This window comes from Mycolicibacterium celeriflavum (assembly GCF_010731795.1).
GTDB lineage: Bacteria > Actinomycetota > Actinomycetes > Mycobacteriales > Mycobacteriaceae > Mycobacterium > Mycobacterium celeriflavum.
In genome coordinates, this window is record NZ_AP022591.1 from 2,329,598 (window position 1) to 2,559,370 (window position 229,773).

Below are 229,773 nucleotides of genomic sequence, written 5' to 3' on the forward strand. Positions count from 1 at the left end.
GCCTGAAGCTCACACCGTCCAGCGGCTTCTGCGCTACTCCCTTGACTGTCTCGGGCGGGGTGATACCGAGCAGTTCGTAGATCGTCGGCGTGACATCGCAGACGTTGATGTAGTCGTCGCGGACTTCACCATGTGCCGCAATGCCTTTGGGCCATGAGATGATCGCCGGGTCGGCGATCCCACCTTCGTGCGACGCGTAGCGCTTGAACAGTTTGTAGGGCGAGTTGAACGCCATCGCCCAGCCGGTCGGATAGTGGTTGTAAGTCTCGGGCCCGCCGAGTTTGTCGAGCAGTCGCAGGCTTTCCTCGACGGTGTCGATGTATCCATTGAAGAACTTGACCTCGTTGACCGAGCCGTTCGGGCCACCCTCTCCACTGGCGCCGTTGTCGGAGATGACGACGATGATCGTGTTGTCGAGCTGATCCGATTGCTCCAGATAGTCGAGAATGCGCCCGATCTGGGCGTCGGTGTAGGACAGGAAGCCGGCGAATACTTCGGCCATGCGGGCGAACACCCGCTTCTCGTCGGCGCCGAGCTCGTCCCAGGGCCGTACCGTGTCTTGAGTCGGCCATGGTTCGCCATTGGGTCCCTTGACATCTCGGTACGGGTTGATCGGCGAGAGTTCGGTGTCGGCAGGCACGATGCCGAGCGCCTTCTGCTTCTCGAGCACGATCTCGCGGTACCGTTCGTAGCCCATGTCGAACTTGCCGGCGTACCGGTCGGCCCACTCCTCGAAGACGTGGTGCGGCGCGTGCCCCGCTCCGGGGCAGACGTAGGAGAACCACGGCTTGTCGGGCGCGATGACCTTCGCGTCGCGGATGAACTCGATGGTTCTGTCCGCCAGGTCCTTTGACAGGTGGTAGCCGTCCTCCGGAGCCGCCGGCGGCGCCACGGGATGATTGTCGTAGACCAGCTCCGGATACCACTGGTCGGTCTCGCCGCCCATGAAGCCGTAGAACCGCTCGAAGCCGCGCGCCAGCGGCCAATGTCGTTTGGTCGACGCCAGATTCGACTCTTCAAGCGGCGTCAGGTGCCACTTTCCGACACAGTAGGTGTTGTATCCGTGCTCGGCGAGCACCTCCGACAGCAGCGCGGTGTCGAATGGGATGCGCCCGTTGCAACCGGGGAAGCCATCGGTGAACTCCTCGATGGTCGCCATGCCGACCGTCGTCGGGTTGCGACCGGTCAACAGGGACGCCCGGGTCGGCGAGCAGAGCGCGGTGGTGTGGAACTGCGACAGCCGCACTCCGCGTTCGGCGATGCGGCTCATCGTCGGCATCTCGACCAGACCGCCGAAGCAGTCCCAGGTGGCGATTCCGGTGTCGTCCCAGACGATGTAGAGCACGTTGGGTGCGCCTTGCGGGGCCGTCGGTGCGGCGTATGGGCCCCAGTCCGGTTCGGAGTCACGGATGTCGAGTTCGATCTTGCCGTTGAATTCCGTTGCCATTGCGCCTCGTCCCGGGTCGGCTCACAGTTTGGCCCGGAGATTACACCCGGGGCGTGTCGGCCAGCCGAGGAATTGACGACCCCGCCATTAACGGTCGGTGGCGCAGTCGCCATGCCACGATGCCGAGCGGCACCGTCCAGCCCAACCAGGCCCCCAGGCCGGCGGCGAACCACAGGAAGTGTTCGTCGTGGCCGCCAAAGACGCTGTCCCTCAAGGGCTGGAACGTGATGAAGATGATCGGTGTCCACACCCTGTTTGTGATGATCGACAGCGCGAGAGTCGCACTGAGCAGCATGTGACGCCGATGCTCGGCGAAGTGGCGCCGCCTGGCGGCGAGGTAGCCGTTCACCGTGAACCACAGCCACAGGGCCGCCAGCACCACATTGCTCACGGCAAGAAGCGGCCCGAAGGGTGTGAGCGCACCGATCACCATCGCGCTCACGGCCGCCGGCACCGCCGTGGCGACGTAGACGCGGCCGCTGCGACGGTGCAGTGCGCGATGCCGCGCCCGCAGTCCCGGCCAGATCTGCGCGACGGCGGCCACCATGGCCACGCTCGCGAAGATCACGTGCCCCACAAGCAGCGGATAATGCAGCGCGAACGTCGCCGGTACCCGGGTACCGCCGGTCAGGTACGGCGGCAGAGAGAAAACAAGGAACGCGGTGACGACGAGCGCGAGCGCGACGGCCGGCCATCGTCGGGTCATGCGTATTGCGTATGTCATACGCATCGAGCGTACGGCATACGCACGAGGTTTGTATTCGACTAGTCTGGCTTTCGATGACCGACCCACTGCCGCAAGCGCTGAAGACCCTGTGGCAGGAACCGAGCGCACCCACGCGATCGCGGGGACTGACCCGCGATCGCATCGTCAACGCCGCCATCGAACTCGCCGACGCCGATGGTCTCGGTGCGCTGTCGATGGCTCGACTTGCTGATCGCCTCGGCTGCGGCACGATGTCGCTGTACCGGCACGTGTCCAACAAAGACGAGTTGGTCATGTTCATGCTGTCTGCCGCACCGGGCACGGCGCCGTCGGTGGATTCGACGGATTGGACTGCGGCGCTGACGAATTGGGCAACTGGGCTCTGGGAGGTCTACCACCGCCATCCGTGGATCCTGCAGGCAGCGGCCGCGGGCCCACCTGTGGACCCCGGCCAGCTGGCATGGCTGGACGCCGGTCTTGCCGCGCTGAGCCGCACCGGTCTCGCCGAGCGCGACAAGCTCATCGCTGTGATGGCGGTGCTCCACTTCATCCGCGGTGCGGCCGCATTGGACATCGAGGCCGGCAGCGTGGACTGGTCCGACTACCCGGGCTTGCTGCGCAATCTGATCGCTCCGGAGCGGTTTCCCGCGCTGGCGGCGGCGTTGGACGACGGTGTGTTCGACCCAACGGACGACGATCCCGATGCCCGATTCCGTTCGGGTTTGGACCTGTTGGTCGACGGCATCGCCGCCCGGATCGGCTAGCGGAGCGATCGAGGGCAACTTGCTCGCTGTGGAGCCAGCCGCGCACAGGTCGAAGGCGCCCGTCAATATGTGAAGTCAGCAGCGCAGTTTCGGATACCGTTCCCTACGTGTCCAACTCGTTGCCGGGATTCGATGACTGGCTGAACCGCTCGCTCGAAGAATGCGCACGCAACGCAGGTGAGGACATCGATACGTATGTCGCTCGCGCCGTGGCCAGACAAATGATGGCCGACAAGGTGCGCACCGACAAGATATCGACCAGGGAGCTTCTCGACCACCTCTCCGAATGCGGGGTGCTCGAGACCGACTTGATGCCGGACGTATCGACTGTGATAGCCGACCCCGATCGGCTGCGCGCTGTTCGTGCGACGGGGCTGCTCGATACGCCGCCGGAAGAGGTCTACGACCGGATCACCCGCGCAGCCGCCGACGCGTTGGATGTCCCGTTCGCGTCATTGTCCTTGGTAGATGCCGACCGGCAATTCTTCAAGAGCACCGCGGGACTGGGCGATATGTCGGTCCAGGAAAGTCAGACGCCGCTCAACCAATCAATCTGTCAGTACACAGTCGCAGCCGGCACGCCGTTGGTTCTCGAAGACGCACGAAGCGACCCGGTATTCAGAAACCACCCGGTGGTGCGCAGCGGCGCAGTCATCGCCTATCTCGGCATACCTCTGACCGATCACAAGGGAAACGCCGTCGGCACGCTTTGCGTATTCGACAGCAAGCCGCGACTCTGGGGTACCGGTCACGTCCAGGTCCTGAGTGATCTGGCGCAACTCGCCGTCGAGCGAATGTTCGGTCCACTGCCTGCTTCGAGCGGGTAAGACGCCTTCGGTCTCCCGCGGATGGGGCAACCGTCCTAAAGACGGGCGCAGATGTGACCGGGCCGCTCATTTAGCTGTGTAGCTCGGCACGGCGCATCTAGGATCGGTTGCCACTGTTCCGTTCGGGGGATTGAAAATGCAGCTAGATGCGCGGGTAACGACGGACCCGTCAATTAGCCGACCGACCATCCCGCAACTGAAGGCCACGCCGCAACCGGTCCGAATCGGCGGCCCGACGCTGCCGCGCTGGCTCGAACGCATTCGCACCGACCCGGGGTACTCGGTGATCACCCTGGCGGTCGATGCCCTGTACGCCGCCCTCGCAGTACTGCTGACCCATTGGTCGATCCCGGGCGACCTGGAGCAAGAGCGCAACATCGCCCTGTATTCGTGGATCTTCGTGCCGGTAGTGGTCTTCGTATTGGCCACTCGGTCGCTGTACCGACAAAAACTCAACCACGGATTTCTCGACGACTTCGAACCGGTGGAAACGTCAATCGCGGTGGCTGCTCTGGCGACGTTGACGATCATGCTGCTGCTGGTGCCTCGCTTCGAGGCCGGTGACCTTGTCGTCCCGTACGTCCGCCCCAGCGAGGTTGTCTTGCGGATCTGGGTGTGCGCGGCCGTTCTCATCCCGGCGGTCCGCCTGCTCAGGTCGTTGATCAACCGCTGGCTACGACGCAAGTTCCATGTTGGAGTGCCTGCGCTCATCGTCGGCTCCGGCCCAATCGCCCATCAGCTCATCTCTCGAATGCGCCAGGTGCCGGACTACGGCCTGTGGCCCGCAGGCATGCTGGACGATATACGGCCAAGTGACGCAGAGGAATTCGTGGTGCCGTACCTGGGCACCACGGGAAATCTCGAAAGCGCCGCGCGCTACTGCCGCGCTGAAGAGCTCCTCATCGCGCCGTCGACGTTGTCTGACGAGCAGTTGGCACAGACCGCCCATCGGGGCCAGCAGCTCGGAATGCGGGTCCGTGTGGTACCCCGGTTGATGGACGCCGTAGGCAGCGGCACCAGGATCGAGCACCTGGGCGGTATACCTCTGATGGTGCTGGCCCGCGTCGATCCAAAAGGTTGGCAGTTCGCCGTCAAGCATGCCCTCGACCGGGCGGCTGCCCTGGTGGGCCTGGTGCTCGTCTCTCCTCTGTTGATCGTGCTGATTCTCGCGGTCAAGCTCAGTTCGCCGGGGCCGATCTTCTTTGGTCAGGAACGGATCGGGCGCGACGGAAAAGTCTTCCGCTGCCTGAAGTTTCGCACTATGCGCCTCCATGATCCGGCCGGGGCGGGCTTTGAATTGGAGGCGGGCGCGGCACCGGGCGGGGTGGAGGGCGATGATCGGCGCACTCGGATAGGCAAGATCATGCGCAAGGCGTCGCTGGATGAGCTGCCTCAACTGTTCAATGTGCTGCGCGGGGAGATGAGTCTGGTCGGCCCGCGTCCCGAACGCCCCGAGTTCGTCGAGTTGTTCGAGATGCATGTGCGGCGCTACGGCGAGCGGCACAGGGTGAAGGCAGGCGTCACGGGCTGGGCTCAAGTGCACGGGCTTCGGGGACAGACTTCAATCGCTGACCGGGCCGAATGGGACAACTATTACATCGACAACTGGTCGCTACAGCTGGACTTCAAGATCCTGGTACTGACGCTACTGGCGGTGCTGCGCCCCGTGGAAGATTGAAGTCGACTTCCTTGCGATCACCCGCATCTGGCCTACGGGACGCGAAAGCCCCCGCGCTGCGGGGGCTTTCGGCTGGATAGGGCTACTTGGCCTTTTCGAGGATCTCCACGAGCCGCCAGCGCTTGGTCGCCGACAACGGGCGGGTCTCCATCAGCGACACACGGTCGCCGATGCCCGCGACGTCGTTCTCGTCGTGCGCCTTGACCTTCTTGGTGGTGCGGATGATCTTGCCGTACAGCGGATGGCTCTTACGATCTTCCAACTCGACCACGATGGTCTTCTGCATCTTGTCCGACACCACATACCCGATGGCCGTCTTGCGGCGGCCGCGCTGCTCTTCCTTGCGCGGGGTGCGCCGCGGCCCAGCCTGAGTACCTTTGGTCTGTTCTGCTTTTTGCGCCATTACGAATCCTCACCAACGGGTCCGGAGGCCAGACCCAACTCACGTTCGCGCAGCACGGTGTACACGCGCGCAATCTCCTGTCGCACCGTGCGAAGCCGGCGGTTGTTGGACAACTGGCCGGTCGCCATCTGGAAGCGCAGGTTGAACAACTCTTCCTTGGACTCGCGCAGCCGATCCTTCAACTCGTCGTCGGTTAGCTCGCGCAGCTCGCCCGGCGTCACTCCCACTGCCATCAGAAGTGCTCCTCTCGGGTAACGATGCGTGCCTTGATCGGCAGCTTGTGGATCGCGCGGGTCAGCGCGGCCCGGGCAGTCGCCTCGTCGGGGTAGCTGAGCTCGAACAGCACGCGACCCGGCTTGACGTTGGCCACCCACCACTCCGGCGAACCCTTACCGGAACCCATGCGGGTTTCCGCCGGCTTCTTGGTCAGCGGGCGGTCCGGGAAGATGTTGATCCACACCTTGCCGCCACGCTTGATGTGCCGGTTGATCGCGATACGCGCGGATTCGATCTGCCGGTTGGTGATGTAGGCGTGCTCCAGTGCCTGGATGCCGTAGTCACCGAAGCTCACCGTGGTGCCACCGCTGGCGATGCCGCGCTGCCTCGGGTGATGTTGCTTGCGGTGCTTGACCTTGCGGGGAATCAACATGATTCAGCTCTCCCCAGAAGTAGAAGTTTCCGTGGGTTCAGAGGATGAAGCCTCTGCGGCGGCAGCCTCGGTTCCGCCCGTGGCCTCGGCCACCGCGGGCGCAGCTTCGGTGGCGGCGCGGCCGGCCTCCGTGCTCGTCGCGGTGGTGCCCGATGCGCCGCTACGGCGCGGCCGGGTACCCGAAGGACGTTCGCGGCGTGGACGATCCGAGCCCGCGGGCACCGCGGCGGCCAGCTCGCGCTTGCCACCGACGATGTCGCCCTTGAAAATCCACACCTTCACGCCGATGCGGCCGAAGGTCGTCTTCGCCTCGTACAGCCCGTAGTCGATGTCGGCACGCAACGTATGCAGCGGCACTCGACCTTCGCGGTAGAACTCCGAGCGGCTCATCTCGGCGCCGCCGAGCCGGCCCGAGCACTGCACCCGGATGCCCTTGACGTTGGGCTGGCGCATGGCCGACTGGATCGCCTTGCGCATGGCGCGGCGGAATGCCACGCGGTTGGACAGCTGCTCGGCAACGCCCTGAGCCACCAACTGCGCCTGCGACTCCGGGTTCTTCACCTCGAGGATGTTCAGCTGCACCTGCTTACCGGTCAGCTTCTCCAGGTCGGCGCGAATGCGGTCGGCTTCGGTGCCGCGGCGGCCGATCACGATGCCCGGGCGGGCGGTGTGAATGTCGACCCGGACTCTGTCGCGAGTCCGTTCGATCTCCACGTCCGCGATGCCTGCGCGCTCGAGACCGGTGGCCAGCAGCCGTCGGATCGCCACATCTTCCTTGACGTAGTCCTTGTACTGCTTGTCGGCGTACCACCGGGACTTCCAGTCGGTGGTGATACCGAGCCGGAAGCCGTGGGGGTTGATTTTCTGGCCCACTACTCCGAGCCCTCCTTCGCATCTGACGCTTCAGCAGTCTTCTTGGGGGCTGCTTTCTTCGCGGCTGCCTTCTTGGCCGGTGCCTTCTTGGCTGGCGCCTCGGTCTCGGCCTTGCTCGCCGGGGCCTTGCTCGCCGGCGCCTTCTTCGCCGCTGCTGCCTTGCTGCCCTGCGCGCGACGCGAACGCGCGCTGGCGGCCGAGGCCTGCCCGGCTCGCTGCTCACGGCTCGGACGGCTTTCCACGATCACGGTGATGTGGCTGGTGCGCTTGCGGATCCGGAACGCGCGGCCCTGGGCGCGCGGCCGGATGCGCTTGGCGGTCGGGCCCTCGTCGGCGTAGACGGTGGCGACCACGAGCGTGGACGGGTCCAGGCCCTCGTTGTTCTGCGCGTTGGCTGCCGCGCTCGCGATGACCTTGGCAACCGGCTCGCTGGCCGCCTGCGGTGCCCACCGCAGGATGTCCAGCGCATCGGACACCGATTTGCCACGCACCAGGTCGATGACCCGGCGCGCCTTCGTCGCCGACACGCGCACGAAGCGCGCCTTGGCGACGGCGGTCGGATATGTTTCAACGGAAGTCATTAGCTGTTCCCTCTGCTCTTCGCGCAAGCGCTCATCGCCGCTTAGCCTTCCGGTCGTCCTTGATGTGACCCTTGAACGTGCGGGTCGGCGCGAACTCGCCGAGCTTGTGCCCGACCATCGATTCGGTGACGAACACCGGGACGTGTTTGCGGCCGTCGTGCACCGCAAAGGTGTGCCCGATGAAGTCGGGGATGATGGTCGACCGACGTGACCAGGTCTTGATGACCTGCTTGGTGTTCTTCTCGTTCTGAACGTCGACCTTCTTGAGCAGATGGTCGTCGACGAACGGACCCTTCTTCAAACTACGAGGCATCGCTGCTACTCCTTCCGCGGCCTAGCGCTTCTTGCCGGTGCGCCGGCGTCGGACGATGAGCTTGTTGCTCGACTTGTTCGGTTTGCGGGTACGCCCCTCGGGCTTACCCCACGGGCTCACCGGGTGGCGACCGCCGGAGGTCTTACCCTCACCACCGCCGTGCGGGTGGTCCACCGGGTTCATCACGACACCGCGGACGGTGGGACGCTTACCCTTCCACCGCATGCGGCCGGCCTTACCCCAGTTGATGTTCGCTTGCTCGGCGTTGCCCACCTCGCCGACGGTCGCGCGGCAGCGCACGTCGACGCGGCGGATCTCACCGGACGGCATACGCAGCGAGGCGTAGGCGCCTTCCTTACCCAGCAACTGGATGCTGGAGCCGGCGGACCGGGCGAGCTTGGCGCCGCCACCGGGACGCAACTCCACCGCGTGCACCAGGGTGCCCGCCGGGATGTTGCGCAGCGGCAGGTTGTTGCCTGCCTTGATGTCGGCGTTGGGACCCGACTCCACGATCGCGCCCTGCCGGAGTCCCTCCGGCGCGATGATGTAGCGCTTCTCGCCGTCGAAGTAGTGCAGCAGCGCGATGTTCGCGGTGCGGTTCGGGTCGTACTCGATGTGCGCGACCTTGGCGTTGACGCCGTCTTTGTCGTTGCGCCGGAAGTCGATCACGCGGTAGGCGCGCTTGTGCCCGCCGCCCTTGTGCCGTGTCGTGATGCGGCCGTGCGCGTTTCGTCCGCCCTTGCCGTGCAGCGGCCGAACCAGCGACTTCTCCGGATGGTCGCGGGTGATCTCAGCGAAGTCGGAGACGCTGGCACCGCGGCGACCGGGGGTCGTCGGCTTGTACTTGCGAATTGCCATGAGTTTCTAGGTCTTCCTCCGTCGCCGGCCTGAAAAAATCAAGCCGGTGCTCCGAACAGGTCGATGGGCTTGCTGCCCGCGGCCAGCGTCACGATGGCGCGCTTGGTGTTCTTGCGCTTGCCGTAGCCGGTACGGGTGCGCTTGCGCTTGCCCTGCCGGTTCGCGGTGTTCACCGAATCGACCTTGACGCCGAAGATCTTCTCCACCGCGATCTTGATCTGCGTCTTGTTCGAGTCGGGGTGCACGATGAACGTGTACACGTTGTCTTCGATCAACCCGTAGGACTTCTCGGAGATGACCGGGGACAAGATGATGTCCCGGGGGTCAGTGACGGTCGCCATCAGGCCGACACCTCCTCTTTGTCCTTCTCGGTGTTCGCGCTGATGTAGCTGTTCAGCGCTTCCACGCTGAACACCACGTCATCGGCCTTCAGCACGTCGTGGGTGTTGAGCTGATCGGGTGCGATCACGTGCACGCCGGGAAGGTTGCGCACGCTCTTGGCGCCCGTCTCGTCGGTCCGGCCGATCACGACCAGTACCTGCTTGCGATCTGTGAGCGTGGCAAGGAACGCCTTGGCGCTCTTGGTCGACGGCGTCTGGCCCTCGATCAGCTCGGTGACCGCGTGGATGCGGCCGTTGCGCGCCCGGTCCGACAGTGCCCCGCGCAGTGCGGCGCGGATCATCTTCTTCGGGGTGCGCTCGCTGTAGTCACGCGGCTTGGGGCCGTGCACGATGCCGCCGCCGGTGAACTGCGGCGCCCGGGTCGAGCCCTGGCGGGCGCGGCCGGTGCCCTTCTGCCGGTACGGCTTCTTGCCGCCGCCGGAAACCTCAGCACGCGTCTTGGTCGAGTGCGTGCCCTGCCGCGCCGCGGCCAGCTGCGCCGTCACCACCTGGTGCATCAACGCGATGTTCGCCTCGACATCGAAGAGGGCAGCCGGTAGTTCTATCGAGCCGTCCTTCGTACCGCCCGGTGTATGAACATCAATCTTGATAGTCATTACTTCTCGCCTCGCTTGATTGCGCTGCGGACCATCACGAGCCCGCCGTTGCGGCCGGGGATGGCGCCCTTGATGAGCAGTACGCCGTTCTCGGCATCGACCTTGTGCACCAGCAGGTTCTGCGTCGTCACTCGATCGTTGCCCATCCGCCCGGACATCCGGGTGCCCTTGAACACCCGGCCGGGGGTGGCGCAACCGCCGATGGAGCCGGGGCGACGGTGCACCGCCTGGGCACCGTGGCTGGCGCCCTGACCACGGAAGCCGTGGCGCTTCATCGTGCCGGCGAAGCCCTTGCCCTTGCTGGTGCCGGTCACGTCGACGTAGGTGCCGTCGGCGAAGATCTCGGCGGTCAGCTGCTGGCCGACCTCGTATTCAGCCGCGGCAGTCTCGTCATCGAGCCTCAGCTCCGCCAGATGCCGGCGCGGGTTGACCCCAGCGGCCGAATACTGGCCTGTCACAGGCTTGTTCACCTTGCGCGGGCTGATCTCGCCGTAGGCCAGCTGCACCGCGCTGTAGCCGTCACGCTCCGTCGTGCGGATGCGCGTCACAACATTGGGCCCGGCCTTGACGACCGTCACCGGCACGACCCGGTTGTTCTCGTCGAACACCTGCGTCATGCCCAGCTTGGTGCCCAGAATTCCTTTTCTCGCCATGGTTTTCTGGAATCTCCTACTGAATGTTGACGTCGACGCTGGCCGGCAGATCGATGCGCATGAGCGCGTCGACGGTCTTCGGCGTTGGGTCGAGGATGTCGATCAGCCGCTTGTGGGTGCGCATCTCGAAGTGCTCCCGCGAGTCCTTGTACTTGTGCGGGGACCGGATGACGCAGTACACGTTCTTCTCGGTCGGCAGCGGCACCGGGCCGACCACGCTGGCGCCGGTTCTGGTGACCGTTTCCACGATCTTGCGCGCCGAGGCGTCAATGGCCTCGTGGTCGTAGGCCTTGAGCCTGATGCGGATCTTCTGTCCCGCCACGCTTCTCCTACCTCACTCATACAGGGCCCGAAATCGGGCCGCCGGCAATCGAGCCTCGCGCTGCTATGCCGCCGCTGTTCTTCTGTCTGTGGTCCACCGGTCCCCGCGGTCGGGTGTGTCGCCCGCACGCACACTCGTCCGCGGCGAAAATTCGTCACGATCGAGATTGGCACCGGATGCGCCCGGGTGGGCGCCGGTCGTATGCCCTGGCCACGCGGTCCGAACAGGCACCGTCTCAGCTCAAGGCAACCCGAACAGTATGCCTCAGAAAACGGCATGCTCCAAATCCCTGGCCACGGGAAACCCGGCGTTGCCGATGTCACCGTGCCGGCATCATCTTACCGATGAGTAAGGTACTGACACATGGCCGCCCCGACCTCGACATATCGCGCCTGGAAACGCCTGTCCGGAATGCCGGGCGGCAGCCGGGTGTTCTCGGCCGCGGTGATCGCGCGGGTGCCGTATTTCGCCTCCATCGTCCCGCACGTCGTACGGATGGAACCCGGCTACGCCGAGGTCACGGTGCCCAAGTGGTTCTTCGTTCACAACCACCTGCACACGGTGCATGCGATCGCGTCCTGCAACGCCGCCGAGATGGCGATGGGCATGTTGATGGAGGCGACCGTGCCGGCCAGCCACCGTTGGATCCCCAAGGCCATGCACGTCGAATATCTGGACAAGGCCACCACGTCGCTGCGCGCGCAGGCCCGCCTGGCACCGCCGGACTTCTCCTCCATCACCGACGGCACCGATGTGGTGGTGCCGGTGAGCGTGGTGGATCGGGCTGGCACCGAAGTCGTGCACGCGGACATCACGTGCTGGGTCACGCCCACCTGATCGAAGCGCTCAGGCCGGCAGGCTCGCCCAGAACGCGCACTGATGTCGCTGTTCGAAGTCGGTGACGACGTGGCTGGCGTTCGGCTCCAACAACATCCGCTCACCCGCCTGAGCTGTCGTGAGCTGCGGCCAATCCGGCCCGGGTGAACCGGTCGTCACGAACCGCGCCCAGTAGTCGATCATTTCGTCGGACAGCTGCTGTTGCGCGGGTTTCAGCGGTGGCGCGCCGCCGACGTCGAACAGGTACCGCAGCTCGAGCGAATGGGCGGCCCCGATGGGGAACGGCGCTGCACGCAACGGCTCGGGCGCCGGCGCGTCGTCGTCGCCGAACTCGTAGGCGTAGACGGGTTGGCCGGACAGTGCGTCGGCCATCCGGTCGGCGACGCAGGCGAACTCGGCCGCCGTCACGGCCGCCGAGTAGGCCAGTGCGACGTTGCCGCCGTACCGGTCGGGCGGGTAGCGCGCCGCAACGGCGGCCGCATGTGGCCCGAAGACCTCGGCGAGCAGTTCCGGATAGTGGGCGGCGTCGAACGGGCGGCCGCGCAGAAACTGCAACGCTGCGAACAAGGCGAACTCGTCTTCGTTGGTGCCGATCATCACCGGCACCCGAGTGGCCTTACCGCTGGTGATCGCGGTGAACGAATTCTCCGGCAGCGCAGGCGTTCCCGCCACCGGGCCGCTCACCCGTTCGGTCCCGAACCCGGCATACGTCAGCGGCGCCCGGAATCGGTCTGCGGGCAGCGAGCGAAGACACTGCGCGGCGACAAGCGGATCGGCGCATCCGATTCCGGCGGCGTAAGCGGCGCTGGCCTGCTGTGCGGCCGGCAGATCGTATTGCGCCTGACACGGCGCGCTCTGGATGATCGCCGCACTGAACAGACCCTCCGACCCCGGCGCGACGAGGTGGTCACACACCGCCATACCGCCCGCCGACTCCCCCGCGATCGTGACGTTGTCCGGATCGCCGCCGAATTCGGCGATGTTGTCGCGCACCCAGCGCAGCGCCGCCTGTTGGTCGGCCAACCCGTAGTTGCCGACGTCACCCTCGGAACCGAATGCGGGGTGGGCGAGGAAGCCGAGGGCGCCGAGGCGGTAGTTCATCGTGACGACGACGACACCGCGGCTTGCCAGCTCCCGCGCCCGGTAAATGTCGCCGCTGCCGTTCAGAAAGCTGCCGCCGTGGATCCACACCATCACCGGCTTCGCATCGCTCGCGGGTGGCGGCGTCCAGACGTTGAGGGTCAGACAGTCCTCACTGGGCGGACGATGATCGACGTCCGAACTCGTGTCCTGGATGCAGCGCGCACCGGGGCGGGTCGCGTCGCGGAATCCCGTCCAGGAGCCGACCGGTGCCGGTGGTCGCCACCGTAGCACGCCGACAGGCGCTGCGGCGTAAGGGATTCCGGCAAAGTACCGATGATCGGCGGCGACGGTTCCGCGGACCGCACCCGCAGCGGTCTGCACCACCCCGGGGTCGACGGGCACACCTTCGGCGGCCGTCTCCTTCCCGGCGCATCCCGCGAGCAGACCCGCGGCGGCGAGCAGCGCCGCGGTCGCCCGGATTCGACGGAGACATCGCGAGGGCACGAACGCCGAGCCTACTGAGCAACTTGGTCGCGGCCCTTTGCGACGTGGCGTCCGTCACATAGACTGTCGACTTGACACGCGTCAAGTTCGCCACCAGCCCCGGTAGTGAGGAGCCCCGATGAGCACCCCGACAATGGATGACGCCGCGAAGGTACTGGCCGACCCGAAGGGCTATGCCGACGACACGCGACTCCACGAGGCGCTGACCTACCTGCGGGCGAACAACCCGGTGGCGTGGGTCGACAACCCGCCATACCGGCCGTTCTGGGCGATCACCAAGCACGCCGACATCATGGCCATCGAGCGCGACAACAACCTCTGGCTGTCCGAGCCGCGCCCGTTGCTCGCGACGGCCGAGGCCGATGACGTCCTGAAGGCGCAATTGGAGGCCGGTATCGGGCTGCGGACGCTGATCCACATGGACGACCCGCACCACCGCAAAGTGCGTGCGATCGGCGCGGACTGGTTCCGCCCCAAGGCGATGCGTGCGCTGCAGGTCCGCGTCGACGAACTGGCCAAACGCTATGTCGACAGGATGCGCGAGATCGGTCCGGAGTGCGACTTCGTCACCGAGATCGCGGTGAATTTCCCGCTTTACGTGATCATGTCGCTACTCGGCCTGCCCGAGGAGGACTTCCCGCGCATGCACATGCTCACCCAGGAGATGTTCGGCGGCGACGACGAGGAATTCCAGCGCGGCCAGACACCCGAGGACATGCTCGCGGTGCTCGCAGACTTCTTCAACTACTTCGCCGAGCTCACCGCCTCGCGCCGGGCGAACCCGACCGAGGACCTCGCCTCGGCGATCGCCAACGGCCGCATCGACGGTGAACCGCTGTCGGACATGGACACCGCGTCCTACTACGTGATCGTCGCCAGCGCGGGGCACGACACCACCAAGGACGCGATCTCCGGCGGCCTGCACGCCCTGATCGAGAACCCCGGCGAACTGGACCGGCTGCGCCACGATCTGGACCTGATGCCGACGGCTGTGGAGGAGATGATCCGGTGGTCGACGCCGGTCAAGGAGTTCATGCGCACCGCGGCGGAAGACACCGAAGTCCGGGGCGTGAAGATCGCCAAGGGCGAATCCGCCTACCTCGCTTACGTTTCCGGCAACCGAGACGAAGAGGTGTTCGATGAGCCGTTCCGCTTCGACGTCGGCCGCGATCCGAACAAGCATGTCTCGTTCGGCTACGGCGTGCACTTCTGTCTCGGTGCCGCGCTGGCACGGATGGAGATGAACAGCCTCTTCACCGAACTCATCCCCCGCCTGGAGTCGATCGAGTTGGCCGGCGCCCCCGAACTGACCGCCACCACCTTCGTCGGCGGCCTCAAACACCTCCCGATTCGCTACTCGCTGAGGTGACACCTCCCGCCTTCTTGGCGTGGGTGGCCAAAAAGCCGTCGACGGCCGCCTCGGCGCACGCGCGGTAGTCGAAATCGGCCACGGTGGACAGCTTGCCGAGAATCAACGGGCCGATGAGCAACGCGATGGCCTGCATGCGATCGACCTCCTCGAGTTCCTCGGCCGCCTGCGCGCTGTCGAGGATCGCATCGAACGGCATCGAGTACAGCTGGATGATGCGCGTACGCAGAGTCCCGGCGGCGTCCGAACCCGGTTGCTGCGCTTGAGGATATGTGTCGACATCGGGTCCGGAGGCCATCCACGTCATGGCCGTGATCATCGCGGGCACTTCGGCGATCGACTCCGCCCAGCCCCACACCACCGCGATCAACCGATCCCGCAGACTGCCTTCGGCGGGTGGCATCGGCGCCGGGTTGAGCAGGCTCATGAACGCCGCGGCCATCAGGTCGTTGGCGCTGGTGAAGTGGCGATACAACGTGGCCCGTGCCACGTTGGCGGTCCGGGTCACCGCGTCGATCGTGACGGCGTTGGGTCCCCCGGACCGCAGCAACGTCGTCGCAGCGTCGAGCAGGCGGGCCCGCGAGCGGGCCGGCCGCGGATCAGTACTCCCGCCACTCATCGTTGGATTCCCCTCCACATCGGACCGTTGATCTCGACAGTTGTCCACCGAAGGACGGCAGTGCCCGATGGTCAGCGTCCTCGTCCGGCTCGTTCAGGATATCGACGCCTTGTGGTTGCGAGTGCTGTCCATCGTCCTGGCCTCCGTCGCGGGTTCGCCGCGTTGGCCTGGCGTCAGACGACGAATCCGGCCGCCCGGTGTCCCAGCATGACGATGGTCGCGTGCGGGCCGCGACTGGGGATCGCGGGTAACACGGACCCGTCGACCACCCACAACCGGTCGACGCCCCGCACGCCGCACCGCGAATCGACGACCGCCGCCTCGTCGCCGTCGGCGCCCATCGGGGCGGTACCCGAGAGGTGCTGCGACGTCGACCATGACACCGGGCCGAGTTCTGTTGTCGGGCTGATGAGCTCACGAGCCAGTTCGGTTCCAGATTGCAGCTTCGCGATGTCGTCGGGCTCGGTGTCGTAACGATGCTCGATGGCAGGAGGGATATCGGCGTCGGCGGTCACGATCCTCACCCGTCCCCGCGACTTCGGCCGCATCAACGTCACCCCGATGTGGGGATGGTCTCCGGGATCGTCCCGGCGGCCGCTGACCATCGCACCGAAACCCGCTGTGTATGGCCGGATCTCGAGAGAATCCTCGGTAGTCAGAACCGCCTCCAGCGGGGGCAGTCCGTGAGTCTCCGACCAACTCACCGGCAGCACCCATTCCGGGTGGTCCGACGTTTGTGTGCCGACCGGCAGATCGACGATCACCGGTATTCCCGCCGCTGCCAGAACGTCTTTCGGTCCGAGGCCAGACAGCATCAGAAGATGAGCCGAGCCGATTGCGCCTGCACACAAGACGATTCGGTCGGCGTCGAGGTCGACGGCGCCTTGCGGGCCCAAGCAACTCACGCCGACTGCGCGGCCTGCGACGATCCTGATTCGCAGGACGCGGGTATTGGCGAGCAGTGTGAGGTTTGCCCGGTCCATCGCGGGTTGCAGATGTGCATCGCCGGGACCGACGCGGGCGCCCTGGTGGATGTTCAGCGGCACCGCTCCCACTCCGGGGCGAAGCGGCGCCTCGGGCGTGGAACCGTTGAGGTCGTCGATCCACGGATGGCCCGCGTCGGTGGCCGCTTTGACGAAAGATGCTGTGCACCCATCGAATTCGGCCACCCGCCGAACCAGTATCGGACCTTCCGATCCATGTAACGCGTTGTCGAAGTCGAGATCGGTTTCGATGGCGCGGAAATGCGGCAGCACTTCAGGCCATGACCACTCCGGGAGTCCCCAGGCGTCGAAGTCCGACGGCAGTCCTCGGCAGAAGTAGCCGCCGTTGACCGCCCCGGATCCCCCCACCACGGCGCCGCGCATGATCTGCGCATGCCGTGGCGGGTCGACGGTCAGCGTGGTCGGAAACCGTCGCACCACCGAACTGGCGGCGCCGATCGGTAGCCGCAACCCGTCGCTGATCTGGGTCAGCACCCGAGGGTCCGACGGTCCGGGGCCGGTTTCGACGACGGTGACAACGCACGAGGGGTCGGCGGAGAGTCGCTCGGCCAGAACGGAACCGGCGCTGCCGGCACCGACGATCAGGACGTCACTGCGCACGCGAGGAGCAAAGGAAGCACTGCGTACGGGAGGAGCAAAAGATTCACTGCGCACCCGAAGAGCGTCGTTTCAGGTCCGGATCTGGGGTTTGAGCGCGCCGAGATCTCGCTCGCGGACCACACCGGCCCACAGCCCAGTGCCGTAGGCGATGTCATCGAGGCGTTTGAGCACGATGTAGGCGAGCAGTCCGACCCGCGGGGTGTCGTCCTCGGCGTTGCCGTTACGGGTCAACCAGTCGACGACGCCTTCGACGACCGCGGCCAATAGCACCACCTGCCGGCACCGCCTGGACAGCAGCGCGGCGATCAGCGCGAGGGGCCAGTAGTGCCGACAGATCGCCGAGGCGAGCTGCATGGCGGCGGACCACAGTCCGTGTGCCGTTACCACCGCGACGTCCCTGGGCTCGGTCGCGACGCTGGACAGCGACTTGGCGATGCGGCGGCCGGTGACGGTCGCGACGATGATCGAGGCCAGATATCCGATCGACGAACCCATCGCCATCAGCATCCACGCCAGCAGCGTCCAGCCCGAGATCACCAGCGGTGCGGTCTTGCCGGGATGCCGGACCGCCAGCGGCGCGGCGGCTTCGCCGTAGAAAGACCTGCGCGAGAACCACTCTCGCAGTTGCGTGCGATGGTCGTGCGCGACCAGCGCCACGGGTTCGTAGCGCAGACGCGCCCCCGACTCGATGAGGCGCCAGCACAGATCGACGTCTTCGCCCGACCTCAGCGACTCGTCGAAGCCGCCGACCTCGCTGAGCATGGATCGGCGGCAGATGATCGCGGCACTGGGGACGTAGGACACGGTGCCGTACGGCATCACCGGGGCCTCCCGCAGACCGAGGTCGAGCGACGACCGCACCGCCTCGTATCGGGCGACCAGGTTCTCGGGTTCGCGCAGGCCGACGATGCGGGGCGCCACCAGCCCCACGGCGGGATCGCAGAAGTGGCCGAGCAACGCCTCCAGCCATCCGCGCCGCGGCACGACATCGCTGTCCAGGAAGGCAACGAAGTTGGTGTTACACGCCGCCAGACCGGTGTTGCGGGCGGCCGCTGGTCCTCTGCTGCGGTCGTGGCGAAGCACCAGCACGTCGCCGTGCAGATCTGTGAAGTCGGACCGCTCGAGCGGGGTGGCCGAGCCGTCGTCGACGACGACGACCCGAAGGCGGCGCACTGCGGTAAGCAGCCGTCGCACACCAGAAGCATTGTCGCGCACCGGTATTACCACGGTGACGTCTCGGTGGGACGGGCCGCTGGCGGGCCGCGGATGTGCCACGGTGGCATCGAGCAGCGCGCGGGCCAACTGCGCGCTGACGGCGTCGTGCACTTCGAGCCGGCCGCCGGTCAGCATGGTCTGCGCGGCGGGCGCCAGGCGCAGGAGTCGGGTCGGGGAACCACCGAGCAGGGCGGACCCTTCACCGAGCACCTTCACCCGGCGATCGACCTGGACGGCGAAGCCGTCGGGTAGCCGCGGTCCCGTCATGTCAACATCCCGTCGCGGTCAGGTACCCAGCGCGTGATCCGCCGCAAGCATGCCTCGACCATATCGGGAAAGATCCGCGCGCCGTCTTCCTCCGTCGCGGTGGTGGGGTCGCCGAGCACGCCGACCTCGCTCACCGCGGCGACACCTGCCCGTCGCAGTTCGGGAATGAGTTCGCGAAGGGGGGAGACATTGCCGGGCACCGTTTCGTGGACCCGGACATCCTGCGGCGAAATATGTAGCAATACAGACGTTTCGGTGTGCCCGGCGTGCGCATCGGCGCCCGCCACGGTGCACGAGCACCACACTGCGTCCCGGCCCTCGTAGCGCAGCAAAGCCGTCGCGGCCGCCAGCGCCTCCACATTGCCGCCGTGACCGTTGACGAAGACCAGCCGCGACGCCCACCGTGAGGCGGACCGCCCGTACTCCACCAGCAACAGCCGCAACGCAGACGTCCCGATCGAGACGGTGCCGCTGAACTCCTCGTGCTCGCCGCTCGCGCCGTAGCCGATCGCAGGCGCGACCATCCAGTTCAATTCATCGCGGCCGACCAGTTGGTCAGCAACGGCTCGAGCGACGGCCGTCGCGATTCTGGTGTCGGTGTCCAGCGGTAGATGTGGACCGTGCTGCTCGGTGGAGCCGACTGGGACGAGCAGCGCTGACGGGGTGCTCTGCAGCTGCTTCGACGTCGCATTCGCGAGCTCGCTGACAGATGGCACCCGCCGATGGTAGGCCGAATTCACCTGTCGTGCGCCAATTGTTGGCGCATGCGCAGCAATTCATTCGGTGGAATTTTCAACACCGGCAGCGACACCGTCCCGCCAGCCCCGTGCGTCCCGCCTCTACCAGCAAGTTCCCTCGGACGCGCTCGGAGTCAGGCGGTCCGGTCGCCGGGCACGCCGAGTGCCCGGACGAAGTCGGGCGGAACCAGGATGTCCTCGGCTTCGAGATCATGCACCGACGCGCGACCCAGACCCATCAATGCAGAATCGATGCCGCCGCGCAGGACGTCGAGCACGTTCTCGACACCGGCCTGCCCGTTGGCCGCGAGGCCCCACAGGTACGCCCGGCCGATCATCACCGCACGAGCGCCGAGCGCGACGGCCTTCACCACGTCGCTACCCCGACGGATACCGCCGTCGAGCAGCACCTCGACGTCGTCTCCGACCGCCTCGGCGATCGCAGGCAGGGCCCGGATCGACGCCGGTGTCCCGTCCAGGTTGTTGCCACCGTGGTTGGACACGGAGATCGCCGAAACACCGGCATCCACAGCGCGTTTGGCGTCGTCAACCCGCATCACCCCCTTCAGCATGAAGGGACCGCCCCACAGCTCGCGAAGCCAGGCGATGTCCTCCCAGGTCGGCGGGGGCGTACCCATCCACTCGCCGTAGGCGGCGAAGAACGGCGGACCCGCCTCACCGCGGGCCGCCTGATTGGGCACCCGCAGGTTTGGCGGCCGCAGCGTCTTGCCCCATTGCCACATCCAGCTCGGCCGGGTCAGCCCCGTCGGGAGCATGCGCACGGTCGTGCGCAGGTCCATCTGCTCGGGGATCTTCGGGCTTCCCCAGTCGCGGCCGTGCGAGAAGCTCCAGTCGGTGGTCACGATCAAACCAACGGCGCCGGCCTGCCGGGCCCGCTCGACCCTGGCCGCGATCGCGTCCCGGCCACCGAGCCAGTAGACCTGGAAAAAGAGCTTCGGGTTGGCCGCGATCACCTCCTCGATCGGCTTGCTGGCGAAAGACGACAGGCCCATCGCGGTGCCGCGGGCGGCTGCCGCGCGTGCGACCGCGACCTCGCCTTCGGGGTGGACCGCCTGCACCCCCGTCGGCGAGATCAGCACCGGCAGCGAAATCTCTTGTCCCATCACGGTGGTGGCCAGATCACGCTTCTCGGTCGCCCCGATGACGTGCGGCGCGAAGCCCAACTCGGCGAAGGCGTCGACGTTGTCGGAGACCGTCACGCCCTTCTCGCTCGCGGCGACAAGCGCGGAGTACACCGGTTTGGGAAGTCGACGCTTGGCCCGCTCCTGAGCGGCGGCGACTGTTTCGAACCACGTGTCAGCCATGATCACACCGGACTTTCGTTGCAGAATCGGGCCGGGGGTTTGGTCAGCAGCTTCAGGGCTACCGGACCTTGTTTGGTTCCCCTGGAGTGGTCACCACTGGGCTTGGGTTTGACGCGCTCCTGTTCCAGGGCCGGGGCACCCCAGCCCTCCACGCATTCGGGGTCTGGGCCGTCCAGTGGCAAACCGGTGAAGAACTTGGCGGCCATGCAGCCGCCGCGGCAGCTGTCGTAATGGCCGCAGCTTCCGCAGGCACCTGCCGACTGCGGCTCGCGCAGCTCGCGGAACAGTGGTGCGTGCTGCCAGACGTTCTGAAAACCGCCGTCGGACAGGAGGTTTCCGGCCAGGAACTTATCGTGGATGGCGAACGGGCAGGCGTAGACGTCGCCGACGGGGTCGATGAGGCAGACCACCCGGCCGGCCCCGCACAGGTTCAACCCGGCCAGCGCGCCGGGCGCACCCAGTCCGGACAGGTGGAAGAACGAGTCGCCGGTGAGCACCCCGTCGCCCTTGGCCACGAGCCAGTTGTACAACTGACGCTGTTGGTCTGCGGTGGGGTGCAACTCGTCCCAGGTGTCGGCGCCGCGACCGGAGGGCCGCAGTCGGGTGATGCGCAGCGTGGCACCGTACTGTGCTGCGAGAGCGGCGAATTCGTCAAGCTGATCGACGTTGTGGCGGGTGACGACCACCGAGATCTTGGCGTCGGAGAAGCCGGCGTCGGCGAGGTTCTGCAGCGCTCCGGTGGCCATCGCGAACGAGCCGGCGCCCCGCACGGCGTCGTTGACTTCCGCGGTCGCGCCGTCCAGCGAGATCTGCACATCGACGTAGTCGCTGGCGGCCAGCCGGGTCGCGACCTCGGGCGTGATGCGCACGCCGTTGGTGGAGAACTTGACGCCGACGTGATGGGCGGTGGCGTAGTCGACGAGTTCCCAGAAGTCCGGACGCACGGTCGGCTCACCGCCGCCGATGTTGACGTAGAACACCTGCATGCGCTCGAGCTCGTCGATGATGTCCTTGCACTGCTGGGTGGTCAACTCACGCGGGTCGCGCTTGCCCGACGACGACAGGCAGTGCACACACGCCAGGTTGCACGCGTAGGTCAGCTCCCAGGTGAGGCAGATCGGGGCGTCGAGGCCGTGCTCGAACTGTTCGACGAGCCGCGGCACGGGCTGGGCGGCCGGCGCGGGCGCCGAATCTACAGAAGTCATTGCAACACCAGCATTTTCGATTGAGCAAGCACACCGAGTGCGTGCAGATACGGTGCCTGCTGCGCGTCGTCGATACCGGCGGCGCGGCAGGCGGATCGGGCGTCGGGATGGTCGGACAGCGCGTTGACGACGTCAACGATGGTCCGGTTCTTCAGGAAGGACAGCTTGCGCGTTCCGAAGTGGTAGAGCAGCGCCCCGAACGGCTCGGGCCGCACCGCCACCTGGTGGTGTAGCCGCCAGCCGAGTTCCGGGTCGAACACCGGGCCGGAGTCCAACTCCGGGCCGGGGCCCGAGTCGGACTCCGGCCGGGACGCCACTCTCGACGAAGTCACGGTCAGTAGACCCCGCACATCCCGTCGATCGACACCTCTTCGACCAGCGTCTCGGTGACGAGCTCGTCGGCCTGCACCTGCTCATTGGGTTCCATGGGCTTGCCTTTCTCGGGGCGCTTTCGCGGTTCTCGACAATTGTGATCGAGATCGCAATATTATGGCATCGGGTGCCAGAATGGAAGAGGGGCACCCGGAAAAGGAGCGCGCATGGGCTCGGGAGCCCCGCATCGGGTGGGCCGCAGGCGCGCGACGACGTGGGCGCACATCAGCAACGTGGCCATCGACATGTTCGCCGAGCACGGCTTCGACGAGGTCAGCGTCGACGATGTCGCCGAAGCCGCGGGCATCGCCCGGCGCACGCTGTTTCGCTACTACCCGTCCAAGAACGCGCTGCCATGGGGCGATTTCGACGCGCACCTCGAGCATCTGCGGGAGCTGCTCACCGACCTCGATCCGAGCGTGCCGATCCGCAATGCGTTGCGCACAGCACTGTTGGCGTTCAACACCTTTGACGAGGCCGAGACCGCGCGCCATCGACAGCGCATGCGGGTGATCCTCGAGACCGCGGCGCTGCAGGCCTACTCGATGACGATGTACGCAGGATGGCGCGCGGTCGTCGCGGCGTTCGTCGCCAACCGGCTCGGTACCAGGGCCGGCGACCTGGTGCCGCAGACCGTCGCGTGGACGATGCTCGGCGTGGCGCTGTCCGCCTACGAACACTGGCTGGCCGACGAGTCGGTGTCGCTGGCCGAGGCGCTGGGCGCGGCGTTCGACACGGTCGCCGATGGCCTCGATGCGCTCGGCTGAGCGGCGCGGCCGAATTTTTTCGATTGGGGCGTCGGAGTTCAGTCCCCGACGGCGACGATATGAGTGTGAGCGCCGAACCGGATGGCACCGACGCTCCACGGGCACTGCTGACGCTGTACGACGAAGCGCTGCCGGTCGTATACGGATACTTCGTCCGGCGCTGCGGTGACCGTGGAACCGCCGAGGACCTGACGTCGGAAACCTTTCTGGCGGCGATGGACGCCGCCCGCAAGGAGGCGCCGCCGCCGATGACCGTCCCGTGGCTGCTCGGGGTGGCGCGCCACAAGCTGGCCGACCACTACCGGCGCCGCCACGACCGGTTCAGCATCCCCGTCGCCGAACTGCCCGACCAGCCCGACACGTCCGACGACTGGGACGCCGAACTGGACCGGATCGTCGCCGAAAGCGTGTTGGCCAAGCTGCCCGAGCACCATCGCACCGTGTTGGCGTTGCGCTACATGGACGACTGCTCGGTGCCCGAATGCGCCGACCTGATCGGCCGCACCGTCCACGCCACCGAGGCGCTGCTGGTGCGGGCCCGCAGGGCGTTTCGGGCGCACTACCCGCAGCCGGAAGGGAGGCAGCCGTGAACAACAGCCACGACCCGCTGGCCGTGCTGCACGGCGACGAGCTGCCGGTCGCACCCGATCCGGCGTTCGCTGCCCAGCTGCGCGCTCGCCTGGAATCAGCACTGTCACTACCCAATCGGACACAAGGAGTTCAAATGAGTGGCACCGATACCGCGATCGCCGAACTCACCGAACCGTCGACCGTGACATCCGTCGTCCCCCGCAGCGCCGCACTGCCATACCTGACCGTCAGCCCGGCGCGCGACGCGATCGCCTGGTACGTCGATGCGTTCGGGGCGAGGGTGGTCGGTGATCCGATCGTGATGGACGACGGCCGCATCGGCCACGCCGAGCTGGCGATCTCGGGTGGCGTGTTGTACCTGGCCGACGAGTATCCCGAGCTCGGCCTCAAATCACCTGCCCCGCAGGCTGCTTCGGTGTCCCTGATGCTCGAGGTCTCCGATGCCGACCGTGCGCTGGCCCGGGCCAGGGAACGCGGCGCGACGGTGCAGCAGGAGGTCGGTGAGGCGCACGGTTCCCGCAGCGCGACCATCGTCGACCCGTTCGGCCACCGCTGGATGCTCAGCGGGCCGATGACCGGTTCGGCGGTCCCGATTCAGCACGGCGACGTCGGCTACGTCTCGGTGTGGGTGCCCGACGCCGACCGTGCCGCGGCGTTCTACGGCCACGTCCTCGGCTGGAGCTACGACCCGGCGACCCATCAGGTGACCAGCACCGACCAGCCGATCGGCATCTACAGCGTGGCAAGCGGCCAGGGCATGCTGTGCTGCTACGCGGTCACCGACCTCGACGGCGCACGGCGCTCCATCATCGACGGCGGCGGCGTGGTCGGCCAGCCCCAGGAGTTCGACTTCGGCACCGTGCTCGACGCCACCGACCCCGCCGGTACCGCGTTCGCGGTATTCCGGCCGACGCCCGGCACACCGCGGCCGGCGCTCAACGGTACTGGGCCAGGCGAACTTTCGTACATCACCTATCAGGTGCCGGATTCGGCCGCGTTCAAGGCGTTCTACGGCAGGTTCCTGTTCTGGACGTTCGAGCCGGGACACGTCGACGACGGCTGGGGTATCCGCGACACCCATCCGATGGCGGGGTGCGCCGGCGGCAACCGCGAGGCGGTGACCGTCCCGATGTGGACCGTCGCCGACATCGACGCCGCGGTGGCGCGGGTGCGTGACGCGGGGGGCGCCGTCATCGAGGAGCCGTCGCAGCAGCCGTACGGGCGCTCGGCGCTGTGCACCGACAACCAGGGCACCCGCTTCTACCTCGGCGAACTATAGGGATTTCGGTGTACTTCGTCGCGGTCAGCGCTACCAACTACACCGAAATCACTCAACCCAGGACGTCGGCGATGGGTGCGCCCGCCGCGATCTTGGCGCGCACCTTCATGACCTTGCCCGGCATGCCGCCGCCCACCACCCCGACGACCACGCCGTCGCGTTCGTAGAAGGCCAGGAACTTGCGGCCGTCGTCCTCGACGACGTGCACCGTGTCATCGGCCTGCGGTTCGCCGAGGCACTGGATCTTGACGTCGTACTGATCGCTCCAGAAGTACGGCACCGAGACCGCCGTCGGCGGCTCCTGCCCCAGCATCGTGGGCACCAGGACGCGGGCCTGGTCGGCGACGTTGCTCCAATGCTCCACGCGCACTTGATGTCCCGTGTCATGCCGCCAGGACGCGACGTCGCCGATCGCCCAGACGTGCGGTGCGCTCGCCCGGCCCCGGTTGTCGCAGACGACGCCGTTGTCGACCTCGATGCCGCTGCCCTCCAGCCAGCCGGTGGCCGGTCGCGACCCGATACCGACGACGACCAGGTCGGCCTCGAGAACCGTGTCGTCGCCGAGCACGACCGTCTCGACGCGACCGGCGCCGCGCACCTCCGCGACACCGACGCCGCAGCGCACATCCACGCCCTCGGCGCGGTGCACCCTCGCCACCAGCTCACCGATCTGCTCGCCGAGCACCGATGCCAGCGGCGCGGGCTGCGGCTCCACCAGCGTCACCTCGACGCCGAGCTTGCGCAGGCTCGCCGCAACCTCACAGCCGATGAACCCAGCACCGATGACGACGGCGCGCCGGGCTGAGCCGGCCTGCTTCCGCAGCGCCACGCTCTCGTCGTAGTTGCGCAGTACGTGGATGCCCTCGAGATCGGGAAACGACGGAATGCGCTTGGGCACCAGTCCGGTAGCGATGATCAGCTCGTCGTAGCCGACCTCGCTGCCGTCGGCGAGGGTCAGTGTCTGCGCAGCCGTGTCGACCGACCGTGCGCCGCTGCCCAGCCGTACGGTGATGTCGTTCTCCGCGTAGAACTCCGCGGGCTTGAGCGTGACGTCGTCGGTTTCGGAACGCAGCACTTCCTTCGACAGTGGCGGGCGGTCGTACGGCAGATGGTCCTCGTCGCTGACGATAGTGACCGGTCCGGTGTACTCGGACCGGCGCAACTGCTCGGCCGTGCGGGAGGCGGCCAGTCCGCCGCCGACGATGACAATGCCCCCTGATGTGGTCATGGGCAGTTTCTTACACGATGCCTGCGGCGATCTGTCTGCCACCCCGGCCAAATCGTGCCGGCCCGGCCATCAGCCCCGACCGCGGTCGATGATGTTTGTCAGCACGACGATGCTCTCGCTGCGTTCGACCTCGGCGGCCGAGCGGATACGCTCCAGCGCCTTCTCGAGGTGGCCCATGTCGCGCGCCACCACGTGCAGGATCGCGTCGGCCGTACCGGTGACGGTTGCCGCGCTGATCACCTCGGGAATGTCAATCCACGCCGCCCGCAACCGGTCTGGGGCGATGGTGCCGTGACGGAACACCTGGACGTACGCCTCGGTGGTCCAGCCCAGCGCGCTGCGGTCGACGACGGTGGTGAAGCCACGGATCACGCCGTTGTCGAGCATGCGGTCGACCCGCCTCTTCACCGCGGGCGCCGAGAGGTTGACCCGCTCTCCGATATCGGCGTAGGTGGCGCGCGCGTCGTGGGTCAGCGCGGCGAGGATCTGCTCGTCGGTATCGTCGAGACGATCCATGAACACCTCCGCACAATGAATCGCCGTATTGCGCGATTGTACACAACAGACAGCCGGTAGACGCGCAATGAGCGATGATTGATTGCGCAATCAGGCCGTTCTACCGTCTATTCATGACGCTCGACACCGCTACCGTCGTGTTCGAACCCCGCGGGACGACTGCCACCGAAGCGGCGATCACGATCGACGACCGCTATGTGGCACACAACTATTCGCCGTTGCCGGTCGTCGCCGCCAGCGCCGACGGTGCGTGGATCACCGACGTGGAGGGCCGCCGCTACCTGGACTGCCTGGCCGCGTATTCAGCGGTCAACTTCGGCCACCGAAACCCGGAGATCACCGAGGTCGCGCACGCCCAATTGGACACCGTGACGTTGGTCAGCCGCGCCTTTCACTCCGACCGGCTCGGCTCCTTGTGCTCGGCGTTGGCCGATCTCTGCGGCAAGGACATGGTGTTGCCGATGAACAGCGGCGCCGAGGCGGTGGAGAGTGGCCTGAAGGTCGCCCGCAAGTGGGGCACCGACGTCAAGGGCGTCGCAACCGACGCGGCCAATATCGTGGTGGCGCACAACAACTTCCACGGCCGCACCACGACGATCATCAGCTTCTCCGACGACGAGGCCGCCCGCCGGGGTTTCGGCCCCTACACACCGGGGTTCCGGGCCGCGCCATTCGGTGACGCCGACGCGTTCGCCGCCGCGATCGACGAGAACACCGTCGCGGTGCTGATCGAACCGATTCAGGGCGAGGCCGGAATCGTTGTTCCGCCCGACGACTTCCTGCCCCGGCTTCGGTCATTGTGCACGGAACGCAACGTGCTGTTGATCGCCGACGAGATTCAGTCCGGACTGGCCCGCACCGGCCGGACGTTCGCATGCGAGCACTGGGGAGTCGTGCCGGATGTCTATCTGCTCGGCAAGGCGCTCGGCGGTGGCGTGGTGCCGTTGTCGGCGGTGGTGGCCGACGCCGACGTCCTCGGCGTGCTGCATCCCGGTGAACACGGTTCGACGTTCGGGGGCAACCCGCTGGCCGCGGCGATCGGCTCGACCGTGGTGGCGATGTTGCGACGCGGCGAATTCCAGTGCCGCTCCGCTGAGCTCGGTGATCGCCTGCACCGGCGGCTGCGTGAGCTGATCGGCCGCGGTGTCGTCGCGGTCCGCGGCAAGGGGCTGTGGGCCGGCGTCGACATCGACCCCGCGTCAGGCACCGCGAAAAGCGTCAGCCTGCGCATGGCGCACCGCGGCGTCCTGGTCAAGGACACCCATGGCTCGACGCTGCGATTCGGTCCGCCTTTGGTGATCACCGCCGACGAGATCGACTGGGCTGTCGAACAGTTCGCCGCCGCGCTGGTCGAATGAGTTAAGGCTTCATGGCGCGAAAAGTCAGTGCTTCATGGCGCCGCGGTCCACGGCGATCTGGCTGCCCGACAGCGACTTGGAGCCGTCACCGGCCAGCCAGGCGACGACGTCGGCCACTTCCTCCGGCTCCATGAAGCCCTGCAGGCCTTTGCTCTCCTCGTCCAACGGCTGGTACGGCATCGGCGAGAAGCTGTGCAGGTAGCTGGGGTACTTGGCAAAGATCGCCATCATCGCGTCTTTCTCCACCATCGGCGTCTCGATCGAGTACGGATGGATCGAGTTCACCCGGATCCCGAATTCACCGGCCTCGATCGCAAGGGAGTTCGCCAGCGCCGTCAGCCCGTGTTTGGAGGCTGCGTAATGCGCGTTGCCGGGCGTGGCCTTCAGCCCGGCCGACGAGCTCACGATGATGATCGATCCGCCGTTGCCCGCAGCGATCATCGCGGGCACGGCCGCGCGGATGGTGCGCCACGTGCCGTTGAGGTTCACGTCGATGACGGTGTCCCACTGGTCTTCGGACATCTCCCAGATGCGGCCCCAGCTGAGCACACCGGCATTGGCGACCACGATGTCGAGCCTGCCGAACTGTTCGACGCCGTCGGCCACCACTTGCTGAAGTGCAGCCAGATCCCTGATGTCGACCTCGCGGGCGAGCACCTTGCGCCCCGTCGCCTCGACGGCCCGAACAGTTTCGGCCAGTTCTTCCGACGTCGCCATCGGATAGGTGATGGTTTCGGATATCGGCGCACAGACGTCGATCGCGATGATGTCGGCGCCCTCACTGGCCAGTCGGACCGCGTGTGCCCGGCCCTGCCCGCGCGCGGCTCCGGTGATGAATGCCACTCGGCCTTCCAGGGGTTGGTTCGTCGCCGTCACCGCTGCTCCTTTCGGGATGCTGCGGACAGGCTAACAGCCGAACTGAAACGTGTTCTAGTAGCCGTCCCGGGTGCTGGGACAGCTCAGAGATCGGCGATGATCTGCTGTCGCTTGGCGGTGTACTCGTCTTCGGAGATCGCGCCGGTGGCACGCAACGTTTCGACTTCCTGCAGGCGTTGGGCGGTCGACGGCTCCGGCGCCGCGATCGGCGAGGCGAGCGGTGCCGAGGGAGCCGGCGGGGCGGTCGCCCCCGGCGCCTGCTGGGCGGCGGCTCGACGCACCACCGCTTGAACCTGTTGCAGTGCAGCCGGATTCGATCTCAGGTCGATCATGTTGTTCAGGCCGATGTTATGCGCCTTGAGGATCTGCAAGATCTCCATCAGCGCGGTGGTCTGACCGGTCAGGTCGTAAGTCCTGTTGTCCTCGGCGATGGTGAAGTTGGCCGGCATCAGCCCGCTGACCAATCCGCTTCGTTCCCAGTCGATCTGATACTCATTGGTCATCGGATCCACCAATGCGACCAGTTTGCGGTTGGTGATCATCGGCAGCCTGGTGATCGAGGCGATCACCCGGTCCTGGCTGGCGAACGGCGCGATACCGGGCCCGGAGATCTGCAGGTCGAGTTTGACCAGCGGCTGTTCGTTGATCCGGGTGCCCGTTTCGTGAATGCCGGTGACTTGAGCCAGTGCCAGCACTCCGGTCTGCTCCAGAGCGGCGGTCTTGGCAGCCGACCGAGCGCCCGCGGCGGTGATCGCCAGTGCGATCAGCACGTCGAGGGCGGTGATCAGGAGGCCGGCCCAGAACATCCACTTCATCAACGGATCGCCGCCCGTCGCGAAGTAGATCACGAGGAAGATCGGTCCGACGATTCCGCACAGCAACACGAAGGCTTGGACCTTGATGTGACGCCACAACATTGCCTGCCACGCTCCCGTCGTCGGCGACCCGCGTGTCAGATTAACGCCAAACCGCCGTCGGTGAGGCTACGAAAGGCGTGCCTGGACCGGCCGGCGGTTACTCGGACGGGGTCGTTGCGTGCATTGGTGTCGTCGCACCCAGTGGGGTGATCGGAAGAGCCTCTGGTGCCTCGGTCGCAGCCGCGGGTCCGACGAGTTGATACAGCGGCTTCGTCCACCGGTAACCGCCGGCGGCGGTCGTGTAGCTGGTGTGGATGACGGTCGACACCTTCGACACTTCCTCGGCGTCCGGGTCGTAGTCGCAGACCGCGTCGCCGAGTTCGCAAACACTGATCGTGCGGGCGCCGATGGCCGGTGGCATCGGTTGCGGAGCGTGGGCCAGGATCGGCCAATCCTGCGCAACGCCCTTTCCGGCGCCCGGAACACTGGTGACTGAGCCGATGTTGATGGTCGGGTCGGCGGGCAGCCGGTCGCCGTCGGCGATCAGCAGTGCGGCAACCATGTTCGGGTTTGTACCCGCCGTGTGCAGGTTGCGGTGCACCACCATCGCGCCCTGCGAGTATCCGGCGAGCACCACCTTGGACTGCGGGCAGCGCTGTGTGAACGCGGTGTACTGCGAGCCGAGGGCTGCAGCGCCGGCGTCCACACTGCTCATGAAGCCCAGCCACTCCCCTACGCCGCCGTCGTCATCGGGCACTGCCACGGCGGGATACTCGACGGCCTCGGCGGTCATCGTGCGCCCGTCGCGCTGCACCAGCCGCTGCAGATCGAGGTAGGACTGATAGATGTCGTCGCCCATTCCGGCGTTCGCGGTCAGGTCGCCGTCACGCTGTCCCGAGCCCGCCGCGCCGAACCAGTGCACGTCGGGGCAACCCGGGGCGGCTTGCGCCAGGCCTGCGGAGAGGCCGACGAATGCGGCACCGGCAATCGCGGTCGCGCTGGCGAGCGTAGTGAGACGACGAAGCATGAACCCAACCCTTCTGCGCCCGACCAGGGCATACGCGATGTACATCGCCTCAAGAGTCACGGGCGTTACGGATCAGATCTCGCGAACACAACACGAAAGCGGCGCCCACCCGCAGGTGAGCGCCGCTATCGCGTACTGAGCTAGTAGATCACTTGATGATCTTGGTGACCCGGCCGGCGCCGACGGTACGGCCGCCCTCGCGGATCGCGAAGCGCAGACCCTCGTCCATGGCGACGGGCTGGATCAGCTTCACCGAGATGTCGGTGTTGTCACCGGGCATCACCATCTCGGTGCCCTCCGGCAACGTCACCACACCGGTCACGTCGGTGGTGCGGAAGTAGAACTGCGGACGGTAGTTGTTGAAGAACGGCGTGTGCCGGCCACCCTCGTCCTTGGACAGGATGTAGACCTGACCCTCGAAGTCGGTGTGCGGCGTGGTGGTGCCGGGCTTCACGACGACCTGACCGCGCTCGACGTCCTCACGCTTGATGCCGCGCAGCAGCAGACCGACGTTGTCACCGGCCTGACCCTGGTCGAGCAGCTTGCGGAACATCTCGACACCGGTGACCGTGGTCTTGGTGGTGTCCGGACGGATGCCGACGATCTCGACTTCCTCGTTCACGTTGACCACGCCGCGCTCGACGCGACCGGTGACCACGGTGCCGCGGCCGGTGATCGTGAAGACGTCCTCGACGGGCATCAGGAACGGCTTGTCGGTCTCACGGACGGGATCCGGAATCGACTCGTCGACCGCGTTCATCAGCTCGACGATCGAATCGACCCACTTCTCATCGCCCTCGAGCGCCTTGAGCGCAGACACCTTGATGACCGGTGCCTCCTCGTCGAACTCCTGGGCGGCGAGCAGCTCGCGCACCTCGAGCTCGACGAGCTCCAGCAGCTCCTCGTCGTCGACCGCGTCGGCCTTGTTCAGCGCGACGAGGATGTAGGGCACGCCGACCTGGCGGGCCAGCAGCACGTGCTCACGCGTCTGCGGCATCGGGCCGTCGGTCGCCGCCACCACCAGGATCGCGCCGTCCATCTGGGCGGCACCGGTGATCATGTTCTTGATGTAGTCGGCGTGACCGGGGGCGTCGACGTGCGCGTAGTGACGCTTCTCGGTCTGGTACTCCACATGGGAGATGTTGATCGTGATGCCGCGCTGACGCTCCTCAGGCGCATTGTCGATCTGGTCGAATGCGCGCGACTCGTTCAACTCGGGGTACTTGTCGTGCAGCACCTTGGTGATTGCTGCGGTCAGCGTCGTCTTGCCGTGGTCAACGTGACCGATGGTCCCGATGTTGACGTGCGGCTTCGTCCGCTCGAACTTCGCCTTCGCCACTGTGTGGTCCTCCTGGACTGTGTTAGTGCTTGTCTAAAGCAGTGTTGATCTTTGCAGTTGTTTCTCGCCGCAAAGCAACCGGGGCTATTGCCCGGTTGCCTTAGCGATGATCTCCTTCGACACGGCCGCCGGAACTTCTGCGTACGAGTCGAACACCATGGAGTAGTTCGCCCGGCCCTGGGTCTTCGACCGAAGGTCGCCGACGTAGCCGAACATCTCCGACAGCGGCACCTGCGCCTTGACGACGCGGGCACCGGATCGCTCCTCCATGGCCTGGATCTGACCACGGCGGGAGTTCAGGTCGCCGATCACGTCACCCATGTAGTCCTCGGGTGTGGTCACTTCGACCGCCATGATCGGCTCGAGGATCACCGGCTGCGCAGCCTGTGCCGCTTTCTTGAGCACCTGCGAACCTGCGACCTTGAAGGCCATTTCCGACGAGTCCACCTCGTGGTAGGCGCCGTCGAGCAGCGTCACCTTGAGGTTGACCAGCGGGTAGCCGGCCAGCACGCCGTACTGCATGGCGTCCTGAGCGCCGGCGTCCACCGACGGGATGTACTCGCGAGGGATACGGCCGCCGGTGACCTTGTTCTCGAACTCGTAGGTCGCCCCGTCCTCGCCGGTGAACGGCTCGAGGTCGATGAGCACCTTCGCGAACTGGCCCGAGCCACCCGTCTGCTTCTTGTGGGTGAACTCGACCTTCTCGACCTTGCGCTTGATCGTCTCGCGGTAGGCCACCTGCGGCTTGCCGACGTTGGCCTCGACCTTGAACTCGCGCTTCATCCGGTCCACGAGGATGTCGAGGTGAAGCTCGCCCATACCGCCGATGACGGTCTGGCCGGTCTCCTGATCCAGGTGGACCTTGAACGTCGGGTCCTCCTCGGCGAGCTTCTGGATCGCGGTGCCGAGCTTCTCCTGGTCGCTCTTGGTCTTGGGCTCGATGGCCACCTCGATCACCGGATCGGGGAAGGTCATCGACTCCAGCACGATCTGCTGGTTCGCGTCCGACAGCGTGTCACCGGTGGTGGTGTCCTTGAGCCCGATGACCGCGTAGATGTGGCCTGCCGAGGCACGCTCGACGGGGTTCTCCTTGTTGGCGTGCATCTGGAACAGCTTGCCCAGCCGCTCCTTCTTGCCCTTGGTGGAGTTGATGACCTGTGACCCGGACTCGACAGTGCCGGAGTACACGCGGACGTAGGTCAACTTGCCGAAAAACGGGTGCACCGCGATCTTGAACGCCAGGGCCGAGAACGGCTCGTCGACCGACGGCTTGCGGCTGATGACCTCGTCCTCTTTGCCGGGCACATGACCCTGCACGGACTCGACGTCCAGCGGCGACGGCAGGTAGTCGATGACCGCGTCCAGCATGGGCTGCACGCCCTTGTTCTTGAACGCGCTGCCGCACAGCACCGGGTACAGCTCGGAGTTGACGGTCAGCTTGCGGATCGCTGCCTTGATCTCGGCGACCGTGAGCTCTTCACCACCGACGTACTTCTCCAGCAGTTCTTCGTCGGTCTCGGCGACCGCCTCCAGCAGCTTGGTGCGGTACTCCTCGGCCTTCTCGGCGAGCTCGGCCGGGATGTCCTCGACCTCGTACTTCTCCCCGAGCGCGGTCTCGCCGCGCCATACCTTGGCCTTCATCTCGACCAGGTCGACAACGCCGATGAAGTCGTTTTCGGCGCCGATCGGCAGCTGGATGACCAGCGGCGTGGCACCGAGACGCTCCTGGATGGTGCGCACGGTGAAATAGAAGTCGGCCCCCAGCTTGTCCATCTTGTTGACGAAGCAGATGCGCGGAACGTCGTACTTGTCGGCCTGCCGCCAGACCTGCTCGGACTGCGGCTCCACGCCTTCCTTGCCGTCGAACACCGCGACGGCGCCGTCGAGCACGCGCAGGCTGCGCTCCACCTCGACGGTGAAGTCGACGTGGCCCGGGGTGTCGATGATGTTGATCTGGTTGTCGTTCCAGAAGCAGGTGACGGCCGCTGAGGTGATCGTGATACCCCGCTCCTGCTCCTGCTCCATCCAGTCGGTGGTCGAAGCGCCGTCGTGCGTCTCACCGATCTTGTAGTTGACGCCGGTGTAGTACAGGATGCGCTCGGTAGTCGTGGTCTTACCGGCATCGATGTGCGCCATGATGCCGATGTTGCGGACCTTGTTCAGGTCGGTAAGCACGTCCTTCTGTGCCACAGAAGTCTTCTCTTTCGCTTGGTAGTTGCTGTTGTATTGCGCCGGCGGGCAACACTGCTCGCGCCGGCGGCTGTCACCAGCGGTAGTGCGCGAACGCGCGGTTTGCCTCGGCCATCTTGTGGGTGTCCTCACGCCGCTTGACGGCGGCACCCAGGCCGTTGCTGGCGTCGAGGATCTCGTTCGCCAGGCGCTCGATCATGGTCTTCTCGCGGCGCTGCTTGGAGAAGCTCACCAGCCAGCGCAGCGCGAGCGTCACCGAACGGTCCGGCCGGACCTCGACCGGAACCTGGTAGGTGGCGCCGCCGACGCGGCGGCTGCGAACCTCGAGCGCCGGCTTGACGTTGTCCATGGCCCGCTTGAGGGTGACCACCGGATCGGTGCCGGTCTTGTCGCGGGCCTGTTCGAGCGCACCATAGACAATGCGCTCGGCCAGCGATTTCTTCCCGTCCAGGAGAACCTTGTTGACCAACTGGGTGACCAGCTGCGACCCGTACACCGGATCGTTGACCAACGGACGCTTGGGCGCGGGTCCCTTGCGCGGCATCAGCTCTTCTCCTTCTTCGCGCCGTAACGGCTACGAGCCTGCTTGCGGTTCTTCACGCCCTGGGTGTCCAGCGAGCCGCGGATGATCTTGTAGCGCACACCCGGCAGGTCCTTCACACGACCGCCGCGCACCAGCACCATCGAGTGCTCCTGCAGGTTGTGGCCCTCACCAGGGATGTAGGCGGTGACCTCGACCGCGCTGGTCAGCTTGACGCGCGCGACCTTGCGAAGTGCCGAGTTCGGCTTCTTCGGCGTGGTGGTGTACACGCGGGTGCACACTCCGCGACGCTGCGGGCTGCCCTTGAGGGCCGCGGTCTTCACCTTGGCGATCTTGTCGCGGCGACCCTTGCGGACCAGCTGCTGGATGGTTGGCATCTACCGGCTTTCTGTGTTGCTGCTCTGAAGTTCTGGTCAAGTCTCTGTACTGCACTTTTGTCCCGGTCACGCACCCCGCGATCGGGTGTGTCGCACGCGCCCGCCCGAGGCAATCGAAGGCATTGCCTCAATTCTCAGGGCATGGCGACATGCGAATTGGCCCGGCGTGCAGGCACGCTTGCGCTGCAAACGAGCCGCAAGCGCCTTATCTGCCAGGCACGATCGTCCACAATACCAGTACAGCGGCAGCGCTCCAAACCCGTTGGCCGCGCACTAACCGCAGGTCAGGTTACCTTCATGCCGACAGGTCACATGTGCCTCTACCGACGTTCCATGCCGGTGGCCAACCGCATCACCATGTCGCTGTACACCGCGTCGGTGTCGATGCCATCCATCGCTCCGGTCATCTCCAGCAGCACGAACCCGTGCATGGCGGACCAGAACTCCAGAGCCGCATAGAACGCGTTCTCACCTTCGAGCCCGTAGGAGGCCAGCACCGCGATGACGGGTGCGGCGGCCGCCCTGGTGGCCTCGGTGAATTCGGGGTCGTCGCCGCCCAACGGCATCCGGGTGAAGGCCGAATAGCGACCCGGGTGGTGATGGGCATAGCTGCGGTACGCACTGGCCATCGCCACCACCGCGTCGTCGCGGGTGCGGCCCTCGCCCACGTTGGTGAGCATGCCGATGATGTCGCCGACGACGCGCATTCGCACGGTTCTGCGCAGGTCTTCGAGGCTGTTGACGTGGTTGTACAGCGACGGGCCCTTGGTTCCGAGCTGGGTGGCGAGCGCATTGATGGTCAACGCGTCCCAGCCTTCGCGGTCCAGGAATGTGAGCGCGGCGTTGACGATCGAGTCGCGGCTGAGTCGGGGCGATCGCCGGGCCGCCGTACCCGCGGGCTGTGCCATGCGCGTCGCCCCCTGCCGTCTCGTCGGTTCCGAGTTGATTCCCCCGGAGAAAACTAACACCTCTAGTTTCCTCCAACTCAGTTGACGCGCTCCTGACTGAGCTCGGCGAGTTGCTCGGTGATCGAGCAGAGTTCGGGCAGCGTCGCCGGATTCATGGTCTGGATCGACCAGGTGATGACGTCGCCGCCCTTGGCCACATAGAAGCTGCAGGCGTTCCCGTCGAACGCCTTGAACCCCTTGTTGCCGTCGACCGACAGTTCGGTCAGCGTGCGGCCGGCGTGCTGTTCCAGCGACCGCTCGGTGTCCATGTCGCTGCCGCGGTACCACCAGGTCGAGATGCCCATGCCGGCGCCGACCGTGCCGAACACCGAGTTTTCCTGCCAGAAGCAGCCCGCGTCGCTGACGACGGTCCTGGTGAACTGCGCGGAGCCGGCGGCCGCGGCGACGTCGGCGTCGGTGATGCCGTTGCAGTCGACGCTGCGGAAACCGCTGTCGACGGCCGTCGGAGAAGGCGTCGCGGGCGTGTCGTCGGACGGCCCGCAGGCGGTGAGCAGCGCCGCCGAGGCGGCCAGCGCGGCAATTCTGCGGTGGACCGCCACGGTCACATCTCCGACTTCAGGGTGGCGGAGAGAAGTCTTTCCGCGTCTACGCACGGATCGCCCACGGACGGGTCGCGGCGCTGCACCCACCAACTCAACACCCCGCTGCCGGCCGCGGCGGTGGCCGAGCACGCGGCGCCGGTGATGTCGCGCCGCGCCACGAACGCCCGGTGACGTTCCACCACGGTTTCGGTGACTTTTGCGCCCCGCTCGGTGGCCAGCGCGCGTTCGCGGTCGAGGCTGCCGGTCTGGAACCAGGAGAACGTGGCGTCGATCGTCGCGTCGCCGCTGAACAACACGTACTGGCAGACCGCACCGCTGTAGGGCCGCATGGCGCGATCGGCGCCCAGGATGTCGCGGACGGTGTCATCGTCGAGCAGGGCGCAGCGGTCGTCGACGTAGCCGTAGTCTCGCTCGGGATCGGATCCGTCGGAATGAGCGCGCTGCGCGGTTCCGCTGACGGTCTCAGCACACCCTGCCACCGTCACCACCGCTACGATCGCCGCGACAGCAATCGAACCGACCCGCCCACGCATCGCAACTCACGCTACCCAGCGCAGACGTCAATGGCGACTCGGGTGAACCGCTGTGGATCTCGGGCGTCGCCACGTACGCTTCCCACATGATGTGGACTGTTGTAGCCCGGTCACTTACGGCATCCGCGATCGTGGTTCCGCTGATCGTCGCCGCTCCCGCCGCGTATGCGCAACCAGTGGTCTGCAACCCGTTGGCGCGTAACTGCGCTGACACCGGCGTCGTCGGGGCCCACCGTGGGACAGACACCCACATCACGGGTATCGGCATGGTCGAGACGATCGACTGCAACAACTCCACGCTGCTCGTCAACGGCGCCAACAACCGGATCAACGCGTTGGGAACGTGTTGGGGAGTGACCCTGCAGGGCAACGGCCATGTCGTCGTCGCGGACAACATCATCAACGACGTGACGGTCTACGGCTGGGATCAGACCGTGCTGTACAAGAACGGAGCGCCATTGGTGTGGGACCGCGGCCGCGAACTCGGCATGACCAACCGCATCAACCGGGTGCCCGCATGAGCACGCGCACTCGTTCCACAGTCGCAGCCGCTGCCGGGAGCGTCGCGGCGGTCGCACTGCTGCTCGCCGGCTGCGGATCCGAGAGCAGCGACACCAACAGGCCGACTGCGACGGCGGGGTCGTCGGGCGCCCAGGTCGAAATCGGCAACACCATCAATTACGGCTCCTTCGGCACCACCGCCGACATCGACTGCGCCGACGGCAAATCGCTCAACATCGGCGGGTCCAACAACACGCTGACGGTCAAGGGCACCTGTTCCAACGTGAACATCGGCGGTGCGGACAACAAAGTCAACTTCGAAAAGGTCGACAAGGAGATCAGCGTCGTCGGCCTGAACAACACCGTGACGTATCAGGACGGTGATCCGAAGATCAACGACACCGGCACCAACAACAAGATCACCAAGGCCTGACCCTTTCTTGGCGCGAACGTGCGTGTTTGCACACGACACGCCGCGCGAAATCAGCACTTTGCGCACGCTCGCACCGGCTCGACGGTGCGAGAAACGCGCTTAGGCGCTGGCGCCGTGGCGACCCGCACCGGCCGCGAAACGTGCGGCGCCGTCCAATGATTCGGCGGCCACGCGTGACATACTGCCGAACTCGAAATCCATCGCCTCGGCCTCCGAGCGTCCCCACTGGTTGAGCAGAGACATCCGATCGGCGCGCATGCACTGCTGCGGCAGCCTGGCGAGTTCGGCGGCGAGTTCTTCTGCCCGCTGCCGCGCTTCGCCTTTGGCCACCACCCGGTTGGCCAGACCCATCGACAGCGCTTCGGCCGCGTCGACGGCACGGCCGGTGAGGATCAGATCCATTGCGCGGCTGTGCCCGATCAGCCGCGGCAACCGCACGGTGCCGCCGTCGATCAGCGGTACTCCCCAGCGGCGGCAGAACACGCCCATGACCGCGTCATCCTCGACGACGCGCATGTCGCACCACAGCGCCAGTTCCAGACCGCCGGCAACCGCGTAACCACTCACCGCGGCGATCACCGGTTTGGACAACACCATTCGGCTCGGGCCCATCGGGCCGGGGCCGGTTCGATGCACGGGGTTGGCGTCGGGTGTACCGAACGCCTTGAGATCAGCTCCGGCGCAGAAGGTTCCGTTGTCCCCCCACAGCACCGCGACGGCCGCCGAGTCGTCCTTGTCGAACTCGTCGAAAGCCGCATACAGTCCCGCGGCAGCTGGACCGTTGACGGCGTTGCGCGCCTCGGGCCGGTTCATGATCACCGTGGTGACCGCACCGTTCTTCTCGACCCGCACGCCACCTGTCATGTCGCCTCCATCAGTCGGTCACCGTCGCGCCGCGCGGACAACTCCGCGGCGAAGTCGTTGTACGCCTGGCGCAGCGCAGCGCCGGGCCAGTCGTCGGGCAGCAGCTCTTGCGGCAGTACCGGATCGGTGAGCAGGTGGCGAACGATCGCGGCCGCGGCGACGAAGCGCCCGGGTACGTCGGCGGCCGAAGCCATTTCGTCGAGCAGCGCCCCGCCCGTCCTCGCCCAGCCCGGCAGGTCCCACAGCCGCGCCGCCAATTCCGCGGGCTCGGCGTCACGGGCATGAAGTACCCGTGCACGGCGCAGCACCTGCGTCGGCAACTCGCTGTCGAGGTTGTCCGGGCGCAGCCACACGCCTTCCCGCAACTCGGCGAACCGGCCGTCGTGCAAGGCGTTACGCAGTCCGGCGCGGGTGCGGGCGTCGGTGCCGACGCTGGTGATCACCACCGTCGTCCAGTCGCCGTCCCATTTGCGCAGCCGCGGATTGATCGCGTCGTCCTGGCGTCGTTGCCGCGCCAACAGGCGGTCCGACAATCGATAGCCGTCCGCTGAACGCACCAGGTCGCCGGCGCTGACCATTCGCGTCAGCGCGACTCGGACGGTGGGCTCGCGGATATCGAAATCTGCGGTGAGGCGGAGCAGTTCGCTCACCGTGGCCCATGCCGGATGCGCGCCGAGCAGCACGCTCAGCACGACCGAGCGAGCGGTCATCCGCGACAGCGACTTCGGCATCACACCCCAGATGCCTTGCGGCCGTGGTCGCCGAACGGTTCGTCACGCTGGCGTACCGCTTCGCGGAAGCCGTGTTCCCGTGACTGCGCGACGAACGCATGCCCCTCGGGTGTGTGTCGGGCGATACCGTCGAACACCGTCGAGATCATCGCGCTGTTCGCGGTGCCCTGGTTGTACAGCGCCGAGTTCATCGCCAGTTTGACCATGATCAGCTGGTTGATCGGCACGCGGGCGATCCGCTCGACCAGTCGCTCGGTGCGCTCGTCGAGGTCCTCCGGCGAGGGTGCCTCCACCGCCAGCCCCCACTCGGAGGCCTGCGCGCCGGTGATCGAATCACCGGTCAGCAGAAGCCGTTTGGCACGCTGATCGCCGAGCCGATGTGCCCACATCCCCGCCGCCGGCACACCCCACACGCGGGTGGGCGGATAGCCGATCTTGGCGTCGGCCGCCGCGATCACCTGGTCGGCATGCAGCGCGATGTCGGTACCGCCCGCGACACAATAGCCGTGGATCTTGACGACCGTCGGCTTGTCGCAGTGCATCAGGCTGGAGAAGCCGCGAACGAACCGGCTCATCATCTGATAATCGATCATTGGATCCCACGGCTGATCCGGAAGGTGGTTGACGGCCTGCGTCTTCCCCGACAGCACGGTGTCGCGGTACGGGTTGCCGCCACCGGCCGACGACGAGCCCTCGGCATAGGCCGACAGGTCGAAACCCGCGCAGAACCCCTCGCCGCGACCGGAAACCAGGATCACGTGCACGTTCGGGTCGAGGTCGGCCCGTTCGACAAGCGCCGACAGTTCCAGCGGCGTGTCCGCGACGATCGCGTTGCCCTTCTCCGGGCGGTTGAACGTGATGCGGGCAACCCGGTCGGTGACCTCGTAGGTCATCGTCTTGAGGTTGTCGAAGTCGACCGGCCTGATCGCGTGCGTCATCCCTTCACCAGGGCGCGTTCGATGATCGGCGCGAGATCCAGTCCGGTGGGCAGGGTTCCGAACGCACCGCCCCACGCGCCGCCCATCCGGGTGGCCAGGAACGCCTCGGCGACAGCGGGATGCCCATGGCGTACCAGCAACGACCCCTGCAGCGCGAGGCTGATGTCCTCGGCGACCTTGCGGCCGCGGTACTGGATGGTCTCGAGGTCGCCCAGCGCGGGCCGCAGCGCATCGACGTGGGCGTCCAGGCGGGGATCGGAGCCAGCGGTGACGGCGAGCTCGTCGAACAGCACGTCGATGCACTCCGGCCGAGTAGCCATGGCGCGCAACGTATCCAGCGCGCTGACGTTGCCCGAGCCCTCCCAGATGCCCATCAGCGGTGCCTCCCGGTAAAGCCGCGCCATACCGAAGTCCTCGACGTAGCCGTTGCCGCCCAGGCACTCCATCGCTTCGGCGGCGTGCGGGGTGGCGCGCTTGCACACCCAGTACTTGCTGGCCGCCAACCCGATTCGGCGCAGCAGCGTCTCGCGGGCATCGCCGCGCACCGCGGCATCGGTCGCGCCGGCCATGCGCATCGCGACGATCGTCGCCGCCTCGGCCTCGACGGCGAGGTCGGCGAGCACGTTGCGCATCAGCGGCTGGTCGATGAGGTACTCGCCGAACGCCTTTCGGTGCTGCGCGTGGTGGATCGCGCGAGCCAGGCCGCTACGCATGCTCGTTGCGCTGCCCAGCGTGCAATCCAGCCGGGTGAGGTTGACCATTTCGATGATGGTCGGCACGCCGCGGCCCTCTTCGCCGACGAGCCACGCTAGCGCGCCGTCGTACTCCACCTCAGACGATGCGTTGGCGTGGTTGCCGAGCTTGTCCTTCAGCCGCTGCAGGAGCATTCGGTTGCGGCTGCCGTCAGGCAGCACCCTCGGGAGCAGGAAGCACGACAGCCCGCCCGGCGCCTGCGCGAGCACGAGAAAGATGTCGGACATCGGCGCCGAGGTGAACCACTTGTGGCCCCGCAGCGAGTAGCTGCCGTCGCCGTTCGGCGTCGCCTCGGTCGTTCCCGCGCGCACATCGGAGCCGCCCTGTTTCTCGGTCATCGACATGCCCGCGGTGATTCCGGCCTTGGTGGAAGGCACCTTCAGCTCGGGGTCGTACTCGCGGCTGACCAGCAGCGGCTCGTACACAGAGGCCAACTCGGGGTTGTGACGCAGCGCGGGTACGACGGCGTAGGTCATCGAGATCGGGCACATGTGTCCGGGCTCGGGCGTCCACACCGACGTCTTGGCGGCGCGCACGACGTGGGCGCCGGGTCGGTCATCGGCCCACGGCGCGGCGTGCAGCCCATGCCCGACGGCGACGGTCATCAGCGAGTGGTAGGCGGGGTCGTACTCGACCTCGTCGACGCGGTGCCCGTAGCGGTCATGGGTGCGCAGGATCGGTTGGTTGCGGTCGGCCAACTCGCCCCAGCGCTGCGCCTGCCGCGAACCCGACAGCGCGCCCAACTCGGTGACCTCGTCGAGGCCCCATTCGCCGCCCTCGCGGATCAGCGCTTCGGTGAGCACCGGCGAGGTCGCCGGGTTGTAATCCTCCAGCGGGGAAACTTGGTTGGTGACGACATGCGTGTCTGGCATGACGCCGATATTACACTTTTTCTACAGTCGCACAACAACCCGTAATAGCCATGCGGGGTCAGTCACCGACGCGCAGGCTGGGGACGACGGTGTCTTCACGCGACTCGGTGTCTTCACGCGACTCGTCGAGTGATTCCGCACAACTGCGGTCGTCCGCAGTCTCCAGCTCGTGTGTAGGCGCATCGGCGCGGGCGTTGGCGCGTTTTCGCGCTCGCCACGCCTGATATCGGTTGAGCGCGACGATCATGGCCACGGCCAACGCCCAGCCCAGCAGGATGTCGATGACGTAGTGCTCGGCGGTATACACCAGCGTGAAAGCCATGACCAGCGGGTAGATCACCAGCAGCGGTCGCCAGCCCCGGTGCACCCGGCTCCACAGGAACATGGCGACGGCGGCGGTCATGGCGGCGTGTAGCGACGGAATGGCGGCGACGAGGTTGACGCTGGCCTGACCTTGGTCGAGCAGTGCTGTGGCGGAGTGGAGGTTCAGCTTGCCCCAACCCCGTCCGACGATTCGCTCGACCCAGTCGTGGGCCCCGTCCCGCGTGGCGTCCATGGCGCCGAGCAGACCCCCGTCGGGCACGCCGCGGGGCGACCGGAACATGCACCGCGGATTGGCAGGGCCGTCAGCGATGTCGGCCGGGGTACAGCGCGCGGCGGCCCATGGCGGTGCGGCCGGAAGCAGTGCGTAGATCGCCAATCCCGCGAACGACAGCCCGACGAACAACCGGACGAAGGCTTTCCATTCCTCGCGGTCGCGCAGCCACAGCACGCCGGCCACCGCGTAGGGCAGGATGAAGAACGACATGTAGACACAGCTGAGAACGACTTCCCACCAGGGCGGATGCGGAAGCTTCAGCTGCTCCTGTAGCCACACGGTCGGCACCGTCCCCAAGAACAGCCACCGGTCCACGTCAACGGGCCACTCCCACAGCGTTGGCCGGCCGATCATGTCCGCCGCGCCCCTGCTGAGGTCGTAGGCGATGAGCACCACCGCGAACGGCAGCCAGTCGCGAATGATGTACAGCATGCGGCGCCCCTGACCGATGCTCGCGGCCGCCAACCCCGTACAGACGTAGAGCAGCACCAACTCGCGGTTGAACGCGAAGCCATCGGTTGCCGTGCGATAGATGATGACCGCGGCCCAGACCCCGATCGCGATCCACCGCACGATCCGGAGCCACCGACTGCGCTTGGGAGCGGGAACAGCCGTTTGTGTCAGCACAAGTGACTGCTGGTCAATGGCGGACACAAGAGCCTCTCGATGCCGGTCGGCGATCAGTACCGCCTGTTCCCGCCGAAGATCCTAGTTAACCGCCACGGCACCGAAAATTTGAAGGCCGTATTTGTTACGGCACTGTGCTCAAGCGACCGATCAGCCAGCCTGGTCAGCCAGACCGGTCAGCCGCAGTGCTCGCGGAGGAATGCGATGTCGTCCTTGCGGCCCGCGTCGGAGGTCTCGCAGATCACCGGCGCGTCGGCCGCTTTCACCACCGCCACCAGTAGTTGCGGGTCGATCTGACCGGTACCGAAGTTGGCGTGCCGGTCGGCGCCTGAGCCGGCCGCGTCGCGCGAGTCGTTGCAATGCACCAGGTCGATGCGCCCGGTCAGCGCCTTGATGCGCTCGACGGCATCGATCAGCTGCTCGCCCGCGGCCCAGGCGTGGCAGGTGTCCAGACAGAACCCGATGCCCTTGTCGCCGATGTGGTCCCACAACCGGCCGATGACGTCGAAGTGTCGGGCCATCGCATGGTCGCCGCCCGCGGTGTTCTCCAGGTATACGGGCACGTCGGTCTCGAGGTAGTCGAGTGCTTTGACCCAGCGCTCGAAGCCGGCGTCGTAGTCCTTGTCGTCGGCATGGCCGCCGTGCACGATGACCGCCGTCGCGCCGACGTCGGCCGCCGCGTCGCAGGTGTCTTGCAGGATCTTGCGCGAAGGGATGCGCACCCGGTTGTTGGCCGACGCGACGTTGATCAGGTACGGCGCGTGCACGTAGAGCGGCATACTCGACGCCTTCAGCGCGTCGGCGTCCTCGCGGGGCTTGGGCTTCTTCCAGCTCTGCGGGTTGCCGAGGAAGAACTGCACCACGTCGGCGCCGTCGGCCGCGGCGTCGGCCAGGGGGTCGTCTCCGTGAACATGCGAACCGATAAGCACGGGTCCGAGTCTAGGCGTGGCCGACGACACCGATGAGTCTCGGCAGCGCGGCGGGTCTACCCGACATGCCCAACGATGTGTGGCCACTCGTGCATGCGGAGCGACGAGCGTTGATCGCCGACCTCGAAACCCTCGACGAAGCCCAGTGGGTGCAGCCGTCGCTGTGTGACGGGTGGAGTGTGCACGACGTGGCCGCGCACATGGTCGACGTGGCGACGACGACGCGGCTGGGCTTCGTCGCCGCGATGGCGAAGGCGCGCTTCGACTTCGACAGGCAGAACGCGCACGGTATCGAGCGGGCGCGCGGCGCCTCACCGCAGCAGACGTTGCAGCGGTTGCGGGAGGCGGCAGCGCGGACGTCGACCCCGCCCGCGCCGCTCGACACCCGCATCGTCGAGGAGGTTCTCCACGGTGAGGACATCCGTCGGCCGCTGGGGTTCACCCGCGAGTATCCGATGGAAGCGGTCGTCCGCGCGCTGCGTCACCAGGCCCGCATGTCGGCGTCGTTCGGCGGGGCCAAGGACCTCGTCAAGCGCATCCGCATCGTCGCGACCGACGCGGACGTCGCGCTCGGATCAGGTTCGCAGGTCCGTGGACCGGCACTCGCGCTGCTGCTTGCCATCTCGGGACGTCGCGTCGCGTTGGACGAACTCGACGGCCCCGGCGTCGCCGAGTGGTGGGTTGCGCCCCGCTGAACACCCTCAAAAAGGCGAGCGTCCCGTCACTGGACGGTCAATGTTCCCGCCATGTTGGCGTGGTATTTGCAGTGAAATGCGTAGGACCCGGGTTGGGCAGGAGCGAGCATCGTCGATGTGCCGCCGCCGCCGGAGACCCGAACGTCGAACAGATTGCCTTGGTCGGCCGTCACGGAGTGGGCCCCGTCGGCCTTGTTGACTATGGTGATCCGCTCGCCCGGCTTGACCGAGGGCGGCACCGCGAAGGTGTAGTCGGTGATCACTATCTCCGTACCCGCCGGCTTGGGGGTGGTCGGACTCGGTGTATACGGCGCCTCGGCTGCCGGCGACTGCCCACCCGTGTTCGTCGGCGCCGACGAGTCGTCGCCGCCGCATGCGATCAGCACGCTCCCGGTGAGCACGGCCGACAGAAGCAGCGTCGCCACATGTCGCGTCATGTTGCCCCCTGGTCACAATGGACGCCCAACACTGAGCATGGCATCGGTGGCGAACGTACGTCTACTGCGAAATTCAGCCGGCAGCCTTGCGGCCATTGGACAAGAGGCGCTGGTACGCCCACGACCGTCGAGCGTGGGCTTGCGCTATAGCCGCGAGCAGACGCAAATGTCCCACAAGACCCGGCATGTCGGGGACATTTGCGTCTGCTCGGCTGGCGTGTAGGCCCCCTCAGCCGGCGAGGCAAGCGCGCTCAAGGTGCCCAGCGATTCGTGCAACTAAATCCAAGGGGTAACGGCGTACGTCATCGACCACCAAAGGCACAGTGGTGTAGCCACATTCCTGCAGTCTGGCCGTCTTGGTCCGATCGTGCTTCAGTGCCTCTCGGGTGGCGTGCCATTCCATGCTCTCGTATTCGGCGACCACTTTCGCGTCCGGCCACGCGAAGTCGACACGCCACAGCTTGCCGCATCGATCGACGATCTCGTACTGCAGTTCAGGTTGCGGCAATCCTCCGTCGATGAACACCAGCCTGGCCTCGCTCTCCATTGGAGATTCGGCACGACCGTCCGCGTAAGGCAGGAGCATGCGGACCTTGACGATGCCGCGCCTACCCTTCTGCGCCTTGACCGCATCGTTGAGGTCGGACAGACTGCAGGCCCCTCGATGCAAGGCAGCATCCAAAACCGCGAGAGCACGCGGCCGCCGCAACGTCCTCGCCACTTCGACAGCAGTCCAAGCCGGCGCCGTCGCCAGGCGACCTCGGACAGTTTGCAATGGTGCACCCAGCCGTTGATGCACCGTCAGGCCGATGGCGGGTCGCATGCGCACATTCGGATCGAGGACATGGATGACGTCGCCGCCTTCGGTGTCGAAACCGTATAGCGCCGCCGCAGTATTCAGACACGCCACGAGCGGCTTGCCCGCGATGAGGTCGAGCGCAGCGAGCCGACGGCGGGTGTCTGGCGAACCCAACGCATAGACGCCATGCCAGACTCGCACTACAACTCCAGCTCGCACGTGCGACGCGAGCGCCTTGCGGGACATCACCGCCATGAGTTGTCGATGTGTGGCAACGCCACCGTTGACTGCGAAGATCTCGTCCAGCGACACGAGTCGATGATCGTTGACGACAGCGGCCGCACACAGCACATGTTCGCCCGCCTGTGGATAAGCCTGACGACAAGACGCAAATGTCCCCGACACGCCGTGCGTGCGGGGACATTTGCGTCTGCTCGCGCAGAAAGGTGACTAGCGGTAGTCGCTGTAGCCGTAGTCGTCCAGCGGCACCGCGGCGCCGGTGGCCTGGCCGAAGTCCGGGCTGTAGTACTGATCCTCGTAGGACGGGATCGTGTACGCCGCAGCGCGGGCTTCTTCGGTCGGCTGCACCTGGATGTTGCGGTACCGGTTGATACCCGTACCGGCCGGGATCAGCTTGCCGATGATCACGTTCTCCTTCAGACCCTGCAGCTTGTCGCTGCGGCAGTTGATCGCCGCATCCGTCAGCACGCGGGTGGTCTCCTGGAACGACGCCGCCGACAGCCACGAATCGGTGGCCAGCGACGCCTTCGTGATACCCATCAGCACCGGACGACCGGCCGCCGGCTCGCCGCCCTCGGCGACCACCCGACGGTTCTCGGTCTCGAACTCGCCACGCTCGGTCAGCGAGCCGGGCAGGAACTCCGTCGCACCCGAGTCGATGATCGTGACGCGACGCAGCATCTGCCGGACGATGACCTCGATGTGCTTGTCGTGGATCGACACGCCCTGAGCGCGGTAGACCTCCTGGACCTCCTTGACGAGGTGGATCTGCACCTCGCGGGGGCCCTGGACACGCAGCACCTCGTGCGGGTCGGCGGCACCTTCCATCAGCTGCTGACCCACCTCGACGTGGTCGCCGTCGGTGAGCAGGCGCTCGGTGCCGTCGTCGTGCTTGAACACCTTCAGGCGCTGACGGCGAGACAGCTTGTCGTACACCACTTCCTCGCCACCATCGTCGGGAATGATGGTGATCTTGTAGAAGCGCTCGCCCTCTTCGAGCTGCACCCGGCCGGTGACGTCGGCGATCGGCGCCTTGTTCCGCGGGATACGGGCCTCGAACAGTTCCTGCACGCGGGGCAGACCACCGGTGATGTCCTCACCCACGCCGCCCTGGTGAAACGTGCGCATGGTCAGCTGCGTACCGGGCTCGCCGATGGACTGCGCGGCGACGATGCCGACCGCCTCGCCGATGTCGACGAGCTTGCCCGTCGCCATCGAACGGCCGTAGCACATCGCACACACGCCGGTGCCCGTCGCGCAGGTCAGCACGGAGCGGACCTTCACCTCGGTGATGCCGGCGGCCAGCAGCGCCTCGATCGCCGGGTCGCCCAGGTCGTGGCCGCGCTCGACGACCACGTTGCCCTTGGCGTCGACGGCGTCGGTGGCCAGCGTCCGCGCGTAGGCCGACGTCTCGATGTGCTGATCGCGCACCAGGGTGTCACCCTGCAATTCGGCCAGCGTGACGGTGATGCCGCGCTCGGTCTCGCAGTCGGTCTCGCGCACGATGACGTCCTGGCTCACGTCGACCAGACGACGGGTCAGGTAGCCCGAGTCGGCGGTACGAAGTGCGGTGTCCGCCAGACCCTTTCGGGCGCCGTGGGTGTTGATGAAGTACTCCAGCACCGTCAGGCCCTCGCGGAACGAGGACTTGATCGGACGCGGGATGAACTCACCCTTCGGGTTGGTCACCAGACCCTTCATGCCGGCCAGTGTCCTGGTCTGCGTGAAGTTACCCGTGGCACCCGAATCGACGATCGTGATGATCGGGTTGTCCTTCGGGTAGTGCGCCCGCAGGGCCTCGCCGACCTCTTCGGTGGCGTCCTGCCAGATCTTGACCAGGGCGTCGTTGCGCTCGTCGTGGTTGAGCGCACCACGCTGGTACTTCTTCTCGATCTGGTCCGCTTCCTTCTCGTAGCGGTCCAGGATCTCCTGCTTCTGCGGCGGCACCAGCACGTCGGCCATCGACACGGTGACACCCGAACGGGTGGCCCAGTAGAAGCCGGCGTCCTTGAGCTTGTCCACGGTCTGCGCGACCACGATCATCGGGTAGCGCTCGGCGAGATCGTTGACGATCCGCGCCTGGACCTTCTTGTGCATCTGCTCGTTGACGAACGGATAGCCCTGCGGCAGAAGCTCGTTGAAGAGCACCCGGCCCAACGTGGTCTCCGCGGTCCAGGCGTCGCCCGGCTTCCAACCGTCCGGGAACGTCGAGGCCTCGATGTCGGCGGACGGACGCAGCTGCGTCAGCCGCACCCGGATCTTGGCCCGCACCGACAGCGCGCCGCGGTCCATCGCCATGATCGCCTCGGCCGGCGAGCTGTACACGCCGGTCTCCGGTCGATCCTTGGCCGCAGGCGTGAATTCGCCGGGGTCCCCGTCGATCATCGTCGTCAGGTAGTACAGGCCGGTCACCATGTCCAGACGCGGCATGGCCAGCGGCCGGCCCGACGCCGGCGACAGGATGTTGTTCGACGACAGCATCAGGATGCGAGCCTCGGCCTGCGCCTCTGCCGACAGCGGCAGGTGCACGGCCATCTGGTCACCGTCGAAGTCGGCGTTGAACGCCTCGCAGACCAGCGGGTGCAGCTGAATGGCCTTGCCCTCCACCAGCTGCGGCTCGAAGGCCTGGATGCCGAGGCGGTGCAGGGTCGGTGCGCGGTTCAGCAGCACCGGATGCTCGGCGATGACCTCTTCGAGGACGTCCCACACCTGCGGGCGCTGACGCTCGACCATCCGCTTGGCGCTCTTGATGTTCTGCGCGTGGTTGAGATCCACCAGACGCTTCATCACGAACGGCTTGAACAGCTCGAGCGCCATCAGCTTCGGCAGACCGCACTGGTGCAGCTTGAGCTGCGGGCCGACCACGATGACCGAACGGCCCGAGTAGTCGACACGCTTACCGAGCAGGTTCTGGCGGAACCGGCCCTGCTTGCCCTTCAACAGGTCCGACAGCGACTTCAGCGGACGGTTGCCCGGCCCGGTGACCGGGCGGCCGCGGCGGCCGTTGTCGAACAGCGCGTCCACCGACTCCTGAAGCATGCGCTTCTCGTTGTTGACGATGATCTCGGGCGCGCCGAGGTCGATCAGCCTCTTGAGCCGGTTGTTGCGGTTGATCACGCGGCGGTACAGGTCGTTGAGGTCCGACGTGGCGAACCGGCCACCGTCGAGCTGCACCATCGGCCGCAGCTCCGGCGGGATCACCGGAACCGCGTCGAGCACCATGCCCATCGGCGAGTTGGACGACTGCTGGAACGCCGCGACCACCTTGAGCCGCTTCAGCGCGCGAAGCTTCTTCTGCCCCTTGCCGCTTCGGATGACCTCGCGCAGCTCTTCGGCCTCGGCCTCGATATCGAAGTTCTCGATGAGCTTCTTGATCGCCTCGGCACCCATCGCGCCGATGAAGTACTCGCCGTAGCGGTCCTGCAGTTCGCGGTAGAGCACCTCGTCGACAATGAGCTGCTTGGGCGCCAGCTTGGTGAAGGTGTTCCAGATCTCCTCGAGCCGGTCCAGCTCACGCTGGGCCCGGTCGCGGATCTGGCGCATCTCACGCTCGCCGCCGTCGCGCACCTTGCGGCGCACGTCGCTCTTGGCGCCTTCCTTCTCCAGCTCCGCCAGGTCGGCCTCGAGCTTCTGCGACCGCTCGGCCAGGTCGAGATCGCGCTGATCCTCGACGGCCTTGCGCTCGACGACCATCTCGGCCTCCAGCGTGGACAGCTCGTTGTGGCGCATCTCGTCGTCGACCGCGGTGATGACGTAGGCGGCGAAGTAGATGATCTTCTCGAGATCCTTCGGCGCCAGGTCGAGCAGATAGCCCAGCCGCGACGGCACACCCTTGAAGTACCAGATGTGCGTGACGGGCGCGGCCAGCTCGATGTGGCCCATCCGCTCGCGGCGCACCTTGGCGCGGGTCACCTCGACGCCGCAGCGCTCACAGATGATGCCCTTGAAGCGGACGCGCTTGTACTTGCCGCAGTAGCACTCCCAGTCGCGAGTCGGTCCGAAGATCTTCTCGCAGAACAGGCCGTCCTTCTCAGGCTTCAGCGTGCGGTAGTTGATGGTCTCCGGCTTCTTGACCTCGCCGTAGGACCACTGACGAATGTCGTCGGCGGTGGCGAGACCGATCCGGAGCTCATCGAAGAAGTTGACGTCTAGCACGTAACTCCCTTTCCCCTTTCGGGATTGGTAACTATTTAAGCGAGATCTTCTACGGAGGCAGATTCGTTGCGCGACAAGTTGATTCCTAGGTTCGCCGCAGCGCGCTCCAGGTCCTCGTCGTCGCCGTCACGCATCTCGATCGCAGCACCGTCACTCGACAGCACCTCGACGTTGAGGCACAGCGACTGCAGTTCCTTGAGCAGCACCTTGAACGACTCCGGGATGCCCGGCTCGGGGATGTTCTCGCCCTTGACGATCGCCTCGTACACCTTGACCCGGCCGACGGTGTCGTCGGACTTGATGGTCAACAACTCCTGCAGCGTGTACGCCGCGCCGTAGGCCTGCATGGCCCAGCACTCCATCTCGCCGAACCGCTGGCCACCGAACTGCGCCTTACCGCCCAGCGGCTGCTGGGTGATCATCGAGTACGGGCCGGTGGAGCGGGCGTGGATCTTGTCGTCCACCAGGTGGTGCAGCTTGAGGATGTACATGTAGCCGACCGTCACCGGATACGGGAACGGTTCGCCACTGCGACCGTCGAACAGCATCGCCTTGCCGTCCTCGTCGACGAGCGTCTCGCCGTCGCGGTTGGGCAGCGTGGCCGACAGCAGACCCTGTAGCTCGGCTTCGCGGGCACCGTCGAACACCGGTGTGGAGACGATGCTTCCCGGCTCCGACTCCAGCAGCTCCTTCGGCAACGCACTCGCCCAGTCCGGTGAGCCGTTGATCTTCCAGCCGCTCTTGGCCACCCACCCGAGGTGGGTCTCCAGGATCTGGCCGATGTTCATCCGTCGCGGCACACCGTGGGTGTTCAGGATGATGTCGACGGGCGTGCCGTCCGGCAGGAATGGCATGTCCTCGACCGCCAGAATCTTGCCGATGACGCCCTTGTTGCCGTGGCGCCCGGCCAGCTTGTCGCCGTCGGAGATCTTGCGCTTCTGCGCGACGTAGACGCGGACCAGCTCGTTGACACCGGCCGGCAGCTCGTCGTCGTCCTCGCGGGAGAACACCCGGATGCCGATGACCTTGCCGGACTCACCGTGCGGCACCTTCAGCGACGTGTCGCGAACCTCGCGAGCCTTCTCACCGAAGATCGCGCGCAGCAGCCGCTCCTCCGGCGTCAGCTCCGTCTCGCCCTTCGGCGTGACCTTGCCGACCAGGATGTCACCGTCGCGGACCTCGGCGCCGATGCGGACGATGCCGCGCTCGTCGAGATCGGCCAGCACCTCATCGGAGACGTTCGGGATGTCCCGGGTGATCTCCTCGGCGCCCAGCTTGGTGTCGCGGGCGTCGATCTCGTGCTCCTCGATGTGAATCGAGGTGAGCACGTCCTCCTCCACCAGGCGGTTGGAGAGGATGATCGCGTCCTCGTAGTTGTGGCCCTCCCACGGCATGATCGCCACGAGCAGGTTCTTGCCCAGCGCCATCTCACCGTTCTCGGTGCACGGCCCGTCGGCGATGACCTGCCCCGCCTCGACACGCTGGCCGGCGTCGACGATCGGACGCTGGTTGGCGCAGGTGCCGTGGTTGGAACGGGCGAACTTCCGCATCCGGTAGGTGTGCCGGGTGCCGTCGTCGGCCATCACGGTGACGTAGTCGGCCGAGACCTCCTCGATCACGCCGGACTTGTCGGCGACGACGACGTCACCGGCGTCGATCGCGGCGCGCAACTCCATGCCGGTGCCCACCAGCGGCGCCTCGCTGCGCACCAGCGGAACCGCCTGGCGCTGCATGTTGGCGCCCATCAGCGCGCGGTTGGCGTCGTCGTGCTCGAGGAACGGGATCATCGCCGTCGCGACCGACACCATCTGGCGCGGCGAGACGTCCATGTAGTCGACCTCGGCCGACGACACGTACTCGACCTCGCCGCCCTTGCGGCGGACCAGGACGCGCTCCTCGGCGAAGCGACCCTTGTCGTCCAGCGGCGAGTTGGCCTGCGCCACGACGTGGCGGTCCTCCTCGTCGGCGGTCAGGTACTCGATGTCATCGGTGACAACACCGTTCTTGACCTTGCGGTACGGCGTCTCGATGAAGCCGAACGGGTTGACCCGCGCGTACACCGACAGCGAGCCGATGAGACCGATGTTCGGGCCTTCCGGCGTCTCGATCGGGCACATGCGGCCGTAGTGGCTGGAGTGCACGTCGCGGACCTCGAGACCGGCGCGCTCACGGGACAGACCGCCGGGGCCCAGCGCCGAGAGGCGGCGCTTGTGGGTCAGGCCGGAAAGCGGGTTGTTCTGGTCCATGAACTGCGACAGCTGGCTGGTGCCGAAGAACTCCTTGATCGCCGCCACGACCGGGCGGATGTTGATCAGGGTCTGCGGCGTGATCGCCTCGACGTCCTGGGTCGTCATGCGCTCACGCACGACGCGCTCCATGCGTGACAGGCCGACCCGGATCTGGTTCTGGATCAGCTCGCCGACCGTGCGCAGGCGACGGTTGCCGAAGTGGTCGATGTCATCGACTTCGACCGGGACCTCGACGCCACCAGGAACGGTCATCGTCTTGTCGCCCTGGTGCAGGCGCACCAGGTACTCGATGGTCGCGACGACGTCCTCTTCGGTCAGCGTGGTCGACGTGGTTTCGGCCGGCTGCGCGGTGATGCCGAGCTTCTTGTTGACCTTGTAGCGGCCCACGCGGGCCAGGTCGTAGCGCTTCTCCTTGAAGAACAGGTTCTCCAGCAGGGTCTGCGCGGACTCCTTGGTGGGCGGCTCGCCCGGGCGCAGCTTGCGGTAGATGTCCAGCAGCGCCTCGTCGGTGCCTGCGGTGTTGTCCTTCTCGAGCGTCGACATCATGATCTCGGAGAAGCCGAAGCGCTCGGTGATCTGCTCGTTGGTCCAGCCCAGCGCCTTGAGCAGCACGGTGACCGGCTGACGACGCTTGCGGTCGATACGAACACCGACGGTGTCGCGCTTGTCGACGTCGAACTCCAGCCACGCGCCGCGGCCGGGGATCACCTTGACGCTGTGCAGCATCTTCTCGGTGGACTTGTCGATGCTCTCGTCGAAATAGACGCCCGGCGAGCGGACCAGCTGGCTCACCACGACACGCTCGGTGCCGTTGATGATGAACGTGCCCTTCTCGGTCATCATCGGGAAGTCGCCCATGAAGACCGTCTGGCTCTTGATCTCGCCGGTGTTGTTGTTGATGAACTCGGCCGTGACGAACAGCGGGGCCGCGTACGTCATGTCCTTGTCTTTGCACTCGTCGACCGGCGCCTTGACCTCGTCGAAGCGCGGATCGGAGAAGGACAGCGACATCGAGCCCGAGAAGTCCTCGATCGGGCTCAGCTCGGTGAGAACCTCTTCGAGGCCGCCCACGGGCGATTCCTCGCCACGCTGCTTGGCCTTCTCACGCCACGCCTCGGAGCCGATCAGCCATTCGAAGGACTCGGTTTGAACATCAAGAAGCCCGGGAACCTCGAGGGGCTCACGCAGCTTTGCAAAGGAAATTCGGTTTGGTGCTCCTGGGACGGAGTTTTTAGTAGCTTCTGCTGTCTTGCTTGGGCGGGACCCTGCCAAGATGCATCCTTCCAGCACCTCATGCGACTCTGAAGGGGCCGGTACCACCGGACCCTCATGCGCCGCGATATCTGCGTCGGTTCGGCCGGCCACTCACGACCACAAACTTCCCGAACGCACGGCACGCGACTAGATCACTGAGCGGGGCTCAGGCTAGGACATCGGTGTCAGGTGCGGGTTTTAGGTGGGCAGGATGCAGCCAGCGCAACGTCCAACAGTACCGCAGGACGGCGTATTCCTCAACCACCGCGCGCATGGACGGTCGGGGCGCTGGCTGGCGACTCGATAATTCTCACCCATCCATACATTGCTGACCAACAGATTGGCCCCTCAACGGCCGTCCGTCAAGAGATAACACGGTGTTTGGTGTGGAGTTTTACGCTCCGACGGAAGTCACGGCACGGGTGCGGCGGTTCCCTCACGCGGCGATCGCGTCGCCGCAGGTTCCGGTCCCCGACGTGCCGACGGAGTCGGTGACGCAGGTCGGCTCGAAGGTGAAGAACACATTGCCCAGCGACACGAACGGCTGCAGGAAGTTCAGCAGGAACGGCTTGGTGAGCGCGTTCGGCAGGTCCACCACGGTGGCCTCGCCGCTCGGGGTCTGCAAGCTGAACTCCTCGCCGCGGTCGAGGTAGATGCCCGTTTCCTTGTTGCCGGCGAACATGTCGTTGACCCAACCGACCGCAATCTGCTGGGCGGCCGCGACGTTCTGCGGCTTCGAGAAGCCCGAGACCAGCTGTTGGGCGAACTGGATCAGCGGATTGCCGCCGCGCATCGTGTCGACATGTGATCCCCCGACCAGCGTGACACCAACGAACTCGCCCGGCCTGGCCTCGAGCAGCGCATCGGTACCGACACCGAACTGGTTCCAGAAGTACTTCGGCGCCGCGAGCTGATAGATCGGAATCGACATCGGCACCTTGTCCAACGCCTCGGCCATCGCACCGTTGGGGTCGAGGCCGACGCCGTCGAGCAACACCACTCCGGCGAGCCGGTCGACGGTGTTGTTCTCGACCATGGCGCCCGCCATGCCCGAAACCGCGCCGCCGCCGAGCGAGTGCCCCATGAGCACGACCCGATCGGGAATCGGACCGGTGTAGCCGGCTGCTCGCGCGCTCTCGAGCAAGGCCGTGTTGTCGTCGTCGAACAATCCCGCCATGGCCTCGTGCATGGGTGCGGCGCCGAGCCAGCATGCATCGGCGGCGAAGAAGTTCGACGTGATCGACGGCGCGACGACGATGCTGTTCGTCTGCTCGGCCAGCGCCGCGGCGGTGTGGCTGTACCACGGGCCGCTGGCCAAGAAGCCGTGCTGCAGGTAGATCAGCCGGTCCGGCGGTGGCTGGCCCTCCTCGGTCTTCGGGATGTACCAGTCCGCGGGCACCTCCTCGCCTTCGCCCTCCTCGCACGCACAGTCGATTCGCAGAGAAGAGGAGCGCACGGTGACGGTGCTGTTCGGCGGCAGGACCGGTGGGCCGCCCAAGATCCGGGTCGCGATCGCGTAGAGGTCGAACACGATCGTGCCGATCACTCTGATGATGTCGGGGACCTGCGGGGCGGTCGCGGTGGCGGCTGCCGCCAGCGGTGCCGACGCGAAGGCCACCGCCTGCACTTCGGGTTCTTCGGTCTTCTCGACGAGCTTGTCGAGTGGGATCGTCGCGGTCTGCTCGACGGCGGGCTGGACGGTCGCGTTGTCGAGGCCCGTCTCGATGACCGTCTTCTTCTCGAACTCGGGTGTGACGGAGGCGGTGTCCTCGTCCGATGTGGTGGCCGTGATGTTCGCCGTGCCCGCAGCGCTCGTCTGCCTGGTCGTGTCATCGCTACCCGAGCGGGACTTCGTGACGACGTCGTCGTTGGCGGCCGTGCCGTCGACGGCCAGTTCGTCGTCGGTCGCTTCCTCGTCGGTCGCTTCCTCGTCGTCGGAGGCCTTCTCGTCGGTCGCTTTCTCGTCGGTCGCCTTCTCGTCGTCGGTGGTCTCCTTGTCGTCGGTGGTCTCCTTGTCGTCGGTCGACGCGTCGTCGTCCGGATCCTTCGCATCGGCGTCGTCGGGATCCGTTGCGTCGTCCTTCTGGCCGGAGGCGTCCTTCGGACCGGAGGCGTCCGCCCCGTCATCGGCGCTCCCGGCACCCGTCGTGCCGCCACCCGGTGAATCCTTCTTGCTGTCAGTCGAATTCGACGCCTGGGAACTCTTCGAACCACCGGTATCCGACGAGGAACCGTCGTCCGCGATCGCCACGCCCGTACCCGCGAGCATCGCTGCCGTCATGCCGGCGATGACCACGCCGGCGCTAACCCACACCCACAACCGGTCGACCATGACCTCTCCCTGTTCGACGACGCGAGAAAGATAACGTCCGTCGTCGTTACGGGAGCGGGTTTCGGCCGGCATGCACAACTTCGGTTTCGGCTCGTTCGATGCGCACCGGCACGCCGGTCAACCGGGCCATGCCGGCCAAGCTCTCGATGTCGGACGGATCGCTCGACATGAGCCGATTGACGTTGGCGCCGCCGGCGTCGTTGGCCACCCGCCAGCCGGCGGTGCCCTTGTGCCCCCAGCCGTGCGGGACCGCGACCACGCCGGGGACGATGTCCTTGGTGACGACCACAGCCAACTCGATCTCGCCGTGCGGCGACGCGATCCGCACCGTGTCGCCGTCGACGATGTGCGCAGCGGCCGCGTCGTCGACGTGGATGCGCGCCTGATGCATGCGCTCGCCGCGCATCAGCAGCGGTGAGTTGTGCAGCCACGAGTTCTCCGACCTCGCCTCACGCATGCCGATCATCCGCATCGGATAGCCGTCGGGAACGCTGCGCCGCGACAGCTTGTCCACCTCGGTGGCGATCTCGTCGTGGCGCAACCGGATCCGGCGGCCGCGGTACACGACGGTGTCACGCAGCACGCCGTCGCGCAGATTGTCGGCAAGCACGCTGCCGTGCGGATGGCGGCCGGTGAGCTTGGAGAAGCTCAACCCACGGCGCAGGCCGAACCGGTCACCGCCGTCGGCCAGCCGGATCACCGCATCGACGAGCACGCGGGGAGTCAGCCGAACACCGAAGAGCGACAACACTTTCCGCATGCCGGCGAGTGCCGCCAGGCCGGGCGTCGACCGCCACATCCTGGCGGCGAGGTCGTCGATGATCTCCCACTCCGCCCGTGCCTGCCCCACCGGCGCGATGACGGCCTCGGTGGCCTGCCGGAACGGGGTGGGCTGCAGGGTCTGGAACGGCAGCGGGAAGTCGTCGCGCTCATACATCGATGTCGCGGGCAGCACGTAGTCGCAGTGCGCCAGCGTCTCGTTGACGTAGAGGTCGATCCCGACCATCAGGTCCAAGGACTCCAGCGCCGTCTCCAATTCGTCGCCGTTGGGCACCGACAGCACCGGATTGCCCGCACCGACGAACAGCGCCCTGACCTGGCCGCGGCCCGGCGTGATGATCTCCTTGGCCATCACGGCCGCGGGTTCGGAACCCAGTACGGACGGGAAGCCGCCGATGCGCGAGCGCTTGCGGGAGTAGACGGCCCGAAGCATCGCACCGCCCGCCTTGTTCAGCCACCGCTCCCCCGGCAACCCCCACCGGCCGAACATGCTGCCGCCGGGCACGTCGAGGTTGCCGGCGACCACGTTGACGGCGTCGAGTAGATACGTCGTCAGCGTTCCATTCTCCCCGGTGCTGGTGCCGACGCGGCCGTACACCGCGGCCCGTTCGGTGCGGGCGAGGTCGTGGGCCAACGAGCGGACGGTCTCGGGTTCGATGCCGGTGTGCGACTCGGTCGCCTCCGGGCTGAACGGCCTTGCCAGCCGCTCCAGCCACGCGCCGCCGTCAGCCTGCGACGCGAGTCGGTGCCGGTCCACCAGGTTCTGCGCGAACATCACGTGCAGCAGCGACAGGAGCAGATAGGCGTCGCCGTCGGGGACGATGCCCAGCCACTCGAACTGAGCGGCGGTTTCTGTCTTGCGCGGGTCGATCACCAGCACGCGTCCGCCGCGCTTGACGATGTCGTGCATGCGGTCCCTGATCCGGGGCACGGTCAACACGCTGCCGTGCGAGATGACCGGGTTGGCGCCGATGACGACGAGCAGATCGGTGCGCAGCACATCGGGTACCGGCAGCGCCAGCGGTGAGCCGTAGAGCAACTGGCTGGCCACGAAGCGGTTGTTCACATCCTGGGAGCCGGCGGTGAACACGTGCAGGCCCCGGCCGGGGCCGCCGATGAGACCGAGCCCGAATCCGGCCATCAGGGTGGTGAGGCTCAACGTGTACGAGTAGCTGAACGCGCCAGGGTTACCGAAGTACCAGCCGATCGCGCCCGCCCCATGGGCCCGGTGGATGGCGCCGAGCCGTGCGGCGATGTCGGTCATCGCCTCGTCCCAGCCGACGGGTTCGAAGCCGCCGCCGGTGCGCCGCCGCAACGGAGTGGTGACGCGATCGTGGTCGTTGACGACCTCGGTGAACGCGATGCCCTTCTGGCAGGCGAACCCCGCCGAAAGCGGATGGTCCTTATCGGGGCGCAGTGCCGTGAGACGGCCGTCCTCGACGGTCGCGATCATGCCGCACAGCGGCTCGCAGATCCGGCAGAACGTCGGTTTGTGTTCGACGCCCACCAGCGTGGCTTACTGTTGCGCGCGCGGGATGGCGCCGGTCGGCGCCTCTTCGTCGACCGTGCGATGCCGGGCCCTCGGGTCGTCGACGTCGGGGATCGCATGCGCCTGGTACCGGTGCGTGCCCTCGAGGTCGTCGCGGATGGCTTCCTGCGCCTTGGGCGGCAGGGTGTGCATGATCTCGCGCACCCGGGCCTGACGACGGTAGACACCCTGGCGCTCCGGCATGCCGGGTGTCGCCTGGATCTGCGGCGGCACACCCTCGATCTCCTCGACACCACCGTCGTGGTGGCCGGCGTCGATCATGGCCTGCTCCTCGGCCATCGTCGACTCGTCCTTCTCCTCGGACATGCCGATCGGGCCGATACGGCGACCGTTGAGGAACTGCCGGACGACCGGCTCGTCGCTGGTCAGCAGCACCTCGCGCGGACCGAACATCACCAGGTGCTTGCGGAACAGCATGCCCATGTTGTCCGGCACCGTGCGGGCGATGTTGATGTTGTGCGTCACGATCAGGATCGTGCAGTCGATCTGCGCGTTGATGTCGATCAGCAGCTGGCTCAGATACGCGGTACGCACCGGGTCCAGACCCGAGTCGGGCTCGTCGCAGAGGATGATCTGCGGGTCGAGCACCAGCGAGCGGGCCAGGCCGGCGCGCTTGCGCATACCGCCGGAAATCTCGCCGGGGAACTTGTTCTCGTCGCCGGCCAGACCGACCAGCTCGAGCTTCTCCATGACGATCTGTCGGATCTCGCTTTCCTTCTTCTTGGTGTGCTCACGCAAGGGGAAGGCGGTGTTGTCGTAGAGGCTCATCGAGCCGAACAGGGCACCGTCCTGGAACATCACGCCGAACAGCGTGCGGATCTCGTAGAGCTCCTTGGCGGTGCACTGGATGACATCGGTGCCGTCGACGATGATCTTGCCGCGCTCCGGCCGCAGCAGCCCGATCAACGACTTCAAGAACACGGATTTGCCGGTACCGGACGGGCCGAGCAGCACGCTCACCTCACCCGGCGGCAGGTCGAATGTGACGTCCTCCCAGATTCGCTGGGGGCCGAAGGACTTGGTCAGTCCTTCAATTTGAATTCCAATGCCCACGCTCGCGATCCTTCCGCCAGTCATCGTCACGCCACTCGCTTGACCGCTTGTGGCTTGAGTCACTGTAGCCTACGCCTCCTGGCCACAACACTCGTCTGCAGTCAGATTGTGACTCATCCGCGAGACGACTGTGGGGCCGACCCATTTGCTGGATCGACCCCACAGTTGTGCTATTGCCGGCTCGCCGGCGGTGGCGTTGCAGGCTACTTGACGGTGACCGTCGCGCCCGCGGCCTCGAGCTTGGCCTTGGCGTCGTCGGCGGCCGCCTTGTCGACCTTCTCGAGCAGCGGCTTGGGAGCGCCGTCGACGAGGTCCTTGGCCTCCTTGAGGCCCAGGCCCGAGACGATCTCGCGGACGACCTTGATGACGCCGATCTTCTTGTCGCCGGCACCCTCGAGGATGACGTCGAACTCCGACTGCTCCTCAGCGGCCTCGGCGGGGGCACCACCAGCAGCGGCACCCGGAGCCGCGGCGACGGCGACCGGAGCAGCGGCGGTGACCTCGAAGGTCTCCTCGAACTTCTTGACGAACTCGGAGAGCTCCAGCAGCGTCAATTCCTTGAACGCGTCGAGCAGGTCGTCGGTGGACAGCTTGGCCATGGTTGGTCCTTTCTGATTCTTCTTGATGGGCGATTTGTGGAGCTTTGGCGGCGGTCAGCGCCGGTGCGGCTCCACAAGTCGGGGGGTTAAGCCGCTTCCTCAGTGGCCTTCTTCTCTTGCAGAGCTGCGGCCAGCCGGGCGACCTGCGACGCCGGAGCGTTGAACAGGCCGGCAGCCTTGGACAGGTTCGCCTTCATCGCGCCGGCCATCTTGGCCAGCAGCACCTCGCGCGACTCCAGGTCGGCGATGCGCTCGACCTCGGACACGCTCAGCGGGCGGCCGTCCATGTAGCCGCCCTTGATGACGAGGGCCTTGTTGTCCTTGGCGAACTTCTTGATCGCCTTGGCGGCGTCGACGGCCTCGCCCTTGACGAACGCGATCGCGGTGGGACCGACGAACAACTCGTCGAGCCCCTCGATGCCCGCCTCCGCCGCGGCACGCTTGACCAGCGTGTTCTTGGCGATTGTGTAGGTGGCGGAATCACCGAGCGAGCGGCGCAGGTCTTTGAGGTTGGCCACCGTCAGCCCGCGGTATTCGGTGACGAGCGTCGCCGAAGCCTGGGTGAACTGCTCGGCGATGTCGGCAACCGCGGTGGCCTTGTCAGCCTTGGCCATGCATGCCTCCTCGTGGATGGGAACCATCGGCCGAGAAAGGATGAGGGGCCGGAACGACGAACGCCCCGACGCAGACAGGTCGGGGCGCACATGACGTACTAGCCTCGTCCTCCTGCGTGGGCCGCCCGGGGATCCGGGACCTTCAACCGATTGATCGGTGACCGACGGTCTTCGGTGGAACGTCGGCAAGTTTAGCCTGCCGCCCACTCATCAGCCAAAACGCGGGTGAATTCGGTGTCCGAACAGTCGCGAAGCGACGGTCACGACACCGAAATCACCAGCAATCCGTACAGCACGATCAATAGGCCGACGCGCAGCCAGTGCAACCGGTCCCACCGACGGGCAAGGTCGCGATCGGCCTCGGCGGCATCGGACCAGCGGCCGATCCGGTTGTTGATCGGCACCATCAGCGTCACGGTCGTGAGCAAGACCAATGCCATCAGCACAGCTGCGGTGATGACGAGCCAGTTGCCGGTGACGACCGCCGTCGCGATCAAGGCGGCCAGCGAGGCGACGTACCAGAACGGCATCACTTTGCCCAGTACGCGGGCGGCGTCGCCGCGCGCCTGTCGAAAGGCTTGGTCGGGCAGGCGGCCGATCACCGGGTGGGTGAACACCGCGACCCCGATCTCCACGCCGACCAGCGGACCAGTGATCACCAGGGCAATGAGTGCGACGAAATGTTCCATCACTCGACCATCGCCGGTATGCTGACAAAAAACAAGGTACTGACAAATTTGTCAGCTCATGGAGGGCTCATGGCGGTGTCGAAGAAGGGTCTCAACGAGTGTCCGATCGACACCGCGCTGACGGTCATCGACGGACGTTGGAAGGGCACCATCCTGTGGCGGCTGCAGGACGGCCCGATGCGCACAGCCGAGTTACGTCGCAGCATCCCCGACATCACCGAGCGGATGCTCATCCGCCACCTGCATGAACTCGTCGATGACGGCATCATCGACCGACACGACGCCCGGACCGTGCCGCCCTGCGTGCACTACTCGATATCGGAGTACGGCATGACGCTTGCTCCGGTGCTGGCGAGCCTGTGCGACTGGGGGCGAAAGCACATGGCGCGTAGCTGATTCGCCGTCAGTGGACCAACAGCGCCGCGGCACCGACGAGGCCCGCTTCACCGCCGAGCTCGGCGGGCACCACCCGCACCTGGCGAATGAACTCCAGTCCGGCGTAGGAAGTCAACGCCTCGCGGACGGGGTCGAACAGCAGCGCCCCTGACTTGGCCACGCCGCCGCCGATGACGACGCGGTCCAGGTCGCAAACCGCTGCGACGGACGCGATCATCGTGGCCACGGCGACCGCGCCCCGGCGAAACGCCCGCATTGCGACGGCGTCGCCGGCAGTGGCGGCTTCGGCCAACTCCTTGGCGTCGGCGTGCGCGGGCGCATCCCAGCCCTGCTCGCGTGCCCACTGCGCCATGCGCGGGCCGGCGGCGATGGTCTCGACGCAGCCACGGCCGCCGCAGGTGCACGGACCGCCGTCCGGATCGACGACGACGTGGCCGACGTGCCCGGCGTTGCCGGTCCGGCCGTCATAAGGTGCGCCGTCGAGCACCAACCCGCCGCCGACGCCGGTCGACACCACCATGCCGAGCAGGAACTCGGCGCCGCGGCCCGCACCGCGCCACCGCTCCCCCATCGCCATGCACAAGCCGTCGCCTGCCAGTCTCACCGGGGCGCCGACGGCCATCGACACCCGCTCGGCGATCGGAAAGCGTTGCCACGCGGTGATGTTGATCGGACTGACGGTTCCCGTCGCCAAGTCGATCGGTCCCGCCGAGGCGATTCCGGCGCCGCGGACCCGACCACCAGCGGCGGCGAACGCCTCGCTGATCAGCGAATCCAGCACCGCCCAAATCGTTTCCGCGTCGCCGTCAGGCGTCGGCAGCTTTGCCTGATGCACCAGCGTCCCCGCATCGTCGACCAGACCGACCGCGATCTTTGTGCCGCCGACGTCGATCGCGAGCGCGAGGGTGGAATCGGCCATCAGTGCCGATGGGTGTTGTCGGGCTGACGCGGGTCACCGGGATGCTCGTACCCCGGGGCGAGCTGCACGACGGCCGCGCAACGGGCGTCCAGCCACAGCCGGAAGGCGCGACGGCGCGCGGCGGCACGCAGATGCGCCGCGACCTCCGCAACTCCGTTGAAGCGCAGGGGGTTCCGTGTCCGGTACGACGCGGCCTCGTCGTCGGTGACGTCGATCTCCGATGTCACCTCCGCGAACACCGCGCGGGCCAACGGGTCGGCCAGTACCGACGCCGCCACACTGCCGAACTCCATCCGCACCGTCATGTCGGGCAGCAGTGCTGCTTCGGCGGGTGCGCCGGCGGCGGTCAACCCGCGCGCTTGGGCCTCGGCCGCCACGACGCGCTCGGCCACCAGGAGCTGGGTCAGCCAACGCCGAAGCTGCCGTCCCTCACTGGTACCGGGCCGCGGCAGCGACGACGCGATCCGCGACCCCCGCAGCGAAGCCTCGCGTGCGTCGACCTCCTCGACCGAAACCGGCGCACCGTGCACCGTCGCTGCGACACCCGCCCACGAGGCCGCGTTGCTCATCGCACCGTCACCTTCACCGCAGGCGTGTAGACGAGCTGTCCGGCCCCGGCAAGCCGGATCAACGCCCACCATTCGCCGGGCCCTATCCATTCCGGAGGCGCGACGTCGAAGCCGATTTCCGCGGTGCCACGAGCGGACAGCTCGACGCCGGATGCCGCCGGACCCAACCATTCCCATGTGCCCCATGGGCTGATGAGGTGTGCCTCGACGGCGATGTCGGCATACGCGTCGGTGCCGACCGTGACCGCGAGCCGCGCCGATTCACCGGCGTTGACGTCGACGGGCTCCGGTCCGGCGACCAACCGCAGCAGGGTGTCATCGGGTGATGCGTCGACCGCGACGACGCACACGTCCTCGACCACCTGGCGCCACGCGGGCGGGATCGACACGTGCGCGCCGGTCAACGCGAGTTCTGCACGCACTGGGTACAACCCGGGCAACACCTTCTCCGGTGCGGTGAGGCTCACGCTGGTGTCCAGATACTCGCCCGGCGGCAGCATGAACGACAGCACGGCGGGTTCGGCTGTCCAGCCGTCCGGGCACAGCAGGTGCACCCGTCCGTGCAGTACCTCGTCGCTGCAGTCGCTGGCGGCGGTGAGCCGGAGCTGCACCGACGAACCGGACGCGACGACGTGCTGCGGATGCAGGTGCGCGACCGCGGGCAGACCACCGAGCGCCGCCGGTCCCCGGTTGTGCAACCAATACCGAGCGTAGAGCGGCTGCGCCTCCTCCGCCTCGGGCGCCAGCACCGCATGATCGGCCTGCAGTACCTGCGGCATGTTGAATCGTGCCAGCACGGTGGCGATCTCGAAGCCGTGCAACGACAAACCGTCCGGCGTCACCTCCTGTACGCGGGGCCGCTCGAGAAGATCCACCCGAACCGCGGCGGATACTCGTCGCAGCCCGGAGGTGACCGTGACTTCCGCCGTGGCCCCGGTCGTTTCGACGAACCGCATCGCGACGCCGTCCGACGGGTGAACCGCCCGGGCGCTACCGCCGGCCAACGGGTTGCCGGCGGCCTTCAACGCACCGAGCTGCACCGTGCCCGCCGGCTCGATCTCCAACAGCGAACCCGACGACGGCAGCCCGCCCGCGGCACCGGACTTCTCCGTCACCGCAAGAAGCGGATGCGAGAACTCCGCGCTACGGGCCGGAACGCCCGCCCGCCGCCAGTCGCCGTCACCGGAGACCAACGCGTATTCGAAAGTGTGTGTCCAGTGCTGCAATTGGAAGTTCGACCCGTCGGGCGCGGTCCGGCGTGGCGGGTCGATCCAGGTGCCCGACGGCCACCCTGTGCATGACCGCATCAGCGAAAGATGCATAGTCCCATCGGGCTCGACGGCGAACCCCGGCAGACCGCGATTCAGCACCGCCACCGTCCGGTCCTCGAAGGCCGCCTCCCCCGCCGGTGAGTCCTGCTCGACAACGATCTCCCAGTCGGCCAGGTCCTCGACGACGCCGGTCACCGCGTCATCCAATGTCGACCCCGCGACGATCAGCACCGGCAGCGCCCGCACGTCACGCAGATCTGCGCCCGGCACCCACGCCTCGGCCAGCGGCACTGCCGCCGGCACCCACACCCTGGCGGTGCCGGTCGCATGCAGTTGCCGCTTCAACTCCTCGGCGTACGAAGAATCCGCTTCGGCCAGAACCGTTGCGGTGAAGATGTTTTCATCGGGTCCACCGATCGCGAGCCGCGTGTCCGGCAGGTTCGAGTCGACCGCGAGATCGCCGTAGCGCGGCTTGTCGGCGCCACTGCAGGTCGCGGTGACTGCGGCGCGCGCCAACGCCACCATCAGCGGACGCGCCACCGCGGACGCGGTCTCAGTCGGCGTCACCACCTCGGCAACGGACACCGCGTGACACCCGTCGCCGACGCGCACCCGCACGGTCGACGACAGCCCGAACCAGCCGTACGCCGGGTTGTCCAACGTCCACGGATGCGTCGCGGCGTCGATCGCCGCTTCTTGTCCGCGTTCGTGCAGCAGTCCGAACCCCCGCCCGATGACCGCGTCACCGACCTCGCTGACCGGCAGCGCCCCGGGCACCGGGCACGGCCAGCGCAGCCGCAATAGCCGGTCGGCGCCGGTGAACTCGTCGATCGTGGTCTGACAGTCGACGCGCGGCACACCCCGCCACAGCGTGACGGTCTGTTCGTAACGCAACACCTCACCGATGCGGCCGCGGATCTTCAGCCGCTCGCCTAACGCTCCGCGGTAGGCCTGCACGTCGGCCGCCGACGACGACGAACAGGTCACCGGCCCCTTGGGCAGCAGGTGCCACGGGCCCTCGCCGGCCTCCGGATGCGCGGAATATTCGTCGTAGACCGCCAATTCATTTCCGACCTTGCCGTGGGCCAGCAACGAGCGACCCGAGTCGGTTTCGATCAACGAGTCCACCGCACCGCCACGTGAGGGGTCCACCTGTAGCCGGTAGTGCTCATTGCTGATCTCGTTACCCTGCACGGGTTCCCAGTTCGTCGATGAGTCCGAATCCTCAAGCCGGTAGGCCTGCCAGCCCAGCGACGGCACGTCGCGGGCCAGCCAGCTGACCGTCCGTGCTCCGTACTGGGCGGGCACCTCATCGCCGGCGCAGTCGATGACCCGCACCGGTCCGCCAGCTTCCGGAAGGTGAGCGGTCACCACGTCAGTGCGGCTGTGCGTCAACGTATTCCACACGACGACCGATCCTTCGACCGCGCCCGACAGCAGGGCCAGCGCGTTGTTGCGGGCCGCCGTTCCCAACTCCCAGGCGTCGCGCCAGCCGGTCATCAGATCGAGGTACACCTGGTCGGATTCCGAGCCGGTGATCGCGTCATGGTGCGCGCCATAAGCCAATTGGACCCACGCCTTGGCCAGCGCCGCCTGCGGATAGGTCGCACCGCCGAGAAGTCCGGCGAACACCGCGAACTTCTCCGCGTCGAGCACCGCGTCCTCGGCGGCCCGGTTGGCCTGCTTTGTGTCGATGTAGGAGACGTCTTTTCCGGTGTAGATCGGGTTCATGTCGCGCGTCTGCGGCGACGGCTCGACACCGCGTTCGGCCAGTTCGGCGCGCACCGCCGCGAAGAACTCCTTGGGCAGCGCGCAGACGAAGCGGGGCCAGGTGTAGCGCGAGTTCCATGACCGGTGAATCGCGGTGACCCACTTGTTCGGTGGCGTGTAGTCGGTGCCGACGGGCAGCAGCACGTTACGGGTCAGCGCCACCTTCTTCAACGACGTGAACAGTTGATACGTCTCGGCTTCGGCCTGCTCCAGTGTCGGCGCCGAATCCATCCACCAGCCCGCCGAGTAGTGTGCGGGCATGTAGTGGGTGAGCAGCCCGCGCCCGGACGGGGAGATCCAGTCGAACTCGCTGCTGAACTGCATCCGCTCCGGATCGCCGCCGCCGGCCATCGGGCCCCACTGGTGATGGGGGCCGCGGGCCCACGAACTCGACGTCAGCCCCGCATCTGCGGCCATTCCGGGGAACTGCGGATCGTGACCGAACGCGTCGAGCTGCCAGGCCGTCGCCGGATTGGCGCCCAGCACGTCACGTTGAAACCCGATGCCGTGCACGAAGTTCCGAATCGTCGTCTCGGGACTGGTGAGGTTGGTGTTCGGCTCGTTGTAGGTGCCGCCCATGATCTCGACCCGGTCGTCGGCGATGAAACGGCGTAGATCGTCGCGCTCTTCGGGGTGGGTGTCCCAGAACGGCTTGAGGTAGTCGACTTCGGCCAGCACGAACTTGTATTCCGGTTCCCGGCGGGCCATTTCGAGGTGTGCGCTGACCAGATCGAAGCCGTTGGTCTGCCTGCACCGGCCCGGCGGGTCCTCGCTCCACGCCGCGGTGTAGGCCGCCTGCGTGTTCCACCACACCGGGTCGTAGTGGAAGTGGCTGATCATGTACATGGTCCAGCCTGGTTCGGCGACGGTGAAGACGAACGGCGTGATGCCATCACTGGTGACCACGCGGGCCTGGCGCTGCTCGCCGACGACGGCGTCGGTCACCGTGACCGGCACCTCCAGGCTGCCGTCCCCCGCTGCGGCGCGCGCGTGACCCGTCACGCCGTCACCGTCGACGCGCACCTCGCCCCCGCCGCCGGTGTAACCGATCCGCACGATCTGCTGCGGCGCATCTGCGGGCCCGACGAACAAGTCCGTCGACTCCGCCGAAATGACCCGCACACCCAAACCCTACGGCGTACGTGGTCGTGGTGATCGAGACTGCGGGCAGATCGCGAAAACTCGTGTGCGCGCGATCTGTGGGGGCCCACGCGAAGCCGGGGACAGTTTCGGGGGACGGTCGGCACGATCAGGCGCGAGAGATGTCGATCACCAGAGCCCGGTGATCCGAGATCGTCAACGACGGCGCGCAGCACTGCTCCACCCGCAGGCCGGGATCGTCGGTGACGATGTGATCGAGCTGACGGTCGGGATCGTGGGCGGGGAATGTGAGGGCCGTGGCCAGTGGCCGCAGCCGGGCCCACCGCCTGACGGTAGGCGGCGTCATGTTCAGATCGCCCATCAACACCCGCGGCGACGGGAAGCCACGCATATCGCGCAGCAACCGTCGCAACTGCACCCGGTTCCACCCCGGCACGAACGACAGATGCGTATTGGCAACGGTCAGCGGCCCCAGGGGGGCGTCCAGCTCGCCGACCATCGCCGCGCGCGGCTCCTCGTTGACGATCTGCACCCGATTCGGACCGGGCAGGTACATCGGAAACGGCACGGGAATTCGCGGCAGCCGCAAGACCTGCCACGACTCCGCCGGAAACCGCGACAGCAGCGCGATCCCGTAGGCGGCGGTGCCGGGTTGCTCGTCACCGGTGGCGGCCATCCAGGTGGCCCCCGGCGTCCCGGAGATCGCCGCCACGAACCGGTGGCTGACTGCGCCCATTGCTTCGGCGGCGACCGCGGTGAGGTCGGCCATGCCCGAACGCGGCTGATCAAGGTCGACTTCCTGCAGCGCCAGGATGTCGGCGTCGAGTTCCCGAACGGATTCCACGAGCCGGTCGCGGTGAACCATGCCGTCGTGAACGCTGCGCCCGTGCAAGATGTTGAAGGTGGCCAGACGCATCCGCATGGGTACTAGCTACCCACAATGGCCGCTAGGCCACCAGTCGGCCCCAGGAGAGTAGTGCCCCAGAGAAACGATGATCTGCGCGACGCGCTCAAACGCGCGGCGTCGGCACTGCGGGCACAGGGCCCGGATTTCGCCCTGGGCGGCAGCTACGCGCTGTGGGTGTTCGGCGGCCCCGAACCCGTGCACGACGTGGATTTCGTGGTCGCAGAGCCCGACACCGAGAAGGCCGCCGCGACGCTGGAGGAGGCCGGTTTCCGCATCGAGCGAACCCCGGAGGACTGGTTGTTCAAAGCGTGCGTCGGGCAGGACTTCGTCATCGACGTACTGCACCGACTCAACGGTGTGCCCGTCGAGAAGGAGAGCATCGTGGCGGCCGAGGAGCACGACGTGCTCGCAGTCCGGATGCGCGTCCTGGCGCCCACCGAGGTGATGCGAGAGAAGTTGAACTCGCTCAACGAACACCATTGCGACTTCGCCGCCCTGCTGCCCGCCGTGCGTGCGGTGCGCGAACAACTGGATTGGAAACAGCTCCGCGACGACACCGCCGACAACCCGTTCGCCGCGGTGTTTCTGATGCTCGCCGACCGGCTGGAGCTCACAAACTGAGGCTGCGCTGCAACCGCTCGGACACCGCGTGGACGGCGCGCACCACCTCCGGCGGCTCCAACACCTCGAAGTCGCAACCGACCGTCGCGAAGTAGAACACCATGCGCTCGGGGTCGTCGGCGCCCGCGGTGACGATGCATGCGTCCGGACCGTCCGCCTCGACCGTCGCCGAGGCCGCTGAGAAGTGCTGCGTCAGAACACTTTCCGGCGCATGAAATCGCACGCGTGCGACGTACCGGTACGGCGAGCTGCTGATCGAGCGCCGCACGTAGGTCGCGGCGTCGGGCGCCTCGCGGGGCGTGAACGTGCTGCCCTGTGCCCGCACGTCGCCCATCCGGTCCAGCCGCAGGCTGCGCCAGTCCTGCTTGTCGCGGTCGTAGGCCAGCAGATACCAGCGCCGTCCGGTGGTGACCAGTTGGTAGGGCTCGAGCCGCCGCTGGGTGGCGTTTCCGCGGATGTCGACATAACCGGCGCAGACGTGCTCGCGGTCGCGGCAAGCCCGGGCCAGCGTCATCAACACGTCGGGTTCGACCGGCGCGTCCGAGGTCGGCGAGGTCAGCGTGACCGTCGAATCGTGCACCGCCGCCACCTGCGAGCGCAGCCGCGACGGCATCACCTGATCGAGCTTGCTCAGCGCCCGCAACGCGGACTCGCCGACACCGGCCACCGTCCCGCCCGCGGCCAGCCGCAGGCAGACGGCCATCGCGACCGCCTCGTCCGGGTCGAGCAGCAGCGGGGGCAATGCCGCGCCGGCGCCGAGTTGGTACCCGCCGCCGTGGCCCTTGCTGGCGTGCACGGGATAACCCAGGTCACGCAGGCGTTCCACGTCGCGACGCACGCTGCGGGTGGTCACCTCGAGCCGCTGGGCCAGGTCCTCACCGGTCCACACGCGGCGGGACTGCAGCAGCCCGAGCAGCTGCAGCACCCGGCTGGTCGTTTCTGCCATGCGCTGAACCCTGTCGCAGTTATAGGACCGAAACTGTCCTATATGGGTGTCAGAGTAGTCCCATGACGACAACAGACCAGTTGGTGGAGCAGTTGGACTTTCACTGGACCCAGTTCCTGCGACCGCGCCTCGACGGACTCACCGACGACGAGTACTTCTGGCAGCCGGTGCCGAACTGCTGGACCGTTCATCCGGACGGCTCGATCGATTTCGTCTATCCCGAACCGGAGCCCGCACCGTTCACGACCATCGCCTGGCGCCTCGCCCACGTCATCGTCGGCGTGTTCGCCATGCGCAACCACAGCCACTTCGGCGCGCCACCGGCCGACTACCAGACGTGGCCGTACGCTACGGACGCCGCGACTGCGCTGAATCAACTCGACGAGCAGTATCGACTCTGGATCGACGGCGTACGCGCATTGTCCGACGACGACCTGAATCGACCCTGCGGGCCGGCCGAGGGGCCATACGCCGACTATCCGTTCATCGCGCTGGTGCTGCACATCAACCGCGAAGCGATCCACCACGGCGCCGAAATCGCCTGCATCCGCGACCTTTACGTTCACACCCCCGATGAGAAGAGGAAGTAGCCCATGCCCGGAATGCCGCCACCTGCCGCCGACGAACGCCAGAGCCTGTTGGAGTTCCTCGCCTTTCAGCAGAACGCGTTCTTCGCGGTGGCCTACGGGCTGACCGACGAGCAGGCGCGATCCACGCCATCGGTCAGCACGCTGTCGATCGGCGGGCTGGTCAAGCATGCCGCCGGCGTGCAGACCGGTTGGGTGGAGCGCGCGGCGTGCGCACCCGACTTTCCACCGAAAGACGACCGCCCGATGGAGGAACTCATCGCCGAGTACGGCGACCAGTACGTGATGCGCGAGGACGAGACACTCGACGGATTACTCGACGCGCTCAAGCGGCAGAACGCCGAGACGCTGCGGGTCCTGGGCGAATGCGACCTAGGCACACCGGTCCCCGTGCCGCGCGATGTGCCGTGGTTCCCGAAAGACATCGATCACTGGAATGTGCGCTGGGTGATCCTGCATCTCATCGAAGAACTGAGCCGCCATGCGGGTCACGCCGACATCATCCGCGAATCCATCGACCGCGCAACGATGTACGAGCTGATGGCCGCCAGCGAGCAATGGCCGGAGACCGAGTGGATCAAGCGCTGGCGGCCTACCGCAGCACCTGGCTGACGGCGTGCTCGACGACGGCGTCCAGGTCGGTGCCCAGCCGGCCCGCCAGCCACTGCTGGGCCAGCTCGGCCATCGCGCCGGTGTACATCGCCGCGCCGACCTGGGCGGCGACCGAGTCGGTGTTCGGCTGCAACCGCCAACCCTCGGTGAGCACGCCCTCGCGCAGCAGGTCCTGCGTCGCGGCCCGGCGCGCTGACAGCACAGGGTTCGATCGCGCGTCGGTGAACAACACCCGCCCGCGGCGAGGATCCTCGGAACTGAACCCGAGCACCGCGGCGATCCCCGCGCGCGTCCTGGCCCGCAGTGAGTCGCCGGCCTGCGACATCGCGGCCTCGACCGCCTCGGCCAACTGGGCGCTCACCTGGTCGTAGACCGCCCCGAGCAGGTCGTCGGTGTCGGCGAAGCTCTCGTAGAAGTACCGCGTGTTGAACCCGCACTCCCGGCACACCGATCGCACCGACACCGCGGCCTCACCGCCCTCGCCGAAGAGCCGGAAAGCGGCATCGATGAGCTGCGCACGGCGTTCGGCGCGGCGGTCCGTCAGCGGCACGCCCGCCCAGCGGGTGGGACTCGACACCACCTCAGCGTAGGCCCGCCATCGCCAACTCTGGTCACATACGTGACCAGAATGTATTCTGGTTACGACCGTGACCAAGGTTTCGTGAGCAAGGAGCCGACGTGATTCTGCTGCCGCACCAGTTCATCGGAGAGTTCCTCAACCAGCGCTTCGACAAGGACGTGCGACGCAACTACTTCCGCGGCATCGAATTCGCCGCCCCCGTGGGCGACCCGGGCTGGTTCGGTCCGGGTAGCGCGGTCTGGCACGTGCACTCGCACATGCAGGCGCTGATCTTCGGGTTGCAGTGTGCGGCGTTCATGGAGCGGCTCGACCCGTCGATCTACTGGATGGGCATGCACCACTCACGGCTGGTGAAGCGCGACGAAAACGGTGTCGGTCGACCGGAGATCGATCCCAAGGGTGCCGCCGTACGCCTCGGTCATTCGATCGCGTTCTTCATCGGCACGGCCTACGGGTCCACCGAGACCGCGGAGCGGCTGGCGCAGACGGTGCGGTCGATGCACCACACCATCAAGGGCACCCGCCCGGACGGCGCCCGCTACGACGCCGACGACCCGGACTGGCTGCGGTGGAATTACGCCACCGTGGTCTGGGGCCTCGCGACCGCACACGAGCTATATCACCCGAACCCGTTGCGCGGCAAGAAGATCGACCGCTACTACCGCGAGTTTGTGCGCGTCGGCCACGCGCTGGGCGGCACCGACCTGCCCGAGACCAAGGCCGAGGTCGCCGAATGCCTGAAGTCCTACCTGCCGCGGCTGGCCGTCACGCACGGCACGGCGGTGGCCACCGGACCGGGCCTGCCGCTGGCGCAGAGCGCGATCAACTGGGCCATCCGCGACACCATGCCGCCTTGGGCCAAGCAGTTGATCCAGCACAAGGACCCCAATATCATCGAGCGCACCACCCGCCGGGCGACCGTCTGGTCGGTCATCAACGCGTTGCACCTGGCGCAGGGACCCATCCCGGAGTTCCAGCAGGCGCAAGCCAGGGTGGCGTCGGGCACCGACGTGCCGCACACGCTGCCGACGTATCAGCCGGGCGACGACCCGGTCCGCAGCCGCGAGGAAGTGGAGCGCGCTTTCGCGCAGGCCTGACCCTGGAAAAGCAACGCCCGGTGTGAGCCGGTCCACAGCTTTTCGCGGCTCACCGCCGATTTTGAGACACTGCAGGGATGAGTACCACGCCGAAGACCAAGCACCGCGAGGTTGCCAGGCTGGACCGGGTCCCGCTGCCCATCGAGGCTGCTCGCGTCGGCGCGACGGGTTGGCAGATAACTCGCACCGGCGCGCGCGTCGTCACGAACCTCGCCGGCCGCGGCTCGTGGCAGCAGAAGATCATCAAGCAGATCCCGCAGACGTTCGCCGACCTGGGCCCCACCTACGTCAAGTTCGGCCAGATCATCGCGTCGAGTCCCGGCGCCTTCGGGGAGCCGCTGTCCAAGGAGTTCCGCAGCCTGCTCGACCGGGTGCCGCCCGCGGACGCCAATGAAGTGCACAAGCTGTTCGTCGAGGACCTCGGCGACGAGCCGGCGAATCTGTTCAAGAGCTTCGACGACAAGCCGTTCGCCTCCGCGTCCATCGCGCAGGTGCACTACGCGACGCTGCACAGCGGTGAAGAGGTCGTCGTCAAGATCCAGCGACCCGGCATCCGCCGACGCGTCGCGGCCGACCTGCAGATCCTCAAGCGGGGCGCGCGCCTGGTGGAGTTCGCCAAGCTGGGCCAGCGCCTGAGCGCCCAGGACGTCGTCGCCGACTTCGCCGACAACCTCGCCGAGGAACTGGACTTCCGGCTCGAGGCTCAGTCGATGGACGCCTGGGTGTCGCACATGCACGCTTCGCCCCTGGGCCGCAACATCCGTGTGCCGCAAGTTTATTGGGATCTGACCAGCGAACGCGTGCTGACGATGGAGCGCATCCAGGGCACCCGCATCGACGACGTGAAAACCATCCGCCAGAAAGGCTTCGACGGCACCGAACTCGTGAAGGCCCTGCTGTTCAGCGTCTTCGAAGGCGGCCTGCGCCACGGCCTGTTCCACGGTGACCTGCACGCGGGCAACCTCTACGTCGACGACGACGGCAAGATCGTGTTCTTCGACTTCGGAATCATGGGCCGCGTCGACCCACGCACCCGCTGGCTGCTGCGGGAGCTGGTGTACGCGCTGCTGGTGAAGAAGGACCACGCCGCGGCGGGCAAGATCGTCGTGCTGATGGGCGCCGTCGGCACCGTGAAGCCCGAGGCCCAGGCGGCCAAGGACCTGGAGAAGTTCGCGACACCGCTGACGATGTCGACGCTGGGCGATATGAGCTACGCCGAGATCGGCAAGCAACTGTCCACGCTGGCCGAGGCCTACGACGTCAAGCTGCCGCGCGAACTCGTGCTGATCGGCAAGCAGTTCCTCTACGTGGAGCGCTACATGAAGCTTCTCGCCCCGAAGTGGCAGATGATGTCCGATCCGCAGCTGACGGGGTATTTCGCCAACTTCATGGTCGAGGTCAGCCGGGAGCATTCCGACGAACTCGACAGCGAGGTGCAGACCTAAGTGCAGATACGAAGCGGCACCGCCAAATCAGGCGCGCTCGACATCCACTACGAGGACATGGGTGACCCGAACGACCCGGCGGTGCTCCTCATCATGGGCCTGGGCGCGCAGCTCCTGTTGTGGCGCAAGGACTTCTGCGAGAAGCTCGTCAACCAGGGGCTGCGGGTCATCCGCTACGACAACCGCGATGTCGGCTTGTCATCGAAACTTCCCGGGCTGCACAGCGGCACCCGACTGCTGCCGCGGATGCTGCGCTCGATGGTGGGGTTGCGCAGCCCGGCGGGCTACACGCTCGAAGACATGGCCGACGACGCCGCCGCGCTGCTCGACCACCTGAACATCGACCGAGCCCACATCGTCGGGGCGTCGATGGGCGGCATGATCGCCCAGGTCTTCGCCGCCCGGCACAAGCCGCGTACGAGGACGCTGGCCATCATCTTCTCGAGCAACAACCAAGCGTTGTTGCCGCCGCCGGGTCCACGGCATCTCCTCGCGATCCTGACGCGGCCCAAGGACTCCTCCCGCGAGGCCGTCATCGAGAACGCCATCAGGGTCAGCAAGATCATCGGCAGCCCCGGCTACCCCGCTACCGAGGAGCGGCTCCGCGCCGACGCCATCGAGGGTTACGACCGCTCCTACTACCCCGCAGGCATCGGGCGCCATTTCGCCGCGATCCTGGGCAGCGGCAGCCTGCGCCACTACGACCGCGAGATCACCGCGCCGACGGTGGTCCTGCACGGCAAGGCCGACAAACTGATGCGGCCGTTCGGCGGGCGGGCGATCGCCAAATCGATCAGCAACGCCCGGCTGGTGCTGTTCGACGGGATGGGCCACGAGCTACCCGAGCCGCTGTGGGACGACATCATCGGCGAGCTGAAGACGAACTTCGCCGCGATTGCCTAGACCTGGACGAATTCTTCATAATTCGTGAGCTGACGCGATGAGCGGTAGATTCAGCACGGAACGCTTCGGGCTTGACTGCCGCCACCGGCGATCGCCCCGCTTCTGACCTGCCCCGGAAAGGCACGACATGGCTTCAACGCGCAAATTGACCCCGCATTTCGCCGATGTGCAGGCCCACTACGACCTGTCCGACGAGTTCTTCCGCCTGTGGCTCGACCCCTCGCAGACCTACAGCTGCGCGTATTTCGAGCGCGACGACATGACACTCGAGCAGGCCCAGCAGGCGAAGGTCGACCTGGCGCTGGGCAAGCTGGGCCTACAGCCGGGTATGACGCTGCTCGACGTCGGCTGCGGCTGGGGTTCGACGATGCTGCGGGCGATCGAGAAGTACGACGTGAACGTCGTCGGCCTCACCCTGAGCGCGAACCAGCACGCCCATGTCGAGAAGGCGTTCGCGGCATCGGACAGCCCGCGCGACAAGCGGGTGCTGCTGCAGGGTTGGGAGCAGTTCGATGAGCCCGTGGACCGGATCGTGTCGATCGGCGCATTCGAGCACTTCGGCAGGGACCGCTGGGACGACTTCTTCGCCATGGCTCACCGGGTGTTGCCCGACGACGGAGTGATGCTGCTGCACACCATCACCGCGCTCACCCTGCCGCAGATGGCCGAACGCGGTATGCCCCTGACGTTTTCGGTGGCACGGTTCGTCAAATTCATCCTCACCGAGATCTTCCCGGGCGGGTACCTGCCGACGATCGAACTGGTCGGCGAGCATGCGGAGAAGGCCGGTTTCGAGTTGACCCGGCGCCAGAGCCTGCAGCCGCACTACGCGCGCACGCTCGACTGCTGGGCGGAGGCGCTCGAAGCGCACAAGGACGAGGCGATCGCGGTTCAGTCCGAGGAGGTCTACGACCGCTACATGCACTACCTGACCGGATGTGCGCACGGCTTCCGCGTCGGCTACATCGACGTCAACCAGTTCACCCTGGCCAAATAGCCGGCTCGGCCGGCGTGGCCAAATAGCCGGCTCGGCCGGCGTGGCCAAATAGCCGGCGTGGCCAAATAGTCATCGGAGTGGCGGCCCCGCCGAATTAGGGTCAAACTCTGGCCGAACGCTAGGGTGTACGACCAGATCATCATGTGACGATGCGCAGGTGAGCGTCACGTCATCGGGAAAGGCCAAGCAGGGGAAATATGTCTGACAACTCATCCGGCACGAAGGACATGACTCCTCATTTCGAGGACATCCAGGCCCATTACGACCTGTCGGACGACTTCTTCGGCGTTTTTCAGGACCCGACGCGCAAGTACAGCTGTGCGTACTTCACCAGCCCGACCGTGACGTTGTCCGAGGCCCAGATCGCCAACGTCGACCAGCACCTGGACAAGCTCGAGCTCAAGCCGGGGATGACGCTGCTCGAGGTCGGCTGCGGCTGGGGCCTTACCCTGCAGCGCGCGCTGGAGAAGTACGACGTCAACGTCATCGGCCTCACCCTGAGCAAGAACCAGAAGGCGTACTGCGATCAGCTGCTGAGCAGGATCGACACCGAGCGCACCTTCGACGTACGGCTGGAGGGCTGGGAGCAGTTTCATTCCCCCGTCGACCGCATCGTGTCCATCGAGGCCTTCGAGCACTTCGGCTTCGAACGATACGACGACTTCTTCAAGACCTGCTTCGACATCCTGCCCGACGACGGCCGGATGACCATCCAATCCAGCGTGGGCTATCACCCCTACGACCTGGCCGAGCGCGGCAAGAAGCTGACCTTCGAGCTGGCGCGCTTCATCAAGTTCATGATCACCGAGATCTTCCCCGGCGGCCGCTTGCCGACCACCCAGATGATGATCGAGCACGGCGAGAAGGCCGGCTTCGTAGTGCCAGAGGCGCAATCGCTGCGCAACCACTACATCAAGACCCTCGGCATCTGGGCCAGCCGGCTGGAGCACAGCAAGGACAAGGCGATCGCCGCGGCTGGCGTCGAGAACTACGAGCGCTACATGCGTTATCTGACCGGCGCCCAGCACTACTTCGTCGATGAGGCCATCGACGTCAGTCTGGTCACCTACCTGAAGCCTGGCGCCGCAACCCAGGCCGCCAATACATAGGGAAAACCCCGATTCGCTCAGCCTGACTAACCGCTACCGTTTCGCCCATGAGCGACTGCGGCGAAGCCGCGTGCTATCTGGCGGAGTGGTATCTGCCTGAGCTCACCGAGCAGTGCGTCGACGACCTGGTCGCGCGCCTCGACGCGGCCGCGGCCGCCGCCACCGGTGAAGGCACTCCGGTTCAGTTGCTGCTCACGGTATCGGTCCCCAGCGACGAGGTGCTCTACGGCGTTTTCGACGCCGGCTCACAAGAGATCGTCTCCCGGACCTGCGTCGCTGCGGGCGCACCGCATCAACGGCTCTCGGCGAAAGTCGGCACCCGAATCCGGCATGATGTCCACGACGTTGCCACGGTTTGCCGGCCCGGTCGGATCTCGCCGCATTAAGCGCTTCTCTTAGCAGGTATAACCGCTCGGCGACGGCTGCGTAGTCCTGGGGTCAGCGGGGTACCCTCGCTTTGCTGTCTCTCGAGGTGGGGCCATTGGTTTCCGGCGTAGTCGAACGTCCGGCCGAGTTCCGGGCGGTCAGAGATCTTCTGCGATCAGCCGTCGACGGGCCCTGCGCGCTGGTCATCGAGGGGGAACCGGGAGCGGGCAAGACCACCCTGTGGCTCGCAGGTATCTCCGCGGCCGGTGAAAGCGGCTTCGGTGTGTTGACGGCACGAGTGGGGCAGGCGGAGACCGCCTTGGCGTATGCCGCCGTCGCCGACCTGCTCGGCGGCGTCTCGCCCGAGGTTCTCGCCGGCCTGCCAGAGGTTCAGCGCCTCGCCGTCGATCGGATGCTGCTGCGCGCCGACGGCGAGGGCCCACCGACCGATCAGGGCGCCGTCGGGGCCGCGGTCACCGCGGTCATCGAGCGACTCTGCGCCGAGCGGCCGCTGCTGGTCGCGGTGGACGACGTGCAGTGGCTCGACCCGTCCAGTCAGGCCGTGCTGGCCTTCGCCGCGAGGCGGCTCACTGGACGGGTGGGCATGCTGCTCACCGAACGCACCGAAAACGAAGGCGCCGGTAACTGGTTGCAGCTGGGCGGCTCGGCGGAGGTGCGGCGGGTTCACGTCGGCCCCCTGAGCCTCGGCGGACTGCACGCGCTGATCTCAAATCGGCTCGGTCGGTCTTTCCCCCGCCCGACGATGGTCCGGATTGCCGAGATCTCCGGTGGCAACCCGTTCTACGCCCTCGAACTGGCGCGGGCGGTCGAGGCGGGCGGTTCCCAGTCGGTGCTGCCCGCGACGCTGGCCGAGTTGATGCGCCGGCGCATCGGTCGACTGGACCGCGAAACGCAGGTGCTGTTGCTGGCCGCCGCGTGCGAGGCGGCGCCGACCGTCGACCTGCTCGCGCGCGTGACACACAGCGACGTCGAGCGCACGGTCGACCTGCTCGAAGAGGCGAAAGCCAAGGGCATCGTGACGATCGACGGGGACAACGTGGCGTTCACCCACCCGTTGTTGGCGCGCAGCGTCTACACCGATGCGAAGCCGGGCGAGCGCCGGGCCATGCACCGCTCGCTGGCCGAGGCCGTGGTGCTTCCCGAATCGAGAGCCAGGCACATGGCACTGGCGGCCTCAAGCGCCGACCCGACGACGCTCGAGGCGCTCGACGTCGCCGCCGGTGCGGCCCGCGCACGTGGTGCACCTGCCGCGGCTGCCGAGCTGCTCGAACTCGCGATCGGTCTCGGCGGGGATACCCCGGCACGGCGGATTCGCGCCGCCGACCATCATCTACACGCCGGCGACCTCCAACGCGCGCAGTCGCTGCTGGACGGGCTGACCGAACGCGTACCGCGCGGGGTGCACCGCGCGATGGCGCTGAACCTGTTGGCCAGCATGCAGATTCACAACAACAGCTTCACCGATGCCATCGGCCGGCTCGAGCAGGCGCTCGACAACGACGAGGGCGACAGCGAGGTCCGCGTCCGCACTTTGCTGTTGCTGTCCTATGCGTGTCTGAACGCCGGAGAGTTCGGACCGGCCCTGCGGAACGCCGAGCGGGCCGCGGCGTACGCCGACGACGTCGGTATCGGCGACCTCACGAGTCAGGTGCTGGCGGTGCGGGTGACCATCGCTTGTATGTGCGGTCGCGGCGTCGACTGGGTCAGCATGCGCAGGGCATTGGCGCTGCAGGACCTGAACAGCGAGGCGCCGATCGCGTTCCGCGCCAAGGCCAACAACGCGCTGCTGTTGGCGTGGGTCGGGCGGTTGGACGAGGCCGCTGAGGAGATGGCCGCCGTTCGTCGGCGCTGCGTCGAGCGGGGTGCCGAGACCGACCTGATCTTCGTCGCCGTCTTCACCGCGCTGATCGAGATCTGGCGAGGCCGCTACGACGACGCGACACGCGTGGCCGAGGAGACCGTCGAGCGGGCGCAACAACTCGGCGGTGAACACATGCACATCGTCGCCATGACCATCCGGTCAGCGGTGGCGGCGTATGCCGGCAGGGAGGACGAGACTCGCGATGCCGCGACGGCGGCGCTCGATCTCGCCGACCGCTGCGGATCCCCTCGGCTCGCGGACTGGGCGTCGATCAGCCTGGGATTCCTTGAGGTATCGCTCGGGAAGTACGAGCAGGCGCTACAGGTACTTGCGCCGCTGATCGCTCGGTTCCCGTTCATCCCGAGTACCGAGATCATCACGGTCGGATACGTCCCCGACGCGGTGGAGGCGATGATCGCGCTCGGCCGGGCGGCCGAGACAGAGCCGATGATCGAGGCGCTGGAGACCAACGGCCGCTTGGTGGACCGACCGTGGATGCTGGCGATGGGAGCGCGGTGCCGCAGCCTCTGGCTGGCCGCACGAGGTGAGATCGATGCGGCCGCCGACATGGCGAGCCAGGCGTTGCTGCACCACGAGCGTCTGCCGATGCCGTTCGAGCGGGCCCGCACACTGTTGTTGCTCGGCCAGTTGCAACGACGTCAGCGGCGAAAAGAGTTGTCGCGTACCACGTTGACCGACGCCCTGCATGAGTTCGAGATGCTGGGCACACCGCTGTGGGCCGAGCGGGCGCGCGCCGAGATCGCACGCGCGAAAGTGTCGGGTGGCAGGAGCATGGGCTTGACGCCGTCGGAGTACCGCGTGGCCGAACTCGCCGCGTCGGGACTGACGACCAAGGACGTGGCCGCCGCCCTGTTCATCAGCCCGAAGACGGTCGAGACCAACCTGTCGGGCATCTACCGCAAACTGGGGATCAAGTCGCGGGCCGAACTCGGGCGCGTGTTCGGTGACGACCGCTGAGCGCAACTCTACTGAGCCGCAAGCGAAACCTGGCGGACATAATTCGCGAGAGCTTCGTCGGCGTCGACGGGTTCGAAACCGGCCGACTGGATCTTGGCGAGGTCCAGAACACTGTTGACGGGCCGAGGTGCGACAGGTTGCGAGGCACCCGCGTAGTACTCGGCCGTGGTCACCTCGGTGACGCGGTTCGGATCATGACCGGCCAGCTCGAAGGTCCGCCGCGCGACCGCCGCCCACGACGTCGCCGCCCCGGACCCCGTCACGTTGTAGGTGCCGTACGGCGCGCGCGTCTCGATCAGGTGCCGGATCGCTCTCGCCAGTTCCGATGTGAGGGTCAACCGACCGTGCTGGTCGTTCACGACAGCCGGGTCCACGCCGCGGTCGGCGAGAGACAGCATGGTGCGCACGAAGTTTCGGCCGTCGCCGATCACCCATGACGCCCGTACGATGTAATGCCGATCCACGGTGGCGACCACCGCGTCGCCGGCGGCTTTGGTCTGCCCGTACACACCGAGCGGCGACACCGGGTCGTCCTCGCGGTATGGCCTGCTCATGTTGCCGTCGAAGACGTAGTCGCTTGAGACGTGTACCAGCGTGATGCCGTGGGCGGCGGCGATCCGTGCCAGAGTTGCGACGCCGCCGACGTTGGTGGCCCACGCCGCCGCGCGCCCTTCGGGTGTCTCCGCAGAATCCACCGCGGTATAGGCGGCGGCGTTGATGATAGTGTCGTAATCGCGCCAACGGCGGGCGGTTTCGACGCCGGCGAGGTCGACGTCGGCGCGTTCGGCGAACTCGACGTTGGGTGCGTCGGCATATGCGTCGCGCAGTGCCCGGCCCAGTTGCCCACCGGCACCGAGCACCAGGACCTTGCGCGGTGCCACCGGTCGTATCTGCGCCAGCCGCGGATGCTCGCGATCCTTCGCTGACAGCGCGGCGCGTTCGAGCGGGATCGGCCAGTCGATGGCGACTGTCTCGTCAGCAAGGTTCAGCGATGTGTATTCGCCGTCCGGCGAGTAGTGGTCGTTCACCAGGTAGATGTAGGCGGTGTTCGGTTCCAGCGTCTGGAACGCGTTGCCCACACCGCGCGGCACGAATACCGCTCGGGACGGGTCGATCTCGGCCGTGAAGGTGGTGCCGAATGTGGAGCCGGCGCGGAGGTCCACCCACGCCCCGAAAATCCGTCCGGTCGCGACGGAGACGAACTTGTCCCATGGTTCGGCGTGGATTCCGCGCGTCGTGCCCGCGGTCTCGTTGAGCGACACATTGTTCTGCACGGGTTTGAAGTCGGGCAAGCCGAGCGAGACCATCTTCTCGCGCTGCCAGTTCTCCTTGAACCACCCGCGATTGTCCCCGTGCACGGACAGCTCCCACACCACCAATCCAGGTATGGGAGACGCCATGGCGCGCAGAGGTTTACCGAACTCAGTCATCCTCGAGGGCTTCCTTCACTGGCCCAGCCGCGCGTAGAAAGTCTCGGTGGCATCCTTGGCGGGCGCCCACCAGTCCTCGTGGTCGCGGTACCACTGGATCGTCGCGGCCAGGCCCTTCTCGAAGTCCTGATATCGCGGCCGCCAACCGAGTTCCTCGCGCAGCTTGGTCGAATCGATGGCATACCGCAGGTCGTGACCCGCTCGATCCGGGACATGGTCATAGGCGTCCGCCGACTGGCCCATCAGGGTGAGGATCAGTTCGACGACGGTCTTGTTGTCCTTCTCGCCGTCGGCGCCGATCAGATATGTTTCGCCGATACGGCCGGACTCGAGAATCGTCAGCACCGCCGAGGAGTGGTCGTCGGCGTGGATCCAGTCCCGCACGTTGCGGCCCTCGCCGTACAGCTTGGGGCGGTTACCCCGCAGGACGTTCGTAATCTGGCGCGGGATGAACTTCTCGACGTGCTGATAGGGGCCGTAGTTGTTCGAGCAGTTCGAGATGGTCACCGCCAGACCGAAGGACCGAAACCACGCGCGCACCAACAGATCACTGCCCGCCTTCGTCGACGAGTACGGAGAAGACGGGTTGTACGGGGTCTCCTCGCTGAACCTGCTCGGGTCGTCGAGCGCCAGGTCCCCGTACACCTCATCGGTGGAGATGTGATGAAAGCGGGTGCCGTGCTTGCGCGCCGCCTCGAGCAACGTGAAGGTGCCGGTGAGGTTGGTGTGCAGGAACGGCTGCGGATCGTCGAGCGAGTTGTCGTTGTGCGTCTCGGCCGCGTAGTGCACGACAGCGTCGACCGAGGCGAACAACTCGTCGACGAGTGCGGCGTCGGCGATATCGCCCTGCACGAACGTCATTCGGTCCTCGGGCAGTCCAGCCAGTGAGGCGCGGTTGCCGGCGTACGTCATCTTGTCCAGCACCGTGACGTGATGGTCGGTGTGATCGATGACGTACCGCACGAAATTGGAACCGATGAATCCGGCTCCCCCGGTGACCAGAAGTCTCGACATCAGCGTCCCCTGTCCAAGATGTCGAGGAGGTAGGTGCCGTATCCGGACTTCACCAACGGCTCGGCACGTTCCCGTAACTCGTCATCGCTGAGATAGCCCTGCCGCCAGGCGATTTCCTCCGGAACACCGATTTTCAAGCCGGTGCGCCGCTCCATCGTGCGCACATACTCGGCGGCGTCGGTCATCTGGTCGAACGTGCCGGTGTCCAACCAGGCGGTTCCGCGGGGCAGCACATGCACCTGTAACCGGCTCTGCTCGAGGTAGCTGCGGTTGACGTCGGTGATCTCATACTCTCCGCGGTCGCTCTTCTCGAGGCCCTTCGCGATCGCGATGACGTCGTTGTCGTAGAAGTACAGGCCCGGTATGACGTAGTTGCTCTTCGGCCGCTTCGGTTTCTCTTCCAGAGATATCGCCAGCCCGTTGTCGTCGAACTCGATCACGCCGTACGCCGAGGGCTCGGCCACCCAGTAGGCGAAGATGGCTCCGCCGTCAATGGTGGTGAAGCGCTTGAGTTGGCTGCCCAACCCTGGTCCGTACAACAGGTTGTCGCCGAGGACCAGCGCCACGTTGTCGTTCCCGATGAAGTCCTCGCCGATCGTGAACGCCTGGGCGAGACCGTCCGGCGATGGCTGCTTGGCGTAGGTGATCGATACTCCGAAGCGCGACCCGTCGCCGAGCAACCGCTCGAATTGGTTCGCATCGTGCGGAGTCGTGATCACCAGGATGTCGCGTACGCCGGCCAGCATCAGCGTGGAGAGCGGGTAATAGACCATCGGCTTGTCGTAGACCGGGACCAGTTGCTTCGATACACCCAGCGTTATCGGGTGCAGACGCGACCCAGTGCCGCCCGCCAGGATGATTCCCCTCACGCGCCAATCGTGACATACCACCAATCCGCGCACTGCGGAGCCCGAGCGGCTCCGCTACCGGGCTCCTTGTCAGGCTGCCGGCTTTTCCGAGTCCGCTGGGCTTTCCGCGCCCGCTGCGCCCTCCGGGCCTTCTGGGCTCTCGGGCTTCTCGTCCGGCTCCGGGTTCGCCGTGGGATCTGGTTCTTCGGCGCCCTTCACGTCGCCGGTCGGGTTGTCGGCCGGCTTGTTCGGCGAGAAGTTCAACGAGACGCTGCCACCGTTCGCGTTGATGGTGTTCCCGCCCGGACCCTTGTCGTCTTCAGGGGCCTTGCCGGGCACGATGTCGTCGCCCTCACCGGCATTCGCGTTGTCCTCGACGACGACCTCGACGTTGCCCGCCGGGGACTGCTCGAGCCCGGACTCCTGCGGCTCCTCGGACTCGAGCGTGCCCTCGGACTCGAGCGTGCCCTCGGCGCCGATCGTGCCCTCGGTGCCGAGCGTCTCGTTTCCTTCGGCCAGCGTGAGGTCGGCTTCCGTCTCGGTGTTCGCGACGAACGTCTTCTGGTCGTCGACCCCGGCGGGCTGTTGCTGCTCGGCGTCGTCAATGCCTTGCACCAGCTTCAGCTTGACCGCGGAGAGACCTTCGGGATCGTCGCCCGACTGCGCCAGCACCTGTACGTCCTCTTGCTCTTGCTGATCCTGCAGCGGCGACGGCGGGGCGACCGGCGACGGCGACAGCGGGATCTCCGTCGCCAAGCCGAAATTGGCGAGGAAGTTGTTGATGCCCTGGAAGACCGCCGGGATCAGCTTGATGGCCAGCGTGATCGGATTGAAGAGTGGGAACAGCCCGATCTCGGTGGGTTGGCCGAAGGGAATATCGCGGTTGTAGCCGGTCTCTTCGATGATCACGCGCAGCGCCGGCTCGATGAGGTCCGCGATCGGCTTGCCGAGGAACGGGAGCGAGTGCAGCGGCCGCACGAGCGGCAGCACCTTCGGCGTCACGGTGTAGTACGTGGTGTCGCCGTATGTCTGAATGTTGACGAGGTCGGGATAAAGCTCGGGGTACGAGGTGATCAGCTCCCACTCTTCTTCGCTGTATCCAGCCGGGAGTTCGCCGGGATCGCTATCCTCGTTGACCGCGAGGTAGGTGCCGTGGTCGTAGTAGAAACCGAGCAGCGAGTTGGCCACCGCCAGCGGGTTGAGCAGATACTGCGGGAAGTCCGCGATGCCCTCCCACCGGATCGCCCAGTCTTCGGTCGTGAAGCCAGGCACCGGCCCGGTGGGGGTGGGCTGTCCGGTCGTCACATCGAGGATCGGGATGTGCCCCAGAATGCCGAATCGCGACAGGATGCCACCGTTCGGCCGGTTCGGGTTGCCGATGAAGACGAACTGCACCTCGTCGACGTTTTCGAGCAAGTCGTTCCAGTCGCCATTGATGATTTTCGTCTTGGCGATTGTGACGACGCGCGCGCCCTGCGAGTAGCCGGCGATAACGATGTCGCCTTCGTAGGCGGGGTCGAGCTCCGCTATGTTCTGCAACGCCGTGCGTAGATTATCCACGCCGTCTTCGACAGACACGTCGAACTTCTCGCACCGGCCGGGGTCACACCAGCCGGGCAAGGGGATCGGCCAGAACGAGGCGAAATAGTCGACGCCCAAAAGGCCTCCCTCTCGCGGCTCTTCAGGGTCGTAGGGACCACATCCGTTGGCCAGAGTGCAGTTGGTGTCCTGCATGTAGTAGTCGCGGAAGTTCTCCATGTACTCATCGACAATGTTCGCGTTCGGCGTTCCGGTGCCCGGCACGATAAGCGCGGTGGTGGCAGCCAGGCTGACGGCCGCCATGAACGCCGTCACGGCGCCGAGGACGGCGGTGCTCAGCAAGCCCAGCAAAGAAAGAACCACGACCCGAATGCCCTTACGCATGGGTCAACTTTCACACAGGTGTGATGCCTGTCACGGCGGAACAGCGAAGTTCGCCGACAGGAATTTTCGTCGGCGTTCGCCGATGCGAGCGCGCTACCTCAGCGGCTGAAAAGTGCACCGCCGCACGGATGCGCCCGTGCTGCCCGAGAGGTCCGCCGCAAAGTCGCGGCGTCGTTTGGAATCAGGCGTCGGCGAAGTTGCGCGTGACCGACGGATCGACCGGGATGCCCGGGCCGGTGGTCGTCGAGATCACGATCTTCTTGAGGTAGCGACCCTTGGACGACGACGGCTTGGCCCGCAGGATCTCGTCGATCGCGGCGCCGTAGTTCTCTGCGAGCGCCTTCTCGTCGAATGACGCCTTGCCGATCACGAAGTGCAGGTTGGCCTGCTTGTCGACGCGGAAGTTGATCTTGCCGCCCTTGATGTCGGCCACGGCCTTGGCGACGTCCGGCGTCACGGTGCCGGTCTTCGGGTTCGGCATCAGGCCACGCGGGCCCAGGATGCGCGCGATCCGGCCGACCTTGGCCATCTGGTCGGGCGTCGCGATCGCGGCGTCGAAGTCCAGCCAGCCGCCCTGGATCCGCTCGATCAGGTCGTCGCTGCCGACGGCGTCGGCGCCCGCGGCTTCGGCGGCCTCGGCCTTGTCACCGACCGCGAATACGACGACGCGGGCGGTCTTGCCGGTGCCGTTGGGCAGGTTGACGGTGCCGCGCACCATCTGGTCGGCCTTGCGCGGGTCGACGCCGACGCGGATCGCCACCTCGACGGTCGCGTCCTGCTTCTTCGACGACGTCTCCTTGGCCAGCTTCACGGCCTCCAGCGGCGAATACAGCTGGGTGCGGTCGATCTTCTCGGCGGCTTCGCGATATGCCTTGCTGGTCTTGCTCATTGGTATCTCCTAGTTGCTGAGTTGTGGTCTGGTCTGAACGCTCTTCGCGCGAGCGCTCATCGCCGAGCCGAAGCTGGCTCTCCCACGGGATCCGTCGGACTATTCGACGGTGATCCCCATCGACCGGGCGGTCCCGGCGATGATCTTGGCGGCCTGATCGATGTCGTTGGCGTTCAGGTCCTCTTTCTTGGTCTCGGCGATCTCGCGCACCTGATCCCAGGACACCTTCGCGACCTTGGTCTTGTGCGGCTCGCCGGAGCCCTTCTGCACACCGGCGGCCTTGAGCAGCAGCTTGGCCGCGGGCGGTGTCTTGAGGTTGAAGGTGAAGCTGCGGTCCTCGTAGACGGTGATCTCCACGGGGATGACGTTGCCGCGCTGGTTCTCCGTCGCGGCGTTGTACGCCTTGCAGAACTCCATGATGTTGACGCCGTGCTGGCCGAGCGCCGGACCGACCGGCGGGGCGGGGTTGGCCTGCCCGGCCTGGATCTGCAGCTTGATCAGCCCGACGACTTTCTTCTTCGGGGCCATGAGTGTTGGTGTTCCTCTCTCGTTTCTCCGCGACTTCGGCGTACTTGGTCGCGCTCACCGCGACTAACTACACCGAAATCGCAATTAGATCTTGGCGACCTGGTTGAAGGTCAGTTCGACAGGTGTTTCGCGACCGAAGATGGACACCAACACCTTGAGCTTTTGCTGTTCGGCGTTGACCTCGCTGATCGACGCGGGCAGCGTCGCGAAGGGCCCGTCCATGACGGTGACCGACTCGCCGACCTCGAAGTCGACCTCGATCGGCGCGCGTTCGATCCCGGTCTCCGCGGCGGCAGCGCCGGACGTAGAGGCGGCCTTGCCGGGCTTCTTGGCCGCGGCCGGAGGCAGCAGGAACTTCACCACGTCATCCAGCGACAGCGGCGACGGCCGCGACGTCGCACCGACGAAGCCCGTCACACCGGGCGTATTGCGCACCGCACCCCACGACTCGTCGTTGAGTTCCATGCGCACCAGGATGTAGCCCGGCAGCACCTTGCGGTTGACCTGCTTGCGCTGGCCGTTCTTGATCTCGGTGACCTCTTCGGTCGGCACCTCGACCTGGAAGATGTAGTCACCGACGTCGAGGTTCTGCACGCGGGTCTCGAGGTTGGCCTTCACCTTGTTCTCGTAACCGGCGTAGGAGTGGATGACATACCAGTCGCCGGGCTTGGAGCGCAGCTCCTTCTTCAGCGCGACGGCCGGGTCCTCTTCCTCGTCCTCAGCCTCACCGGCGGCCTCAGCCTCACCGGCGGCCTCGGCCTCACCGGTGGTGTCGTCGGCTACCGGCGCCGCGTCCTCGACGGCGTCGGCGGCTGTGCTGTCTTCCAGACGCTCAGCAGCCTCGTCTGCGATCACGGTCGCCGGGTCCGCCGACTCGGCGATCGCCTCGGAAACGGCCGAAGGCGTATCGCCCTCGAAGCTAGTCACTAGTCAGTCCTCTCAAATTCTCATTCGTCGCGCGCATGCCCATCAGCCGAAAACCAACGTCACGAGCTTGGCCAGACCCAGGTCAACGAAGCCGATCAAAGCCACCATGAACACCAGAAACACCAGCACCACGATGGTGTAGCTGACCATCTGCTTGCGGTTCGGCCAGATCACCTTGCGCAGTTCGGCGACGACCTGCTGCAGGTAGGTCCAGACGAAAACGAACGGGTTGCGCCCGCCCTTACCAGGTCGGTCGGCGCGCTTCCTGGCGGTCTTCTTCGCGGTGCCCGACCCGTTCTTCGTGGGGGAAGCCTTGGTGCCCGTCGACAGGTCGACCGCCTCGCCGGCGTCCTCGCCAACCGCGGCTCGCCGCGACCGCTTCCCCGTGGGCCGGGTCGGCCGGGTCACGACCGCGCCGCGGCCGGTCTCGGAGTCGGGCCCGGTATCGCCTGCGGAGCCGGCACCATCGCGCTCGTCGCTCACCGCATGCTCCCCTTGTCTGGTCATCTGGTCTTCTGTGGGTCACTGTCCAGTGTCCACACTTGTCGAGTATTCAGTTGAGCAGGGGCGACAGGACTTGAACCTGCAACCTGCGGTTTTGGAGACCGCTGCTCTGCCAGTTGAGCTACGCCCCTTCAGGGTGGCACACGAGCGCCACCCGCTCCGGGGCTCACACAATTCGCGCGCTCCCCGATCGGTCGATTGAAACCCGACGGAAGCGCGCTGGACTGGGAAAACCCCGAGGACCGAGTGTAGCGCGCCACCGGTGCGTGTTACTAATCCGCCGCCCGGATGCTCTCCGGTTCGTCGACCTGGGCGGCGGCCTCACCGTTGCCGGCGCCGTTCGCGCTCTCGTCGTGCACGACGGGCTTGCGCGTCACCTGCCCGGTCTTGGGGTCCCACCCCGCGGAGATGGAGTTGTCGCCCTCGTGGCCCATCAGCGTGGTGAAGGACTCCATGACCAGCTCGCCGTGCTGGTCGACCAGCGTGTTGCGGGTGGTGACGATGTCGGCACCGAAGCGTTCGTCGACCGTCAGCACATACAGCGTGCCGGTCAGCTCGTCGCCGGCCTTGATCGGGCGGTGGAACTTGAACTTCTGGTCGACCTGGATGATCTGCAGGGTTTCGAAGCCGACGTCGTTGTGCTGGAAGAAGTGCCGCTGGATCATCACCGCGAAGATCGACATGAACGTCGGCGGGGCGATCAGCGCATCGTGGCCGGCGGCCTTCGCGGCCTCCAGGCTGTGGCTCGTCGCGTCGTAGGACTTGACGGCGTTGGCGTACTGGCGGATCTGCTCGTGACCTACGACGTAGGGCTCGGGGTACTTCCAGACCATTCCCTGGATGTCGATTTTGAGGGCCATGATTACGCCAGCTTCGCAATCGCGACGGCGCGGCCGAAGATCTTCTTCCCCCCGGTGGTGGCCGACAGTGCGATGGTCACCGTCTTCGACTCGGGCTCAACGGCTTTCACCCGCCCATTGAAGACGATCTCGGCGCCGACGCCGTCGTTGGGCACGGGCACGACCGCGGTGAACCTGACGTTGTACTCGGTGACCGCCGCCGGGTCGCCGACCCACTCGGTCACGTAGCCGCCGCCCAGGCCCATGGTCAGCATGCCGTGCGCGATCGCGGTGTCCAGGCCGACCTGCTTGGCGATCTCGTCGTCCCAGTGGATCGGGTTCAGGTCGCCGGAGACACCGGCGTAGTTGACGAGGTCCTGCCGGGTCAGCGGGATCACCCTCTCGGGAAGCACGTCGCCCTTCTTCACCGAAGCGAACTCACGCAGTGGCATCTGTAAAACCCTCTTCTCCGTCACCCGTCCGACCCGCCAGGGTCGTGAATGTCTCCTGTAGGACGTCACCGGCTTCATTGGTGACGACGTTCTTGAGTACGACGATGTCGGTGCCGTGCGCTTGCCGCACAGAGTCCACGTACACGTCGCAGTACAGCTTGTCGCCGGCGAAGATGGGACCGACGTACTTGACCACCTGATCGACCTGCACGATCTTCGCGTCTTTGATCTCGACGTTGGCGTGCTCGAAAAACGACGTCTGCGCCATGTAGCCGAGGACACTGGTGAACGTCAGCGGCGCGGGCAGTGCCTTGTGACCGAGTTCGGCGGCCACTTCCTCGTTGAAAAACGCCGGGTCGTCGTTCTTGACCGCGACCGCGTACTCACGAATCTTCTCGCGGCCCACGACGTAATGGTCGGGGTAGCGGTAGTGCATCCCGACAATCCGCTCGGACAACGACACAGTTAGTGAACCTACCTAGTCAACCCCGGGTTGCCGCCCAGGGTTGTCGCGCTCTAGCGCGATTCCTTGTGGGGCTGGTGTTTGCCGCAGTTCGGGCAGAACTTCTTGATCTCGAGCCGGTCCGGGTCGTTGCGGCGGTTCTTCTTGGTGATGTAGTTACGGTGCTTGCACACCTCGCACGCCAAAGTGATCTTGGGCCGTACGTCGGTACTGGAGGCCACGTCTGTTGTCCTTCGTCTACGCGTTCTTGTTGTCTGTAGCGGTGGGGGGGCTCGATCCCCCGACCTCACGATTATGAGTCGTGCGCTCTAACCAGCTGAGCTACACCGCCCCGATGGGTACGGGCCGGCATGCCGGGCGTTTTCAGGCGTCCGAGCCGATCCGTCCACCGAGCCCCCTAACGGAATCGAACCGTTGACCTTTTCCTTACCATGGAAACGCTCTGCCGACTGAGCTAAGGGGGCCTGCTTACTTTCCGGGTCCGCGCATCGTGGCGCGAGCCTTAAAGAGGGTACAGTCTCGCCGATTGCCGCGCCAAATAGCTGATCACCACAATCGCTACCCCGACTGTAATCCCCTCCGGCAGTGGTCCGAAGGGCAGCGCGATCGACGGCGGCGCGGCGCCGCCAAGTGATAGGACGGAACAGTGACCGAACCCGGCGCGAACCGTGTGGCGGTGTACCTCGACTTCGACAACATCGTGATCTCCCGCTACGACCAGATCCACGGACGCAGCTCCTTCCAACGCGACAAGACCGCCGGCTTCCACAAGCAGCCGGGCCGGTTGTCGCAGGCGACCGTCGACGTCGGCGCGATCATCGACTTCGCCTCGTCGTTCGGCACGCTGGTGTTGACCAAGGCCTATGCCGACTGGTCGGCCGACGTCAACGCCGACTACCGCGACCAGCTGGTCGGCCGCGCGGTCGACCTGGTGCAGCTGTTCCCGGCCGCCGCATACAACAAGAACGGCGCCGACATCCGGCTCGCGGTCGACGCCGTCGAGGACATGTTCCGGTTGCCCGACCTCACGCACGTGGTGATCGTCGCCGGCGACTCCGACTACATCCCGCTCGCGCAGCGGTGCAAACGCCTCGGCCGCTACGTCGTCGGGATCGGCATCACCGGCTCGATCAGCCGCTCGCTCACCGCGGCCTGCGACGAGTACGTCTCCTACGACGCGCTGCCCGGCGTGCCTGCAGTGGAGACCGAAGCGCCGAAGCGCCGCCGCACCAAGGCCGACGCCGACCAGGAGCCCGAGCCCCCAGACCCGCAGGCCGCCGCGACGGCGCTGCTGGAACGCGCCCTGCGGATCGCCCAAGGAAAGGACGATTCCGACTCGGACTGGCTGCACAACTCCGCGGTCAAGGCGCAGATGAAGCGGATGGACCCGTCGTTCTCGGAGAAGTCGCTGGGGTTCCGCTCGTTCAGCGACTTCCTGCGCTCGCGCACCGACCTGGTCGAGCTCGACGAGAGCAGCACCATCCGCATGGTCCGGCTGCGACCCGAGACCTGAGCCGTCGATACGCTGACGACCATGGCAACGGATCGGCTCTACTTCCGTCAGTTGTTGTCCGGTCGCGACTTCGCGGCCGGCGACATGATCGCGCAGCAGATGCGTAACTTCGCCTACCTGATCGGCGACCGCGAGACCGGCGACACCGTGGTCGTAGACCCCGCCTACGCGGCGGGCGATCTCGTCGACGCGCTCGAGGCCGACGGGATGCGCCTGTCCGGGGTGCTGGTCAGCCACCACCACCCCGATCACGTCGGCGGGTCGATGATGGGCTTCGAGCTCAAGGGCCTCGCCGAACTGCTGGAGCGCACCAGCGTGCCGGTGCACGTCAACAGCCTTGAGGCGGACTGGGTTTCGAAAGTCACGGGGATCGCGCGCAGCGAACTCACCGAGCACCAGCACGGCGACGTGGTCAAGGTCGGCGACATCGACATCGAACTGCTGCACACTCCCGGCCACACGCCGGGCAGCCAGTGCTTTCTGCTCGACGGACGACTCGTCGCCGGCGACACCCTGTTCCTGGAGGGCTGCGGGCGCACCGACTTCCCGGGCGGCGACGTCGACGACATGTTCCGCAGCCTGCAGGCGCTCGCGAAGCTGTCCGGCGACCCGACGGTGTTCCCCGGCCACTGGTATTCGGTGGAGCCCAGCGCATCGCTGTCGGAGGTGCGCCAGACCAACTACGTCTACCGGGCGAGCAACCTCGATCAGTGGCAAATGCTGATGGGCGGTTGACCGTCGCGTGCCGGACACGCTCTACGCCGACGTGTCGGAATGGCAGGTCGGCGTCGACGACAGCTATCCGTATCCGGTTCTGTGCATCCGCTCCAACGACGGGAGATATCGAGATCGCCGGTGGCACAACAACTATGACTGGTGCCGCCGCAACGCCGACGACGGCCGGCTGACGTTCTTCATCGCGTACTTCGTGTGGCGGCCGAATTGGCGCCAGGCCGTGGACACGTTCTGCGAGCAGGTCGGCACGCCGCACCCGAGGATGGCGGTGATGCTCGACGTCGAGTCGTGGGGCGGCCGGATCCGCGGTAATCGATCGGTGGGCATCAACGCCGCCTACGACGCGGTGGGCGAGTTCGTCGGCGGCACGGCGAAGGTGATCGGCTACGGCAACGTCGCCGACCTGAACACGCTGTGGCCGCACAAGCCGCCCGGCATCCGCCTGGTGGTCGCCGCGTACGGGCACAACCCGCCGTACCCGGGCAAAGTGGCGCATCAATACACCGACGGCAGCGGATACGGCGGGGGCCTGCCGGAGGGCGCACCGCCGTTCGGTCACTGCGACATGAACTCCGCCGACGGGTTGAGTCCGGACGCATTCGCCGACGCATGCGGCATCACCGGCACCGACGGGTCGGATCGGCGCGAGTCCAGCAAATCGACACGAATGCCAAATACGCAAATGATGTATGGCTAACTCCTGCGTGGTATACAGCGGTGCGTGAACGGGGATGGGAATCTGCTCGGCCTGTCGGCCGGCATGTGGACGGCGCTTGCCGCCTGGCTCGCCGTGGTGGTGGGCATCGCCGCGCTGATCTACGCGTGGCGGCACTATCAACGGGTACGGCGGCAAAGCGAAGAGCTGATGCAGCCCAACGTGGCGATGTTCATGGAGCCGGCCGCCAACGACTGGCACCTCGTCGAGCTCGTGGTCAGGAACTTCGGGCGAACGCCGGCCTACAACATCCGATTCGACTTCGCCCATCCGCCGACTGTGGCCAAGTACGAGAACGTCTACGACGACCGCTACGTCGATATCGTCCCGCTCAACCTACCCGCCGAGATTCCGTATCTGGCGCCCAACCAGGAGTGGCGGATCGTCTGGGACTCGGCGCTGGACCGTCGCGAGGTAGGCGAGGCCATCGCGTCCCGGTTCGACGGGGCGGTCACCTATTCCGACCGGCAGGGACAGGAGAAGGGCAAGCGTGCCCGCCATCGGTTCCGCTCCACCGCGGTGCTGGACTGGTCGACGCTGCATCCGGTCGAACGGTTGGAGCTGTTGACCACCCACGACCTGGCCCGCCAGGAGAAGCAGAAGCTCGAGCTGCTGCGCCACCTGCTGACGTACTACCACTACGCGGCCGCCGAGAGCCGCGAAGACGTGCTCCGCACCGAGATCAACCGGGTGAGGGACGCCGCGAACGAACTGCGTGACCGCTACCGCGCAGAAGGCGGCGCGCCGCGACCTTCTACCCGGAATGACTCGGTCACCGGTCAGCAGGACGACGTCGACGCGGACTTCGACGAGGCACACACCCAGGTGCTCAACAACCGCCCGGCGCGCCACCGGATCGCCTAGACCTCGGCATTCGCAGCCATGTTTCGTAACATCGGTGCGATCAGCTGCCGCATGCAGAAGGAGCATCGATGACCAGCCTCGTCGGCTACGAACTCAAAGACTCGGTCGCGACGATCACCCTCGACGACGGCAAGGTCAACGTGCTGGGCCCGGCCATGCAGACCGCGATCAACGAGGCGCTCGACCGCGCCGAGAAGGACTCGGCGAAAGCGGTCGTGCTCGCGGGCAACGGGCGGGTGTTCAGCGGCGGTTTCGACCTGACGGTGTTCCAGTCCGGCGACGCGCAGGCGGCGCACGGCATGCTGGCTGGCGGGTTCGAACTCGCGGTGCGCGCCATGACGTTCCCGGCGCCGGTGATCATGGCGGCGACGGGGCCGGCGATTGCGATGGGTTCGTTCCTGCTGCTGTCCGGCGACCACCGGGTGGGCCAGCCGAAGAGCCGGTGCCAGGCGATCGAGGTGGCGATCGGCATGACGATCCCGATCGCTGCGCTCGAGATCATGCGGTTCCGGTTGACGCCCGCGGCCTTCCAGCGGGGCGCGGCGCTGGCGTCGACGTTCGCCGGCGAGGAGGCCGTCAACGGCGGATGGCTCGACGAGATCGTCGAGGCCGATCGGGTGCTCGCGCGGGCGCAGGAAGTGGCGACCGAGGCGGTGACGACGCTGAACACCGGCGCGCACGTGGGAACGAAGTTGAAGGCCCGCGAGTCCGCGCTTACCGCGATCCGCGCCGGGATCGACGGGCTGGCAACGGAATTCAGCCTCGGCTAATGGTGATTTCGGTGTAGTTGGTCGCGCTCAGCGCAACCGTCGACACCGAAATCCCAGGTTTTTGGGCTCTCCTGACACTTCCGTGGGTTGATTTCTGAGATGTCTGGGGCGCACGTCGTTGTCGCTTAAGGTTTCTGGCTTGTCAAGGGTCAGGAACCAAGGGAGCGGGCAACGACGTGCGCAATGTGAGGTTATGGCGTGGGCTGCTGGGTGTCGACAAGCGCACGGTGATCGAGGCGGTCGAGTTCGAGGAATTCGAAGGCCAGGACGCCGAGGGCGCCGCACTGGTGGTGGCGCGGGTGCGGCCACGAAGCGGGGTCTCACGGCGTTGTGGCCGCTGTGGCCGCAGGGCGTCTTGGTATGACCGGGGTGAGGGTCGACGCCGGTGGCGGGGCCTGGATTGGGGCACTGTGCAGGTGGTGCTGGAGGCCGAGGCGCCGCGGGTGAACTGCCCCACCCACGGGCCGACGGTGGCGGCGGTGCCGTGGGCGCGTCATCACGCCGGACACACTTTGGCCTTCGATGACACGGTGGCCTGGTTGGCGGTGGCGTGCTCGAAAACCGCGGTGTGCGAGTTGATGCGGGTCGCCTGGCGCACCGTCGGCGCGATCGTGGCCCGGGTCTGGGCCGACACCGAGAAGACCTTCGACCGGTTCGCGGACTGCGCCGCATCGGCATCGACGAGATCTCCTACAAACGCCACCACAAGTACTTGACGGTGGTCGTTGATCACGACAGCGGCCGGCTGGTGTGGGCCGCACCCGGGCGCGACACCAAGACGCTGCGGCGGTTCTTCGACGCCTTGGGCGCCCAGCGGTGCGCACAGATCACCCACGTCTCCGCTGATGCCGCCGACTGGATCGCCGACGTCGTCGCCCAACGCTGCCCGGCCGCGATCCGTTGTGCGGATCCGTTCCATGTGGTGGCCTGGGCCACCGAGGCACTCGACGTCGAGCGGCGCCGGGCCTGGAACGACGCGCGAGCGCTGGCGCGCACCGAGCCCACGTGGGGCCGGGGTCGGCCCGGTAAGGACACCGCGCCGCGGCCGGGCCGTGAGCACGCCCGCAAGCTCAAGGGGGCCCGCTACGCGTTGTGGAAGAACCCCGAAGACCTCACCGAACGCCAGAACGCCAAACTGGCCTGGATCGCCAAGACCGACACCCGCCTCTATCGCGCCTATCTGCTCAAAGAGGGCTTACGGCATGTGTTCTCGGTCAAAGGCGAGGAAGGCAAACAGGCCCTGGACAAGTGGACCTCCTGGGCGCGGCGTTGCCGCATCCCGGTGTTCGTCGAGCTCGCCGGCCGCATCGTGCGCCACCGGGTGGCCATCGACGCCACGCTCGATCACGGCCTCTCCCAAGGACTGATCGAATCCACCAACACCAAGATCCGACTCCTGACCCGCATCGCGTTCGGATTTCGCTCCCCAGACGCACTCATCGCCCTGGCCATGCTCGCCCTCGGCGGCCACCGCCCCGCGCTACCAGGACGCATCAACCACCCACGGATCAGTCAGTAGAGCCGGTTTTTGGGGCGTTTGCCCCATGTGGGCGGTCGGCTCGTCGACACACGATGACCGTCATGACCACCACACCCCAGGCCGCAGCGGCCGCCACCAAGACCATGCCCCTGCCCGACGGCGACGACGAGCGGGTCGTCGGCTTCGGCGTCATGGGCCTGCCCTTCGCCAACGGCCACTACCTCGCCTATCGCGACTTCCCCGCAACGTCGTTCTCCCCCGCCTACAAGTCGGTGTGGCATCGGACGCCCGACGGCGTGTGGACCTTCTACGCGACCACACCCGGACCGCAGAGTTGCTCGCGGTACTTCAGCTCGGCGACGACTGTCGACCCCGTCGTCTGCGGCATCGACGCACACTGGCTCACCCCGTGGTCGCTGGCGATTTCGATTGCCGGAGTACTGGATTGGCGCGTCGACATCGAAGCCACCGCGGCGACGCGTCTGATGAGCGCCGTCGGGTCACGGCTGCCCGCCGCGGCCGCAGACAACCGCGAAACGCTGCGCCTGATGAGTCGCCTCGTCGGACCCGTGCTCGGCATCGGCAAGGTGCGACTGACCGGCACCCTGCCCAACGGCCAGGAGTTCCGCATCGCGCCGAAGCAGGTGTGGGCGGTCGCGGACTCGTCGGCCGTCATGCACGGCGTCGACCTCGGGCCAGTGGGCCCGCATCCGGTGCAAGGCAACCTGGCGGACTTCCAATTGCCGCAGCAGGGCATCTGCGTGGTCGCACAGGGCCGGTTCGAGGCATTCGACGTCGAGCGGCACCGCGACCGTCTTCACCTATCCCACTGAACCGAGCGTGAAGACGGTGCACAATCAGGCTGTGGCAGGCCGTCGCACCCCGCACGAGCTTCCGACGCGGGCAGAAGTGCTCGCGGCGCTGTCGGTCGCGGTCGACCTCGGATTGGGACAGCCCGCCGAGCACATGCTGCGGGCCGCGCTGATCGCGATGCGGCTGGCCGATCGGCTGAACCTTTCTGAGCGCCAGCGTGATTGCATCTACTACGCGACGTTGATCATGTGGATCGGCTGCCATGCCGACTCCCACGAATACGCCCGCTGGTTCGGCGACGACATCGCGGTACGGCGAAGCTCGTATCTCGTCGACTGGTCCGGCCTGCCGTACCAACGCTTCCTGCTGACCAACCTCGGCCGCGGCGAGTCGCTGCTGACCCGGTTGAGGACCGCCGCGACGCTGTATGCCAATGCGCGAGGGCACATCTCGCAGCTGATCCACTCTCACTGCACTTCGGCCGGCCTGCTCGCCGAGCACATCGGTCTGGACGCCGACGTGCAATACGCGCTGCGCTACACCTTCGAACGGTTCGACGGCGGCGGACTGCCGAGCGGCGCGTCGGGCGACGCGATACCGGTCGAGATGCGGGTGGCGCAGGTCGCCGACATGGTCGAGGTGCACCAGCGTGAGTACGGCACCGACGGTGCAGTCGCAATGGCCCGCAGCAGGTGCGGCGGCCAATTCGATCCCGCGATCGTCGACGCGTTCGTCGCCGACCCGGCGGGAGTGCTGGCTGTCCCGTCGACCGGAGACGTGTGGGCCACGGCGCTGCAGTATGCGCCGGACCGCGGCACTCGACTCGACGAGCAGTCGCTCGACGCGCTGTTGGTCGCACTCGGCGACTTCGTCGACCTCAAATGCCCGTTCACACTGGGACATTCACGGGCGGTGGCGGAACTGGCCGCGTCGGCCGCCGAGGCGCTCGGGCTCGAGGCGGCTGCGGTGGCGACGACACGGCGCGCCGGATACGTGCACGATCTTGGCCGCATCGGCGTGTCGAACCAGGTCTGGTCGAAGTCAGGCGCGTTGAGCATGGCCGAATTCGAGCGGATGCGGCTGCACCCCTACCTCACCGAGCGCATTCTGTCGCAGGTGCCGGCCCTGGCCGAGGTCGCGGCGGTCGCAGCCAACCATCACGAATCTCTAGACGGCTCAGGGTATCCGCGTGGCGTGGCCGCACGGCAGTTGACGATGCCCGACCGGGTGTTGGCCTGTGCGGTGAGTTATCAGAGCGCGCTGGAGCCCCGGCCGTACCGCGAGGCGCTCGGTCCGGCGGGCGCAGCGCGACGCCTGCGGGAACGAGTGTCCAAAGGGCAGTTGGACTCGACCGCCGCCGATGCGGTGCTGCAGGCGTCAGGGCACGCGTCGGGTCGGCGGCACGCGAGACCGGACGGGCTCACCGCCCGCGAGGTGGAAGTCTTGCGGCTCGTCGCGCAGGGCACAAGCAACAAGGGCATCGCCGCCGAGCTGGTGCTCAGCGAGAAGACGGTGCGCAACCACGTGGAACACGTGTACGCCAAAATCGGTGTCTCGAACCGCATCGGGGCGAGCATGTACGCGCTGGAGCACGGGCTGGCCGCCAGTCGCGAGTCAACGTGACAGCAACGCGACGGCGCGGCGGTAGTCGTCGTCGGCGTCCAGCGTAAGCGCGCCAACGACGTCGCCGCCCGACTCGTACCAGACCGTGAACCCGGTGTGGTGGTCGACGAACCGGGCGGTGTCGTAGTCGACGCCCCAGCCGCGGTACTTGAGCACCGAAGTGCCGATGGTGCAGGCGAACCCGGGAACGGTGTCCCAGGCGGCCGGAAACCCGGCGGCCGTCAGACCGGCGACATAACCCTGATGCGCGGCGTCACGCCAATGTTCGGCGGGTACGCGACGACCGGCGGTGACGTTGTGCGCCAACGCGACGTCGCCTGCGGCGTAGACGTTGCGCGCCGAGGTGTGCATGTGCTCATCGACGACGATGCGTCCGTCGAGGGTGTCGAGACCGGCGGCTTCAGCGAGACGGATGTCGGGCCGAACACCCGTTGCACAGACGACGAGGTCGGCATCGACGGTCTCACCGCTGTCGAGCACCACGCGGGTGTCCTCGATCTCGGACACCGTGGTCTCGCCGGCGAACCGTACACCGTTGTCCGACAGGAGTTTCGCGACGCGTTCGCCGGCCTCGAGCCCGAAGCGGCGCTGCAGAGGAACGCGTTCGGCGGCGACGACCATCGTCGCGACACCGACCGCGGCAAGGCAGGACGCCGCCTCGCAGCCGATCAATCCGCCGCCGATGACCACGGCGCAGTCGGCGTACCGGGCGGCCATCTTCAGCGCGACCGCGTCGGCGAACGACCGCAGCGTCAGCGCCGACTCGACGCCGGGAATCGCGGGCCGCACCGCGGCGGATCCGGAGGCCAACACCAGATGCCAGTAGGGATAACGCTGACCGCCCGCGGTCACCACCTGCTGGCGGTCCAAGTCGATGGAGTCGACGGTGATGCCGCGGATCAGGTCGACGGCGTTGTGCTCGAACCAGCGCTCGCTGTGCAGGGCGAGTTTCGTGTCACGGCCACAGAGGAAGTCCTTGCTCAGCGGTGGCTTGGCGTACGGCAGCGCGGGGTCGGTGGTCAGTATGCGCACCGGAATGTCGGGGTGCTTGCTGCGGAACGTCTCCGCAGCACTCAACCCGGCCGGACCGCTGCCGATGGCGATGAAACCTGCTGCGACCACTCTTCCTGAGTACCAACTTCGGCGCCCGGATAACCGTGGTGTCAGGGATCCGTCACAGTTATCGGCTGGTCGGTGCTAGGCGCTGCTAGTCGTCGATGCCCCAGACGAGGCAGAACGTGTGTCCGGCGGGGTCGCGGAACACCCGGAACTTCGCGTCCTCCGTGGCGTCGGACACGCGCGTCGCGCCGAGGCCGAGCACCTCGCGTTCTGCGGCGTCGGGATCGTCGACTTGGATGTCGAGGTGGAACTGCTGCGATCCCCGCGGGTCCGGAAAACGCGGCGGCTCATGCTCCGGTGAGTACTGAAACGCCAACCGTCGGCCCTGTGGGTCGGTGAGCACGACCCAGGTGTCGTCATCCTTGTGATCCTTGTGAACCTCTCCGCCGAGCACGCCCGCGTAGAAGGTGGCCAAAGCCATCGGATCCCGGCAGTCGATGACCGTCGATCGCAGCCTTCCAAGCATGATGGCCGGGTTGCCGTTATTCAGGCGGTGCAAACGGCCGTGTGGCACCATCTGCGCATGAAACCCGAGGACGACCCGGAGGCCAGGATCAGGCAGCTGGAGCAACCGCTAGCCGACTACGGCGCAGTCGAACTGGGCACTTCGCAGTCGACCGGGAACGACTACCCGACGTCGGAATTACCACCACCGGTCTACGGTCCGCCGTACCCACCGACCTATCAGCAGCAGTCGCCCTACAGCGCACCGCCGTTCGGCGTCTCCTTCCCGCCGGGGCCGACGCGCAGTGGTGCGCCGTACGGGCTGATCTTCGGGCTGATCGGCGTGGTCATGGTGCTCATCGTCGCCGGAATCGGCGTGTTCGTCTGGTCGATGTCGTCGACGCCCGATCGGATCAGGACCGGGCCCGGGTTCTCCGACACGGAAGATTATGGCGGCCCCCGCGACGCGCCGATTCAGGTTCCCCGCGACCAGCCGCCGGAGGTGGCCGTCGCGCCGGCCGGTGGGCAGTACAGCGTCTCCGGCGTCGAGAAGACCGAAACCATCGAGTGCAACGGGAGCAACATCAGCATCAGCGGCGTCGACAACACCGTGACGCTGCTCGGCCACTGCCAGAGCGTCACCGTCTCCGGCGTCGACAACCAGGTGTTTCTCGACAGCGCGGACAGTATCGACGCGTCAGGGTTCGACAACCAGGTGATCTACCACTCGGGCGATCCGGAGATCGACGCCACCTCGAGGAACAGCGTCACGCGGCGTTAGTGCGCCACTGTGCGCCACTGCAGGATGCGCTCGGCCAACTCCGGGCCGCAGTCCTCCTGCACGAAGTGGCTTCCGTTGATGCGGGCATGCGGTTGACCGGCGGCGCCGGGCACGTGCTCGATGAGCGGACGGTCGGCGCGGCCGAGGATCGGGTCCTTCGCGCCGAAGACGCACAGGAACGGTTTCTCCCAGCGGCCCAAAGCTTCCCACGCGGCGCGGTTGGCCGGCAGCGCCGGATCGTCGGGCGACGTCGGCACCAGCGCGGGAAACGCCCGTGCGCCTGCCTGAAAACGCTTGCCGGGGAACGGCGCATCGTATCCGGCTCGAACCCGCGCCGGCACGTCGGTGACGGTGCCGAACGCGACGATGCGTCCGGCCGGCAACACCGGCGTATAACGCGCGAAAGCCCGCCAGAGGCGGAACGGCAGGTTCGCCGACGTCTGCCCGGCGGGCAGGAAGCCGTTGGCCACGACGATGCGCCCTACGCGCCCAGCCTGTTCGGCGGCGATGCGCAGCCCGATCAACGAGCCCCAGTCCTGCACAAAGATCGTCGTGTCGCTCAACTCGAGCGCCTCAAACCACGACGTCACCCACTCGACGTGGCGTAGATAGGTGTAATCCTCGATGCGGCTGGGCTTGTCGGAGCGCCCGAAGCCGATCAGATCGGGTGCGAGCACCCGACAACCACCGGCGGCCAGTGGCGGAATCATGTTGCGGTACAGGTAACTCCACGTCGGCTCGCCGTGCAGCAGGACGACGGGTGGCCCGTCACGCGGACCCTCGTCGACGTAGTGCATGCGCAGCGGCCCGGTATCGCCCGCGGTGACGTCGACGTAGTGCGGCGCGAACGGATAGCCCGCGAGGTTGTCGAAGCGATCGTCGGGCGTGCGCAGAACGTCCATGGTGTGCTCCTGTCCGCCGTTTGCAGCCTAGAACGAACGGAGTCGCCGCTTCCCCCGATCGGTGGACATGCGATTCATCCGGTTCACCCTCCGGTCGGCCGACATACATCGCCGCCGCGGTGCAGCACCGTTGAGTCATCGCCGGAACACACCGGCACAGAACGAAGAAAACTCAACGAGGAGAACGAAATGACCACCAACACCACCCGCCGGATCGCCCGCTTCTTCGCCCTGCCGATCGTCTCGGCCGCAATCCTCGCCGGGGCCCTCGGGATGGCCGGCACTGCCAGCGCCGGCACCTACACGCCGGACAACACGCCGCGGCCGGGCATCGTCGCGACGCCGAACACATTCGCGCAGCCGACGCCCGGGGCCCGCCACAACCACGGCCTCCCCCATCTGCAGCGGGTCCAGCCGTACTACCAGCACTGAGCACCACTGGCTTTCCTCCACAAGGGGCCCTCCCGGGCGGCGTACCCGGGAGGGCCTCGCCTTGTCTGCGGGACTATTCGGGTCCGCGCGCCACGGGACGCGACGGATCCGAACACCACTCCGACCAGGAACCCGGAAACAGCGCCGCGTCTACCCCCGCCGCGGCGAGGCCCGCGATGGTCACCGCCGCAGTGACGCCCGATCCGCAGTAGACCGCCACGTCGCTGTCCCGCAGACCCTCGACCAGATCGTCATCGGTTCGCAGTGTGCCGTCGTCGGCCAGCAGGCTGGTGCTCGGCACGTTGACCGCGCCCGGGATGTGCCCGGCGACCGGGTCGACCGGTTCGACGTCGCCGCGGAACCGTTCGGCCGCCCGCGCGTCCAGCAGTACACCCGAAGTGAGCACCGCGTCGGCGGTGACCGTCCGGCGGGCACCGGCGTACAGATCGTCGTGTGCGACGGTCACGTCGCCGGGTTCGGGTGCGACGGCGCCGGTTTCCAACGAGCCCCCTGCGGCCGTCCACGCCTCGAGCCCGCCGTCGAGGATGCGGACGTCGTCGATACCCGCCGCGGTCAGCACCCACCAGGCGCGCGCAGATCCGGCGCGGTTCCAGTCGTCGTAGGCCACCACCGGAACTTCGGCCCGCACGCCCCACCGCCGGGCCGCATCTTGAAGCGCCGTGCCCGACGGCAGCGGATGGCGCCCGCGGCCTTCGATGGTGTGATCGCTGAGCTCGTCCTCCAGCGAGACATACACCGCCCCGGGCAGGTGCCCCCGTTTGTAGGCGGCACGGCCGTCCGGCTCGGCGAGTTGCCAGCGCACGTCCAGCAGCGTCACCGGCTGCAGCGCAGCGAGTCGCCCCGCCAACTCCCCGGCGGTGATCAACACCGCGTCGCGCGCGCTCATACCTCAGACGGTAGCGGCGACGGGCGGGCCGATCTCCTCGGCCAATGTCTCGACGACGCGGGACAGTTCGTCGACCAGCCAGCTGTCGCTTCGGCGCCGGTACACCTCCAGCAGCGAGCGGTAGTACCACAGATGTTCATGCGGATCGTCGGTGTTGAAGCGCTGCCACACCTTCGGGCCATACCGGCGCAGGTCGCGCAGGATGGCCCTCGCGTTGTCCAGCTTGTCGGCCATCGACACGCGAATCGCGCTGTCGGAGGCCTTGTCCAGGTGCGCGATGTAGTTCTGTTTGCGTTCGCGCCACGGCGGTTTCGGCGTCACGACGGTGTCGCTGCACTCCTCGACGATCGCCGCGACGTCGGGGCCGAAACGCTCCTCGATCCGGGCGAGCGTCGCGTCGCCGCCCTGGTCCTCGGCGGCGTCGTGCAGCAGCGCGGCGATGGCCTCGGTCTCGGTGCCGTCGGCCTCGATCACCAGTCCCGCGACCGACAGCAGGTGACCGATGTACGGCACGTCGCTGGCCTTGCGGGTCTGGGTGCGGTGCAGTTCGGCGGCGAATCCGAGCGCCTCATTGAACTTCGGGCCCAAGCGGGGCGACGTCGTTTCGCTCACCTTCGTTCCCCCTTACTGATCGGGCGGCGGATCGAGCATCACGGTCCGGTCGCCGTTCCATCGATACCGCGCGCTGCGGATTGCCGTGGGCGCACAGGCGGTGCACTCGCCCGGGATCTTGTAGTTGAGCACGACGGTGTCGCCGGTGCTGGCCCCGGCGTCCAGCGACGTGAAGCCGTACGCCTTCGAAGTCCCGGTCCCGACGTACTGGCCGCGGTGGAACAGCAGCGCCTGCACGGGCGAGCTGCCGGTGCCGCGCTCTGTCGTCACCAGGATCGTCGACAGCTCCGCGCACGGGTCGTAATTGCTGTCGACGGGCGTGCTGTCCCACTTGGCGCCGGTGAGCGGCTCGAACGGCAGCCGCGCGAGCGCGAGCCGCAACGCGTCGGCCTGGTCCGGTCCGCACGACGGCTGCGCGGCGGCGGTCGGGATCGCGATCAACGACAAGCAGGCCGCGGCGGCGGCCATCGTCGCGGCCATCCATCGAATCATCGGTATCGATTTCCCTGGCCCGCTCTCCGACAAACGTCACCCCCGTCGGACCCACCTCCTATGGTTGGCTGCGATGGCGCTTCACATCCATCGGGCTGAACGCACCGACCTGCTCGCCGACGGACTCGGCGCCCTGCTCTCCGACCCGCTGTCCGACCCGTTCGCCGAGGACCTGGTCATCGTGCCGGCCAAGGGCGTCGAACGCTGGCTGAGCCAGCGACTGAGCCATCTCCTCGGCGCTGCCTCCGGCGGCGACGGTGTCTGCGCCGGCGTCGCGTTTCGCAATCCGCGCTCGCTGATCGCCGACATCACCGGGACCGACGGCTCAGGCCGAATTGTCGGCACCGCCGACAGCGACCCGTGGTCTCCCGACGCGATGGTGTGGCCGCTGATGGAGGTCATCGACGCCACCTGCAGCGAGGATTGGTGCAAGCCGCTGGCCATGCACCTCGGCCACTTCGAAGCCGGCGACGAGAAGGAACTGCGGCAGGGCCGGCGCTACGCCGTGGCCCGCCGGCTCGGCGGGTTGTTCGCCTCCTACGCCCGGCAGCGCCCGCAGCTGCTGGTCGACTGGGAGAACGGCAGCGCCGGTGACATCGCATCCGATCTGTCCTGGCAGCCCCCGCTCTGGCGGGCGCTCATCGAGCGCATCGACGCCGACACACCGCACATCCGGCACGCCAAAACCGTTGCCCGGCTTCAGGAGTCGCCTACCGATCTGCCGCCGCGGCTCTCGCTGTTCGGATACACCCGGCTGCCGAGCACCGAAATAGAACTGCTCGACGCGCTTTCCACCCACCACGACCTGCACCTGTGGCTGCCGCATCCCAGCGACAACCTGTGGCAGCAACTCAAAGGAACCCACGGCCCGATCCCGCGTCGCGAGGACACCACCCACCGCTCAGTCGGCCATCCCCTGCTCGCCACCCTCGGCCGCGACCTCCGCGAACTGCAGCGCGGCCTGCCCGCCGCGCGTCAGACCGACGAATACCTGGGCGGGCGAAACCGGCCGGACACCCTTCTCGGCTGGCTGCAGACCGACATCGCAGCCAACACGATCCGGCGAGACGGCCGGGTGCACACCGCCACGGACCGCTCGGTGCAGGTGCACAGCTGTCACGGGCCCGCGCGCCAGATCGACGTGCTGCGGGAAGTTCTGCTCGGACTACTCGCCGACGACGCGACGCTCGAACCGCGCGACATCTTGGTCATGTGCCCGGACATCGAGACCTATGCCCCGCTGATCGTGGCCGGGTTCGGGCTGGGCGACATGATCAAAGGCGTGCACCCGGCGCACCAGTTGCGGGTGCGCCTGGCCGACCGGTCGCTCGTCCAGACCAATCCGCTGCTCGGTGTGGCCGCCCAACTGCTGTCGCTGGCCGGTGGACGGGCCACGTCGAGTGAGGTGCTCAACCTCGCGCAGTCCGCGCCGGTGCGGGCGCGGTTCGGCTTCACCGACGACAACCTGGAGGACATCACCCGCTGGGTGCGCCAGGCCAATATCCGCTGGGGCTTCGACACCGACCACCGCAAACCCTACGGCGTCGACTTCGTCCAGAACACATGGCGTTTCGGCGTCGATCGGGTGCTGGCCGGGGTGGCCATGTCCGACGACTCGCACGCCTGGATCGACACCACCCTTCCCCTCGACGACGTCAGCAGCAACCGGGTCGACCTGGCCGGCCAACTCGCCGAGTACGTCGACCGCCTGCGCTGTGCGGTGCAATCCCTCACCGGGGCGAGACCACTCGAGCAGTGGCTGCGGTCGCTGACCGACAGCATCGGCCTGCTGACCCGCGTCAGCGACGACGACACCTGGCAGAGCGCTCAATTGGAACGCGAATTCGCCGATGTGCTCGCCACCGCGGGTGCCCGCGCGCACACGCTGATGCGGCTGTCGGACGTCCGCGCACTGCTCGACCGCCATCTCGCGGGCCGCCCGACCCGGGCCAACTTCCGCACCGGCACGCTGACGGTGTGCACGATGGTGCCGATGCGGTCGGTTCCGCACCGCGTCGTGTGCCTGGTCGGTCTCGACGACGGGGTGTTCCCCCGGCTGGGTGTGGTCGACGGCGACGACGCACTCGCCCGTGCACCCATGACCGGCGAACGCGACATCCGTTCCGAGGACCGGCAATTGCTGCTCGACGCCATCGGCGCGGCGACCGAGACACTGGTGATCACCTACACCGGCGCCAACGAGTATTCCGGTCAGGAGCGGCCCCCCGCCGTGCCGCTCGCCGAACTCCTCGACACCCTCGACCGCACGACAGACCGGAAGGTCCGCGACGCGATCGTGGTCAAGCATCCGCTGCAGCCGTTCGACACCCGCAACGTCGTTCCCGGCGAACTGGTCCCGGGTGTGCCGTTCACGTTCGACTCCACGGTCAAACGCGCCGCCGCCACCCGCGCCGGGGAGCGTGCGGAACGGCCGAAGTTCATCTCCGGGCCGCTGCCCGCTCCCCCGGCCGACGACGTCGTGCTCGCCGACCTGGTCGCGTTCTTCAGGGATCCAGTGAAGGGGTTCTTCCGCGCCATGGAGTACACGTTGCCGTGGGAGGTCGACGGTGTCGAGGACGCGATGCCCGTCGACATCGATGCACTCGAAGAGTGGACGGTCGGCGATCGCATGCTGCGAGACATGCTGCGCGGCATGGACGCCGAACATGCCCGCCACGCCGAATGGCGGCGCGGCACACTTCCCCCCGGAAACCTTGGCTGGCGCAAGGCTATCGACATCTGCGAACAGGCCACGCTCATCGCCGACGCCGCACGGCCGTACCGCGGCACCGAGCCGAGCGCGGTCGACATCGACGTCGAGATCGGCGGGGGCCGCCGGGTCACCGGCACGGTCACCCCGGTCTACGGCGATCGGCTGGTCTCGGTCACGTACTCCAAGCTCGACGGCCGTCATCTACTGCAGCCATGGATCCTGTTGCTGGCGTTGCTCGCTCACGACCCGGGCCGCGAGTGGAAGGCGATCAGCATCGGCCGCGCCAAACGCGGTACTGCCCCGCGGACCGAGACGATGGGCCGACCGACGGAGCACCCGCGTGAGTTGCTCGCCGATCTGGTGGCGATGTACGACCAGGGCCGCCGCGAGCCACTGCCGCTGCCGGTGAAGACGTCGTTCGCGTGGGCCGAAGCGGTGCACGGGCACGGCGACCCCGAGCAGCGGGCCGGGTACAAGTGGCGTTCTGGCATGTACCCCGGCGAGGAGGATGAGCCGGCCTATCAACTGGCGTTCGGCAAGGCCACCTGGTTGAAGCACCTCGTCGAACTCGGCCTCGACACCTATTCCGGTCGGCTGTGGCTACCGATGCTGCGGGCGCTGGAGGATTGATGGAACCGTTCGACCTGTTGGGGCCGTTGCCATCCGAACGTTCCACCACCGTGCTGGAGGCCAGCGCGGGCACCGGTAAGACGTTCGCGTTGGCCGGGCTGGTCACCCGCTATCTCGCCGAGGGGGTCGCGACCCTGGACCAGATGCTGCTGATCACGTTCAGCCGCGCGGCCACCCAGGAACTGCGCGACCGGGTGAGGCGTCAGATCGTCGATGCCGTAGCGACTTTCATCGATCCGTCGAGCGTCGATGAGAACGAGATCATCGGGTACCTGCTCGACGGCACCTCCGACCAACTCGCCGAACGCGAACGCAACCTGCGCGACGCGTTGGCCGCCTTCGACGCCGCGACCATCGCCACCACACACCAGTTCTGCCAGCTGGTCCTCAAGTCGCTGGGCGTGGCGGGCGACACCGACTCCGGTGTCACGCTCGTCGAAAGCCTCGAAGAACTGGTCACCGAGATCGTCGACGACCTCTACCTGCACCACTTCGGCCGCGAGAAGGACAATCCGCTACTGACCTACCCCGACGCGCTGAAACTCGCCAAGGCAGTCGTCGAGCAACCCGCAACCGAGCTGCGGCCGAAAGACCCAGAACCGGATTCGCGCGCGGAGGTGTGCGTCCGCTTCGCCAAAGATGTTCTCGCCGAACTGGAGATCCGCAAACGGCGCAAGGGCATTCTCGGCTACGACGACCTGCTCAGCCGGCTCGCCGACGCGCTGGAGGTCGACGGCTCGGCCGCGCAACTGCGCATGCACCAACGCTGGCCGATCGTCATGGTCGACGAGTTCCAGGACACCGACCCCGTGCAGTGGCGGGTGATCGACCGCGCGTTCACCGGACGCTCGACACTGATCCTGATCGGCGACCCCAAGCAGGCCATCTACGCGTTCCGCGGCGGCGACATCGTCACGTACCTGAGCGCCGCGTCGAAGGCCGACGTGCAGAAGACGTTGGCCACCAACTGGCGCAGCGACGAAGCGCTGGTTAACCGGCTGCAGGCGGTGCTGCGCGGCGCGCAACTGGGCCACGAGAAGATCGTGGTGCACGACGTGGCCGCCAAGCACACGGGGTCGCGGCTGGTGGGCGCGCCGTGCGGCGATCCGTTCCGGCTGCGCGTGGTGCGTCGGGACACGTTCGGTCGCAGCGGCACTCGTGACATTCTCATCGACCAGCTGCGCACTCACATTCCCCGCGACCTGGCGATTGACATCGGCGCCCTGCTGACCTCGGACGCCACGTTCGACGGCCGTCCACTCGGGGCCGCCGACATCGCGGTCATCGTGGAGAACCACCGCGATGCCCGGGTCTGCTATCGGGCGCTGTGCGACGCGGGCATCCCCGCGGTCTACACCGGCGACTCCGACATCTTCACCTCCGACGCCGCAGCGGACTGGTTGGCGCTGCTCGAGGCCTTCGACCAACCGCACCGGCCCGGCATCGTGCGCGCGGCAGGCGCGACGATGTTCTTCGGCGAGACCGCCGAGTCGTTGGTCGCCGGCGGCGACAAGTTGACCGACCGCATCGCAGAGACGTTGCGCGAGTGGGCCGGTCACGCCCGTGAGCGTGGTGTCGCGGCGATCTTCGAGGCCGCGCAGCTCGCCGGCATGGCCGACCGGGTGTTGTCGTGGCGCAACGGTGAGCGCCAGATGACCGACCTCGCCCACATGACCCAGCTGCTGCAGGAAGCCGCGCACCGCGAGCACTTCACGCTGCCCGCGCTGCGGGACTGGCTACGGGCCCAGCGCGACGAGCGCAGCGGCGCGGCCGAACGCTTCCGCCGCCTCGACAACGACGCCGCGGCCGTGCAGGTGATGACGGTGTTCGTCGCCAAGGGCCTGCAGTTCCCGGTCGTCTATCTACCGTTCGCGTTCAACCGCCACGTCTGGGAGCCCGAACTCGTGCTGTACCACGAGGGTGACACGAGGTGCCTGCACATCGGTGGTGACGACAGCCCCGACTTCCACGCGGTGTCGAAGGCGGGACGGGAAGAGGACGCCAGCGACGACAGCCGCCTGATGTATGTCGCGATGACCAGGGCGCAGTCGCAGCTGGTCGCCTGGTGGGCGCCGTCGCGCGACGAACCGAACGGCGGCCTGTCGCGGCTGCTTCGCGGCCGGCGACCCGGTGAGAGCGGGGTGCCGGATGTCGTTCCTCCGGCGAAGGTTTCCGACGACGACGCGATGGCGCGGTTCAAGGAGTGGGAAGCCGTCGGCGGGCCGGTGATCGAGGAATCGGTGCTGCGTCCGAAGGTTGCGCGTCCGCAGCAGCCCGGCACCGGCGACTTCGAGGCCCGGCACTTTCACCGCACCATCGACACGGCGTGGCGCCGGACCTCCTACAGCGGGTTGATCCGCGCGGCCGAGGCGACGCCGGTCAGCAGCGAGCCCGAAGTGGTCGAGCTCGACGACGAGGTCGCCGAGATTCCGGTGGCGACGACCGCAGCGGCCGGTGCCGACGTGCCGTCACCGATGGCCGACCTGCCGACCGGTGCGAAGTTCGGCACGTTGGTGCACGCGGTGCTCGAGACGGCCGATCCGTTCGCCACCGACCTCGCCGGGGAATTGGAAGCGCAGATCCGCGAGCACTCGGTGTGGTGGCCGGTCGACGTCGAGGCCGGCGTCTTGGCGGCGGCGATGGTGCCGATGCACGACACCCCGCTCGGGCCGCTCGCCGACGGCAGGACGCTGCGGCAGATCGGACTGTCGGACCGGATGCGGGAGGTGGACTTCGAATTCCCGTTGGCCGGCGGCGATCTGCGCGTGTCGGCACCCGACGTCCGGCTGGCGCACGTCGGCGAACTGCTGCGGCAGCATCTGCCGTCGGACGACCCGCTGAGCTCGTATGCGGACCGGCTGACCGGAGCGGGGCTCGGCGCGCAGTCGCTGAAGGGTTACCTGTCGGGATCGGTGGATGCGGTGCTGCGCATTTCCGACGGGGCTGGCGGGCGCTACCTCGTCGTCGACTACAAGACCAACTGGCTCGGCGACCCCAACCGGCCGTTGACGGCGGCGGATTACTCCCGGCCGCGGCTGGCCGAGGCGATGCTGCATTCGGATTACCCGCTGCAGGCCCTGCTGTACAGCGTTGTGCTGCATCGCTTCCTGCGCTGGCGGTTGCCCGGATACGCACCCGAGCAGCATCTGGGTGGCGTGCTGTATCTGTTCCTGCGCGGGATGTGCGGACCGGACACCCCGGTGACCGACGGCCAGCCCGCAGGGGTGTTCGGCTGGCACCCTCCGGCAGCGCTGATCACCGCGCTGTCGGATCTGCTCGACGCCGGCAGGGTCGCGGCGTGACCGCCGTGGAGTGGCGGCGGGCTATCAGCGCCACCGGTCTGCTGCGCACCTTCACCGACGCCGAAGTCCTCGATGCATCGGATGTGCATGTCGCACAACGGCTCTGCGAGCTCGCCAAGGCGCCTGACGATCGGGTGGCGCTCGCGGTCGCGCTGCTGGTACGCGCCCTTCGCAACGGGTCGGTGTGCCTGGACCTGCGAACCGTCGAACAGCAGGTCGGCCTCGACGGGCTGCCGTGGCCCGCTGCCGACGACTGGCTCGGCGCCATCGCCGCGCACCCGCTGACCGGCCGGCCGCCGGCGCTACACATCGACGGGGATGTGCTGTATCTCGACCGGTACTGGCTCGAAGAGCAGCAGGTGTGCGACGACATCGGTGCGATGCTCGTCGCCAGGCCGGCCCAACCCGCGCCGCATCTCGACCGGCTCTTTCCGGCGGGCTTCGAAGAGCAGCGCGCCGCAGCGAAACTGGCGCTGTCGCAAGGTCTGACGGTGCTCACCGGCGGTCCGGGCACGGGCAAGACCACCACGGTCGCGCGGCTGCTGGCGCTGCTCGCAAGCGGAACACGGCTGCGGATCGCGTTGGCGGCGCCGACCGGAAAAGCTGCGGCGCGGCTACAGGAGGCGGTGCAGCTGGAGGTGGACAAGCTGCCGGCGGCCGACCGTGAAGCGCTGGCCGGCTTGCACGCGACGACCATGCACCGGCTGCTCGGCAGCCGCCCGGACACGTCGGCGCGGTTCCGGCACCACCGCGGTAATCGGTTGCCGCACGACGTGATCGTCGTCGACGAGACATCGATGGTGTCGCTGACGATGATGGCGCGGCTGCTGGAAGCCGTGCGCCCCGACGCCCGGCTCATCCTGGTCGGCGACCCGGACCAGTTGGCGTCGGTGGAGGCGGGTGCGGTGCTTGCCGATCTGGTCGACGGGCTCGGCGACGGACGCATCGCCGAGTTGAAGACGTCGCACCGGTTCGGCGAGTCGATCGGTCGGCTGGCCACCGCGATCCGCACGGGCGACGCCGACACCGTCGTCGAGGTGCTGCGCGCCGGCGGCGAACACATCGAGTGGGTCGATACCCAGGAGCCGTCGGAGCGCCTTCGGAAGGTGTTGGTGCCGTTGGCGGTTGAGCTGCACCGGGCGGCGATCCTCGGTGACGACGAAGCGGCGCTGGCCATCCTGAACGAGCACCGGCTGTTGTGCGCGCATCGCCGCGGCCCGTTCGGGGTGCGGTACTGGAATCACCAGGTGGAGCGGTGGCTGGCAGAGATGACCGGCGAGCCGATCTGGTCGGCGTGGTACCCGGGGCGACCGGTGTTGGTGACCGCGAACGACTACGGGCTAAATCTGTACAACGGCGACACCGGCGTAACGGTGCTCCGCGACGGAGTGCTACGGGCGGTCGTCGCGGGAACGGAGCGGCTCGAGTTCGCGACGAGCCGACTCGCCGACGTGGACACCATGCATGCGATGACGATTCACAAATCGCAGGGCAGCCAGGCCGGCGAAGTCACGGTCCTGCTGCCGCCGGAGGACTCGCGACTGCTCAGCCGCGAGTTGTTCTACACCGCCGTGACCCGGGCGAAGAAGAAGATCCGGGTGGTCGGCCCGGAGGCGTCGGTGCGGGCCGCCGTGCAACGACGGGCGGTTCGGGCGTCGGGCCTGGCGCGGCGCCTGCGCGACGCATAGCTCTTCTGCTGAGAGCTCACGCTGCATCCGGCCGCCCCGCCGATGTTTAGGGGCTACTCCGCACAGGGCACTCCTTCCCGGCGACTGTGGTGTAGCGCACACGCCACCCGGGTGGACGGAGCCTGTGATGACCGCGGAGAACCAGGTCACGCCGACCGACGTCGACAAGGCGCTACTCGGCAGCGCGACATACCGCAGTCTCGGCGAGCAGAAGCTGTCCCCCCGCGAGGAGCGGTTCGAGAAGGCCCGCCGCACGGTCGGGCTGTTCCTCGCCCCACTGCTGACCGTCGTCTTCCTCGTCCTGCCGATCGACATCCCCCGCGAACAGCAGGTGCTGGCCGCCGTGCTGCTCGGCGTGATCGCGCTGTGGATCAGCGAGGCGGTGCCGATTCCGATCGGCGGCCTGCTCGGCGTCGCGGTCGCGGTCTTCCTCGGTGTCGCGCCGGTCGACGACGTGCTCGGTCCGTTCGGGTCGTCGACGATCTTCACGTTCATCGGCGCGTTCATCCTCGCCCAGGCGATGCTCAAACACGGTGTGGCCCGGCGGTTCGCATTCCGCATCCTGGCGTTGCCGCGCGCCGGCCGCTCGACGACCGGGGTGATCATCGCGTTCGGCGCGATCACCTGCCTGCTGTCGGCGTTCGTCTCCAACACCGCGACGGTGGCGATGCTGCTGCCGACGGCCATCGGCATCCTGTCGGTCATCGCCAAACTGTTGCAACAGCGCGGCGACGTCGAAGCCGACTTCGACCCGCAGCGGTTGCGGGTCGGCGCCGCGCTGATGCTGATGCTCGCCTACGGCGCCAGCGTGGGCGGCCTGCTGACCCCGGTCGGCAGTCCACCGAACCTGATCGGCCGCGGCCTGATCGAAGAGGCCACCGGTGAGCGGATCAGCTTCGGGCAGTGGATGGTGATGGCCATTCCCATCTGCCTGCTGATGTTCGCGCTGCTGGCGCTTGTCCTGTTGCGGCTGAACAAGCCCGAGATCAAGCGGATCGACGGGGTCGCCGAGTACGTGGCCAGCGAACGGGAGAAGCTGGGCAAGCTGTCGCGGGCGGAGAAGAACACCCTGATCGCATTCGCCGTTACGGTGACGTTGTGGATCCTGCCCGGCGTCTTCGCGTTGATCGCGGGCACCGAATCAGATGTGTACGAGTTCGTCAGCGACCGGTTGGACGAGGGCGTGGTCGCGGTGTTCGGCGCGTCGCTGCTGTTCCTGCTGCCCACCGACTGGCAGACCCGCGAGTTCACGCTGCGCTGGAAAGATGCTGCCGAAATCGACTGGGGCACAATCATTCTGTTCGGCACCGGCATCATCTTCGGTTCGCTGATCTCGTCGACCGGACTGGCCGAGACCATCGGGACCTCGGTCGACGATGCGCTCGGCCTGTCGAGCAGCACCGCGATCACGGTGTTCGCGGTGCTGTTGGCGATCGTCGTGTCGGAGACGACCAGCAACACCGCATCGGCGGCCGTCGTGGTGCCGATCATCATCCCGGTGGCGGTCGCCGCCGGGGTGAACCCGTTCGTGCCCGCGCTGGCAGCGACATTCGCGGCGTCGTTCGGGTTCATGCTGCCCGTCTCGACGCCGCAGAACGCGATCGTCTACGGTTCGGGCGTCGTGCCGATCACCAAGATGATCCGATCCGGCGTCACGTTCGACATCGCCGGCGCGATCCTGATCATCATTTTCCTGCCGATGATGATCAGCCTGCTGGGGCTGGGCACATGAGTGACATCGCGGTCATCCCCGGCGATGGCATCGGCACGGAGGTCATCGCGTCAGCCCGTGCGGTGCTCGACGCGGTAGCGGCAAAGCACGCAATCACGTTGCACTACACCGAGTTCGACTGGTCGTGTCAGCGCTACCAGCACGAAGGCGCGATGATGCCCGCCGACGGCATCGACACACTCCGCGGGTTCGACGCGATTCTCCTGGGCGCGGTCGGCTGGCCCGGGGTTCCGGACCACGTGTCGCTGTGGGGCTTGCTGATCCCGATCCGGCGAGCGTTCCGCCAGTACGTGAACCTGCGGCCGATCCGGGTGTTCGACGGCGTCGAGAGCCCGCTACGGACGCCGGGCGACGTCGACTTCGTCGTCGTGCGGGAGAACGTCGAAGGTGAGTACAGCGAGATCGGCGGCCGGTTGAACCGGGGGTTCCCCGACGAGATGGCCGTGCAGGAGTCCGTTTTCACGCGCGTCGGGGTGAGCCGCATCGCCGACTTCGCATTCGAACTGGCGCGCACCAGGCGCGGCTACGTGACGTCGGCGACGAAGTCCAACGGCATCGTGCACACGCTGCCGTTCTGGGACGAGGTGGTCGCCGAACGGGCTGCGCACTTCCCCGACGTTCGGTTCGACAGCGAGCACATCGACGCGCTGGCCGCGAAGTTCGTGCTGCAGCCGCAGCGCTTCGACGTCGTGGTGGGCTCAAACCTGTTCGGCGACATCCTCAGTGATCTGGCGGCCGCGGTGGCCGGCTCGATCGGGATCGCGCCGTCGGCCAACCTCGACCCGACCAAGCAGTACCCGTCGATGTTCGAACCCGTGCACGGTTCCGCGCCCGACATCGCCGGCCAAGGCATCGCCAATCCGGTCGGGGCGGTGTGGTCGGCGGCGCTGATGCTCGAGCACCTCGGGCACGAAGCCGCCGCGCGTGACGTGATGGCGGCCGTCGAGTCGACGCTGGCCGCGCCCGAGTCCCGCACGGGCGACATAGGCGGCCGGGCGTCGACGTCCGAGGTGACCGACGCGCTCGTCGAGCACTTGAGCCAAAGAGCCTGATTCCGACGTCAAATTGCGCGTACGGTGGGCCCGTGGCCGAGATCGACCGCAGCCGCGTCATCGCGGCAACCCCGACGCAGATCTGGGACGTACTGGCCGATTTCGGCGACCTCGCCTCGTGGCTCGACAACGTCGACCACTCCTGCATCCTCACGCGCGGTGCCGACGGCGCGATGGTCGGCACGACCCGCCGGGTGCAGATCGGGCGCAACGCCTTGGTCGAACGCATCACCGAGTGCGACCCGCAGTACGCCCTCGCCTATGACATCGAAGGCCTGCCCAAAGTCATGGGCAAGCTCAGTAACCGCTGGACCATCGAGGCCACGGGCGGCGGCGAGACCGTCGTGACGATCACCAGCACCGTCCGCAAGGGCCGCGGCAGAACGCAGCAGCTCGTCGAACGCCTGGCCTGCCAGGCGTTGGCCCGCACCTCCGACGCCATGCTCGCCGCGTTGGCGAAACGATTGGAGAAGACCTCATGACCGAGCGCCCCGACATCATCATCGTGATGACCGACGAGGAGCGCGCGGTTCCGCCTTATGAGTCGCCCGAAGTCCTCGCATGGCGTGACCGAATGTTGCCCGGCCGCAAGTGGTTCGACGAGCACGGCGTGAGCTTTGAGCGGCACTACACCGGGTCGCTGGCCTGCGTGCCCAGCCGCCCGACGATCTTCACCGGGCAGTACCCCGACCTGCACGGCGTCACGCAGACCGACGGCATCGGCAAGGTCTACGACGACTCCCGCATGCGCTGGCTGCGCCGCGACGAGGTGCCGACGCTGGGCAACTGGTTCCGCGCGGCCGGATACGACACTCACTACGACGGCAAGTGGCACATCTCGCATGCCGATCTGACCGACCCCGCGTCCGGTCAGCCGTTGGCAACAAACGACGACAACGGTGTCGTCGACACGAAGGCCGTGCAGCGTTACCTCGAGGCAGATCCGCTTGCGCCGTACGGCTTTTCGGGGTGGGTCGGCCCGGAGCCCCACGGCGCGCCGCTGGCCAACGCGGGGATTCGGCGCGACCCGCTGATCGCCGACCGCGTGGTGGCGTGGCTCAAGGACCGCTACGCGCGGCGCCGCGCCGGATACGCCGAGGCGCTGCGCCCGTTCCTGCTGGTGGCCAGCTTCGTCAACCCGCACGACATCGTGCTGTTCCCAGCGTGGCAGCGGCGCAACCCGGTGCGCCCGTCGCCGCTGGACCCGCCGCCGGTGCCACCGGCGCCCACGGCCGACGAGGACCTGTCAACCAAGCCAGCCGCGCAGATCGCGTTCCGGGAGGCGTACTACTCGGGCTACGGTCCCGCGCCGGTCGTCGACCGCACCTACACCCGCAAGGCGCAGCAATACCGAGACCTCTATTACCGGCTGCACGCCGAGGTCGACAACCCGATCGACCGCGTGCGCCGCGCGGTGACCGAGGACGGTTCCGAGCACGCGCTGCTGGTCCGCACCGCCGATCACGGCGACCTGCTGGGCGCCCACGGCGGCCTGCACCAGAAGTGGTTCAACCTGTACGACGAGGCGACCCGGGTGCCGTTCGTCATCGCGCGAATCGGGCCCGCCGCCACTGCAGCGCGCACGGTCACGGCGCCGACGTCGCACGTCGACATCGTGCCGACACTGCTCGGCGCGGCCGGTGTCGACGTCGAGGCGGTGGCCGCGACGCTGGCGGACACCTTCACCGAGGTGCACGAGCTGCCCGGCCGTGACCTGATGCCGGTGGTCGACGGCGCCCCGGCCGACGAGTCGCGGCCGGTCTACCTGATGACCCGCGACAACGTGCTCGAAGGCGACACCGGCGCATCCGGTCTGGCGCGCCGGTTGAAGCGGACGACGAATCCGCCTGCGCCCCTGCGGATCCGGGTACCCGAGCACGTCGCGTCGAACTTCGAAGGATTGGTGCTGCGGGTGGACCGCGAAGACGCCGACGGCGGGCAGGGTCACCTGTGGAAATTGGTGCGCACCTTCGACGATCCGGCGACGTGGACCGAGCCTGGCGTACGCCATCTCGCGGCCAACGGCATGGGCGGCGACAGTTACCGCACCGAGCCGCTCGACGACCAGTGGGAGCTCTACGACCTGACCGCCGATCCGGCCGAGGCCGACAACCGGTGGGCCGACCTCGACCTGTACGACCTACGCCGGCACCTGCGGATGCAGCTCAAGCAGGCGTGTGCGACGTCCGTCCCGGAGCGGAACCATCCGTGGCCGTACACGCCGCGCAAGACGGCCGCCGGTCGCGAAGGGCTGATCCGACGGCTGATCCCAGGGACTTGAGCGCCATCGGACCTTTGATGATCGGCGGGTCGGAGCGTACGGTTCTCGTGGGTTGATTCCCCAGCCTCGCGGAAACGTCACGGCGGCGATCTGACTTCCCCGCCGGAGGTTCCAACCTCGACGTCAGCCGGCCAGATCAGGGTTATATGAGGGGCTGGGGGGCTCATTTCCGAGATTTCGCGGAAATATCGCTGTATTTCGCTTCGGCGACGGTATGGTCGCGCCGCCACCACCAGCGGGCACGGGGTGGGTACAGTCGGGAGGCCTGACAAGCTCCGCACCTCGCTTCAACCGAAGCGACGGACCACCTAGGTGAACGAAATGGGCCGGCGAATGCCCGCCGGACCACCGCAAAAACCTATCTATGGCGTCATGACGCCAGGGGCCTGAAGGATTGTAGTGAGTCAATTTACCGAGACGATGTACCGGAATGCCCGGTGGAGCACGAGAGGGATGGTGACGGGTGAGCCGGTCGCGCCCGTCCGGCACACCTGGGCCGAAGTCAACGAACGTGCCAGCCGCATCTCAGGCGGGCTGGCCGCGGCGGGTATCGGGCACGGTGACGCGATCGCCGTGCTGGCCGGCGCCCCCGTCGAGATCGCACCGACCGCCCAGGGCATCTGGATGCGCGGCGCCAGCCTGACCATGCTGCATCAACCCACGCCGCGCACCGATCTGGTGCGCTGGGCCGAGGAAACCACCGCCGTGATCAAGATGATCTCGGCGAAAGCAGTCGTCATCAGCGAGCCGTTCATGGCGGCCGCACCCGTGCTGGCCGGCCTCGGCATTACCGTGCTGACCATCGAGTCGCTGCTGACGGGCGAGTCCATCGACCCGATCGAGACCACCGACGACGACGTCGCGCTGATGCAGCTGACCTCGGGATCCACGGGTTCGCCCAAAGCCGTTCAGATCACGCACGCCAACATCGTCGCCAACGCCGACGCCATGACGGTCGGCTGTGATTTCGATATCGACACCGACGTGATCGTCAGTTGGCTGCCCTGTTTCCACGACATGGGAATGACCGGCTATCTGACGGTGCCGATGTACTTCGGCGCCGAGCTGGTGAAGGTCACACCGATGGACTTCCTGAGCGATACGTTGTTGTGGGCCAAGCTGATTGACAAGTACAAGGGCACCATGACCGCGGCTCCGAACTTCGCCTACACGCTTTTCGCCAAGCGGTTGCGACGGGTGGCCACGCCCGGCGAGTTCGACCTGTCCTCGCTGCGTTGGGCGTTGTCGGGCGCTGAGCAGGTGGACCCGCTCGACGTCGCGGATCTCTGCGAGGCCGGCGCGCCGTTCGGGTTACGACCCGAGGCGATCGTGCCGGCCTACGGGATGGCCGAGACCACGGTGGCCGTGTCGTTCTCCGAATGCGGTCGCGGGATGGCCGTCGACGAGGTCGACGCCGACCTGCTGGCCGTGCTGCACCGCGCGGTGCCCGCGACCAAGGGACACACCCGGCGGCTGGTCAAGCTCGGCAAGCCGTTGGACGGCCTGGAGGTTCGGGTGATCGACGAAGACGGCGCAGACCTGCCGCCGCGCGGCGTCGGTGTCATCGAGGTCCGCGGCGATCCGGTGACCAGGGGCTACACCACCGTGGCCGGGTTCATCCCGGCGCAGGACGAGCGCGGCTGGTACGACACCGGCGACCTGGGCTACCTCACCGAGGACGGCGAGGTGGTGGTGTGTGGGCGCCTCAAGGACGTCATCATCATGGCTGGTCGCAACATCTATCCGACCGACATCGAGCGGGCCGCAAGCCGCGTCGATGGCGTGCGGCCGGGTTGCGCCGTCGCCGTGCGGTTGGATGCCGGGTTGTCGCGGGAGACATTCGCGGTAGCGGTGGAGTGCAAGAACTTCGCCGACCCCCACGAAGTGCGCCGCGTCGAACGGCAGGTCGCCCACGAGGTGTTCGCCGAAGTCGACGTCCGGCCCCGCAACGTGGTGGTGCTCGAGCCGGGCATGATCCCCAAGACGCCGTCGGGAAAGTTGCGCCGCGCGCACGCGTTGTCGCTCGTGAACTGATCACCGAAACGGTGCGGGCAGGTAGATTCCTGACCCGAGATGGCTGTTTACGACGCCCAACCGGGTCGGGGGCAATCGGCGCCCGAAACCGCCCTGTCGGCCGCACAGCGCGACGCCGACGAGGCTGAGCTGTATGCCGGGCTGACGGGCGTCGCCGGCTTGGTGGCCGGTGCGCGAGGGATGACCGATCTGCTCGGGGAGGTGGCCGAGTTCGCGGGCCGCGCGATACCCGGCGTCGACGGCGCCGGCATCGCGTTGAAACAGCCCCGGGACGGCGCGCCGTGCATCGAGGCGTGGGCCGCGACGGCGGAGTTCGTCAACGAGATCGACCGCGTCCAGTACGAGCAGCTTCAAGAGGGACCGTGCCTGACCGCGATGCAGTCAGGGCGCCCGACCGTCAGCGGATCACTGGGCTCCGACCGCAGATGGCCGCATTTCGGCGGCCGGGTGGCGCGGATGGCGGTGCATTCGGCGCTGTCGCTACCACTACTGGTGGGCGAACGGGTGATCGGTGCGATCAACGCCTACGCCCGCGCTCGCGACGCCTTCGGTGAGCACGCCGTTGAATTGGGCACCCAATTCGCCGGGCCGGCCGCGGTGTCGGTGTACAACGGCCAGTTGCTCGCCCATGCCCGCGAACGCACGCAACAACTGCAGCGCGCGTTGGGCAGTCGCGCGGTGATCGACCAGGCGATCGGGATCATCCGCAGCCGCTCCGGCGCAAGCGCCGAGCAGGCGTTCGACCGGTTGACGCGGCTCAGCCAGAGCGAGAACGTCAAGCTGCACATCGTGGCCGAGCGGCTGGTGGATGAGGCGGTTCGTCGCGCTCAGGCCCGGCACCGTCCTTAACGCGTTGTGCGCCCGGCGAATTCGGCGATCGAGGCCACCAGAGCCGGGCGGGCGGTTCGATCCGTCATAAGCCGACGGGCCACCTCGGTGAGATGTTCGCCGTTGGCGCGTGCATACGAGCGCAACAGCGCGAATGCGTCTTCGACCGACACGTCGAGTTTTTCGCGCAGGAAACCCTTCGCCTGTTCGACGACGACGCGGCTGGCCAGCGTGGCGCGCAGTTGCGGCACCACGGTCGACGGGGCGGGCGCGCGGCCCTGCAGCAGCGCCACGCATGCGATGTGGGCAAGGGTCTGCCCGGCGGCCAGGTCGGCTTCGTTGAGTTCGCCGGGCCGGGTGCCGAACAAACCCAGCGCGCCCAGGACGCGGCCGGCCGCACGCATCGGAACGGCGTGCACAGAGGCGAAGCCGCCCGCCAGCGCGGCGGGAACGAACCGGGGCCAGCGCTCGGTGGCCGTCCGCAGATCGGCGACCGAGACGGGCGCTGCGGTGGCGTAGCAGTCCATGCAGGGGCCCTCGTCGGCCTGCAGCTGGAACAGCTCCAGCTCGCGGGCCTGCTCGGAGGTCGCGGCCACCAGGCGCAGCTGGTCGAACGGGTCGGCCAGCAGAATGCCGGCAGCGGCCACGTCGAGCAGCACGGCGCACTGCTCGGTGAGCTCGGTCAGCAGGTCGACCACGTCGAAGTCCTCGAGGACGGTGTCGACGAGGGCGACCACGGCTTCCAGCACGCAGGTTTCACGAGGGGATTCAGTCACGTTCCCTCCATTCTGGCGTCGTGGTCAAGGCGGGCATCAATCCGACTCCAGCCGCAGGCCGCGATCGAGGATGTCGCGGGCCACGTCGGTGGCGCTGCGTCCGGTCGAGTACGCGTGGGCGCGCAGGCGGACCAGGGCTTCGGCTGGCTCGACCCCGAGCTGCGCGACCAGCATGCCGGTGGCCTGGCTGACCTCGGCCCGGGCCAGCGTGTGCAGTTCGGCCCAGGCGTTGCTGTCGGGTTCGTCGACGGCGGCCCGAAGGTCGGTGTCGAGCAGGTCGAGCAGCGGCACACCGGCCATCTCGGCGGCGATGGCGGCGCCGGCGAGTCCGTCGCGGTCGATCGCGCCGGGCTGAGTGCGGAACAGGTCGAGGGCGCCGACGTATTCGCCGGCGACGACGACCGGCATCGCGAAGACGGCGCGGACCTCGAGATCGACCATGGCGGGTCCGTAGACGGGCCAGCGGCGCTCGTCGCGGTCGTCGAGGTCGTGCACCAGAACCGGCGCCCGCCCGGTGACGCTGTCGAGGCAGGGTCCCTCGCCGAGGATGAACTGCAGCTCGTCCAACCGGCGGGCGGAATCGCCGCTCGAGCCCAGCGTCCCGCTGTTGACGCCGTCGAAAACCAGCGAGATGGCCGCCGCGTCCACGCCGAACAGTTCCACGCACGCGTCACAGATCCGGTCGGCGGCCTCTGTCCCGCGCCGACCGTCGACGGCGGCGAGCAGCTGTTGCTGGATCGTCACGTCAATCGGGGCGGCGGTGCCGGCGGGAAGTCACGCCCGCACCGGCTCGTCGGCCAGCAGACGTTGTGCGAGACGAAGGTAGGCGCCGGCGACGGTCGACCACGCCAACTCCGGCGCCATTCGCCGGGCCTCGGCGGCCATCGCACCGGCCAGCCGTGGCTGGGTGACGATCTGACGCAGAGTTGCCGCCAGGCCGGCGGAGTCGTCGTGGTCGACGACCGCCCCGGCGCCGCTGCTGAGCAGTTCGCTGGCGTGCGGGAACGCGGTGGCGACGACGGGCCGGCCGTGGGCGATGGACTCGACGAGGACGCCGGAGGTGACCTTTTCTCTGCAGTCGTACGGCAGTACGACCACCGACGACTGCTGTAAGAGCGTGGCCAGCATGGCGCCGTCGTAGTAGCGCGGGTCGAACGACACGGAATCCGCGACGCCGCTGGTGTGCGCCTGTTCCATCCGGGCTTCCCGGTACGTCTCGCCCTCGACGGCGAGGGTGTGCGGATGGGTCGGGCCGGCGATGAGATACCTCGGCCGACCGGGCACGTCCTTGAGCGAGGCCATCACCTCGATGACGCGCTCGACACCGTCTCCAGGGGCCAGCCAACCCCAGGTCAGAACGGTGGGCCGGCTGGGGCGCTTCATGTGGGCAGCCACCGGAACGGTCGCGCCGTGCGGAATCGTGGCGATCTTCTGCCGGTCTACGTCGTAGTCCTGATGCAGGCGCCGGCATGCGGCATCGGACATGACGACGAGGCGGCTTGCCGATGACGCTATTGCTTCGAGGTCCGAGCGTTCTTGCGCTGTCGGCGATTTCGGAACAGAGCGGATGATGACGATCGATGGCACGGAGAGCCCGTCGAGGATGGCGACCACGTCATCGGTGGTGCGCAGATCGTGCTGCACGATCGCGACGTCGGCCCGGTCGAGTGGCTCGTCCGACGCATACGGGCTGGCAGCATCCCCGACGACGCCGACGTCGACGCCCTGGGCGCTCAACGCGCGGGACAACCCCGAGGTGAACCGCGCCATCGCGCACGATTCCGGGGCAGGTGTTCCCAGGATGCCGACGCGCGCAAGGCGTCTAAGACGTTGCGGGAGCCGGGGATTCGAGATGAAGTCAGATGTGGGCGAGGCGTTCAAAGCGGTCCCAACTGACGATTGGTACCGGCGTGTCCGGCATGAGCGGTTGCTCCGCGCGATCAGCGGAAATCGGCTGATACGTTCCGGAATGGCTGGGTTCCCAACTTCTCCAGGCTACACCCGGCGGATTCATCGGCCGAGCGCGGTACGACGCCGATCGTGGCCAGGTGGCGTAGGGTCGTTGCATCGGGACCATCCAGGCCCCCGCGATCAAGGGGCCAGCGATGTCTGACAAGTCTCCTCGGCAGTCGATGACCAAGAAGTCCGGCAAATCTCTGAAAGAAAAACGTGCCGACAAGCACGCCAAGGCCGCCGCCAAGAACACCGCGGCCGATGCGGTCGGTGAGCTCAGGAAGCGCTGAAGCGTCCGACCAACCGACTAGCTCCAGAACCGCCGCTTGTTCCAGTGGCTTTCGTCGCCTTCCACATCGGTCCACTCGCCCGCCGCATATGTGCGCGCATGCTTGGCACCACCACGGACAACATCGAGCGTGCCATCGCCGTGCTTGATGTAGGCATCGCCGAAGCGCATGTACTTGTCGGTTGCCCCGTCGGGGAGGGTCACGGTGACGGTCATATTCGTTACCTCTTCAATCGGACGTGTCCGCCCACGTAGCAGGCTGCCCGCAACCCCAACAGTACGCCGTTCAGGCGAACTTGCGCTCCGATGCGGTCTCGGGTGCGTCATCGCTCGTCGCGGTGAGGAACCGGTCGGGTAGGGCCAACTTGTAGATCGTTCGCAGCGTCAAAAGGTATTGGCGCGCAAGCGAACCGCTGGTGTAGGGCAGGTCGTACTTCTCGCAGATGGCGCGCACTCGGACGGCGACCTCCGCCAAGCGGTTACTCGGCAGGTCAGGAAACAGATGATGTTCGATCTGGTAACAGAGGTTGCCGCTCGAAAACGCCAGTAGCGGACCGGCGTTGAAGTTGGCGGCGCCCAACATCTGCCGCAGATACCATTCGGCGCGAGTCTCCTCGTCGAGGACGTCGGCGGTGAATTTCTCGGCGCCGTCCGGGAAGTGCCCGCAGAAGATCACCACGTACGTCCACAGGTTGCGCACCAGATTGGCGATGAAGTTCGCGGCGAGGTTCCTGCGCCAGCGCCGGCCGCTCAGCGCCGGGAAGAGCACATAGTCCTTGACCGCTTGCCGGGCGATCTTGCGGACCAAGGTCTTCCTCTCCCGCGTCAGTTGTTCCGTGTCGCCCGCCGCTCGATCGCGTTCGGCGTGCACACCGTGCAGCGCGATGCCCCACTCGAAGATCGCTGCCAGCAGGATGTTTCGTAGCGGCTGAAGCAGGTGCACGGGTTGCCACGGAATGTCACGGGTGATGCGCATGATGCCGAATCCGAGGTCGTCATCCACGCCGACCACGTTGCTGTACACGTGGTGGCGGTAGTTGTGCGAGTACCTCCATTGCGAGGAGACGGCGACCATGTCCCATTCCCATGAGCTGGAATGGATTTCGGGGTCGTTCATCCAGTCCCACTGCCCATGGGACACGTTGTGGCCGATCTCCATGTTCTCGACGCACTTGGCGAAGGCCAGCGACGCGGTACCCAGCAACCAGCCGCCCCGTGACCGGCTGCAGCCGAGAATCAGCCGCCCCGCCAGTTCAAGTGAGCGTTGAAATTTGATGGTGCGCCGGATGTAGGCCGCATCCTTCTCACCGAGTGATTCCTCGATGTCGCGGCGGATGGTGTCGAGCTCGGCGCCGATGGCCTCGATGTCGGCCTGGCTCAGATGCGTGTACGCACCGATATCGGTGATGGCCAAAGAATGTCCTGTGGTCTCGTGCGGGGTGGTCTCGGTGGGCTCGAGTCCGAACCCAGGGTGATTGCGGACCACCGGCCGATATCGGAAGTGACGACGGCAGCGCGTCGGCGTTGCCACCAGTCTAGAGAAGGCTCCCGTATGTGTCGATGTGACGTATCAGCGCTTCGGCGACGTCACGCGCCGGTGGTGAGAAGAGAGTCGACCGTCGACGCATTGCCGGCAGTGGCGGCGGCCATCGCGATGGTGTGCGCATAATCGGCTTCGGTGGCTGCAGGAACTACCAGCAGCACGATCCGGCCACCTTGGCCGTCCAACACTCCGATCGTGTTGGCCGGCTGCCGGTGGTAGCCGTCGAGGCGGACGACTCGCCCGTCCACGACGATCTTTCGCGGCGCATCGGCCCACTCACCGACGTTGTACGTCACCCGCGCCACGGGGCCCAGGCGTACCGACAGCACGCTGAGCAGGTCTGGGAGCTCTTGCGGCAGGTCACCGCTGTGCGGCCACCATGCCCCGTCGACATAGCCACTCGTCGGCGCCTTGCGCTTCAAGCGCAACCGGGGGGTGTTTTCGGGCCCGTCGTGGCGACGGCCGGGGTCGGCACGATTTTCTCGTTGTGCCATGGGAATGTTCCCGTCTGAGCCGTCCAACGGCTCGGTAACTCGCATCGGCGACGACACAATCTCAACCGGTCGCGTGCGACATATCGCCGATAGACCCCAAGCCTACGCCTACGAGGCAAGGAATACGGTCCTGAGTTCAAAGTGCTTGTCCGAGAACATGATTCGTGCGTCCAAACCCAGAAACGAAAAGTGGGCCGGTGGGATATACCCACCAGCCCACAGTCGATTCGTGAAAGCTAGACGGCGGTTACGCCGACTGCCTGAGGTCCTTTGGCGCCCTGTTCGATGTCGAACTGAACGCGTTGGTTCTCCTCCAGCGACCGGAATCCATTTCCCTGGATCTCCGAGTAGTGAACGAACACATCCTTTGCGCCGCCGTCGGGAGCGATGAAGCCGAAGCCCTTATCGCCGTCGAACCATTTCACAGTTCCCTGTGCCATACTTTTCAACTTCTCTCATCTTGAACGGATGTAGTAAACATCCGCGTAGAGGCTATCACGGTGGCGAAAAGGCGCCCGTGTAGTGTCGAAGGCGAACCGTTACCTCTGAAGACGCGATCCCGCCTTCGACGGCTCGAAGCGAGGAAATTGCCGATGTATCACACCGTTTCGATTGCTCAGCTTGTGGCTCATACGGTCTGTGGTCCGGCGATCATGTCTGCAGACCTGTGACCGCGGCGAGTCAACGGCGAAGCACCCGACCGGTCCGGCTCACATTGGCCGCTGCAGCCGGCGACGGCCTCGACGGGGCGTGGTGGCCGCGGACCGCGTCGATGGCTCTCGAGCTCCCCGAATTGATCGAGGCGCTGCGCGACTCGCTGGGGCCGGTCGTCGACATCCAGGTCAACTGGTCGTCGACGAACGCGGTGCCGGATCTCGACATGCTGACCCGCCGCGGTGTGGCCGCCATCCCCGGCTGGAAGAACCGTCCTCAGCGGGTCATGAGCGTGACGGGCGAGCACGGCAGGGCGAACCTGTTGGTGGTGCCGTCGGCCACCACCTCGGCCTTGGCGATGATGGTGCTGCGGCACGCGGCGGGGCTGCCCGTCGACAGCCGGCACTCAGACTCCGCTCAGAACCTTGCCGCATGTGACATCGTGCAGGCCGCACGGGCGGTGTGCGCGCAGCAGGTCACTCCGTCGAGTAGTCGAAACTGAGCGGCCGATCACATTCCCGGAGCACGGTTCGGGTTATTGGTGTCGTGGGCTTCGCGCCATGCTTCCCACACTTCCGGGCGGAGCCGACCGCGATCGGGCACCGGCAGACCGGCCTGGCGTGCCCAGGAACGGACCTCGGCGGTGCTGGGCTCAGGCTCCGCGATGCCCTGGTCGCGAGCGACGACATCGATGCGGACTCCCGAAATACGCTGCAGCGCAGCCTCTTCGGAACTGGCCCACACGTGGGCTGCGGCGAGGAACCGGTAGGTCCATTCCTCCGCCAGCTGGCGGGTCTCACAGAACACGATCGACACAGTGGGCCACCGGATCTGTAACTCCGCGAGGCCGTCGGCGATCACCGCTGGACGGACATACCCGAGCCGGAACAACTGTGAATAGCGGTCTTCCACCACGACCGCCGCGCGCGGAAGCGACGACAGATGCGCGATCTGATACCGAAGCTTGCCGTTGGCCAGGCTCGACACCAGATCGGGGGCGGATTTTCGTTCGACGCTGGCGACCAGCAACCCGTCGACGGCTATCCCGTAGTCGCCGCACGGCAGCGCCCGCCGCACGATGCTGACCTGTTGGGTGTTGAAGGTATACGCGTACCGCTCATGCGCATCCACCAGCAGCTGCAGTTCCTCGATGCCTTGGGCGCGAGCGGTCGGTGTCCGAACGTTGGGCCGCGCTTGTTTGCGGGTGCGCGGCGATTGCCAGAACACCACCTCCCGGCCTCGCGCGGTGGTGAACACCAGCTGGGAGCGATTCTCCCTGGGGCGCTGCAGGATCACGTCGATGGCGGCGCCTCGGCGTTGGCACGATTGCAGCGGAAGCCGTTCGACGATCTCGGCGTCGGCGGGCCAGTCGTCGAGGCTCATCTGATGGCAGTACAGCGCCTTCACCCGCGGCCACGTGCCTGAGGTGCGAAACAGCAGGTCTCCGCCTGGCTGCGGAAGCCGCAGCAGGTAAGGCAGCCGGGAGTCTTCCTGCGGGTTGGCCGCGATCAACAGTTCCGCCACGTGACCAAGTCTGCCGGGTGCACACCCGGCCTGGTCAAGGCCGGAGGTGCGCTTATTGACAGTGGCGCCATTACGGCGTTGGCTTCAGGCAACCGAAGGGGCCGCTCATGGCAGACGTGGACTATTGCGTGGTGGGCGCCGGGTTCGCCGGCTTGACCGCGGCGTTGCGGTTGAAGCAGGCAGGTCACTCGGTGGTGTTGCTCGAGGCGCGCGACCGCGTCGGTGGTCGCACCTTCACCGAGGTGCGGGACGACGGAGTCTGGATCGACCGCGGCGGTGCGTGGATCGGGCCCGGCCAGGACGCCATCTACGGGCTCATGAACGAATTCAATGTGGCGAGCTACAAGCAGTACACCGACGGCGACGCAATGATGTTGGTCGACGGCAAGAAGTACCGCTATACGGGAACGATCCCGTTGTCGATGAGCCCGTGGGCGGTCGCCAACATCGGCGCGGTCTTTCTCGAGCTCACTCAGATGTGCAAATCGATTCCGGTGCACGCGCCGTGGACCGCGCCCAAGGCGCAGAAGTGGGACAAGCTCAGCTGGGCGGCGTGGCTGGACAGGCACACGATGTCCAAACCCGCGCGGGAACTACTGGAGAGCTCCATCTCAGGGCTGTATACGTCTGCGGCGTCGGAGTTTTCGATGCTGTTCGTGCTCTATCAAATGGCGGCAGCGGGCGGGCCGAGCTTCGTGCTGGGCGTCAAGGACGCCGCCGAGGATTCCCGACCGGTCGGCGGCATGGGCGCCATCCATCGCGCTGTCGCGGCTGAGCTCGGCGACGTCGTTCACCTGTCACAACCGGTTCGCAGCATCGCTCAGAGCGCCGACGGAGTGGTCGTGCGGTCCGAGGACATGGTGGTCAACGCCCGCCGGGTGATCGTCGCCGTACCTATTTCGATCGCCAGCCAGATCACTTATGAGCCAATGCTTCCCGTCGATCGATCATTCCTGCACCAGCGGATGCCGAGCGGGGCGGTCTACAAGATTGCACTGGTGTACGACGAGCCGTTCTGGCGGGCCGACGGCCTGTCGGGCCAATCGTTCGCGCCGGGGTCGCCGGCAAACCTCACGATCGATTCGTGCACGGACACCGGGAGTCCCGGAATGCTGACCGTCATCACCGAAGGACCGGAAGCGCGCCGGATCGGCGAACTCGGCGACGACGAACGCAAGAACGCAATTCTCGGCGCGGTCGCCGGAAGGTTTGGCGGCAAGGCGCTTTCCCCTCTTGATTACGTCGAGCAGAACTGGACCGTCGAGCGCTACTCCGGTGGCGGGATGATTGCCCACACGCCGCCGGGCGTGCTCACCGAGTTCGGTCCCGCGCTGCGCGAGCCGTGCGGACGCATCCACTGGGCCGGCACCGAAACCTCGGCGGTGATGTACGGGTTCATCGACGGAGCCGTGCGCTCCGGCGAGCGCGCCGCGACGGAGGTCATGGAGCGTGAAGCGGTGGCGGTGGTGTGAGGCCGGCTACACCCACAGGACAGCGACGGCCGCCGCCGCGAAGGACAGCACGCCGACCGACCAGAACAGTGGGCGTGGCACCGGATTGCCGGTCCGTCGCTGGCGGGCGCTGCCCATCCCGAGCACGCCGCCGAGCACGATCAGGATGACGAGCTTCACGCCGATCTTCGGGTAGTTGTGCTCGATCCCCTCGGGCCAGGGTGCGGCGAGCGCCAGACCGGTGAGCAGCGAAAGCAGGATGCCGTAATCCATCGCGCGGGTGGTGCGGAATCGTCGGGCCACGGTTTCGGCCACCCAGGCGCCGAACGTTACCGCGAAGCCGACGATGTGCAGAAGCACAACTACGTTACGTAGTAGGTCCATGGGCAGAGCTTATGCAGCGGGGCTGCGCTGCACAAGGTTTGGCGTCGAGCGCGCCCATCGGCGGCGGGTACTGTGCAGCCCGTGAGCGGGGATCTGATCCTCACCGACGAGTTTCGCGAGGCGTTGGCGCTGCTTGCCGGCGGCAGGCATCTGTTTCTCACGGGCAAGGCCGGCACCGGCAAGTCGACGCTGATCCGGCACTTCATGGCGGGCACCGACCGCAATGTGGTGGTGGCCGCGCCCACCGGGATCGCCGCGCTCAACGTCGACGGGTACACCATCCACCGGCTGTTCGGGTTCCGCACCACGACGACGCTGTCCGACGTCACCGGTGGGCAGTACCGGCCTGGCCGATTCGCCAAGACGCTGGCGTCGCTGCAGACGTTGATCATCGACGAGGCCTCGATGGTTCGCGCCGACGTCTTCGACATGGTGGCGACCGCGCTGGAGCGGTTCGGTCCGGAGCCAGGAACACCGTTCGGCGGAGTGCAGATCGTGTTGGTGGGCGACCTGTACCAGTTGCCGCCGGTGGTGGGTGACGGTGAAGAAGGCTACTTCTCGACGGTCTACGAGACGCCGTACTTCTTCTCCGCCCGCACGTTCGATCGCGGGGACTTCCCCACCGTTTCGCTGACCACGGTGTTCCGCCAGCTCGGCGACGACCGGATGACCGCCATTCTCAACGAGATTCGCGAGGGCATACTGCTCGGCCACGCGCAGGATCAGCTCAACGCCCGCGCCGACAAGGATTTCGTTCCGCCCGACGACGAGTTCTGGTTGACGCTTGCGCCGACCAACCGGCTGGTGACCGCGCGCAACCGCCAACAACTCCAGCGGCTGCCGGGCGACGAGATGCTGCACCGCGCCAAGGAGTCTGGCGATCTGACCTTGTTCGACAAACCGATCGAGGACCAGCTGCGGTTCAAGGTCGGCGCTCAGGTGATGATGCTCAACAACGACCAGGGCGACCGGTGGGTCAACGGCTCGATCGGGCGCGTGGCCGGCGTGGGCTACGACCGTTACGGCGTCGTCGTCGAGGTCGAGTTCGCCGACGGATCATGCGCGGACGTCACACCGTTCACGTGGGAGGCGACCCGCCCGGTGGTCGACGGCGGGTCACTGCGTCGCGAGGTGATCGGGACGTTCACGCAGTTACCGTTCAAGCTCGCGTGGGCCATCACCATCCACAAGAGCCAGGGCCAGACGCTGGAGCGGGTGGTCGTCGACCTCACCGGTGGAATGTTTTCGACGGGCCAGCTGTACGTCGCATTGAGCCGCTGCACATCGCTGGGCGGGCTGGTGCTGAAACGTCCGGTGCTGCCGAAGGATCTGAAGACCGACCGGCGGATCGCCCGCTTTCTGCGTACCTCGGCCGGCGGCTCGGCTGCGCGCAAGTACTGCGCGATCGGCATGCTCACCGTCGGTGAGGAAGGGCGGATGTCGCGTCCCCGACCGGTGGAGCTGGCAGTAGCGTTCGACGACGGCACCGCGGTATCCACACTGATCAACCCGCAGCGGGATCTCGCCGATGCACGGAATGCGTACGGCATCACCGTATCTGATGTGCTGCTGGCGCCGACCTTGCGGGAGGCGTGGGCGGTGATCGCGCCCATGCTGGCGGGCTGCACGCCGGTCGGTGTGTCGGTGGACGAGGCGCTCGGCCTGATCGACTTCGAGCTCAAGCGGCTCGGTCATGTGGCGGTGATGCCGCTGGGCGTCGAACTGCGCCGGGCCCGGGTGGCGGGGCGCACGGCGCTGGAGCGGGCGCAGTCAGCGCTGACGGCATTGTCGTCGGCGGAGATCGAAGAAGGCTCGTCGGCGTTCGAGGAACCTGAACCGGCGGAATCGGTTTCGGGATTGCTCCTCAGCCGCGACCACGCCGTTCCCACACCGGCGGCCGATCATCTGCCGGCGTTGTCGGCGGTGCTGCGGATCAGCCGCGGAGTCGGCGCGGTGGTGCTGGGCGGAGCGTCGGCCGACGAGGTGACCGATGGTGAGTCGTCGTGGGACGCGGCCGCCCGGCAGTCGGTGGCCGATCAACTGCGCGCGGCGGCATCGCGGGCACTGCTACCGGACGAGGTAGTGGCGCGCCTGCACGAGGCGTCGACGCTATTAGGCGTCGACGTGGTGAGCGGAGCAGTCACCGTCGCGCGTCACGACATCGGATCTGCCTTGGTGCCAGGTGCTCGGATCTGTTTCACCGGAACGGCTTTGGATCAGTCAGGCCGTGTCGTGGAGCGCGAGGAGATGGAGCGGCTGGCCGCGTCTGCGGGCTTGGCGCCGGTGCGCTCGGTGACCAAGACGCGGTGCGAGGTGCTGGTGACCGCCGAGGCCGGTACCCAGTCGGGCAAGGCACGCAAGGCGCAGGAGTACGGAAAGCCGGTGTTCACCGCCGAGGAATTCTTCGCCTGGCTGTCGGGTCGCTGACGTCGGTAGTGTTCAGCCGCACCAGGTTCGCAACTGTGCGGCAATCTCGTCGACGTCGTCGATCACTCCGGATGCCACGGCGACCATCAAGTTGAACCGGTCATCCTCGCTCGCCGTCACCCATTCGCCGTTGAGGCCGAGGAACACCTGACACGCTATCCATGCCAACCGTTGGTTGCCGTCTAGGAGGGCGCGGTTGCGGCAGAGCGAATGCAGCAGAGCGCCTGCCTTGGTGTAGATGTCGGGATAGGCCACGCTTCCGGCCACTGTTGTCTTGGGCCGCGCCACCGCCGCGCCCAAGAGGCCGTAATCCCTGACCACGCAGTCATCCGCGACGGCGCGCGCTGCCACGAGCAGCAAGTCGTCGAGGTCCAGGTAAACGGTCACGTGTCGGCTAGCCGCCGCAGCACACCCTGTTCACGCTCAATGACCCTGTCCAACACTGCTTTTACTTCGTTCTGGTGAGCACGACGCTCGATATACTCATCGATGGCCGACAATGCCACAGCTTGCATGGAACGCCCCTCGGCAGCAGCCTGCCGGCGCAGTGCTTCGGTCTGCGTATCGCTGGTTCGCAGTGTCATACCCACGCCAGCATGATACCAGTCTGATACCACAGCGAAATGTCGCATACCCGACGTAGCGTCGACGCATGGCGAACGTCAAGACGCGAGTCGCGCGGGTCGCTGAGGCGGTGCTGGCCGAACAGGGGGCGGTCCGCCCGGTCGACGTCCTCGTGGGCGTGGGCTGGCTTGCACAACCCAACGTCGAGAGGTGGGAGCGGGGCCGCGTCCCCTCGCTCGACCGGTGCGTACAGGTTGACGCCGCCAAAGTCGCCGAAGCTGCAGCAGCGTTGCACGATTGGGCCCAAGAGCGGGGCCTCGAGCAACGTGACGGCGATTACGGCGACCTCGTGTTCACCACCGACGGTGATCCGGAGGTCGAACGCGCCTACCGCACATACTGGGCATCGGCGGCTTATGTCGATTCATGCGCGCAGCCACGCCGCCCACGGGAGATCGTCGTGATCTCGCCGCACAACTCGTGGGAGTGTTCGTCGTGCGGCGAGGAGGGTGACTTCCTGCTCAAGGGCCGGACCGGCACGTTGTGTCTCGACTGCGCCGACCTCGGCCACCTCGAGTTCCTGCCCGCCGGCGACGCCGCCCTGACCCGTCGCGCCAAGAAAGCCAGCAGGCTTTCCGCCGTCGTGGTTCGCTGGAGCAGACGCCGCCATCGCTATGAGCGACAAGGGATTCTGGCCGAACCCGCGGCGATCGAGCAGGCGGCGCGCGAGTGCCTGTCGGACGCCGAGCTGCGGGACCGGCGCAGGGATCGCGACAGAATCCGCCGAGCTGAGGACGACGTTCGCTTCCAGGGCGGGTTCGCCGCCGCGATCCGTGAACAGTTTCCCGGTTGTCCGCCCGATCGAGCGGAGGCGATCGCATTGCACGCAGCCGCTCGCGGCAGTGGCCGCGTCGGACGAAGCGCGGCTGCGCGAGCGTTGGATCCCGACGCGGTACGCCTCGCGGTCGCCGCTTCGGTGCGCCATCTCGACACCGACTACGACGATCTGCTCATGTCGGGCGTCGAACGCGACACCGCTAGGGCGCAGGTGTACGACCGCGTCGAGGACGTCCTCAACGCCTGGCGCGACGGTGTCGCGCTGCTCGACACGTAGCGAAAAGCTGACGCTCTACCGATCGAGCGCGGACGCGATACCCGTATGCCCGAAGTCGTCGCCCTTCCACAGCAGCGGCTCGCGCGTGTCGAGCGCCAGCGCGTAAGACAGGCAATCGCCGAAGTTCAGTGCCGCGGGGTGACCGCTGCCCCTGCCAAAGTCCGAGTAGGCCTGACGAGCCAGCCGGGCTTGGTGCTCGGTGACGGGCTCGATACTGAACTGGGCCTCGGCAAGCAGCTCGTCGAGGCTTCTGCTGATGACCGGGTCTCGCTGGTTGTCCAGCACGATCCCGCACTCGAGATAGCTTGCCGCCGAGAGCCTTCGCACGCTGGCGTCGGCGATGGCGTGTGCGTACGTCGCCGCATCGGCCTCGGCAGTCAGGACCGCGATGACGGCCGATGTATCGACGATCATCTCGGCAGCCCACGGTCGTCGTAGAGGAGGGCACCGTGATCGACACTCTTGACTTTGGCACTCATCCGGGTGGCGCTCCTGCGGCCGATGGCCAGAAGCCGGTTGGCAAGTTCGTCTTTTTCCAATCTGGCCAGCCGCTCGCGGACGGCGGACGCGACTGCTTGCGCCTGCGATTCTCCAGTGATAGCCGTGATCCGCTTGACCGCCTCGTGGACCGCGGCGTCTTTGATGTTGAGGGCCATTGGTACCTTTCTACCCGCTTGATGGTACCACCGACGACTACGCGGACTCAGCATGCGCTCCTCGGACCACGTCGCAGACGCTGACGAAGCGTGACCACTCGGCCTGGGTTGGACGCACCCCGGTGTCGCCGAGCGCATCGGGACTGACTTCGAAGCCGGGCGCAACGGGGGTCAGCATTCCGGCAAGCTTGGCGATGTGCCCGGCCGGACTGTCTTCGAAGCTCTCGAACACGCGCTCGCGAATCCATGCTTCCGCGCTGTCGATGCCCGCGACCACGTCCAGCTCAGGAACGCGCAGAGCGCCGTCGCACCGTGTGACGTGTTCCTCGTAGCGGTCTTCCCAGACCTCGCTCTCCCACCCCGGCCACAGCTCGGGCAGCGCGTGAAAGAAACCCATCGTGTCGGCAGTCTGCCAGGCGCTCACCGTCTTTCGGCGCACGTCGATGTGAGCGCCCCCTTCGGGGATCTTGCCGAGTTTAATTCTGCGGATGCCGGGGCCGGGCAGTTTGCCCAACAGTGCCGGTCCATGCCACGCCTTGCTGAGATGCCACCACAACGGCCAGAACCGGAGCTGCCCTTCGGCGTCGACCACAGAGACCAGGTGGCACAGGTGGTTTCGGCCACGAGCCAGCTTCAGAGTCGGCTGCCTGTCCCACTCGTCGGGCCGCAATCGAGCTCCCACATACCTGGCTAGTTCTTCGGTTCCGTCGTATGCCCAGCCGATCTCGAAGCCGGGCCACAGCATGGCGAGCACACCCATGAGGGCGCGACGCTCGTTCATCTCCACCATCAGCGGCTCGCCGAAGAACAGGAGTCGGCGGCGGTCGAGATCCACCACCGCGCCACCGTCGGCCCACGTCGGAGGGCACCAATCGTACTTCTGGCATCGCCGCAGCGAGTTTGCGTATCGCAGCGCCAGTTCCGGCCCGCCGATCAGCGCGTCGAGCATGCGGCAGCCTCCCCAGTGCGAGTAATAGAGCTGCCAGTCCTGGTCCCTGACGATGACGAAGTTGGCCCTGTTGCCCATGTCTCCCCCGTTCTCCGATGACGCGGCGACGGCTCGCGCGTCGATTACCCCGAGTGTTGTTTGACTGTCCGACATGTTGAGGCGGGGAACGGGACTGCCTGTGGATAACTGCGGAAGGAGGCGGGCGTTGCGGCGAGATCGCCGACCCGCTATGCGGTGCCTAGGCCTTTGACCTCCGCGACGCATAGATCGGCGACGATCGCCGCGAGTTCGGCTGGCGTCTCCTTCGGGTCTCTGAGCCAGGTTTCGATGAGGTAGTTGGCCCCGCCGACCATGAACAGCGCGCTGCGGCGCAGCACGTCGGGATCCGGCGTCTCGGTGCCGAGAACTTCGGGGGCGAGTTCGATGATCAGCGCGGCGATGTGATCGAGGATGCCGGCGCGATGCTCGGCCAGGCCTGGGACGGTGCTGACGTCGCCGGTGGCGATGCGGTGGATGTGCGGGTCGGCGGCGATGATCTCGAGGAATGCCGTCAGCGCAGAGGTCAGCTTGTCGGTGAGCGTGCCGGGGTCGCCGACGCCGGCGTTGACCAGGGCGTCGAGCAGCTCGTCGCGGACCTCGTCGGCGGCGGCGAACACGATTGCCTCGCGGTTCGGGAACTGCTCGTAGAAGTAACGCGTGGTCAGGCCCGCGGCGCTGCAGACTCCGCGCACGGTCACTTCGGTGACGCCGGACGTCCCCCAGATCCGGCGCGCGGCGGCGAGCAGCTTCTGGCGGCGTTCGGTACGACGGTCGTCCGCGCTCACGCCGCCGTAGTCACGCATCACCTCTGCGCGCTTCATTGACATGAGCCTACCTGCGCGTTAGCTTTGGACTACGGTTGTTATCAGAAGTGCTCGAGGGAGAGTCTCATGAGTCAACCCGTTCCGGCCCGCCATCCGTCGAATCCCGGTCCGGTCCCGGCGGCTGTGCGGTTGTTCGCGACAATGCTGGGCGTCGAAGCGCCATCTGGCGAGCGGTGGGCCAAGCTCGGCACGAACCTCAACATCGGCGACGAGCCGATGGACCGCCTGGTCGAGTGGATGTCGTCGACGGGCATGGAGCAGACGCGGCCACTGTTCGATCGTGCGCTCACGTCGGGCATCGCCAGCGTGCCTGAGGCGCCAGAACCGTTGCGCGCCTTCTTCGCTGAAGTCGAGACGGTCCCGGAGTGGGTCGACTGGGAGCTCGTGCGACGAGGCCAGCGCGCATTGCGCGCAGGCGGCGCCGACGGTATGTACGTCGCGCGTGACGTGTCGCTGCTCGGCGGCTACCAGTTCTCGGGGTTCAACAAGACGTTGATCAGGACGGGTGCGCTGGAGAAGGGCTCGAACAAGCGGTTCGCCGAGACGATGCAGTGGGCGTTGGACATCATCTCCGAAAACGGCATGGCGCCATTGGGTATCGGCTACCGGTCGACCATCCGGGTGCGGCTGATCCACGCGTTCGTGCGTCGGCATGTGGCCGCGATGCCGGACTGGCGGGGCGACGAATGGGGTGTTCCGGTCAACCAGACCGATATGGCGGCGACGTTGGTCGGTGCGCTGATCGCTCCCCCGGTGGGCGCGTTGGGGATGGGATTGGTGTTGCCGCCCAAGGAGTATGAGGCGATCGCGCATCTGACCCGATATGTCGGTTGGCTGATCGGGGTGGACGACGAGTGGCTGCCACGCGACTTCCGCGACAGTGTCCGGGTGCTCTACCACACGGTGTCGGCGCTGTCGGAGCCCGACGAGTCGACGAAGCAGTTGGCGATGCCGATGGCCGATGATCCGATGTTGTGGCAGTACCGCAGCATGTCTGGACTGCGGCGGCGCATCGCGCGGTCTCAGCATCTGTCGGTGACAAGCGGATTCCTCGGGCCCCGCGCGATGCGGGCACTGGGGCTGTCGCCGTGGGTCGTGCCGTGGTACCCGGTGGTGCGGACGCCGGTGAATCTGCTGCGCAGCGCAGCGGTGTTCATTCGTCCCGACGGAATCGAGCGTGCGGCGGTACGCGGCGACCGTGAGCAGAAAGCCTGGCTGCGCACGATAATCGGCGAGGACGAGGCGACGATCGGCGAGTCGGCGGCACACGTCAGCCGGGTCGCGTAAGACATGTCGTCCCGCTTAGCGTGAGTCCTCGGATTCGACGGCGTCCTGACGATGAAAATGTCTCCATAATCGGGCGCCACCGGAGAGTGCCACCAGCAGACCGATGCCGCCGATGACGATGCCGGCGAACAGCGACAGGAACATCGGATCGACCGAGTCGCCCGTCGCGCCGGCGCCGAAGATGCTGCCGACAAGGAAGCCGAACAGCGGCGCCAGCACGCCAACCGCCAGCCCTAGGAGCGCCCGCCACAAACCCGGCGGGTTCGATTCGAGCACGACGGGGCGTCCGGGCTCGGCGGGGCCGCCGGGTTCATCGACGGTGGCCCGGTCAGGTTCAGTGCTACTCATCGGATTTCACCCTCCTGATGTGGGGAACCGCGTCACCAGGGTCGCTTACGTCGACTGCCGGGTTCTGCCGGCCGCCCTCGAGGAACGGGCGCACGATGTCCATCGGAATCGGGAAGACGACCGTGGAATTCTGGTCGGCGCCCAGCTCGAGCAGCGTTTGCAGGTAGCGCAGCTGCAACGAGGCCGGGCTCTCGCTCAGCGTGATCGCGGCGTCGCGCAGTTCCGCTGACGCCTGCAGTTCGCCGTGCGCGCTGATCACCTTCGCGCGCCGCTCCCGCTCCGCTTCGGCCTCGCGAGCCATCGCCCGCTGCATCATCTCGGGGATCTCGACATCCTTGATCTCGACGACTTCAACCCTGATCCCCCACGGCTCAGTCTGTTTCGCGATGGACGCGGCAAGATCCTCGTTGAGGTCGGCGCGGTGCGCCAGCAGTGTGTCGAGGTCGGCACGCCCGACGACCGAACGCAGCGTGGTCTGGGAGATCTGAGACGTCGCGATCGCGAAGTTCTCCACGGCCATCACCGATTTCGTGGGCTCGGTGACCCGGAACAAGACGACTGCGTTGACGCGGGCGGTCACGTTGTCGCGGGTGATGACCTCCTGCGGCGGAATCGTCAGCGTCACAGTGCGCAAGTCCACCCGCACGAGCTTGTCGATGCCGGGCACTACGACGACGATGCCCGGCCCGAGGGGCCCACGCAGGCGGCCGAGACGAAACGCCACACCGCGCTCGTACTCCTTGACGATGCGCAGCGACCCGATCGCCAGCGCCACCAGCACGATGCCAAAGAAAACGACGACAACCATCCAGGCCTCCATCAGCGGGCCTCCCGAGGCGCGGCTTTAGTGCGGCGATCGGACGCATAAGAGGTACGACGACGGAGCTCGGCGTCCGCCAAGCGATTTCGTTCCTCGAGATTCTCGTCGAGGGACTGGAACACCACCCCCGCCGGCACCGCCGGCGTGCGGCGCAGGTGCGACCACAGCGGCAACGACACCACCCCCGCCAATGCCGCGGACCCCAACAGCAGCAGCGCCTCGGGGGCGGTGTCGGCCGTGAGGGTCGTCGCCAGCGGCAAGATCACCGCGATGACGCTTACCGCACATGCGATTCCACGGTGGAAGCGTGCCGCCTCCGACGCCGGCCAGCTGTCGATCGCCCGGCTCACCTCCCGGCCGTCGTGTGACGTGGTGCATGTGTGTTTGACCGGGCAGGCGTTGCAGATTGACGGGGAGCCGCGGTAGCGCATGACCCGGTTGTCGGGGTCGAGAGACGTGGGCCACAACCACTGATCCTGCGGGCACCGCCAGGCATCGTGGTCCTCGTGGTAGACGAAAGCACCCGTTCGGTGTTGCTCCACCTTGGCCGCCGCTCGCCGGGCAAACGTGTCGATGCCGTACGCGACAAGGACAAGCGTTGCGGCGTATCCGATCGTCAGCCAGCTGGCGATCCCGATGCCGGCGATCATGGGCCGTCACCGATCTCATCGTCGGTGACCGCCCGGCGATCAGAGGCATAGCGGCTGCGCCCCGGTACCGCCAGCCCGGTCCGGTCCTCCTCCGCCTCGGCGTGCTCCTCGACGAACAGCGTCTCGGCCGGAAGCGTGTGCGTCGTCGCCTTGATGCCGTAGCGGACCCCGAGCCAGGCGATCCAGACGAACGGCAGCACGCCGCCGAGGATGAACAGGAAGTCCCCGGGCATTCGCAACCACTCCAGGACGACGTTGCCCGATTTCGTGATGTAGCCCAGTGTTCGGGCTTCGTAATATCCATCGTTGACCGAATGCCACAGCTGCAGGACACCGAGCGGCAGCAGGGTGGCGAAGACCATCCACGCCAGACCGATGTTGAGCGACCAGAAGGACAGCTTCGCCAGTTTCTCCGGCCAGCGTTGCGGCGGAATGATGTAGCGCAGCGCGAACAGCGCCAACCCGACGGCGAGCATCCCGTAGACGCCCATCATCGCGCCGTGCGCGTGGTTCGCGGTCAGCGCCGTGCCGATCTGGTAGTACGACACGATCGGCAGATTGATCAGGAAACCGAAAACCCCTGCGCCGACGAAGTTCCAGAAGCCGACCGCGACGAGGAACATCACCGCCCAGCGATGCGGGAACGGGGCGCTGCTGCGGGACTCTTGCCGGGAGCCCAGCTGCAGGAAGGTCCACGCCTCCACAGTGAGGAAGGTCAGCGGGATCACCTCCAGTGCGGAGAAGAACGCGCCCAGAGCCATGTGCTCGACCGGTGTGCCGGAGAAGTACAGGTGGTGCATCGTCCCGATGACGCCACCCACCGAGTAGAGGATTACGTCGAGGAAGATCAGCTGGATGGCAATCTTGCGTCGCACCACCCCGAGCATCACGAAGATGTAGGCGACCATGACCGTGGTGAACAGTTCGAGGAAGTCTTCCACCCACAAGTGCACCACCCAGAACCGCCAGAACTCGGCGACGGTGAGATGCGTTTCCGTGCCGGCGAGCATGCCCACCGCGTAGAACGCGGGAATGGCCAGGCCGGCGTAGAAGAACAGCCACGGCATGTTCAGCTTGCTCTCGGTCTTCAGCCGCGATCGGATCGAGCGGAAGATGATCGCCATCCACAAGAACAGTCCGACGACGAGCAGAAACTGCCAGAACCTCGGCAGGTCGAGGTACTCCCACTGCTGGTCGAAGAAGATCGAGCCCTTGGCCCAGTCGACGCCGAAGGTGCTCAACGCGGTGCCGATCAGCGTCCCGGCGACGACAACGAACAGCGCGCCGAGCAGCCCGTAGGTCAGCCACGACTGTCGGCGCGGTTCGCGTCCGGAGATGATCGGCGCCAGGAAGATCCCTGCGGCGAGGAACGATGCCGCAGTCCACAACAGCGACAGCTGCACATGCCAGGTTCGCGCGAGGTTGAACGGCAGGATCTGGGCCAGATCGAACCCGAAGAAATTGCTCAGCTCGGCGCGGTAGTGCTCGATTGCGCCGCCCAGCACCGCTTGGCCGAGGAAGAGCACGGCGACGACGAGGAAGAACCAGGCCGTCGCTTTCTGCGACGGTGTGATCGCCACCTCGCCGGGTTGACGGAAGGCCAGCGACGGCGTTTCCGTTGCGTGCCAGCCGATCTTGCGGCTCCACCGCCCGTAGAGGGCGAACAACGCACCGAGTCCGGCCAGCAGCGCGATGAGCGACATCGCCGACCAGACCAGGATGTCGGCCGTCGGGGTGTTGTTGACCCGCTGTTCGGGTGGCCAGTTGTTGGTGTAGGAGTAGGCGTGCCCCTTACGTTCGGCCGCACTGGCCCACGCCGTCCAGCTGAAAAACGCTGTCAGATCCTCGATTTCCCGTGGGTCGGTGATGACCTGCGGGATCAGCCCGTGTTCTGTCGAGTCGGTGCCGAAGAAGTCGGCGTAGTAGGCGCGGATCTCATTGAACGCGCTGACTTGCTCGGCGGTGAACTGGAGGGTGCCGGTGGCGTCGTCGTAGCGGTTGGTCCGCATCATCTCGACGACGGCGGCGGTCGGATCCTGCGCTCCGGAGTCGCGCAGTTGCTGGCCGACGTGGTCGGCGGACAGCCGAAGGTACTCGGCCGTGTAGTCCGGCCCGAGGTAGCCGCCGTGGCCCATCACCGAGCCGTACTGCTGCAGCCCGCGGCGCAGGAAGATCTGCTGTCCGGCGGTGATCTGCTGTTCGGTGTAGAGCGTCTGGCCGTCCGGGCCCACCACTCGCTGCGGCAGCGGCATCGAGTCCGAGTAAGTCCTGGCGGCCAGCATCCCCATGATCAGGAAGCCGAAGACCATGACCAGAGCGACGCCTTGTACCCAACCCTTGGAGATGGCGAGTTCGGCCTTGGTCGGGACGGGATTCAAGAACTGCTCGGTCATTGCCGCACCCCCGGCGAGTTGGATTCACGTTCGCAGGTCCTGACGCCAACGTAACCAACGCGCCGCGAAAAGTGGGGGATGTTTCCAAACTCCGTGCCGGAGCGCGTAGTGCAGGCTGCAAAGTTGTGCACGTCAGATGCGGAGGGCGACGGGCGCCGAGCGTAGGGTTCCATCGTGCACGTCGACGTGATGACTACTCCGCAGCCGCTTCAGGAGATCGGCGCTCTGGCCCGCCGAACGCAGGCGGCCGGCTTCTCGGGACTGCTGTTCACGGAGACCGGACGAACCGCTTACTTGAATGCGGCGGTGGCCGCGCAGGCCGCGCCGGGGCTGGAGTTGTCGACGGGCGTGGCGGTCGCGTTCCCGCGCAGTCCCTTCGTGACGGCGGCGACGGCGTGGGAACTGCAGGAGGCGACGGGCGGTCGATTTCGTCTGGGCTTGGGCACACAGGTACGAACGCACGTGGTGCGGCGGTACGGGGTGGAATTCGAACGTCCGGGTCCGCGGCTGCGGGACTACGTGCGGGCGGTGAAGGCATGCTTCCACGCGTTCCGCACCGGCAAGCTGGACCACCATGGCGATTTCTACAGCCTGGACTTCATCACGCCGCAGTGGAGCGCGGGCCCGATCGACGCACCTGACCCGAAAGTCGATGTGGCGGCGGTGAATCCGTGGATGTTGCGGATGGCGGGCGAGGTGGCCGACGGGATCCATGTGCATCCGCTCGGCGAACCGGGATACATCGCACGCCATGTGATGCCGAATGTCGCTGAAGGAGCGGCGAAGTCGGGACGGTCCCCAGACGACATCACGGTGATCGTGCCGGTAATGACGATCGTGGGCGACACCGCCGAGGAGCGGCATCGCGAGCGGGAGTTGGTGCGGGCCAGCATGAGCTTCTACGGCAGCACGCCGAACTATGCGTTCATCTGGGATGAGGCGGGCTTCGAGGGCACGACGGCGCGGATCAGAGAGAAGCAGAAGGCCGGCGACTACCAAGGCATGGCGGCGCAGATCAGCGACGAGCACATCGCGACGTTCGCGACGGAGTCGACGTGGGATGGGTTGGCGAACGCGCTCATCGAGAAGTATGGCGGGGTGGCGTCGCGCATCGTGTTGTACAACGCATTGGCCGATCCCGAGCGGTTCGAGCGGTACGGCGAGGTAGCGCAACGCATTAGTCAGCGCGACTGACTCACGCCGCGGGATGGCCGGCGGCCGCCATCAGTCGAGCGCGAACCGCCCTTCACGAAACCGTTCGGCCGCACGGGCATCCACCAACTCCATCCGATCCTCGGGATGTTTCCAGTAGTGGCGCACTAACCAGTAGAGGGGCACACCGGTCGGTACGTACAGGTTCAGTCCGCCGATCACCTGCTCGCTGCCATCGCGCAGGCACAGCACCACCGACCTACCGGCCCTCTTGCCGTCCTTTGACTCGGAATGATCCTTGACGTCGGCGATGTCGTCCCACTCCAGCACCCTGGTCCTGAGGACGTCGGCGATTTCGACCATCGCCGGCGTGAACTTGAGGTATCCAATCCCGCCCCGCCGCACCCCTGCAATCAAACCACTCGCCGCTAGCACCGCAAGCACAACGAAACCGGGCGGCAGAAAGATTTGCATCCCTCGGGACATCGAGAGGTCGATTAATCCTCGCGGCAATAACATTGCAAACAGAGATGCGAATGGCACGATCAATGCCAAGGTCGCGAAGTACAACACGCTGATTCTTCTGTTGGGCCGCACCGTAAATCCCGTGGCATCACTGGTCATTCGCGTCTTCGCCTTCCGCCAAGCGGCAAACGCCAACGCGGACATCAGCACGAACGGGGGGCCGAAAGTTCCAAACCACAGAACTGCGGTCAGGTAGCTACCTCGGATAACAGCGAGGACTCCCTCGGCGATCAAGTACAAGATCGCAGCGAATAGGCAAAGCTTCACCCAGATCGGAAGCTTGCCGGTCTTACCCCAACTAGAGGGTTCGGGCAGATTCAATATGGACATACGACTTCGCCAATGAACTTGCCCATTTTGGCACCCCCGAACGCGCCAAAGAGTCCAAATGCAAAGGCCCCGACTGGCACAGTGACTGGCGCGGCGATACCACCGAAGGCACCGAGTGCCGCACCGGCTTCCGCCATTGCCCAGCCGCCACCCCCGCCGGCTGCACCGGCTACCAGCGCAATGCACCGCTCCTTATCCGAATCGGCCATGACCATGTCGAACACCGTCGTCGCCGCCGCCAGGGCGGGGCCACCGAACTTCATCGTCTTTCCAATGTTGTCCACCGATTCCGCGGTGAGCATCGGTAACGAGCCACCACGGGCAATGTGCTTCTCAAGTCCCGACATCGCCGCCCCCGTGCCCATGGAGATGTTGTCGATCAACTCGACGGGCACCGCGCTGTGTCGACCGTCTGCCGTAGTGAAGCCAGCGGTCCGGTGGCCGGTCGGGTCCATCGACATCGTCATGTTCGAGCCGTCGGCGTACGTGATTGACGTGTAGTCGCAGTCGTTCCCCATGTCATGCCACGAACTGGTCCGCGCCACAAAGTTACCGTCTTTGTCGAACTCCTCCATTTGGTAGAAGTTCTGCTTGCTCGGCCACTCGAAAGGATCCATGCGGGTGGTGACGGCCTTGCTGCCGTCCTGTTTGATCACCGTCGTCACCTCCTCGCCGTACTTGTTCGTGGATTCAATGACTTCCCGGACGTTCTGCTGCTGATCGGCGGAGCGGATCGCCTCTTGCGCTACCACGCCGACCGGCGTCAGCGGGTCAGGCACCTCATTCGGGGGCCGCTGCGCCGTCGGCAGCAGGATGTCTCCCAGCTCGCTCGGGGGCCCCGGCTCGACAAAGCCAAAGTCTTTGCCCGCCGCCACGACAGCGTCGGCGGTCGCGTTGTCGGCATCACCGACAGCGATAAGCATGGTGTTGACGGTGGCCTGTTCCTGTAGCGCCAACGATTGCAGTTTGGCCATCTCCTCCTCGGACATGTACACCGGATCAACGAGCACCACCCATTGATCACTGACGTTCAATGGCCCCGCATCGAGTTCGTCGGCCTTGGCCAGGAGCGTGCTGCGAGCGCTTCCAATCGAGTCGGCGCCGCTCCTCAACGCCGACGCAACCCCGTTGGCGTACTCCGAGAACTTGGACGCCTCGCGCTCGGCTCGCCCGAACATCGCACTCGCGGCTTCGTGGGATTTTCCCGACCATGCCCGAGTCTCCGGCATCCGCTCGCACGCCGCGTCGATGCCCGACACGGCATCGGCGACAGTCTGCGCTCGCGTCTGGATCGCCGCGGCGGAGGCCGACAACGACTCTGGAGACCAACCCCGCAGGGTCGGGCGTGAAGGCAACATCGGTCAGAACAGCCCGTCGAAGTCGGACGCCAATGTCGCGTCGGCCACCTCGAACGTATCCCCCGCCCCGCGCACGGCCTCACCCATCTTCGCCACGCTTTGCGCCAACCTGTCGGCAATCTGCGAGAAATGCTCTCCGACCGACCTCGCCGCCCACTGTGTTGTCGAGCCGGGCAACCCGTCTGCCGCCGACGTGGTTGTCGGTCCCACGGCGGCATCGGTGATACGTCCGCTGACGGTGTCGACGTGCCCTGCGAACGCGCGCAGGATCTCCGGATCGACAAGCACAGAATCCCCTGTCTCGTATTGATGGCCCGCCCATTATCCAGCACGCTGGACAGCCAGGTGCGCACCAGTTCACCGATGAGTGATGGTGGGCCCACGACGCGTTCTTCGCAGCTGCAGGCCGGGGTGAACCGCGTAGCACGCGTGGGACGCTTTAGGCATGGCCAAACAGATCACCCAGCGGGAACTGCGCAATAACAGCGGCGACATCATGCGCCAGCTTGACCAAGGCGAGTCGTTCGTCGTGACCAGGAACGGAATCCCGGTCGGCGAGCTATCCCCGCTGCGTCGGCGTCCATTCATCAGCGCCGAAGCCGCCGTCGCCGCGTTCAGGGGCGCTCCGCGGGTGGATCTCGACCAGTTCCGAGCAGATCTCGATGGGGTCGCCGGCCAGCAATTCGCCCCTGGTGGCTGAGGCTCCAGGGCCGCTGCGGGGGCTCATCGACACCTCGGTCGTCATCGATCTGGATCGCATCGACGCCGAGCAACTCCCCGTGGAACTCGCCATCAGCGCATTAACCATGGCAGAAGATCGCATCGCGCAACCTGCCAATGTCGACGCTGAGCGGCACGCGCCGAATGAAATCGGCCTATAGACGCTGCTGGACCAGGCAGCCACCGTGAACTGAGTCTCACGCCGATTAGCTGGTTTGCATCTGCGGCCCATACCATCGCTGGAGCCATGACCGACATTGCCCTTACGGCTCCACCGAGCGCCGATCCCTCGCCACCTGGCCGTATCTCCGCCGAAGCTGGCCGCCGCCGAACCTTCGCCGTCATCAGCCACCCCGACGCCGGCAAATCCACGCTGACCGAGGCGCTTGCGCTACACGCCCGGGCCATCACCGAAGCCGGCGCAGTGCACGGCAAAGCGGGCCGACGCGCGACGGTGTCGGACTGGATGGACATGGAGAAGGCCCGGGGCATCTCGATCACGTCGACGGCGTTGCAGTTCCCGTACCGCACCTGCATCATCAACCTGCTCGACACTCCCGGCCACGCCGACTTCTCCGAGGACACCTACCGGGTGCTGACGGCCGTCGACTCCGCGGTGATGCTCATCGACGCCGCCAAAGGCCTTGAGCCGCAGACACTGAAGCTGTTCCAGGTGTGCAAGCACCGACAGATCCCGATCATCACGGTGATCAACAAGTGGGACCGTCCCGGTCGCCACGCGCTGGAACTGATGGACGAGATCCAGGCGCGAATCGGCTTGCGCCCCACTCCTTTGACGTGGCCGGTGGGCATTGCCGGAGACTTCAAGGGCGTACTCGACCGCCGGACGGGAAACTTCATCCGGTTCACCCGCACCGCCGGCGGGGCCACCGCGGCTCCCGAAGAGCACATCGCGGCGGCCGACGCGCACAGCGCTGCCGGCGACGACTGGGAGCACGCTGTCGAGGAGTCCGAACTGCTATCGGCTGATGGCTCCGACTACGACGGTGAGCAGTTTCTCAGCGGCGAAGCGACTCCGGTCCTGTTCACCTCGGCGGCGTTGAACTTCGGTGTGAATCAGCTCCTCGATGTGCTCGTTGAACTCGCGCCGCCGCCGAGCGGAGCGCTCGACGTCGACGGTGGTCGGCGGCCCACCGAATCGCCTTTCAGCGCCTTCGTTTTCAAGGTGCAGGCCGGCATGGACTCCGCGCACCGCGACCGCATCGCCTACGCGCGGGTGGTCTCGGGCACCTTCGAACGCGGCGAGGTCCTCACCCACGCCGCCACGGGCAAGCCGTTTGTCACCAAGTACGCGCAATCGGTGTTCGGCCAGCAACGCGCCACGCTGGACACCGCATGGCCCGGTGATGTCATCGGGCTGGCCAACGCTGCTGCACTGCGCCCGGGTGACACGCTGTATCGCGATGTGCCCGTGCAGTATCCGCCGATACCGAGCTTCTCCCCCGAGCATTTCGCGGTGGCGCGCGGAACCGATCCCAGTAAGCACAAGCAGTTTCGCCGCGGAATCGAGCAGCTCGAGCAGGAAGGCGTCGTGCAGGTGCTGCGCTCAGACCGTCGCGGCGACCAGGCACCGGTGCTCGCTGCGGTCGGCCCGATGCAGTTCGAGGTGGCTGTCCACCGAATGGCCACCGAGTTCAGCACCCCGATCTCGCTGGAGTCGCTGCCGTATCAGGTCGCTCGGATCGTCGACCCCGCCGACGCTGCCTTCATGGACAAGCAGGTGTCGGCGGAAGTGCTGACCCGCAGCGACGGAGTCATGCTCGTGCTGTTCTCCACCCCCTGGCGGCTGGAAGGCTTCCAACGCGACAACCCGGACGTCAAGCTCGGGTCGTTGGTCGCGGCGTAGGGGTAGTACGTCGACGGCGCTAGTGCCCAAAAGACCAGTCGCCCGAGCCGGCGCCGCGACGCGCTAGCCAGCGTCGCCCGGACGGTGCGGCACGCCGAACCGCCTCTGCGCGACGCAGGCTTGTGAGCGATGTCATCGCGCGGGACTAGGCCCCGCGATCGCCTCGATGTCGCATCTGATGCCTGGGGCGCGCGCCAAGCGTGCATCGGCCGTCACCAAGACGACATCGAGAGCTTCGGCGAGTGCGACGTAGGCGGCGTCGTACGGACTCACACCGTGACGCAATTCCCAGATTCGGTCCAGCAGCGGCCGATGCGGTGATCGCTGTAGCGGCAGATTTTCGAGGTCTGAAACGGCAAGGGTGGCGCGCCGTGCTGTCATCAGCTTCGCCGCGACGTGCCGGCGCCACACCGACACCGTTTCGAGGTCGACGATTTCCGGCGCGGCCAACACCTCGTCCGTCAGGCGGACCCGGGCGCGCTCTCCGTCGGACCCGTCGTCGCCGAGCGCGACGGCCAGAACGCTGGCGTCAACGACGATCACGTTCTGCCCGGAGGTGATCCACAGCGTCTGCGAACGATACCTTGCCTCCCCGCCGCGTCTCTACACGGTCGAACACCTCGTCCAACGTCGGCTGATTCGCATCGGCGATCAGCCGGCTGCGAAGGTATTCCTGCAGAGACTGATGTGCGCGCGCAGCGCGCTCCCGCAACACGCGATGGGTGTCGTCGGGAACATCTTTAATCTGCACACTGGGCATGGCGCCATTCTGGCGCCACTGGCGCCACAATGCAAGTGCGGAAGCGCTCGAAACGTATCCACCGCTAGACCGCATCATCGAGATCCCAGTACTTGGCTTGCCTGAGCACCTCCCGCTTGTAGCTCGACCTCAGCGCGTCGACCATGGCGATTGTTCCTGACGTCAGTTCATCTCGAATTCCACTCTGCGCATGCGCGTATGGGATGAAGGCGCGTAACAGGTCGGGTGCATCGAGCATCGCCTCCAACGGAATGTGGTCCTCGATGTAGGACACGCCGGCGATTGCGTGTTCGACGCGCGCCGCGCTCCACCGCAACGGGTCACCCGTCCCCGTCTCGACGAGGTCCAGCAGCAACTCCCGATGACCGGAATCGCTGAACGGCGCCGCGGAATCGGTCGCGAAGAACCGGTCGCACAGCTCTTCGGCGGCCTTCCAGTCCATGGCCGGTGGCCGGTGCTCACCGCCCTGCGGTAGCAGTTCGACCAACCACCGCACCAGTGCTCGGTAGAGCGGCCAAGTGTCGGTCTGAGGTGCGAATGTTGGCTTGGCGAGTGCGTTCTCGATCCATACGCGCGCGTCGACCAGCTTCATTTCGAGAACCTGGACATCGCTGCTGGATTCGGCCAACTGCGCAAGCGTCTCGTCGATCGGATCAGGCACAGCTCCTGCATCGGTAATGCTCGAAAACATGTTGTGGTCGATCCGGACCGCAATCGTCAGCTCGTGTCCACCAGCGAGTCGCACACCGACCACGAGTTCGTCAACATCGCCGAAGACATTGATCCTCCGCACCGCCCGGTAGATCTTGGCCTGCGACAGAGCGGTGATCCATTGCGGCAGATGCTCGCCTCGTTCAGCCAACTCCTGTTCGCATCGAAGCCGTGGTGCTGGGTCGTCGACGAGCAGTTCGGCGACGACGGCCAGTAGCGCCGTAATCTCCCGGTTCCGTACACCGATCAAGCCGTCGAGAACCCGATCCACATAATTCGTATCGCACCGGCCGGGCCTCAGCGATAGCAGAGGTTCGGGTTTCGCCGCGTGAATCACCACGCTGGCCATGCTGAGCAGGCCGAGTGGGTGTCCCGCCAAGGAACGACGTATCGCGTCCCTGAGTGTCCAGTCGGCCGAACCTTTGTCGTTTCGCTTCTTCGCCCGCCGCTCGTCACGTCGCGCCTGTTTGGCCGAGCGCGCTCGTCGTCCGTTACTCATATCGCGGACGCTACTCACGTGGAGTGACATGCCACGCCCGTGCCGCTCAGAGCCGCTTCGCGTCGAGCGCCTCATCAGCGCGGCGGCACATCACCATGGTGCCCGCTTCGTGGCCGCGCTGCCAGCCCGCGACGGCAACAGGATTCGAGCGGCAACGAGTGAGCTCTCCGATATGGCCGATAGCCACCAAGTGACTGTGACACGCTGTGTAACGCGCTTCGCGAGGATGACTGAAGCCGAGTGGGAAGTTGATGAAGGGTCATGTGATTCGGAGTTCCGATGGCGACGCGGAATCCCCGTGGTCGCCGCGGGAAGCTGAACTGCTCGGCGTGACGCTGGAACTCCTGCAGGAACACGGTTACGACCGGCTGAGCCTCGACGCGGTGGCCACGGCCGCGCGCGCCAGCAAGGCCACCCTCTACCGACGCTGGCCGACGAAGGCCGAACTCGTGCTGGCCGCATTCGTCGAGGGCACCCGACATGTCGCGGTCGACCCCGACACCGGCACGCTGCGCGGCGACCTGCTGCGTCTCGGGCAGCAGATCAGCGCTCACGTCAGCACCCATGCCAGCACCATCCGCGCAGTACTTATGGAGATCTCGCGCAGCGACACGCTCGCCGCCACGCTTCACGCCCAGTTCCTCAGCCAGCGCAAAGCCCTGATGTCGCGCGTCCTCGCCCGCGCCGTCGACCGCGGCGAGATCGAGTCCTCGGCCATTACCGAGGACCTCTGGGACGTGCTGCCCGGCTATCTCATCTACCGCTCCGTCCTCACCGGCCGGGCGCCAACGCGCCGCACGATTCAGGACTTCGTCGACAACGTGCTCATCCCCAGCCTCACCCGCCACAACGACTGACTGTCTATCCAGCGAGCGAAACCACGTACGGCTTGTCAGGAAACGGTCCCGTACCGTACCGTCAAGTTCGTTGATACCCGCTGACGGGTGTCGCGCCGTCCGTCAACGTGTGACCGCTCGTCGAAAGGGCCGCGGATGCAGCGGGTTTCGATCGGAAGCCGATTGATGCGGCATTGGATGCTTCTGGTGGCGGTGTTGGTCGTCGCCGTGGCGGGTTTCGCGGTCTACCGACTGAACGGGATCTTCGGCTCGGACGACGTCACGTCGACGCCGGATAACTCCGCGAACGAGATCGTCCCGTTCAACCCGAAGCACGTCGTCATGGAGGTGTTCGGTCCCCCAGGCACGGTCGCGACCATCACCTACACCGACATCGACGCCCAACCACAGCGGGTCGACGACGCGGCTCTCCCCTGGGTCTACGACGCGACCACCACTCAACCGGCCGTCTTCGTCAATGTCTCCGCACAGGGCGACAGCGACTCCATCGGCTGCCGAATCAGGATCGACGACGTCGTCAAGGACGAGAGAACGGTCAACGCGTTGAACGCATACACCTACTGCTTGGACAAGTCCGGATGAGCCAACATGTCGCCGAACGCCCGACGTCGACCGATCGGGTCGCCAAGTGGATTCGCCGGCTGTGCGTGCCGATCGTGTTGTTCTGGCTCGCCGTCGCCGCCCTGACGAACGTGTTCGTGCCGCCGCTCGAAGAGGTCGGCGAAGAACACAATGTGGCGCTGAGCTCCCCCGATTCGCCGTCGCTGCAAGCGTTTCAGCGCATCGGTGAGGTGTTTCACGAGTTCGACACCGACAGCGCGGCGATGGTGGTGCTCGAAGGTGACCAGCCTCTCGGCGCCGAGGCTCACGCCTATTACGACGAACTGGTCAAACGGTTCAACGAGGACACCAGGCACGTCCAGCACGTGCAGGACTTCTGGGGTGATCCGCTCACCGCCGCCGGATCGCAGAGCGCTGACGGCAAGGCCGCCTACGTCCAGGTGTTTCTCATGGGCAACCAGGGCGAGGCGCTGTCGTTGGAGTCCGTCGACGCGCTGCGTGACATCATCGCCAAAACTCCTGCACCACCGGGCATCCAGGCCTACGTCACCGGCGCGGCCGCCCAGGTCGCCGATCAGTTCGAGGTTGGTAGTGAAGGCACCGTGTTGGTCACGGTGTTGACCGTCGTGGTGATCGCGGTGATGCTGCTGATCGTCTACCGCTCACCGGTCACGATGATCATCGCGCTCATCACGGTGCTGATCGAGATGGCCGCGGCACGGGGCATCGTCTCGTTCCTTGCGAACTCCGGAGTCATTGGCCTGTCGACGTATTCGACCAACATCTTGACGCTGTTGGTCATCGCTGCCGGCACCGACTATGTCATTTTCCTGCTCGGCCGCTACCACGAGCGACGCAACGAAGGCATGGACCGCGAGGCCGCCTTCTACGACATGTACCGGGGAACGGCGCACGTGATCATCGGCTCGGGTTTGACCATCGCCGGCGCCGTGGCCTGCCTTCACTTCACCCGCCTTCCATACTTCCAGAGCCTCGGAATCCCGTCCGCGATCGGTGTTCTCGTCGCGCTGGCCGCGTCGTTGACGCTGGCACCCGCGGTGCTGGTGGTGGGCAGCCGGTTCGGTCTGCTGGAGCCCAAACGCAAAACCGCCAAGCGGGGATGGCGGCGGATCGGCACGGCGATTGTCCGGTGGCCCGCGCCGATCATGGTCGCCACACTGGTGATCGCATTGGTAGGACTTCTGTCGCTGATGGGCTACAAGGTCAGTTACGACGACAGCCGCTATATGCCGGCCAGTGCCCCGTCCAATATGGGTTACGACGCCGCGGAGCGCCACTTCACAAGGGCGCGTTTGAATCCCGAACTGCTGATGATCGAAAGCGACCACGATCTGCGCAATCCCACCGACATGATCCTGTTGGAACGGGTGGCCAAGGCGGTATTTCATACTGATGGCGTCGCGCAGGTGCAGTCGATCACGCGGCCGCTGGGCACGCCGCTGGACCACACGTCGATCCCGTTCCAGATCAGCGCGCAGAGCGCGGCGCAGATCAACAACCTGCCGTTCCAGCAGGCCCGCGCCGACGACATGCTCCGGCAGGTGGCCGTCATCAACGACTCGATCAACATCCTGCGCCAGCAGCACGCGCTGCAGCAGCAGTCCAGCGCGATCACCCACGAGCAGAGCGAGGCGTTTGCGCAGACGGTCGCCACGGCGCAGGATCTGCGCGACAAGATCGCCACGTTCGACGACTTCTTCCGGCCGATGCGTAACTATTTCTATTGGGAGCCACACTGTTACAACATTCCGATCTGCTGGGCGATGCGGTCGCTGTTCGACGCGCTCGACGGCATCAACGAGCTGACCGATCAGTTGGCGAGCGTGTCGGGCAGCATCGCCAAACTCGATGAGCTGCAGCCGAAGCTGCTTGCGCTGATCCCGCCGCAGATCGAATCGCAGGAGACGAACCGCGATCTGACGATGACGAACCATGCCACCACGTCTGGTCTTTACGATCAGACCGCGGCGGCGCTGGAGAATTCGACGGAGTTGGGTGCGGCGTATGACGCGTCGGACACCGACGATACGTTCTACCTACCGCCGGAGGCGTTCAGCAACCCGGAGTTCGTCCGTGGGATGAAGCTGTTCATGTCGCCCGACGGCAAGGCGGCGCGGATGATCATCACGCATGACGTCGATCCGGCGACGCCCGAAGGGATTTCGCATATCGAGGCGATCAGGCATTCGGCGATGGAGGCGGTCAAGGGAACGCCGTTGGCGGGGTCGAAGATCTACATCGGCGGAACGGCGTCCACCTTCAAGGACATTGCCGACATGGCGAAATACGACCTGATCATCGCGGGGATCGCAGCGATGGCGCTCATCCTGCTGATCATGATGTTCATCACGAGAAGCCTCGTTGCCGCGCTCGTGATCGTGGGCACCGTGGCGTTGTCGTTGGGCGCGTCATTTGGCTTGTCGGTCTTGTTGTGGCAACACATCTTAGGCATCGAGTTGTATTGGGTGGTACTGCTGATCGCGGTGACACTGCTGCTAGCGGTGGGGTCGGACTACAACCTGCTACTGGTCTCCCGGTTCAAGGAGGAGATCCACGCCGGCATCAACACGGGCATCATCCGGTCGATGGCGGGCAGCGGCTCGGTGGTGACGGCGGCGGGCCTGGTGTTCGCCTTCACGATGGCGTCGTTCATCTTCGCCGATCTGCGGGTGCTCGGCCAGGTCGGCACGACGATCGCGTTGGGCTTGCTGTTCGACACCCTGATTGTGCGGTCGTTCATGACGCCGTCGATCGCCGCGCTGCTCGGGCGGTGGTTCTGGTGGCCGGTGGTGGTGCGGCAGCGGCCGGTGCCGCAGAAGTTCGGTGACGGGAACACGCGACAGATGTCGTTGTTCTAGGCGGCAGAGGGCTAGACGCGGACTATCGCGAGGCCCGCGACACCCTCGAGGGCATCGAAGTCCTCATCCTGCGTCACGACCGGCAGGTGCTTGGCAGCTGCAATGGCAGCGATCCATAGGTCATTGACTCGGACCCGTCGCCCCACCTCGGCCAGGTGTACGCGTAGCAGCGCCCAGAGTTGAGCGGCCTCTTCGTCGACCGGTAGCGCGGTCATATCAGCGACGGCATCCAACGTGCGGAGGCGACGCGCCCGGATCTCGGATGTCCGCGCCGCGAGCACACCCGCGTTCAGTTCAGCGAGGGTCACCACGGTCGTGGCGAGCTCGTCCGGAAGCAGCGGCGTCTCCAGTTGGCGCCCACGGTCGTTGGCGATGAAGACGGATGTGTCGAGGATGCCGAGCGCGGGCCGATCGGTCGTCACAACTCGCCGAGTTCGTCGGTCGATTCGCCGGCGAGCGCCGCGAGGTCGTCACGTAAGCCGGAATCCGCCTGCTGGTCTCGAGCCGCTTGAGGAATTCGGCCTTCGACACCCTGTGCCGACGCCTCGGCTCGACCGCGGCGATCACCGCCACGGCTCGCCCGTTCACCGTGATCGTGATCTCCTCGCCCGCTTGAACTCGACGAAGCACGCCTGCTGTGTCGTTTCGCAATTCGCGGGACGCCACCGTAGACATGCTACGAGCGTAGCGCTTCTGTATCACATGGTCATGCGGCCACTTCATGGTCATAACGGCCGTCGAGCAAAGCGGTCACGTTCCTCGACTGCCATGCCCGCCCGTCAGGGGTGCATTGACCCGACGAGTTCAGCACCCGTGCGGCCGCCGCGCGGGTCACCCCGCAAGCCTCTACCAGCCAGCGCACATAGCCCAAGACGGGCTGCCGACGCTGGTCCCACGCCATGCCTGACTGGGGAAGCTTTGGCGGCCAATCGTTTTCGCTTGGGATCACCGGCGCGGCGTTCGCGGCCTGTTCAACCATCCTCTCGAGGCTTTCCGCCCCGGCAGCGGCTAGTGCCGCGCGATCGAGGGCGTCGACGGCCTGGACCTCGCGGCGCAACGCGTGGTCGATTTCGTTCATGCCACCGACATCCGGGACAGGCCAGAGATCGTGGCCCACCAAGAGGTCGAGACCGTGCCGTTGCAGTACCAAGCCCAGTCGACGGTAGTGCTGCTCGCGCCCCAGATCCGCCAGTGCGTCGGGCATCCATATCGGCAGCCGGTCCGAGATCGCCCGGGCCACCGCGGCGACGACCGCTTCGACCTCGGCCAGGTCGTCGTGGCAGGCGGGCGCGCCCGACGCGAACGCGAACATTGCGACGATGCTCGCCGAGCGCAGCGCGGCGCGGGCTGTCATTTGTTCGCAGCGGCGGATGGTTTCGTCGTCGCCGAGCACGATAACCGCTGTTGCGGTCGCGTTGTGGGGTCGAATCATGGCGGGCTCCTTCGGCACACGAGATGCCGGGCCGGGCTGAGGCGACGGCATCGGTGAAGTCGATTCGACGGTATCGGGAGCTACCGACAACCAGTTGGTGCCGAAAGACCGCTTGTAGCGGCTCAGCGCCTTCGAAACAGCTCAGCGGGACGGCCCCGGGTGCCCGCCGTTGTGGTGCCCGTCGGCTCCAGATGCGGTTCCATTGCGCGCCGGAAGGTGTCGCGCTGCAAGGTGTGGCCGGCGACGGCTTCGTGCGCGATCCGCAGCTCTCGGAGGGTGAACTCGTGGCCGAGCAGACCATCGGGGTCGGGCCTATCCGAGTATCTCGATCGGATGTGTTCGACTGCGAGCGTGATGATGTCGGCGTGGTCGTAGGGCAGCCGCCCCGGGGTTTCAATGGGCACCAAGCGGGTGGTGTCGGCGAACCGCGACTCGAGTTGTTCGAGACGCACCACATCGACGTGGGCCACCGACAGCACCCAGCCACGGTCGTCGCGGTGCGGATCGTCGAACACGTGGAGTTGCCGCGGGTGCAGCCCGCGCACATTCGCCTTGTCGCGCAGCGATCGGTCAACCGCGTCGGCGAGCAATTCGCCCTCGTGATGAAACGTGCCAGGCAGGGCCCAGCCGGGTTGGTGCGGGCGGCGCACCTCGAGCACCATAAGGCCAACTCGGGGCTCGAGTGTGAGAACTGCCGTGTCGACAGCGACCGATGGTCGCGGATAGTCGGCCAGCGTTTTCCCACTGGTGTCTCGGTAGACGTGATCGCTCATGTCGGTTGTCCAGCGTATAACAGAATTGACAGTTTGCGCGGATCTGCGCAAAGTGCGTTTGGGAGGAGGCGGAGGCATGAGTGCTTTCAACGATCGGGTCGAGGGTGTGCTGCTGGGAACAGCAGCAGGGGATGCGCTCGGAGCGCCATACGAGTTCAAGCCGCCGCGCGGACCCGAACTCGAGGTGGCGATGGCGGGCGGCGGCGGTTGGGAGCCCGGCGAATGGACCGATGACACGTCGATGGCGATTGCGATCGCGGAAGTCGCTGCGACGGGAGCAGATCTGCGCACTGCGTCAGCGCAGGACGCGATTGTGCAGCGGTGGTACGACTGGTCCCGGACGGCCAAAGACGTGGGCATCCAGACGAGTTCGGTGCTCAGGGCAGCCGCTCGTGGTGGCGCCATCACGGCGGCGCGCGCTCGCGCCGAGTCGGAGAAACACCATCAGCGCAGTGGTCGCAGCGGGGGCAATGGCGCCCTGATGCGCACGGCGCCGGTGGCGCTGGCGTATCTCGACGATGAGGATGCGATGGCCGAGGCCGCGCGCGCGATAGCCGAGTTGACCCATTTCGAGGCTGATGCCGGCGAGGCATGCGTGTTGTGGTGTAGCGGGATCCGGCACGCGGTGCTGACGGGAAAACTCGATGTTCGAATCGGCCTGCGCCACATCGAGCCCGGACGTCGCGAGCTGTGGGCGAAGCGTCTCGACGACGCCGAATCGGCGCGTCCCGCGTCCTTCCCGAACAACGGGTGGGTGGTGACGGCGTTGCAGGCGGCGTGGTCGGCGATTGCGACGACGCCGGTACCGGTCGACGATCCCGAGGCGGGACGGTTCCGTGCAGACCATCTGCGTCTGGCACTGGACGCCGCGGTGCGCGCGGGTTACGACACCGACACGGTCGCGGCGATTGCGGGCGGCCTGCTCGGCGCTGCGTACGGGGCCTCGGCGGTTCCGGGTGCTTGGCGACGTCTGCTGCACGGGTGGCCGGGCATGTATGCGCACGGCCTGGTGGCGCTGGCAACGGGGATCGAACGCAAGGGCGAGCCGGACGGTTTCGACTTTTCCTACCCTGGTTCGCCAGTCGACACCTTCGCGCGGCACCCGTATGACGACCGCGTGCTGCTCGGCGGCATCGGCGTCCTCCGGAATCTGCCGAACGACGTCGATGCGGTGGTGTCGCTGTGCCGGCTCACCGACGAAGACATGCGTACCGACATGCCGCACATCGAGGTGCGGCTGATCGATCAGCCTGACAGCGACGAGAACCCGCATCTGGATTTCATGCTGCTGGATACCGTGCGACTCGTCGAGAAATTACGGCACGAGGGGCGCACAGTGCTGGTGCACTGCGTCGGCGCCTACAGCCGCACACCGACCGTCGCGGCGTTGTACGGGTCGCGCCTGCGGGCGGTCGACGTGGAAGAGGCAGTTCGGGATGTGACGGCCGCGTTGCCGGGCGCGCATCCGAACCGAGCGTTCCGGGAGGCGCTACGGCGGCTGCAGTACGCGGTGTGAGTGCGATGAAGGGATAGATGGGGAAATCGTGAGCAGGCACGGCTACGACTGACGCTAGGCCGGAGGCAAGTTCAGCCGACGTGCCAAGTCCGCTCCGCCCACCTCGCGGATGAAGTGGGGATCGCCACACACTACGAGTTGGTCGCGGGCCCGGGACAATCCGACATAGAGCCGTTCGCGGGATCGTTCGAACTTGCTTGTCTCGTTGACCACCAGAACCACACAGCGGCGTTCGAGTCCCTTGAAGCCCAGAACGTGGCCGTAGAACACCTGGTCGGTGTCCCAGAACGTATCCCAGTACGCCGTGTTCCCGTCCTTCTGCCGTTCGGCCTGCTCCGGATGGCGGCTGCCGGTGGTCAGCAGCGCGACATCTTCTGGGCGCCAACCCTGTTCGAGAAGAAGGTCTACCTGGTCGTCACCGGCGTCGAGCGCGTCCTCACGGTTACAGGCGACAAAGGTGACGGCGGGCCCCTCACCGCCGAGATAGCGCATCGGGTGATCGACCAGCGGCTGGAATGCGTTGGCGATCTGGCGGGTGTTGCGCAAATTGTGATCAAGGATCAGCGGCACCAGGGGTACCGGCGGTGCGCCGTACCGGTCGAAGACCCGCTGGCCTTCGTCGGTGAAGACGTAGAGGCCGCCGTCGACCGGGTCCTTGAGGGCGGCGAGCAGCGGATCCCACCAGGCGTCGGCGAAGTCCTGTGCTTCATCGACGACGATCGAGTCGAATCGATGACCCGGTTCGAGTTGCGCTGCGATCTCGGCCATTTGGAGCGGGAGGTCGTGTTCCCAGAACTTGCCGGCCTCCTCGGTCCGCAGCGCCTCGTCGGGCCCTTCGGGTGCGCCCCATTGCACGCCGAGGGCGTGGAACTCGCCGACGTACGCCGGTTGTTGGCGGCGAGGCCAGGTGGCGGCGATCCGCTCAAGGTAGGACGCCAGGCCGTGGGAGTAGCAGACCAGCGCGACGCGTTGACCGCGCTGGGCGAGACGGCGGGCCTGCTCCATCGCCAGGAAGGTCTTGCCGCTGCCGGCGCCGCCGCGGACCTCGACGCGGTTGAGCAAGCGGATGGCGTCGAGGATGACCGCCTGGTGTTCGGTCAGCGCGTCGGCGGCGTCCTCGTTGGCCAGGGCGCGGGCGACGACGTCGCGTTGCGGAAGACCGCGGCCGGACAGGGCGGCGCCGAGCTGATCGATACCCGCTTGACTCAGCAGCGGCCGGTCGAGTTCCTGGCCGATGAGGACATAGCGGAGCTTGTCGACGAGCTTCGGGAGGTCGGTGCGATCGATGACCTTCCAACGTGGGCATTCGGGCAGCCCGAAGTCGGCGGGCAACTCGACGTTGGGCAGGACGACGACGTGGTCCCAGCGGAGCCGGCCCTGTGTCCAGCGAGGGTCCTTCTCGATGAAGTCGCGCAGCGCGTAACAGGCTTCGCGGGCCTGGCGGACCGGTTCGATGGTGTGTTGGCGGCCGCCGCGGATCTGGCGCCAGCCCTCGCCGTCGTGCCAGACCTCGCCGCCCTTGACTTCGATGCAGACGATGCCGGCGCCCTCGATCGCGACGACGAAGTCGACCTCGTGGTCTTTGAGGTGGTCGGTGACCCGTTGTCCCGGCATGAGGAGATCGTTGGGCTCGAGCTGCTCGATAAGCGCTTGGTAGACCTTGCGCTCGGCCGGATTGGCCAGGCGCGGCGTCTCGTTCGGAGTGATGGTCATCGGCGCGTCCGCACGCAGCTTCGACGCGACCCCCGCATGTCGAACCCCTCCCCTGTGACGTCTCTCGATGTTAGCCACAGGGTCCGTCACTCCGCGTCGAACCGGTGCGGCGGATTTGTCAGTGGCCTGGTTTACCGTCTACCTCAAGCGCTAATCGAGGGGGGATCATGCGCGGACGTGGGGGAATTGCAGGAGCGCTCGCGGTGTGCGGGGCGGTGGCGTTGTCGACTCCGGCGCACGCCGACCAGTACGACTTCATCGCGCAGCTCGACAACATGGGTGTCTACTACAGCTCGATGGTCGACATGATCGACATCGGCAAGGAGCTCTGTCACGAGCTGCGCTTCGGGGTGCCGCCGCCGGCCGTGCTGGCCAAGCTGCAGCGGACGGGCTTCGCGCCGGCGGAGTCGGCGATCGTGCTGCTGTCGGCGGTGAACACCATGTGCCTGGATGCCAAGCCGGCGGTCGTCGAGTGGGCACGCGACATGGGCTACACCCAACCGCTGTAAGAGATTCGGGCGGTCGTGATGGCGAGTCGCGGTTCGGACTCCGGTGGAGTCGCAGCGTTTTTCGGTCTGTTGTTTCTGATCTGGGTGGTCATCACCTACTACTGGGTGATCATCGGGGTCGGTGTTGCGGTCGGCCTGTTCTTCGCGGTGCGAGCACTCATCCGCCGCGAGCAGGAACGCCGGCTCGCCGCCGCCCGTCAGGCCGAAATCCTGGCTCACCGTGCGGACCGGCAGCATCGATGGGCGGCGCGCGGCGACCAGAGGGGCGTTTACGGCGTCGAAGGGGCCGAGTTGATGCGGTCGGTCTCGCCTCAGCCGTCAGCACCGCCGGCTGACACACCGGACGACGATCGGCCTGTCGCTGCGATCACCTACACCGCAGAAGAACTCGACGTGCTCCTGGACGAGAAGCCGACGGAGTGGCGCTGGGCGGCGTTCGTGTCGGTACTACTTCAGCGTCTCGCAGACGTGCGACCGCGCCTGCGAGACCTCGACCTGCACTACACAACGGCGCAGGGCGGGTTTGCCCGAAACGGCAGGGAGGTTGCCGTTTTCGTCGAGGACTGCCTGGACGACCTGTACGAGCTTGCCCGTCGGCTCGAATCGTTCATCCGGGCGCCGGCATTCATGGGCGTGTTCGGTGACAGCGACGACGAAAGCACCGCCGACGCCGAGGGCATCGTGCATGTGGCCAACCGACTGATGGACTTTCACGAGCGGTTCCTCGAGCTGGCCGAGCGGTGCCGTGACGTCAGCGTGCCCTCGGTGCACAGCGGGCTGCTGCAGGACTGCTCGCTGCTGATGGACGTCCCGCTCGACGGATTCCGGAGGTTCATCGACGAGCTCGCTGAACTGGTTGAAGAGATGCCAGCTGTGTTGCGGTATGCGCCAGGCGATGTCGATTTCGGCTCGATAACGCTCGAGATTGTCGTCGACGACGACCTAATCAAGCGGATTGAGAAACAGGTGCGCGCAGCCGCGAAAGGCTAACGCCCGGCCGGCTGTTTCGGCGTGACCCAGCAGTGGAACAGCGGCACGCCCTCCCAGGCACCGCCGCGGGCGACCGCGACGACGGCATGCGGGCGGTCGAAGGTGACATCGACACGGTGGATGGTGCGCTCGACGAACTGCGGCTCGCCCGTCACCATCCCCAAGGCTGTGACGGCGGCGGCCTCGAAACCGTTCTCGTCGTAGGCGGCCGTGGCGGCCTGCAGGCACTGGATCGGACCTTCGAGTCCGGGCACAGCCTCTCTCAGTGACGCGGCGAGCTCCACCACCCCGGGAGCGGCGGTGAGTGCGCTGTCGTCGACGAAGGCGTCCCAGCGCGGCAGATGACTGCGCCAGAGATAATCGCCGTCGCCGGGTGCATCCCACGAATCGAATGCCTCAGTTGTCTCGCGGACGGTCCAAGCGTGGCCGTCTGACGGAACCCCGCCGGGCGATGCACCGTGCCACAGTGCGCCCTCGTTGAGCTTGGCGACGACCTCATCGACAGCAAGCCACACATCGGTCGGCGAAACACCCGGTGCAGCAATGACGCTGACGACGTCGACACCGTCCTCGCTGAACGGTTTGGCGACGGCGACAAGTCCCGCGGCACTCGTGTCGACAATGGTCTGCAGCCCACCATCGAGCACAAGCAGCCCGTTCTCGTCGGTGCCCAATACCGCCGTCCACCGCGCCTGCAGGACCAGCGCGGTGGCCAAGACGAGCTGGGTCAACGGGTCGACCTGTAACGGGAACCGCTCGATGAGGCCGCGGGTGTGCTCGAATGCCCAGCGGTCCAGCCCCGCCTGGTCGGGCAGCTCGTCGAGCGCGACAGGCAGCGTCGCCGTCGCCGGGGAGCGCGACCAAGCGCCGAGCGCCGCGGAGACGGTTGGATGCGGCGCGTCGAGCAGGCCGGCGGCCAGCGCGGCGGCTTCCTCGCAGGACACGCCGAGCGCCTCGGCCAGTCGGGCGCGGTGCGCACTTGTCGCGACGGGCGCGAAGCGGGCGAGCAACAGCCACAACCCAAGGTAGGAGATGGCTGGCGTCAGCGCTGTGTCCAGTGACTGCCGCGTCGACGCCGCGTACGCGGTGATGAGGCCGGCGGTGTCCGGACGGGTCGACGTCGTCCACACCGAATCGTCGTACCGGCCAATGACTTCACGCTGACCGCACGTCATGCACTCGGCCGTCCAGGCGCCCTCCATCACGACGCACCCGCCCAGCGTGAGATCCGGTCGGCGGTCTGCCTCCTCGAACAACTCCGGGGTGGGCATGCCAAACGCCCTGCGGTGCAGGGTGGTCGATCCGCATCGGCCGCAAGCGGGCCACGTATTCGTCATGGCCGGCAAGGTACCTTGACCCGCCGACAACAGGATCATGCACATCGCGAACCGGCTGATGGACTACCTCGAGCAGTCCCTAGCGTTGTCCGATTTGTGCCGTGGATTCTACGCGCCGAGCGAGCACGCAGACCTGATGGGTGACTGTGCACGGCTCGGCGGGCGTGCCGCTGGAGTGGCTATCGAACCTTCATCGATATGTTCGACCTGCAGGTCCGGGAGATGGCGAAGTTGCGTCGTTATGCGAAGGGCATCGTCGGGGTGGATCCGGTTGAGCTGCTGATGGATGTCAATGATCACCTGTTGGCGCGGATCACGAGACGGGTGAAGGGATTGCCGGCGTACTGAAGACTCGGTAACAGTTGCACCGGCTCGCAAGATCAACAGCTCGCTGCGCCGTTCCGATGGAGCGGATGTTATTCCGGCGATGGGTGCAACCAAACTCTCGCTACCATCTGCGCCATGGATGGCCACCTCTTCATCATCAACGGCGACCTAACCAGGGTCGCGTGCGACGCCGTGCTGGTTCCGACCGACAACACGTTTGAAATTGAACCCACGTGGCATCGCCTGATCGAGGACAGGAACGAAATCCCCACGTCCTGGGACAGCCGGAATGTCATTCCGCTCAGCAAACGGCACCGTATGCCGCGCGTGTGGCTGGGGAACATTGGTCAGTTTGGTGATCAATCGGACTTTTCAGTATTCGCTCCAGTCGTCAAAGAGTTCGTCGCACAGGCGACTCGCGATCCGCGTGACGACCCAGAGCGGGAACGTATCTACACCTGGCCGCTGCGGCGCCTCGCGGTCAACGTGGTCGGTTCGGGGAAGGGGGGTGGCCGGGGAACGAAGGGCAAGCTAGCACTGGGTCTCGTCAAGACCTTGACCGAACTGGCCCATACGCACGAGGTCGACATCATCCTCGTCACCTACGGCGACAGGCCCTATGCGGCCGCGCAGTGGGCACGCCGCAAGTACCTCGACAATGCCAATGCATCCGATACCTGGCCACTACGTGAGGAGCTGATATCGAAGGCGGACGAGTTAGCGAAAGACGCCATCGAGCACCAATTGGTGCTCTTCATCGGTGCGGGCGTAAGCGCCGGCGCGGGCGTCGACACTTGGAAGGGCTTGCTGGAAAGTATGGCCGAAGAGGCCAACTTCACCTACAAGGAGCGTGAACTCCTCGCCAAGAAGGATCTGCGGGATCAAGCGACGCTGATCGAATCCGCATTGCGCGACACGAGCAACAGTTTCAAGAAGCGCGTCGCGGATCGCATCGGCGAAAAGACGCGCTACTCGTTGGCGCACGGCTTGCTCGCTTCCTTGCCGAGCAAGGAAGCAGTGACCACCAACTTCGACAAGTTGTTTGAGGATGCCGCCGCGGTCTCCGGCAACGGCATAGCCGTCCTGCCCCGTGATCCTCGCAAGACCGATGGACGGTTACTGCTCAAACTGCACGGCAGTATCGATGACCACAGAGGCATGATCCTCACCCGATCCGATTACCTTAGGATGCCGCGTCAATACGGCGCCCTGATGGGACTGGTCCAAGGCCTACTCATGATGCGCAAGATGGTCTTTGTAGGCTATTCACTGAGCGACGAGGATTTCCACGAGCTCCTGGATGAGGTGCGGGCCGCCCGTGGCGACAGCGTCGATGGAGTTGGGCGTGGAACTGTACTCACGTTGCGTGACGACCCGCTCGAGCGGAAGCTCTGGCAGCAGGACCTCGATACTGTGCCGATGGTGATCGGTGAAATTGATAAGGATGATTTCCCTTGGGCAGCGAGGCAACTCGAGCTATTCCTCGACCTCGTCGGCTACCTAGCTACCACGTCGGCGGCCTTCTTTCTCGACGAGTCATACGCTGACCTCACCGAGAGTGAATCTGAGTTGCTTACGCCGCTCAACGAGCTAGTCAGAATGACCGCGCACAGTGCGCCTCGCACGGTCGGAAGCCAGGTGAAGGAGTTCCTGTCTAGATTAGGTGCCAACTAGGGTCGACACCTATCGGCCAGTCACCGTCGACTGAAGGATCAAGCAGGCATCCGACTGTTCGCATTCCGTGCGGTATCCCGACTCGCGGCCATAGCCGGTGTTCGAATTGAGCAAACGCAGTGTCGCCGCTCATGTACTACGGGGCGGCCGACCGCGGACGGTGCCGTTGACACAACACGAGAATTGGTTGCGTCGGCCGCGCGGCAAGTACGCCCAGAGCCTTAACCGATCGTCTTGCCCGTTGTCACACTCAAGCAATCTCACGACACAATCGTCGACGAGTCTTGTTGCAATTCACGGACTGCGCCGACCAATTGCCGTATCTCCGCGGCAGACGGCTGAAGCTCGTAGGCGTGGTGGTGAACCGCGCGGCTAAGTCTGTGCCAGATTCGTCGCGTCCGCTCTCCGACCTCGGCGCCCCGGACAGCGCCTAACGCAACGATTTTCGACCTTGTAGTCGGATACCCCAACAACGGCGACGACCACGACGCGCTCTGTTCCTCGATCCACTCCTCCAGCACCGAACGTGCCAGAAGCGCGGCGATTCGTGGGCCGCGCGCATCAAGACCGAATTCTCCGTCGAGCAGCCGGTCGGCATAATTGAGGAAGGCAACGCGTGAGGTCACGGCGATAGCTTCCGAAGGTCACCGGTCGCCAGACGCGTCTGCTTGACCGCCTCCTTGTAATCCTGCACACCAGTATGCGCACCCTTGGTCGCGACCAACATCGCCGCCCGACGCGCCGAGCCGCTGGACAGCCACTTCTCAATAGCGTTGTCATTTAATGGATCAACGGCCAGAGCCACCCGCAGCCTGGTCGTGGTTGCGTTCCCCCACGCTTCCTCAAGCTCGGCGCGTGTCCGACCCTCCGTCAAGAGACGTGACGAATACACGTCCCATGCGGTCGCCTCGACCGCTTCTCGACAGAGCACCGGAACGGCCTTCTTCTTGATGTCGTCGGGAACCGCTTCATCGACCGCGATCGCAAACGCGTCGTCGAGCAGACGGTCGGCCGGTCGCGTCGATTCCGTAACCGAGACAACGGAGTTCGCGCCTCGGGTTAGCTCTACGATTCGCGCTGGAGCACGAGAGACGCGAATCGCGGATGGAAGTCGGTCGTCGTGGGTAAAGACGACGACTTGACGGGTCTCCGCGAGCCGCACAAGCACCTCGAGAAAGCCGTCGATCTTCGATGGGTCCATGGCTTGGATCGGGTCGTCGAGGACGAGGAACCGAAAGGGACTCGAAGATGAAGTGGCCCGCGGAATGAAGATCGCCAGCGAAAGAGCCTGCAATTCCCCCTGACTCATGACACCGAACGCGTCGGTGTCGGAGCCGTCCACATCAGCCTTCAACACCACGCGACGCGATGTGTTCTGGCCTTCGAGGCGAATTTCACCGAGGTCGACATTGCTTTCCTGCCGCAGTGCGGCCCAAATACGTTTGGCCTCGTCCGCCAGCGGCGCGATGCGCTCGTTGCGTAACACACCGGCGTTCCTCTGCAACCACTTGAGCGCCTCGTCGGCGACCTTCAGTTTCGGCGCCGCTTCCGCGGCCCTTTCGGCCTTGCGGACCCATTCGGCCAGCTCGAGCGCGATCGGTCCCCAGGCGTCTGCGCGGAGCTGGATCAGTTGCGCGGCTTCCTGCCGCAGAGTCGCATAGGTCTGCCGTAGCGGTCCGAGGGTAGCCGAGACATGATCCGCCAGAGCGGCTTCGCCGTCAGCCGGTAGTTTCACGAAAGCGTCGTACGCTTTGCGCGCGGCTCCCAGCGTGGTCAGCTCGGCGTCAGCCGGCGGCGGCGCGGCGACTTCGCGCACGGCGGCCATCACCGCCGACCGTGCTTGGGCGGTCGCCGCGCGGGCTGCGGTCAGGGCCTGCGCCGCTTCCTGATCTTGTTCGAGTGCTGCCCGCGCGGCGACAGCCCACGACTCGTCGAGGATCCCGTGGCCGCATACGGGACACTTCTGATCACCGAAATGCTCGTGAAAGCCGAGACCCATCTCGAGGAGCTTGGCGCGGTCGGCGGCAAGAGCGTCAGATCGCTCCATCTCCTGGCGCTCGCTCTCAGCAGCAGACCGCAACGCGTCGCACTTGAGCGCGATGTCGTTGGGTTCACGCGCGGTCAATCGCTCAGCGCGTAGCCATGCCTGCGGCACAGCCGCGTCGGTCCCTTCCGTGATGAGCGGTCGCACCGCATCCAGGTCTGGCTTGGTCTTGCGGACATGTGCCAGTGCCGAAGCGGCACGGGGGTCCTCGTGGGATTCGAGCTTCGGCTTGAGTGCATCCCGGGCCTTGCGTACGTCGGCAGCGGGTTGCCGTAGTTGCTTCACTTCAACATCGAGGCGCGTTATCGCATCGTTGAGCTGCTCGAGCCCGAGGAGCTTGTAAAGCTGGTCATAGAACGCACTGGGACTGCCCTCGAGGATGCCGCTCAGCTCGTCGTAGCTCAGCAGCGGACGGTACATCTCTAGTGCGGTTTCCCACCCGAGTGTTGCGATGTCTTCCTGCTTCTTGCCGGCGCGCTGAACCCATCGCTCGCATTCGCTGACTGGGACATCTCCGGACGGCCAGTCGACACCGATCACCGCGGCGCCCGCCCCTTCCTCCGCGAGGCCGACGCGAATCTGCGATGTGTCGCCGGAATGCAGATTGCGCCAGTCCTGGGACCAGATCGCGGGCTTGTTTTTCCAGCGGGAGTTGGTTCCGGTGAGCGCGAGCTCTAGCCCCTCGGCGAGGGTCGACTTACCGGAGCCGTTGCGGCCAGCGACGACGGTGAGGCCGGGACCCGGCTTGAGCGGCAGCCTCGTCTGCCGACCGATGCCGCGAAAGCCCTCGACGGTGATCGAGGTCAGGTACGCGCCGGCCGGTTCGGCGGCGACGCCGGTGGGTGTGGTGAGGGCGTCGACGAGCTCCGTTCTCGTGGCGCCTTCGCCGAGAACTTCGGACAGATCACCCGGCCCCTCCAAGGCAGCCAGGACGACAAGGCGGGCTTCCTCATCGAGGTCAGCGTCCTCGTCGGCGCGGGCCAGGACGAAATCCTTGAGGCGGGCGTCGGCGACGGCGCCGCTCGGACCCTCGTCTGCAAGCGTCGACGTCATGTGTCCCCCGGATATGGGTCGAAAGCGTCCAGCCGCAGCCGCAGCCACAGTCGCATGGCAAAGCCTCCCCGCTTCTCCGCTTACTTCGTGCGACCTCGCCGATGGTAGCGAGAGTGACGCCGTGCTCGGTGGCGATCCTGCGAGGATCTCGGCGACGCTGGGCTCCTCAGGTGCGGGAACGATGCAGAAAATGAGGCGGATCGAGGCGCACACGCACGACCGACCGGAGGAACTTCGAGGGGTGTCAACCCTCTACCGAACTGGTCACCGATATCAAGAACTAGAGTCATCGGCGATTGCTAGCCATGGTTCGGAACATAACGGAAAACATCCGTGCGTCATCAGGAGGAGGGGTTGAAGCTAGTAAATTTACGGAGGTGAAGCAAAACCTGCGCAGTTTCAGACGGAAAACATGCAGAATCTGAGCTGGAACCGAGCAATCAAGATCGATTGGCCTCCTGCACAGTGACTTCCGATCTTGACACAGCCCAGTAACTCAAGGTACCCGGCAGGATAGCGAATTCGAAGTGAGGTGAAACGTGGGCACGGCCGATGCACCAGAGCCTGATTCTCACGTGGTAGTCGACGACGACCTCGACGCGGTTAGAAACCTGTGTACCGTCGGGGCGAACGATTGCTGGGTTCCGTCTATCGCAGGGCGGGTTCGTTGTCGCGCGCGCGGCGACGACAGACAGGAAGACGAGCTACCCACCTTCAAGCTGCGCCGATGGTCGTGGCTAGTCGCCCACGGGTACGCACACCAGCCACAACTTGCGTCCTCAGTCCAGCTTGGCCGCTATTGCCGGACCAAACGGTGCTGCAACCCCACACACCTATATCCAGTGGATGCTAACGGTCACGAGATCTCGCCGTCGGAATCGGCGTCCTCACGTAGCCACACGGGCGAACCCTACGTGTCATCTCCGCTCGTCATTTCGGCTGAGACGGAGCAACAACACGCTGGACATGCGGTCCAACCCGGGATCGGGCGCGATTGGAGCGGCGTCGTGGGCGATGATCTGGACGAGATCCGCAAATTTTGCGACACAAACTCAGATGGATGTTGGCTGCCGCGCTCAGCCCAAGCTGTACGTTGTCGAGGGCGGGATGACCAGCGGTCCGATCTTGACTTGCCGAAGATTCCGCTCCACCGCTGGGCCTGGATTGTCGCGAACCACCAGACTGGCAACTCCGTGCCAAGCTATTTGATTCAGATTAGACGCCGCTGCCATAGTAAAGCGTGCTGCAATCCAGAGCACCTAACTCCCGCTCTAGCCGGCGGGCGCGAGCTGACCGATGCGGAGGCGGCGTCGGTCATCGCCGCGGGCACCACAGCAGTAATCGGGAGCGAAGAGCCCGAGGGTCGGAACGGCCGCTTGGTTCTACAAGATGACCTTGACTCAATCAAAGGCGTTTGCGCGATTGACGACGCCGGCTGTTGGATTGCGCCGACGGCCGCACCAGTCGCATGCCGAGCCGTCGGCGATGATCGTGATCATCGGGACCTGCCGACCCTAGCTCCGCATCGATGGACTTGGATGGTTGTTCACGGCCGTACACGAAACCCATTACCAGGCCGCATGCTTCAAGTTCGGCGTCGTTGCAATAAGACGATGTGCTGCAAGCCTGACCACCTCTACCTGACTGCTCCAGATGGCCAGGAATTATCCCTCGAACAAGCGGAAATGTGGATACGCTCGGGCAAGCCAAGGTGGCAAGATGCCCTCGGCATTGCAGCTCGATTACGGCCAACCGACGACCGGCTTGTTCTCACTGACGACATCCAAGCAATCGCAGCCATGTGCACGGTTGACGATGCGGGTTGCTGGATCGCTCCGACATCTGGCCCGGTCGCGTGCCGCGCCGATGGTGACGGACGAGACTACCGAGACTTGCCCACCTTGGCTCCCCACCGTTGGACCTGGATGGTCATCAACGGACGGACACGGGACTTACTGCCTGGCAACAAGTTACACGTTCGTAGGCGCTGTAATAAAACGTTGTGCTGCAAACCCGATCATCTGTATTTAACAGCACCAGATGGCTACGAATTGTCACTCGAGCAAGCCGAAACGTGGCTACGTTCCGGCGAGACACGCTGGCAGGACGCAGTCGACGCGGGTGACTTGAATGACACCGGCAGAAGCTCCGGTAGAGCCGAAAGCCTCGAGCCCGATGGACCGTTGATCGAACGTACGGCGACATCAGTCAGTAGCGACGTAAGCGAAGGCGATCTCCAGAAGAACCAACGCCCAACATCATGGCTTGACGCGTTCCCCTGGCTCATGGGCGCAGCTGAAATCGGCTCACCCCCTTGGTGGGATGAGCCGATCGACGACTTTAATACGGCGCCTAGGCTCCAGCGCCTCGCCGAGATCTCGCGACTCGCCATGGAGCGCCTGACGCAATGGACAATCGGGCAAATTTTCCCTGGACTCTCCCCGGACGTCGACTTTCGCGAACTTCCACTGACCGTGCGCGCAAAGAATGTCCTTCAACGAGAAGGCTGCAACACCGCCGCCGACCTCGCAGGCGTCACACTCGATTCGATGATGGATTGGCGGCAGGTTGGAATCGGCACTGTCGACGTGATCCTTCGAACGCTGGCAGATTTCTCTACGTCCATCACGACGCCGCCGGTAGTTACGCAGCATCTCTCGCCGAGCCAGCCGCGCTCACATCCACATGGTGGTGCGACGCAGCCGTCATGGACGTCCTCGGTTGTCGATGCTTTGTCTGTCATCGCCGAGTGGTTCGCCACCGTTGGCACACCAGGCCAAGCCTTATTGAGTACGGAGCTTGCCGTTGGTGCGCCGCCTGCCGTGCTGAAAGCACGCCAACACCTGGAGACGCTGCGGGCGGACGACGTCCTGGGCGAAGATCAACTTGCACTCGACGCTGCAGCATTGTTTGACGCCGCACTTCGCCAGCTCGATTCGCGAGCGATCCAAGTCCTCCGACATCGCTTGTTCGCCGACGACCCTTTTACCCTCGACGAGCTAGGTCGTCAGCACAACGTTACGCGTGAACGAATTCGCCAAATTGAGGGCAAGGCCCGCGGAGAGATGCTGAGTTCCATCTCTGGTGAAGGCGCACTAGCCACCGTCGCGGAGGCTGCTCGAACCTTAATCGGAACGATCCGGCCGTTAGACGAACTCCTGAGCTTCATGCCCGCGCTCGGCCGTCTAGTTGAGTCTGTCGGACACCCAGCTTGGCGGGTTCTTGACCGACTCGATGATGCCTATGAGATCGAAGATGGGTGGTGCGTTGTCCCAACAATGACCGCGGCACGCGTCATGACGCAAACTCAGTTACAAGAGCGAGCGGACAAGTATGGCGTCGTCCGGCTCGAGGACCTCATGCTTGTTGAAACTGCTGAGCCCGATCGGCGCCCGGAGTTTACGGCATCGTGGCTATCACACTGTGGCTACATCATCGAGGGCGCATTTGTGCTTACGCGCACACAGTCGATCGGCGACTACGCGGCGGCCATATTGTCACTGACCGGGACGCCTATGAGCTCGAAGGACATCCTAGATCGATTCGTGTTCGAACGCAGCGTTACATCACTCCGGAATACGATGGCGCTCGATGACCGCTTCGAACGTGTCGACCGTGATCGCTGGGCGCTCACCGAATGGGGAATGGATACATATGCAGGAATCCGATCTCTAATTCGTGAGATGGTCACACGCAACGGAGGTCGCGTTGATCTCGACAATCTCGTGGAAAACATCACCGGGCGCTACAGTGTGAGCGCGAATTCCGTTATAGCTTATGCTAGTTCGCCACCCTTCGAGCAGCGGGACGGAGTGGTGCGGTTAGCCGGTGAGGGACAAGAGGTGCGAAAGACACCCGGTAGAACCCGTCGACTCTTTCGTCAGCATGATGCTTGGGCGTACCGGATCCGCGTAAGTAAGGACCACCTTCGCGGCAGTGGCTCAGTCGCGCCCAAAGCGATCGCAACCATCCTTGGTTTGCAATTCGGGGAAACCCGTCAGCTCGAGTCTCCGCTGGGCCCTCAGGTCGTAGCGTGGACTGGCACACAGCCGTCATTCGGCACAATCCGCCGCTTCTTGCTGGATGGCGACATCGCCGCTGGCACCGATGCCTTTCTCGTGCTCCATGATGATGGGAGCTTCTCGTTCTCACCATGCCGAGACATGACGGGTGAACCGCTCACCGACGTTCTGAGTCTGATAGGCACCCCGGGGACCACAGATCGTGAGGATGCGCGATCGGCGTTGGCACGCGCGGTCGGAATGGACGACACTGCACCGATTGTCAGCGTGATCGCTGCGTATCGAGAGCGCGGTGACGGCGACGTAGCGGATTTACTCACCAGTCTGCGGCATTTCCTGGAGACCGGCGAGATGGACCAACAGGAGCCAAAGCATAACGCCGCAGTTGACGAGATCTTGGATCTACTTTGACTTCTGAGCCGCGTGGCCTTCGGTCACTCCTCCTCAACGACCGCTATCGGAGCGACCAAGAAGATGTCGTTTCCAAATTCTTCGTGCCGGCGTTCAAGGTGGCCTCCAGCTATAGCAGAGCCGTCGGCTACTTCACTTCAACGAGCTTAGCGCTATACGCCCGGGGCATCGATGCCTTCGCTGAGCGTGGCGGCACTATGCGCCTAATCGCCTCTCCACATCTCAACGAGGACGACATCGTCGATATTGAACGGGGTTACGACAGAAGAGAAGTGATCGAGCGAGCGACGGTCCGCGAGCTGGATCAGGAGCTGGCCGAGTCAGTTCTAGACGGCCTAGGCATGCTCGGTCGGCTTATTGCAGACGGACGGCTAGACATCAAATTGGCTTTTGTTGAGCATAACGGACGCATCGGCATCTACCACGAGAAGATCGGCGTCTTTCGTGATGAGCTCGGGGATCTGGTCGGGTTTACCGGAAGCAGCAATGAAACGTACGGCGGCCTAGCGGCTAACTTCGAATCCGTTGAAGTCTATCGCGGTTGGGTAGCGGGCGATGGGGCGCGTGCGCTTCGACTGGAATCTGACTTCCAAGCCTTATGGTCAAACCAGACGCCTCATCTGAGCATCGAGCGATTCTCCGACGTGGCACGCGAGAGGCTCGTCAAGCTAGGACACGACCGTGCTCACCGGACGCTGCCCGGACGGGACAACGCCTTGACTCCGCCCGTCGTTGAGGTCTACGAACCAAATCGCTTAGCGTTCCCGAGCTGGCTAACCGTTCGCGACTATCAGCGCGGAGCTGTTGAGTCTTGGCTGCAGCATCGGGCTCGCGGCGTGCTCAAGATGGCGACAGGAACTGGCAAGACCAAAACCGCGATGATCGCCGCTACTCAACTGAGCAACACACTGCGTCAGCGTGAGCAACCGCTGATCGTCCTGATCCTTGCCCCACTTCAACACCTTGTCGACCAATGGATCACCGAAGTCCAGGACTTCGGCATTCGTCCAGTCGCCGTTTACGAATCCAGCCAGAAATGGTTGTCCGTATTAGAGGACCAACTTAACGAGTCCCGCATGGGGCAACGACCCATTACGGCAATGGTCGCCACAAACGCCTCGTTCGCAGGTCACAAGTTTCAATCGCTTCTTACGCGAATTACTCAACCGCTCTTGATAATTGCTGACGAGGCTCACAATCTCGGTTCATCGGCCTACCGCACCTTGCTTCCCTCGAACGCGACGTATCGGCTCGCGTTGTCCGCGACGCCAGAGCGGTGGTTTGACGACGAGGGCACCGATGCACTGCTGGACTACTTTGGTCCCATCGTGTTTGAACTCGGGCTCGAGGAAGCTATCAAGATGGGCGCCCTGACTCGCTACTTCTATCTGCCGCGTCTTATCGAACTGAACGAGACTGAGACCAACCTTTACGTAAACCTAACGGCACAGATCGCTGCACGGATCGCGGCAGGTGATGACTTGGAAAACGCCGACCCCGCTTCGCCCCTGGGGTTCTTGCTGCGCCAACGATCAGGAATCCTTGGCCACGCCGATAAAAAGCTGGACGCCCTACGTCAAGACCTCAGAATGCGCCGCGACTCCTGGTTCCAACTTGTGTACTGCGCGGAGGGACGCCGGCCATCGGAGCCGGCCGAGCCGGCTGGCCCGAACCAGCTTCAAGACGTGATGAACTTGGTCGGCAACGAGCTACATCTGTCAGCGCACTCATACATCTCTGAGACGCCACGCGCGGAACGCAAGGTGTTGCTTCGCCGGTTCGGTACCGGCAGTGATCTCCGAGTTCTAGTCGCGATGCGCTGCCTCGACGAAGGGGTCGACATACCGGATGCGAGAACTGGATACATCCTTGCAAGTAGTTCCAACCCGCGTCAGTTCATTCAGCGGCGCGGGCGTCTTCTTCGTCGGGCGGAGGGAAAGGATCATGCCGAGATCGTCGACTACCTCGCGGTCCCACCGGCAGGTACGCCAATAAACTTTGATGTGGAACGATCGCTACTTACTCGCGAACTCGAACGGGCAAACGAGTTCGGCAAGCTCTCCGATAACTACGAGGCAACTCTCGAGGTACTGCGGCCTGTGAAAGAGCGCTATCAACTGATGGATATGTAGGCGGACAGTGAACACTTATCAAGGGAGGGGCGGCAGGTGTCTGAAGGTCGCACGGAGAAGCATGTGCTCGAGGAACTCAGCAATGAGGAGCGGGCGCTGCTCAAACGAGTGCTTGAGATCGAGCGCGCCAAGCTTCACATGACTGCGTATGACGCGACAGACGATCTGCTCGCTGCGGTTAAGGAGATAATCCCATGAAGCTGAAGTCGATCAGCCTGACAAACTTCCGCCAATTTAAGGGCGTCCAAACGATCGATCTGACCTCGGACTCAGTAAAGCCGGTCACGCTGCTGTTCGGGGCCAACGGTTCCGGGAAAACGACGCTGCTCAACGCCTTCACGTGGGCGCTCTACGGCACCATGTCGGAAGATGTGGAACAACAACAACGGATGGTTACCGACAGCGTCTGGCGCGCCTTGCCGATCGGCGAGTCGATCGATGTCGCGGTCGACATCCGATTCGACCATGAGGGCCAGGACTATCGCCTGTTGCGTAGCGCCACTCTCCGCAAGGAATCTGACGCCCAGGGGCCCCTTTCGCCCGAGGTGCAACTCTGGGTGACACGTCGAGACGGTTCCTCGGAGATCAGTCATGCGCCGCAGGAGACGATCTACAGCATCTTGCCTCGCGGAGTGAGTCGCTTCTTCTTTTTCAATGGTGAGCGCATCGAGAATCTAGTCAAGAAAGGCGCGTACGCCGAAGTCCAGAAAGACATTAAGGTGCTCCTGGACCTGGAACAGGTGGAACGCGCTATCGCTCATCTGCCAAAAGTTGATCGCAAGTTGACGAATGAACTGAAAAAGCATGGGGGCGACACCGCCAGCAAGATCCAGGACGCAATCGACTCACTATCTGAACAACAGGCGAAGGCACGTGATGAGCTCAAGGTCATAGAGGGCGACTTGGCGATCCTGTCAGAGGAACGCGACCGCACTACGGACCTACTTCGTCAACACGCCGAGGCGGCGCCCATCCAAGCCCAACGCGATGCCGTCACTAGTGAGCTAGGCGAAGCGCGCGCGGCCCGCGAATCCGCGGAGGCGGAGCGGGCACTTCTGATCGCAACCCGCGGTTTTCAAGCCTTCACGGACACACTCGGCGAAAAGACGTTGGCAATAGCAGAATCCCTCTACAGGAAAGGAGCTTTGCCGGCGCCTCTAAAGCGAGAGTTCGTCGACCAACTTTTGGACGACGGCACGTGCATCTGCGGTACGCCGCTCATCGAACACTCCGAGCCATGGGACCACGTTAGGGAATGGCGCCAACGCGCCGGCCTCCAGGCAGTCGAAACTGCATGGCAGAAGCTCAGCGGCCAGATACCTCCTCTATCCGGCGCACGCGACGAACTGCGGGAATCTCTCGCCCAATTGATGAAGCGAATCAACGCCGAGCGGGACAGAGTTACCCGCTTGGAGGAACGCAAGTCCGAGCTTGACGGCAAGCTAAAGGACAGTCGGATGGAGGACGTTCAAGCGCTCGAGACCAAACGCATGGATCTCGAAAACCGGATCGGCATTAAACATCAACGAAAAGGTGCCATCGAATCTGAACTCCGGACGATCGCGAAGGAGATCGAGCAGAAAACCAAAGATAGGTCTCGCGCTGAGGTCACTGACGAATTGGCCGCCAAGGCGCGATCACGCTCGGATCTAGTTCAAAGTGTCAAGCGCGCCCTCGAGGAAATCCTGTCGATTCGTGAAGAGGACATGCGGAGACGCCTGGACGCCGAACTCAAATCAGTGTTCCAAAGCATCACTCACCAGAATCACATACCCACACTGAACGCAGGTTTCGAGTTGACGTTGCACAAAGACGTTGGCGGCGTCCAGTTGCCCGTACCGAAATCTACTGGCGAGAACCAGATCTTAAGCCTCAGCTTTGTGGCGGCGGTATCGAAGCTCGCCCGCGAGATACGAAAGGAACGACGTGCGGAGGGTACCGCAGCAGAGGATGCTGGGACCTTCCCAATCGTTATGGACGCGGCATTCGGCTCGCTCGATGAGGACTATCAGGAAGCCGTGTCCCGGGCCCTCGCGAAAATGGCTCCGCAGCTCGTCGTGCTAGTGAGTAAGAGCCAAGGCCTCGGCACCGTAGTAACCGAACTGATGCCTTACGTCAGCCACCTCGGCGTGATCGTGACCAACTCAACCGCCCCAGGAAGTGTCTCCGATGAGATCGAACTTGGGGGCATGTCGTATCCCTACATCCGGTCCGCAGAGTCGGACTACTCCGAATTCAAGGTGATCAAATGACATTGGCACCCACCGATGCCCGCGTCCGTCGACCGCAGCAGCACGAGGCGCTCATGCAAGAACTTCAGACTGAAGCCAAGTTTCCCACCTATCGAGACATCCTTCTGTACGCGGCCGCAGTCGGTTACCGCCACGAACGGCGGGTCCCATTTACGAACGCAGCCGGCGACCCAATTCGCTACGAAACCTTGACCACTCCAAGCTTCAGCGACACGCTGATCAATATGATTGCCGCAAATGTCGTTTCCGACGATCCCGAGATTATGGACGTCGCGCGTGTCGAGGAACGCCTCCGAATCTTCGAGGAATACGCGAACGGCGGGCTGGAGTATGTCCAGGAGCAGGTCAACGTGCGGCACAAACCAGCCAACTTGGTGCTAATCGACCTTGTCACTGAGGCATTCAGCGACGACGGCGGCGCCCAGGCGGCCACTGTCGATGAACTGCTTACGGGAGTGAACTGGGGTTAACCAGCATTGGTACAGCAGCCACCGGGGATCCGCTAAGTGTTCTTCAACGCTTCCAATCGATTCGCCACCTGGCTCCAATTCACTCGTGGAGTGAGATGGCTCCATGACAGCCTGAGTGCACCCGAAATTTGTTGCGATGGAAGTCCAGCCGCGGTCAACACGTGGCTCGGCTTGTAGGTCTGGGAGGTGCACGCCGACCCGTTCGAAATCGCGACGACGTCTTTGAGTGCAACGACCGCGGCTTCGGAATCGACGCCCGGCACTGAGAAGTTGAGCGTGTGCGGCGCAGTTGCATCTCGGGCGCCGTTGTGGTCGATCCCAAGTGGCTCGAGGGCAGCGAGCGCTTCTCGTTTTACCGTCGCGCAATAGCGGTTTCGATCAGCATGTTCTTCCAAAGCCAAGTTCGATGCTAGTCCGAGGCCCGCGATGAGTGCGACGGGCAAGGTGCCGGGGCGTAAACCACGTTCTTGGCCGCCACCAAACATCAATGGCTGAAGAGGCGGACGTTTATATCGCCGTCGCCGCGCGACCAGAGCTCCAATTCCTTTCGGTCCGTAGACCTTGTGACCCGAGATGGAGATCAAGTCGATGCGCTTAAGCCGCAATGGCTCAATTAGTTTCCCGAAGGCTTGAGCAGCGTCCACGTGGAAGAAAGCCACGTGGCCAGAGAGGACTTCCGCAAAGCCTTCCGTAGGTTGTATTACACCGGTTTCATTGTTAAGGGCCATGATTGAAACAAGTAGCGTGTCGGGCCGGAGGGCCTCAGCGAGGTCTTGCGGGTCGATCAACCCCTCAGAAGTAGGGGCTAGCGTCGTAACTTCGAACCCCCGTTTCGCGAGTACCTCGACCGGTTCTAACACCGCCTTGTGTTCTATCTGGCTACAGATGACGTGCCGCTTACCGGTCACACTGCCATATTCGGCAAGACCCAACAGTGCAAGGTTATTGCTTTCAGTCGCGCCGCTGGTGAAGATGACCTCGTCCGGTTGGGCGTCGACAACCTCCGCGACCTCCTTGCGCGCTCGAGTGACCCTGTCCTTTGCCAGCTGGCCGAACATGTGGGTTCGACTACCGGCGTTCCCGAACTCCTCCGACATCCAGATCGATACCTCGTCGCTCACCCTTGGATCCAGCGGCGTGGTCGCGTTGCAATCCAAGTAAACAGGTCGATCGCTTTCTCCGAGGCTTGAAAAAGATGGCGTGTCGGTGGGCGTCGTTACCGTCATGGGCCACAGCGTACGTGTACCTTCCGACACAAGTACGGAACGACACAGTGCCTTGTACGGATGCGGACTTCCGTACAACCGCGACTGAGGAGAGAACATGACAGCGACCCAACTCGAACCAGCCCCAACAGAACCGCAGGAGCGCGCACGCTCTAGCGGCTACGAGTACGTTTTCCCTGCGATTCGGGGCATTCAAGCAGGTCGAGAGTACTACGTGACGATGTGCCCGCTGCGCCTCATACCGCGTCTGTTCCTTTTCGATGAAGAGGAACTCCCTCCGGAGATGCGAGCGCAGCGCACGCTGAACAAGGCGCGTGTACCCGAGATCAGCCGGTACATCGTCGACAACCCCGACTCGTACATCTTCTCCGCCCTGACCGCGTCGGTGAATGCCGAAGTTCTCTTCGAACCTATGGATAGCGCCAACGGCCCCGGTGAGCGTGTCGGAACGCTGACGATCCCTATGTCGGCGCGGTTCGTCATCAACGATGGACAACACCGCCGCGCGGCGATCCAGCATGCGCTCGCCGAAAATCCTGACCTGGGTGACGAGAGCATCGCCATCGTGCTCTTTCTCGATGTCGGGTTGAGTCGCTGCCAGCAGATGTTCGCTGATCTCAACCGGCACGCCATTAGACCGTCAAAATCCATCGGTGTCCTGTATGACCACCGGGACGAAATGTCCGCAGTCACAAAGCTTGTGGTGATGCGGTCTCCCTTCTTTAGTGACCTGACCGAGACTGAGACAAGTAACCTCTCCGCTCGATCTCGCAAGCTCTTCACTCTCTCCGCGTTCTACAGCGCGAATAAGGCTCTACTCGATGGAATCGATACAGGCTCTCTAGAGCGGCAGGTAGACGTCGCAAGTCGCTTCTGGACCTTGGTCGCTGAACAGTTCCCTGAATGGCAGCAAGTGCGCGACCGGGATGTCAGCTCGGGTGAAGTGCGGCGCGATTTCATCCACAGTCACGGTGTGGTCCTTCAGTCAATCGGCAAGATCGGGAATGCGCTAATCCGCGTATCTCAGGACGAGAAAGTCTGGGAGGCCACACTTAAGAAGCTCACCGACATCGATTGGCACAGGGCCAATGCATCAACCTGGGAGGGGCGAGCCACCGTCGGCGGGAAAGTGAGCAAGGGCGCGGCCAATGTGCTGCTTACTGCCGGTTATATCCGCTCAGTCCTCGGACTGGAACTACCACCGGATGAACAGCAAGCCGAGGATGGGTTAGTTAGGAGTGACAGGTGAAGCGTCAACTTCCGATCACCCCTCGAAAACATTCTGCGTTCGACGAGTTGGGGTACGGGTCGACGATCGACGCCCTCCTCGACCAGACGCGCGAGTTGTATCTCGTCGATTCCGTCCCATGGGTCGTCGGCTACTCAGGCGGCAAGGATTCGACGGCGGTGCTGCAGCTCGTTTGGCTGGCCCTGGCCGGGTTACCGGAGAAGAAGCGAACCAAACCTGTTCACGTGATTAGCACCGATACCCTCGTCGAGAATCCTGTTGTTGCAGCGTGGGTTACGCACTCTCTCGACGTACTGGCCGAACAAGCCACAGCACAGAACCTGCCTATCACTCCTCATCGCTTGACACCCTCGGTGACTGACACCTTCTGGGTGAATCTCATCGGCCGTGGCTATCCAGCTCCGCGGCCGAAGTTTCGCTGGTGCACCGAGCGACTGAAGATCAAGCCGTCCAATGCGTTCATCCGAAACATGGTCCGGTCGCACGGAGAGGCCATCCTCGTTCTCGGCACGCGAAAGGCCGAGAGCAGTGGACGCTCGCATCGCATGACTGCACTCGAGGCGCGACGGTCGAGAGATCTCTTGAGTCCCAACGACTCATTGCCAAACTGTTTGGTCTACTCACCGGTGGAGAATTGGTCGAACGACGATGTGTGGACGTTCCTGATGCAAACCGCTAACCCCTGGGGCTACTCGAATAAGGAACTCCTGACGATGTATCAGGGCGCATCGCCGGATGGCGAGTGCCCACTGGTCGTGGACTCCACTACGCCAAGTTGCGGCGACAGCCGGTTTGGTTGCTGGACATGCACTTTAGTCGACAAAGACAAGTCGATGTCGGCGATGATACAAAACGACGACGAGAAGGAGTGGATGCTTCCGCTATTGGAGCTACGCAACGCCCTCGACGTTGCCGACGATCGGCACCTCCGTGATTTCCGCCGGATGAATGGCTCCGTCCAGCTATTTCACGACAAGCCGATACCCGGTCCGTATACGCAGAGTGCCCGAGAGCAGTGGCTCACTCAACTCCTCGAGGCCCAAGCTTGGATCCGGGCCAACGGCCCTGAATATGTGCGATCACTCGAGCTGATTACCCTTGCCGAACTCGAAGAAATCCGCAGACACTGGGTAGTCGAAAAGCACGAGTTCGAAGACGCCCTCCCGCGGATCTATAAGGACGCCACCGGAAACGATTACCCAGGTCGCCCGCTAGACGAGCACCTGCCTCTGGGCGCAGAAGCGATTGAGGTCCTTAAAGAGGTCGTTGGGGACGATCGCCTGCATTTCGAACTCGTGCGCGAGCTGCTCGATGTGGAGCAGCGACACCGATCGCGGTCTCGTCGCGCTGGGCTGTTCGATTCACTCGAGAAGGCGCTTCGGCGCGGATTCTATGATGACGAAGTCGACGCCACCGCCCGCGCACTTAATCGTAAGGCTGCCTTCGATATTCGAAAGGGCGAAAGCGTAGACGAACCTGATCCGCTCGACGTGGCGGATGGTTTCGTCCGACCTGCGCAGTTAGGAGCCGCAGAGTGATCATCGACCAGCTCGTACTACATAACGTGGGCACCTTTGCGGGACGTAACACGATCGAGCTGACTCCCCCGTCTTCGAAGAAGCCGATCGTGCTCATCGGCGGACTTAACGGCGCCGGAAAGACGACGCTACTTGAAGCAATCCATCTCGTCCTCTATGGACCGCTCGCACAGACTGCTGCGAGGAAGTCTGGTAGCTACGAGAACTACCTGCGAGGGTTGATTCATCGCGGTGTGCACGCAAGCGAGGGCGCGGCTTTGGAGTTGACGTTTCATGCCCATCAAGAAGGCATCGAGCGCGAATATTGGATACGCCGCAGCTGGCGAAGTACGGGCGCGTCGATTCGCGAGATACTCCTAGTCTCGGTGGACGGAAAACATGATGAAGCGCTTACTTCGACGTGGAGCGAACACATCGAGGCGTTCCTCCCCCGCGGTATCGCGGGACTGTTCTTCTTCGATGGCGAACAGATTGAGGCGCTCGCCGATCTAGAGCGTTCACAGGAGGTGTTGTCGTCGGCGCTAGCATCTCTGATGGGCCTTGAGCTTGTCGACCGGTTGTCGACGGATCTCGCGGTTCTGCGAAAGCGTCATCAGAACGCCCAGGTACCAGAGAAGCTGCGCGAGGCCGTTGATTTCGGGCAGCAGGCGGTTACCGCTGCGCGCCAGGCCGAGGAGGCGGCGGCCCACGACATCGCCGGCGTGCGAGTCGAGGTAGAGAGAGCAGAGAAAGCGCTATTTGAGATCAACGAGCGCTATCACTCCGCCGGCGGTGATCTCCTTGAGCAACGCGACTCAGCCGAACGCTCAGCGGAGGGCCTTCGAACCGAAGTAGGGCGCATCGAAGAAGCGATCCGTCACGAGATGAGCGAGTCAGCACCGCTGCTTCTAGTCATCGAGCTGCTGCAGGGCATGTCGGCGCAGATTGAGTCGGAGTCTGAGGGTGAGCGGAATCGAGCGGTCGCGGATATATTGGCCAATCGCGACAGCGAGATCGTTCAAATGCTCGAGAAGGCGAGAATCGCGAAAGCGGTCCGGAATCAGGTAGAGCAATTTATGCAAGAGGATCGCCAGATCCGCGCGGCCGCAACGTCAGCCCCTGAAATCGTAGGCATCTCCGACACCGCGGTAGTCCGCCATCTCACCTCTTCGACACTTCCTGGCGCCGACAAGCGCCTACGCGAGCTGATCGAACTACGCAATGTGGCACGCGGAAAGCTCGAACAAGCAGAGCGCCTCCTGGTTGCGATACCGGATGACGAGGCGATCGGCTCGCTAATCGGGGAGCGCACCACCGCGATGGCGGATCTGGAACGACACCGCGCCGCTCTCACGGTTTCCGAGGAGCGATTGGGGCTGGCGCGACAAGACCGGGCGCGCGCAGAGGCTGCCTATGAAGCGACGCTCGAGAAAGCTGCTGGCGAATCGCTGAAGGCGGACGACCAGCGGCGGCTCGTCGATCACGTAGATCGCGTGCGGACGACCCTCGCTGAGCTTCGACTGGCCGCGAGTGAGCGCCACCTTGGCCGGATCTCCGAGCTCGTGCTCGACGCGCTTGGACGCCTGCTGCGTAAGGATAATCTCATCACGCAGGTCGACATAGATCCAAAGACCAACATGGTCCAGTTGACTGGCCGCAACGGGGTGCCGCTGCCGGCCAGCGATCTCTCTGCTGGCGAGCGACAGCTGCTGGCAACAGCCTTGCTGTGGGGACTCGCACGTGCGGCCGGTCAGCCGCTCCCCGTTGTCATCGATACACCGCTAGGCCGACTCGATGGATCGCATCGGGAGCATTTGCTGGAACGCTACTTTCCCTTCGCGAGCCATCAGGTTCTCCTGCTGTCGACCGACACCGAAATCGACGACGACGCCTACATCCGGATACAGAAGTACGTCGGCCGCTCCTATCGATTAGTGTTCGATCAGGCGAAGAACGCGACGTCCGTTGCAAGTGGCTACTTCTGGGAGCAGTCATGACGATCGAAAACATCCGGCTTTCCCAGACCGCGCGCGACCAACTCATCACGCTTAAACGGCGAACCGGCATCGCCAACTGGAACATCCTATGCCGGTGGGCATTGTGCCGATCGCTGGCCGAGGAAGCGCAACCACCATCGGTGCAGTTGACGTTGGATAGCACCGTCGAAATGTCGTGGCGCGTGTTCGCCGGCGAACACGGTGACGTCTACTGGGGCCTGGTGCGATACCGGTGCTATGTTGACGGTCTCGCGCTAGATGACGAAACCCTCGCTACGCAATTCCGGCTTCATTTGCATCGGGGCATCGGTTATCTCGTCGGCGACCCCCGCGTCACCGATGTGGCTGGCCTTGCGGGCATCGCGCTCGGCGACGAATCGGCCGCATGACTGATCGGGTCGCCCGACACAAAACGGCGATGAGTCGGGCGGCCCTATCGCGTCCAGTCGCTACTGCAATTCGTGATTCTGTCGTGACCGAGGCGACTTCCGTCTTCGATTACGGTTGCGGCAGAGGCGATGATCTTCGTAACCTGGCCGCGCTTGGGTACACCGTGAACGGGTGGGACCCAACGCATCGCCCGTCAGCTCCGCGGGAGTCCGCTGATGTCGTGAACCTCGGTTACGTGGTCAACGTGATCGAGGACCCGCAAGAACGGGTCGAAACCCTACGGAGCGCTTGGCAGCTCGCAGGCCGCGCCCTTGTCGTGTCGTCGAGACTCACATGGGATGCGCGCAGTCTGTCGGGTCGCCCTCTCGGTGACGGCTTGATGACACGTACCGGCACTTTCCAAAAGCTTTACGAGCAAGCCGAGCTCGGTCGTTGGATAAAGGACACTCTGGGAGCTGAGGTCCATGCTGCTGCGCCGGGTATCTACTACGCGTTTAGAGAGACAACCGATGCGCAGGCGTTCCTTGCCAATAGGGTTCACATTTACAGACCTAGCCTGCAGATAGACCCGCATGAAGTGTACGAGATGAATGTGGGAGCGCTAGAACCGCTTTTGTCATTCATGAAGCTCCATGGCCGAGCCCCGCGAAGCGGCGAGCTCAACAATGATGCAGTATCGGCGATAACGGAGGCGGTCGGCAGCATCGGGCGCGCTCAGCAGCTGATTCGTAAAGTCACTGACGACGAATTCTGGAAGAAGGTGACGATCCATCGGCGCGCTGAACTACTTGTGTATATTGCGCTTTCGCGCTTCAGTGGGCGGCCACGGTTCAACCAGCTTGGGGTAACTCTCGCCACCGACATCCGAACGCTCTTCGGCAAGTATCGGGACGCGTGCCTACAGGCCGACCGCATGCTGTTGGCGTGCGGCGACCCAGCCATCATCCTGGTGAACGCCCGGTCCTCCACGGTAGGCAAGCAGACCCCAAGTGCTCTATACGTGCATCGAAGCGCGCTCGCTGAGCTGCCGCCGATCATGCAGGTGTACGAGGGGTGCGCAAGGGCACTCTCTGGAACTGTCGAGCACGCCAACCTGGTAAAGCTCTCGGTGGCCGAACCACAGATTTCTTACTTGACTTACCCGGGCTTCGACCGGGACGCTCATCCCACTCTCGCGTCGTCGGTGATAGTTAACCTTCGCAAGCTCACTGTCGACTGGCGTGACTACACCCGGTCGCCAAACCCGCCGCTTCTGCATCGCAAGGAAGAGTTTCTCGGAGCCGATCATCCGAGGCGAGTGATGTATTCGAGGCTTACGCGCGCTGAGCAACTGGCAGGGTTGTATGCGCATCCTGAGACGATTGGAACCTCGGAGGGATGGCGTCAGGCGCTGCGCTCCGCGAACGTTTCAGTACATGGTCACCGCCTTCTTCGTCCGACAGTGGGCGGGGCGCCTTCGTGAACGAACGGTGCGGCGGATAAGCAGAACCGCCGCAACGGCGAAACGTTACCCTTATGCCCTCGGAGTGAAGGGGGCGTAGCTTGCTTTACGGAGCGGCTTCTGTCGAGGCTAAGAGCCTCAGTGTTGGTTCGGTTCTCGAGGAGAGGTATCCGATATCGGTGCCTCGATTCCAGCGAGGGTTCGCCTGGAACGACGAGGCAATAGGATTTTTCATCGCTGATATCGAGGCGATACTGCCATCGCCATCTGGAGCAAGCAGTCATTTCTTTGGAGGCATTGTCTGCATAGAATTGACCGATAATCAGCAGGTTCGCCCTCATAGTTATGAAATAGTCGACGGTCAGCAGCGACTTACTACCTTTTTCCTTACGCTCTCATGCATAGTCCGGGTCGGCACCGACCTCGAAGATAGAGCGAGGAGAGCAGGAAATGATTCAGTTGCTCAGCGCGCGAAAACGTTGGTTGACGATACCGTCGAGCGTTATTTAACCTGGAAGCAGGCAGATGTCCAGACTGGGACTACTGAAGTCCGACCTCGCTTAAGTCTGTCCCTAGCCGACGACACACTTTTTCAATATTTATCATTGGGACGTGGAAGTGAACCGCAAGTCGAGCGCGAAAGTCATCGCCTTCTGGTCGATGGTCATGCTGCGTTGCTTGCTATGGTTCGGCGATTCGTGAAAGAGACTGGTCCTCTCAACGATCGTATCGAACGACTTATCCGAGTTCGGAAGGCGATAATCGAAGATTCGCATGTCATTCACATCGTGTCGAAGGAACGCGACCAAGCATACCGCCTGTTCTCTGTTCTCAATCACCGCGGCGAATCGTTATCTGACGCCGATCTGCTGCGAAGCCGGAGCTTGGAGTTGCTCGCGAGTTATACTCTTGAGCACGAATCGACTGCGCTCATCTGGGATGAAATGCTCGGTCATCCTGCGAAGGATGTCGAGAATTTCTTCAAGGCACTCTACCCTTCATATGTCGGTACACGTGCTGTAGGCGATCTCTATGAAGCAATCGAACGAAGATTCTTCCCTTCGAACTCTCCGTCTACCGCCGTGGAGGCCGCGAAAATCGTGGCTACGATCGGAAGCTTCCGCGACGAATTGAACGTCTTCCTCCACTTACTAAAGGGCGCTTGGCCCTACGATCGTGAGCCAGGTAAACCCCGCGATGTTCGATCCTGGCAGATGGACAGGCTTCGGCGCCTAATTACCACGTTGAAGCACGAGTTGTGCCTTCCTGTGTTGCTCGCCGGTGCGCGGTCGTTGCCCGAGAAGATGTTTGCAGAGCTTGTTTACCTGATCGAGATTTTCGCGTTTCGATACAAAATAATCTGCAATGGTCACGCAACCAGACCGGCTAATATTTATTACTCAGAAGCGGCCTTGATGCGCGAGTCGGCTAACGGACATTCCTACACGTTGTCATCTTTGAGATCGGAATTGAGAAAGCTTATAGAAAAACATGCCGGCGATATATTATTTCGACAACTACTCATCGAGAATCTCAGATATAATAATTCGAGTCAGCGAGCGAATATTCGAGAATTCCTGACAACCCTTGAAGACCATCGCAGCTGGTTGACTACGACTCCGAGAAACTCCACAGCGCGGCCACGTCCTAGTATGGAAAAAGTTATCGACTTAGGCGATGCCACGATTGAGCACATCTACCCCCAAAATGCGAAGACCAACGACAAAGATAACGACATTGAACCACTTAAACAAACGCTAGGAAACCTGACTTTCTTTGGCAGCCACGACAACGTCGCAGCATCTAACAAGTCCTTCACCGAGAAGCGCGTCGCGAATTATGCGTCGAGCGCCGTCGCGATGACAGCCGATCTTGCACTGTTGCCGAGTTGGACGGTGAACTCGGTAAGCGCACGCGAACAACTGATGTTGGATGCAGCGGTGCGGGTCTTTACTATCTGAATGGTCATAGCATAAACGCTGCGACACGAATTCGCCCTTCCGCCCGGCGCGCACATGCTTCTTGGAGCTGCTTCGAGGCCGTGAAACCTTCGACAGACTAGTAATCTTTGCGGACGGTTCGGGGAACGATTCAGGTCTCGTATCTCACGGAGGATTATGAGGTCGATCCCAATGCGCCCGCGTTCGAACTCGCTGACGCCCATCGACGCGCTCAGCAACGAGACCATTGACGACACAGTTATCCACCGTCATCAAGCTGTCCACACAATCGCCTATGTTGAGCAGCCGCCCGCACCCTACTAGATGGCGCTCATCGGAGTTCCACAGGTGTGCTCTCTGAAATTCCTCACCTGTCAGACCTGTGAGCAGCGTTCAGTGTAGTTGTTGGCACGTGCCGGTCGTGGTTCGGCGCAGGATTTTGGCGGCGGCCTGGTGGTCACGTAGGCGGTAGGACTCGCCGTCGAGGACCACCGACGGAACGCAAAGCTGCAGTTGACCGTCGTTCTGGCTCCGGCGGAGGCTGTCCCCGGGTTGTATGTGCATCCTGATCACCGCCGTCGACGGCGGCGGCCGGTTGTTCGGAGTGAGTTGGATGTCTAGTGATGATGACCGCATATCTAGTGTTATATGCCGCATGAGTCGCTGTATTTGGGATATTGATCGCTATCTCGCTGTATCTACAGTCGTCGATCGCCGACACGCGGCAGTAAATAATAGACGCCACGGATGGAGGGGCTTAGGCTCGGGCGTGGGAGGTGAGGCCGGTGAGCGACATGACACGGCTTCGGGCGCTGACCGAGGCGGGTTGTTGCATCCGAATCCGGATGGGGTGTTGGCGCCGTTGTTCACCGGCGAGTCAGGTTTCTTTCTGGCCTCCGACAAGGTGCAGGTGAAGTACGAGATGTTGCGGGCGCGTCTGGTGGACGGCCTGCCGGTATCGGAAGTTGCTGCAGCACACGGCTATTCGCGCGCAGCGTTCTATCTGGTGGCGGCGGCGTTCGACCAGTCGGGGATGGCCGGACTGGTGGACGAGCGGCGGGGCCGTCGCGGACCGATCAAGCTGCGCCCGGAGATCGTGGAGTTCATCCGCGCCGACGCCGGGTCGGGGGCCCAGATCGCCGAACAGGTGGCCGACCGGTTCGGGTGCGGTTGCACCGGCGCACCATCGAGCGGGTGCGCGGCCGGTGAGCGCCCGGTCGTTCTGGCCGCCGGTCGAAGCGGCGCAGGTCGACTACGAAACACTGCGCGCGCACGTGCTCGAGCACTCCCGGCTACCGGCAGGTCTGGCTGCGGCCCGGTTCGCCCGCCGCGACCTGACGGGGTTGATCGCGTGGCCCAGCGCCGAGCCGGTGTTCGTCGCCGAACTCCTCGCCGCTGCCCGTCCGGCATGGACACCGCACGAGGATCCGCGCGTGTCGGCACTGGCCGCGGGCTATCAGTTCCTGCTCGACGCCGCCGCACGCGTGGATTCGGTTGCTGCACTGGCACTACCGGGGACAGGCCTGCGGTGAGGGCGGCGCTGTATGCGCGGGTGTCCACCGAGCGCCAAGCCGATCGCGGCACCATCGGCTCACAGCTGGCGCTGCTGCGCGATCACATCACCGCCGCCGGTGACGAGCTGGTTGGCGAGTACGTCGACGACGGGCATTCCGGCGCCCGACTGGACCGCCCCGGCCTGGACGCGTTACGTGATGCCGCCGAGGCCGGGCTCGTGGAACGGGTGTGGTGCCTGTCGCCGGACCGGCTCGCCCGCGCCTACGCATACCAGGTGCTGGTGCTCGACGAGCTGGACCGCTTCGGGGTCACCGTGGCATTCACCGACTCGCCTGGGCTGGCCGCCGACGACCCGCAAGCCACCCTGCTCACCCAGGTCCAAGGCGTGATCGCCGAATACGAGAAAGCCAAGATCGCCGAACGATACCGGCGCGGCAAACTGTTCCGAGCCCGCGCCGGCGAGATCGTCACCTGGAAAGCCTCCTACGGCTACCGCCGCATTCCCCAGCCCCGCCACCGGCCAGGCCCACCACGAGGTCTACGAGCCCGAGGCCGCGGTGGTGCGGCGGATCTTCACCGACCGCGCCGCCGGCATCACCGTGCGCGAAATCTGTCGCCGGCTCAACGCCGACGGGGTGCCCTCGCCGACCGGCAAACCCACCTGGGGCCATTCCACGCTCAGCCGGCTGCTGCGCAACGAGGCCTACATCGGCCGGGTGTACTACAACCGCACCGAATCGGTGCCCGACCGGCGCCCCACCCGCCGCAACCGACAGGTCCCGCGCGACCGCGACGAATGGATCCCCATCGAATGCCCCCGGATCATCTCCGACGAGCTGTTCCAGGCCGCAAGCCGAGTCGCCACCGACAACAGCAAGTGGAGCCCGCGCCGCGCCGAACCCGGCCAGTGGCTGCTCAAAGGCCTTGTCAAATGCGGTGTTTGCGGTGTCGGCACCAACTGCCACAAGATGCGCGGCCGCAACGGGACCTGGCACCGCTACTACTACTGCCGCAACCACGACCCGCTGCGCGCCGGCGGCGAACAACACCGCTGCCCCGAACGCAACATCCGCGCCGACGCGCTCGACACATTCGTGTTCGACCACATTCGCGCCGCGATCACCCACCCCGACCAACTACTGGCCGGCGAACAAGCGGTCACCCTGCACACGCCCATCCCCGACGACGAACTCCTCAGCGCCGAACTGGCCCGGCTGGACCGAAAGATCGACGCCGCCGACGCCGAACGGCGCCGCCTGATCGACCTCTACCAGGGTGGGTTTATCGAACTTCCCGAAATGCAGCGCCGCGCCACCGAAGTCGCCGCACGCCGAAAAGAGCTGCAGCACAAGCGAACCAGCCTCGCTCACGAACGAACTGCGCTCGCCCGCGACAACCAGCTCCGCCGCCGCGTCCACGATTTCGCCGCCCGCATCCACGCCGTCATCGACACTCTCGACGACATCCAGAAACAACAGCTGTTGCGCCTACTCGTCGAAGACGTACGGGTCACCGGCTGGCACGTCCAGATCCGGCTCCGCATCGCGCTGGACCCGCCACCACCCGACCCGCCACAGCCGACCAGCCCAACAGGCAAACCGTTGCCAGTCCCGCACCCAGTGTCAACCCAAGACCGTTTGCGTTCCGTTAGTGTTGATGACCACGGAGCGGTGCAGCAGGCGGTCGAGCATGGCGGCTGCGACAGTGGTGTCGCCGAGGCTGTCGCCCGAGGCACCCGCGCCGCGGTTGGTGGTGATGACGATGCTGGCCTTCAGATAGCGTTGGGAGACAACCTGAAACAGCGCTGAGGCGGCCTCCGCCGGTTGCGGTAGATACCCCATTTCATCGCTCGCCAGCAGGGTCGGCCCGGCGTAGAAACACATGGTGGTTGCCCAGCGCCCCTCGATCGCGGCGCGGTGGCAACGGGCAGCAAGGTCGGCGGCGGTGGTATCGGTTGCCCTTCTCGGCGGAGCCACACGCGTGGGGAATTTCGATGAGCGTCAGTGGGGAATTTCAGCGAGCGCGGTCAACGGACGTCCCCTCGGAACGTGTTAGCATCGCCGAAGCCAGCGGGCAACATTGGGAATGGTTCAATCTCGCGGCGATGAACTCTAGACGATGGACGGTGTAGACGTCCAGCCCGAGCATCGGACCGGTCTCGGAGATGCCGACTATGAAGTGGCGCTTCGCGAGCGGCTGCAGCACGCTAATATTTGCGCCAGCGGCTCGTCGACCTGATCGACACTCACGAGTTCATCCGGATTCTGGACTAGGTCAATGACGCCTGCGAAGAACTCGATGTTGACCCCCGCGGTCTGTTCCTCACAAGCGATCCGAGCGACTGTCGCCAACGGACAATTTCAGAGTTCATCTTGCTCCGACGCAAGGTGCGCCACGGCGGCCATGGAGCCGGTCGGCGTCTGGCATTGGGAATCGCGGTATAGATAGGCTTTCCCTCTATCTAGCCGGATCTAGTTCGGGAGAGCTGCGAGTTCAGTTCCTATTGAGACCGAACCTCCGTGTTAGCAGGACGTCCTTCCAATAACTCTCACGAGCCAGTACTTCCTCGTCAGCGGTTCGCATGGACCAAAATTCGAGAAGCGCGAAGTGGAGGTTTCGACGCGCATAGTCCGGCCCCTTCTGGCCGACGAGGTCACGCAACGCGATATTGCCGCCATGCAACGAGTCGACGTATTGGCACAACCTCGCCCAAATTCCGGTGTCGCCGTAAGCCGAACCCACGTATGCCTGGCCGGTTTGCTGGTCGTGGATGACGTATACGCCTTTCATGAATTGGAGCGCTCCACGCCAATCGGTCCAGTCCTGCTTCACCGCAGTCTCCAGCACTCCGAACGAATGATTGATTCGGTCATGTCCAGGGAAAGGCTCACCAGCATATGGAAGTTCGAGCACCGACACGACTTCCATCTGATCCAGATAGTTCTCCATATTCAGTCGCACTGACCGTCCCGGCGGTTTGAAGGAGATGACGAGGCGCTTGATGTAAGCCCCGAGAAGATCATCACGCCGGATGATGTCGTACGACCCTTCGCCCGGCACTGGGCGGCGACCGACGACTTCGAAGACGCCTCCGAACAGCCAGTGTGTGGACGGTCGGCGATACCGGGCGAGCGAAAAAATGTATTGGCGATTGAAGTCGTCGCGTGCGGTACGTCGACGGTTCCAGCCGACCCATTCATCCCACGAGCGAGCCAGCACGTCAATCGGCTGATCCTTCTGGTCGAACACCGCGCAGTGAAGTTTGCACGCCCTCGGGTCGAGGCCGCCAAGCAGGCTGCTGAGCGCGATGGCTGACATGTCTAGAACGTAGCAATCCGCGGAGATTCCCCTAGCCGATGTCGTTAAACCCGCGCACCGGCTTCGTGCCATCGAAGGCATGCCAGCGACTCGGGATTCGTCGAAGTGGGAAACTGGGCCTGTGGTCCGCACAGGCGCTCGGGCGAAGGCACTGCAAAGCCTGATGGTTCGCGCGGGTTTCCGCGCGATGGCTACTACCCCGCCAGCGCCCCGACTTCGTGCACTTCCCGTGCCAGCTCGCAACCAGGTGGTTGAGTTGTTCGAGATTCTGGGCGGGCGCACGCCGATGCCGCCGTTGCGGCCCGGCGCATGGGACCTCGCATTCGACGCGGGGGTTGTAGTGGAACTCGATGAGGAGCTGCATTTCAATCGCTATCGGGCGAAAGTATTGCAAACTTCATGGGCATCCGACCTGCCTTGGCACCGCGTGTATCTCGCCCATTGTCGTGATCGAGAACAGGAGTGCCTCGCAGCTGGTAAGTGGGGCAAGCGGTGGACGAACCCCTCTTGCGAAGCGGTGTTCGGACCGCCCGGCGCACCCGGTGACCTAGTCGGGACGGGATCGCCTCGATGGAAGCAGCGCGCACTCTACGACGCGGTCAAAGATGTCGCCGGGTTGCACTCGCCGAACCTTCGGCTCTGTAGGCTCTCAATCTGGGACCGTGTCGGCGACACCAGCCTCGGCGCCGCGCTCGCCGGAGCAGTCATCAATCTCCGTGATTTTTCTGACTTCGTCGGACGTCGAACAATTTTGGCAGCATCGCCGCCGAGGTAGGGAGCGCAATACCGGGGCCGGTCGCGTCCGCGGCGACCGGGACTCGCCGGCGTCCCTGGCATCACGATGAGACCCGGGCACCGAACATGAACTCGATCTGGGTTCGCGTTGCTCAGCTGGCGACAAACAGTCGGTCTTCGAGCAGCAACGTTGGCGGCGAGCCGGAGTGGTCGGCGCTGGCGAGTTCGGCGAGCAATTCCGCGGCCAGCGTCGGCTCGTTGCGCGCATTGGTCATTAGCGCGGCATCAGACAACGGTGTCGCCGGCCAGGGAACCGGTAGTGCGAGCGAAGCTTTCGGCCGTACCGCGTCCAGGCGGTGGATCTTGGCCGGGTCGTTTTGGAGCAGACTCTCGGTGAGCGCCGCATCGTCTTCGAGTACGGCGAGGATGTTTCGTAGCAGTTGTGCGCGGGCTTCGGCGTTGCCGGCGACGTGCAATTGGCGCTCGATGATTGGGTGAGGTGCCGGGCGATGGTGGGCGCCTGCTCGGCCTCGTCGCCCGAGTTGATGTCGGGGTGATACTCAGGATGCTGAGCCAGAGCGGCACTCAGCCGATCGGTGAGCAAAGATTCGTAGAGGCCGGCTTCCACGCCGGCAGGTTAGCGCATGAGGGTGACACATTGAGTTTGTTTGTATCGTCCCCTCCCCATACGGTGCGTTTAACATCGGGAGGGCACGTGCGGTAAGCGCACTGCCGTTAAGACAGGTCATTCACCGTGTCTCCTATGACGCGGGTGGGCACGGTACTCCATGGATTGCGTGCGTCGCGACGGCAAACGCTTCGCAAATTGGTATGCCGTGAGGTACAGCACTGCGAAAAGTCCTGCTGTGATGAGTGTGCCGATTCCGAACTGTATGTGCTGACCGCGGGCGATTCCATAGCCCCAACTCGCATCGCCGTAGCCGGTCGTAACTGCGAGAAAGACGAGAAAGGCGATCCCAATCGCCGCCACCCACCACTCGCCTTTGCCGGTCACAAACGCGATGGTGTTACCGGAGGAAATGATCATCAGACCAACGATCATCCACCACATCTTGGTCGCGGAGAGGAGGCCACTATAAGAATCTGGAGCAGCGTCCCGGCCTGCATCCCTTGTGTAAGTAGGGTTTTCCGTCGTCGGGTGTTCGGGATCAGGTTCGCTGTCCTGCACGGTCATTGCATAGACCTTGCCGCGTAATTTGATGTACGGCGTGTAGGCGTACGCGATCACCGTCATCACGCCCAACACGACGAGGGCGAATCCCAAACCCTTTCGCCAATCCGGTTGAACCGACAAGAGTCCGGCTATCGCGGCAACGACAGCGCAACTCCAATAGATGCGTCGCTGCGAACTTCGGTCATGAATTAAGAACGACTGAACAAACGAAACGACGAAACATGCAACGATAATCAGAAAGAAGAAGTCGGACACTGCCCTACTTGCCCATCGTCCAATTCACGAACTTTTCGCCTCCGATTCCGCCGCCAATTGCGCCGAGAAATCCGACAATGAGCGTACCTTGGGGCCCTACGAAGGATCCCCATGCCGCACCGGCCGCCCACCCGCCGAGTATCGATCCCGCGGTGCGGCCACCAAACTGTGCAAGTTCCTCGTCAGCCGGTGCACCTTGAGTCCAGTCGTAGATCGAAGTCAGGGCATCGACTCCAGTGCCAGCCCACCCGAGCTTCGAGCCGAATCCTTTGAGCGCTTCGATGTCGGCATGCGACCAGACCGGGGCGGTGCCCCAATGGCTGCCGCCTGGGAGCGCGCCAGCGTGAGCCTTCGCACCCTCGCCTAGCGCACCGGCGTGGTTGGCCGCGCCTCCTGCTATATCCCTGAATACTTCGCTGGGCGCCTTTCCATTTCCTATTTCGTTCGCTGCACGGGTGGCTCCGTCCGGCGATACCCCGGCCTGTTCGAGCGTGGTCTTGAGTCGGTCTAGCACCATTACCCGTCCATTCGCCTCCCACTCATTGAGCAATTGAGTGGCCTGGTCGGGCGTCAACGGAGATCTGCCAAGCAGCGCATTGGGTGACTCCAACAGCTGCTGCATTTGAAGTCTCGCCTGGGCTCGGGTGCGAGCGTCGCCACCCAAGACGGTGTCGGTGGGCAACGGGCCGGAGAACTGTGCCATGCGGTGGTCGTTCAGTCGCTCTCCCGCAAGCCGTACTTCGTCGACACCGGCTGTGGGATTGTTGATGGTCGAGTAATCGCGGAGGCGTCCAGCAGCAGCATTCTTTTCCGGCGTCCATGGTCCAGGCGAATTGACCAGCGACTCGTCTGCCGCGCGCCGGCTCTCTCCGTAACTGTCGGCCTCAGCGTGCGACTGTTCATTTCTCGACACGTCGCCCTCGCCGTCGACGGGTGCCGTCGGCTCTGGTGTGTAGCCCTCGGCCGCCATCTCAAGCTGTGACGCGTCGAGTCGCTCCGAATACGCATCGCGGACTGACTGCACCTCCTGCAGTGCTTGTTCTGTCGCGGCGATTGCGGCCTGCTTCAGTTCCGACCAGTCGACCTCTTGGCCGTTAGCCGCCGCCAGGGCGATCTCACGGTCGATTTGGTCGTCGATCGTGCGCAGCCTGGTCTCAAGATTGCTGACCGAAATGTCGCCGCCGCGCTGCGCCTCAGCCAAAGAAGCCGAAATGTTTTGCAAATCAACTGCAATTCGGCCCAAATGGTCGCGGCTGAGATGCAGCGACTCGGTTGCCCGCCGAACCTCATCGGAATCGTTGATTGGATGGTCGCCGCCGTCCTGGCGGTCCCAGGCGACGTCGAACCGCTGCTTGGCGAGGTTGAACTCCTCGCTAGTCTCCTGGCTACAGACCCCGGCCTCGTAGAACGCACTCGCCAACTCGCTTATCTCACCCGGGGATCCGCTCTGGAGCGTCTTATTCAGCTGCCACGGATCACCACCTGCGGCACCGGTCAGCTCATGGACATCGAGATGCTTTAGCAGAATCGACATTCGACATCAGGCGAAATCGCGTCCGGCCGCGTTCAGCGCCGATTCGCTTGCCTCGTCCTGCTTCACGAAGAGGGCAACAGCCGAGTTTGCCTTCTCGGACAATGCAGCCAACTCTGCACGGTGACCCCGCATCGTAGTGACGTGCACGACGTGTGCGCGACAAAGGACGCGGTGGAATCCATGAGCCGCGTCAAAGTCACCGAAGATCCCTGCCGTTAGCTGTGCCGAAGCGAACTGATTTGCACCTCGTTGTGCGATCTCACCGGCGCTTCCGGAAAAGTCTGCACCGCAGCGCAGCAGATCGGTATCGACAAACATCTGATCTCCTCAAGCCATTACGGCCACTATACCGGCGGTGGTTTGCTCATCCGTGCACGCATTGTGTGTCAGCTGTCTACTCCAGCCATACAAAATGGTGGCAGCCCGCCGAAGACCTTCCGCCGAGTTCAGCAAATGCATGACGCGATGAGATCCTCGCCGAACCGACTTCAGACGACCAAAGAGCCGGTCGGCGTCTCGGACCGCGATCAGCGAAGGTAAGTCTGCCCCTCCCGCGGGTATCCGCCGCCGTCCGTAGCGATGTGGACATGGTCGTAATGATTGGCGGTGTCCCCGCCGCGGTCCGACATCGTTCTCTTCGAGCCGTTGGGCCGGTAGATGGTTTGCCGCCAGATGACGTGGTTCAGGTCGAAGCGCTCCGCGTTCTGCAGGACATACGCGAGCACACTGTCGCCGAGCGCAATTCCGGCGGCGGAGCGCGGATTCGGGATCATCACGTCGATCGCCATCCCGTGCGGATGCCATTTCAACGGATCCGAACGCACTCCGCCGATATCGAGGATCTCGGGAAACTTCGCGCTGACCGAGCGGGCAGCCAAGATGGTTTTGACCTGAAGGCCCGTCTCTGGCGCAACGCCGTGAGGCAACGCGCGGGGGAGGGCCGCAGGAACCGATTTGAGGTCGATCGGAGGCGCCGCTACCGGCGGCGGGCTGGCCGGCTTCGACGCCGCGACGTCCCCGCAGCACGGGCCCTCGTTAGTGATCTGCGGAAAACTGTCTGCGCCGACAACAAACAACGTCGCCGCGGAGACGACGCCCACAGCTAGGGCCAACGGCGACCGTCGCCGTGTCTTGGCTAATACGTGACTTCCCATCGGAGGCGCACGCTACCGACACGCCCGAGTGCGTAGCAAAATCGCTGTTAGTTTGTCGACCGGGCGGTCACGATCTAAGCGAAGCCCGCCCTAGAGTGTGAAACCACAGTTCAGAAGCGGTCGGACTCGGTAAACCGCGGTGCGTCCAAATGCGCTCCACCGCCCCTCAATTGTGGCGTAAGTCAAAGTTCAGCTAATCATGTGACGCCCGTCAAGTTGGCGGGTGAGCCCAGCAACGGCCACATGCCGAAGGGGGCCTGGAAAGCACATCGCAGCGCTTCCAGTCCCTGCCGCCCTATCGCCCGGGCGGAAGTTGCCGCGGTCCGCGAGGTCCACTGAGTTCATACGAGCCACGCCGGTCGAGTTCACCCTGGGCTTCACTCCTGGCCAACGACCGGTGCTGCACACGAGCATCGAGCTGGCAGTAATCGCGGTCGTTACGATCCTCGTCTTCCGCAGGCGACCAGCCGGTTTCACCCTCAGCGTCGGCGGACGCTCCGCTGTGCCCCGACACGGCGTCGCCTTCTTCGGAGTGGAAAGTCACCTTGCGACTACGCCTGAGCGAGAAGTGAATCTCTTCGGTCTCCTCGAGGATCTGCCGCGCACCCCGGAGCGGTCGGGTGGTGGTGTCGATCGCGCTGGCGATGATCGGCGGCACCAATGGGCGGATCCATCGCGCGGCAGCCTTGGTGACATCCGGAATCGTCGGGATCAGCGGGCGGCCGGCTGGCTCGTGGTGCTCGTCGCGCGCCGGCAGATTCGGAATCTCGGCCACGCCCTCCTCGTCGGCACGAACCTCCGGCGCCACCGGCAACTCAGCCGAAACAAGGCTCGCCGCTTCCGCTTCGGCCGCGATCGGCAAGTACACATCTTCCACGGCGGGCTCCGATAGGCGCTCCACCCGAGCCGACGCGGGACCGTCGATCGCCTCCATGACTCGACGGCGTTGCTGCTCGCGGTCGATCCGGTTTTGCGCCTCGATCGCCAGCCGGGCACTGGTCAGCTGCTGTTCGGCCCACATGTTGTCGATAGCCGCACGCACCTCTGCCCGCTTCACCGCGATCGCGGTGTCGGCATCCACCTCGGCGCGGTCGCGCTTGACGTCGGCGGCGATACCGCGGTCTTGCGACGTCTCGCCACGCCACAGCTTGAGGATCAGCGGCAGCAGGCTCAGCAACACGAAGAAGCCATCGACGAGCAACCGCAGCGTCAGCGCGCCCATATCGGCCGACGTGTACTCATTCATCGCGACCCAGCGAGCGCCCAGTCCCCTATCCCCATCCACCGCCGCCGCCTCTCGGGCCTGCGTCAGCGCCCGCTCGTCGTCGGCGACCTGAGCCTCCAGCGCAGGCGCCCGCAACTCCTGCTCGGCCAAGGCATCATCCAGCTGGCGCTGCGCGTCGGCGAGGAAGTCATCGGCCGTCTGGGTTCCCGGACCCGAACCCGGCACCCCGGTGATGAAGGTCTGCGGGCAGTCGGGCCTCGGGTTGAATTCGCAGCGCGCCACCACCAGCGCCTCCTGCCGCCGCTGCAGCGCCTGCTCCACCGCGTCGTCGAGCGCATCTCGAGCCGCGCGGCTGCGGTCCAGGTCGACTGCCGCCTGCGCCGCCGCCGGTGAGGATTCGGCGCTGCGGGCGATCCGCTCGTCGAGCACACGATCGATCGACCCGGAGAACAACGCCATGGCGGCGAGTTCGCCGACCACGATGCCGACGCCAACTGCGACCGCAGCGCGTCCCGCCAGGTTGCGCCGGCCGCGTACCGCGCCCGATGCGATCGCGCGGCTCATCGCGCCCACCAGCAATCCGGCCACGGACGTCGCCGCGATGACGGCGACGACCGGCCAGGATGTCGATCCTGCTACGGCGATGACCGCGACCGCCCATGCCAACAGCGCGACCAGCAGCACCACCGCTCCCGCGATGATGAGAGTGGACCGCTCGTCGCGGCGAGCGAGCTCACGCCGCTCGGCCCCGCCGAGCCAGACGAATACCGCCGCAATTGGCGTGACGGCAGCGTCGGGTTCAGTGCTTCTGTGTGCGGACATGGAAACTCCAAACATTCCCAAACTTCTTCGGGCGTGACGACACGGCCGACCGACACGACTGTGTCGGTATGGGCTAGGCGGAACCCCCCGCGATTGCACCGTCACGCAGATGCGATTGTCTGAATCCTCTCACAGTCACCCCTACCGCGCGCGGTAGGCGACCCGCCGGGCAGCTACCGCGGCCCGTCGACCTCATACGTGCCCGCGTCGTCGCGGAAGACGACCGCAACCTGCCGCTCTACGCCGTTGAGGCTGACCAGGCAGTTAAAACCCTTGCCCGCTTCGACTTTCGGGTTCTCACCGCCGTTGCACTCGACCGCCGTGACATCGTTCGCGCCGTAGCCATAGATCGGGTCGCTCAATATCTGCGCCACACCCGCCTCGGCCTGACGCACGTCGAGCACCTTGCCGTCGAAACTCGTCAAAGTCCACACCGCAACCATCACCGCTACGACGGCGACCGCGAGTGCCCCCAACACCCAGATTCGCCGCCTCGAACCGCGTGGAGGCGCGGGCGCAGGCTGCCGCGGCGGTGGCGTCTGCGGGGCGTGCTGCGCCGGCGGTGCCGGCGGCGGCGTGTACTGCCTGGGTGGCGCTTGTCGCCACGGCTGCGGCGGCGGACCGACCGGTCGCGGCGGCGGGTATCCCTGAGGCCGTCTCGGCGGCGGCGCACCGCCGGGACGCGCCCACCACGGTTCCCCCGGGCCCTGCCGCGGCGGGCCGGTCACTGTTCACTCGCTGGGAACATGGCTACTCGAACCGCTCGAAGCACTCGTCGACCTCACTGGACAGTCCGAGCCGATAGGCCAGAATCCGCGTGAACCCCGCCGGCGCGCGCCGCCCATTGACATCGCTCGCGACGACACCGTTGGTCAACAAGCCGGCCACAGCCTCGTCGGTGTCACCGGCCGTCAGGACCAACTCCGAGCCGCTCTCCTCCGTCATCCGGCCCTGCGCCACTCCCGTTAGGCACGCAGTCCGCAGCGCGGCTACCGGGGTATCGAGCGCAACGCCACGCTCTTGTTGCACGGCCAACGCATACCGCGATGTCACCATCGAAATCGCGGTGTTGTCGCCCTGCACCAGAACCTGGTCCTCCTCTTCGTTCTTCGGCTCTCCGGCCGCCTGTAGCGCGGGCATGTCGACGTGAATTGTGTTGTCATCAGCACAATATGACGTCGGCTCAGCCGCAACTCCGCACCCGGCCGGGCCGGTCGACAGCACCGGCGCGTCCGTCGGCTGGAAGATTCCGGTCAGCACGTTCATCAACGTCTCGACCATGGTCTCGTCGATCGCGCTGTCGAGCGCCGGTTCGCCGTACTTGTCGAAGACCATGTGCTGCGGCAGGTCGCCCTGTCGCTTCACGATCTCGTCGACGTCGATCGCCGCGCACTGGTCGGCCCCTCCGCTGAAGCCCATCTGAAACGCGCTGATCCGGTCGAGCGCGGAGCCGTGTGGATTCCCGACCGCATCGGCGGTCAACGGGTCCCGCAGGTAGATCACGCCGGCAAGCACCCGGTTCAGCCCCTCACCCGTGCTCAACGTGAACCGCGGCGATTGCCCGGCGGCCACCGACCGCAGATACACACCGGCGAAGCAGTCCGCCTGCTGCTCGGCGACCAGAACGGGTGCACCCTCGGCGATCAGCCCAGCCATCCGCTGTAGCGCATGTCCGTACTCGTGAGCTATCACCCCGACAACGCCCATGTCGCCGAAGAACTCGGCCGCCACCGGCAGCGCCTGGCCGCGGTCCCAGGCGATCAACTTGTCGCCGATGCAATAGAACGCGCCCGCCAAATCGTAAGTCTCCGACTGGCATACGACCGGACTGTCCGGGTCGGTGGAGTCGTACGACACAAATGTGTCGATCGGCGTGAAGTCGCCGGACAAGTACTTGTCGAAGTTCTTCGCCCAGTAATCCTGAATGTCGTTGACCGCCAGCAGCGCCAGCCGATCAATGGCGCCGCCATCGGTGTTCTCGACGGTGCCGACGGGTTGGGGCGCGTTCGGCCGCGGACCGCTGGGACCCTCGCCGACCGGCAAGCCGCCGACGCGCTCGGGATTGAACAGCATCGAGGTCGCGCGCCCGTCGAGCGTCGTCTGCGCGCAGCCGGTCAGGCACAGCACTGCACCGGCGACCGCGGCCATCGACCTGATTCGCACTCGAACCTCTCTGTCGTCGCGGCCAACGCTTCTGCCGCTCCAGCAGGAACAATAGGCGAAAGATCCCCGCTCATGAATGCCTCGCGCGAGCCGCCGCTCCTCCGTATGGTGAGCGCATGGAGGGCTGCCCGGGGCGCGACGACCGCCGCCTCACGCTCAGCCGTCGCCGGCTTCTGCAGCTGGCCGGCTTGGCTGCCGTCACCACCAGCGCCTGCGCGAGCGGAACCGCCCAGGCCATTCCTCTGCAGGCGCCGCCGGCTGACCACGCGGTGTTGTGCCGTGACGCCTGGGGCGCCAATCCGCCCCGCCCGGGCGGCACGCCCCACACCCCGGTCCGCATGACGATCCACCACACGGCGGTGACTCTCGGCGACAACGCCAACGCGCCGGCTCGCCTCCGTCAGCATCAGCACTACCACCAGGACACCCACGGCTGGATCGACATCGCCTACCACCTCAGCGTCGACCGCAACGGCAACATCTACGAGCTACGAAAGCCCGAGCTCGTCGGCGACACCGCGACGAACTATGACCCGACCGGCCACTTCCTCGTCGTCTGCGAAGGCAACTTCGACGAAGAACCGATCAGCGAAAAACAGCTCGACGGCGCTGCCCTCGCGTTTGCCTGGGCCGCAGAGCAATTCAACATCCCGACCGACACACTGGCCGGTCACCGCGACGCCAGCCCCGACACCTCCTGCCCGGGGGCAAACCTCTACGCCCATCTCACCGCGGGCGACCTCGCGAATCGCATAGAACATCTCCTCGCCACCGGACCCGTTGACCTCCACACCATCTGCGGGCCGGCGGCATCCGCAGCGGTCGCCGACATCGAAGCCGGTCGGCGCTAACGCCATCTGGCCCACACGTAGGGCACCAGCGCGCGCAGGAAGTCCAGATCCGGACCGGGCCGGGCACCGGCGAACGCCTGCTCGAAATACTCCTCGGCGACGAGCAGGATGCCTTCGGCGTACTCACTGGTGAAGTCGATGCTGCCGTACTCGTCCATCAACGCCCGGATCCTCAACACGAGATCACCCGACCGCTCAGAACGCTGCAGCCTCAGATAGTTCCGGACGAACTCACGGTCCTCTCCTCGCGCCACCGACAACAGATGCATCAGAGTCAGCGTCCGCTTGCCCTCGTACAGATCGCCGAGAATCTCCTTGCCGTACAGCCGTTCGTCGCCGATGAGGTTCAGCAGATCGTCGCGGATCTGGAATGCGGCGCCGAAGTGAAACCCGAATCGCACCAGCGGGGCAAGGTCCGCGGTGCCTCGGGAGCCGACCATCGCGCCGACCCGCAACGGGTGAATCGTGGTGTACCAACATGTCTTGTGCATGATCAGCTCGAGGTAGTCGGCAGGACCCAGATCCTCGACGTGGTCGGCCTGCCAACCCACCTCGAGCGCCTGGCCCTCCAGCGTGCGCATCGCCATTGTGTCGAACTCCGCCCACACCAGGTCGGCGAGATCGCGATCCAGCCGACGGGTCGCCCGCCGCAGCACCTGCCCCGCCACCACGGCCAACCCGTCGCCGGCGTTGAGCGCCGCCGCCATCCCATAGCCCGCCGCCAGAGTCGGCCTTCCGCGACGCATCTCGCTGCCGTCGGCGATGTCGTCGTGCACCAGAAACGCGTTGTGCAGCAATTCGATCGCGACGGCGACACCGAGCGCGTCGTCGGACTCGGCGCCGAACACCCGGCTGGCGGCCAGACACAGCGCCGGACGCAACGCCTTACCGGGCCGCGACGGATACTCGCGCATGGGTGCGTAGAGCCAACGGCCCGGCTCCCCGTCCGGCAACGCGTCCAGCATCGAGCGCCGCACCAGGCGCGCCACCTCGCGCAGTCTCTCGTCGACCGACGACACCAGGTCGGCCCGGTCGGCGGTGCTCGTCATGACTGCGGTGCCCGCAAAGTGAGCGCGACCGGCAGCCAGAGGTTGTCGTCGGCATCGACGAGCATGGTGCCCCGGTACACACCGGGTTGTGAAGCCTCGGACACCTCGAGCGCCACGTCGATGCCACGACTGCACTTCGCCGGCATCTCCACCACGTGCGGGTTCAGCGCCACCTCTCCTGACCCGATCACCGAACCGTCACGCGCCAGGAGATCACTGCACCGCAACCGGATTCGGCCGTAGTCCTTCTCGGTGCGATTGTGCAACCACACCACCGTCTCCGCCCGCCCCGGTATCGGCGCCGCCAGCACGACGCCCTGCTGCCCGCCCGGACTGGACAAATCGAGTTCCACCTCGCGCGCGCTGCCATTGCCGAGCAGCAACTGACCGGCCACCGACCACCATGCGCGGCTGAGCCTCTCGAGGTCGGGTGCACCGGGCACCGCATCCGCCGTCGTCGCGGACTCACCATCAGGCCGGGCGAGGCGCACGAACCGGTCGACGATCTGGCTGGCGGCGCGGAACCCCTCCGCCTGGATCGCGCTGAGAGCGCGGGCGTTGGCGGCGGGGTCGAAAACCGACGCCCACGGCAGGTCGCCGAGGGCTCCCTCGTCGCCGAATTCACGGGTCATCGGCGTTTACCTCCCCGACAATTACCGGCTTGAACCGGCGGTGCCACGGTATGCTATGCGCACCCGCGAGGGGAGGAGGCGCAAATGGCCACCCTTCATTCTTTGCTCGCGCTCTACGGCGCCCTCGACGACGCGGTGGTCGCGGTGGACGACCCCAACGTCACCGCACGAGTGGAAGCGTTCCTGCCGGGGACCACCGGCCCAGGGCGTCAGGGCTGGTTCGACGACATCCGCCGATTCGTCCGCGAGCTCTCGGTGGATCCGGATCAGACTGAATTCCCTTCGCGCACAGCGGCATTGCGCGAATTCGCTGAGATGCGAAGCACCGCCGCAGTTCAGGAAGAGGTCGGCATCGGACCCGTCGAGATGGCCCGGTTCCTCTACGTCGTCGGTGCTCACTGGCAGTTGACTTCTCGGGCCGAGGTGGAGCGCGAACTGTTTGCCGAAGCCCTTGCGGTTGCCGTTCCCGGCGCAACCGGTCCCGTTTCGAGGACCGGCGGCCAAGCGCTGCTGGAACTGTTCGGCGGCAACTTTGAGGGGCGCGAGGACTTCGACGCGGTCATCGAAACCGCGGCAAACCAGAACCTGGTCAGCCAAGAGGTCCTGATGTATGTGCGCCACGTGTCGTTCGAGTTCGACATCCGGCGCGACGCGTGCGGCGAGTACGCCGTCCTCAGGGCCGAATATTTCCGAGACGGGCTGTCCGTCAGCAAAGTCAAACGCGTGGCGGACCCCGCGAACTGGCCCCGTTGCAGCCCGTTCTTCTGCGACATGAAGCCCATCCCGAAAACGCCGGACAGCTACGGGTGGAGCCGCGTACTGGAGAGCATCAGCACCTTGTGCGGCGTCGTTCCCGGCTACCGGCTGAGGACGGCGATCAAGTACTGGAAGGGCGAACGAACTGACGGCGCATTCGTCAACTACGACATCGACGACGACCGCGCCAACACCGCAGACGACGGATTCACCATCCTCGACCGCGGCTACATCAACTTCGAGAAGGAAAAGCGCGGCGTTCGCATCACCACGCTGAAGGAGGTGAAGTTCGCCGGCGTGCCGGCGATTGCCACGGTCATGTTCGCCGTCATCGGCGGATACGCCGCCATCGGCGAGAGCATGCTGGTCGGTTGCGCCCTGAACCCGCCGTCGGGCCTCGTCGGCTGGAAAGTGTCGGCCTCGACCGGTAAGCCGGCCAAGCCGTTCGATCCGACGGTCTGCGCGTCGTTGCCGGCGGCCGGCGCGCCGTGCGGATGCCAGCAGCCCATCTCTCCCACCGTCGCCGAGGCGGTCGACCTGTGGGCCGACTGCGTGACCGAGGTTTCGACCGAATACGCCGGCCTGGTGAACCACTGGGCGAAGTGCGGTTTCGAGCCGACCGAGATGGTGGACTTCGGCGCCAAGGTGTCGGCCCGGTTGGCGACCGACCCATGGCGGATTTTCGGCCTCATGCTCGGAGGCGGCCCACAACCCAAGGGGCACTGATGAACTGCAGCCACACCGTCCGTCGACCGGTCGACCGCATCGACGTCGGCGAGCCCTACCCACAACAACACGACTGCACCGCCACGGTGCAACAACTCGTCGACGTCGCGGTCAAGAGCAGCCTCGCGTTCACCGCCGCCGCCCTCAACTGCTGCACCACACAGAAGACGTGCGCGCCGGTCGGCGACTGTGGCTGCGGATCCGCAGGTTCGGTGAACACCGCACGCGCGGCGGCGAAGAGAACTGTGCGGTCAGAGAAGTTCCCCACTGTGCGGATCGAGGTGCAGCGTCAGCTCACACTGGCGACACCTCTGTCTAACGGCTACCTGTTCATTCCACATGACCGAATCACGTTGCTGCCCAGCGCCGGACGAGACGCCCAACTGAGACCGCTCGGCATACTGGGACCCACCGAAGCGACCTTCGAGATCGAAGTCGACGCCACCGGACTGCCCGGCGCGGTCTATTTCGCCGATGTTGCGGTGCGCCATCCGGACGGCAAGGCGGACACGATCGTGCCGGTGTTCATCAAGCTGTGACCGAGCGCGATCATCGCCAAGCGGTCGACGAGTTACTTGATCGCGCAGTGCAAGCCATCAATCGCGGCGACCGGGCGACCGCGACATCGCTGGCCGAGCGCGTGCTGGCCGTCGACCACAGAAACCCGGACGCCGAAGACCTTCTGGCGGCCCCCACGACGGGCGGTGAGCTGCGCCGGCTGACGCTGCTGTTCTGCGACCTCGTCGACTCGACGGTGCTCTCGACCGTCGTCGAGCCCGAGGCGTACCGCATCATCGTCGGCAAGTACCGCGACCAGGTACAGCGGATCGTCGACCGCTACGAGGGCCACATCGGATCCACGAAGGGCGACGGTCTGCTGGTCGTCTTCGGCTATCCACACGCGCACGAGAACGACGTCCGCCGGGCGGTACAGGCCGGGCTGGACATCACCCGCGACGTCGCCCGCCTCAGCGCCCAGACACGCGAACGCTTCGGCGTCGAGGTCAGTGTCCGCGTCGGCGTGCACCGCGGCCTGGTGTACCTCGACAGGGGCCAGGACGACGTCTACGGGTTCGCCGCGAACCTGACCGCCAGGGTGTCCAGCATCGCGCCGCCGGGCACCGTCGTGGTCAGCGACGCCGTCGAACCGTTGATCCGCGAGATCTTCGACCTCGCACCGCGACCGGCGCTGCCGGTGAAGGGCGTGGAGGAGCCGGTCGTCCACCACCAGGTGCTCGGCGAACAAACGATGTCCACCCGAGCGCCGTTGGGCCCGTTGGTCGGCCGCACGGAGGAGCTGGCGTACCTCGACGCGTGCTGGGCCCGCGCGCAGGCGGGCACCCTCGATACTGCCGGTGTCGCGTTTGTCGGTGAGGCCGGCATCGGCAAGAGCCGCCTTGCCCAGGCGGCCGTCAACCTCGCCGATCGGTCGGGCGCCCCGGTGCTCACCGTGTCGGGATCGCCATTCCACACCGCCGCGGGCCTTCATCCCGTCCGCGAGCTACTCGAGAGGCGTTGTGGCATAGACCGACTCACCGAGCAGAGCGATCGGCTGCGACTCCTCGAGGAGGAGATCACCGGCCTCGGCCGCGATCCGGCGGCGACGCTGCCCCTGCTGGCGCCGGTGCTGGGCATCCCCGCCGAGGCCGGCTACCAGGCGGCCAACGCAGAAGGCAGCAAGCTCTACGAGGACATCGCCGGAGCCGTCGACGACTACCTCATCGGATGCCTCGGTGACGGTCCCGCCCTGCTGGTGGTCGAGGATGTGCACTGGTTCGACCCGTCAACCGTCGAAGTGGTCGACGACATCCTGAGCGCCCAACTCGTGCGGGTACTCGTCGTGATCACCGCGCGCGACACCGTCAAGCTGCCCAGCGTCGGCAACGTCAAGCTGTTCGACGTCAAACCCCTCAGCGATGACGACACCGACGCGCTGATCGTCGCCCTCGCACCCGACGTGCCCGACGATGTCCGGCGATCCGTGCGCGAGCGTTGCGACGGTGTGCCGCTGTACGTCGAGGAGATCGTCACCGGTCTCGGCCACCTCCCGATGCCGGCCCAGCACAACGGACATGTCCCCGATGCGCTCTACGAGTCGCTGCTGTCCCGGCTGCGTGCGACGGCCAACACCGTGCCGGTCGTGGCGGCCGCCGCGACCATCGGGCGCGAGTTCGACCGGCAACTGCTGCTGTCGGCGACGGACCTGCCCGAAGCGGACGTCGACGACATCGTCGGGGCCCTCGAGGACGCCCGGGTTATCGAGCGGATCAGCGCAGAGACGTTCCGGTTCCGCCACGAACTCCTCCGCGAAGTCGCCTACGAATTGTCCCCGCCCAGCGTCCGGCGAACGCTGCACGGCCGGATCGCGGCCGCCCTCGACGCCGGTTCTGCCGACGGAAAGCCGGATTGGCGTGTTGTCGCAAGGCATTACGACGAGGCGCAGCGGTTCGACGACGCGGCGACGGCATATCAACAGGCCGCCTCCGACGCGCGACGCCGCGGCGCGCTCGGTGAATCGCTCAGCTTCCTCAACGAGGCGATCGCACGGGTCGAACGCATGGCGCCCGGGAGCCATCGCGACCGGCGGGAGGTGGAGATCCGGCTGCGCCGCGGCTTTTTGGCCTCGGCGGTCGAGGGCACCTCCAGCGCTCAGGCCGCACTCGACTTCGAACGCTGCCTTCAGGTGGTGGGAACCGACCTCACCGAGGAGTTCCTGACCACGATGACGGCCCTGTACGGCTACTACGCCACCCGCGCCGACCTGCGACGCGCCGAGCAGGTGCTCACCGCCGTCCGCGCCGGACAGAGCGGAAACGTCGCCTGGTTCCTGGTGAACAACGACGCGGGCTTCGCGATGCTGGCGTGGTACCGCGGCCAATTCTCCGCTGCGCGCGACGGATTGGAGTCCGTAGCCGTCCGCACCGACGTCGGCGCCGGCGAAGACGAGGCACACTGGTTCATCCCCAACGAGCCGCTGGCATCGATCTACACCCACCTGGCCGCTGCCCGCCTGGTGATGGGCGACTTCGCCGGTGCGCAGGCGGAGTTCGACCGCACCGTCCGCCGCGTCGAGCACCTCGGATTCCCGCAAGGCCCGTACAGCGCCGCATACGCGCGCAGCTACGAAGCCTGGATGTACATCGAAGCCGGCGAGCTCGATCAAGCGGCAGCGATCGTCGCCGCTTTGGCCGCAGACGCCCAGCGGTACGGATTCGACGCGTGGGCACTGATCGCCGCGACGCAGCAATGCACCGTGGACGGGTTGAAGGCGCTGACGTCCAAACACGTCCAGCCCGCGGCGCTCGAGACCCACATCGGCACCATGACCATGCTCGTCGAAGCCTGGCGCGCAGCCGAAGTGCGGATGTTCCTCACCTTCTACGACAGCATCGTCGCGAGACTCCTGTTCGCCGCGGGTAGGACCGACGAAGCCCGCGCGCGGCTCGACGCCGCACTGCAGTTGGCCGCAGACACCGATGTGCATTTCTACGACGCCGAGCTGTGCCGGTTGCGGGCGCACACGGAACCCGACTCCGACAGCCGTGACCGCTGCCTGCAGGATGCCCACGCGTTGGCGCGCAGACAAGGCGGGGTGATCTTCGAGTTGCGCTCCGCTGCCGACATTTTCCAGCTGCGCGGTGATTCCGCGCGCGGTGTCCTCGCCGAAGCCGTCGGCCAATTCCCGCCGGACAGCACGTGGCCCGAGCTGGCCCGGGCACAAGCGCTGCTGGCGTGACGCGGCCCGGGGGCAAGGTCGCCATCCTCGGCGGCGGCATGGCCGGCCTCAGTGCCGCCTGGCGGCTCAGCGAGGCCGGCTGGCGCGACCGCTTCGACTCCATCACCGTCTACCAACGTGGCTGGCGACTCGGCGGCAAGGCCGCCTCGAGCCGCGGTCCGCACGGCCGTATCGAGGAACACGGCCTGCACATCTGGCTGGGCTCCTACGAGAACGCATTCGGCCTGCTGCGCGAGTGCTACGCCGAACTCGACCGCGCCGCAACGGATCCCGCCGCCCCGGTTCAGACCTGGGACCAGGCCTTGATACCCGCCGACAACCTCGGCCTGGCAGATCGGTGGGGTGACGAGTGGCTGACCTGGCTGGGCACGTTCACCCGCAACGACGAGCTTCCGGGAGACCCGCATTCGCTCGGCCGCGAGATCACCGCCGTCGGCTTCCTGCGCAGAGCCGCCCAGCTGCTCGTCGACTTCACCCAATCGCTGCGCGACGCCGAGCCCGTCGGCTTGATCCTGTCAACCTCGCAACACCCACCAGCCATCGAAACGGCAATCGAAACGGTCCAGCGGGCGGCCCTGGCCGCGCTGGCCCCGGCGGCGGAACCGGACTCGTCGGGCCCGCTGCTGGACGCCGCCGTCGCCGCCATCGGCCGCTCCCTCGACTACGAGCACCGGCCCGACCACAGACGGTCGTGGCTGTTGGTCTCGCTCGTGGTAGCGGTCGTCCGCGGGCTCGTCGCCGACAACCTGGTCACCGACCCGCGCGGTTTCCGCGCCATCAACGACGAGGACTTCGGCCAGTGGATCCTGCGCCACGGCGCACATCCCGACGTCCTGGAGTTCCCGCTGATCCGCGGCCTCTACGATCTGGTCTTCGGATACGCCGAGGGGGACCCGCATCGGCCCGCGTTCGCGGCGGGCCTCGCGGTATTCCTCACCGGGCTGGTGCTTTTCGAGTACAAGGGAGCGATCTTCTGGAAGATGACCGCGGGGATGGGTGAGGTCGTGATCGCGCCCATCTATCAGGTGCTGCGGCGACGGGGTGTCCGGTTCGAGTTCTTTCACCGCGTCGACAGCCTGCATCTGGACGCCGAGCGCCGACGCGTCGAAACCATTCGCCTGGGCCGCCAAGTCGCGCTCGCCGAGGGCATCGACGAGTACCAGCCGTTGATCCGGGTGGGCGGACTGCCCGTCTTCCCCGGCGAACCGCTCACCGATCAGGTTCAATGCCGACCCGGAATGCACACGCTCGAATCCCATTTCGGCGACCGCTGTGACGTCGAGACGCGGATGTTGCAGCGGGGAGCCGACTTCGATCACGTCGTGCTCGCGGTGTCGCTGGGCATGGTGGACATCGTTGCCGCCGAGCTCATCGACGATCAGCCCGAGTGGCGGTGTATGACCGACCACGTGCGCACCGTCGCCACCCAGGCGTTCCAGATCTGGTTGCGCCCGGACGAGCCTGCACTGGGCTGGCCGCGGCCCGGGGTGACCGCCAGCGCCTACGTACCCCCGTTCGACACGTGGGCGTCCATGCCGCAGACGCTGTGGGCCGAGGACTGGCCGGCCGACGATCGGCCGGGCACTGTCGCATATTTCTGTGGCGCCTTCGACTCGCCGTGGCCGGCCGCCGAACCCTACGACGACTACGTGCGCCGTAGCCGCGACGCCGTGCACGCCGCCGCCGTCCGGTATCTCGACCACCACATCGGGCTGTTCCTACCCGGCGCGACGACGAGCGACGGCTTCGCGTGGCACCTGCTCTGCGGGGTCGACGGCCAACGTGGCCGCGACGCGCTGGCCACCCAGCACGTCAGCGTCAACATCGATCCGTCCGACCGCTATGTCCAATCGGTGCCCGGGTCGGACAAGTACCGGCTGCGGCCCGACGAGGGCGGCTACGACAACCTGGTGCTCGCCGGGGACTGGACCGATTGCGGCATGAACGCCGGCTGCATCGAAGCTGCGGTGATGTCCGGCCTGCAAGCCGCCAACGCCCTGCTCGGCCGCGGACGCTTCTACCGAATTCGCGGCTTCTATCTGCCGTGAGCTCAATGCCCGAAGTGGGCCGCCGCAGAACGCAGTACGATCCGGCGGTGGTCGGACTCTGCGTTCGTCGGGTAGTCACCAGGCTGGCGGCGGCCACGGCAGCTGTTGCGCTCCTCGTGCAGTGCGGCGCATCTCCTCCGCCGACACCGCCCACGCCCACCCCACCGCCGAGCACGACCAGTCCGTCACCGAGCGCCGCCCCGCCACCGACCACCCCGTCACCAGCGCCCGCTCGAGTCCTGCCCGTCACCGCCGCCGAACTCGGTGAAAGTTGGCGCCCAGGTTGCCCGCTCGACCCGGCACAGTTGCGGCGCGTCGAGATCGACCACCTTGGGATGGACGGCGAGGTTCACCGCGGCGAGCTGATCGTGCACGAAGACCTGGTGCCAGAGGTCATCGACATCTTCGATCAGCTCCGCCAAGTGCGTTATCCCATCGAAAAGATGCGCACGCCCGACCACTACCCGCGCGCAGATGACGAGTTGTCGATGCGGGACAACAACACCTCGGCGTTCAACTGCCGCGACATCCCTGGCACCGGCAACTGGTCCCTACACGCCTACGGCCGGGCCATCGACATCAATCCGCTTCTCAACCCGTACATCGACAGCATCGGCGCATTCCAGCCCGCCAACGCCGCGCCCTACCTCGACCGCAACCGCGTCGATCCCGGCGTGCTGCACGACGGCGACCCCGCGGTACGGATCTTCATCGATCGCGGCTGGCACTGGGGCGGCGACTGGCAAACGCCGAAGGACTATCAACACTTCGAGCGTCGCAACCAATGAGCTAGTTAGCTAAGCTAGTTCACGAGCCCGGTGGTCGAGATGCTCTTAGGAATCACAAAGATAGGGAAGCACCTATTCCTCGTTGCGAAATCTGCTCGTCGATAGTCACGGCCGGAACTGGAGGATGCGGTCGTCACCGTCGCGCGCACTTCCTCGACCGTCGCGGTTACTCGTGGTGAACCACAGGGTGCCGTCCGGCGCCGCGACAACAGTTCGCAGACGCCCGTACTGTCCGATGAACAGCGGCACCGAGTCGCCCAGTGCACCGTCGGCGCCGACCGGAATCTGGTAGAGGCGCTGGCCGCGAAGGCACGCGACCCACAACGAGCCGCCGAAAAAGGCGAGCCCTGAGGGCGACGCTTCACCGGTCCCCCACTGGACCGCCGGGTCGATCAGACCTGCGGTATCCGCGGAACCTTCAGCCATCGGCCACCCGTAGTTGCCTTCCGGCTGGATCAAATTGAGCTCGTCCACCCGATTCGCGCCGTACTCCGTGGCCCACAGTCGGCCACTCGAATCCCACGCCAATCCCTGGATGTTGCGATGGCCGAATGACCAGACCGGCGATGCCGGATCTGGGTTGTCGGACGGGACCGAACCGTCGGGATTGATGCGAAGGATCTTGCCGCCTAGCGACGACCGGTCCTGCGCCAGATCAGGATTGCCGCTCTCTCCCGTCGTCACATAGAGCTTGCCGTCCGGACCGAACGCGATGCGCCCGCCGTCGTGGACGGAACCCGCAGGGATGCCGGTGAGAATCGGCGACGGCTCGCTTAGCGCGCTTCCGCTGAAGCGCATTCGGACCACTCGGTTGTCCTGGGCGGTCGTGATGTAGGCGAAGACTGTTTGGCCCGCAGTGGCGAGACCGAGCAGACCGCCTTCCCCGCGCGCCGCGACGCCGGCCACCACACCGACCTGATTTACCGCGCCCGCCGACAGGTGCTTGACGGCGCCGCTGTTGCGTTCGGCGATCAGGGCGCTGCCGTCGGGCAGAAACGCGATCCCCCACGGCACATCGAGGTTCGTGGCGATGTCGGTGGGCGGGGCGACATTGGGCTGACCGCGAGATTCGACGTCACATGCGCATGCGATGACCAACATCGCAGCCGCGGCAAGCGCAAGCACGCCTTGGGTTAGAACTGCTCGTGGGGCAGGCACACACCATGAATACCCGCTATTTGGGGCTCTACTGACTGATCCGTGGGTGGTTGATGCGTCCTGGTAGCGCGGGGCGGTGGCCGCCGAGGGCGAGCATGGCCAGGGCGATGAGTGCGTCTGGGGAGCGAAATCCGAACGCGATGCGGGTCAGGAGTCGGATCTTGGTGTTGGTGGATTCGATCAGTCCTTGGGAGAGGCCGTGATCGAGCGTGGCGTCGATGGCCACCCGGTGGCGCACGATGCGGCCGGCGAGCTCGACGAACACCGGGATGCGGCAACGCCGCGCCCAGGAGGTCCACTTGTCCAGGGCCTGTTTGCCTTCCTCGCCTTTGACCGAGAACACATGCCGTAAGCCCTCTTTGAGCAGATAGGCGCGATAGAGGCGGGTGTCGGTCTTGGCGATCCAGGCCAGTTTGGCGTTCTGGCGTTCGGTGAGGTCTTCGGGGTTCTTCCACAACGCGTAGCGGGCCCCCTTGAGCTTGCGGGCGTGCTCACGGCCGGCCGCGGCGCGGTGTCCTTACCGGGCCGACCCCGGCCCCACGTGGGCTCGGTGCGCGCCAGCGCTCGCGCGTCGTTCCAGGCCCGGCGCCGCTCGACGTCGAGTGCCTCGGTGGCCCAGGCCACCACATGGAACGGATCCGCACAACGGATCGCGGCCGGGCAGCGTTGGGCGACGACGTCGGCGATCCAGTCGGCGGCATCAGCGGAGACGTGGGTGATCTGTGCGCACCGCTGGGCGCCCAAGGCGTCGAAGAACCGCCGCAGCGTCTTGGTGTCGCGCCCGGGTGCGGCCCACACCAGCCGGCCGCTGTCGTGATCAACGACCACCGTCAAGTACTTGTGGTGGCGTTTGTAGGAGATCTCGTCGATGCCGATGCGGCGCAGGCCCGCGAACCGGTCGAAGGTCTTCTCGGTGTCGGCCCAGACCCGGGCCACGATCGCGCCGACGGTGCGCCAGGCGACCCGCATCAACTCGCACACCGCGGTTTTCGAGCACGCCACCGCCAACCAGGCCACCGTGTCATCGAAGGCCAAAGTGTGTCCGGCGTGATGACGCGCCCACGGCACCGCCGCCACCGTCGGCCCGTGGGTGGGGCAGTTCACCCGCGGCGCCTCGGCCTCCAGCACCACCTGCACAGTGCCCCAATCCAGGCCCCGCCACCGGCGTCGACCCTCACCCCGGTCATACCAAGACGCCCTGCGGCCACAGCGGCCACAACGCCGTGAGACCCCGCTTCGTGGCCGCACCCGCGCCACCACCAGTGCGGCGCCCTCGGCGTCCTGGCCTTCGAATTCCTCGAACTCGACCGCCTCGATCACCGTGCGCTTGTCGACACCCAGCAGCCCACGCCATAACCTCACATTGCGCACGTCGTTGCCCGCTCCCTTGGTTCCTGACCCTTGACAAGCCAGAAACCTTAAGCGACAACGACGTGCGCCCCAGACATCTCAGAAATCAACCCACGGAAGTGTCAGGAGAGCCCTATTTGGCCCCTTTAGGTCCAGTTGCATTCACGAACTCGGGCTCGCCGTTGACCAGACGCGCATCGGACTACCGGGGTGATCGACTTACGCGCCCAGGCTCGCGGTTAGCCCAGCACAGGGAAGCGCCGCTGGCTCGCCAGCCGGTCGAGCGCGCTCTGCATCACCCCGCGCACGTGTGGACCCTCTTTGCGAGGACCTAGGTCCCTTGAGGCTGGATCGGTCCCGGGCTAACTTCTCGGGATTGCCTCACCCGAGAGCAGCAGCCCAGGATGTTTCGCACTTCGTCAACTGTCGGGCGGGCCCTTCAACTCGCTTGACACGCATGCAAAGTGCGCGTGTACTGGGCTCCTACTAGCAGATTTGAGACTCCCGATGCTCGCTCCGATCGAATCCCGTATTCGCGCCATCATTCAATCCGGCGCCGCGGCGTCACTCGGATTCGTCCAACGTCTGACCGGCACGCAGCCCGATGCGAGCCACGCAGCCGACGCCCGGCGCAGCGCCACACACCATCACGATCAAGAGGCATCCGTCGACCGCGGCCGTGACACCAAACTCGAACACCAGGAGCGTGCCGACACGTCGGCGCCCGCGGCCGAAGACGAGTGACGAATCGCCAATCCCTTTCGTTAGGGGTGCTGGCTCACTCGCGCAAACCGGACGAGCGCCGACTACCCATCCACCCAGACCATTTCGGCCGGATTGACCCTCAGACGCGGAGTCAGATCTTCCTCGAGCGCGGCTACGGCCCAGCCTTCGGCGCCACCGACAACGCGCTGGCCGGCTTGGTCGGCGGAATCCGGACCCGCAAGCAGCTGATCGCCGACTGCGACACAATTCTGCTGCCCAAGGTCGAGGCCGACGACCTGACTGAATTTCGTGTCGGACAAACCGTTTGGGGCTGGCCGCACTGTGTCCAGAACGTCGAACTGACTCAGATCGCCATCGATCGGCGGCTGACGTTGATCGCTTTCGAGGCGATGAACCACTGGCAGGCCGACGGCGGCTTCGGGCTGCACGTCTTCCACAAGAACAACGAGCTCGCCGGGTATTGCTCGGTCTTGCACGCCATGCAGTTGATCGGTGTCACCGGTAGCTACGGTCGCCGTCTGCGTGCCGCCGTCATCGGATTCGGGGCGACTGCGCGCGGTGCGGTCACCGCATTGAACGCCCACGGCGTCGACGATGTGCGCGTGCTGACCAATCGCGATGTCGCAGCCGTCGCGGCACCGATCCACTCCACCCAGATCATTCAGATGGGACGTGACGAGGGGACGCCGCCCGACCGCGTATGGGCGGACACGCCCGATGCCGGCGTCGTACCCGTCGCCCGTGTCCTCGCCGACAACGACATCATCGTCAACTGCGTACTACAGAATCCCGAAAAACCGTTGATCTTCGCTACCGAGAACGACCTGCCGGCGTTCGCGCCCGGCAGCTTGATCGTCGACGTCTCCTGCGATGTGGCCATGGGTTTCAGCTGGGCTCAGCCGACTTCGTTCGCCAAGCCGCTCCGCAAGTTGGCCAATGACGTGCACTACTATGCAGTCGACCACAGCCCGTCCTACCTGTGGGACTCAGCGACGTGGGAGGTCAGCGAGGCCTTGCTGCCGCACCTCGACACGCTCCTCGCCGGGCCCGCAGCCTGGCAGGAAAGTCCAACCATCCACCGCGCCATCGAGATTCGCGAGGGCGTCGTCACCAATCCCGCCATCCTGTCGTTTCAGCACCGCGAAGATGCGTATCCGCACTTGTTCGTCCCTCAGCGGCGTACGTCATGACTGTCTCTCTATCCGCCTGCACCCGGATGCCGAATCGTGGCGCCTCGGAGCCGACGGTTGTGCATCGGTTCGTGTGCGGCCTTCTGGTGTTCAAGCTGTCGGACCAACTCACGCTTGGCCTCACTGAGGGCGTGCGTGATACTCGCGTTCTCTGCGGTGGCCACCAGCGGAGGAAGCCCAGGCAGTCGCGTGCGCACCGTGACACGCTGTTCGGTGCCACCGCGGTCCTGCAGGGAGACGTCGATATCCACATCGTGTGGGTCCCACCGGCCCAGGTGCGGCGCAAGCGCCGACAGCGAATCCAGCACTACCGAACGCTCTTTCGCCGCGAAACCCGCGCCTACACGAATCACGTCCTCGCGAAACTCGACCTGCCGCTCATCCTGCGATTTCCTCATGTCGTCTGCTCCACGCCGACGCTCAGCGCATCTGTTCCGGAATCGAATTCAAGGCGTGCAGCACGTGCACGGCCAACTCGCTTGCGGCCTCGTCCTTCAGCTTCGAGTGAGCCTTGATGGTCTCTGCCACCAACTCGACACGTTTCATGTAGGGCGTACGCGGTTCGACGGGAGCGGACATCGGAGTTCCTTTTCAATCGAACATGTTTCGCTCAATCCGAGCTGCTCGATACCTACGACCCTACACCCTTTTCGCAGATGTGTTCGAAGCGGCGAAACGGCCTCGGGCCAGTGAAGCTGGCGAATGTCTTCCCACTCTCACTGTACGACGGGAGGTGGGGCTTGCGGCAAGACCCCCGGCGTGCTGCACAATCGTCCGATCACGACCGCAACAGATGGAGAACCACCGTGCCGAGCACGCCAAAACCTTTCGAAGTTCACGAGTCTGGCGCTTTTCTGCACGGCACCAAGGCCGACCTCTCGGTGAGTGATCTGCTGGTGCCCAGGCGTCCGTCGAACTTCGAGGAAGGGCGTATCTCGAACCACGTCTACGTGACCCAGACACTGGATGCCGCAGTCTGGGGAGCAGAGTTGGCAGCAGGCGAGGGACGGGGCCGCATCTACATCGTCGAACCACAAGGCCCCGTGGAGGACGACCCGAACGTCACGGACAAGAAGCTGCCCGGCAACCCGACGCGCTCCTACCGCACCCGCGAGCCCGTGCGGATCGTCGGCGAGATCACGAATTGGGTGGGACATTCACCCGAACAGCTTCAAGCCATGCGGGACACCCTGGCCGACCTTCAACGCCGCGGGCTGGCCGTAATCTACGACTAGCGTCGTGAGTCATCAGTTCGGAGCAGAATTTGGGGTGCTTGTACGCACGCACATGGCCGGGGGTGCTGGTCTGCGAAATGGTCCTAGCGCCGAGATTGCATCCAGGGTTGTGCTGATCTGAGAAAACGACCACAGCCGTGTGTGCAATCTCGAGCATAGGAAGCCGAAAACAGACCACACCGGAACGCGCGAACCTCGAATTCTCACTGACGACGAAGTAACGACTCAGGACGCTAGAACCAACCGTGCAACTCGGGGTGATTACTTCTTGAAGGCGTCCTTGATCTTCTCGCCGGCGCCTTTGAGGCTGGACTTCGCCTGATCCCCTCGACCCTCGTCGCGGGTGCGCGCGTCGCCGGTGGCATTGCCGGCTGCTTCCTTGGCCTTGCCGCCGAGGTCTTGCATCTGGTTCTTTGCTTTGTCCGTTCCGCTCATGGTCATGCTCCCTACATATGACGCCCGGTCCGACTGACTCGGCATACCTGCCCCGGGGGATACCTCGACGGGCCAATCCGGAAACCTCGCCGCGATCCCCTTTTCCAGGCAAATCAGCGCTAACGCCGCTGCCACGCCCCGCCGTGTGTGATGCTCCATCCCGGGGAACCCGCGAAATCACGGCGGAGGTGACGGGGTGAAGTTCCGGTTGAGTGGTCTTGCACTGACGTTGACGGCCGTCGTATCCGGATGCGGCCTGACCGGGCCGGCGCCGACCGAAGAACCCGCCCAGTCCGGCGAAATCTCCATCGACGGCACCTCACAGAACACCGAGTCCGTCGAGTGCACTCAGCACGCCTGGGACATGATGATCGACGCCGCCGCGGAGCCTGGGCACGCCGAGGTCTTCCTGCACCTCGGCGGCGCCGAACCGATCGTCCGGACCGTCAACATCGCAAACATCAACGACATCCACGGCGTCGCCGGCGGCGATACCGGTAAGGCCGAAGCCACCATCGACGGCAACGTCTACACCATCACCGGCACCGTCGTCGGCTCCGATCGAGCCAATCCGAGCAAGAGCCGCCCGATGCCCTTCGAGATCAAAGCGCCCTGCTGACGCTGGACCCCCGCGCCGCACTACGTTGAGGCCATGTCCCTCATCGACCTGGCGCTGCTGCCCGTTCGCCTCGGGATTCGCGCAGCGGACTCCGTGCTGAAGGCCGTCAACCCAGATGCGCCCGCGACACGAACAGACCTCAACGTCGTCAACGGGATGCCCGAAGGCGTACCGGCGGCCGCACTACGCCCCGAACCCAAACTTCCGGCGCCACAAGGATGGCCGTTCGGAGAGGACTTCCCGCGCACTTGCGGCACCGGCCGCTACGCCGGCGGCGCACTGTTCTGGACCGACTTCCTCTACGACGATCACGGCGCGACCGGCCTGCTGGTCGACATCCCGACCGGTGGGCTGGTTCCGCCGCGCGGCACCTACGTCTATCCCGACGGGCCCGCCGCCCGCAACGGCGCCGACATCTTCCGCGTCGCGATCGGCCTGACCGACACCCACACCTGGTGGCGCGTCGACTGGAACACCCTGCTCGACGCGTCAATCCCCGTCGCGCTCTTTACTTTCGACACCGACCGCACCGCCGCGCCCACCGACGAGTGGCCCGCCAACGCCGGCGTCACCTCCGCCGGCATCGACATGGCCCTGCTCATCTCCGGTAAAGAAGCGAGGCTGATCGACCTCGCCACGCAGGCGTCGACCCCCGTCGCCCACCTGGTCGACATGCAGTCGCGGTCCTTCCTCGCTCAAGTGCCTCGCGCTCTCGTCGAACCGACAGGCACCTGGACCGTGCGCCTGGCGGCGGGGTTGGCCAACGAGACCGGCGACGGGTTCGCCGACGTTCCCGTCACCCGCGGCGCACGGCCCGGTCAGCCGAACGTCTACAACGTCGCGTTCCGCACCCATCAGCAGGAGAAGGCGCACCTCAACTTCTGGTCCGATCAGGCGCAAGCCGCCGCGCTCACTGACGGCGACGTGACCGAGTTCTCGCTACCCGTCGCGTGGGATCAGCTCGCCGAGCGCCGCACCACCGACGAGCCGATCGTGCACGGTACGTCCACCCGCTGGTACGTCTCGTCGATCGAGCTGGGCCAGGGCGTCGCCGACACGAACATCCTCGACACCGACCCGCAGTTCCTCGGCCGGGTGCAGCCCTACTCGGTGTGCCTGCCGTCGACGTATGCGCCCGGCCGCACGCTGCCGCTGACCCTGCTTCTGCATTCACTTGCGTTGGGCCAGAACCAGTTCGCCGCAATCGACCCGCGCCTGCTGCACCAGGTCTGCGAGGACCGCGAATCCGTGGTGGTGACGCCGCTGGCGCGAGGATCGTCGGGCTGGTACTTCGACGAAGCCGAACTCGACGTGTGGGAGGTGTGGGCGCGGGTGGCCGAACAGCTCGGCACCGATCCGAACCGCACGGTGGTCTCCGGCTACTCGATGGGGGGCTACGGCGCATACAAGCTGGGGCTGACGTATCCGGAGGTGTTCGCCCAGGCCGTCGTGCTGGCCGGGCCGCCCGTCTGCGGAGTTCGCCTGCTGCCCAACGTCGACGTGCCCGGCGACCTCGACCTGAACTCGCACTGCGCCCGCGAGGGCGACACCTGGGAACTGCTGCCCAACGCGCGATGGCTACCGTTCGTCATCGCCCACGGCGTGCTCGACCAACTGGTGCCGATCACGTCGGTGCTGTCGCAGGTGCTCGAACTCGACCGGCTGGGCTACCGCTACCGCTTCACGGTTTATCCGTTCGAGGACCACGTCACCTGGATGCTCGAGGACGAGTTCGACGATCCGGTCTCGCACATGGGCACCGGGCTGCGTCAAAGCGACCCCGGCCACATCACCTACTCGTGGTATCCGGAGCTGGTGCGACCCGATCTCGGCCTTGGGCCACACCGGGTTTGGTGGTTGTCGAACCTGACGGCCGACCCGGGCCTGGCGGACACGCGCGGCGCGGTCGCGTCCGTCGACGCGCGGTCGTATGCGCGTCCGGACCCGACGCGCACGATCCGGCGTCGTCGCGGCGTCGAACCCGACCTCGACCTGTCCCCCGGCCTGTACACCGAACTACTCTGGCGCACAGGCCCCGCCGTCGAGCCGCTGCCGTTCCTGACGCTGAAGCTCACCGGCGTGGCGGGTCTCAGCGTGGACGTCGCCAGGGCCGGGCTCGCGTCGCTCGGCACGTCGACCATCGACGTCTCGACCGACACCCCCGCGCGGGTTGAACTCGCCGCGCTGCCGCCCGAGATGGCGGTGCTGCTGGACGGCGAGCCGACCGGTCCGCTGGTGGAAGTGCCCGCGGGGCGGCACACCATCGCGCTGACGACGACGGCGGCGGTGCCCTCCAAAGAGGTGATGGCGGCGCTGCTGCGGCGGTAGCATCCGGCGCGTGCCGGACGGTCCTCGCGTCGACGCCGAGCAGCGTCAGGTCTCCGGGCTGGCCGCTGTCATGACGGTGATCGCGATGGGGCTCGGGTATGCGATCTCGATCGGCGACCCGACCACGCTGTCGGCCAACCTGCAACTGGTGTCGACCGGCCTGGGAATCACCGGAAGCACCGCCACGTTCGTCGCCAGCCTTGCGACCCTGACCATGGCGGCCGCGGTGCTCAGCGCCGGCGCGCTCGGCGATCTCTACGGCATGCGGCGGATGTACCTGCTGGGGCTGGCCGGTGCCACCGTGTTCAGCGTGCTTGCCGCCGCTGCGCCCTCGCCGGCGGTGCTGATCGTCGCCCGTGCCGGTGCCGGCGTGATGCTGGCCTTCCTGATCGGGCTCTCGCTGGCGATCACGAACGCGGTGTTTCCCCCGGGTCGGCGGGCCGCGGCGATCGCCGCCTACTTCGGCGTGGGATACGCGGTCGCCACCCCGATGCCCGCGATCAGCGGCATGCTGGGCCACGCCATCGGTTGGCGCGCATGCTTTTTCGTGGTGCCGCTGATCGCGGTGCTGGGGCTGGTCATCACGTCGCGCTATGTACCGGAGACCGTGCGCGGTACCCATCGGCTCGATGTGCTCGGGATGGCGTTGTTCGCCGTCGCGCTGATGGGGTTGATCTTCGGTATGTCGCGGATCGAGACCGGCATCAATGCCGTGGGACTGTCGGCTGTTGCGGTCGGCCTGTTGGCCGGTTGCGCGTTCGTCGTGCAGGAGTTACATACGCGGGAGCCCGCTTTGGATATGCGGGTCTTTCGCTCCGGCCGGTTCAACGCCGCCGTCACCGCGGGGGTGATGTTCAACATCGTGCTCGGCGGTTCGATGGTTCTGATGTCGTTCTACCTCGTCACCATCCGCAAGGAATCACACGAGCTGTTCGGCCTGCTGCTGATCCCCGCCACCGCGATGGCCGCCGTGGCCGCCACCTCCGCCGGCCCGGCCGCGAACCGGTTCGGGCAACGCGCGGTCATGGTCAGCGGGCTCACGGTCATGCTCGGCGGCCTGCTGACGATGCGGTTCTTCGACCTGGACACCTCGCGGACGACGGTGTTCGCCGCCACCGCGCTCATCGTGGTCGGCGGTGCACTGGTCACCACCCCGCAGGCCATGATCATGATGGGCAGCGCGCCAGCCGATCTCGGCGGCGCGGTCTCCGCCGTCAAGAGCGCGGTCAACGAGAGCGGGTATTCGCTCGGCCCAGCGCTTTTCGCGCTCGTCGGGATCAACCTGTTCCTCACCGACAGCGTTCACGATCTGCACCAAGCAGGGATAACGCGCGCAGAGACCCGCGAGGCGGTGCTGACCGTCCACGGCGGCCACGGCGCGCAACTGGTCAACCCCGAGCAGGCGCGGCTGGTGGTGGATCAGGCGCCGCACAACGCGGTCGACGCGATTCACACGCTGAGCCTGATCATGGCCGTCGGGCCGATCGCGGCGATCATTTTGGCGTTCTTCTTGATCAAGCCCGTCACCGCCAGGTGAATTCGCGTCAGCGGCCGGCGATGGGCACCGTGATCGCGTTCTGGAAGGTGTGGATGAACGTATCCGGATTCTTGCTCCGGTCGAATGCGGCCACCGCGTCGTAGACCGCCTGCTGGAACTGCGGCGGCATGAGTTCACCGTGGGTGATCGACAGCAGCACCTCGTCGTGCCACAACGACTCCGACGCCTGACGTTGATAGGGCGGTAGCGGCGCAACATCGACGTCGTTGCGCACCGGCGCCGATCCCTTCACCTTGTTGAATTCCAGCGAAGTCTTCGGATCGGCCACCGTCGCAAGGAAATCGAGGCCGTTCACCCCGTTCTCCGCGTCGGCAGACACGACGAAGGTGTCGACGATCGCCAGGTAGGCGCCGTCAGTCCCGGGATACGGAACGTATCCGAAGTCCTTGCCCTCAGTGACGCCGTTGGCCACCAGTTCGCCGTAGACGGAGTCGTTCATCGACAGGAACGCGCAGTCGCCCGACGCCAGTTTCTTCGCCGCCTGATCCCAGGTGAGCCCGCCGGCATTCGGGTCGACCGTTGACAGGATCTGCCCCAACCTGGTCAGGGCTTGCCGGAGTTGAGGGCCCCGCCAGTCGAACGAGTCGTCGCCGATCTTCTTCCATCCATCCGGACCGACCACACCCAACAGCGTGTTCTCGAACAGTTCGGTTGCGGTGAACCTGTCCTTGCTGCCCAGACACAACGCCGTTCGACCGCTTGCCGCAACCTTGTCCAGGTCGCCGCGGAAGGCGTCCGGGCTGTAGCCCGGGCCCGGCGCCGCCACTCCCGCTTCCCGAAGCACACGTTGGTTGAACCACAACACGTTTCCGCGATGGGAACCGGCCGGAACTCCCCACTGCTTGCCCTTGTAGCTCGCCGCGTCGAGCAACTTCGGCGGCAGCACCGCGGCCAGATTCGTCCGCTCGTATACGGCCGACGCGTCCGCGATGCGGCTTGCGTCGACCCATGCGCGAAGGGAGCTGCCCACAAACGTCTGCCACACGTCGGGAGGGTCCCCGGCCCGCAGCCGGGCGGCGAGCGCCACCTGAACGTTGCTTCCGCCGCCACCCGCGACGGAGGCGTCGATCACCTCCACGTCCGGGTGCTCTGCTCTGAACGCGTTCAGCAGAACCTCGAAAGCCGGGCGCTCCGACGGCGATACCCACCACGACACCACCTCGAGGCGGTCGGTGGGGTCGGAGAAGTTTCCCTGCTGTCCGCCTCCGCATGCGACGAGCAGCAACGCCAACACGATGAGCCAGTGCCGCTTCATGCCCGTTCTCCAACCACGTGAGGATCTGTTCGGCCGCCGTGGGGCCGGGCCCGCAGGTCGTAGACGGCGTAGCAGGTGACCACCGCGAAACAGACGGCCGGTACGACAAAGGACAGCGCCGGACTGGTCGCGTCCAACAGCTTGCCTTGAACCAGTGGCATGATCGCTCCACCGACGATGGCCATCACTAACCCGGCGGCGCCAAATTTCGTTGCGGGACCGAGCCCTTTGAGCGCGACACCGTAGATCGTCGGAAACATCAGCGACAGACAGAACGACAGCGCGACGACGGCGGCGACTCCGGCCACGTTCGGGGAGAACATGGCGAAGATGCACAGCACCACTGCGAGTGCGCCGAGGAACGTGAGTACCTTTGTCGCACGGATCCGTCCGATCACCCACGTCATGATGAACCGCGAAACCAGGAACACGATCAGGCTCAGTTGCAGCAGGTAGCCGCCCAGCTGAAGGGACCCGTTCAGCGCCTGCTGGGAGTACTGGATCAGGAACGTCCACGTGCAGACCTGTGCTGCCACGTTGAAGAACTGCGCGACGACCCCGAAGACGTAGCGCCTGTTGGACAACAGGATCCGGACCGCAGACTGACCCTGGAGGTCGGCATCGGGGAACTCCTCGACGATCGGCGGCGACTTCTGGATGGCGAACACCAGGGCGATGGCAATCAGCACGAACCCGAGGCCCAGATACGGACCCATCACCGCCCCGAGTTGACCGGCGCGGATCGCATGTTCCTCGGCCGCGGACAGATTCGCCATGTTCACAGGCTCGTCCAGCTTGGGCAAGATCAGCGTCGCGGCCAGAAGCACCCCGATGTTGGTGCCCACCGGGTTGAACGCCTGCGCGAAGTTCAGTCGCCGCGTCGCGGTTTCCTCCGGCCCCATCGACAGCACATAGGGGTTGGCGGACGTCTCGAGTATCGAGCAGCCGGCGGCAATCGCGAACAGCGCGACCAGGAATGCCTCGTAGGTCATGATCTTGCTGGCCGGATAGAACGCGATCGCGCCGGCCGCCGCGAGGAGCAGACCCGTGAGTAGTCCCGCTTTGTAGCCGAACCGGGCATTGATCAATGCGGCGGGAATCGCGAGCAGGAAGTACGCCCCGAAGTACGCCAACTGAACCAGCGACGCCTGGAAGGTGTTCATGTCGAAGATGCGCTTGAAGCCGGCCACCATCGGCGTCGTGAGGTCTGCGGCGACGCCCCAGGCGGTGAAGCAGCAGATCAGCACGCCGAACAGCACCCACATCTTCGGATAGACGAGGGCTGCTTTCGGCGTCGACCCGGTAGCTCCGGCGGGTTGATCGGCGTGCTCGGTGGTCGTCATGCTGGTGCCCTCGCTTTGCGAAGCGATAGGGCGCAACCCCTATCTGGGATTCACCTCACGCTATGCCGCTGCGCCCGGGAACGGGGGCACTTTGGTCATGCGGGCATCACGACGTCAGCGAGGGCAACTGCGCACGAGTTCGGCCAACTCCTCTTCGAAGCGATCGGCCAGAGTCCACAAGTCGTTCACCAGTTTTCGGCACGAGATCAGACCGATGTTCAGCTTGCCGCTCAACGACATCACCGTGATGTTCAGTCCCGAGCCGTGAAAGATCGGCCCGAGCGGATACAGCGATTTCATCTCGGCGCCCATCGCATAGAGCTTGGTGTCCGGGCCGGCCACGTTCGAGATGACCACATTGTGGATCGGCGTGCGCTTCAGCGGGGTGTGTGACATCACCTCCATTGCCATCCCGAACAACGGAGGTGGCAGCGCCTGCGTCACGTCGGCCAGCAGCGTCGGGGCGATGGCCGAACTGTGTTCCTTTGCATGCCAACTGGATTCGGCGATGGCACGCAGTCGGGCGGCGGGGTCGGCGATGTGCGACTGCAGGTTGCAGAACATGCCCGAGAGCTGGTTGCGGCCCGGCCGGTCGGACTTGTCGTGCACCGACGCGGGAACCACCGCCACCAGCGGCTTGTCGGGCAGCTCTTTGCGGTCGCCCAGGTATCCGCGCAGCGCGCCGGCGCACAACGCCATCACCACGTCGTTGACCTTGACGCCGAACGCGTCCTTCACGCGCTTGACATCCGCCAACTCCAGCTGTGCCAGCGCGATGGTGCGGTCGGCGGTGATCTCGGCGTTGAACACCGTCGCCGGAGCTTTGAACGGTGCGGCCATGGCCGTGCCGCTGCGCGCGCGGGCGATCGAGTTGACGATCGTCGACATCGTCGCGGGCACCGCTCTCGCCAGCTGCAACGGCCGCGTGACCGCCCGCATCAAACCGTCGGCGGTGATCTCGAACCGCCTCGCGCGCCCGGGGCCCGCTACGGAATCCGGTGGCGGGGCGTCGGGTTCGAGGTCGCACAGCTTGCTGATCAGGTTGGCCGCCGATACGCCGTCCACCGCGGCGTGATGCACCTTCATCATCAGCGCGATGTCGCCGTAGACATGCGGGTCGGTTTCGGCGATGCCCTCGATCACCCACATCTCCCACAGCGGCTTGCTGCGGTCCAGCGGAGCTGACGCGATGCGTCCGCAGACGTTGGTCAGTTCGGTGACCTCGCCCGGCGCGGGCAATGCGATGCGGTGCAGGTGGTAGGACAGGTCCACGTCGTCCTCCTCCACCCACACCGGATGGTCCAGGTTCAGCGGGCTGTTCGCGAGCTTTGCCCGGAACTCCGGCAGCGCCCGCAGCCGCGAGGCCAGGTGCTCGCGGACTCGGTCGAAGCGGTAGCCACCCGGGATCGTCGACGTGTCGAGGCACGCGATCGCACACACATTCAGTGGAACGCTGGGTGATTCGCTGTACAGCAGACTGGCATCGAACGCGCTGAGCCGTTCCATCCACCCGGCGTACCCGAGTTGACACGCGCGTAAAACCTCGAGCGCGGTCGGTACAGGTCAGCCCGGTTCGGCGGTGTCAGCCTTCGAGGTGTGGCGGGCGACCGTCGCGTCCATGGCCTCGCGCAGCGCCGGTATCTCGGCGAGCAGACGGTTCAGGTCGTCTCGGTCGATGTGCAGCACCTCGGCGCGCCCCGTCGTCGTCACGGTCGCATTGCGCAGTGCGCCGCGGCGCAGCACCGATTCGCCGATCACCTCGCCCGGACCGACCACGGCGATCCGGTCGTGGCCGACGTAGACGCCGACCTCCCCGCTGAGCAGGATGTAGCAGGCGTCCGACGGGGTCTGCTCGCGGATCAGCGGCCAGGGTCCCGACGTCGACGTGCGGTGTGACGCCTGGACCAGACGCGTGAGGTCGCTGTCGGAGAACTTCGCGAACGTGTCGAACTCCCGTAGTCGCCTGGCGTCGAGTTGGATTTCCTGCGCGCGGGCCTCTTCGCTGGCGCGGGCGTACCTGCGGTTGTCCATAGTGGTCCCCGATCCGAGACGTGTCTCTCGCCGAACGGTAGCCGACCAGCTGCGGTTTTGGTGCGCAAATGGTCGTTGAGCGATAGGTAGCGCGCCGAAATCCCCGGTTAGCGGTCCGCTGAGCCGTACTCCAGCGCCGGCTCCGCCGAGTCCACCGTCCCGTTGCTCGAGATCGTCAGCATGCCGGGTTGCACGTCGTACCGCGCGCCGTCGGCCGGATTGGTGGCGACGAACCCCGCACCCGACGGTTGCACGTTGTCGAGTCGCACGTTGGCGCCGTCGCGCAGCCGCTCACCCAGGTAGTAGTAGTCGCCCGGCGCCGTCTCACATACCACCGCCAGCGACTGTGCGGTTCTGATCGCCGCCGCCGGCGTGCTGCCCGCATCGCAGCGCGCGGTGTGCCCGATGAAGCCCTGCGAGTCCGTCCCCGAAACCCCCGCGATCGGCGCCCCGCTGGTGGTCGGTGTGGTGGACGGCGTCGGGGTTGTCGTTGTCGTCGTGGTCGTCGTCTCCTCCTCGGCCGACGGCGCGGTGGTTTCGGTCGTCGTCGACGGCGGCAGCGCCAGCGACGTCTGCGGCGCCGATCCGCTCCCGTGGTCGCCGAACGCCAGCACCAACGCCAGCACCACGGCCGCGGTGAACAGCACGATCGTCGTCACGACCAACCCGATCTGCGCGGGCCCGAAACGCGGCTTGCGGTTCGGCGCGGGTGGCGGCAACGGTGCGTACGCCGGCTGGTAGCCCGTGCGCACCGGATTCGGGTCGACGGCCGAGAACTGCCGCGTCGACGGCGGCGGCTGCGGCGGCGGGGGCGGTGCCGCGACCGGAGCATTCGCCGCCGCAGCGGCGGCCTTGGCCAGCTCACCTGCCGTCGCGAATCGGTCCGCAGGTTTCTTCGCCATGCCGCGGGCGATGACCTCGTCGAACTCCCGGCTGATGCCTCTGCGCATGATGCTCGGGCGCGGCGCGGGCGAGAACAGGTGGGCGCCCATGATCTCGCGTAGGTCGCCGGAGTCGAACGGCGCCCGACCGGTCAGGCACTCATAAAGCAGGCAGGTCAGCGAGTAGATGTCGGAGGCGGGCCCGCCGCGCTCTCCGCTGATGCGTTCCGGCGCCATGTATGCGCACGAGCCGATCACCAGCCCGGTCTTGGTGACCGCCGCTTCCCCGCCGCCGTGGGCGATGCCGAAGTCGACGAGATACGCGAAGTCGTCGGCGGTGAGCAGCACGTTCTCCGGCTTGATGTCGCGATGCACGAGACCGTTGGCGTGCGCGGCGTCCAGCGCCGCCGCCACCTGCGTGATGATCGACACGACGCGCGTCGCGGGCAACGCGCCGTCGGTGCGCAGCAGTTCCTTGAGGCTCGCGCCCTCGACCAGGCGCATGTCGATGTAGAGCGTTCCGTCGATGTCTCCGAAGTCGTGCACGGGGATGACGTGCGGTTCCTGCAGTCGCGCAGCGACGCGCGACTCGCGTCGGAAACGTTCCTGAAAGTTGGGGTCGACGGCCATATCCGGACGTAGCAGCTTGATCGCCACCGTCCGCTCCTTTGCGGTGTCATAGGCGCGGTAGACCTCGCCCATGCCGCCGACGCCGATCAGGGACTTCAGCTCATACGGCCCGAATCGCGTACCCAGTCGGGAGCCGCCCTTCGGGGAGCTCAACATGCAATCCTTCCTCTTATCGACATCAGCGCAGCAGTCAATGGTGTTCCCGCAACGCGCTGTTACATAACCCGCTCCCCGCAGCAGGTATACGTCGACTCCGATGTCACAGCCGCACAGGCGATTTCCTCGACCAGGTTACCGCTTGTTTCGTTTCGCGCTGAACGACACCGTCACAGCGTCGGCGACCTTCATCGAGCCCATCAGCATCGAATACGGCTTGAGGCCGAAGTCCGAGTGCCGCACGTCGGCCTCACATGAGATACGCCACACCTCGTCGAGTTCGCTCACCGCGACGTCAACGACCTGGTTTCGAGTCTGCCCGTGAATCTGCAGCGTCCCGGTGAGACGGTATCGGTCGCCGGTCTTGTCGATGTCGCTCGATTCGAACGTGATTCGCGGAAACCGCTTCGCATTCAGCACTTTCAGGGCATTCGTCCGCGCGAGCGCCTTCTCGGGGCCGGTCAACGGCGTCACGCCGCCCTCGCCGCTGAGCACCTCGAGCGAATCCACGTCGACCGTCAGCGTCACCTGGGTCGGTTCGCCGTCCGCCCAGGCGACCGTCGCGTGCCAGATGTTCATCACAATCGTGAGGCGGTGGCCCATCTTCGCGGCGCGGCCCCCGACGCCGGTGCGGATCTCCAGCCGACCGTCGGACTGATCCAGCTTCCAGGTCTGCGGCATGCCGTCCATTGTGGCGGTCGCCCGTTTCACCACCCCGGACGCGGGTATCTGCACACGATGGAGTCAGCCCACTTCACCGATATCACCGTGTCCGTCGACGGCGCCCGGCACTCGCTGACCGTCGACAACCGCACGACTTTGCTGGACCTCCTCCGCGAACATCTTGGCGTCACCGCGCCCAAGAAGGGCTGCGACCACGGCCAGTGCGGATCGTGCACGGTTCTGCTCGACGGCAGACGCGCCACCACCTGCCTGGCGTTCGCCGTTGCCCACGACGGCGCCGAGATCGTCACCGCAGCCGGGCTCGGCGACGCCGGCGCGCTGCATCCCGTCGCCCAGGCCTTCCTCGACCACGACGGTTTCCAGTGCGGTTACTGCACGCCCGGCCAGATCTGCTCGGCCGTCGGCATGCTCGACGAGGTCAAGTCCGGCGCACCGAGCCACGTCACCGAGGACCTCGAGCAAACGCCCGAACTGTCCAACGACGAGATCCGCGAACGGATGAGCGGCAACCTGTGCCGCTGCGCCGCCTACCCAAACATCGTCGCCGCCATCCATGAGGCCGCCCGATGATTCCCTTCGACTACCACCGCGCCACCAGCGTCTCCGACGCGGTCACCGCCGTCGCCGAGCGCCCTGACGCGGTGTTCCTCGCCGGCGGCACCAACCTCGTCGATCACATGAAGCTCGGCATCGTCG

The 229,773-nt window shown here is 65.7% G+C and carries 217 protein-coding genes, 3 tRNA genes and 7 pseudogenes (2 of these 227 only partly in view); 90 read left to right on the forward strand and 137 right to left on the reverse strand.

Annotation, left to right across the window (positions count from 1 at the left end; all coding sequences use genetic code 11):
- Nucleotides 1-1,447 carry the 5' portion of an arylsulfatase gene (locus G6N18_RS11420; protein ID WP_083001016.1) on the reverse strand. 905 nt of this gene lie to the left of the window's left edge, so 1,447 of the gene's 2,352 nt are visible here — the first part of the coding sequence; it begins with the start codon at nt 1,445-1,447; its stop codon lies beyond the left edge, outside the window.
- A 40-nt stretch (nt 1,448-1,487) separates the two neighbouring features.
- Complete coding sequence (locus G6N18_RS11425; protein ID WP_067217778.1) at nt 1,488-2,171, reverse strand: DUF2306 domain-containing protein; 684 nt, start codon at nt 2,169-2,171, stop codon at nt 1,488-1,490.
- A gap of 56 nt (nt 2,172-2,227) precedes the next feature.
- Between G6N18_RS11425 and G6N18_RS11430 the strand changes: the two genes are divergently transcribed.
- The 3 genes from G6N18_RS11430 (at nt 2,228) to G6N18_RS11440 (ending at nt 5,422) form a co-directional block, all read left to right on the forward strand.
- Complete coding sequence (locus G6N18_RS11430; RefSeq protein WP_083001018.1) at nt 2,228-2,917, forward strand: TetR/AcrR family transcriptional regulator; 690 nt, start codon at nt 2,228-2,230, stop codon at nt 2,915-2,917.
- A gap of 119 nt (nt 2,918-3,036) precedes the next feature.
- Nucleotides 3,037-3,744 carry a GAF domain-containing protein gene (locus G6N18_RS11435; RefSeq protein ID WP_067217781.1) on the forward strand — a complete coding sequence of 236 codons (708 nt, stop codon included), beginning with the start codon at nt 3,037-3,039 and terminating at the stop codon, nt 3,742-3,744.
- Between the two features lie 136 nt (nt 3,745-3,880).
- Nucleotides 3,881-5,422: a sugar transferase gene (locus tag G6N18_RS11440; RefSeq protein WP_083001020.1), complete on the forward strand. Its 1,542-nt coding sequence runs from the start codon at nt 3,881-3,883 to the stop codon at nt 5,420-5,422.
- An 82-nt stretch (nt 5,423-5,504) separates the two neighbouring features.
- On the opposite strand, the gene rpsQ is transcribed toward G6N18_RS11440, so the two are convergent.
- The 11 genes from rpsQ to rpsJ are packed head-to-tail and all read right to left on the reverse strand — an operon-like array spanning nt 5,505 to nt 11,071.
- Nucleotides 5,505-5,825, reverse strand: coding sequence for a 30S ribosomal protein S17 (gene rpsQ, locus G6N18_RS11445; protein ID WP_082949227.1), 321 nt, complete (start codon nt 5,823-5,825; stop codon nt 5,505-5,507).
- Complete coding sequence (gene rpmC / locus G6N18_RS11450; RefSeq protein WP_059101354.1) at nt 5,825-6,058, reverse strand: 50S ribosomal protein L29; 234 nt, start codon at nt 6,056-6,058, stop codon at nt 5,825-5,827. Before rpmC ends, rpsQ begins: the two co-directional genes overlap by 1 nt.
- The gene (gene rplP / locus G6N18_RS11455) at nt 6,058-6,474 is read right to left on the reverse strand and encodes a 50S ribosomal protein L16 (protein WP_059101353.1); all 417 of its coding nucleotides are present in this window, start codon (nt 6,472-6,474) and stop codon (nt 6,058-6,060) included. Before rplP ends, rpmC begins: the two co-directional genes overlap by 1 nt.
- A 3-nt stretch (nt 6,475-6,477) precedes the next feature.
- Nucleotides 6,478-7,347, reverse strand: a complete 870-nt coding sequence (gene rpsC / locus G6N18_RS11460; RefSeq protein WP_083001022.1) for a 30S ribosomal protein S3 — start codon at nt 7,345-7,347, stop codon at nt 6,478-6,480.
- Nucleotides 7,347-7,928 carry a 50S ribosomal protein L22 gene (rplV, locus tag G6N18_RS11465; RefSeq protein WP_083001024.1) on the reverse strand — a complete coding sequence of 194 codons (582 nt, stop codon included), beginning with the start codon at nt 7,926-7,928 and terminating at the stop codon, nt 7,347-7,349. The genes rpsC and rplV overlap by 1 nt, the downstream gene beginning before the upstream one ends.
- A gap of 31 nt (nt 7,929-7,959) precedes the next feature.
- Complete coding sequence (gene rpsS, locus G6N18_RS11470) at nt 7,960-8,241, reverse strand: 30S ribosomal protein S19 (protein ID WP_006245110.1); 282 nt, start codon at nt 8,239-8,241, stop codon at nt 7,960-7,962.
- 21 nt (nt 8,242-8,262) lie between these two features.
- Complete coding sequence (gene rplB / locus G6N18_RS11475) at nt 8,263-9,099, reverse strand: 50S ribosomal protein L2 (protein WP_067217654.1); 837 nt, start codon at nt 9,097-9,099, stop codon at nt 8,263-8,265.
- Nucleotides 9,100-9,137: 38 nt separating this feature from the next.
- On the reverse strand, nt 9,138-9,440 hold the full coding sequence (gene rplW / locus G6N18_RS11480) for a 50S ribosomal protein L23 (RefSeq protein ID WP_059101349.1): 303 nt from the start codon (nt 9,438-9,440) through the stop codon (nt 9,138-9,140).
- Nucleotides 9,440-10,096, reverse strand: a complete 657-nt coding sequence (gene rplD / locus G6N18_RS11485; RefSeq protein ID WP_067217658.1) for a 50S ribosomal protein L4 — start codon at nt 10,094-10,096, stop codon at nt 9,440-9,442. Before rplD ends, rplW begins: the two co-directional genes overlap by 1 nt.
- On the reverse strand, nt 10,096-10,749 hold the full coding sequence (rplC, locus tag G6N18_RS11490) for a 50S ribosomal protein L3 (RefSeq protein WP_067217661.1): 654 nt from the start codon (nt 10,747-10,749) through the stop codon (nt 10,096-10,098). Before rplC ends, rplD begins: the two co-directional genes overlap by 1 nt.
- 16 nt (nt 10,750-10,765) lie before the next feature.
- Entirely contained in the window at nt 10,766-11,071 is a 306-nt protein-coding gene (rpsJ, locus tag G6N18_RS11495; RefSeq protein WP_003883485.1) for a 30S ribosomal protein S10, read from the reverse strand.
- Between the two features lie 363 nt (nt 11,072-11,434).
- Here rpsJ and G6N18_RS11500 point away from each other — a divergent pair, with 363 nt between their 5' ends.
- Complete coding sequence (locus tag G6N18_RS11500; protein ID WP_083001025.1) at nt 11,435-11,908, forward strand: hotdog fold domain-containing protein; 474 nt, start codon at nt 11,435-11,437, stop codon at nt 11,906-11,908.
- Between the two features lie 9 nt (nt 11,909-11,917).
- Here G6N18_RS11500 and G6N18_RS11505 read toward each other — a convergent pair whose 3' ends face one another.
- Nucleotides 11,918-13,495: a carboxylesterase/lipase family protein gene (locus G6N18_RS11505; RefSeq protein ID WP_179962395.1), complete on the reverse strand. Its 1,578-nt coding sequence runs from the start codon at nt 13,493-13,495 to the stop codon at nt 11,918-11,920.
- Nucleotides 13,496-13,613: 118 nt separating this feature from the next.
- Here G6N18_RS11505 and G6N18_RS11510 point away from each other — a divergent pair, with 118 nt between their 5' ends.
- Nucleotides 13,614-14,864 (forward strand): cytochrome P450, encoded by a 1,251-nt coding sequence (locus G6N18_RS11510; RefSeq protein WP_083001027.1) that lies wholly within the window; start codon nt 13,614-13,616, stop codon nt 14,862-14,864.
- Here the strand turns inward: G6N18_RS11510 and G6N18_RS11515 are convergent.
- The 8 genes from G6N18_RS11515 to mftA all read right to left on the reverse strand — a co-directional run bounded on the left by G6N18_RS11515 (nt 14,830) and on the right by mftA (nt 22,263).
- A complete protein-coding gene (locus G6N18_RS11515) occupies nt 14,830-15,483 on the reverse strand; it encodes a TetR/AcrR family transcriptional regulator (protein WP_083001029.1) in 654 nt (217 codons plus the stop codon). The genes G6N18_RS11510 and G6N18_RS11515 overlap by 35 nt on opposite strands.
- A 173-nt stretch (nt 15,484-15,656) precedes the next feature.
- Nucleotides 15,657-17,087: a mycofactocin dehydrogenase MftG gene (gene mftG / locus G6N18_RS11520; protein WP_083001031.1), complete on the reverse strand. Its 1,431-nt coding sequence runs from the start codon at nt 17,085-17,087 to the stop codon at nt 15,657-15,659.
- 69 nt (nt 17,088-17,156) lie between these two features.
- Nucleotides 17,157-18,569 carry a mycofactocin biosynthesis glycosyltransferase MftF gene (gene mftF / locus G6N18_RS11525; RefSeq protein WP_083001033.1) on the reverse strand — a complete coding sequence of 471 codons (1,413 nt, stop codon included), beginning with the start codon at nt 18,567-18,569 and terminating at the stop codon, nt 17,157-17,159.
- On the reverse strand, nt 18,566-19,309 hold the full coding sequence (mftE, locus tag G6N18_RS11530; protein WP_067217687.1) for a mycofactocin biosynthesis peptidyl-dipeptidase MftE: 744 nt from the start codon (nt 19,307-19,309) through the stop codon (nt 18,566-18,568). Before mftE ends, mftF begins: the two co-directional genes overlap by 4 nt.
- Nucleotides 19,310-19,440: 131 nt before the next feature.
- A complete protein-coding gene (gene mftD / locus G6N18_RS11535) occupies nt 19,441-20,631 on the reverse strand; it encodes a pre-mycofactocin synthase MftD (RefSeq protein WP_067217790.1) in 1,191 nt (396 codons plus the stop codon).
- Nucleotides 20,632-20,633: 2 nt separating this feature from the next.
- Nucleotides 20,634-21,836 carry a mycofactocin radical SAM maturase gene (mftC, locus tag G6N18_RS11540; protein WP_083001035.1) on the reverse strand — a complete coding sequence of 401 codons (1,203 nt, stop codon included), beginning with the start codon at nt 21,834-21,836 and terminating at the stop codon, nt 20,634-20,636.
- Nucleotides 21,833-22,153, reverse strand: coding sequence for a mycofactocin biosynthesis chaperone MftB (mftB, locus tag G6N18_RS11545; protein WP_197931663.1), 321 nt, complete (start codon nt 22,151-22,153; stop codon nt 21,833-21,835). Before mftB ends, mftC begins: the two co-directional genes overlap by 4 nt.
- 17 nt (nt 22,154-22,170) lie before the next feature.
- Nucleotides 22,171-22,263 (reverse strand): mycofactocin precursor MftA, encoded by a 93-nt coding sequence (mftA, locus tag G6N18_RS11550; RefSeq protein WP_067217694.1) that lies wholly within the window; start codon nt 22,261-22,263, stop codon nt 22,171-22,173.
- A 112-nt stretch (nt 22,264-22,375) separates the two neighbouring features.
- On the opposite strand from mftA, the gene mftR reads away from it, so the two are divergent.
- The 3 genes from mftR to G6N18_RS11565 all read left to right on the forward strand — a co-directional run bounded on the left by mftR (nt 22,376) and on the right by G6N18_RS11565 (nt 24,845).
- Nucleotides 22,376-22,975: a mycofactocin system transcriptional regulator MftR gene (gene mftR, locus G6N18_RS11555; protein ID WP_083001037.1), complete on the forward strand. Its 600-nt coding sequence runs from the start codon at nt 22,376-22,378 to the stop codon at nt 22,973-22,975.
- Between the two features lie 65 nt (nt 22,976-23,040).
- The gene (locus G6N18_RS11560; protein ID WP_067217702.1) at nt 23,041-23,565 is read left to right on the forward strand and encodes an RNA polymerase sigma factor; all 525 of its coding nucleotides are present in this window, start codon (nt 23,041-23,043) and stop codon (nt 23,563-23,565) included.
- Entirely contained in the window at nt 23,562-24,845 is a 1,284-nt protein-coding gene (locus G6N18_RS11565) for a VOC family protein (protein ID WP_083001039.1), read from the forward strand. Before G6N18_RS11560 ends, G6N18_RS11565 begins: the two co-directional genes overlap by 4 nt.
- A gap of 52 nt (nt 24,846-24,897) precedes the next feature.
- Here G6N18_RS11565 and G6N18_RS11570 read toward each other — a convergent pair whose 3' ends face one another.
- Both G6N18_RS11570 and G6N18_RS11575 read right to left on the reverse strand, forming a co-directional pair.
- Nucleotides 24,898-26,073, reverse strand: a complete 1,176-nt coding sequence (locus G6N18_RS11570; RefSeq protein ID WP_083001041.1) for an NAD(P)/FAD-dependent oxidoreductase — start codon at nt 26,071-26,073, stop codon at nt 24,898-24,900.
- A gap of 69 nt (nt 26,074-26,142) precedes the next feature.
- Nucleotides 26,143-26,589 carry an Rv2324 family transcriptional regulator gene (locus G6N18_RS11575; RefSeq protein ID WP_067217712.1) on the reverse strand — a complete coding sequence of 149 codons (447 nt, stop codon included), beginning with the start codon at nt 26,587-26,589 and terminating at the stop codon, nt 26,143-26,145.
- Nucleotides 26,590-26,702: 113 nt separating this feature from the next.
- Between G6N18_RS11575 and rocD the strand changes: the two genes are divergently transcribed.
- Nucleotides 26,703-27,947, forward strand: coding sequence for an ornithine--oxo-acid transaminase (gene rocD, locus G6N18_RS11580; protein ID WP_083001042.1), 1,245 nt, complete (start codon nt 26,703-26,705; stop codon nt 27,945-27,947).
- 24 nt (nt 27,948-27,971) lie between these two features.
- Here the strand turns inward: rocD and G6N18_RS11585 are convergent, their stop codons facing one another.
- The 10 genes from G6N18_RS11585 to G6N18_RS11630 form a co-directional block, all read right to left on the reverse strand.
- Nucleotides 27,972-28,823, reverse strand: a complete 852-nt coding sequence (locus tag G6N18_RS11585) for a mycofactocin-coupled SDR family oxidoreductase (RefSeq protein WP_179962396.1) — start codon at nt 28,821-28,823, stop codon at nt 27,972-27,974.
- Nucleotides 28,824-28,906: 83 nt separating this feature from the next.
- A complete protein-coding gene (locus G6N18_RS11590) occupies nt 28,907-29,740 on the reverse strand; it encodes an SHOCT domain-containing protein (RefSeq protein ID WP_083001044.1) in 834 nt (277 codons plus the stop codon).
- A 97-nt stretch (nt 29,741-29,837) separates the two neighbouring features.
- A complete protein-coding gene (locus G6N18_RS11595) occupies nt 29,838-30,707 on the reverse strand; it encodes a cutinase family protein (protein WP_083001136.1) in 870 nt (289 codons plus the stop codon).
- Between the two features lie 148 nt (nt 30,708-30,855).
- On the reverse strand, nt 30,856-32,046 hold the full coding sequence (gene tuf / locus G6N18_RS11600; RefSeq protein WP_067217723.1) for an elongation factor Tu: 1,191 nt from the start codon (nt 32,044-32,046) through the stop codon (nt 30,856-30,858).
- Nucleotides 32,047-32,130: 84 nt separating this feature from the next.
- Nucleotides 32,131-34,236, reverse strand: a complete 2,106-nt coding sequence (gene fusA, locus G6N18_RS11605) for an elongation factor G (protein WP_082949228.1) — start codon at nt 34,234-34,236, stop codon at nt 32,131-32,133.
- A 73-nt stretch (nt 34,237-34,309) separates the two neighbouring features.
- A complete protein-coding gene (rpsG, locus tag G6N18_RS11610) occupies nt 34,310-34,780 on the reverse strand; it encodes a 30S ribosomal protein S7 (RefSeq protein ID WP_059101330.1) in 471 nt (156 codons plus the stop codon).
- A complete protein-coding gene (gene rpsL / locus G6N18_RS11615) occupies nt 34,780-35,154 on the reverse strand; it encodes a 30S ribosomal protein S12 (protein ID WP_014209181.1) in 375 nt (124 codons plus the stop codon). The genes rpsG and rpsL overlap by 1 nt, the downstream gene beginning before the upstream one ends.
- Nucleotides 35,155-35,474: 320 nt before the next feature.
- Entirely contained in the window at nt 35,475-36,062 is a 588-nt protein-coding gene (locus G6N18_RS11620) for a TetR/AcrR family transcriptional regulator (RefSeq protein ID WP_067217727.1), read from the reverse strand.
- A 77-nt stretch (nt 36,063-36,139) separates the two neighbouring features.
- Entirely contained in the window at nt 36,140-36,667 is a 528-nt protein-coding gene (locus G6N18_RS11625) for a DUF3558 family protein (RefSeq protein WP_407663569.1), read from the reverse strand.
- Nucleotides 36,664-37,197, reverse strand: coding sequence for a DUF3558 domain-containing protein (locus tag G6N18_RS11630; protein WP_083001046.1), 534 nt, complete (start codon nt 37,195-37,197; stop codon nt 36,664-36,666). Before G6N18_RS11630 ends, G6N18_RS11625 begins: the two co-directional genes overlap by 4 nt.
- An 86-nt stretch (nt 37,198-37,283) precedes the next feature.
- On the opposite strand from G6N18_RS11630, the gene G6N18_RS11635 reads away from it, so the two are divergent.
- Entirely contained in the window at nt 37,284-37,718 is a 435-nt protein-coding gene (locus tag G6N18_RS11635; protein ID WP_067217737.1) for a DUF3060 domain-containing protein, read from the forward strand.
- Nucleotides 37,715-38,131 carry a DUF3060 domain-containing protein gene (locus G6N18_RS11640; RefSeq protein WP_067217740.1) on the forward strand — a complete coding sequence of 139 codons (417 nt, stop codon included), beginning with the start codon at nt 37,715-37,717 and terminating at the stop codon, nt 38,129-38,131. The genes G6N18_RS11635 and G6N18_RS11640 overlap by 4 nt, the downstream gene beginning before the upstream one ends.
- Nucleotides 38,132-38,230: 99 nt before the next feature.
- Here G6N18_RS11640 and G6N18_RS11645 read toward each other — a convergent pair whose 3' ends face one another.
- The 6 genes from G6N18_RS11645 to G6N18_RS11670 form a co-directional block, all read right to left on the reverse strand.
- The gene (locus tag G6N18_RS11645) at nt 38,231-38,995 is read right to left on the reverse strand and encodes a crotonase/enoyl-CoA hydratase family protein (protein ID WP_179962397.1); all 765 of its coding nucleotides are present in this window, start codon (nt 38,993-38,995) and stop codon (nt 38,231-38,233) included.
- A complete protein-coding gene (locus G6N18_RS11650; protein WP_407663570.1) occupies nt 38,992-39,705 on the reverse strand; it encodes a PaaX family transcriptional regulator C-terminal domain-containing protein in 714 nt (237 codons plus the stop codon). The genes G6N18_RS11645 and G6N18_RS11650 overlap by 4 nt, the downstream gene beginning before the upstream one ends.
- Before the next feature lie 20 nt (nt 39,706-39,725).
- Nucleotides 39,726-40,664 (reverse strand): crotonase/enoyl-CoA hydratase family protein, encoded by a 939-nt coding sequence (locus G6N18_RS11655; protein WP_083001050.1) that lies wholly within the window; start codon nt 40,662-40,664, stop codon nt 39,726-39,728.
- Nucleotides 40,661-42,289 (reverse strand): acyl-CoA dehydrogenase family protein, encoded by a 1,629-nt coding sequence (locus tag G6N18_RS11660; protein ID WP_083001052.1) that lies wholly within the window; start codon nt 42,287-42,289, stop codon nt 40,661-40,663. Before G6N18_RS11660 ends, G6N18_RS11655 begins: the two co-directional genes overlap by 4 nt.
- Before the next feature lie 58 nt (nt 42,290-42,347).
- On the reverse strand, nt 42,348-43,541 hold the full coding sequence (locus tag G6N18_RS11665) for a phosphatase PAP2 family protein (protein ID WP_179962398.1): 1,194 nt from the start codon (nt 43,539-43,541) through the stop codon (nt 42,348-42,350).
- Between the two features lie 149 nt (nt 43,542-43,690).
- Complete coding sequence (locus tag G6N18_RS11670; RefSeq protein WP_067217753.1) at nt 43,691-44,443, reverse strand: deoxyribonuclease IV; 753 nt, start codon at nt 44,441-44,443, stop codon at nt 43,691-43,693.
- Between the two features lie 32 nt (nt 44,444-44,475).
- Between G6N18_RS11670 and G6N18_RS11675 the strand changes: the two genes are divergently transcribed.
- On the forward strand, nt 44,476-45,138 hold the full coding sequence (locus tag G6N18_RS11675; protein WP_234806127.1) for a maleylpyruvate isomerase family mycothiol-dependent enzyme: 663 nt from the start codon (nt 44,476-44,478) through the stop codon (nt 45,136-45,138).
- Between the two features lie 26 nt (nt 45,139-45,164).
- Here G6N18_RS11675 and G6N18_RS11680 read toward each other — a convergent pair whose 3' ends face one another.
- The 10 genes from G6N18_RS11680 to G6N18_RS11725 form a co-directional block, all read right to left on the reverse strand.
- Entirely contained in the window at nt 45,165-45,575 is a 411-nt protein-coding gene (locus G6N18_RS11680) for a cupredoxin domain-containing protein (RefSeq protein WP_067217760.1), read from the reverse strand.
- Between the two features lie 229 nt (nt 45,576-45,804).
- Nucleotides 45,805-46,629, reverse strand: a complete 825-nt coding sequence (locus G6N18_RS11685) for a type IV toxin-antitoxin system AbiEi family antitoxin (RefSeq protein WP_234806132.1) — start codon at nt 46,627-46,629, stop codon at nt 45,805-45,807.
- Nucleotides 46,630-46,824: 195 nt separating this feature from the next.
- Nucleotides 46,825-50,769, reverse strand: coding sequence for a DNA-directed RNA polymerase subunit beta' (locus G6N18_RS11690; RefSeq protein ID WP_067223429.1), 3,945 nt, complete (start codon nt 50,767-50,769; stop codon nt 46,825-46,827).
- A 35-nt stretch (nt 50,770-50,804) separates the two neighbouring features.
- The gene (gene rpoB / locus G6N18_RS11695) at nt 50,805-54,308 is read right to left on the reverse strand and encodes a DNA-directed RNA polymerase subunit beta (protein ID WP_163689865.1); all 3,504 of its coding nucleotides are present in this window, start codon (nt 54,306-54,308) and stop codon (nt 50,805-50,807) included.
- Nucleotides 54,309-54,708: 400 nt separating this feature from the next.
- A complete protein-coding gene (locus G6N18_RS11700; RefSeq protein WP_109749406.1) occupies nt 54,709-56,604 on the reverse strand; it encodes an alpha/beta hydrolase family protein in 1,896 nt (631 codons plus the stop codon).
- Between the two features lie 46 nt (nt 56,605-56,650).
- Complete coding sequence (locus tag G6N18_RS11705) at nt 56,651-58,891, reverse strand: molybdopterin-containing oxidoreductase family protein (protein ID WP_083001060.1); 2,241 nt, start codon at nt 58,889-58,891, stop codon at nt 56,651-56,653.
- Between the two features lie 9 nt (nt 58,892-58,900).
- On the reverse strand, nt 58,901-59,986 hold the full coding sequence (locus tag G6N18_RS11710; protein ID WP_083001062.1) for an ABC transporter ATP-binding protein: 1,086 nt from the start codon (nt 59,984-59,986) through the stop codon (nt 58,901-58,903).
- A 203-nt stretch (nt 59,987-60,189) separates the two neighbouring features.
- The gene (gene rplL / locus G6N18_RS11715; RefSeq protein ID WP_067223415.1) at nt 60,190-60,585 is read right to left on the reverse strand and encodes a 50S ribosomal protein L7/L12; all 396 of its coding nucleotides are present in this window, start codon (nt 60,583-60,585) and stop codon (nt 60,190-60,192) included.
- Nucleotides 60,586-60,671: 86 nt separating this feature from the next.
- Nucleotides 60,672-61,199, reverse strand: a complete 528-nt coding sequence (gene rplJ / locus G6N18_RS11720) for a 50S ribosomal protein L10 (RefSeq protein ID WP_067223450.1) — start codon at nt 61,197-61,199, stop codon at nt 60,672-60,674.
- Nucleotides 61,200-61,459: 260 nt separating this feature from the next.
- Nucleotides 61,460-61,888 (reverse strand): anthrone oxygenase family protein, encoded by a 429-nt coding sequence (locus G6N18_RS11725; protein ID WP_083001064.1) that lies wholly within the window; start codon nt 61,886-61,888, stop codon nt 61,460-61,462.
- Between the two features lie 69 nt (nt 61,889-61,957).
- On the opposite strand from G6N18_RS11725, the gene G6N18_RS11730 reads away from it, so the two are divergent.
- Nucleotides 61,958-62,284, forward strand: coding sequence for a winged helix-turn-helix transcriptional regulator (locus tag G6N18_RS11730; RefSeq protein ID WP_067223408.1), 327 nt, complete (start codon nt 61,958-61,960; stop codon nt 62,282-62,284).
- 7 nt (nt 62,285-62,291) lie between these two features.
- Here G6N18_RS11730 and G6N18_RS11735 read toward each other — a convergent pair whose 3' ends face one another.
- The 4 genes from G6N18_RS11735 to G6N18_RS11750 all read right to left on the reverse strand — a co-directional run bounded on the left by G6N18_RS11735 (nt 62,292) and on the right by G6N18_RS11750 (nt 68,830).
- Nucleotides 62,292-63,203, reverse strand: coding sequence for an ROK family protein (locus G6N18_RS11735; RefSeq protein ID WP_083001066.1), 912 nt, complete (start codon nt 63,201-63,203; stop codon nt 62,292-62,294).
- Nucleotides 63,203-63,772 carry a DUF7158 domain-containing protein gene (locus G6N18_RS11740; RefSeq protein WP_083001068.1) on the reverse strand — a complete coding sequence of 190 codons (570 nt, stop codon included), beginning with the start codon at nt 63,770-63,772 and terminating at the stop codon, nt 63,203-63,205. Before G6N18_RS11740 ends, G6N18_RS11735 begins: the two co-directional genes overlap by 1 nt.
- Nucleotides 63,769-67,935, reverse strand: a complete 4,167-nt coding sequence (locus G6N18_RS11745; protein WP_083001070.1) for a glycoside hydrolase family 38 N-terminal domain-containing protein — start codon at nt 67,933-67,935, stop codon at nt 63,769-63,771. The genes G6N18_RS11740 and G6N18_RS11745 overlap by 4 nt, the downstream gene beginning before the upstream one ends.
- Nucleotides 67,936-68,062: 127 nt before the next feature.
- The gene (locus tag G6N18_RS11750) at nt 68,063-68,830 is read right to left on the reverse strand and encodes an endonuclease/exonuclease/phosphatase family protein (RefSeq protein WP_083001142.1); all 768 of its coding nucleotides are present in this window, start codon (nt 68,828-68,830) and stop codon (nt 68,063-68,065) included.
- 60 nt (nt 68,831-68,890) lie between these two features.
- Between G6N18_RS11750 and G6N18_RS11755 the strand changes: the two genes are divergently transcribed.
- Complete coding sequence (locus G6N18_RS11755) at nt 68,891-69,442, forward strand: hypothetical protein (RefSeq protein ID WP_109749402.1); 552 nt, start codon at nt 68,891-68,893, stop codon at nt 69,440-69,442.
- Here G6N18_RS11755 and G6N18_RS11760 read toward each other — a convergent pair.
- Nucleotides 69,432-70,388 carry a helix-turn-helix transcriptional regulator gene (locus G6N18_RS11760; protein WP_083001072.1) on the reverse strand — a complete coding sequence of 319 codons (957 nt, stop codon included), beginning with the start codon at nt 70,386-70,388 and terminating at the stop codon, nt 69,432-69,434. The genes G6N18_RS11755 and G6N18_RS11760 overlap by 11 nt on opposite strands.
- Nucleotides 70,389-70,450: 62 nt before the next feature.
- On the opposite strand from G6N18_RS11760, the gene G6N18_RS11765 reads away from it, so the two are divergent.
- Nucleotides 70,451-70,978, forward strand: a complete 528-nt coding sequence (locus G6N18_RS11765) for a DinB family protein (protein ID WP_083001073.1) — start codon at nt 70,451-70,453, stop codon at nt 70,976-70,978.
- Nucleotides 70,979-70,981: 3 nt separating this feature from the next.
- On the forward strand, nt 70,982-71,587 hold the full coding sequence (locus G6N18_RS11770; RefSeq protein WP_083001074.1) for a DinB family protein: 606 nt from the start codon (nt 70,982-70,984) through the stop codon (nt 71,585-71,587).
- Here G6N18_RS11770 and G6N18_RS11775 read toward each other — a convergent pair.
- Nucleotides 71,568-72,164, reverse strand: a complete 597-nt coding sequence (locus G6N18_RS11775; RefSeq protein ID WP_083001144.1) for a TetR/AcrR family transcriptional regulator — start codon at nt 72,162-72,164, stop codon at nt 71,568-71,570. The two genes, G6N18_RS11770 and G6N18_RS11775, sit on opposite strands and share 20 nt — an antisense overlap.
- A gap of 104 nt (nt 72,165-72,268) precedes the next feature.
- On the opposite strand from G6N18_RS11775, the gene G6N18_RS11780 reads away from it, so the two are divergent.
- The 7 genes from G6N18_RS11780 to G6N18_RS11810 all read left to right on the forward strand — a co-directional run bounded on the left by G6N18_RS11780 (nt 72,269) and on the right by G6N18_RS11810 (nt 80,944).
- The gene (locus G6N18_RS11780; protein ID WP_083001146.1) at nt 72,269-73,264 is read left to right on the forward strand and encodes an oxygenase MpaB family protein; all 996 of its coding nucleotides are present in this window, start codon (nt 72,269-72,271) and stop codon (nt 73,262-73,264) included.
- 77 nt (nt 73,265-73,341) lie between these two features.
- Entirely contained in the window at nt 73,342-74,709 is a 1,368-nt protein-coding gene (locus tag G6N18_RS11785) for an ABC1 kinase family protein (RefSeq protein ID WP_083001075.1), read from the forward strand.
- Nucleotides 74,710-75,612 (forward strand): alpha/beta fold hydrolase, encoded by a 903-nt coding sequence (locus G6N18_RS11790; RefSeq protein ID WP_083001076.1) that lies wholly within the window; start codon nt 74,710-74,712, stop codon nt 75,610-75,612.
- Between the two features lie 127 nt (nt 75,613-75,739).
- On the forward strand, nt 75,740-76,609 hold the full coding sequence (locus tag G6N18_RS11795; RefSeq protein ID WP_083001077.1) for a cyclopropane mycolic acid synthase family methyltransferase: 870 nt from the start codon (nt 75,740-75,742) through the stop codon (nt 76,607-76,609).
- A gap of 197 nt (nt 76,610-76,806) precedes the next feature.
- On the forward strand, nt 76,807-77,718 hold the full coding sequence (locus G6N18_RS11800) for a cyclopropane mycolic acid synthase family methyltransferase (protein ID WP_083001078.1): 912 nt from the start codon (nt 76,807-76,809) through the stop codon (nt 77,716-77,718).
- Between the two features lie 47 nt (nt 77,719-77,765).
- Nucleotides 77,766-78,104: a hypothetical protein gene (locus tag G6N18_RS11805; protein WP_083001079.1), complete on the forward strand. Its 339-nt coding sequence runs from the start codon at nt 77,766-77,768 to the stop codon at nt 78,102-78,104.
- A gap of 95 nt (nt 78,105-78,199) precedes the next feature.
- Complete coding sequence (locus tag G6N18_RS11810) at nt 78,200-80,944, forward strand: helix-turn-helix transcriptional regulator (RefSeq protein ID WP_083001080.1); 2,745 nt, start codon at nt 78,200-78,202, stop codon at nt 80,942-80,944.
- A gap of 8 nt (nt 80,945-80,952) precedes the next feature.
- Here the strand turns inward: G6N18_RS11810 and G6N18_RS11815 are convergent, their stop codons facing one another.
- The 15 genes from G6N18_RS11815 to G6N18_RS11885 all read right to left on the reverse strand — a co-directional run bounded on the left by G6N18_RS11815 (nt 80,953) and on the right by G6N18_RS11885 (nt 91,225).
- The gene (locus tag G6N18_RS11815; RefSeq protein WP_083001082.1) at nt 80,953-82,374 is read right to left on the reverse strand and encodes a sugar nucleotide-binding protein; all 1,422 of its coding nucleotides are present in this window, start codon (nt 82,372-82,374) and stop codon (nt 80,953-80,955) included.
- A gap of 15 nt (nt 82,375-82,389) precedes the next feature.
- Nucleotides 82,390-83,388 (reverse strand): dTDP-glucose 4,6-dehydratase, encoded by a 999-nt coding sequence (gene rfbB, locus G6N18_RS11820; RefSeq protein WP_083001084.1) that lies wholly within the window; start codon nt 83,386-83,388, stop codon nt 82,390-82,392.
- Entirely contained in the window at nt 83,388-84,257 is an 870-nt protein-coding gene (gene rfbA, locus G6N18_RS11825; protein ID WP_083001086.1) for a glucose-1-phosphate thymidylyltransferase RfbA, read from the reverse strand. The genes rfbB and rfbA overlap by 1 nt, the downstream gene beginning before the upstream one ends.
- A 69-nt stretch (nt 84,258-84,326) precedes the next feature.
- The gene (locus G6N18_RS11830) at nt 84,327-86,159 is read right to left on the reverse strand and encodes a PE-PPE domain-containing protein (protein ID WP_083001088.1); all 1,833 of its coding nucleotides are present in this window, start codon (nt 86,157-86,159) and stop codon (nt 84,327-84,329) included.
- Between the two features lie 181 nt (nt 86,160-86,340).
- On the reverse strand, nt 86,341-87,048 hold the full coding sequence (gene rplA / locus G6N18_RS11835; protein WP_083001090.1) for a 50S ribosomal protein L1: 708 nt from the start codon (nt 87,046-87,048) through the stop codon (nt 86,341-86,343).
- Nucleotides 87,049-87,147: 99 nt separating this feature from the next.
- Nucleotides 87,148-87,576 (reverse strand): 50S ribosomal protein L11, encoded by a 429-nt coding sequence (gene rplK, locus G6N18_RS11840; protein WP_059101294.1) that lies wholly within the window; start codon nt 87,574-87,576, stop codon nt 87,148-87,150.
- Nucleotides 87,577-87,660: 84 nt separating this feature from the next.
- Nucleotides 87,661-88,503: a transcription termination/antitermination protein NusG gene (nusG, locus tag G6N18_RS11845; RefSeq protein ID WP_083001093.1), complete on the reverse strand. Its 843-nt coding sequence runs from the start codon at nt 88,501-88,503 to the stop codon at nt 87,661-87,663.
- A 42-nt stretch (nt 88,504-88,545) separates the two neighbouring features.
- A complete protein-coding gene (secE, locus tag G6N18_RS11850) occupies nt 88,546-88,986 on the reverse strand; it encodes a preprotein translocase subunit SecE (protein ID WP_083001096.1) in 441 nt (146 codons plus the stop codon).
- A gap of 79 nt (nt 88,987-89,065) precedes the next feature.
- Nucleotides 89,066-89,138, reverse strand: a tRNA-Trp gene (locus tag G6N18_RS11855).
- A gap of 141 nt (nt 89,139-89,279) precedes the next feature.
- On the reverse strand, nt 89,280-89,867 hold the full coding sequence (gene hadC, locus G6N18_RS11860) for a (3R)-hydroxyacyl-ACP dehydratase subunit HadC (RefSeq protein WP_067223339.1): 588 nt from the start codon (nt 89,865-89,867) through the stop codon (nt 89,280-89,282).
- Nucleotides 89,868-89,869: 2 nt separating this feature from the next.
- Nucleotides 89,870-90,298, reverse strand: coding sequence for a (3R)-hydroxyacyl-ACP dehydratase subunit HadB (gene hadB, locus G6N18_RS11865; protein WP_067223338.1), 429 nt, complete (start codon nt 90,296-90,298; stop codon nt 89,870-89,872).
- Complete coding sequence (hadA, locus tag G6N18_RS11870; RefSeq protein ID WP_083001098.1) at nt 90,285-90,761, reverse strand: (3R)-hydroxyacyl-ACP dehydratase subunit HadA; 477 nt, start codon at nt 90,759-90,761, stop codon at nt 90,285-90,287. Before hadA ends, hadB begins: the two co-directional genes overlap by 14 nt.
- 53 nt (nt 90,762-90,814) lie before the next feature.
- Nucleotides 90,815-90,982, reverse strand: coding sequence for a 50S ribosomal protein L33 (gene rpmG, locus G6N18_RS11875; RefSeq protein ID WP_059101288.1), 168 nt, complete (start codon nt 90,980-90,982; stop codon nt 90,815-90,817).
- Nucleotides 90,983-91,018: 36 nt separating this feature from the next.
- Nucleotides 91,019-91,092 (reverse strand) — tRNA-Met (locus G6N18_RS11880).
- A gap of 60 nt (nt 91,093-91,152) precedes the next feature.
- Nucleotides 91,153-91,225 (reverse strand) — tRNA-Thr (locus G6N18_RS11885).
- A 182-nt stretch (nt 91,226-91,407) separates the two neighbouring features.
- On the opposite strand from G6N18_RS11885, the gene G6N18_RS11890 reads away from it, so the two are divergent.
- The 8 genes and pseudogenes from G6N18_RS11890 (at nt 91,408) to G6N18_RS11925 (ending at nt 99,274) form a co-directional block, all read left to right on the forward strand.
- The gene (locus G6N18_RS11890; RefSeq protein WP_083001100.1) at nt 91,408-92,274 is read left to right on the forward strand and encodes an NYN domain-containing protein; all 867 of its coding nucleotides are present in this window, start codon (nt 91,408-91,410) and stop codon (nt 92,272-92,274) included.
- Between the two features lie 21 nt (nt 92,275-92,295).
- Entirely contained in the window at nt 92,296-93,009 is a 714-nt protein-coding gene (locus tag G6N18_RS11895; RefSeq protein WP_083001102.1) for an MBL fold metallo-hydrolase, read from the forward strand.
- Nucleotides 93,010-93,016: 7 nt separating this feature from the next.
- The gene (locus G6N18_RS11900) at nt 93,017-93,706 is read left to right on the forward strand and encodes a glycoside hydrolase family 25 domain-containing protein (RefSeq protein WP_083001104.1); all 690 of its coding nucleotides are present in this window, start codon (nt 93,017-93,019) and stop codon (nt 93,704-93,706) included.
- Between the two features lie 63 nt (nt 93,707-93,769).
- Entirely contained in the window at nt 93,770-94,588 is an 819-nt protein-coding gene (locus G6N18_RS11905; protein ID WP_083001148.1) for a DUF8453 domain-containing protein, read from the forward strand.
- 68 nt (nt 94,589-94,656) lie between these two features.
- Complete coding sequence (locus tag G6N18_RS11910) at nt 94,657-95,358, forward strand: crotonase/enoyl-CoA hydratase family protein (RefSeq protein ID WP_083001106.1); 702 nt, start codon at nt 94,657-94,659, stop codon at nt 95,356-95,358.
- A 176-nt stretch (nt 95,359-95,534) separates the two neighbouring features.
- Nucleotides 95,535-96,877, forward strand: a pseudogene (locus G6N18_RS11915) (ISL3 family transposase).
- Nucleotides 96,878-96,930: 53 nt separating this feature from the next.
- A complete protein-coding gene (locus G6N18_RS11920; protein ID WP_407663571.1) occupies nt 96,931-97,671 on the forward strand; it encodes a hypothetical protein in 741 nt (246 codons plus the stop codon).
- Between the two features lie 7 nt (nt 97,672-97,678).
- Complete coding sequence (locus tag G6N18_RS11925) at nt 97,679-99,274, forward strand: HD domain-containing phosphohydrolase (protein WP_083005350.1); 1,596 nt, start codon at nt 97,679-97,681, stop codon at nt 99,272-99,274.
- On the opposite strand, the gene G6N18_RS11930 is transcribed toward G6N18_RS11925, so the two are convergent.
- Nucleotides 99,266-100,396: an NAD(P)/FAD-dependent oxidoreductase gene (locus G6N18_RS11930; RefSeq protein ID WP_083005345.1), complete on the reverse strand. Its 1,131-nt coding sequence runs from the start codon at nt 100,394-100,396 to the stop codon at nt 99,266-99,268. The two genes, G6N18_RS11925 and G6N18_RS11930, sit on opposite strands and share 9 nt — an antisense overlap.
- 85 nt (nt 100,397-100,481) lie before the next feature.
- Entirely contained in the window at nt 100,482-100,859 is a 378-nt protein-coding gene (locus G6N18_RS11935; protein WP_083005341.1) for a VOC family protein, read from the reverse strand.
- 57 nt (nt 100,860-100,916) lie between these two features.
- Between G6N18_RS11935 and G6N18_RS11940 the strand changes: the two genes are divergently transcribed.
- The gene (locus G6N18_RS11940) at nt 100,917-101,618 is read left to right on the forward strand and encodes a DUF3060 domain-containing protein (RefSeq protein ID WP_179962399.1); all 702 of its coding nucleotides are present in this window, start codon (nt 100,917-100,919) and stop codon (nt 101,616-101,618) included.
- Here G6N18_RS11940 and G6N18_RS11945 read toward each other — a convergent pair.
- Nucleotides 101,615-102,520: a haloalkane dehalogenase gene (locus G6N18_RS11945; protein ID WP_083005338.1), complete on the reverse strand. Its 906-nt coding sequence runs from the start codon at nt 102,518-102,520 to the stop codon at nt 101,615-101,617. The genes G6N18_RS11940 and G6N18_RS11945 overlap by 4 nt on opposite strands.
- Nucleotides 102,521-102,709: 189 nt before the next feature.
- Between G6N18_RS11945 and G6N18_RS11950 the strand changes: the two genes are divergently transcribed.
- Nucleotides 102,710-102,952 carry a hypothetical protein gene (locus G6N18_RS11950; protein ID WP_083005334.1) on the forward strand — a complete coding sequence of 81 codons (243 nt, stop codon included), beginning with the start codon at nt 102,710-102,712 and terminating at the stop codon, nt 102,950-102,952.
- A gap of 73 nt (nt 102,953-103,025) precedes the next feature.
- On the opposite strand, the gene G6N18_RS11955 is transcribed toward G6N18_RS11950, so the two are convergent.
- The 3 genes from G6N18_RS11955 to G6N18_RS11965 are packed head-to-tail and all read right to left on the reverse strand — an operon-like array spanning nt 103,026 to nt 104,951.
- Complete coding sequence (locus tag G6N18_RS11955) at nt 103,026-103,859, reverse strand: sulfurtransferase (protein WP_083005331.1); 834 nt, start codon at nt 103,857-103,859, stop codon at nt 103,026-103,028.
- A 3-nt stretch (nt 103,860-103,862) separates the two neighbouring features.
- Nucleotides 103,863-104,471 (reverse strand): HD domain-containing protein, encoded by a 609-nt coding sequence (locus G6N18_RS11960; protein ID WP_083005327.1) that lies wholly within the window; start codon nt 104,469-104,471, stop codon nt 103,863-103,865.
- Nucleotides 104,472-104,483: 12 nt separating this feature from the next.
- The gene (locus G6N18_RS11965) at nt 104,484-104,951 is read right to left on the reverse strand and encodes an LppP/LprE family lipoprotein (RefSeq protein ID WP_234783659.1); all 468 of its coding nucleotides are present in this window, start codon (nt 104,949-104,951) and stop codon (nt 104,484-104,486) included.
- A gap of 85 nt (nt 104,952-105,036) precedes the next feature.
- On the opposite strand from G6N18_RS11965, the gene recC reads away from it, so the two are divergent.
- The 9 genes from recC to G6N18_RS12010 all read left to right on the forward strand — a co-directional run bounded on the left by recC (nt 105,037) and on the right by G6N18_RS12010 (nt 121,244).
- Nucleotides 105,037-108,306, forward strand: coding sequence for an exodeoxyribonuclease V subunit gamma (recC, locus tag G6N18_RS11970; RefSeq protein WP_083005377.1), 3,270 nt, complete (start codon nt 105,037-105,039; stop codon nt 108,304-108,306).
- Nucleotides 108,306-111,608 (forward strand): exodeoxyribonuclease V subunit beta, encoded by a 3,303-nt coding sequence (recB, locus tag G6N18_RS11975; protein ID WP_083005324.1) that lies wholly within the window; start codon nt 108,306-108,308, stop codon nt 111,606-111,608. Before recC ends, recB begins: the two co-directional genes overlap by 1 nt.
- Nucleotides 111,605-113,296, forward strand: coding sequence for an exodeoxyribonuclease V subunit alpha (gene recD, locus G6N18_RS11980; protein WP_109749537.1), 1,692 nt, complete (start codon nt 111,605-111,607; stop codon nt 113,294-113,296). The genes recB and recD overlap by 4 nt, the downstream gene beginning before the upstream one ends.
- 127 nt (nt 113,297-113,423) lie before the next feature.
- Entirely contained in the window at nt 113,424-115,028 is a 1,605-nt protein-coding gene (locus G6N18_RS11985) for an SLC13 family permease (protein WP_067221358.1), read from the forward strand.
- A complete protein-coding gene (locus G6N18_RS11990; protein ID WP_083005320.1) occupies nt 115,025-116,080 on the forward strand; it encodes a tartrate dehydrogenase in 1,056 nt (351 codons plus the stop codon). The genes G6N18_RS11985 and G6N18_RS11990 overlap by 4 nt, the downstream gene beginning before the upstream one ends.
- Before the next feature lie 32 nt (nt 116,081-116,112).
- The gene (locus tag G6N18_RS11995; protein ID WP_067218308.1) at nt 116,113-116,562 is read left to right on the forward strand and encodes an SRPBCC family protein; all 450 of its coding nucleotides are present in this window, start codon (nt 116,113-116,115) and stop codon (nt 116,560-116,562) included.
- Nucleotides 116,559-118,361 carry a sulfatase-like hydrolase/transferase gene (locus G6N18_RS12000; protein WP_083005317.1) on the forward strand — a complete coding sequence of 601 codons (1,803 nt, stop codon included), beginning with the start codon at nt 116,559-116,561 and terminating at the stop codon, nt 118,359-118,361. Before G6N18_RS11995 ends, G6N18_RS12000 begins: the two co-directional genes overlap by 4 nt.
- A 399-nt stretch (nt 118,362-118,760) precedes the next feature.
- On the forward strand, nt 118,761-120,395 hold the full coding sequence (locus tag G6N18_RS12005) for a fatty acyl-AMP ligase (RefSeq protein WP_083005314.1): 1,635 nt from the start codon (nt 118,761-118,763) through the stop codon (nt 120,393-120,395).
- A gap of 39 nt (nt 120,396-120,434) precedes the next feature.
- Nucleotides 120,435-121,244, forward strand: a complete 810-nt coding sequence (locus G6N18_RS12010) for a GAF and ANTAR domain-containing protein (protein ID WP_067218319.1) — start codon at nt 120,435-120,437, stop codon at nt 121,242-121,244.
- Here G6N18_RS12010 and G6N18_RS12015 read toward each other — a convergent pair.
- The 3 genes from G6N18_RS12015 to G6N18_RS12025 are packed head-to-tail and all read right to left on the reverse strand — an operon-like array spanning nt 121,241 to nt 123,769.
- The gene (locus G6N18_RS12015) at nt 121,241-121,999 is read right to left on the reverse strand and encodes a GAF and ANTAR domain-containing protein (RefSeq protein WP_083005311.1); all 759 of its coding nucleotides are present in this window, start codon (nt 121,997-121,999) and stop codon (nt 121,241-121,243) included. The two genes, G6N18_RS12010 and G6N18_RS12015, sit on opposite strands and share 4 nt — an antisense overlap.
- A 36-nt stretch (nt 122,000-122,035) precedes the next feature.
- Nucleotides 122,036-122,743, reverse strand: a complete 708-nt coding sequence (locus G6N18_RS12020; RefSeq protein ID WP_083005308.1) for a GAF and ANTAR domain-containing protein — start codon at nt 122,741-122,743, stop codon at nt 122,036-122,038.
- A 30-nt stretch (nt 122,744-122,773) separates the two neighbouring features.
- Nucleotides 122,774-123,769 carry a glycosyltransferase gene (locus G6N18_RS12025; protein ID WP_109749536.1) on the reverse strand — a complete coding sequence of 332 codons (996 nt, stop codon included), beginning with the start codon at nt 123,767-123,769 and terminating at the stop codon, nt 122,774-122,776.
- A 335-nt stretch (nt 123,770-124,104) separates the two neighbouring features.
- Here G6N18_RS12025 and G6N18_RS24235 point away from each other — a divergent pair, with 335 nt between their 5' ends.
- Nucleotides 124,105-124,242 carry a hypothetical protein gene (locus tag G6N18_RS24235; RefSeq protein ID WP_165606448.1) on the forward strand — a complete coding sequence of 46 codons (138 nt, stop codon included), beginning with the start codon at nt 124,105-124,107 and terminating at the stop codon, nt 124,240-124,242.
- 17 nt (nt 124,243-124,259) lie between these two features.
- Here G6N18_RS24235 and G6N18_RS12030 read toward each other — a convergent pair whose 3' ends face one another.
- The 4 genes from G6N18_RS12030 to G6N18_RS12045 all read right to left on the reverse strand — a co-directional run bounded on the left by G6N18_RS12030 (nt 124,260) and on the right by G6N18_RS12045 (nt 126,718).
- Entirely contained in the window at nt 124,260-124,457 is a 198-nt protein-coding gene (locus G6N18_RS12030; protein ID WP_067218335.1) for a hypothetical protein, read from the reverse strand.
- 70 nt (nt 124,458-124,527) lie between these two features.
- Nucleotides 124,528-125,655 carry a fatty acid desaturase family protein gene (locus G6N18_RS12035; protein ID WP_067218458.1) on the reverse strand — a complete coding sequence of 376 codons (1,128 nt, stop codon included), beginning with the start codon at nt 125,653-125,655 and terminating at the stop codon, nt 124,528-124,530.
- Between the two features lie 173 nt (nt 125,656-125,828).
- Nucleotides 125,829-126,278: a DUF5994 family protein gene (locus tag G6N18_RS12040; protein ID WP_067218337.1), complete on the reverse strand. Its 450-nt coding sequence runs from the start codon at nt 126,276-126,278 to the stop codon at nt 125,829-125,831.
- Between the two features lie 236 nt (nt 126,279-126,514).
- Nucleotides 126,515-126,718, reverse strand: coding sequence for a cold-shock protein (locus G6N18_RS12045; protein WP_067218341.1), 204 nt, complete (start codon nt 126,716-126,718; stop codon nt 126,515-126,517).
- A gap of 227 nt (nt 126,719-126,945) precedes the next feature.
- Here G6N18_RS12045 and G6N18_RS12050 point away from each other — a divergent pair, with 227 nt between their 5' ends.
- A complete protein-coding gene (locus G6N18_RS12050; RefSeq protein ID WP_067218345.1) occupies nt 126,946-127,434 on the forward strand; it encodes a DUF5994 family protein in 489 nt (162 codons plus the stop codon).
- 8 nt (nt 127,435-127,442) lie between these two features.
- Here the strand turns inward: G6N18_RS12050 and G6N18_RS12055 are convergent, their stop codons facing one another.
- Nucleotides 127,443-128,456, reverse strand: a complete 1,014-nt coding sequence (locus G6N18_RS12055) for an ERCC4 domain-containing protein (RefSeq protein WP_067218348.1) — start codon at nt 128,454-128,456, stop codon at nt 127,443-127,445.
- Nucleotides 128,457-128,563: 107 nt separating this feature from the next.
- On the opposite strand from G6N18_RS12055, the gene G6N18_RS12060 reads away from it, so the two are divergent.
- Nucleotides 128,564-129,928: a flavin monoamine oxidase family protein gene (locus tag G6N18_RS12060; RefSeq protein ID WP_067218352.1), complete on the forward strand. Its 1,365-nt coding sequence runs from the start codon at nt 128,564-128,566 to the stop codon at nt 129,926-129,928.
- Nucleotides 129,929-129,934: 6 nt separating this feature from the next.
- On the opposite strand, the gene G6N18_RS12065 is transcribed toward G6N18_RS12060, so the two are convergent.
- Nucleotides 129,935-130,291, reverse strand: a complete 357-nt coding sequence (locus tag G6N18_RS12065; RefSeq protein ID WP_067218355.1) for a Fe-S protein — start codon at nt 130,289-130,291, stop codon at nt 129,935-129,937.
- A gap of 81 nt (nt 130,292-130,372) precedes the next feature.
- Between G6N18_RS12065 and G6N18_RS12070 the strand changes: the two genes are divergently transcribed.
- Nucleotides 130,373-132,718 carry an AAA family ATPase gene (locus G6N18_RS12070; protein WP_083005305.1) on the forward strand — a complete coding sequence of 782 codons (2,346 nt, stop codon included), beginning with the start codon at nt 130,373-130,375 and terminating at the stop codon, nt 132,716-132,718.
- 12 nt (nt 132,719-132,730) lie between these two features.
- On the opposite strand, the gene G6N18_RS12075 is transcribed toward G6N18_RS12070, so the two are convergent.
- Both G6N18_RS12075 and G6N18_RS12080 read right to left on the reverse strand, forming a co-directional pair.
- Nucleotides 132,731-133,105 carry a type II toxin-antitoxin system death-on-curing family toxin gene (locus tag G6N18_RS12075; protein ID WP_083005302.1) on the reverse strand — a complete coding sequence of 125 codons (375 nt, stop codon included), beginning with the start codon at nt 133,103-133,105 and terminating at the stop codon, nt 132,731-132,733.
- On the reverse strand, nt 133,102-133,308 hold the full coding sequence (locus G6N18_RS12080) for a CopG family transcriptional regulator (protein ID WP_083005371.1): 207 nt from the start codon (nt 133,306-133,308) through the stop codon (nt 133,102-133,104). The genes G6N18_RS12075 and G6N18_RS12080 overlap by 4 nt, the downstream gene beginning before the upstream one ends.
- A gap of 62 nt (nt 133,309-133,370) precedes the next feature.
- Between G6N18_RS12080 and G6N18_RS12085 the strand changes: the two genes are divergently transcribed.
- Nucleotides 133,371-134,396 (forward strand): DUF2293 domain-containing protein, encoded by a 1,026-nt coding sequence (locus G6N18_RS12085; protein WP_083005298.1) that lies wholly within the window; start codon nt 133,371-133,373, stop codon nt 134,394-134,396.
- 15 nt (nt 134,397-134,411) lie between these two features.
- On the opposite strand, the gene G6N18_RS12090 is transcribed toward G6N18_RS12085, so the two are convergent.
- The 4 genes from G6N18_RS12090 to G6N18_RS12105 form a co-directional block, all read right to left on the reverse strand.
- The gene (locus G6N18_RS12090) at nt 134,412-134,810 is read right to left on the reverse strand and encodes a type II toxin-antitoxin system VapC family toxin (RefSeq protein ID WP_083005295.1); all 399 of its coding nucleotides are present in this window, start codon (nt 134,808-134,810) and stop codon (nt 134,412-134,414) included.
- Nucleotides 134,807-135,052 carry a type II toxin-antitoxin system VapB family antitoxin gene (locus G6N18_RS12095; RefSeq protein ID WP_083005291.1) on the reverse strand — a complete coding sequence of 82 codons (246 nt, stop codon included), beginning with the start codon at nt 135,050-135,052 and terminating at the stop codon, nt 134,807-134,809. The genes G6N18_RS12090 and G6N18_RS12095 overlap by 4 nt, the downstream gene beginning before the upstream one ends.
- Nucleotides 135,053-135,089: 37 nt before the next feature.
- Complete coding sequence (locus tag G6N18_RS24540; RefSeq protein ID WP_170309981.1) at nt 135,090-136,079, reverse strand: hypothetical protein; 990 nt, start codon at nt 136,077-136,079, stop codon at nt 135,090-135,092.
- Nucleotides 136,080-136,228: 149 nt separating this feature from the next.
- A complete protein-coding gene (locus tag G6N18_RS12105) occupies nt 136,229-136,861 on the reverse strand; it encodes a TetR/AcrR family transcriptional regulator (protein WP_083005288.1) in 633 nt (210 codons plus the stop codon).
- Between the two features lie 69 nt (nt 136,862-136,930).
- Between G6N18_RS12105 and G6N18_RS12110 the strand changes: the two genes are divergently transcribed.
- The gene (locus tag G6N18_RS12110; RefSeq protein ID WP_083005284.1) at nt 136,931-138,151 is read left to right on the forward strand and encodes an oxygenase MpaB family protein; all 1,221 of its coding nucleotides are present in this window, start codon (nt 136,931-136,933) and stop codon (nt 138,149-138,151) included.
- 15 nt (nt 138,152-138,166) lie between these two features.
- Here the strand turns inward: G6N18_RS12110 and G6N18_RS12115 are convergent, their stop codons facing one another.
- Genes G6N18_RS12115 through G6N18_RS12130 form a run of 4 tightly spaced genes read right to left on the reverse strand, consistent with a single transcriptional unit; the run spans nt 138,167 to nt 142,362 of the window.
- A complete protein-coding gene (locus G6N18_RS12115) occupies nt 138,167-138,499 on the reverse strand; it encodes a hypothetical protein (protein WP_083005281.1) in 333 nt (110 codons plus the stop codon).
- A complete protein-coding gene (locus tag G6N18_RS12120; RefSeq protein WP_083005278.1) occupies nt 138,492-139,319 on the reverse strand; it encodes an SPFH domain-containing protein in 828 nt (275 codons plus the stop codon). Before G6N18_RS12120 ends, G6N18_RS12115 begins: the two co-directional genes overlap by 8 nt.
- Nucleotides 139,319-139,969 carry a hypothetical protein gene (locus G6N18_RS12125; RefSeq protein ID WP_083005275.1) on the reverse strand — a complete coding sequence of 217 codons (651 nt, stop codon included), beginning with the start codon at nt 139,967-139,969 and terminating at the stop codon, nt 139,319-139,321. The genes G6N18_RS12120 and G6N18_RS12125 overlap by 1 nt, the downstream gene beginning before the upstream one ends.
- Nucleotides 139,966-142,362, reverse strand: a complete 2,397-nt coding sequence (locus tag G6N18_RS12130) for a nitric-oxide reductase large subunit (protein ID WP_083005271.1) — start codon at nt 142,360-142,362, stop codon at nt 139,966-139,968. The genes G6N18_RS12125 and G6N18_RS12130 overlap by 4 nt, the downstream gene beginning before the upstream one ends.
- Before the next feature lie 174 nt (nt 142,363-142,536).
- On the opposite strand from G6N18_RS12130, the gene G6N18_RS12135 reads away from it, so the two are divergent.
- Nucleotides 142,537-143,556: a TIGR03617 family F420-dependent LLM class oxidoreductase gene (locus G6N18_RS12135; RefSeq protein WP_083005268.1), complete on the forward strand. Its 1,020-nt coding sequence runs from the start codon at nt 142,537-142,539 to the stop codon at nt 143,554-143,556.
- 30 nt (nt 143,557-143,586) lie between these two features.
- On the opposite strand, the gene G6N18_RS12140 is transcribed toward G6N18_RS12135, so the two are convergent.
- From G6N18_RS12140 to G6N18_RS12150, 3 genes are all read right to left on the reverse strand, one after another.
- Nucleotides 143,587-144,138 (reverse strand): hypothetical protein, encoded by a 552-nt coding sequence (locus G6N18_RS12140; protein ID WP_234806226.1) that lies wholly within the window; start codon nt 144,136-144,138, stop codon nt 143,587-143,589.
- A 218-nt stretch (nt 144,139-144,356) separates the two neighbouring features.
- Nucleotides 144,357-145,727 (reverse strand): WXG100 family type VII secretion target, encoded by a 1,371-nt coding sequence (locus G6N18_RS12145; RefSeq protein WP_083005262.1) that lies wholly within the window; start codon nt 145,725-145,727, stop codon nt 144,357-144,359.
- A gap of 3 nt (nt 145,728-145,730) precedes the next feature.
- On the reverse strand, nt 145,731-146,015 hold the full coding sequence (locus G6N18_RS12150; protein ID WP_083005259.1) for a type VII secretion target: 285 nt from the start codon (nt 146,013-146,015) through the stop codon (nt 145,731-145,733).
- Nucleotides 146,016-146,172: 157 nt separating this feature from the next.
- On the opposite strand from G6N18_RS12150, the gene G6N18_RS12155 reads away from it, so the two are divergent.
- The 3 genes from G6N18_RS12155 (at nt 146,173) to G6N18_RS12165 (ending at nt 148,314) form a co-directional block, all read left to right on the forward strand.
- On the forward strand, nt 146,173-146,427 hold the full coding sequence (locus G6N18_RS12155) for a type II toxin-antitoxin system Phd/YefM family antitoxin (protein WP_083005255.1): 255 nt from the start codon (nt 146,173-146,175) through the stop codon (nt 146,425-146,427).
- Nucleotides 146,420-146,608: a PIN domain-containing protein gene (locus tag G6N18_RS12160; RefSeq protein WP_170309979.1), complete on the forward strand. Its 189-nt coding sequence runs from the start codon at nt 146,420-146,422 to the stop codon at nt 146,606-146,608. The genes G6N18_RS12155 and G6N18_RS12160 overlap by 8 nt, the downstream gene beginning before the upstream one ends.
- Before the next feature lie 86 nt (nt 146,609-146,694).
- Complete coding sequence (locus tag G6N18_RS12165) at nt 146,695-148,314, forward strand: peptide chain release factor 3 (RefSeq protein ID WP_083005250.1); 1,620 nt, start codon at nt 146,695-146,697, stop codon at nt 148,312-148,314.
- A gap of 132 nt (nt 148,315-148,446) precedes the next feature.
- Here G6N18_RS12165 and G6N18_RS12170 read toward each other — a convergent pair whose 3' ends face one another.
- The 3 genes from G6N18_RS12170 to G6N18_RS24545 form a co-directional block, all read right to left on the reverse strand.
- A complete protein-coding gene (locus tag G6N18_RS12170) occupies nt 148,447-148,857 on the reverse strand; it encodes a type II toxin-antitoxin system VapC family toxin (protein WP_083005246.1) in 411 nt (136 codons plus the stop codon).
- Nucleotides 148,844-149,074, reverse strand: coding sequence for a FitA-like ribbon-helix-helix domain-containing protein (locus G6N18_RS12175; RefSeq protein ID WP_083005243.1), 231 nt, complete (start codon nt 149,072-149,074; stop codon nt 148,844-148,846). Before G6N18_RS12175 ends, G6N18_RS12170 begins: the two co-directional genes overlap by 14 nt.
- Nucleotides 149,075-149,138: 64 nt before the next feature.
- Nucleotides 149,139-149,735, reverse strand: coding sequence for a hypothetical protein (locus G6N18_RS24545; protein ID WP_234806224.1), 597 nt, complete (start codon nt 149,733-149,735; stop codon nt 149,139-149,141).
- 63 nt (nt 149,736-149,798) lie between these two features.
- On the opposite strand from G6N18_RS24545, the gene G6N18_RS24550 reads away from it, so the two are divergent.
- The gene (locus G6N18_RS24550; RefSeq protein WP_234806223.1) at nt 149,799-150,002 is read left to right on the forward strand and encodes a hypothetical protein; all 204 of its coding nucleotides are present in this window, start codon (nt 149,799-149,801) and stop codon (nt 150,000-150,002) included.
- Nucleotides 150,003-150,330: 328 nt separating this feature from the next.
- On the opposite strand, the gene G6N18_RS12185 is transcribed toward G6N18_RS24550, so the two are convergent.
- Nucleotides 150,331-150,471, reverse strand: a complete 141-nt coding sequence (locus G6N18_RS12185) for a hypothetical protein (RefSeq protein ID WP_163689868.1) — start codon at nt 150,469-150,471, stop codon at nt 150,331-150,333.
- Nucleotides 150,472-150,535: 64 nt separating this feature from the next.
- Between G6N18_RS12185 and G6N18_RS12190 the strand changes: the two genes are divergently transcribed.
- From G6N18_RS12190 to G6N18_RS12200, 3 genes are all read left to right on the forward strand, one after another.
- Complete coding sequence (locus G6N18_RS12190) at nt 150,536-151,141, forward strand: TetR/AcrR family transcriptional regulator (protein WP_109749534.1); 606 nt, start codon at nt 150,536-150,538, stop codon at nt 151,139-151,141.
- Between the two features lie 135 nt (nt 151,142-151,276).
- On the forward strand, nt 151,277-151,723 hold the full coding sequence (locus tag G6N18_RS12195) for an MmpS family transport accessory protein (RefSeq protein WP_109749533.1): 447 nt from the start codon (nt 151,277-151,279) through the stop codon (nt 151,721-151,723).
- On the forward strand, nt 151,720-154,581 hold the full coding sequence (locus G6N18_RS12200) for an MMPL/RND family transporter (RefSeq protein ID WP_083005241.1): 2,862 nt from the start codon (nt 151,720-151,722) through the stop codon (nt 154,579-154,581). Before G6N18_RS12195 ends, G6N18_RS12200 begins: the two co-directional genes overlap by 4 nt.
- A gap of 11 nt (nt 154,582-154,592) precedes the next feature.
- On the opposite strand, the gene G6N18_RS12205 is transcribed toward G6N18_RS12200, so the two are convergent.
- The 4 genes and pseudogenes from G6N18_RS12205 to G6N18_RS12220 form a co-directional block, all read right to left on the reverse strand.
- Nucleotides 154,593-155,003, reverse strand: coding sequence for a type II toxin-antitoxin system VapC family toxin (locus G6N18_RS12205; protein WP_109749532.1), 411 nt, complete (start codon nt 155,001-155,003; stop codon nt 154,593-154,595).
- Nucleotides 155,000-155,256: pseudogene (locus G6N18_RS12210) on the reverse strand (type II toxin-antitoxin system Phd/YefM family antitoxin). The gene G6N18_RS12205 and the pseudogene G6N18_RS12210 overlap by 4 nt, the downstream one beginning before the upstream one ends.
- Before the next feature lie 31 nt (nt 155,257-155,287).
- Nucleotides 155,288-156,013: a hypothetical protein gene (locus tag G6N18_RS12215; protein ID WP_109749539.1), complete on the reverse strand. Its 726-nt coding sequence runs from the start codon at nt 156,011-156,013 to the stop codon at nt 155,288-155,290.
- A gap of 122 nt (nt 156,014-156,135) precedes the next feature.
- On the reverse strand, nt 156,136-156,786 hold the full coding sequence (locus G6N18_RS12220) for an NUDIX hydrolase (RefSeq protein ID WP_083005233.1): 651 nt from the start codon (nt 156,784-156,786) through the stop codon (nt 156,136-156,138).
- Between the two features lie 76 nt (nt 156,787-156,862).
- On the opposite strand from G6N18_RS12220, the gene G6N18_RS12225 reads away from it, so the two are divergent.
- On the forward strand, nt 156,863-158,302 hold the full coding sequence (locus G6N18_RS12225; RefSeq protein ID WP_083005230.1) for an ADP-ribosylglycohydrolase family protein: 1,440 nt from the start codon (nt 156,863-156,865) through the stop codon (nt 158,300-158,302).
- A gap of 54 nt (nt 158,303-158,356) precedes the next feature.
- Here G6N18_RS12225 and G6N18_RS12230 read toward each other — a convergent pair whose 3' ends face one another.
- On the reverse strand, nt 158,357-160,015 hold the full coding sequence (locus G6N18_RS12230; protein ID WP_083005226.1) for a nuclease-related domain-containing DEAD/DEAH box helicase: 1,659 nt from the start codon (nt 160,013-160,015) through the stop codon (nt 158,357-158,359).
- 167 nt (nt 160,016-160,182) lie between these two features.
- On the opposite strand from G6N18_RS12230, the gene G6N18_RS12235 reads away from it, so the two are divergent.
- Complete coding sequence (locus G6N18_RS12235) at nt 160,183-160,524, forward strand: DUF732 domain-containing protein (protein WP_083005223.1); 342 nt, start codon at nt 160,183-160,185, stop codon at nt 160,522-160,524.
- Between the two features lie 18 nt (nt 160,525-160,542).
- Nucleotides 160,543-161,514, forward strand: a complete 972-nt coding sequence (locus G6N18_RS12240) for a hypothetical protein (protein WP_083005219.1) — start codon at nt 160,543-160,545, stop codon at nt 161,512-161,514.
- Here the strand turns inward: G6N18_RS12240 and G6N18_RS12245 are convergent.
- The gene (locus G6N18_RS12245; RefSeq protein WP_133052473.1) at nt 161,511-162,851 is read right to left on the reverse strand and encodes a serpin family protein; all 1,341 of its coding nucleotides are present in this window, start codon (nt 162,849-162,851) and stop codon (nt 161,511-161,513) included. The two genes, G6N18_RS12240 and G6N18_RS12245, sit on opposite strands and share 4 nt — an antisense overlap.
- A gap of 198 nt (nt 162,852-163,049) precedes the next feature.
- On the opposite strand from G6N18_RS12245, the gene G6N18_RS12250 reads away from it, so the two are divergent.
- Together G6N18_RS12250 and G6N18_RS12255 are read left to right on the forward strand one after the other, a co-directional pair.
- Complete coding sequence (locus G6N18_RS12250) at nt 163,050-163,199, forward strand: hypothetical protein (protein ID WP_163689869.1); 150 nt, start codon at nt 163,050-163,052, stop codon at nt 163,197-163,199.
- Between the two features lie 114 nt (nt 163,200-163,313).
- Nucleotides 163,314-164,852 (forward strand): SIR2 family NAD-dependent protein deacylase, encoded by a 1,539-nt coding sequence (locus G6N18_RS12255; protein ID WP_083005213.1) that lies wholly within the window; start codon nt 163,314-163,316, stop codon nt 164,850-164,852.
- Between the two features lie 622 nt (nt 164,853-165,474).
- On the opposite strand, the gene G6N18_RS12260 is transcribed toward G6N18_RS12255, so the two are convergent.
- Nucleotides 165,475-168,162, reverse strand: coding sequence for an AAA family ATPase (locus tag G6N18_RS12260; RefSeq protein ID WP_234806221.1), 2,688 nt, complete (start codon nt 168,160-168,162; stop codon nt 165,475-165,477).
- A gap of 1,712 nt (nt 168,163-169,874) precedes the next feature.
- On the opposite strand from G6N18_RS12260, the gene G6N18_RS12265 reads away from it, so the two are divergent.
- The 5 genes from G6N18_RS12265 to G6N18_RS12280 all read left to right on the forward strand — a co-directional run bounded on the left by G6N18_RS12265 (nt 169,875) and on the right by G6N18_RS12280 (nt 177,236).
- On the forward strand, nt 169,875-172,382 hold the full coding sequence (locus G6N18_RS12265) for a sigma factor-like helix-turn-helix DNA-binding protein (protein WP_163689871.1): 2,508 nt from the start codon (nt 169,875-169,877) through the stop codon (nt 172,380-172,382).
- Nucleotides 172,379-174,514 carry a DEAD/DEAH box helicase family protein gene (locus tag G6N18_RS12270; RefSeq protein WP_083005199.1) on the forward strand — a complete coding sequence of 712 codons (2,136 nt, stop codon included), beginning with the start codon at nt 172,379-172,381 and terminating at the stop codon, nt 174,512-174,514. The genes G6N18_RS12265 and G6N18_RS12270 overlap by 4 nt, the downstream gene beginning before the upstream one ends.
- A 63-nt stretch (nt 174,515-174,577) precedes the next feature.
- Nucleotides 174,578-174,712 (forward strand): hypothetical protein, encoded by a 135-nt coding sequence (locus G6N18_RS24730; protein WP_264007205.1) that lies wholly within the window; start codon nt 174,578-174,580, stop codon nt 174,710-174,712.
- A complete protein-coding gene (locus G6N18_RS12275; protein ID WP_083005196.1) occupies nt 174,709-176,766 on the forward strand; it encodes an AAA family ATPase in 2,058 nt (685 codons plus the stop codon). Before G6N18_RS24730 ends, G6N18_RS12275 begins: the two co-directional genes overlap by 4 nt.
- Nucleotides 176,763-177,236, forward strand: coding sequence for a DNA phosphorothioation-associated protein 4 (locus G6N18_RS12280; RefSeq protein WP_083005192.1), 474 nt, complete (start codon nt 176,763-176,765; stop codon nt 177,234-177,236). Before G6N18_RS12275 ends, G6N18_RS12280 begins: the two co-directional genes overlap by 4 nt.
- A 32-nt stretch (nt 177,237-177,268) precedes the next feature.
- On the opposite strand, the gene dndA is transcribed toward G6N18_RS12280, so the two are convergent.
- Nucleotides 177,269-178,462 (reverse strand): cysteine desulfurase DndA, encoded by a 1,194-nt coding sequence (gene dndA / locus G6N18_RS12285; RefSeq protein ID WP_083005189.1) that lies wholly within the window; start codon nt 178,460-178,462, stop codon nt 177,269-177,271.
- Between the two features lie 220 nt (nt 178,463-178,682).
- Between dndA and dndB the strand changes: the two genes are divergently transcribed.
- From dndB to G6N18_RS12315, 6 genes are all read left to right on the forward strand, one after another.
- Nucleotides 178,683-179,711: a DNA sulfur modification protein DndB gene (gene dndB / locus G6N18_RS12290; RefSeq protein WP_234806227.1), complete on the forward strand. Its 1,029-nt coding sequence runs from the start codon at nt 178,683-178,685 to the stop codon at nt 179,709-179,711.
- Nucleotides 179,708-181,249 carry a DNA phosphorothioation system sulfurtransferase DndC gene (gene dndC, locus G6N18_RS12295; RefSeq protein WP_083005182.1) on the forward strand — a complete coding sequence of 514 codons (1,542 nt, stop codon included), beginning with the start codon at nt 179,708-179,710 and terminating at the stop codon, nt 181,247-181,249. The genes dndB and dndC overlap by 4 nt, the downstream gene beginning before the upstream one ends.
- Complete coding sequence (dndD, locus tag G6N18_RS12300) at nt 181,246-183,225, forward strand: DNA sulfur modification protein DndD (protein WP_083005178.1); 1,980 nt, start codon at nt 181,246-181,248, stop codon at nt 183,223-183,225. The genes dndC and dndD overlap by 4 nt, the downstream gene beginning before the upstream one ends.
- On the forward strand, nt 183,222-183,614 hold the full coding sequence (gene dndE, locus G6N18_RS12305; RefSeq protein ID WP_083005174.1) for a DNA sulfur modification protein DndE: 393 nt from the start codon (nt 183,222-183,224) through the stop codon (nt 183,612-183,614). The genes dndD and dndE overlap by 4 nt, the downstream gene beginning before the upstream one ends.
- Nucleotides 183,611-185,077, forward strand: coding sequence for a DNA phosphorothioation-associated putative methyltransferase (locus tag G6N18_RS12310; protein ID WP_083005171.1), 1,467 nt, complete (start codon nt 183,611-183,613; stop codon nt 185,075-185,077). Before dndE ends, G6N18_RS12310 begins: the two co-directional genes overlap by 4 nt.
- 80 nt (nt 185,078-185,157) lie before the next feature.
- Entirely contained in the window at nt 185,158-187,017 is a 1,860-nt protein-coding gene (locus tag G6N18_RS12315) for a DUF262 domain-containing protein (RefSeq protein WP_083005168.1), read from the forward strand.
- 372 nt (nt 187,018-187,389) lie between these two features.
- Here G6N18_RS12315 and G6N18_RS24555 read toward each other — a convergent pair.
- Nucleotides 187,390-187,482: pseudogene (locus G6N18_RS24555) on the reverse strand (IS21-like element helper ATPase IstB); the annotation flags it as partial.
- 513 nt (nt 187,483-187,995) lie between these two features.
- Nucleotides 187,996-188,172: a hypothetical protein gene (locus G6N18_RS24560; RefSeq protein WP_163689873.1), complete on the reverse strand. Its 177-nt coding sequence runs from the start codon at nt 188,170-188,172 to the stop codon at nt 187,996-187,998.
- A gap of 29 nt (nt 188,173-188,201) precedes the next feature.
- Between G6N18_RS24560 and G6N18_RS24565 the strand changes: the two genes are divergently transcribed.
- From G6N18_RS24565 to G6N18_RS24575, 3 genes and pseudogenes are all read left to right on the forward strand, one after another.
- A complete protein-coding gene (locus tag G6N18_RS24565; protein ID WP_163689875.1) occupies nt 188,202-188,528 on the forward strand; it encodes a hypothetical protein in 327 nt (108 codons plus the stop codon).
- A 20-nt stretch (nt 188,529-188,548) separates the two neighbouring features.
- Nucleotides 188,549-188,911: pseudogene (locus G6N18_RS24900) on the forward strand (recombinase family protein); the annotation flags it as partial.
- A gap of 160 nt (nt 188,912-189,071) precedes the next feature.
- A pseudogene (locus G6N18_RS24575) lies at nt 189,072-189,611 on the forward strand (recombinase family protein); the annotation flags it as partial.
- A gap of 543 nt (nt 189,612-190,154) precedes the next feature.
- On the opposite strand, the pseudogene G6N18_RS24580 reads toward G6N18_RS24575, so the two are convergent.
- Nucleotides 190,155-190,460 (reverse strand): annotated as a pseudogene (locus G6N18_RS24580) (ATP-binding protein); the annotation flags it as partial.
- 544 nt (nt 190,461-191,004) lie between these two features.
- Complete coding sequence (locus tag G6N18_RS12355) at nt 191,005-191,829, reverse strand: GIY-YIG nuclease family protein (RefSeq protein ID WP_083007115.1); 825 nt, start codon at nt 191,827-191,829, stop codon at nt 191,005-191,007.
- 256 nt (nt 191,830-192,085) lie between these two features.
- Here G6N18_RS12355 and G6N18_RS12360 point away from each other — a divergent pair, with 256 nt between their 5' ends.
- The gene (locus G6N18_RS12360; RefSeq protein WP_234806275.1) at nt 192,086-192,604 is read left to right on the forward strand and encodes a DUF7255 family protein; all 519 of its coding nucleotides are present in this window, start codon (nt 192,086-192,088) and stop codon (nt 192,602-192,604) included.
- A gap of 112 nt (nt 192,605-192,716) precedes the next feature.
- Here G6N18_RS12360 and G6N18_RS12365 read toward each other — a convergent pair whose 3' ends face one another.
- The 8 genes from G6N18_RS12365 to G6N18_RS12400 form a co-directional block, all read right to left on the reverse strand.
- On the reverse strand, nt 192,717-193,040 hold the full coding sequence (locus tag G6N18_RS12365; RefSeq protein ID WP_083007120.1) for a hypothetical protein: 324 nt from the start codon (nt 193,038-193,040) through the stop codon (nt 192,717-192,719).
- Between the two features lie 269 nt (nt 193,041-193,309).
- Entirely contained in the window at nt 193,310-194,014 is a 705-nt protein-coding gene (locus G6N18_RS12370) for a hypothetical protein (protein WP_083007123.1), read from the reverse strand.
- A gap of 4 nt (nt 194,015-194,018) precedes the next feature.
- Entirely contained in the window at nt 194,019-195,548 is a 1,530-nt protein-coding gene (locus G6N18_RS12375) for a putative alpha/beta hydrolase (protein ID WP_083007125.1), read from the reverse strand.
- 6 nt (nt 195,549-195,554) lie between these two features.
- Nucleotides 195,555-195,866 (reverse strand): DUF2563 family protein, encoded by a 312-nt coding sequence (locus G6N18_RS12380; RefSeq protein ID WP_083007128.1) that lies wholly within the window; start codon nt 195,864-195,866, stop codon nt 195,555-195,557.
- Nucleotides 195,867-196,075: 209 nt separating this feature from the next.
- The gene (locus tag G6N18_RS24815) at nt 196,076-196,426 is read right to left on the reverse strand and encodes a VldE C-terminal domain-containing protein (protein WP_308215053.1); all 351 of its coding nucleotides are present in this window, start codon (nt 196,424-196,426) and stop codon (nt 196,076-196,078) included.
- A gap of 571 nt (nt 196,427-196,997) precedes the next feature.
- Entirely contained in the window at nt 196,998-198,749 is a 1,752-nt protein-coding gene (locus G6N18_RS12390) for a DUF4407 domain-containing protein (RefSeq protein ID WP_083007130.1), read from the reverse strand.
- Nucleotides 198,750-198,922: 173 nt separating this feature from the next.
- Nucleotides 198,923-199,477, reverse strand: coding sequence for a DUF4333 domain-containing protein (locus G6N18_RS24585; protein ID WP_234806276.1), 555 nt, complete (start codon nt 199,475-199,477; stop codon nt 198,923-198,925).
- Nucleotides 199,478-199,499: 22 nt separating this feature from the next.
- Complete coding sequence (locus tag G6N18_RS12400) at nt 199,500-200,897, reverse strand: neutral zinc metallopeptidase (protein ID WP_083007133.1); 1,398 nt, start codon at nt 200,895-200,897, stop codon at nt 199,500-199,502.
- A gap of 131 nt (nt 200,898-201,028) precedes the next feature.
- Here G6N18_RS12400 and G6N18_RS12405 point away from each other — a divergent pair, with 131 nt between their 5' ends.
- Complete coding sequence (locus tag G6N18_RS12405; RefSeq protein ID WP_083007136.1) at nt 201,029-201,763, forward strand: N-acetylmuramoyl-L-alanine amidase; 735 nt, start codon at nt 201,029-201,031, stop codon at nt 201,761-201,763.
- Here G6N18_RS12405 and G6N18_RS12410 read toward each other — a convergent pair.
- Both G6N18_RS12410 and G6N18_RS12415 read right to left on the reverse strand, forming a co-directional pair.
- The gene (locus tag G6N18_RS12410) at nt 201,760-202,812 is read right to left on the reverse strand and encodes a polyprenyl synthetase family protein (protein ID WP_083007139.1); all 1,053 of its coding nucleotides are present in this window, start codon (nt 202,810-202,812) and stop codon (nt 201,760-201,762) included. The genes G6N18_RS12405 and G6N18_RS12410 overlap by 4 nt on opposite strands.
- Nucleotides 202,809-203,444 carry a hypothetical protein gene (locus tag G6N18_RS12415; protein WP_083007142.1) on the reverse strand — a complete coding sequence of 212 codons (636 nt, stop codon included), beginning with the start codon at nt 203,442-203,444 and terminating at the stop codon, nt 202,809-202,811. Before G6N18_RS12415 ends, G6N18_RS12410 begins: the two co-directional genes overlap by 4 nt.
- 84 nt (nt 203,445-203,528) lie before the next feature.
- Here G6N18_RS12415 and G6N18_RS12420 point away from each other — a divergent pair, with 84 nt between their 5' ends.
- From G6N18_RS12420 to G6N18_RS12435, 4 genes are read left to right on the forward strand one after another with little or no spacing between them, the layout of a single operon-like run.
- On the forward strand, nt 203,529-204,926 hold the full coding sequence (locus tag G6N18_RS12420) for a hypothetical protein (RefSeq protein ID WP_083007144.1): 1,398 nt from the start codon (nt 203,529-203,531) through the stop codon (nt 204,924-204,926).
- Nucleotides 204,926-205,465, forward strand: coding sequence for a hypothetical protein (locus tag G6N18_RS12425; protein ID WP_083007147.1), 540 nt, complete (start codon nt 204,926-204,928; stop codon nt 205,463-205,465). Before G6N18_RS12420 ends, G6N18_RS12425 begins: the two co-directional genes overlap by 1 nt.
- Nucleotides 205,462-208,662: an ATP-binding protein gene (locus tag G6N18_RS12430; protein ID WP_083007149.1), complete on the forward strand. Its 3,201-nt coding sequence runs from the start codon at nt 205,462-205,464 to the stop codon at nt 208,660-208,662. The genes G6N18_RS12425 and G6N18_RS12430 overlap by 4 nt, the downstream gene beginning before the upstream one ends.
- Complete coding sequence (locus G6N18_RS12435) at nt 208,659-210,710, forward strand: FAD-dependent oxidoreductase (protein ID WP_109749593.1); 2,052 nt, start codon at nt 208,659-208,661, stop codon at nt 210,708-210,710. The genes G6N18_RS12430 and G6N18_RS12435 overlap by 4 nt, the downstream gene beginning before the upstream one ends.
- Nucleotides 210,711-210,928: 218 nt before the next feature.
- Here G6N18_RS12435 and G6N18_RS24905 read toward each other — a convergent pair whose 3' ends face one another.
- Nucleotides 210,929-211,084, reverse strand: a complete 156-nt coding sequence (locus G6N18_RS24905; protein ID WP_407663516.1) for a hypothetical protein — start codon at nt 211,082-211,084, stop codon at nt 210,929-210,931.
- Between the two features lie 9 nt (nt 211,085-211,093).
- On the opposite strand from G6N18_RS24905, the gene G6N18_RS24910 reads away from it, so the two are divergent.
- Nucleotides 211,094-211,498 (forward strand): M15 family metallopeptidase, encoded by a 405-nt coding sequence (locus G6N18_RS24910; RefSeq protein ID WP_407663517.1) that lies wholly within the window; start codon nt 211,094-211,096, stop codon nt 211,496-211,498.
- Between the two features lie 105 nt (nt 211,499-211,603).
- On the opposite strand, the gene G6N18_RS12445 is transcribed toward G6N18_RS24910, so the two are convergent.
- Nucleotides 211,604-212,599 (reverse strand): PQQ-dependent sugar dehydrogenase, encoded by a 996-nt coding sequence (locus G6N18_RS12445; RefSeq protein ID WP_179962430.1) that lies wholly within the window; start codon nt 212,597-212,599, stop codon nt 211,604-211,606.
- 85 nt (nt 212,600-212,684) lie between these two features.
- A pseudogene (locus tag G6N18_RS12450) lies at nt 212,685-214,027 on the reverse strand (ISL3 family transposase).
- Between the two features lie 486 nt (nt 214,028-214,513).
- Here G6N18_RS12450 and G6N18_RS12455 point away from each other — a divergent pair.
- Both G6N18_RS12455 and G6N18_RS12460 read left to right on the forward strand, forming a co-directional pair.
- Complete coding sequence (locus G6N18_RS12455) at nt 214,514-214,750, forward strand: hypothetical protein (RefSeq protein ID WP_083003202.1); 237 nt, start codon at nt 214,514-214,516, stop codon at nt 214,748-214,750.
- Nucleotides 214,747-215,922, forward strand: a complete 1,176-nt coding sequence (locus G6N18_RS12460) for a N(5)-(carboxyethyl)ornithine synthase (protein ID WP_083003199.1) — start codon at nt 214,747-214,749, stop codon at nt 215,920-215,922. The genes G6N18_RS12455 and G6N18_RS12460 overlap by 4 nt, the downstream gene beginning before the upstream one ends.
- 8 nt (nt 215,923-215,930) lie before the next feature.
- Here the strand turns inward: G6N18_RS12460 and G6N18_RS24590 are convergent, their stop codons facing one another.
- Complete coding sequence (locus tag G6N18_RS24590; protein WP_234806187.1) at nt 215,931-216,320, reverse strand: hypothetical protein; 390 nt, start codon at nt 216,318-216,320, stop codon at nt 215,931-215,933.
- Between the two features lie 22 nt (nt 216,321-216,342).
- Nucleotides 216,343-216,501 carry a DUF6307 family protein gene (locus G6N18_RS24245; protein WP_165757345.1) on the reverse strand — a complete coding sequence of 53 codons (159 nt, stop codon included), beginning with the start codon at nt 216,499-216,501 and terminating at the stop codon, nt 216,343-216,345.
- A gap of 227 nt (nt 216,502-216,728) precedes the next feature.
- Here G6N18_RS24245 and arr point away from each other — a divergent pair, with 227 nt between their 5' ends.
- Nucleotides 216,729-217,157: an NAD(+)--rifampin ADP-ribosyltransferase gene (arr, locus tag G6N18_RS12470; RefSeq protein WP_083003196.1), complete on the forward strand. Its 429-nt coding sequence runs from the start codon at nt 216,729-216,731 to the stop codon at nt 217,155-217,157.
- Between the two features lie 261 nt (nt 217,158-217,418).
- Here the strand turns inward: arr and G6N18_RS12475 are convergent, their stop codons facing one another.
- Nucleotides 217,419-217,592, reverse strand: coding sequence for a CsbD family protein (locus G6N18_RS12475; protein WP_083003259.1), 174 nt, complete (start codon nt 217,590-217,592; stop codon nt 217,419-217,421).
- 196 nt (nt 217,593-217,788) lie between these two features.
- Here G6N18_RS12475 and G6N18_RS12480 point away from each other — a divergent pair, with 196 nt between their 5' ends.
- The 3 genes from G6N18_RS12480 to G6N18_RS12490 are packed head-to-tail and all read left to right on the forward strand — an operon-like array spanning nt 217,789 to nt 222,076.
- The gene (locus tag G6N18_RS12480) at nt 217,789-218,211 is read left to right on the forward strand and encodes a lipoprotein LpqH (RefSeq protein WP_083003193.1); all 423 of its coding nucleotides are present in this window, start codon (nt 217,789-217,791) and stop codon (nt 218,209-218,211) included.
- 33 nt (nt 218,212-218,244) lie between these two features.
- The gene (locus tag G6N18_RS12485) at nt 218,245-220,539 is read left to right on the forward strand and encodes an alpha/beta hydrolase-fold protein (RefSeq protein ID WP_083003190.1); all 2,295 of its coding nucleotides are present in this window, start codon (nt 218,245-218,247) and stop codon (nt 220,537-220,539) included.
- Between the two features lie 10 nt (nt 220,540-220,549).
- Nucleotides 220,550-222,076: an MFS transporter gene (locus G6N18_RS12490; RefSeq protein WP_234806186.1), complete on the forward strand. Its 1,527-nt coding sequence runs from the start codon at nt 220,550-220,552 to the stop codon at nt 222,074-222,076.
- A gap of 7 nt (nt 222,077-222,083) precedes the next feature.
- On the opposite strand, the gene G6N18_RS12495 is transcribed toward G6N18_RS12490, so the two are convergent.
- From G6N18_RS12495 to G6N18_RS12520, 6 genes are all read right to left on the reverse strand, one after another.
- Nucleotides 222,084-223,352, reverse strand: a complete 1,269-nt coding sequence (locus G6N18_RS12495; RefSeq protein ID WP_083003187.1) for an ABC transporter substrate-binding protein — start codon at nt 223,350-223,352, stop codon at nt 222,084-222,086.
- Complete coding sequence (fucP, locus tag G6N18_RS12500; RefSeq protein WP_083003184.1) at nt 223,349-224,695, reverse strand: L-fucose:H+ symporter permease; 1,347 nt, start codon at nt 224,693-224,695, stop codon at nt 223,349-223,351. The genes G6N18_RS12495 and fucP overlap by 4 nt, the downstream gene beginning before the upstream one ends.
- Before the next feature lie 114 nt (nt 224,696-224,809).
- Nucleotides 224,810-226,201, reverse strand: coding sequence for a WS/DGAT/MGAT family O-acyltransferase (locus tag G6N18_RS12505; RefSeq protein ID WP_083003180.1), 1,392 nt, complete (start codon nt 226,199-226,201; stop codon nt 224,810-224,812).
- 57 nt (nt 226,202-226,258) lie between these two features.
- Nucleotides 226,259-226,726 carry a cyclic nucleotide-binding domain-containing protein gene (locus G6N18_RS12510; protein WP_067214508.1) on the reverse strand — a complete coding sequence of 156 codons (468 nt, stop codon included), beginning with the start codon at nt 226,724-226,726 and terminating at the stop codon, nt 226,259-226,261.
- Nucleotides 226,727-226,833: 107 nt separating this feature from the next.
- Nucleotides 226,834-228,390, reverse strand: coding sequence for a serine/threonine-protein kinase (locus G6N18_RS12515; RefSeq protein WP_083003252.1), 1,557 nt, complete (start codon nt 228,388-228,390; stop codon nt 226,834-226,836).
- 138 nt (nt 228,391-228,528) lie between these two features.
- Complete coding sequence (locus tag G6N18_RS12520; protein WP_083003249.1) at nt 228,529-229,074, reverse strand: YceI family protein; 546 nt, start codon at nt 229,072-229,074, stop codon at nt 228,529-228,531.
- 57 nt (nt 229,075-229,131) lie between these two features.
- Between G6N18_RS12520 and G6N18_RS12525 the strand changes: the two genes are divergently transcribed.
- Together G6N18_RS12525 and G6N18_RS12530 are read left to right on the forward strand one after the other, a co-directional pair.
- A complete protein-coding gene (locus tag G6N18_RS12525) occupies nt 229,132-229,647 on the forward strand; it encodes a 2Fe-2S iron-sulfur cluster-binding protein (RefSeq protein ID WP_083003177.1) in 516 nt (171 codons plus the stop codon).
- Nucleotides 229,644-229,773 carry the 5' portion of an FAD binding domain-containing protein gene (locus G6N18_RS12530; RefSeq protein ID WP_083003174.1) on the forward strand. It continues 857 nt past the right edge of the window, so only the first 130 of its 987 coding nucleotides appear in the window; it begins with the start codon at nt 229,644-229,646; the stop codon falls past the right edge of the window. Before G6N18_RS12525 ends, G6N18_RS12530 begins: the two co-directional genes overlap by 4 nt.

Bases quoted from the DNA above. Each gene is read 5' to 3' on its own strand.
- G6N18_RS11425 (WP_067217778.1), bottom strand. From the start codon at position 2,171: ATGACATACGCAATACGCATGACCCGACGATGGCCGGCCGTCGCGCTC.
- G6N18_RS11430 (WP_083001018.1), top strand. From the start codon at position 2,228: ATGACCGACCCACTGCCGCAAGCGCTGAAGACCCTGTGGCAGGAACCG.
- G6N18_RS11440 (WP_083001020.1), top strand. From the start codon at position 3,881: ATGCAGCTAGATGCGCGGGTAACGACGGACCCGTCAATTAGCCGACCG.
- rpsQ (WP_082949227.1), bottom strand. From the start codon at position 5,825: ATGGCGCAAAAAGCAGAACAGACCAAAGGTACTCAGGCTGGGCCGCGG.
- rpmC (WP_059101354.1), bottom strand. From the start codon at position 6,058: ATGGCAGTGGGAGTGACGCCGGGCGAGCTGCGCGAGCTAACCGACGAC.
- rplP (WP_059101353.1), bottom strand. From the start codon at position 6,474: ATGTTGATTCCCCGCAAGGTCAAGCACCGCAAGCAACATCACCCGAGG.
- rplV (WP_083001024.1), bottom strand. From the start codon at position 7,928: ATGACTTCCGTTGAAACATATCCGACCGCCGTCGCCAAGGCGCGCTTC.
- rpsS (WP_006245110.1), bottom strand. From the start codon at position 8,241: ATGCCTCGTAGTTTGAAGAAGGGTCCGTTCGTCGACGACCATCTGCTC.
- rplB (WP_067217654.1), bottom strand. From the start codon at position 9,099: ATGGCAATTCGCAAGTACAAGCCGACGACCCCCGGTCGCCGCGGTGCC.
- rplW (WP_059101349.1), bottom strand. From the start codon at position 9,440: ATGGCGACCGTCACTGACCCCCGGGACATCATCTTGTCCCCGGTCATC.
- rplD (WP_067217658.1), bottom strand. From the start codon at position 10,096: ATGACTATCAAGATTGATGTTCATACACCGGGCGGTACGAAGGACGGC.
- rplC (WP_067217661.1), bottom strand. From the start codon at position 10,749: ATGGCGAGAAAAGGAATTCTGGGCACCAAGCTGGGCATGACGCAGGTG.
- G6N18_RS11500 (WP_083001025.1), top strand. From the start codon at position 11,435: ATGGCCGCCCCGACCTCGACATATCGCGCCTGGAAACGCCTGTCCGGA.
- G6N18_RS11510 (WP_083001027.1), top strand. From the start codon at position 13,614: ATGAGCACCCCGACAATGGATGACGCCGCGAAGGTACTGGCCGACCCG.
- G6N18_RS11515 (WP_083001029.1), bottom strand. From the start codon at position 15,483: ATGAGTGGCGGGAGTACTGATCCGCGGCCGGCCCGCTCGCGGGCCCGC.
- mftF (WP_083001033.1), bottom strand. From the start codon at position 18,569: ATGACGGGACCGCGGCTACCCGACGGCTTCGCCGTCCAGGTCGATCGC.
- mftD (WP_067217790.1), bottom strand. From the start codon at position 20,631: ATGGCTGACACGTGGTTCGAAACAGTCGCCGCCGCTCAGGAGCGGGCC.
- mftC (WP_083001035.1), bottom strand. From the start codon at position 21,836: ATGACTTCTGTAGATTCGGCGCCCGCGCCGGCCGCCCAGCCCGTGCCG.
- mftA (WP_067217694.1), bottom strand. From the start codon at position 22,263: ATGGAACCCAATGAGCAGGTGCAGGCCGACGAGCTCGTCACCGAGACG.
- mftR (WP_083001037.1), top strand. From the start codon at position 22,376: ATGGGCTCGGGAGCCCCGCATCGGGTGGGCCGCAGGCGCGCGACGACG.
- G6N18_RS11570 (WP_083001041.1), bottom strand. From the start codon at position 26,073: ATGACCACATCAGGGGGCATTGTCATCGTCGGCGGCGGACTGGCCGCC.
- G6N18_RS11575 (WP_067217712.1), bottom strand. From the start codon at position 26,589: ATGGATCGTCTCGACGATACCGACGAGCAGATCCTCGCCGCGCTGACC.
- rocD (WP_083001042.1), top strand. From the start codon at position 26,703: ATGACGCTCGACACCGCTACCGTCGTGTTCGAACCCCGCGGGACGACT.
- G6N18_RS11590 (WP_083001044.1), bottom strand. From the start codon at position 29,740: ATGTTGTGGCGTCACATCAAGGTCCAAGCCTTCGTGTTGCTGTGCGGA.
- G6N18_RS11595 (WP_083001136.1), bottom strand. From the start codon at position 30,707: ATGCTTCGTCGTCTCACTACGCTCGCCAGCGCGACCGCGATTGCCGGT.
- rpsG (WP_059101330.1), bottom strand. From the start codon at position 34,780: ATGCCGCGCAAGGGACCCGCGCCCAAGCGTCCGTTGGTCAACGATCCG.
- rpsL (WP_014209181.1), bottom strand. From the start codon at position 35,154: ATGCCAACCATCCAGCAGCTGGTCCGCAAGGGTCGCCGCGACAAGATC.
- G6N18_RS11620 (WP_067217727.1), bottom strand. From the start codon at position 36,062: ATGGCACAGCCCGCGGGTACGGCGGCCCGGCGATCGCCCCGACTCAGC.
- G6N18_RS11630 (WP_083001046.1), bottom strand. From the start codon at position 37,197: ATGCGTGGGCGGGTCGGTTCGATTGCTGTCGCGGCGATCGTAGCGGTG.
- G6N18_RS11635 (WP_067217737.1), top strand. From the start codon at position 37,284: ATGATGTGGACTGTTGTAGCCCGGTCACTTACGGCATCCGCGATCGTG.
- G6N18_RS11640 (WP_067217740.1), top strand. From the start codon at position 37,715: ATGAGCACGCGCACTCGTTCCACAGTCGCAGCCGCTGCCGGGAGCGTC.
- G6N18_RS11645 (WP_179962397.1), bottom strand. From the start codon at position 38,995: ATGACAGGTGGCGTGCGGGTCGAGAAGAACGGTGCGGTCACCACGGTG.
- G6N18_RS11650 (WP_407663570.1), bottom strand. From the start codon at position 39,705: ATGACCGCTCGCTCGGTCGTGCTGAGCGTGCTGCTCGGCGCGCATCCG.
- G6N18_RS11655 (WP_083001050.1), bottom strand. From the start codon at position 40,664: ATGACGCACGCGATCAGGCCGGTCGACTTCGACAACCTCAAGACGATG.
- G6N18_RS11660 (WP_083001052.1), bottom strand. From the start codon at position 42,289: ATGCCAGACACGCATGTCGTCACCAACCAAGTTTCCCCGCTGGAGGAT.
- G6N18_RS11675 (WP_234806127.1), top strand. From the start codon at position 44,476: ATGAGTCTCGGCAGCGCGGCGGGTCTACCCGACATGCCCAACGATGTG.
- G6N18_RS11680 (WP_067217760.1), bottom strand. From the start codon at position 45,575: ATGACGCGACATGTGGCGACGCTGCTTCTGTCGGCCGTGCTCACCGGG.
- G6N18_RS11685 (WP_234806132.1), bottom strand. From the start codon at position 46,629: ATGGCGGTGATGTCCCGCAAGGCGCTCGCGTCGCACGTGCGAGCTGGA.
- G6N18_RS11700 (WP_109749406.1), bottom strand. From the start codon at position 56,604: ATGGTCGACCGGTTGTGGGTGTGGGTTAGCGCCGGCGTGGTCATCGCC.
- rplL (WP_067223415.1), bottom strand. From the start codon at position 60,585: ATGGCCAAGCTGTCCACCGACGACCTGCTCGACGCGTTCAAGGAATTG.
- rplJ (WP_067223450.1), bottom strand. From the start codon at position 61,199: ATGGCCAAGGCTGACAAGGCCACCGCGGTTGCCGACATCGCCGAGCAG.
- G6N18_RS11725 (WP_083001064.1), bottom strand. From the start codon at position 61,888: ATGGAACATTTCGTCGCACTCATTGCCCTGGTGATCACTGGTCCGCTG.
- G6N18_RS11730 (WP_067223408.1), top strand. From the start codon at position 61,958: ATGGCGGTGTCGAAGAAGGGTCTCAACGAGTGTCCGATCGACACCGCG.
- G6N18_RS11735 (WP_083001066.1), bottom strand. From the start codon at position 63,203: ATGGCCGATTCCACCCTCGCGCTCGCGATCGACGTCGGCGGCACAAAG.
- G6N18_RS11740 (WP_083001068.1), bottom strand. From the start codon at position 63,772: ATGAGCAACGCGGCCTCGTGGGCGGGTGTCGCAGCGACGGTGCACGGT.
- G6N18_RS11750 (WP_083001142.1), bottom strand. From the start codon at position 68,830: ATGCGTCTGGCCACCTTCAACATCTTGCACGGGCGCAGCGTTCACGAC.
- G6N18_RS11760 (WP_083001072.1), bottom strand. From the start codon at position 70,388: ATGGCAGAAACGACCAGCCGGGTGCTGCAGCTGCTCGGGCTGCTGCAG.
- G6N18_RS11765 (WP_083001073.1), top strand. From the start codon at position 70,451: ATGACGACAACAGACCAGTTGGTGGAGCAGTTGGACTTTCACTGGACC.
- G6N18_RS11770 (WP_083001074.1), top strand. From the start codon at position 70,982: ATGCCCGGAATGCCGCCACCTGCCGCCGACGAACGCCAGAGCCTGTTG.
- G6N18_RS11785 (WP_083001075.1), top strand. From the start codon at position 73,342: ATGAGTACCACGCCGAAGACCAAGCACCGCGAGGTTGCCAGGCTGGAC.
- G6N18_RS11795 (WP_083001077.1), top strand. From the start codon at position 75,740: ATGGCTTCAACGCGCAAATTGACCCCGCATTTCGCCGATGTGCAGGCC.
- G6N18_RS11800 (WP_083001078.1), top strand. From the start codon at position 76,807: ATGTCTGACAACTCATCCGGCACGAAGGACATGACTCCTCATTTCGAG.
- G6N18_RS11805 (WP_083001079.1), top strand. From the start codon at position 77,766: ATGAGCGACTGCGGCGAAGCCGCGTGCTATCTGGCGGAGTGGTATCTG.
- G6N18_RS11815 (WP_083001082.1), bottom strand. From the start codon at position 82,374: ATGACTGAGTTCGGTAAACCTCTGCGCGCCATGGCGTCTCCCATACCT.
- rfbB (WP_083001084.1), bottom strand. From the start codon at position 83,388: ATGTCGAGACTTCTGGTCACCGGGGGAGCCGGATTCATCGGTTCCAAT.
- G6N18_RS11830 (WP_083001088.1), bottom strand. From the start codon at position 86,159: ATGCGTAAGGGCATTCGGGTCGTGGTTCTTTCTTTGCTGGGCTTGCTG.
- rplA (WP_083001090.1), bottom strand. From the start codon at position 87,048: ATGAGCAAGACCAGCAAGGCATATCGCGAAGCCGCCGAGAAGATCGAC.
- rplK (WP_059101294.1), bottom strand. From the start codon at position 87,576: ATGGCCCCGAAGAAGAAAGTCGTCGGGCTGATCAAGCTGCAGATCCAG.
- hadC (WP_067223339.1), bottom strand. From the start codon at position 89,867: ATGGCCCTCAAAATCGACATCCAGGGAATGGTCTGGAAGTACCCCGAG.
- hadB (WP_067223338.1), bottom strand. From the start codon at position 90,298: ATGCCACTGCGTGAGTTCGCTTCGGTGAAGAAGGGCGACGTGCTTCCC.
- G6N18_RS11895 (WP_083001102.1), top strand. From the start codon at position 92,296: ATGGCAACGGATCGGCTCTACTTCCGTCAGTTGTTGTCCGGTCGCGAC.
- G6N18_RS11905 (WP_083001148.1), top strand. From the start codon at position 93,770: ATGTGGACGGCGCTTGCCGCCTGGCTCGCCGTGGTGGTGGGCATCGCC.
- G6N18_RS11910 (WP_083001106.1), top strand. From the start codon at position 94,657: ATGACCAGCCTCGTCGGCTACGAACTCAAAGACTCGGTCGCGACGATC.
- G6N18_RS11920 (WP_407663571.1), top strand. From the start codon at position 96,931: ATGACCGTCATGACCACCACACCCCAGGCCGCAGCGGCCGCCACCAAG.
- G6N18_RS11935 (WP_083005341.1), bottom strand. From the start codon at position 100,859: ATGCTTGGAAGGCTGCGATCGACGGTCATCGACTGCCGGGATCCGATG.
- G6N18_RS11940 (WP_179962399.1), top strand. From the start codon at position 100,917: ATGAAACCCGAGGACGACCCGGAGGCCAGGATCAGGCAGCTGGAGCAA.
- G6N18_RS11945 (WP_083005338.1), bottom strand. From the start codon at position 102,520: ATGGACGTTCTGCGCACGCCCGACGATCGCTTCGACAACCTCGCGGGC.
- G6N18_RS11950 (WP_083005334.1), top strand. From the start codon at position 102,710: ATGACCACCAACACCACCCGCCGGATCGCCCGCTTCTTCGCCCTGCCG.
- G6N18_RS11955 (WP_083005331.1), bottom strand. From the start codon at position 103,859: ATGAGCGCGCGCGACGCGGTGTTGATCACCGCCGGGGAGTTGGCGGGG.
- G6N18_RS11965 (WP_234783659.1), bottom strand. From the start codon at position 104,951: ATGGCCGCGACGATGGCCGCCGCCGCGGCCTGCTTGTCGTTGATCGCG.
- recC (WP_083005377.1), top strand. From the start codon at position 105,037: ATGGCGCTTCACATCCATCGGGCTGAACGCACCGACCTGCTCGCCGAC.
- recB (WP_083005324.1), top strand. From the start codon at position 108,306: ATGGAACCGTTCGACCTGTTGGGGCCGTTGCCATCCGAACGTTCCACC.
- G6N18_RS11985 (WP_067221358.1), top strand. From the start codon at position 113,424: ATGACCGCGGAGAACCAGGTCACGCCGACCGACGTCGACAAGGCGCTA.
- G6N18_RS11990 (WP_083005320.1), top strand. From the start codon at position 115,025: ATGAGTGACATCGCGGTCATCCCCGGCGATGGCATCGGCACGGAGGTC.
- G6N18_RS12000 (WP_083005317.1), top strand. From the start codon at position 116,559: ATGACCGAGCGCCCCGACATCATCATCGTGATGACCGACGAGGAGCGC.
- G6N18_RS12010 (WP_067218319.1), top strand. From the start codon at position 120,435: ATGGCTGTTTACGACGCCCAACCGGGTCGGGGGCAATCGGCGCCCGAA.
- G6N18_RS12025 (WP_109749536.1), bottom strand. From the start codon at position 123,769: ATGGCGCGGTTCACCTCGGGGTTGTCCCGCGCGTTGAGCGCCCAGGGC.
- G6N18_RS24235 (WP_165606448.1), top strand. From the start codon at position 124,105: ATGTCTGACAAGTCTCCTCGGCAGTCGATGACCAAGAAGTCCGGCAAA.
- G6N18_RS12030 (WP_067218335.1), bottom strand. From the start codon at position 124,457: ATGACCGTCACCGTGACCCTCCCCGACGGGGCAACCGACAAGTACATG.
- G6N18_RS12040 (WP_067218337.1), bottom strand. From the start codon at position 126,278: ATGGCACAACGAGAAAATCGTGCCGACCCCGGCCGTCGCCACGACGGG.
- G6N18_RS12045 (WP_067218341.1), bottom strand. From the start codon at position 126,718: ATGGCACAGGGAACTGTGAAATGGTTCGACGGCGATAAGGGCTTCGGC.
- G6N18_RS12060 (WP_067218352.1), top strand. From the start codon at position 128,564: ATGGCAGACGTGGACTATTGCGTGGTGGGCGCCGGGTTCGCCGGCTTG.
- G6N18_RS12065 (WP_067218355.1), bottom strand. From the start codon at position 130,291: ATGGACCTACTACGTAACGTAGTTGTGCTTCTGCACATCGTCGGCTTC.
- G6N18_RS12085 (WP_083005298.1), top strand. From the start codon at position 133,371: ATGGCGAACGTCAAGACGCGAGTCGCGCGGGTCGCTGAGGCGGTGCTG.
- G6N18_RS12090 (WP_083005295.1), bottom strand. From the start codon at position 134,810: ATGATCGTCGATACATCGGCCGTCATCGCGGTCCTGACTGCCGAGGCC.
- G6N18_RS12095 (WP_083005291.1), bottom strand. From the start codon at position 135,052: ATGGCCCTCAACATCAAAGACGCCGCGGTCCACGAGGCGGTCAAGCGG.
- G6N18_RS24540 (WP_170309981.1), bottom strand. From the start codon at position 136,079: ATGGGCAACAGGGCCAACTTCGTCATCGTCAGGGACCAGGACTGGCAG.
- G6N18_RS12105 (WP_083005288.1), bottom strand. From the start codon at position 136,861: ATGAAGCGCGCAGAGGTGATGCGTGACTACGGCGGCGTGAGCGCGGAC.
- G6N18_RS12110 (WP_083005284.1), top strand. From the start codon at position 136,931: ATGAGTCAACCCGTTCCGGCCCGCCATCCGTCGAATCCCGGTCCGGTC.
- G6N18_RS12115 (WP_083005281.1), bottom strand. From the start codon at position 138,499: ATGAGTAGCACTGAACCTGACCGGGCCACCGTCGATGAACCCGGCGGC.
- G6N18_RS12120 (WP_083005278.1), bottom strand. From the start codon at position 139,319: ATGGAGGCCTGGATGGTTGTCGTCGTTTTCTTTGGCATCGTGCTGGTG.
- G6N18_RS12125 (WP_083005275.1), bottom strand. From the start codon at position 139,969: ATGATCGCCGGCATCGGGATCGCCAGCTGGCTGACGATCGGATACGCC.
- G6N18_RS12130 (WP_083005271.1), bottom strand. From the start codon at position 142,362: ATGACCGAGCAGTTCTTGAATCCCGTCCCGACCAAGGCCGAACTCGCC.
- G6N18_RS12140 (WP_234806226.1), bottom strand. From the start codon at position 144,138: ATGACCAGTGATGCCACGGGATTTACGGTGCGGCCCAACAGAAGAATC.
- G6N18_RS12145 (WP_083005262.1), bottom strand. From the start codon at position 145,727: ATGTTGCCTTCACGCCCGACCCTGCGGGGTTGGTCTCCAGAGTCGTTG.
- G6N18_RS12155 (WP_083005255.1), top strand. From the start codon at position 146,173: ATGGCCAAACAGATCACCCAGCGGGAACTGCGCAATAACAGCGGCGAC.
- G6N18_RS12165 (WP_083005250.1), top strand. From the start codon at position 146,695: ATGACCGACATTGCCCTTACGGCTCCACCGAGCGCCGATCCCTCGCCA.
- G6N18_RS12175 (WP_083005243.1), bottom strand. From the start codon at position 149,074: ATGCCCAGTGTGCAGATTAAAGATGTTCCCGACGACACCCATCGCGTG.
- G6N18_RS12190 (WP_109749534.1), top strand. From the start codon at position 150,536: ATGAAGGGTCATGTGATTCGGAGTTCCGATGGCGACGCGGAATCCCCG.
- G6N18_RS12195 (WP_109749533.1), top strand. From the start codon at position 151,277: ATGCAGCGGGTTTCGATCGGAAGCCGATTGATGCGGCATTGGATGCTT.
- G6N18_RS12200 (WP_083005241.1), top strand. From the start codon at position 151,720: ATGAGCCAACATGTCGCCGAACGCCCGACGTCGACCGATCGGGTCGCC.
- G6N18_RS12215 (WP_109749539.1), bottom strand. From the start codon at position 156,013: ATGATTCGACCCCACAACGCGACCGCAACAGCGGTTATCGTGCTCGGC.
- G6N18_RS12220 (WP_083005233.1), bottom strand. From the start codon at position 156,786: ATGAGCGATCACGTCTACCGAGACACCAGTGGGAAAACGCTGGCCGAC.
- G6N18_RS12225 (WP_083005230.1), top strand. From the start codon at position 156,863: ATGAGTGCTTTCAACGATCGGGTCGAGGGTGTGCTGCTGGGAACAGCA.
- G6N18_RS12230 (WP_083005226.1), bottom strand. From the start codon at position 160,015: ATGACCATCACTCCGAACGAGACGCCGCGCCTGGCCAATCCGGCCGAG.
- G6N18_RS12235 (WP_083005223.1), top strand. From the start codon at position 160,183: ATGCGCGGACGTGGGGGAATTGCAGGAGCGCTCGCGGTGTGCGGGGCG.
- G6N18_RS12240 (WP_083005219.1), top strand. From the start codon at position 160,543: ATGGCGAGTCGCGGTTCGGACTCCGGTGGAGTCGCAGCGTTTTTCGGT.
- G6N18_RS12245 (WP_133052473.1), bottom strand. From the start codon at position 162,851: ATGACGAATACGTGGCCCGCTTGCGGCCGATGCGGATCGACCACCCTG.
- G6N18_RS12250 (WP_163689869.1), top strand. From the start codon at position 163,050: ATGTTCGACCTGCAGGTCCGGGAGATGGCGAAGTTGCGTCGTTATGCG.
- G6N18_RS12255 (WP_083005213.1), top strand. From the start codon at position 163,314: ATGGATGGCCACCTCTTCATCATCAACGGCGACCTAACCAGGGTCGCG.
- G6N18_RS12265 (WP_163689871.1), top strand. From the start codon at position 169,875: ATGGTCATCAACGGACGGACACGGGACTTACTGCCTGGCAACAAGTTA.
- G6N18_RS12275 (WP_083005196.1), top strand. From the start codon at position 174,709: ATGAAGCTGAAGTCGATCAGCCTGACAAACTTCCGCCAATTTAAGGGC.
- G6N18_RS12280 (WP_083005192.1), top strand. From the start codon at position 176,763: ATGACATTGGCACCCACCGATGCCCGCGTCCGTCGACCGCAGCAGCAC.
- dndA (WP_083005189.1), bottom strand. From the start codon at position 178,462: ATGACGGTAACGACGCCCACCGACACGCCATCTTTTTCAAGCCTCGGA.
- dndB (WP_234806227.1), top strand. From the start codon at position 178,683: ATGTGCCCGCTGCGCCTCATACCGCGTCTGTTCCTTTTCGATGAAGAG.
- dndE (WP_083005174.1), top strand. From the start codon at position 183,222: ATGACGATCGAAAACATCCGGCTTTCCCAGACCGCGCGCGACCAACTC.
- G6N18_RS12310 (WP_083005171.1), top strand. From the start codon at position 183,611: ATGACTGATCGGGTCGCCCGACACAAAACGGCGATGAGTCGGGCGGCC.
- G6N18_RS12355 (WP_083007115.1), bottom strand. From the start codon at position 191,829: ATGTCAGCCATCGCGCTCAGCAGCCTGCTTGGCGGCCTCGACCCGAGG.
- G6N18_RS12375 (WP_083007125.1), bottom strand. From the start codon at position 195,548: ATGTCGATTCTGCTAAAGCATCTCGATGTCCATGAGCTGACCGGTGCC.
- G6N18_RS12380 (WP_083007128.1), bottom strand. From the start codon at position 195,866: ATGTTTGTCGATACCGATCTGCTGCGCTGCGGTGCAGACTTTTCCGGA.
- G6N18_RS12390 (WP_083007130.1), bottom strand. From the start codon at position 198,749: ATGTCCGCACACAGAAGCACTGAACCCGACGCTGCCGTCACGCCAATT.
- G6N18_RS12400 (WP_083007133.1), bottom strand. From the start codon at position 200,897: ATGGCCGCGGTCGCCGGTGCAGTGCTGTGCCTGACCGGCTGCGCGCAG.
- G6N18_RS12405 (WP_083007136.1), top strand. From the start codon at position 201,029: ATGGAGGGCTGCCCGGGGCGCGACGACCGCCGCCTCACGCTCAGCCGT.
- G6N18_RS12410 (WP_083007139.1), bottom strand. From the start codon at position 202,812: ATGACGAGCACCGCCGACCGGGCCGACCTGGTGTCGTCGGTCGACGAG.
- G6N18_RS12415 (WP_083007142.1), bottom strand. From the start codon at position 203,444: ATGACCCGTGAATTCGGCGACGAGGGAGCCCTCGGCGACCTGCCGTGG.
- G6N18_RS12420 (WP_083007144.1), top strand. From the start codon at position 203,529: ATGGCCACCCTTCATTCTTTGCTCGCGCTCTACGGCGCCCTCGACGAC.
- G6N18_RS12425 (WP_083007147.1), top strand. From the start codon at position 204,926: ATGAACTGCAGCCACACCGTCCGTCGACCGGTCGACCGCATCGACGTC.
- G6N18_RS12445 (WP_179962430.1), bottom strand. From the start codon at position 212,599: ATGTTGGTCATCGCATGCGCATGTGACGTCGAATCTCGCGGTCAGCCC.
- G6N18_RS12455 (WP_083003202.1), top strand. From the start codon at position 214,514: ATGCTCGCTCCGATCGAATCCCGTATTCGCGCCATCATTCAATCCGGC.
- G6N18_RS24590 (WP_234806187.1), bottom strand. From the start codon at position 216,320: ATGAGGAAATCGCAGGATGAGCGGCAGGTCGAGTTTCGCGAGGACGTG.
- G6N18_RS24245 (WP_165757345.1), bottom strand. From the start codon at position 216,501: ATGTCCGCTCCCGTCGAACCGCGTACGCCCTACATGAAACGTGTCGAG.
- G6N18_RS12475 (WP_083003259.1), bottom strand. From the start codon at position 217,592: ATGAGCGGAACGGACAAAGCAAAGAACCAGATGCAAGACCTCGGCGGC.
- G6N18_RS12485 (WP_083003190.1), top strand. From the start codon at position 218,245: ATGTCCCTCATCGACCTGGCGCTGCTGCCCGTTCGCCTCGGGATTCGC.
- G6N18_RS12495 (WP_083003187.1), bottom strand. From the start codon at position 223,352: ATGAAGCGGCACTGGCTCATCGTGTTGGCGTTGCTGCTCGTCGCATGC.
- fucP (WP_083003184.1), bottom strand. From the start codon at position 224,695: ATGACGACCACCGAGCACGCCGATCAACCCGCCGGAGCTACCGGGTCG.
- G6N18_RS12505 (WP_083003180.1), bottom strand. From the start codon at position 226,201: ATGGAACGGCTCAGCGCGTTCGATGCCAGTCTGCTGTACAGCGAATCA.
- G6N18_RS12510 (WP_067214508.1), bottom strand. From the start codon at position 226,726: ATGGACAACCGCAGGTACGCCCGCGCCAGCGAAGAGGCCCGCGCGCAG.
- G6N18_RS12520 (WP_083003249.1), bottom strand. From the start codon at position 229,074: ATGCCGCAGACCTGGAAGCTGGATCAGTCCGACGGTCGGCTGGAGATC.
- G6N18_RS12525 (WP_083003177.1), top strand. From the start codon at position 229,132: ATGGAGTCAGCCCACTTCACCGATATCACCGTGTCCGTCGACGGCGCC.